This window comes from Bacillus sp. FSL R5-0422 (assembly GCF_038610765.1).
Classification (GTDB): domain Bacteria; phylum Bacillota; class Bacilli; order Bacillales; family Bacillaceae; genus Bacillus; species Bacillus pumilus_O.
This window is the reverse complement of record NZ_CP152014.1, coordinates 1150624-1380206: the sequence shown is the minus strand read 5'-3', so window position 1 is coordinate 1380206 and position 229583 is coordinate 1150624. Positions and strand designations below refer to the sequence as shown.

At 40.3% G+C, this 229583-nt stretch carries 246 protein-coding genes, 1 tRNA gene, 3 pseudogenes, 7 riboswitches and 1 other annotated feature (2 of these 258 only partly in view); of the genes and pseudogenes, 73 read left to right on the top strand and 177 right to left on the bottom strand.

The features are described 5' to 3' along the window. The 3 genes from ftsW to glsA all read right to left on the bottom strand — a co-directional run. Positions 1-113 carry the 5' end (the start) of a putative lipid II flippase FtsW gene (ftsW, locus tag MKX52_RS06955; protein ID WP_342491714.1) on the bottom strand. 1099 nt of this gene lie to the left of the window's left edge, so 113 of the gene's 1212 nt are visible here — the first part of the coding sequence; it begins with the start codon at positions 111-113; the stop codon falls past the left edge of the window. Between the two features lie 207 nt (positions 114-320). Beyond that, positions 321-602, bottom strand: coding sequence for a YlaN family protein (locus MKX52_RS06950; RefSeq protein ID WP_003212509.1), 282 nt, complete (start codon positions 600-602; stop codon positions 321-323). Positions 603-724: 122 nt separating this feature from the next. Continuing rightward, positions 725-1654, bottom strand: coding sequence for a glutaminase A (glsA, locus tag MKX52_RS06945; protein ID WP_012009839.1), 930 nt, complete (start codon positions 1652-1654; stop codon positions 725-727). 120 nt (positions 1655-1774) lie between these two features. Here glsA and MKX52_RS06940 point away from each other — a divergent pair, with 120 nt between their 5' ends. Further along, positions 1775-2254 carry a hypothetical protein gene (locus MKX52_RS06940; protein ID WP_012009838.1) on the top strand — a complete coding sequence of 160 codons (480 nt, stop codon included), beginning with the start codon at positions 1775-1777 and terminating at the stop codon, positions 2252-2254. Between the two features lie 15 nt (positions 2255-2269). Here the strand turns inward: MKX52_RS06940 and MKX52_RS06935 are convergent, their stop codons facing one another. Beyond that, positions 2270-3592, bottom strand: a complete 1323-nt coding sequence (locus tag MKX52_RS06935) for a PhoH family protein (protein WP_034619937.1) — start codon at positions 3590-3592, stop codon at positions 2270-2272. Positions 3593-3732: 140 nt separating this feature from the next. Between MKX52_RS06935 and MKX52_RS06930 the strand changes: the two genes are divergently transcribed. Together MKX52_RS06930 and MKX52_RS06925 are read left to right on the top strand one after the other, a co-directional pair. Continuing rightward, on the top strand, positions 3733-4350 hold the full coding sequence (locus MKX52_RS06930) for a YhcN/YlaJ family sporulation lipoprotein (protein ID WP_342491713.1): 618 nt from the start codon (positions 3733-3735) through the stop codon (positions 4348-4350). A 101-nt stretch (positions 4351-4451) separates the two neighbouring features. Further along, entirely contained in the window at positions 4452-4682 is a 231-nt protein-coding gene (locus MKX52_RS06925) for a YlaI family protein (protein ID WP_342491712.1), read from the top strand. A gap of 31 nt (positions 4683-4713) precedes the next feature. Here MKX52_RS06925 and MKX52_RS06920 read toward each other — a convergent pair whose 3' ends face one another. Next, on the bottom strand, positions 4714-4995 hold the full coding sequence (locus MKX52_RS06920) for a YlaH-like family protein (protein ID WP_044334035.1): 282 nt from the start codon (positions 4993-4995) through the stop codon (positions 4714-4716). A gap of 96 nt (positions 4996-5091) precedes the next feature. Continuing rightward, entirely contained in the window at positions 5092-6930 is a 1839-nt protein-coding gene (gene typA, locus MKX52_RS06915; RefSeq protein WP_012009833.1) for a translational GTPase TypA, read from the bottom strand. Between the two features lie 113 nt (positions 6931-7043). Between typA and MKX52_RS06910 the strand changes: the two genes are divergently transcribed. Together MKX52_RS06910 and MKX52_RS06905 are read left to right on the top strand one after the other, a co-directional pair. Next, a complete protein-coding gene (locus MKX52_RS06910; protein ID WP_003211596.1) occupies positions 7044-7223 on the top strand; it encodes a DUF5325 family protein in 180 nt (59 codons plus the stop codon). Positions 7224-7497: 274 nt separating this feature from the next. Further along, positions 7498-8133, top strand: coding sequence for a hypothetical protein (locus MKX52_RS06905; RefSeq protein WP_012009832.1), 636 nt, complete (start codon positions 7498-7500; stop codon positions 8131-8133). Between the two features lie 154 nt (positions 8134-8287). Here MKX52_RS06905 and MKX52_RS06900 read toward each other — a convergent pair whose 3' ends face one another. Together MKX52_RS06900 and MKX52_RS06895 are read right to left on the bottom strand one after the other, a co-directional pair. Then, positions 8288-9094, bottom strand: coding sequence for an inositol monophosphatase family protein (locus tag MKX52_RS06900; RefSeq protein WP_342491711.1), 807 nt, complete (start codon positions 9092-9094; stop codon positions 8288-8290). Positions 9095-9226: 132 nt separating this feature from the next. Continuing rightward, the gene (locus MKX52_RS06895; RefSeq protein WP_003211901.1) at positions 9227-9415 is read right to left on the bottom strand and encodes a hypothetical protein; all 189 of its coding nucleotides are present in this window, start codon (positions 9413-9415) and stop codon (positions 9227-9229) included. A gap of 282 nt (positions 9416-9697) precedes the next feature. Here MKX52_RS06895 and MKX52_RS06890 point away from each other — a divergent pair, with 282 nt between their 5' ends. Continuing rightward, entirely contained in the window at positions 9698-10333 is a 636-nt protein-coding gene (locus MKX52_RS06890) for a DUF1054 domain-containing protein (RefSeq protein WP_012009830.1), read from the top strand. Positions 10334-10451: 118 nt separating this feature from the next. Here the strand turns inward: MKX52_RS06890 and MKX52_RS06885 are convergent, their stop codons facing one another. Both MKX52_RS06885 and MKX52_RS06880 read right to left on the bottom strand, forming a co-directional pair. Next, complete coding sequence (locus MKX52_RS06885; RefSeq protein WP_253602410.1) at positions 10452-11804, bottom strand: IS1182 family transposase; 1353 nt, start codon at positions 11802-11804, stop codon at positions 10452-10454. A 128-nt stretch (positions 11805-11932) separates the two neighbouring features. Continuing rightward, positions 11933-12202, bottom strand: a complete 270-nt coding sequence (locus MKX52_RS06880; protein ID WP_012009829.1) for a UPF0223 family protein — start codon at positions 12200-12202, stop codon at positions 11933-11935. Between the two features lie 190 nt (positions 12203-12392). Here MKX52_RS06880 and MKX52_RS06875 point away from each other — a divergent pair, with 190 nt between their 5' ends. Next, positions 12393-13865: an aminotransferase class I/II-fold pyridoxal phosphate-dependent enzyme gene (locus tag MKX52_RS06875; protein WP_119125690.1), complete on the top strand. Its 1473-nt coding sequence runs from the start codon at positions 12393-12395 to the stop codon at positions 13863-13865. A gap of 43 nt (positions 13866-13908) precedes the next feature. Here the strand turns inward: MKX52_RS06875 and MKX52_RS06870 are convergent, their stop codons facing one another. Next, entirely contained in the window at positions 13909-14028 is a 120-nt protein-coding gene (locus MKX52_RS06870; RefSeq protein WP_003212464.1) for a GapA-binding peptide SR1P, read from the bottom strand. Between the two features lie 316 nt (positions 14029-14344). On the opposite strand from MKX52_RS06870, the gene MKX52_RS06865 reads away from it, so the two are divergent. Beyond that, positions 14345-14725, top strand: a complete 381-nt coding sequence (locus MKX52_RS06865) for a hypothetical protein (RefSeq protein ID WP_224925233.1) — start codon at positions 14345-14347, stop codon at positions 14723-14725. Between the two features lie 116 nt (positions 14726-14841). Here MKX52_RS06865 and lpdA (MKX52_RS06860) read toward each other — a convergent pair whose 3' ends face one another. The 5 genes from lpdA (MKX52_RS06860) to MKX52_RS06840 form a co-directional block, all read right to left on the bottom strand. Beyond that, positions 14842-16254 (bottom strand): dihydrolipoyl dehydrogenase, encoded by a 1413-nt coding sequence (gene lpdA / locus MKX52_RS06860; protein ID WP_003211097.1) that lies wholly within the window; start codon positions 16252-16254, stop codon positions 14842-14844. Positions 16255-16258: 4 nt separating this feature from the next. Next, complete coding sequence (locus MKX52_RS06855; protein WP_088001598.1) at positions 16259-17602, bottom strand: dihydrolipoamide acetyltransferase family protein; 1344 nt, start codon at positions 17600-17602, stop codon at positions 16259-16261. Between the two features lie 107 nt (positions 17603-17709). Next, complete coding sequence (gene pdhB / locus MKX52_RS06850; protein ID WP_012009824.1) at positions 17710-18687, bottom strand: pyruvate dehydrogenase complex E1 component subunit beta; 978 nt, start codon at positions 18685-18687, stop codon at positions 17710-17712. 3 nt (positions 18688-18690) lie between these two features. Then, positions 18691-19806 (bottom strand): pyruvate dehydrogenase (acetyl-transferring) E1 component subunit alpha, encoded by a 1116-nt coding sequence (pdhA, locus tag MKX52_RS06845; RefSeq protein ID WP_012009823.1) that lies wholly within the window; start codon positions 19804-19806, stop codon positions 18691-18693. 410 nt (positions 19807-20216) lie between these two features. After that, a complete protein-coding gene (locus MKX52_RS06840; RefSeq protein WP_217014830.1) occupies positions 20217-20885 on the bottom strand; it encodes a YkyA family protein in 669 nt (222 codons plus the stop codon). A 234-nt stretch (positions 20886-21119) separates the two neighbouring features. Between MKX52_RS06840 and MKX52_RS06835 the strand changes: the two genes are divergently transcribed. Further along, positions 21120-21308, top strand: a complete 189-nt coding sequence (locus tag MKX52_RS06835) for a YjcZ family sporulation protein (RefSeq protein WP_041816227.1) — start codon at positions 21120-21122, stop codon at positions 21306-21308. A 112-nt stretch (positions 21309-21420) separates the two neighbouring features. Further along, positions 21421-21978 (top strand): peptide deformylase, encoded by a 558-nt coding sequence (gene def / locus MKX52_RS06830; protein ID WP_088003895.1) that lies wholly within the window; start codon positions 21421-21423, stop codon positions 21976-21978. Between the two features lie 239 nt (positions 21979-22217). Here the strand turns inward: def and MKX52_RS06825 are convergent, their stop codons facing one another. Beyond that, positions 22218-22997 (bottom strand): Cof-type HAD-IIB family hydrolase, encoded by a 780-nt coding sequence (locus MKX52_RS06825; RefSeq protein ID WP_342491710.1) that lies wholly within the window; start codon positions 22995-22997, stop codon positions 22218-22220. A gap of 395 nt (positions 22998-23392) precedes the next feature. Here MKX52_RS06825 and MKX52_RS06820 point away from each other — a divergent pair, with 395 nt between their 5' ends. Both MKX52_RS06820 and rnjA read left to right on the top strand, forming a co-directional pair. Then, the gene (locus MKX52_RS06820) at positions 23393-23602 is read left to right on the top strand and encodes a DNA-directed RNA polymerase subunit epsilon (protein WP_003211882.1); all 210 of its coding nucleotides are present in this window, start codon (positions 23393-23395) and stop codon (positions 23600-23602) included. A 5-nt stretch (positions 23603-23607) separates the two neighbouring features. Continuing rightward, entirely contained in the window at positions 23608-25275 is a 1668-nt protein-coding gene (rnjA, locus tag MKX52_RS06815) for a ribonuclease J1 (protein WP_012009818.1), read from the top strand. 98 nt (positions 25276-25373) lie between these two features. On the opposite strand, the gene ade is transcribed toward rnjA, so the two are convergent. The 5 genes from ade to MKX52_RS06790 form a co-directional block, all read right to left on the bottom strand. Continuing rightward, positions 25374-27104, bottom strand: coding sequence for an adenine deaminase (ade, locus tag MKX52_RS06810; protein ID WP_144455921.1), 1731 nt, complete (start codon positions 27102-27104; stop codon positions 25374-25376). Between the two features lie 262 nt (positions 27105-27366). Continuing rightward, positions 27367-28035 (bottom strand): TrkA family potassium uptake protein, encoded by a 669-nt coding sequence (locus MKX52_RS06805; protein WP_012009816.1) that lies wholly within the window; start codon positions 28033-28035, stop codon positions 27367-27369. A 37-nt stretch (positions 28036-28072) separates the two neighbouring features. Further along, positions 28073-28909, bottom strand: a complete 837-nt coding sequence (locus MKX52_RS06800; RefSeq protein ID WP_342491709.1) for a gamma-glutamylcyclotransferase — start codon at positions 28907-28909, stop codon at positions 28073-28075. A 4-nt stretch (positions 28910-28913) separates the two neighbouring features. Next, positions 28914-30224: an ATP-binding protein gene (locus MKX52_RS06795; protein WP_119124793.1), complete on the bottom strand. Its 1311-nt coding sequence runs from the start codon at positions 30222-30224 to the stop codon at positions 28914-28916. 142 nt (positions 30225-30366) lie between these two features. After that, positions 30367-30645, bottom strand: a complete 279-nt coding sequence (locus MKX52_RS06790) for an AbrB/MazE/SpoVT family DNA-binding domain-containing protein (RefSeq protein ID WP_012009813.1) — start codon at positions 30643-30645, stop codon at positions 30367-30369. A gap of 275 nt (positions 30646-30920) precedes the next feature. Here MKX52_RS06790 and mreBH point away from each other — a divergent pair, with 275 nt between their 5' ends. The 3 genes from mreBH to MKX52_RS06775 all read left to right on the top strand — a co-directional run bounded on the left by mreBH (position 30921) and on the right by MKX52_RS06775 (position 33473). Next, complete coding sequence (mreBH, locus tag MKX52_RS06785) at positions 30921-31928, top strand: rod-share determining protein MreBH (protein ID WP_144523207.1); 1008 nt, start codon at positions 30921-30923, stop codon at positions 31926-31928. Between the two features lie 74 nt (positions 31929-32002). Further along, complete coding sequence (locus MKX52_RS06780; protein ID WP_003210922.1) at positions 32003-32134, top strand: protein YkpC; 132 nt, start codon at positions 32003-32005, stop codon at positions 32132-32134. 106 nt (positions 32135-32240) lie between these two features. Then, positions 32241-33473, top strand: a complete 1233-nt coding sequence (locus MKX52_RS06775; RefSeq protein ID WP_012009811.1) for an aminopeptidase — start codon at positions 32241-32243, stop codon at positions 33471-33473. Between the two features lie 236 nt (positions 33474-33709). Here MKX52_RS06775 and MKX52_RS06770 read toward each other — a convergent pair whose 3' ends face one another. After that, positions 33710-35329, bottom strand: coding sequence for an ATP-binding cassette domain-containing protein (locus MKX52_RS06770; protein WP_050945126.1), 1620 nt, complete (start codon positions 35327-35329; stop codon positions 33710-33712). Positions 35330-35472: 143 nt separating this feature from the next. On the opposite strand from MKX52_RS06770, the gene MKX52_RS06765 reads away from it, so the two are divergent. Then, positions 35473-35748, top strand: a complete 276-nt coding sequence (locus MKX52_RS06765; RefSeq protein ID WP_088003904.1) for a hypothetical protein — start codon at positions 35473-35475, stop codon at positions 35746-35748. A gap of 65 nt (positions 35749-35813) precedes the next feature. Here the strand turns inward: MKX52_RS06765 and lepB are convergent, their stop codons facing one another. The 8 genes from lepB to MKX52_RS06725 form a co-directional block, all read right to left on the bottom strand. Then, a complete protein-coding gene (gene lepB, locus MKX52_RS06760) occupies positions 35814-36386 on the bottom strand; it encodes a signal peptidase I (RefSeq protein ID WP_342491874.1) in 573 nt (190 codons plus the stop codon). Positions 36387-36597: 211 nt separating this feature from the next. Further along, complete coding sequence (locus MKX52_RS06755; RefSeq protein WP_144500202.1) at positions 36598-38493, bottom strand: PTS fructose transporter subunit IIABC; 1896 nt, start codon at positions 38491-38493, stop codon at positions 36598-36600. Positions 38494-38506: 13 nt separating this feature from the next. Continuing rightward, positions 38507-39418, bottom strand: coding sequence for a 1-phosphofructokinase (gene pfkB, locus MKX52_RS06750; RefSeq protein WP_088003908.1), 912 nt, complete (start codon positions 39416-39418; stop codon positions 38507-38509). Then, positions 39415-40170 carry a DeoR/GlpR family DNA-binding transcription regulator gene (locus tag MKX52_RS06745; protein WP_012009804.1) on the bottom strand — a complete coding sequence of 252 codons (756 nt, stop codon included), beginning with the start codon at positions 40168-40170 and terminating at the stop codon, positions 39415-39417. Before MKX52_RS06745 ends, pfkB begins: the two co-directional genes overlap by 4 nt. Before the next feature lie 321 nt (positions 40171-40491). Next, positions 40492-41685, bottom strand: a complete 1194-nt coding sequence (locus tag MKX52_RS06740; protein ID WP_342491708.1) for an ABC transporter permease — start codon at positions 41683-41685, stop codon at positions 40492-40494. Next, positions 41672-42373 (bottom strand): ABC transporter ATP-binding protein, encoded by a 702-nt coding sequence (locus tag MKX52_RS06735; protein ID WP_012009802.1) that lies wholly within the window; start codon positions 42371-42373, stop codon positions 41672-41674. Before MKX52_RS06735 ends, MKX52_RS06740 begins: the two co-directional genes overlap by 14 nt. Continuing rightward, on the bottom strand, positions 42370-43476 hold the full coding sequence (locus MKX52_RS06730; RefSeq protein ID WP_342491707.1) for an efflux RND transporter periplasmic adaptor subunit: 1107 nt from the start codon (positions 43474-43476) through the stop codon (positions 42370-42372). Before MKX52_RS06730 ends, MKX52_RS06735 begins: the two co-directional genes overlap by 4 nt. A 9-nt stretch (positions 43477-43485) precedes the next feature. Continuing rightward, positions 43486-44112, bottom strand: coding sequence for a YIP1 family protein (locus MKX52_RS06725; protein WP_012009800.1), 627 nt, complete (start codon positions 44110-44112; stop codon positions 43486-43488). 516 nt (positions 44113-44628) lie between these two features. Here MKX52_RS06725 and MKX52_RS06720 point away from each other — a divergent pair. Beyond that, on the top strand, positions 44629-45006 hold the full coding sequence (locus MKX52_RS06720) for a hypothetical protein (protein WP_003211488.1): 378 nt from the start codon (positions 44629-44631) through the stop codon (positions 45004-45006). A 46-nt stretch (positions 45007-45052) separates the two neighbouring features. Here the strand turns inward: MKX52_RS06720 and moaD are convergent, their stop codons facing one another. The 6 genes from moaD to MKX52_RS06690 are packed head-to-tail and all read right to left on the bottom strand — an operon-like array spanning position 45053 to position 49187. Next, positions 45053-45286 (bottom strand): molybdopterin converting factor subunit 1, encoded by a 234-nt coding sequence (gene moaD / locus MKX52_RS06715; RefSeq protein WP_342491706.1) that lies wholly within the window; start codon positions 45284-45286, stop codon positions 45053-45055. After that, a complete protein-coding gene (locus MKX52_RS06710; RefSeq protein WP_012009798.1) occupies positions 45279-45770 on the bottom strand; it encodes a molybdenum cofactor biosynthesis protein MoaE in 492 nt (163 codons plus the stop codon). Before MKX52_RS06710 ends, moaD begins: the two co-directional genes overlap by 8 nt. Next, complete coding sequence (mobB, locus tag MKX52_RS06705; RefSeq protein ID WP_088003916.1) at positions 45767-46291, bottom strand: molybdopterin-guanine dinucleotide biosynthesis protein B; 525 nt, start codon at positions 46289-46291, stop codon at positions 45767-45769. The genes MKX52_RS06710 and mobB overlap by 4 nt, the downstream gene beginning before the upstream one ends. Beyond that, positions 46273-47550: a gephyrin-like molybdotransferase Glp gene (gene glp / locus MKX52_RS06700; protein WP_342491705.1), complete on the bottom strand. Its 1278-nt coding sequence runs from the start codon at positions 47548-47550 to the stop codon at positions 46273-46275. Before glp ends, mobB begins: the two co-directional genes overlap by 19 nt. A 9-nt stretch (positions 47551-47559) precedes the next feature. Continuing rightward, entirely contained in the window at positions 47560-48576 is a 1017-nt protein-coding gene (locus tag MKX52_RS06695) for a thiazole biosynthesis adenylyltransferase ThiF (protein WP_144455899.1), read from the bottom strand. 29 nt (positions 48577-48605) lie between these two features. Further along, the gene (locus MKX52_RS06690) at positions 48606-49187 is read right to left on the bottom strand and encodes a molybdenum cofactor guanylyltransferase (RefSeq protein ID WP_224925213.1); all 582 of its coding nucleotides are present in this window, start codon (positions 49185-49187) and stop codon (positions 48606-48608) included. An 84-nt stretch (positions 49188-49271) separates the two neighbouring features. On the opposite strand from MKX52_RS06690, the gene MKX52_RS06685 reads away from it, so the two are divergent. Next, positions 49272-50189: a sigmaE regulated sporulation protein gene (locus MKX52_RS06685; RefSeq protein WP_342491704.1), complete on the top strand. Its 918-nt coding sequence runs from the start codon at positions 49272-49274 to the stop codon at positions 50187-50189. 50 nt (positions 50190-50239) lie between these two features. On the opposite strand, the gene rok is transcribed toward MKX52_RS06685, so the two are convergent. From rok to ahpA, 3 genes are all read right to left on the bottom strand, one after another. Then, positions 50240-50821 carry a transcriptional regulator Rok gene (gene rok, locus MKX52_RS06680; RefSeq protein ID WP_144469938.1) on the bottom strand — a complete coding sequence of 194 codons (582 nt, stop codon included), beginning with the start codon at positions 50819-50821 and terminating at the stop codon, positions 50240-50242. A gap of 470 nt (positions 50822-51291) precedes the next feature. Next, positions 51292-51750 carry a TlpA disulfide reductase family protein gene (locus tag MKX52_RS06675; RefSeq protein WP_012009791.1) on the bottom strand — a complete coding sequence of 153 codons (459 nt, stop codon included), beginning with the start codon at positions 51748-51750 and terminating at the stop codon, positions 51292-51294. 82 nt (positions 51751-51832) lie between these two features. After that, complete coding sequence (gene ahpA, locus MKX52_RS06670; RefSeq protein ID WP_003211758.1) at positions 51833-52375, bottom strand: biofilm-specific peroxidase AhpA; 543 nt, start codon at positions 52373-52375, stop codon at positions 51833-51835. A gap of 271 nt (positions 52376-52646) precedes the next feature. Here ahpA and MKX52_RS06665 point away from each other — a divergent pair, with 271 nt between their 5' ends. Further along, positions 52647-53456, top strand: a complete 810-nt coding sequence (locus tag MKX52_RS06665) for a mechanosensitive ion channel family protein (RefSeq protein ID WP_088003924.1) — start codon at positions 52647-52649, stop codon at positions 53454-53456. Between the two features lie 26 nt (positions 53457-53482). Here MKX52_RS06665 and MKX52_RS06660 read toward each other — a convergent pair whose 3' ends face one another. The 15 genes from MKX52_RS06660 to fadH form a co-directional block, all read right to left on the bottom strand. Next, complete coding sequence (locus tag MKX52_RS06660) at positions 53483-53725, bottom strand: YkuS family protein (protein ID WP_003211408.1); 243 nt, start codon at positions 53723-53725, stop codon at positions 53483-53485. 50 nt (positions 53726-53775) lie between these two features. Then, positions 53776-54954, bottom strand: a complete 1179-nt coding sequence (locus MKX52_RS06655; protein WP_049754900.1) for an N-acetyldiaminopimelate deacetylase — start codon at positions 54952-54954, stop codon at positions 53776-53778. Between the two features lie 32 nt (positions 54955-54986). Beyond that, positions 54987-55697, bottom strand: a complete 711-nt coding sequence (gene dapD, locus MKX52_RS06650) for a 2,3,4,5-tetrahydropyridine-2,6-dicarboxylate N-acetyltransferase (protein ID WP_012009788.1) — start codon at positions 55695-55697, stop codon at positions 54987-54989. Positions 55698-55806: 109 nt separating this feature from the next. Beyond that, positions 55807-56232, bottom strand: coding sequence for a flavodoxin (locus MKX52_RS06645; RefSeq protein WP_049754945.1), 426 nt, complete (start codon positions 56230-56232; stop codon positions 55807-55809). Positions 56233-56281: 49 nt separating this feature from the next. Then, entirely contained in the window at positions 56282-57175 is an 894-nt protein-coding gene (locus tag MKX52_RS06640; RefSeq protein ID WP_342491703.1) for an exo-alpha-sialidase, read from the bottom strand. Continuing rightward, positions 57165-57641 (bottom strand): flavodoxin, encoded by a 477-nt coding sequence (locus MKX52_RS06635; protein WP_342491702.1) that lies wholly within the window; start codon positions 57639-57641, stop codon positions 57165-57167. Before MKX52_RS06635 ends, MKX52_RS06640 begins: the two co-directional genes overlap by 11 nt. A 186-nt stretch (positions 57642-57827) precedes the next feature. Continuing rightward, complete coding sequence (locus MKX52_RS06630) at positions 57828-58250, bottom strand: DUF4275 family protein (protein WP_088003931.1); 423 nt, start codon at positions 58248-58250, stop codon at positions 57828-57830. Positions 58251-58336: 86 nt separating this feature from the next. Further along, positions 58337-59218 (bottom strand): LysR family transcriptional regulator, encoded by an 882-nt coding sequence (locus tag MKX52_RS06625; RefSeq protein ID WP_003211236.1) that lies wholly within the window; start codon positions 59216-59218, stop codon positions 58337-58339. Positions 59219-59314: 96 nt separating this feature from the next. Then, positions 59315-59758: a cyclic-di-AMP-binding protein CbpB gene (gene cbpB, locus MKX52_RS06620; protein WP_003210874.1), complete on the bottom strand. Its 444-nt coding sequence runs from the start codon at positions 59756-59758 to the stop codon at positions 59315-59317. 147 nt (positions 59759-59905) lie between these two features. Further along, positions 59906-60097, bottom strand: coding sequence for an antirepressor AbbA (abbA, locus tag MKX52_RS06615; protein WP_003210802.1), 192 nt, complete (start codon positions 60095-60097; stop codon positions 59906-59908). Between the two features lie 149 nt (positions 60098-60246). After that, complete coding sequence (locus MKX52_RS06610) at positions 60247-60762, bottom strand: ribonuclease H-like YkuK family protein (protein ID WP_041815470.1); 516 nt, start codon at positions 60760-60762, stop codon at positions 60247-60249. A 147-nt stretch (positions 60763-60909) separates the two neighbouring features. Further along, entirely contained in the window at positions 60910-61152 is a 243-nt protein-coding gene (locus MKX52_RS06605) for a DUF1797 family protein (protein ID WP_003212254.1), read from the bottom strand. A 183-nt stretch (positions 61153-61335) separates the two neighbouring features. Beyond that, positions 61336-62232 (bottom strand): manganese catalase family protein, encoded by an 897-nt coding sequence (locus tag MKX52_RS06600; protein ID WP_012009782.1) that lies wholly within the window; start codon positions 62230-62232, stop codon positions 61336-61338. Positions 62233-62524: 292 nt separating this feature from the next. Continuing rightward, positions 62525-63745, bottom strand: a complete 1221-nt coding sequence (locus MKX52_RS06595; RefSeq protein ID WP_088003950.1) for an EAL-associated domain-containing protein — start codon at positions 63743-63745, stop codon at positions 62525-62527. A gap of 64 nt (positions 63746-63809) precedes the next feature. After that, positions 63810-64574: a 2,4-dienoyl-CoA reductase gene (gene fadH, locus MKX52_RS06590; RefSeq protein ID WP_012009780.1), complete on the bottom strand. Its 765-nt coding sequence runs from the start codon at positions 64572-64574 to the stop codon at positions 63810-63812. A gap of 136 nt (positions 64575-64710) precedes the next feature. Between fadH and MKX52_RS06585 the strand changes: the two genes are divergently transcribed. From MKX52_RS06585 to MKX52_RS06575, 3 genes are all read left to right on the top strand, one after another. Continuing rightward, positions 64711-65568 (top strand): metallophosphoesterase, encoded by an 858-nt coding sequence (locus MKX52_RS06585; RefSeq protein WP_012009779.1) that lies wholly within the window; start codon positions 64711-64713, stop codon positions 65566-65568. 156 nt (positions 65569-65724) lie between these two features. Beyond that, positions 65725-66222 carry a L,D-transpeptidase family protein gene (locus MKX52_RS06580; protein WP_342491701.1) on the top strand — a complete coding sequence of 166 codons (498 nt, stop codon included), beginning with the start codon at positions 65725-65727 and terminating at the stop codon, positions 66220-66222. A gap of 73 nt (positions 66223-66295) precedes the next feature. After that, positions 66296-67573: an MFS transporter gene (locus MKX52_RS06575; RefSeq protein WP_342491700.1), complete on the top strand. Its 1278-nt coding sequence runs from the start codon at positions 66296-66298 to the stop codon at positions 67571-67573. A gap of 64 nt (positions 67574-67637) precedes the next feature. On the opposite strand, the gene MKX52_RS06570 is transcribed toward MKX52_RS06575, so the two are convergent. After that, the gene (locus tag MKX52_RS06570; RefSeq protein ID WP_342491699.1) at positions 67638-67805 is read right to left on the bottom strand and encodes a hypothetical protein; all 168 of its coding nucleotides are present in this window, start codon (positions 67803-67805) and stop codon (positions 67638-67640) included. A gap of 175 nt (positions 67806-67980) precedes the next feature. Here MKX52_RS06570 and MKX52_RS06565 point away from each other — a divergent pair, with 175 nt between their 5' ends. Together MKX52_RS06565 and MKX52_RS06560 are read left to right on the top strand one after the other, a co-directional pair. Then, positions 67981-68196: a hypothetical protein gene (locus tag MKX52_RS06565; RefSeq protein WP_012009775.1), complete on the top strand. Its 216-nt coding sequence runs from the start codon at positions 67981-67983 to the stop codon at positions 68194-68196. Between the two features lie 500 nt (positions 68197-68696). Then, positions 68697-69158 (top strand): YkyB family protein, encoded by a 462-nt coding sequence (locus MKX52_RS06560; RefSeq protein ID WP_012009774.1) that lies wholly within the window; start codon positions 68697-68699, stop codon positions 69156-69158. Between the two features lie 34 nt (positions 69159-69192). Here MKX52_RS06560 and MKX52_RS06555 read toward each other — a convergent pair whose 3' ends face one another. The 3 genes from MKX52_RS06555 to MKX52_RS06545 all read right to left on the bottom strand — a co-directional run bounded on the left by MKX52_RS06555 (position 69193) and on the right by MKX52_RS06545 (position 72150). Then, on the bottom strand, positions 69193-70101 hold the full coding sequence (locus MKX52_RS06555; protein ID WP_012009773.1) for a chemotaxis protein: 909 nt from the start codon (positions 70099-70101) through the stop codon (positions 69193-69195). 73 nt (positions 70102-70174) lie between these two features. After that, positions 70175-71485: an MFS transporter gene (locus MKX52_RS06550; protein ID WP_144503360.1), complete on the bottom strand. Its 1311-nt coding sequence runs from the start codon at positions 71483-71485 to the stop codon at positions 70175-70177. A 125-nt stretch (positions 71486-71610) separates the two neighbouring features. Next, positions 71611-72150: an RDD family protein gene (locus tag MKX52_RS06545; RefSeq protein ID WP_012009771.1), complete on the bottom strand. Its 540-nt coding sequence runs from the start codon at positions 72148-72150 to the stop codon at positions 71611-71613. A 301-nt stretch (positions 72151-72451) separates the two neighbouring features. Here MKX52_RS06545 and MKX52_RS06540 point away from each other — a divergent pair, with 301 nt between their 5' ends. After that, positions 72452-72604: a hypothetical protein gene (locus tag MKX52_RS06540; RefSeq protein ID WP_169056411.1), complete on the top strand. Its 153-nt coding sequence runs from the start codon at positions 72452-72454 to the stop codon at positions 72602-72604. 61 nt (positions 72605-72665) lie between these two features. On the opposite strand, the gene MKX52_RS06535 is transcribed toward MKX52_RS06540, so the two are convergent. After that, positions 72666-73550, bottom strand: a complete 885-nt coding sequence (locus MKX52_RS06535) for a cation diffusion facilitator family transporter (RefSeq protein WP_144503361.1) — start codon at positions 73548-73550, stop codon at positions 72666-72668. A 291-nt stretch (positions 73551-73841) separates the two neighbouring features. Between MKX52_RS06535 and MKX52_RS06530 the strand changes: the two genes are divergently transcribed. Next, the gene (locus tag MKX52_RS06530) at positions 73842-75011 is read left to right on the top strand and encodes an aminotransferase A (RefSeq protein WP_088003942.1); all 1170 of its coding nucleotides are present in this window, start codon (positions 73842-73844) and stop codon (positions 75009-75011) included. Positions 75012-75037: 26 nt separating this feature from the next. Here the strand turns inward: MKX52_RS06530 and MKX52_RS06525 are convergent, their stop codons facing one another. Further along, positions 75038-76867 (bottom strand): PAS domain-containing protein, encoded by a 1830-nt coding sequence (locus MKX52_RS06525; RefSeq protein ID WP_342491698.1) that lies wholly within the window; start codon positions 76865-76867, stop codon positions 75038-75040. A 155-nt stretch (positions 76868-77022) separates the two neighbouring features. Next, positions 77023-79146 (bottom strand): penicillin-binding protein 2, encoded by a 2124-nt coding sequence (locus MKX52_RS06520; RefSeq protein WP_342491697.1) that lies wholly within the window; start codon positions 79144-79146, stop codon positions 77023-77025. Between the two features lie 336 nt (positions 79147-79482). On the opposite strand from MKX52_RS06520, the gene MKX52_RS06515 reads away from it, so the two are divergent. Beyond that, on the top strand, positions 79483-80277 hold the full coding sequence (locus MKX52_RS06515) for a CAP domain-containing protein (RefSeq protein WP_012009765.1): 795 nt from the start codon (positions 79483-79485) through the stop codon (positions 80275-80277). A 239-nt stretch (positions 80278-80516) separates the two neighbouring features. On the opposite strand, the gene MKX52_RS06510 is transcribed toward MKX52_RS06515, so the two are convergent. The 10 genes from MKX52_RS06510 to MKX52_RS06465 all read right to left on the bottom strand — a co-directional run bounded on the left by MKX52_RS06510 (position 80517) and on the right by MKX52_RS06465 (position 92074). Next, a complete protein-coding gene (locus tag MKX52_RS06510; RefSeq protein ID WP_088004293.1) occupies positions 80517-81389 on the bottom strand; it encodes an NAD(P)-dependent oxidoreductase in 873 nt (290 codons plus the stop codon). 13 nt (positions 81390-81402) lie between these two features. Beyond that, positions 81403-82188 carry an SDR family oxidoreductase gene (locus MKX52_RS06505; RefSeq protein ID WP_144469954.1) on the bottom strand — a complete coding sequence of 262 codons (786 nt, stop codon included), beginning with the start codon at positions 82186-82188 and terminating at the stop codon, positions 81403-81405. 74 nt (positions 82189-82262) lie between these two features. Continuing rightward, positions 82263-84224: a methyl-accepting chemotaxis protein gene (locus MKX52_RS06500; protein WP_012009762.1), complete on the bottom strand. Its 1962-nt coding sequence runs from the start codon at positions 84222-84224 to the stop codon at positions 82263-82265. Between the two features lie 117 nt (positions 84225-84341). Continuing rightward, positions 84342-85370 carry a spore photoproduct lyase gene (splB, locus tag MKX52_RS06495; RefSeq protein ID WP_012009761.1) on the bottom strand — a complete coding sequence of 343 codons (1029 nt, stop codon included), beginning with the start codon at positions 85368-85370 and terminating at the stop codon, positions 84342-84344. 82 nt (positions 85371-85452) lie between these two features. Further along, positions 85453-85695 (bottom strand): transcriptional regulator SplA domain-containing protein, encoded by a 243-nt coding sequence (locus tag MKX52_RS06490; protein WP_044331928.1) that lies wholly within the window; start codon positions 85693-85695, stop codon positions 85453-85455. Positions 85696-85792: 97 nt separating this feature from the next. Next, a complete protein-coding gene (gene ptsP / locus MKX52_RS06485; RefSeq protein WP_012009760.1) occupies positions 85793-87511 on the bottom strand; it encodes a phosphoenolpyruvate--protein phosphotransferase in 1719 nt (572 codons plus the stop codon). Beyond that, positions 87511-87777 carry a phosphocarrier protein HPr gene (locus MKX52_RS06480; protein WP_003211078.1) on the bottom strand — a complete coding sequence of 89 codons (267 nt, stop codon included), beginning with the start codon at positions 87775-87777 and terminating at the stop codon, positions 87511-87513. Before MKX52_RS06480 ends, ptsP begins: the two co-directional genes overlap by 1 nt. 93 nt (positions 87778-87870) lie before the next feature. Beyond that, positions 87871-89970, bottom strand: coding sequence for a glucose-specific PTS transporter subunit IIBC (gene ptsG, locus MKX52_RS06475; RefSeq protein ID WP_342491696.1), 2100 nt, complete (start codon positions 89968-89970; stop codon positions 87871-87873). A gap of 202 nt (positions 89971-90172) precedes the next feature. Continuing rightward, positions 90173-91027: a transcription antiterminator gene (locus MKX52_RS06470; protein WP_088004300.1), complete on the bottom strand. Its 855-nt coding sequence runs from the start codon at positions 91025-91027 to the stop codon at positions 90173-90175. An 18-nt stretch (positions 91028-91045) separates the two neighbouring features. Further along, positions 91046-92074 (bottom strand): LacI family DNA-binding transcriptional regulator, encoded by a 1029-nt coding sequence (locus MKX52_RS06465; protein ID WP_251183619.1) that lies wholly within the window; start codon positions 92072-92074, stop codon positions 91046-91048. A 93-nt stretch (positions 92075-92167) separates the two neighbouring features. Here MKX52_RS06465 and MKX52_RS06460 point away from each other — a divergent pair, with 93 nt between their 5' ends. Beyond that, on the top strand, positions 92168-92311 hold the full coding sequence (locus tag MKX52_RS06460) for a hypothetical protein (protein WP_162900848.1): 144 nt from the start codon (positions 92168-92170) through the stop codon (positions 92309-92311). 53 nt (positions 92312-92364) lie between these two features. Here MKX52_RS06460 and MKX52_RS06455 read toward each other — a convergent pair whose 3' ends face one another. From MKX52_RS06455 to MKX52_RS06430, 6 genes are all read right to left on the bottom strand, one after another. Next, entirely contained in the window at positions 92365-93459 is a 1095-nt protein-coding gene (locus tag MKX52_RS06455) for a Xaa-Pro peptidase family protein (RefSeq protein ID WP_088004302.1), read from the bottom strand. 104 nt (positions 93460-93563) lie between these two features. Further along, positions 93564-95483 (bottom strand): heavy metal translocating P-type ATPase, encoded by a 1920-nt coding sequence (locus tag MKX52_RS06450; protein WP_342491695.1) that lies wholly within the window; start codon positions 95481-95483, stop codon positions 93564-93566. A gap of 293 nt (positions 95484-95776) precedes the next feature. Next, the gene (stoA, locus tag MKX52_RS06445) at positions 95777-96265 is read right to left on the bottom strand and encodes an endospore biogenesis thiol-disulfide oxidoreductase StoA (RefSeq protein ID WP_012009754.1); all 489 of its coding nucleotides are present in this window, start codon (positions 96263-96265) and stop codon (positions 95777-95779) included. Positions 96266-96319: 54 nt separating this feature from the next. Further along, the gene (locus tag MKX52_RS06440) at positions 96320-97636 is read right to left on the bottom strand and encodes a polysaccharide biosynthesis protein (RefSeq protein WP_342491694.1); all 1317 of its coding nucleotides are present in this window, start codon (positions 97634-97636) and stop codon (positions 96320-96322) included. A 311-nt stretch (positions 97637-97947) separates the two neighbouring features. Further along, on the bottom strand, positions 97948-98601 hold the full coding sequence (locus MKX52_RS06435; protein ID WP_342491693.1) for a cell wall hydrolase: 654 nt from the start codon (positions 98599-98601) through the stop codon (positions 97948-97950). A gap of 307 nt (positions 98602-98908) precedes the next feature. Further along, positions 98909-99103, bottom strand: coding sequence for a hypothetical protein (locus MKX52_RS06430; RefSeq protein ID WP_119124767.1), 195 nt, complete (start codon positions 99101-99103; stop codon positions 98909-98911). Positions 99104-99270: 167 nt separating this feature from the next. Between MKX52_RS06430 and MKX52_RS06425 the strand changes: the two genes are divergently transcribed. Continuing rightward, a complete protein-coding gene (locus tag MKX52_RS06425) occupies positions 99271-99459 on the top strand; it encodes a DUF2187 family protein (RefSeq protein ID WP_003211747.1) in 189 nt (62 codons plus the stop codon). Positions 99460-99605: 146 nt separating this feature from the next. After that, positions 99606-100130 carry a GNAT family N-acetyltransferase gene (locus tag MKX52_RS06420; RefSeq protein WP_119124766.1) on the top strand — a complete coding sequence of 175 codons (525 nt, stop codon included), beginning with the start codon at positions 99606-99608 and terminating at the stop codon, positions 100128-100130. A gap of 81 nt (positions 100131-100211) precedes the next feature. On the opposite strand, the gene MKX52_RS06415 is transcribed toward MKX52_RS06420, so the two are convergent. The 6 genes from MKX52_RS06415 to MKX52_RS06390 form a co-directional block, all read right to left on the bottom strand. Beyond that, positions 100212-100430 (bottom strand): hypothetical protein, encoded by a 219-nt coding sequence (locus tag MKX52_RS06415; protein ID WP_012009749.1) that lies wholly within the window; start codon positions 100428-100430, stop codon positions 100212-100214. Between the two features lie 468 nt (positions 100431-100898). Further along, positions 100899-101396, bottom strand: a complete 498-nt coding sequence (queF, locus tag MKX52_RS06410; RefSeq protein WP_003211403.1) for a preQ(1) synthase — start codon at positions 101394-101396, stop codon at positions 100899-100901. 15 nt (positions 101397-101411) lie between these two features. After that, positions 101412-102143: a 7-carboxy-7-deazaguanine synthase QueE gene (queE, locus tag MKX52_RS06405; protein ID WP_144459680.1), complete on the bottom strand. Its 732-nt coding sequence runs from the start codon at positions 102141-102143 to the stop codon at positions 101412-101414. After that, the gene (queD, locus tag MKX52_RS06400) at positions 102136-102576 is read right to left on the bottom strand and encodes a 6-carboxytetrahydropterin synthase QueD (protein ID WP_012009746.1); all 441 of its coding nucleotides are present in this window, start codon (positions 102574-102576) and stop codon (positions 102136-102138) included. The genes queE and queD overlap by 8 nt, the downstream gene beginning before the upstream one ends. After that, the gene (queC, locus tag MKX52_RS06395; protein WP_012009745.1) at positions 102577-103233 is read right to left on the bottom strand and encodes a 7-cyano-7-deazaguanine synthase QueC; all 657 of its coding nucleotides are present in this window, start codon (positions 103231-103233) and stop codon (positions 102577-102579) included. 159 nt (positions 103234-103392) lie between these two features. Further along, a riboswitch (PreQ1 riboswitch) is annotated at positions 103393-103437 on the bottom strand. A gap of 71 nt (positions 103438-103508) precedes the next feature. Next, positions 103509-104552: a hypothetical protein gene (locus MKX52_RS06390; protein ID WP_342491692.1), complete on the bottom strand. Its 1044-nt coding sequence runs from the start codon at positions 104550-104552 to the stop codon at positions 103509-103511. A 245-nt stretch (positions 104553-104797) separates the two neighbouring features. Between MKX52_RS06390 and MKX52_RS06385 the strand changes: the two genes are divergently transcribed. From MKX52_RS06385 to motB, 3 genes are all read left to right on the top strand, one after another. Next, a complete protein-coding gene (locus tag MKX52_RS06385; RefSeq protein ID WP_342491691.1) occupies positions 104798-106888 on the top strand; it encodes an ATP-dependent Clp protease ATP-binding subunit in 2091 nt (696 codons plus the stop codon). A 374-nt stretch (positions 106889-107262) separates the two neighbouring features. After that, on the top strand, positions 107263-108057 hold the full coding sequence (gene motA, locus MKX52_RS06380) for a flagellar motor stator protein MotA (RefSeq protein WP_012009742.1): 795 nt from the start codon (positions 107263-107265) through the stop codon (positions 108055-108057). Then, entirely contained in the window at positions 108050-108814 is a 765-nt protein-coding gene (gene motB / locus MKX52_RS06375) for a flagellar motor protein MotB (protein WP_012009741.1), read from the top strand. Before motA ends, motB begins: the two co-directional genes overlap by 8 nt. 29 nt (positions 108815-108843) lie before the next feature. Here motB and MKX52_RS06370 read toward each other — a convergent pair whose 3' ends face one another. After that, on the bottom strand, positions 108844-109299 hold the full coding sequence (locus MKX52_RS06370) for a MarR family transcriptional regulator (protein ID WP_088004408.1): 456 nt from the start codon (positions 109297-109299) through the stop codon (positions 108844-108846). A gap of 205 nt (positions 109300-109504) precedes the next feature. Between MKX52_RS06370 and MKX52_RS06365 the strand changes: the two genes are divergently transcribed. After that, on the top strand, positions 109505-111010 hold the full coding sequence (locus MKX52_RS06365) for an ATP-binding protein (RefSeq protein WP_012009740.1): 1506 nt from the start codon (positions 109505-109507) through the stop codon (positions 111008-111010). Positions 111011-111057: 47 nt separating this feature from the next. Here the strand turns inward: MKX52_RS06365 and MKX52_RS06360 are convergent, their stop codons facing one another. The 6 genes from MKX52_RS06360 to MKX52_RS06335 form a co-directional block, all read right to left on the bottom strand. Next, positions 111058-111300 carry an aspartyl-phosphate phosphatase Spo0E family protein gene (locus MKX52_RS06360; RefSeq protein ID WP_161985449.1) on the bottom strand — a complete coding sequence of 81 codons (243 nt, stop codon included), beginning with the start codon at positions 111298-111300 and terminating at the stop codon, positions 111058-111060. Positions 111301-111601: 301 nt separating this feature from the next. Then, positions 111602-112132 carry a cupin domain-containing protein gene (locus MKX52_RS06355; protein ID WP_342491690.1) on the bottom strand — a complete coding sequence of 177 codons (531 nt, stop codon included), beginning with the start codon at positions 112130-112132 and terminating at the stop codon, positions 111602-111604. Positions 112133-112148: 16 nt separating this feature from the next. Continuing rightward, on the bottom strand, positions 112149-112787 hold the full coding sequence (locus MKX52_RS06350; RefSeq protein WP_342491689.1) for a methylthioribulose 1-phosphate dehydratase: 639 nt from the start codon (positions 112785-112787) through the stop codon (positions 112149-112151). Beyond that, positions 112751-113446: a 2-hydroxy-3-keto-5-methylthiopentenyl-1-phosphate phosphatase gene (locus MKX52_RS06345; RefSeq protein ID WP_342491688.1), complete on the bottom strand. Its 696-nt coding sequence runs from the start codon at positions 113444-113446 to the stop codon at positions 112751-112753. Before MKX52_RS06345 ends, MKX52_RS06350 begins: the two co-directional genes overlap by 37 nt. Continuing rightward, positions 113447-114667 (bottom strand): 2,3-diketo-5-methylthiopentyl-1-phosphate enolase, encoded by a 1221-nt coding sequence (mtnW, locus tag MKX52_RS06340; protein ID WP_151022355.1) that lies wholly within the window; start codon positions 114665-114667, stop codon positions 113447-113449. It lies immediately after the preceding gene. A gap of 102 nt (positions 114668-114769) precedes the next feature. Then, positions 114770-114871, bottom strand: a riboswitch (SAM riboswitch). 43 nt (positions 114872-114914) lie between these two features. After that, on the bottom strand, positions 114915-116105 hold the full coding sequence (locus tag MKX52_RS06335; protein WP_342491687.1) for a pyridoxal phosphate-dependent aminotransferase: 1191 nt from the start codon (positions 116103-116105) through the stop codon (positions 114915-114917). Between the two features lie 165 nt (positions 116106-116270). After that, a riboswitch (SAM riboswitch) is annotated at positions 116271-116429 on the top strand. A gap of 79 nt (positions 116430-116508) precedes the next feature. Here MKX52_RS06335 and mtnK point away from each other — a divergent pair. Together mtnK and mtnA are read left to right on the top strand one after the other, a co-directional pair. Further along, positions 116509-117702, top strand: coding sequence for an S-methyl-5-thioribose kinase (gene mtnK, locus MKX52_RS06330; RefSeq protein ID WP_342491686.1), 1194 nt, complete (start codon positions 116509-116511; stop codon positions 117700-117702). A gap of 6 nt (positions 117703-117708) precedes the next feature. Continuing rightward, positions 117709-118770 (top strand): S-methyl-5-thioribose-1-phosphate isomerase, encoded by a 1062-nt coding sequence (gene mtnA, locus MKX52_RS06325; RefSeq protein WP_342491685.1) that lies wholly within the window; start codon positions 117709-117711, stop codon positions 118768-118770. Positions 118771-118795: 25 nt separating this feature from the next. Here mtnA and MKX52_RS06320 read toward each other — a convergent pair whose 3' ends face one another. The 3 genes from MKX52_RS06320 to MKX52_RS06310 all read right to left on the bottom strand — a co-directional run bounded on the left by MKX52_RS06320 (position 118796) and on the right by MKX52_RS06310 (position 121710). After that, positions 118796-118930: a hypothetical protein gene (locus tag MKX52_RS06320; protein ID WP_260851677.1), complete on the bottom strand. Its 135-nt coding sequence runs from the start codon at positions 118928-118930 to the stop codon at positions 118796-118798. Between the two features lie 91 nt (positions 118931-119021). Continuing rightward, positions 119022-119513: a methylated-DNA--[protein]-cysteine S-methyltransferase gene (locus tag MKX52_RS06315; protein WP_342491684.1), complete on the bottom strand. Its 492-nt coding sequence runs from the start codon at positions 119511-119513 to the stop codon at positions 119022-119024. A gap of 1 nt (position 119514) precedes the next feature. Further along, positions 119515-121710, bottom strand: coding sequence for a PAS domain-containing sensor histidine kinase (locus tag MKX52_RS06310; RefSeq protein ID WP_088004401.1), 2196 nt, complete (start codon positions 121708-121710; stop codon positions 119515-119517). 293 nt (positions 121711-122003) lie between these two features. On the opposite strand from MKX52_RS06310, the gene MKX52_RS06305 reads away from it, so the two are divergent. Beyond that, a complete protein-coding gene (locus MKX52_RS06305; protein ID WP_012009729.1) occupies positions 122004-123023 on the top strand; it encodes an acyltransferase family protein in 1020 nt (339 codons plus the stop codon). A gap of 27 nt (positions 123024-123050) precedes the next feature. Here the strand turns inward: MKX52_RS06305 and MKX52_RS06300 are convergent, their stop codons facing one another. The 5 genes from MKX52_RS06300 to htpX all read right to left on the bottom strand — a co-directional run bounded on the left by MKX52_RS06300 (position 123051) and on the right by htpX (position 126387). Then, entirely contained in the window at positions 123051-123218 is a 168-nt protein-coding gene (locus MKX52_RS06300) for a hypothetical protein (RefSeq protein ID WP_162900847.1), read from the bottom strand. Then, positions 123211-123375, bottom strand: a complete 165-nt coding sequence (locus MKX52_RS06295) for a hypothetical protein (RefSeq protein ID WP_088004399.1) — start codon at positions 123373-123375, stop codon at positions 123211-123213. Before MKX52_RS06295 ends, MKX52_RS06300 begins: the two co-directional genes overlap by 8 nt. 6 nt (positions 123376-123381) lie before the next feature. Next, a complete protein-coding gene (locus MKX52_RS06290) occupies positions 123382-123900 on the bottom strand; it encodes a YetF domain-containing protein (RefSeq protein ID WP_012009726.1) in 519 nt (172 codons plus the stop codon). Between the two features lie 97 nt (positions 123901-123997). Next, entirely contained in the window at positions 123998-125344 is a 1347-nt protein-coding gene (locus MKX52_RS06285) for a TrkH family potassium uptake protein (RefSeq protein WP_012009725.1), read from the bottom strand. Between the two features lie 143 nt (positions 125345-125487). Then, on the bottom strand, positions 125488-126387 hold the full coding sequence (gene htpX / locus MKX52_RS06280; protein ID WP_342491683.1) for a protease HtpX: 900 nt from the start codon (positions 126385-126387) through the stop codon (positions 125488-125490). 280 nt (positions 126388-126667) lie between these two features. Here htpX and MKX52_RS06275 point away from each other — a divergent pair, with 280 nt between their 5' ends. Both MKX52_RS06275 and MKX52_RS06270 read left to right on the top strand, forming a co-directional pair. Continuing rightward, positions 126668-127381 carry a DUF1836 domain-containing protein gene (locus MKX52_RS06275; protein WP_012009723.1) on the top strand — a complete coding sequence of 238 codons (714 nt, stop codon included), beginning with the start codon at positions 126668-126670 and terminating at the stop codon, positions 127379-127381. Between the two features lie 122 nt (positions 127382-127503). Beyond that, positions 127504-127698 carry an alpha/beta-type small acid-soluble spore protein gene (locus MKX52_RS06270; protein ID WP_003211343.1) on the top strand — a complete coding sequence of 65 codons (195 nt, stop codon included), beginning with the start codon at positions 127504-127506 and terminating at the stop codon, positions 127696-127698. Positions 127699-127737: 39 nt separating this feature from the next. On the opposite strand, the gene MKX52_RS06265 is transcribed toward MKX52_RS06270, so the two are convergent. From MKX52_RS06265 to MKX52_RS06250, 4 genes and pseudogenes are all read right to left on the bottom strand, one after another. Continuing rightward, the gene (locus MKX52_RS06265) at positions 127738-128922 is read right to left on the bottom strand and encodes an anti-sigma factor domain-containing protein (protein WP_012009722.1); all 1185 of its coding nucleotides are present in this window, start codon (positions 128920-128922) and stop codon (positions 127738-127740) included. Continuing rightward, positions 128919-129674, bottom strand: a complete 756-nt coding sequence (gene sigI, locus MKX52_RS06260; protein ID WP_012009721.1) for an RNA polymerase sigma factor SigI — start codon at positions 129672-129674, stop codon at positions 128919-128921. Before sigI ends, MKX52_RS06265 begins: the two co-directional genes overlap by 4 nt. 215 nt (positions 129675-129889) lie before the next feature. Then, positions 129890-130781 (bottom strand): annotated as a pseudogene (locus MKX52_RS06255) (TerC family protein); the annotation flags it as partial. Continuing rightward, positions 130777-130884: riboswitch (yybP-ykoY riboswitch) on the bottom strand. (Overlaps the previous pseudogene by 5 nt.) 78 nt (positions 130885-130962) lie before the next feature. Next, the gene (locus MKX52_RS06250) at positions 130963-131577 is read right to left on the bottom strand and encodes a DedA family protein (RefSeq protein WP_144468513.1); all 615 of its coding nucleotides are present in this window, start codon (positions 131575-131577) and stop codon (positions 130963-130965) included. Positions 131578-131820: 243 nt separating this feature from the next. Between MKX52_RS06250 and MKX52_RS06245 the strand changes: the two genes are divergently transcribed. Next, a complete protein-coding gene (locus MKX52_RS06245; protein WP_342491682.1) occupies positions 131821-134247 on the top strand; it encodes an EAL domain-containing protein in 2427 nt (808 codons plus the stop codon). 30 nt (positions 134248-134277) lie between these two features. Here MKX52_RS06245 and MKX52_RS06240 read toward each other — a convergent pair whose 3' ends face one another. The 3 genes from MKX52_RS06240 to MKX52_RS06230 form a co-directional block, all read right to left on the bottom strand. Continuing rightward, complete coding sequence (locus MKX52_RS06240) at positions 134278-134742, bottom strand: MarR family transcriptional regulator (RefSeq protein WP_088004396.1); 465 nt, start codon at positions 134740-134742, stop codon at positions 134278-134280. A gap of 355 nt (positions 134743-135097) precedes the next feature. After that, positions 135098-135262: a hypothetical protein gene (locus MKX52_RS06235; protein ID WP_012009717.1), complete on the bottom strand. Its 165-nt coding sequence runs from the start codon at positions 135260-135262 to the stop codon at positions 135098-135100. 39 nt (positions 135263-135301) lie between these two features. After that, positions 135302-135457, bottom strand: coding sequence for a hypothetical protein (locus MKX52_RS06230; protein WP_088004413.1), 156 nt, complete (start codon positions 135455-135457; stop codon positions 135302-135304). 190 nt (positions 135458-135647) lie between these two features. On the opposite strand from MKX52_RS06230, the gene MKX52_RS06225 reads away from it, so the two are divergent. Beyond that, the gene (locus tag MKX52_RS06225; protein ID WP_012009715.1) at positions 135648-135977 is read left to right on the top strand and encodes a MerR family transcriptional regulator; all 330 of its coding nucleotides are present in this window, start codon (positions 135648-135650) and stop codon (positions 135975-135977) included. A 105-nt stretch (positions 135978-136082) separates the two neighbouring features. Here MKX52_RS06225 and MKX52_RS06220 read toward each other — a convergent pair whose 3' ends face one another. Both MKX52_RS06220 and MKX52_RS06215 read right to left on the bottom strand, forming a co-directional pair. After that, positions 136083-136424: a MepB family protein gene (locus MKX52_RS06220; RefSeq protein WP_342491681.1), complete on the bottom strand. Its 342-nt coding sequence runs from the start codon at positions 136422-136424 to the stop codon at positions 136083-136085. Between the two features lie 77 nt (positions 136425-136501). Then, the gene (locus MKX52_RS06215; protein WP_012009714.1) at positions 136502-136873 is read right to left on the bottom strand and encodes a cupin domain-containing protein; all 372 of its coding nucleotides are present in this window, start codon (positions 136871-136873) and stop codon (positions 136502-136504) included. Between the two features lie 214 nt (positions 136874-137087). On the opposite strand from MKX52_RS06215, the gene MKX52_RS06210 reads away from it, so the two are divergent. Continuing rightward, the gene (locus tag MKX52_RS06210; protein ID WP_088004395.1) at positions 137088-137951 is read left to right on the top strand and encodes a LysR family transcriptional regulator; all 864 of its coding nucleotides are present in this window, start codon (positions 137088-137090) and stop codon (positions 137949-137951) included. Between the two features lie 69 nt (positions 137952-138020). On the opposite strand, the gene MKX52_RS06205 is transcribed toward MKX52_RS06210, so the two are convergent. The 7 genes from MKX52_RS06205 to MKX52_RS06175 all read right to left on the bottom strand — a co-directional run bounded on the left by MKX52_RS06205 (position 138021) and on the right by MKX52_RS06175 (position 144217). Then, complete coding sequence (locus tag MKX52_RS06205; RefSeq protein ID WP_088004394.1) at positions 138021-138419, bottom strand: hypothetical protein; 399 nt, start codon at positions 138417-138419, stop codon at positions 138021-138023. 101 nt (positions 138420-138520) lie between these two features. Then, positions 138521-139879, bottom strand: coding sequence for a magnesium transporter (mgtE, locus tag MKX52_RS06200; RefSeq protein ID WP_342491680.1), 1359 nt, complete (start codon positions 139877-139879; stop codon positions 138521-138523). Between the two features lie 207 nt (positions 139880-140086). Next, positions 140087-140250: riboswitch (M-box (ykoK) riboswitch) on the bottom strand. Positions 140251-140383: 133 nt separating this feature from the next. Next, a complete protein-coding gene (locus tag MKX52_RS06195) occupies positions 140384-140524 on the bottom strand; it encodes a hypothetical protein (protein WP_003212346.1) in 141 nt (46 codons plus the stop codon). Between the two features lie 285 nt (positions 140525-140809). Then, a complete protein-coding gene (locus tag MKX52_RS06190) occupies positions 140810-141328 on the bottom strand; it encodes a PepSY domain-containing protein (RefSeq protein ID WP_342491679.1) in 519 nt (172 codons plus the stop codon). A 93-nt stretch (positions 141329-141421) separates the two neighbouring features. Continuing rightward, positions 141422-142111 carry a PepSY domain-containing protein gene (locus tag MKX52_RS06185; protein WP_012009708.1) on the bottom strand — a complete coding sequence of 230 codons (690 nt, stop codon included), beginning with the start codon at positions 142109-142111 and terminating at the stop codon, positions 141422-141424. A 66-nt stretch (positions 142112-142177) separates the two neighbouring features. After that, on the bottom strand, positions 142178-143527 hold the full coding sequence (locus MKX52_RS06180; RefSeq protein ID WP_144503388.1) for a HAMP domain-containing sensor histidine kinase: 1350 nt from the start codon (positions 143525-143527) through the stop codon (positions 142178-142180). A 3-nt stretch (positions 143528-143530) separates the two neighbouring features. After that, the gene (locus MKX52_RS06175; protein ID WP_012009706.1) at positions 143531-144217 is read right to left on the bottom strand and encodes a response regulator transcription factor; all 687 of its coding nucleotides are present in this window, start codon (positions 144215-144217) and stop codon (positions 143531-143533) included. 446 nt (positions 144218-144663) lie between these two features. On the opposite strand from MKX52_RS06175, the gene MKX52_RS06170 reads away from it, so the two are divergent. From MKX52_RS06170 to MKX52_RS06160, 3 genes are all read left to right on the top strand, one after another. After that, positions 144664-145623, top strand: a complete 960-nt coding sequence (locus tag MKX52_RS06170) for a S8 family peptidase (protein ID WP_012009704.1) — start codon at positions 144664-144666, stop codon at positions 145621-145623. A 113-nt stretch (positions 145624-145736) separates the two neighbouring features. After that, a riboswitch (cobalamin riboswitch) is annotated at positions 145737-145928 on the top strand. A gap of 151 nt (positions 145929-146079) precedes the next feature. Then, positions 146080-148368, top strand: coding sequence for a 5-methyltetrahydropteroyltriglutamate--homocysteine S-methyltransferase (metE, locus tag MKX52_RS06165; protein ID WP_342491678.1), 2289 nt, complete (start codon positions 146080-146082; stop codon positions 148366-148368). 138 nt (positions 148369-148506) lie between these two features. Further along, positions 148507-148977, top strand: coding sequence for a nucleoside deaminase (locus MKX52_RS06160; protein WP_012009701.1), 471 nt, complete (start codon positions 148507-148509; stop codon positions 148975-148977). Positions 148978-149035: 58 nt separating this feature from the next. Here the strand turns inward: MKX52_RS06160 and MKX52_RS06155 are convergent, their stop codons facing one another. Then, positions 149036-149452, bottom strand: coding sequence for an organic hydroperoxide resistance protein (locus tag MKX52_RS06155; protein ID WP_012009700.1), 417 nt, complete (start codon positions 149450-149452; stop codon positions 149036-149038). Positions 149453-149614: 162 nt separating this feature from the next. On the opposite strand from MKX52_RS06155, the gene MKX52_RS06150 reads away from it, so the two are divergent. Further along, positions 149615-150061 carry a MarR family transcriptional regulator gene (locus tag MKX52_RS06150; protein WP_342491677.1) on the top strand — a complete coding sequence of 149 codons (447 nt, stop codon included), beginning with the start codon at positions 149615-149617 and terminating at the stop codon, positions 150059-150061. 32 nt (positions 150062-150093) lie between these two features. Here MKX52_RS06150 and MKX52_RS06145 read toward each other — a convergent pair whose 3' ends face one another. From MKX52_RS06145 to purU, 6 genes are all read right to left on the bottom strand, one after another. Continuing rightward, positions 150094-150522 (bottom strand): organic hydroperoxide resistance protein, encoded by a 429-nt coding sequence (locus MKX52_RS06145; protein WP_012009698.1) that lies wholly within the window; start codon positions 150520-150522, stop codon positions 150094-150096. A gap of 152 nt (positions 150523-150674) precedes the next feature. Continuing rightward, positions 150675-150809 (bottom strand): hypothetical protein, encoded by a 135-nt coding sequence (locus tag MKX52_RS06140; RefSeq protein WP_012009697.1) that lies wholly within the window; start codon positions 150807-150809, stop codon positions 150675-150677. After that, positions 150799-151935 (bottom strand): tetratricopeptide repeat protein, encoded by a 1137-nt coding sequence (locus MKX52_RS06135; RefSeq protein WP_012009696.1) that lies wholly within the window; start codon positions 151933-151935, stop codon positions 150799-150801. The genes MKX52_RS06140 and MKX52_RS06135 overlap by 11 nt, the downstream gene beginning before the upstream one ends. A gap of 122 nt (positions 151936-152057) precedes the next feature. Then, entirely contained in the window at positions 152058-153308 is a 1251-nt protein-coding gene (locus tag MKX52_RS06130; RefSeq protein WP_342491676.1) for a glutamate-5-semialdehyde dehydrogenase, read from the bottom strand. Positions 153309-153320: 12 nt separating this feature from the next. Continuing rightward, complete coding sequence (gene proB / locus MKX52_RS06125) at positions 153321-154418, bottom strand: glutamate 5-kinase (protein WP_342491675.1); 1098 nt, start codon at positions 154416-154418, stop codon at positions 153321-153323. Positions 154419-154473: 55 nt separating this feature from the next. Further along, positions 154474-154693: a binding site (T-box leader), on the bottom strand. Between the two features lie 43 nt (positions 154694-154736). Next, on the bottom strand, positions 154737-155639 hold the full coding sequence (gene purU, locus MKX52_RS06120) for a formyltetrahydrofolate deformylase (protein WP_012009692.1): 903 nt from the start codon (positions 155637-155639) through the stop codon (positions 154737-154739). Between the two features lie 162 nt (positions 155640-155801). On the opposite strand from purU, the gene MKX52_RS06115 reads away from it, so the two are divergent. Beyond that, positions 155802-155987: a hypothetical protein gene (locus tag MKX52_RS06115; RefSeq protein ID WP_034663011.1), complete on the top strand. Its 186-nt coding sequence runs from the start codon at positions 155802-155804 to the stop codon at positions 155985-155987. A gap of 32 nt (positions 155988-156019) precedes the next feature. On the opposite strand, the gene MKX52_RS06110 is transcribed toward MKX52_RS06115, so the two are convergent. Together MKX52_RS06110 and MKX52_RS06105 are read right to left on the bottom strand one after the other, a co-directional pair. Further along, positions 156020-156334, bottom strand: a complete 315-nt coding sequence (locus tag MKX52_RS06110; RefSeq protein ID WP_012009690.1) for a multidrug efflux SMR transporter — start codon at positions 156332-156334, stop codon at positions 156020-156022. Beyond that, positions 156331-156660: a multidrug efflux SMR transporter gene (locus MKX52_RS06105; protein ID WP_012009689.1), complete on the bottom strand. Its 330-nt coding sequence runs from the start codon at positions 156658-156660 to the stop codon at positions 156331-156333. The genes MKX52_RS06110 and MKX52_RS06105 overlap by 4 nt, the downstream gene beginning before the upstream one ends. A gap of 66 nt (positions 156661-156726) precedes the next feature. After that, positions 156727-156835, bottom strand: a riboswitch (guanidine-I (ykkC/yxkD leader). A gap of 220 nt (positions 156836-157055) precedes the next feature. Between MKX52_RS06105 and MKX52_RS06100 the strand changes: the two genes are divergently transcribed. Beyond that, positions 157056-157190 (top strand): YrzI family small protein, encoded by a 135-nt coding sequence (locus MKX52_RS06100; RefSeq protein WP_119124746.1) that lies wholly within the window; start codon positions 157056-157058, stop codon positions 157188-157190. 171 nt (positions 157191-157361) lie between these two features. Next, positions 157362-158402 (top strand): annotated as a pseudogene (locus tag MKX52_RS06095) (trifunctional transcriptional activator/DNA repair protein Ada/methylated-DNA--[protein]-cysteine S-methyltransferase); the annotation flags it as partial. Positions 158403-158419: 17 nt separating this feature from the next. Here MKX52_RS06095 and MKX52_RS06090 read toward each other — a convergent pair. The 5 genes from MKX52_RS06090 to MKX52_RS06070 form a co-directional block, all read right to left on the bottom strand. Beyond that, positions 158420-158965: a GNAT family N-acetyltransferase gene (locus tag MKX52_RS06090; RefSeq protein WP_144474169.1), complete on the bottom strand. Its 546-nt coding sequence runs from the start codon at positions 158963-158965 to the stop codon at positions 158420-158422. A gap of 18 nt (positions 158966-158983) precedes the next feature. Next, positions 158984-159472: a small multi-drug export protein gene (locus MKX52_RS06085; RefSeq protein WP_342491674.1), complete on the bottom strand. Its 489-nt coding sequence runs from the start codon at positions 159470-159472 to the stop codon at positions 158984-158986. Positions 159473-159783: 311 nt separating this feature from the next. Further along, entirely contained in the window at positions 159784-160536 is a 753-nt protein-coding gene (locus tag MKX52_RS06080) for a hypothetical protein (RefSeq protein ID WP_342491673.1), read from the bottom strand. Positions 160537-160540: 4 nt separating this feature from the next. Next, entirely contained in the window at positions 160541-160867 is a 327-nt protein-coding gene (locus tag MKX52_RS06075) for a PadR family transcriptional regulator (RefSeq protein ID WP_151020881.1), read from the bottom strand. Positions 160868-160981: 114 nt separating this feature from the next. Beyond that, a complete protein-coding gene (locus MKX52_RS06070; RefSeq protein ID WP_342491672.1) occupies positions 160982-161503 on the bottom strand; it encodes an acyl-CoA thioesterase in 522 nt (173 codons plus the stop codon). Between the two features lie 179 nt (positions 161504-161682). Here MKX52_RS06070 and MKX52_RS06065 point away from each other — a divergent pair, with 179 nt between their 5' ends. Further along, positions 161683-162564 carry an arginine deiminase family protein gene (locus MKX52_RS06065; protein WP_342491671.1) on the top strand — a complete coding sequence of 294 codons (882 nt, stop codon included), beginning with the start codon at positions 161683-161685 and terminating at the stop codon, positions 162562-162564. A 38-nt stretch (positions 162565-162602) separates the two neighbouring features. Here the strand turns inward: MKX52_RS06065 and MKX52_RS06060 are convergent, their stop codons facing one another. The 10 genes from MKX52_RS06060 to proG form a co-directional block, all read right to left on the bottom strand. Next, on the bottom strand, positions 162603-163571 hold the full coding sequence (locus MKX52_RS06060; RefSeq protein ID WP_342491670.1) for an oligopeptide/dipeptide ABC transporter ATP-binding protein: 969 nt from the start codon (positions 163569-163571) through the stop codon (positions 162603-162605). After that, a complete protein-coding gene (locus MKX52_RS06055) occupies positions 163561-164478 on the bottom strand; it encodes a C40 family peptidase (protein WP_342491669.1) in 918 nt (305 codons plus the stop codon). Before MKX52_RS06055 ends, MKX52_RS06060 begins: the two co-directional genes overlap by 11 nt. After that, the gene (locus tag MKX52_RS06050; RefSeq protein ID WP_224925179.1) at positions 164478-165557 is read right to left on the bottom strand and encodes a dipeptide epimerase; all 1080 of its coding nucleotides are present in this window, start codon (positions 165555-165557) and stop codon (positions 164478-164480) included. Before MKX52_RS06050 ends, MKX52_RS06055 begins: the two co-directional genes overlap by 1 nt. After that, entirely contained in the window at positions 165554-166495 is a 942-nt protein-coding gene (locus MKX52_RS06045; RefSeq protein WP_144503399.1) for an LD-carboxypeptidase, read from the bottom strand. Before MKX52_RS06045 ends, MKX52_RS06050 begins: the two co-directional genes overlap by 4 nt. Positions 166496-166606: 111 nt before the next feature. Beyond that, on the bottom strand, positions 166607-168229 hold the full coding sequence (locus tag MKX52_RS06040; RefSeq protein WP_342491668.1) for a peptide ABC transporter substrate-binding protein: 1623 nt from the start codon (positions 168227-168229) through the stop codon (positions 166607-166609). After that, complete coding sequence (locus tag MKX52_RS06035; RefSeq protein WP_012009674.1) at positions 168229-169236, bottom strand: ABC transporter ATP-binding protein; 1008 nt, start codon at positions 169234-169236, stop codon at positions 168229-168231. Before MKX52_RS06035 ends, MKX52_RS06040 begins: the two co-directional genes overlap by 1 nt. A gap of 7 nt (positions 169237-169243) precedes the next feature. Next, positions 169244-170206, bottom strand: a complete 963-nt coding sequence (locus MKX52_RS06030; RefSeq protein WP_088004309.1) for an ABC transporter permease — start codon at positions 170204-170206, stop codon at positions 169244-169246. Next, on the bottom strand, positions 170203-171138 hold the full coding sequence (locus MKX52_RS06025; protein ID WP_003211100.1) for an ABC transporter permease: 936 nt from the start codon (positions 171136-171138) through the stop codon (positions 170203-170205). Before MKX52_RS06025 ends, MKX52_RS06030 begins: the two co-directional genes overlap by 4 nt. 18 nt (positions 171139-171156) lie before the next feature. Then, positions 171157-171981 carry a M55 family metallopeptidase gene (locus tag MKX52_RS06020; protein ID WP_088004308.1) on the bottom strand — a complete coding sequence of 275 codons (825 nt, stop codon included), beginning with the start codon at positions 171979-171981 and terminating at the stop codon, positions 171157-171159. A gap of 189 nt (positions 171982-172170) precedes the next feature. Then, entirely contained in the window at positions 172171-172992 is an 822-nt protein-coding gene (proG, locus tag MKX52_RS06015) for a pyrroline-5-carboxylate reductase ProG (RefSeq protein WP_342491667.1), read from the bottom strand. 160 nt (positions 172993-173152) lie between these two features. On the opposite strand from proG, the gene MKX52_RS06010 reads away from it, so the two are divergent. Further along, entirely contained in the window at positions 173153-174469 is a 1317-nt protein-coding gene (locus MKX52_RS06010; protein WP_342491666.1) for a trypsin-like peptidase domain-containing protein, read from the top strand. Positions 174470-174553: 84 nt separating this feature from the next. Here the strand turns inward: MKX52_RS06010 and MKX52_RS06005 are convergent, their stop codons facing one another. Further along, positions 174554-175510 (bottom strand): ring-cleaving dioxygenase, encoded by a 957-nt coding sequence (locus tag MKX52_RS06005; RefSeq protein WP_342491665.1) that lies wholly within the window; start codon positions 175508-175510, stop codon positions 174554-174556. 318 nt (positions 175511-175828) lie between these two features. On the opposite strand from MKX52_RS06005, the gene MKX52_RS06000 reads away from it, so the two are divergent. Then, a complete protein-coding gene (locus tag MKX52_RS06000) occupies positions 175829-177154 on the top strand; it encodes an amino acid permease (RefSeq protein ID WP_119124735.1) in 1326 nt (441 codons plus the stop codon). A gap of 9 nt (positions 177155-177163) precedes the next feature. On the opposite strand, the gene MKX52_RS05995 is transcribed toward MKX52_RS06000, so the two are convergent. The 14 genes from MKX52_RS05995 to ggt form a co-directional block, all read right to left on the bottom strand. Further along, positions 177164-177493, bottom strand: a complete 330-nt coding sequence (locus tag MKX52_RS05995; RefSeq protein WP_008358910.1) for a hypothetical protein — start codon at positions 177491-177493, stop codon at positions 177164-177166. Positions 177494-177556: 63 nt separating this feature from the next. Next, complete coding sequence (locus tag MKX52_RS05990) at positions 177557-178513, bottom strand: sugar-binding transcriptional regulator (RefSeq protein WP_058014214.1); 957 nt, start codon at positions 178511-178513, stop codon at positions 177557-177559. A gap of 111 nt (positions 178514-178624) precedes the next feature. Continuing rightward, positions 178625-179392 (bottom strand): SDR family oxidoreductase, encoded by a 768-nt coding sequence (locus MKX52_RS05985; protein ID WP_342491873.1) that lies wholly within the window; start codon positions 179390-179392, stop codon positions 178625-178627. Further along, the gene (locus MKX52_RS05980; RefSeq protein WP_236832310.1) at positions 179370-180071 is read right to left on the bottom strand and encodes an SDR family NAD(P)-dependent oxidoreductase; all 702 of its coding nucleotides are present in this window, start codon (positions 180069-180071) and stop codon (positions 179370-179372) included. Before MKX52_RS05980 ends, MKX52_RS05985 begins: the two co-directional genes overlap by 23 nt. A 25-nt stretch (positions 180072-180096) precedes the next feature. Then, positions 180097-181479, bottom strand: coding sequence for a dihydrolipoyl dehydrogenase (gene lpdA / locus MKX52_RS05975; RefSeq protein ID WP_342491664.1), 1383 nt, complete (start codon positions 181477-181479; stop codon positions 180097-180099). Positions 181480-181491: 12 nt separating this feature from the next. Further along, positions 181492-182817 carry a dihydrolipoamide acetyltransferase family protein gene (locus tag MKX52_RS05970; RefSeq protein WP_342491663.1) on the bottom strand — a complete coding sequence of 442 codons (1326 nt, stop codon included), beginning with the start codon at positions 182815-182817 and terminating at the stop codon, positions 181492-181494. A 17-nt stretch (positions 182818-182834) separates the two neighbouring features. Then, positions 182835-183815 carry an alpha-ketoacid dehydrogenase subunit beta gene (locus tag MKX52_RS05965; RefSeq protein ID WP_041816214.1) on the bottom strand — a complete coding sequence of 327 codons (981 nt, stop codon included), beginning with the start codon at positions 183813-183815 and terminating at the stop codon, positions 182835-182837. A 31-nt stretch (positions 183816-183846) separates the two neighbouring features. Further along, positions 183847-184830 (bottom strand): thiamine pyrophosphate-dependent dehydrogenase E1 component subunit alpha, encoded by a 984-nt coding sequence (locus MKX52_RS05960; RefSeq protein ID WP_342491662.1) that lies wholly within the window; start codon positions 184828-184830, stop codon positions 183847-183849. Positions 184831-185012: 182 nt separating this feature from the next. Further along, on the bottom strand, positions 185013-186044 hold the full coding sequence (locus MKX52_RS05955) for an alcohol dehydrogenase catalytic domain-containing protein (protein ID WP_144472355.1): 1032 nt from the start codon (positions 186042-186044) through the stop codon (positions 185013-185015). Continuing rightward, positions 186041-186487, bottom strand: a complete 447-nt coding sequence (locus tag MKX52_RS05950) for a hypothetical protein (RefSeq protein ID WP_342491661.1) — start codon at positions 186485-186487, stop codon at positions 186041-186043. The genes MKX52_RS05955 and MKX52_RS05950 overlap by 4 nt, the downstream gene beginning before the upstream one ends. 61 nt (positions 186488-186548) lie before the next feature. Beyond that, entirely contained in the window at positions 186549-186827 is a 279-nt protein-coding gene (locus MKX52_RS05945) for a PTS sugar transporter subunit IIB (protein WP_003212259.1), read from the bottom strand. Positions 186828-186846: 19 nt separating this feature from the next. Further along, positions 186847-188220 carry a PTS transporter subunit IIC gene (locus MKX52_RS05940; protein WP_095408274.1) on the bottom strand — a complete coding sequence of 458 codons (1374 nt, stop codon included), beginning with the start codon at positions 188218-188220 and terminating at the stop codon, positions 186847-186849. A gap of 54 nt (positions 188221-188274) precedes the next feature. Next, positions 188275-188742 carry a PTS sugar transporter subunit IIA gene (locus MKX52_RS05935; RefSeq protein WP_342491660.1) on the bottom strand — a complete coding sequence of 156 codons (468 nt, stop codon included), beginning with the start codon at positions 188740-188742 and terminating at the stop codon, positions 188275-188277. 334 nt (positions 188743-189076) lie between these two features. Further along, the gene (gene ggt / locus MKX52_RS05930) at positions 189077-190828 is read right to left on the bottom strand and encodes a gamma-glutamyltransferase (RefSeq protein WP_342491659.1); all 1752 of its coding nucleotides are present in this window, start codon (positions 190826-190828) and stop codon (positions 189077-189079) included. Positions 190829-191055: 227 nt separating this feature from the next. Here ggt and MKX52_RS05925 point away from each other — a divergent pair, with 227 nt between their 5' ends. The 6 genes from MKX52_RS05925 to MKX52_RS05900 all read left to right on the top strand — a co-directional run bounded on the left by MKX52_RS05925 (position 191056) and on the right by MKX52_RS05900 (position 194636). Beyond that, positions 191056-191514, top strand: a complete 459-nt coding sequence (locus tag MKX52_RS05925; RefSeq protein ID WP_342491658.1) for an ASCH domain-containing protein — start codon at positions 191056-191058, stop codon at positions 191512-191514. 206 nt (positions 191515-191720) lie between these two features. Then, positions 191721-192338: a DUF47 domain-containing protein gene (locus MKX52_RS05920; protein ID WP_012009652.1), complete on the top strand. Its 618-nt coding sequence runs from the start codon at positions 191721-191723 to the stop codon at positions 192336-192338. Positions 192339-192353: 15 nt separating this feature from the next. Beyond that, entirely contained in the window at positions 192354-193352 is a 999-nt protein-coding gene (locus tag MKX52_RS05915; RefSeq protein WP_088003218.1) for an inorganic phosphate transporter, read from the top strand. Positions 193353-193488: 136 nt separating this feature from the next. Beyond that, the gene (locus MKX52_RS05910) at positions 193489-194259 is read left to right on the top strand and encodes a type II toxin-antitoxin system SpoIISA family toxin (RefSeq protein ID WP_003211137.1); all 771 of its coding nucleotides are present in this window, start codon (positions 193489-193491) and stop codon (positions 194257-194259) included. Beyond that, positions 194228-194404, top strand: coding sequence for a type II toxin-antitoxin system SpoIISB family antitoxin (locus MKX52_RS05905; protein ID WP_080984789.1), 177 nt, complete (start codon positions 194228-194230; stop codon positions 194402-194404). The genes MKX52_RS05910 and MKX52_RS05905 overlap by 32 nt, the downstream gene beginning before the upstream one ends. A gap of 100 nt (positions 194405-194504) precedes the next feature. After that, on the top strand, positions 194505-194636 hold the full coding sequence (locus tag MKX52_RS05900; protein ID WP_260851662.1) for a hypothetical protein: 132 nt from the start codon (positions 194505-194507) through the stop codon (positions 194634-194636). Here the strand turns inward: MKX52_RS05900 and MKX52_RS05895 are convergent. After that, positions 194625-195524 (bottom strand): N-acetylmuramoyl-L-alanine amidase, encoded by a 900-nt coding sequence (locus MKX52_RS05895; RefSeq protein ID WP_342491657.1) that lies wholly within the window; start codon positions 195522-195524, stop codon positions 194625-194627. The genes MKX52_RS05900 and MKX52_RS05895 overlap by 12 nt on opposite strands. Positions 195525-195834: 310 nt before the next feature. On the opposite strand from MKX52_RS05895, the gene MKX52_RS05890 reads away from it, so the two are divergent. Beyond that, positions 195835-196383: an ImmA/IrrE family metallo-endopeptidase gene (locus tag MKX52_RS05890; RefSeq protein WP_012009648.1), complete on the top strand. Its 549-nt coding sequence runs from the start codon at positions 195835-195837 to the stop codon at positions 196381-196383. A 16-nt stretch (positions 196384-196399) separates the two neighbouring features. Here the strand turns inward: MKX52_RS05890 and MKX52_RS05885 are convergent, their stop codons facing one another. After that, positions 196400-197023: a poly-gamma-glutamate hydrolase family protein gene (locus tag MKX52_RS05885; RefSeq protein WP_342491656.1), complete on the bottom strand. Its 624-nt coding sequence runs from the start codon at positions 197021-197023 to the stop codon at positions 196400-196402. Between the two features lie 243 nt (positions 197024-197266). Here MKX52_RS05885 and MKX52_RS05880 point away from each other — a divergent pair, with 243 nt between their 5' ends. Further along, positions 197267-197638 carry a DUF5412 domain-containing protein gene (locus MKX52_RS05880; RefSeq protein ID WP_342491655.1) on the top strand — a complete coding sequence of 124 codons (372 nt, stop codon included), beginning with the start codon at positions 197267-197269 and terminating at the stop codon, positions 197636-197638. 36 nt (positions 197639-197674) lie between these two features. Here MKX52_RS05880 and MKX52_RS05875 read toward each other — a convergent pair whose 3' ends face one another. Then, the gene (locus tag MKX52_RS05875) at positions 197675-198499 is read right to left on the bottom strand and encodes a methyl-accepting chemotaxis protein (RefSeq protein ID WP_088003213.1); all 825 of its coding nucleotides are present in this window, start codon (positions 198497-198499) and stop codon (positions 197675-197677) included. Between the two features lie 217 nt (positions 198500-198716). Between MKX52_RS05875 and MKX52_RS05870 the strand changes: the two genes are divergently transcribed. After that, positions 198717-200189 carry an FAD-dependent monooxygenase gene (locus MKX52_RS05870; RefSeq protein WP_342491654.1) on the top strand — a complete coding sequence of 491 codons (1473 nt, stop codon included), beginning with the start codon at positions 198717-198719 and terminating at the stop codon, positions 200187-200189. A 32-nt stretch (positions 200190-200221) separates the two neighbouring features. Here MKX52_RS05870 and hag (MKX52_RS05865) read toward each other — a convergent pair whose 3' ends face one another. The 5 genes from hag (MKX52_RS05865) to MKX52_RS05845 all read right to left on the bottom strand — a co-directional run bounded on the left by hag (MKX52_RS05865) (position 200222) and on the right by MKX52_RS05845 (position 205617). Further along, complete coding sequence (hag, locus tag MKX52_RS05865) at positions 200222-201121, bottom strand: flagellin Hag (RefSeq protein WP_012009643.1); 900 nt, start codon at positions 201119-201121, stop codon at positions 200222-200224. 288 nt (positions 201122-201409) lie between these two features. After that, positions 201410-202300, bottom strand: a complete 891-nt coding sequence (gene hag, locus MKX52_RS05860; RefSeq protein ID WP_088003208.1) for a flagellin Hag — start codon at positions 202298-202300, stop codon at positions 201410-201412. 214 nt (positions 202301-202514) lie between these two features. Beyond that, a complete protein-coding gene (hag, locus tag MKX52_RS05855; RefSeq protein ID WP_216889673.1) occupies positions 202515-203435 on the bottom strand; it encodes a flagellin Hag in 921 nt (306 codons plus the stop codon). Between the two features lie 270 nt (positions 203436-203705). Then, positions 203706-204608, bottom strand: coding sequence for a flagellin Hag (gene hag / locus MKX52_RS05850; RefSeq protein ID WP_012009640.1), 903 nt, complete (start codon positions 204606-204608; stop codon positions 203706-203708). Positions 204609-205005: 397 nt separating this feature from the next. Further along, positions 205006-205617, bottom strand: a complete 612-nt coding sequence (locus MKX52_RS05845; protein ID WP_225970063.1) for a TetR/AcrR family transcriptional regulator — start codon at positions 205615-205617, stop codon at positions 205006-205008. A 215-nt stretch (positions 205618-205832) separates the two neighbouring features. Between MKX52_RS05845 and MKX52_RS05840 the strand changes: the two genes are divergently transcribed. Further along, positions 205833-206945 carry an NAD(P)-dependent alcohol dehydrogenase gene (locus MKX52_RS05840; protein ID WP_088003200.1) on the top strand — a complete coding sequence of 371 codons (1113 nt, stop codon included), beginning with the start codon at positions 205833-205835 and terminating at the stop codon, positions 206943-206945. 81 nt (positions 206946-207026) lie between these two features. Here the strand turns inward: MKX52_RS05840 and alr are convergent, their stop codons facing one another. From alr to MKX52_RS05810, 6 genes are all read right to left on the bottom strand, one after another. Next, positions 207027-208208, bottom strand: coding sequence for an alanine racemase (alr, locus tag MKX52_RS05835; protein ID WP_342491653.1), 1182 nt, complete (start codon positions 208206-208208; stop codon positions 207027-207029). Positions 208209-208372: 164 nt separating this feature from the next. Further along, entirely contained in the window at positions 208373-208978 is a 606-nt protein-coding gene (locus MKX52_RS05830) for a hypothetical protein (RefSeq protein ID WP_342491652.1), read from the bottom strand. A 124-nt stretch (positions 208979-209102) separates the two neighbouring features. Then, a complete protein-coding gene (locus MKX52_RS05825) occupies positions 209103-209552 on the bottom strand; it encodes a GyrI-like domain-containing protein (protein WP_088003191.1) in 450 nt (149 codons plus the stop codon). Positions 209553-209900: 348 nt separating this feature from the next. Then, positions 209901-211034: a Rap family tetratricopeptide repeat protein gene (locus tag MKX52_RS05820; RefSeq protein WP_342491651.1), complete on the bottom strand. Its 1134-nt coding sequence runs from the start codon at positions 211032-211034 to the stop codon at positions 209901-209903. A 129-nt stretch (positions 211035-211163) separates the two neighbouring features. Next, positions 211164-211583, bottom strand: a complete 420-nt coding sequence (locus tag MKX52_RS05815) for a GNAT family N-acetyltransferase (RefSeq protein WP_342491650.1) — start codon at positions 211581-211583, stop codon at positions 211164-211166. Positions 211584-211661: 78 nt separating this feature from the next. Then, entirely contained in the window at positions 211662-211979 is a 318-nt protein-coding gene (locus tag MKX52_RS05810) for a hypothetical protein (protein WP_342491649.1), read from the bottom strand. 25 nt (positions 211980-212004) lie between these two features. On the opposite strand from MKX52_RS05810, the pseudogene MKX52_RS05805 reads away from it, so the two are divergent. After that, positions 212005-212261, top strand: a pseudogene (locus MKX52_RS05805) (dihydrolipoyl dehydrogenase); the annotation flags it as partial. Positions 212262-212369: 108 nt separating this feature from the next. On the opposite strand, the gene MKX52_RS05800 reads toward MKX52_RS05805, so the two are convergent. Beyond that, positions 212370-213524, bottom strand: coding sequence for an MFS transporter (locus MKX52_RS05800; protein WP_342491648.1), 1155 nt, complete (start codon positions 213522-213524; stop codon positions 212370-212372). Between the two features lie 127 nt (positions 213525-213651). Here MKX52_RS05800 and MKX52_RS05795 point away from each other — a divergent pair, with 127 nt between their 5' ends. The 4 genes from MKX52_RS05795 (at position 213652) to MKX52_RS05780 (ending at position 216822) form a co-directional block, all read left to right on the top strand. Next, complete coding sequence (locus tag MKX52_RS05795) at positions 213652-214548, top strand: LysR family transcriptional regulator (protein ID WP_342491647.1); 897 nt, start codon at positions 213652-213654, stop codon at positions 214546-214548. 9 nt (positions 214549-214557) lie between these two features. Continuing rightward, complete coding sequence (locus MKX52_RS05790; RefSeq protein WP_012009628.1) at positions 214558-215121, top strand: GNAT family protein; 564 nt, start codon at positions 214558-214560, stop codon at positions 215119-215121. A gap of 103 nt (positions 215122-215224) precedes the next feature. After that, complete coding sequence (locus MKX52_RS05785) at positions 215225-215923, top strand: amino acid racemase (protein ID WP_088003169.1); 699 nt, start codon at positions 215225-215227, stop codon at positions 215921-215923. Positions 215924-215946: 23 nt separating this feature from the next. Next, positions 215947-216822 carry a LysR family transcriptional regulator gene (locus tag MKX52_RS05780; protein WP_012009626.1) on the top strand — a complete coding sequence of 292 codons (876 nt, stop codon included), beginning with the start codon at positions 215947-215949 and terminating at the stop codon, positions 216820-216822. Between the two features lie 41 nt (positions 216823-216863). On the opposite strand, the gene MKX52_RS05775 is transcribed toward MKX52_RS05780, so the two are convergent. The 5 genes from MKX52_RS05775 to MKX52_RS05755 form a co-directional block, all read right to left on the bottom strand. Next, positions 216864-217691, bottom strand: a complete 828-nt coding sequence (locus tag MKX52_RS05775) for an SMI1/KNR4 family protein (RefSeq protein ID WP_342491646.1) — start codon at positions 217689-217691, stop codon at positions 216864-216866. A 109-nt stretch (positions 217692-217800) separates the two neighbouring features. Then, positions 217801-217974, bottom strand: coding sequence for a hypothetical protein (locus MKX52_RS05770; protein WP_012009624.1), 174 nt, complete (start codon positions 217972-217974; stop codon positions 217801-217803). Continuing rightward, positions 217964-219082, bottom strand: a complete 1119-nt coding sequence (locus MKX52_RS05765; RefSeq protein ID WP_012009623.1) for a tetratricopeptide repeat protein — start codon at positions 219080-219082, stop codon at positions 217964-217966. Before MKX52_RS05765 ends, MKX52_RS05770 begins: the two co-directional genes overlap by 11 nt. 206 nt (positions 219083-219288) lie before the next feature. Then, positions 219289-219951, bottom strand: a complete 663-nt coding sequence (catA, locus tag MKX52_RS05760; RefSeq protein ID WP_342491645.1) for a type A chloramphenicol O-acetyltransferase — start codon at positions 219949-219951, stop codon at positions 219289-219291. 604 nt (positions 219952-220555) lie between these two features. After that, a complete protein-coding gene (locus tag MKX52_RS05755) occupies positions 220556-221470 on the bottom strand; it encodes a LysR family transcriptional regulator (protein WP_342491644.1) in 915 nt (304 codons plus the stop codon). Between the two features lie 288 nt (positions 221471-221758). On the opposite strand from MKX52_RS05755, the gene MKX52_RS05750 reads away from it, so the two are divergent. From MKX52_RS05750 to MKX52_RS05725, 6 genes are all read left to right on the top strand, one after another. Next, positions 221759-222556: a dihydrodipicolinate synthase family protein gene (locus tag MKX52_RS05750; RefSeq protein ID WP_251183676.1), complete on the top strand. Its 798-nt coding sequence runs from the start codon at positions 221759-221761 to the stop codon at positions 222554-222556. An 87-nt stretch (positions 222557-222643) separates the two neighbouring features. Then, positions 222644-223867, top strand: coding sequence for an MFS transporter (locus MKX52_RS05745; RefSeq protein ID WP_251183677.1), 1224 nt, complete (start codon positions 222644-222646; stop codon positions 223865-223867). A gap of 523 nt (positions 223868-224390) precedes the next feature. Further along, positions 224391-224579, top strand: coding sequence for a hypothetical protein (locus tag MKX52_RS05740; RefSeq protein WP_342491643.1), 189 nt, complete (start codon positions 224391-224393; stop codon positions 224577-224579). A 623-nt stretch (positions 224580-225202) separates the two neighbouring features. Continuing rightward, positions 225203-225598, top strand: a complete 396-nt coding sequence (locus MKX52_RS05735) for a hypothetical protein (protein WP_342491642.1) — start codon at positions 225203-225205, stop codon at positions 225596-225598. An 891-nt stretch (positions 225599-226489) separates the two neighbouring features. Further along, complete coding sequence (locus tag MKX52_RS05730; RefSeq protein WP_012009617.1) at positions 226490-226936, top strand: MarR family transcriptional regulator; 447 nt, start codon at positions 226490-226492, stop codon at positions 226934-226936. A gap of 32 nt (positions 226937-226968) precedes the next feature. Next, complete coding sequence (locus MKX52_RS05725) at positions 226969-227913, top strand: acetyl-CoA carboxylase carboxyltransferase subunit alpha (RefSeq protein ID WP_342491641.1); 945 nt, start codon at positions 226969-226971, stop codon at positions 227911-227913. Between the two features lie 262 nt (positions 227914-228175). On the opposite strand, the gene MKX52_RS05720 is transcribed toward MKX52_RS05725, so the two are convergent. The 3 genes from MKX52_RS05720 to MKX52_RS05710 all read right to left on the bottom strand — a co-directional run. Next, positions 228176-228248: transfer RNA gene (locus MKX52_RS05720), tRNA-Val, on the bottom strand. 128 nt (positions 228249-228376) lie between these two features. Further along, entirely contained in the window at positions 228377-229555 is a 1179-nt protein-coding gene (gene metC, locus MKX52_RS05715; protein WP_144470918.1) for a cystathionine beta-lyase, read from the bottom strand. Continuing rightward, a protein-coding gene (locus tag MKX52_RS05710) for a methionine biosynthesis PLP-dependent protein (RefSeq protein WP_251183683.1) crosses the window boundary here: on the bottom strand, positions 229552-229583 show its 3' end. It continues 1087 nt past the right edge of the window; 32 of the gene's 1119 nt are visible here — the last part of the coding sequence; its start codon lies off the right edge, out of view — the gene reads right to left on this strand; its stop codon occupies positions 229552-229554. Before MKX52_RS05710 ends, metC begins: the two co-directional genes overlap by 4 nt.

Genomic DNA, 229583 nt, shown 5'->3' with positions numbered 1-229583 from the left:
ATCACAGATGTAATCATACTTGAGCTATACACCATGACCAAACCGAATGCGCTAATTAAAATAATGGCGAACAATAATGAGTAGTCATACGATTTTAGCATTCTCTTTAACATATAATCCTCTTCCTAACGTCTGTTTCTACTGCTTGATATCCTCTTAGCTGTTTTTATTCTACTACATTTTCTCCGTTTGATCTCGTTTTACCTCTTTTATATTGTTCGTCATTCATGAAAGAATCAAGTCCGTTTGACATGAATCAATGAAAAAATAGAGGACAAAAAAACTCAAACTTATGTTCAAGAAGTTTGAGTTTTCAATCATTATTTTTTTGTGAACGCATCATGAAGTGCGGAAAGCTCTCTCTCAAGTTTATCGAGTAGTTTCTTACCTTCATGTTGATCAACTAATCCAAGCCGGACAGCGAAATCAATTTCTCTCGATAATCCGAACATTTGAGTATCTAAAACCTCTTCATAAAGAGGACATTGCGGCATCGTTAAGTTGTCCATTTGCACTTGGATCAATTTTAAAATTTTATCTGCATCCAATTTTAATAAAGCCAGTGCTTTTTGCCGATGATCGACTAAAATTTCTGACGCCAAAAGTATCCCTCCGTTCCCCAGGCGAGTACCTAATTCTTCTATTTATCATAAAGCGAAACGCCCAAAATTGCAAGCAGATTTGTACAGTTCGCTTTGTAAAAATAAAAAGAAGCCTTCCTTCATTAAAAGATACTCATCTCGTATTTTTCACTCATCAGCTCAAGCAGCTTAATCCCAGCAATACTATTCCCTTTTTCATCCAGAGCCGGACCGAAGATACCGATTCCAAAATCATATGGTGCAGCTCCCATAATCCCACCTGAGACACCGCTTTTTGCAGGAATTCCGATGTTAATGGCAAATTCTCCGCTCGCATTGTACATGCCGCACGTCACCATAAAGGTTTTACAAATTCTAGCGACATCTTTCGAAAGAATTTGCTTTCCCGTTTCTGGATGCCTGCCGTCTAATGAAAAAACACAAGCAATTTTCGCCAAATCCAAGCTGTTCATCATGATGGCACATTGTTTCGTATAGACGTCCATGACTTCTTCTACGTTCCCTCTAATAATATGATATTGCTTCATATAATAGCACATCGCCCGGTTAATCATGGATGTCTCAAATTCGGACGCAGCAGTTTCCTTGCAGTATGTAATGCTTTTGTCATTTGCAAGCTCTCTAATGAAGCTAAGCAGCCGGCCCAGCTGAGCTTCTGGGGTCGCTCCCCTGATTAAACTTGTGACGGCGAGCGCCCCTGCATTAATCATTGGATTCAGCGGTTTATTCGGGCTGGCTGTTTCCAGTTTGATCATTGAATTAAACGGGTCTCCTGTTGGTTCTTGTCCAACAAATTGAAAGACTTTTTTTGGCCCTTCTTCTGAGAGGACAAGCGCCAGTGCTAATACTTTTGAAATACTTTGAAGCGTAAATCGTTTATCTACATCTCCAGCGGAGTGGCACGTATTACTCACATGATACACAGCCACAGATAAATCCGTCTGATCCGCTTTGCCGAGAGCAGGAATATAGGATGCTACTTGACCATCTTTGGCCACTTTTTTTGCTTCTTCTACAAATCGCTGAAGCTCTTCATTGTCGCGACATGCCATGCCTCATACACTCCCTATCTTTCATGTACGATTAGTGTGTACAAGGTGTAGCCTGTTTATGAAAGTGACAAATTGGACGAAAACTTCTATAATTTATGTTGGAAAGGGGTTGTCTTGAACATGAGCATCATTCAAATCAAGGGGAACGTACAGTACAAGATCACCATTGATCCAAGTGTATGGATTTTTGATGACCGCAAATTTTTAATGGATTCATTTTTTGAAAATGCAGCAAGTGAAGAGAATCAGCTAGATCAGGAGCTTGACCAAGAGCGGGTGATAAGAGAAGGTCAAACACTTCCACCTACGTTAAAAACAGAGAAAAAGTACGAGAAGGAAAGACTCGTCACTGGCAGCTTCGGTATGAAGCTTGGCGATATGCTAAAAAATGCTGAGCCGCTTGAACATGCGGATACATGCGAATTTGTCACAGAAACTGGTACAATTGCTGTCCCGCTTTCTCAGGCAATGGAAAGCATTGCTCATTTCAGCCAACATGGTAAACCCATCATAGAAGAAGGACCAATCCACGTCTATTTCGCGGATCAGTCCAACCTCACTCAGCCGATAAAAGGTGTCAAAGAGCTCGTCATTACATAAGTTAGAGGGTCTGGACTATAGCAAATCAGCAGCAAGCTGTGCAAGTCCAGACCTTTCTCCTTTGACAAGCTTGACATGTCCAGATATTTGCTGCCCTTTGAACCGCTCGATGACATACGTAAGCCCATTATTTAAACTGTCTAAATAAGGGTGATCAATCTGCTCTGGATCTCCCATCAGCACAATTTTACTTCCCTCTCCGACTCGCGTTAATAATGTTTTCACCTCATGCTTTGTTAAATTCTGCGCCTCATCAATGATAATAAATTGATCAGGGATGCTTCTTCCCCGAATATACGTCAATGCTTCGACTTGAATAGATCCAATTCCCGCCAAAATCGCATCAAGCTCACCCGGCTTTTTTGTATTAAATAAAAACTCTAGGTTGTCATAGATCGGCTGCATCCATGGTCTGAGCTTTTCTTCCTTTTCTCCTGGCAAGTACCCTATATCTTTCCCAACAGGCACGATGGAGCGCGCCACAATTAACTTTTTAAACATACCGAGGTCCTCTGTCTGCATTAACCCGGCAGCAAGTGCAAGCAATGTTTTACCAGTCCCTGCTTTTCCAATCAGTGTCACGAGCGGAATGTCACGACGCAAAAGCAACTCGAGTGCCATCGTCTGCTGGACATTCTTTGGACGGATTCCCCAAATATGCTCTTGATCATAAACGAGACGTTTAACATGCTCTGCCTTTTGATCAAGCATTCCTAAAGCAGAACCGCCTTCATTTCCCTTCATGATGACAAATTGATGAGGGTTGAATGGTGCACTTGTGACCTCTTTTATTGGTAATTGATTTTGCTTATAAAATGTATTCAATTGCTCAGTCGGAATGTAGAGCTCATGATAGCCATTATCGATGTCTTCATTTTGCAATACACGGTCACTTAAGAAGTCTTCTGCTTGAAGCCCTATAGCATCCGCCTTTACCCGCACTAGCACATCCTTGCTGACCAAAATAACAGGCCGGCCATGAGGCTTTGTTTCTTCCTCTAAGCTTAAATTTTTCGCGACTGCCAATATTCGATTATCGTTCGTTTTTTCAATAAAAATTTCTTGAAGCTCATGAAAAGAGCGGTGATTCAGTTCAATGCGCAGTGTCCCTTTTGACTCTAGTGTAATTTTTTCATGCAGTTTCCCTTTCGATCTTAAACCGTCGATTAGGCGTGAGACGCGCCGGGCATTTTGTCCAACCTCGTCCATATATCTCTTTTTTGAGTCTACTTCTTCTAACACAACGGCTGGTATGACGACTTCGTTGTCTTCAAATGAAAAGATTGAATTCGGATCCTGTAATAACACATTTGTGTCTAATACATAAATTTTACTCAGGTCCTTCGCCTCCTGATCGGGGTTTCATTCATCCTTGTCTTTCCCAAAACGATTGTTAAAATATATGTTTTCATGAATAAAGTTAGAAGGTTAATTCAACAATAAAATAAATCATGCAGTTTGTGAAGGAGGGAATACAGATGCGACTATTTTTGACATTATTCATGGTTCAAGCCATCATGCTGTTAGGCGCTTGCCAGCAGCAGGAAAAGAGTGAGGCACTGAACAAGCAAGATGGACGCCAGCACGTAGTAAGAGTGTCAGATTCCACTAAGAAAAAGACCAATCAAGCTAGGTCATCCACAGATGTCGCGCAGCATCTTGTCAAAGTAACAGAGCACGTAGCAGATGTTAATGATGCAACGGCAGTCGTCATCGGCCGCTATGCCGTTGTTGGTATTGATGTAAAAGATGATTTAGATAGAAGCAAAGTAGAAACCATTAAATATTCAGTTGCAAAAGCGCTGAAAAATGATCCAGAAGGTGCGAATGCTGTTGTGGTCGCTGATCCGGATACAGTCAGCCGGTTAAAAGAAATGGGTAAAGAAATACAAGCAGGACGCCCTGTCAGTGGGATTATGGATGAACTAGCCGCCATTGTCGGCCGTGTAATGCCAGAGATGCCAAGAAATGAAATTGATCGCCGCGAAACAGATCCAACAAATGAACCGAATGATCAGCTCAAACAAAATGATCAAAAGAGGTTAGACGAACATCAAAACGATCAATCAAACCATCATATGAATCAGAAGAAATAAAGAGAACGGCTTATATCTCCTGTGATATAAGCCGTTTTCTACGCTGATTTTAAGTAGCTGGAAAACATGCTATAATAAATGCAATAAGTGAGGTGAAAAGGATGAGAGTGAAGTGCTCATTATGTGAGAAGCTTGAAACCATTGATGATGATACACTCGTTGCTAAACGGTTAAGAAATCGACCGATTCATACATATATGTGCGATGACTGTCAGGAACGTATTAAAGTAAAGACAGAAGCACGCATCAAGACTGGCAGATTCTCTCTTTATCAAGATCCTGCGACAAAAGAGAAAAAGAAGAAAAAAGGAAAAAAAGAACAAAATACATAAAAAAAGACCTGACACGAGTTCAGGTCTTTTTTTACGTATTCACTGTTCCTTCTTTTTTCGCACGATGCAGCCTGATTTTATAAATGATCAAAATGGCAGCTGCCACGACTAGCCCTTCCGCTACTGGCAGGAAGATTCCTAGAAATGTGAGAAACGTGCAGCCAAAAATCAAAAACAAGTAAATCACGAGTGCTTTTAAAATCGGTAAACGTCTAGCAAAGCCGAGCTTAAAAACAATAATTGCTAAAACAAGGATGGTGCCATATAGGAGCCACATCCCTGTTTGCGGATTTTCATCGACACGAAACAGCATCGCGAAAAAGGATAGATTTCCACTTACTTCCTGTTCATTCAAAAAGATTCCCTCCCCTTATCTTTCAGGGTTCTATCTTTTTAATTCTTCATGGAATTACGATAATCCTGCTAGCTTTTTCTTCTTCGCTGCTTTCTCACGTTCGTTTTTATCTAAAATTTTCTTTCTTAAACGAATTGATTCAGGTGTAACCTCACAGTATTCGTCCTCATTCAAGTACTCAAGAGATTCCTCAAGTGACATAATACGTGGTTTTTTCATGCTCACCGTTTGATCTTTCGTCGCTGAACGCACGTTTGTTTGTTGTTTCATACGACTTACGTTGACAACAAGATCGTTCTCACGGTTATGCTCACCAACAATCATTCCTTGGTATACTTCAACACCCGGCTCAACAAAGATCACACCGCGCTCTTCAACGCCTTGGATTCCGTAAGCAGTCGCTTTACCTGTTTCCATTGAAACAAGTACACCTTGACGACGTCCGCCGACTTGACCAGACTGCATTGGCTGGTAGCTGTCAAACGTATGGTTCAAAATACCAAAACCACGAGTTAATGAAAGAAATTCAGTTGTATATCCGATTAAACCACGTGATGGCACTGTAAAGATCAGGCGAACTTGACCATTACCATTATTGATCATGTCAATCATTTCACCTTTTCGTGCGCCCATTGATTCCATGATAGAGCCAGTATGCTCTTCTGGTACATCAATTTGAACGCGTTCAACAGGCTCACATCGAACACCGTCAACTTCTTTTACAATAACTTCTGGCTTCGATACTTGTAATTCAAATCCTTCACGTCTCATATTCTCAATAAGAATGGATAGGTGAAGCTCTCCGCGTCCAGATACAACCCAAGCATCAGGCGAATCAGTTGGATCAACACGAAGACTGACGTCTGTTTGAAGCTGCTGCTCTAGGCGCTCTTCAATTTTACGTGATGTTACATATTTTCCTTCACGGCCTGCAAATGGGCTGTTGTTCACAACAAACGTCATTTGAAGAGTCGGCTCATCAATACGAAGGATTGGCAGAGCCTCTTGGTGTTCAACAGGACATACCGTTTCACCTACGTTAATGTCTTCCATTCCAGATACAGCAACAAGATCTCCTGCTTTCGCTTCGTTGATTTCCACTCGTTTTAACCCTTGGAAACCAAAAATCTTCGTCACACGGAATTGTTTCACACTGCCGTCCACTTTCATTAAGGCTACTTGCTGTCCTACTTGCATTGTTCCTCTAAATACACGACCGATCCCAATTCTTCCAACATAATCATTGTAATCAAGTAGCGCCACTTGGAATTGAAGCGGCTCTTCATGGTTATCAACTGGGCAAGGGATATGGTTAACAATGGCTTCAAACAAAGATTCCATGTTTTCATCTTGCTTGCTTGCATCGTTACTTGCTGTACCATTGATTGCTGATGCATAGACAACTGGGAATTCAAGCTGTTCTTCTGTCGCATCCAATTCAATGAACAAGTCAATTACTTCATCGACTACTTCAGCCGGACGAGCAAAGTCGCGGTCAATTTTATTGACAACAACAATTGGTGTTAAGTTTTGCTCAAGTGCCTTTTTCAGCACAAAGCGTGTTTGAGGCATACAGCCTTCATAAGCATCCACAACGAGAAGTACACCATCTACCATTTTCATGATACGCTCAACCTCACCACCGAAATCGGCGTGTCCTGGTGTATCTAAAATATTAATGCGTGTATCTTTATAATGGATCGCAGTATTTTTAGCTAAAATCGTAATACCGCGCTCTCGCTCTAAATCATTTGAATCCATGGCTCTCTCAGCGATATTTTCATTCGCACGGAAAGTACCAGCTTGATGGAGCAATTGGTCAACAAGCGTCGTTTTACCATGGTCAACGTGGGCAATAATTGCGATGTTGCGAAGATCTTTTCGAAGTTTCACATTTTCATCTCCTAAAATAATTAGATAACTTTCATATTATATCACAATCCCCTTTAAATGCCGATCGTTTTTCTGTAAACTTATATTAACTCTAAAAAAAGGGATGGAGAAAAATGAAACAAATCAAATGGCTTCTATTATTATGTGCATTACTTGCGGTTGTCAGTATGGCGTTTATTGGGGTAACTCTTGCAGAAAAAAACGTGCTGGGTATTTGTCTAAGTATTGTGTTTGCCATGATTTTCATGGGTACAGGATTTACATTAAAAAGAAAATTAAACGTGCAATCATAAAATTTCTCAAAAGCCTTTTACATTCTCTATGTAAAAGGCTTTTATTTTTGGTCAAAACAAGACCAACCACCTATGAAAAGGCGTGTATAAAGACAGAACATATCATTTAGACTTGGCAAAAGTAAGTCATCTGAACCTCTCCATTTTTCGACAATAACGTTTATAGTTCTCCAAAATCAAACATAAAGTTACAATTTTCCTATTCTTCCACAAAGTTTCTCGTGATATGCTGTACTTGCAACAAAATTTAACAGAAAAGGGAGAGAAAAGAAGCATGAAGAAGATTTTGAGCAAATCGCTCAGCTCTGTTGTATTTTTCGCTTTAGCTATTATTCTTACTTTCACAACAGTAGCTCCTGGGCAAGCAAGTGCTGCAACTTTCAAAGGGATTCCTTTTGAGCAGCAACAAGTCATTAAAGAATTATTGGAGAAAAACGAGCGTGTCATCAACATTCTCATTAACTCATTTGTTGAGGAAGACAACAACTACACATTTGATGTGAAAAAAGCTGTTGAGCTCGGACTAACTGAAGAAGAAGCGGCGACTGCTGAGAAATTCTTAGATCGCGCTGCTGTTCTGACAATCGTTTTCAGTGAGAGCGTCACTAAAAACGAAAAAGGAAAATTAGTTTTTGATGCAGCGAAAGCTGTTGAACTTGGTCTTACAAAAGAAGAAGCAGCTAAATTTGAAAAGCTGTTTAAATCAGTGATCAGAATCGCTGATCTTGCTGGTGATGCACTTGTTTTAGACAAAAAAGGTAATGTTGTCATTGATTCAAAAATCGCAAAAGGTATTGGATTCAGCTCTACTGAATTACTTGTTTTCAACCAAATGCTGAAAAAAATCCCTCAAGAGCAATTAAAATCAGTCTATGATGCAATTCAAATTGCTAAAGAAAAATTAAGCTAAGCTCGAAACCCCCACCTGGATCGCCCAGATGGGGTTTTTTTATTTCAGCCAATAAAGAATGATCATCTAGCTTTTTCATATCGATAGCCAGTTGTGTTTTTTTAAAAATTCATCAAACACAAAAAATCACTTCATTCTCATGAAGTGATTTGGTTTATTTTTTATTTTCACTGCCTTTTATGTAATCGTGTAAAATTTTTTCACAAACGGATCGATTTCCAGCGACGATGCTGTTTTTGTCTAGGAACGTTAGGTGTTCTCCGTGTATATTTGAGTAGACTGCCCCTACTTCATCAAGCAGCACACAGCCTGCTGCATAATCCCACGGCGCAAGCCTTAACGTGACGTATGCGTCACTTCTGCCGCTTGAGATATAAGCGAGCTCCAAGGCAGCTGATCCAATCGTTCTCGTCCCTCTCACATCACGCACAAGTCGGGCGAACGGTTTCGCATCAAAATAAGGGCTTTCAATCGCCCAGGTCGGGTTAATGCCCACGATGGCTTTTTCAATCGCTACATCTTTTAATGGAGGAAGTAGGGTATCATTCATATAAGCCCCTTCTCCTTTGATCGCATGGTAAAGCTCGTCATGAATGACGTCATAAATGAGACCGATTTTCCCAATGCCATTTTCAAATATCCCGATTGAAATGGCAAAGTTTCGTTTTTGATGGACAAAGTTCATTGTGCCATCGATTGGATCAATGATCCACACGACCCCATCAAGTGAGGTCACCTCTTCCCCTTGTCCTTCTTCACCTAAAATATGATGATCTGAAAATGTCGATTGGATCTTTTCAATGAAAAAACGTTCTGTTTCTTTATCGATATTTGTGACAAGATCATTTGGATTTGATTTTGTTTCAATTGATAGACCATCCTGCATGGACGCTTTAATACGGCTTCCTGCTTCTTTTACCCAAAGCTTTGCAAGACGGTCAATTTCCACCCAGTTTGTCATCAGCTGTAAACCTCTTTTCTATGTAATACCTATTTGTAATAGCATACTGATATTATGTACGTAAAAGCAAGAAAAAAGCAGCTTCATACAAAAACGAACCGATGAATTGGTTCGTTTTTACCTCACCTTGTTTTACCCTTTAAGCTGCTCCCATTCTTTTCTTAGGCGCTCAAGCTTTCGTTTGCTGCGTTCGATTTGGATGTCATCTTTTTGCTCGATGGCTTCATGAAGCGTAGAAAGCTCATAGTCCACCTCTAATCTCCACACAGCGATGCGATTCTTCTTCTCCTGTCTATACCCCTGCTTCACGATTTGCTTCATTTGGTCAACGCCCCTTCCAGAGAATGATTCATTCCTTGTCAGTTTTCATTGATAACAATCGATAAGAGAATTGGTTCTTGCTTATATCGTATGAAGCGATCGCATAACCGTAACGACATTCTGAAAATTGTGTCTTTACCTATTTGTTATGTACCACAAAATCGTTGTTTTTAAACGCTGACTCACGTCCTCTACAATCTTTGATCTGACGATGCATCTTTTTTTGAGCTTAACCCAAGCTATGATAAAATATGATCAGCGAAAGAATACAGGAGGCATACGATGAGTGAAATGCGTTTTAGAGATGAAGATTTTGAGACATTTACAGTTGACGGTTTAGATGAACGAATGACCGTATTAAAAGAAAGAGTCCGTCCAAAGCTTGAGGCACTTGGAGAACACTTTGCACCACTTCTTTCTTCTATTACAGGAGACGAAATGTTTGTACACGTCGCAAAGCATGCTAGAAGATCAGTCAATCCGCCAAATGATACGTGGGTTGCTTTTGCAAACAGCAAGCGTGGGTATAAAAAGCTCCCTCATTTTCAAATTGGGCTTTGGAAAACACATGTCTTTGTATGGTTTGCTCTTATTTATGAATCTCCTGTAAAAGGCGAATATGGTCAGCTCTTCGAAAAAGAACTAGATACCATTCAGAAGAAAATACCACAAGATTTTGTTTGGTCTAAAGATCATATGAAACCAGATGTCATGCGTCACAGCGAACTCGATGCAGAACAGTTGAAAACACTGTTTGAACGTGTCCAAACGGTAAAGAAAGCCGAGCTTCTTTGCGGCATTCAGCTACCTAGAGAAGAAGTCGTTCAAATGAATAATGAAGAATTCTTATCAAAAATTGAAGATGCCTTCCGAACGGTGACATATCTATACCGCTTTACACAAAAACAATCTGTATAAAAAAACGAGCCCATACAGGCTCGTCAGCTTGTAGAGAAACTCATGTTTTTCTACAGGCTTTTTTATTTTCATCGTAATTATGATGGATGAGATTTAATGAAAAAGGCCTCCCACACACCTAGCCTAGCTTCGCTAGGTGTGTGGCAATCTTTTTCATGTTCTGGCACGCAGCTGTGAGGAGAACTTGCTCACTCACATTTTGTTTCCCCCTTAACCGGCAGTAGCGAAGCCCATGCAGTTGTTTTGAATCTGCAAAGCTTCGCTCTATTTTTTCTTTTCTTTTTTTATATAGCTCTTTTCCAGAAACAGTTAGACGATTCTGTCTGATCTTTTCTTTATGTTCTTCCCATATGTGTCTTGAGATGACTCTTTGATGATTTTTCGACCTTGTGCATCTTTCAAGGAAAGGACACGATGCACATTTTTTAGGATCTGATTTGTAGAATCGATAACCTTTTCGATCTGTTGTCGTATATAAAAGCTTCTCACCTTTTGGGCATATGTAATGATCATTTTCAGAATCATACTGAAACTTCCACTTCTCAAATAATCCTCTTGTTGGATGAAAACGTCTATGGGCAATGACACCAAAAATATGTCGATCAGATAAACCTTTACAAATTGGTGTTGTCAAATAACCTGAATCAAGCGCAACAGCTTCTACTTGAAAACCAAATCGTGCGATTTGGTGATCTAACCGATCAAGATATGGAACAGAATCATGGACATTTCCAGGCGTGACATGAGCATCGGTGATGATATTATACTTCATATCTGTTGTCCGGTGGTCTAGGTAGAAAAAGCCTTCAGGCTTGTTTTCGCGATATAGATAGCCGCTTTCAGGATCAGTCATACTTTGACGAATGTCTTTTTCTGTTTTCACCTCCTCTTTTACCTTTAAGAGCTTTTTTCCATGTGCCACCCGATCTTCTTGGACTGCTTCTTCTAAATCATTGATATAGTTCTGGGTATCTTGTTCAATCGTTTTTCTCGTATATTTATGTTTATTAGCATTGGCTTTAAGATGAGTTGAATCAGTAAAAAGAACGCGACCTCCTACCATATCATGATTGATAGCTTGAAGCACAATCTCATCGAAAATGTCTTGAAAAATCGTTGTATTTTTAAATCGAGTACGACGATTCCAACTAATAGTGGAGTGATGGGGAACGGGATCATTGATGTTCAAACCTAAAAACCATCTATACGCCATGTTATAGTAAATTTCTTTTTCGAGTTGTCTTTCAGAACGGATACCGTAAAGGTATCCGATAAACATCATTTTGAACAAAATAAGCGGATCAAGGGAAGGACGACCTTTATTTTCACTATAATAGGGTTTTACTTTATCTACGATAAATGAAAAATCAATGTACTGATCAATTTTACGAAGCAGGTGATCCTCTTCGACCAGTTGATCTAGCAATACAAATTCGGCTTCGTGCTGAGAAGAATTTCTAGTGTGGAACATGAGAAAAACACCTTCCTTTAGAATGCTTTTCTCTATTATAAAATGGAGTGGTGGAAAATTTAAGGGAAAAAATAAAGCTGCCGAGATTTTCTCGACAGCCTGACGAGCCCATACAGGCTCGTTTTTTCTTACATACGAATAATGGTAGACTCTTCTGCTTCTCTTGCCGTTTTCACTGTACGATAAGGAGAATACCCGCTTTCTTTTTCAAACGCTGCACAATGCGTCTTTTCTTCTGCTTTTGATGGCACAATCTCTTTAAAACGTTTATAAGTATCTAATAACTCCTGCTTCGGTATTCCTTTTTCATAGGCTTTTTCAACAGCTTGAAAAAACGAAATAACCGCAATCTTTTCCTCTGTCGTCCAGTCGACGTCCATTGGATATTGATATTCCATTTACTTGTCCCTCACTTTAACACTCATTTCTTATTTGAGCTTTTATTATAGCATCTGTTCGATCAGAAACCGATTGATTTTATGCTTTACATTCCGATCAGTTCATAATATAATTCTTTTGTTTTATGCAATGAAATCTGTCGTTATTGGCACAATAATAGCAGGTATTTCGATGAAGGTGGGAAAGCAATTGTCACAACATGATACACCCTTATACACTGGACTAAAAAAACATGCAGCAACCAATCCAGTTCAATTTCACATTCCAGGCCATAAAAAAGGAGCCGGAATGGACCCTGAATTTAGAGCATTCATTGGCGACAATGCATTAAGCATTGATCTCATTAATATAGAACCTCTTGATGATTTACACTCACCTCGAGGAATGATAAAAGAAGCACAAGATTTAGCTGCTGAAGCCTTCGGTGCTGACCATACGTTTTTCTGTATTCAAGGAACAAGCGGCGCCATCATGACAATGGTGATGACCGTATGCGGACCTGGGGATAAAATTATCGTTCCGCGTAACGTCCATAAATCAATTATGTCCGCGATTGTATTTTCTGGCGCAGTTCCTGTTTTTATTCACCCAGAAATAGACAAAGAGCTTGGCATCTCTCACGGCATTACACCAGAATCAGCGAAAAAAGCACTCACAGAGCATCCAGATGCCAAAGGTCTACTTGTGATTAATCCGACGTATTTCGGCGTTTCAGCAGACTTAAAATCGATTGTAGACATTGCCCATTCATTTCATGTGCCTGTCCTTGTCGATGAGGCACACGGCGTGCATATTCATTTTCACGATAAGCTCCCACTATCAGCCATGCAAGCAGGTGCCGACATGGCAGCAACAAGTGTCCATAAGCTTGGCGGTTCCCTTACTCAGAGCTCTATTTTAAATATGAAGGAAGGGCTTATCTCAAAAGATCGCGTGCAGTCGATTTTGAGCATGTTGACGACAACGTCTACATCTTATTTGCTCCTGGCGTCACTTGATGTCGCTCGAAAGCGATTAGCCACTGAAGGAAAGGCACTTGCAGATGAAGCCATCCGTTTAGCGGAATCAGCGAGGAACCGTTTGAATCAAATTGATGGCATTACGTGTATTGGCAAGGAAATACTCGGTTCAGCTTCTACGTACGATTATGATCCAACGAAATTAATTATTTCAATTAAAGACCTTGGACTCAATGGTCATGATGTCGAAAAATGGCTGAGAGAAAGCTACCGGATTGAAGTAGAGCTTTCTGACCTTTACAACATATTATGTATTGTGACCCCTGGTGATTCTGATGAAACAATCGATGCGCTGATCACGGCTATGAAAGACATTGCCGCAACCTCTACAAGTGAGAGCGGCACACAAGAGGTAACTGAAGTCTTGCTACCTGAGATTCCATCACTTGCCATGACGCCGCGTGATGCCTTTTACGCCACAACAGAAGTAGTTCCGTTTAAAGAAGCAGCGGGCCGCATCATCGCAGAGTTTGTCATGGTGTACCCGCCAGGCATACCTATTTTTATACCAGGAGAGATTATCACAGAAGAAAATATCTCCTATATCTTTAAAAACATTGAAATTGGTCTCCCTGTGCAAGGACCAGAAGATTCAACGCTGGAACTGATTCGTGTCATTAAAGAACAAAAACCAATTTTATAAAAAAGAAACATGCAGCCCCAAATGGAGCTGCATGCTTTTTTATTTATTCAGAGGCTTCATCACAGCAATGACAGTGACCACACGTTCCGTATAGTGTTGTCACTTTTTCATTTTCAAATTGATCAATGGTCTCATTGCAATCTTGACAAATAATTGTACCCACGTACATTCCCCTTTTCTTCATTCAATATTTGAAAGCGTTTAATCTATTTCACACTTCTATAATATGATGTCACATTTAAGTTGTCAACGGTTAATTGTATGACACATTTAATTATTTTTTATGAATATGTGCTATTTTCTCATCATATTGTGGGAACGTTTCAATTGTATTTTGCTTCATATCAATTCTGTAACAATTGGGTAACAATCGAAAATTGTCAAAAAGGACATGATACACTAGAGTGACTAACAGGTAACCAGCTCCTAAAAATGTTGGGACAACCCCAAAGGATTTTGAGGTGAATAGATTGAATTTTATGAGGACACTTCTCATTATATTCCCCATGCTCTTTGTACTTAGTTCATGCTCATTAGCGTATATCATACCGAATCAGACAGACCAAGTCAGTCATATTCAAAAACCAAGAATTCTCTTTTTTACAGATGCAGAAAATCTTGATAAAGAAAGTCCTTATTATGATGCAGTCCTCGATTTAAAGAATGAATACCCGAAAGAAATGTCAAAAATGATTGTGAAAGAAGATCTTAAAGGCTGGAAAAATGAAGTAGACGAATTGCCGGCTATTTTACTTGTAAATAATGAAAAAGTCATTGTGAAGGTTGAAGGAAATGTCAGTAGTAAAGAGGATATTTTATCGCCATTATGCCACGCTTTAGACCGCGTGAATACAAATTAATGACCTCTCCTTGCACTTATATATCCATATGAAAAGCCCCTCATGAAATGAGGGGTTTTTCTCATGCAGCGCTCAAAAAACCCCTCTCCTTGATGGAGAGGGGTTTAATAAGTTCATTATTTTACGATATGGATTGGGCTTCCGATTGCTACTTCAGCCGTTTCCATTGTAATTTCACCTAAAGTTGGGTGAGCGTGAATTGTCATTGCGATATCTTCAGCAGTCACTCCAGCTTCGATTGCAAGGCTAAGCTCTGAAATCATATCAGAAGCGCCAACACCTGCGATTTGTGCACCGATCACAAGACCATCCTCTTTACGAGTGATCATCTTCATGAAGCCATCAGTTGCATCAAGAGAAAGTGCACGTCCGTTTGCTGCGAATGGGAATTTCGCTGCAACGATGTCGATTCCTTCTTCTTTTGCTTCTGCTTCAGTGTATCCAACAGTTGCAAGTTCTGGCTCAGAGAATACAACAGCAGGAATACCAAGGTAATCAATTTCAGCTGGCTCTCCAGCGATTGCTTCAGCTGCAATTTTACCTTCGTAAGAAGCTTTGTGTGCAAGTGGTGGTCCATCAACGATGTCACCAATTGCATAGATGTTAGATACGCTTGTACGGCATTGTTTGTCTGTTTTGACAACTCCGCGGTCAGTTAATTCAACACCAACTTGCTCAAGACCAAGCTCATCTGTGTTTGGACGACGACCAACAGTCACAAGTACGTAATCAGCATCAACTGTTTTTTCTTCACCTTTTACTTCGAAAGTAACAGTGACACCATCAGATTTTTCTTCAACGCCTTTTGCAAGAGCGTTTGTATGGATTTCAACGTTTCCTTTTTTCTTCAGGTTACGTTTAACCAATGAACTCATTTGCTTTTCGAAACCTGGAAGGATTTCGTCTCCACCTTCAAGGATGACAACTTCTGTTCCAAAGTTTGCATAAGCAGTACCAAGCTCAGTACCGATATATCCACCACCGATTACAACTAACTTCTTAGGTACTTCTTTAAGCGCTAAAGCACCAGTTGAGTTGATCACGCGGTCTGTGTATTTAAAAGTAGGCAATTCAATTGGACGAGATCCAGTTGCAAGAATTGCATTTTTGAAAGTGTACGTCTGTGCTGAATTTTCATCCATTACACGTACAGAGTTGCTGTCTACGAAATAAGCTTCACCTTTAACGATGTCTACTTTATTTCCTTTAAGAAGACCTTGAACTCCACCTGTTAATTTGTTTACAACAGAAGCTTTCCACTCTTGAACTTTTGTGAAATCAACTGTTACGTTTTCAGCTTTGATACCCATGTCTTCAGAATGCTTAGCATTTTCGAAACGATGGCCAGCATTGATTAATGCTTTTGAAGGAATACAACCAACGTTTAGACATACACCGCCAAGTGTTCCTTTTTCAACGATTGTTACTTTTTGTCCAAGCTGTGCAGCACGAATAGCAGCTACATATCCACCAGGACCTGCACCGATGACAAGAGTATCTGTTTCGATTGGGAAATCTCCTACTACCATGACATTACGCCTCCATTAAAATTAATTGTGGATCATTCAATAAACGCTTGATGTGGTTAAGGGCATTTTGCGCAGTAGCTCCGTCGATCATACGGTGGTCAAAGCTTAGGGAAAGAGCTAAGACTGGAGCTGCAACGATTTCGCCATCACGAACAACCGCTTTTTCAGCGATACGGCCAATACCAAGGATCGCTACTTCTGGGTGGTTGATAACTGGAGTAAACCATTGTCCACCAGCAGAACCGATGTTTGTGATTGTGCAAGATGCACCTTTCATTTCAGCTGGAGCCAATTTACCATCACGTGCTTTTGTTGCAAGCTCGTTGATTTCGTTAGATACTTCGAAAATTGCTTTGCGATCTGCATTTTTCACAACTGGAACAAGCAAGCCTTTTTCAGTATCAGCTGCAATTCCGATGTTGTAGTAATGTTTTTGAACAACTTCATCTGTTTTATCATCGATAGAAGTGTTAAGTACTGGGTACTTTTTCAAAGCAGAAGTAAGAGCTTTTACAACGTAAGGCAAGTAAGTTAACTTGATTCCTTGATCAGCTGCAACTTGTTTGAATTGTTTACGATGAGCAACAAGGTTCGTTACATCCACTTCATCCATTAATGTTACGTGAGGAGCTGTATGCTTAGAGTTCACCATTGCTTTCGCGATCGCTTTGCGGATTCCGCTCATTTTCTCGCGAGTTTCTGGGAATTCTCCTTCAAGAACTGGAGCTGCTGCTGCCGCTTTAGGAGCTGCTTCTTCTTTTGCACTTTCAGCTGCTTGAGGCGCTGCTTCTTGAGTTGCAGAACCACCATTAACGAAGCTGTCGATATCTTCTTTTAACACACGTCCGTTTTTACCAGAACCTGCAACTTTGTAAATTTCAATGCCTTTTTCGCGGGCATATTTACGTACAGATGGCATAGCGATAACGCGTTTGTTTGGATCAGCATCTACTTGCTCTTGTGCGCCTGCACCAGTTGCTGCTGCCGCTTCTTCTTGTGCTACTTCTTTCTTCTCTGGCTCGTTACCAGCTTCAGCAGTACCTTGTACCTGAGCTTCAGTTTTTGCTTCGCCTTCTTCTTCGCTGCCTTTAAATTGAAGATTTTCGTAACCAGGTGCATCAAACGTAATGATTGTTTGTCCTACAGTTGCAACTGTTCCCTCTTCAACTTTTAATTCTAATACTTTTCCTTTAACAGGTGAAGGAATTTCTACAACTGCTTTATCGTTTTGTACCTCTGCTAAAACGTCATCTTCATTAATTTCGTCGTTTGGTTTTACAAACCACTTAACGATCTCACCTTCGTGGATACCTTCTCCGATGTCCGGAAGTTTAAATTCAAATGCCACTGTTTTTCGCCTCCTAGATTTTGTTGAATCCTTGTTGTGTATGTTTACACGGTCATGTAATTGATAAAGGGGAAGAGAAATAAATTCTTTTCCCCTCAGTCATTTAATTAAAATTCAAGAACTTTCTTAGCTGTTTCAAGCACGTCTTTATGGTTTGGAAGCCATACGCTCTCAGCTTGAGAGAAAGCAAATACAGTATCAGGTGCAGCTACACGAAGTACTGGTGCTTCTAGGCTAAGGATTGCTCTGTCATTGATTTCAGCTACTACGTTTGCAGCAATACCAGCTTGTTTTTGTGCTTCTTGAACAACGATCGCACGACCTGTTTTTTCAACAGAAGCGATGATTGTTTCAATATCAAGCGGGCTTACTGTACGAAGGTCGATTACTTCAGCAGAAACGCCTTCTTTTTCAAGTTCTTCAGCTGCTTTAAGTGATTCGTGAACCATTGCACCGTAAGTGATGATTGAAAGGTCAGAACCTTCACGTTTCACGTCAGCTTTACCGATTTCAATTGTGTACTCTTCTTCAGGAACTTCCTGACGGAAAGAGCGATACAGTTTCATATGCTCAAGGAATACAACCGGATCATTATCACGGATTGCAGAAATTAATAGTCCTTTTGCATCGTAAGGTGTTGAAGGAATGACCACCTTGATACCAGGCTGTTGAGCGATAAGACCTTCTAAGCTGTCAGCGTGAAGCTCAGGTGTGTGAACTCCCCCACCGAATGGAGAACGGATTGTCACTGGAGAATGCCAGCGTCCGCCAGAACGGTAACGCATACGAGCCATTTGTCCAGAAACAGAATCTAATACTTCGTAAACGAATCCGAAGAATTGAATTTCCATTACTGGGCGGAATTCTTGTAGTCCAAGGCCAATTGCAAGACCGCCAATACCAGATTCAGCAAGTGGTGTATCGAATACACGATCCTCACCAAACTCTTTTTGCAATCCTTCAGTCGCACGGAATACGCCGCCGTTTTTACCAACGTCTTCTCCGAAAACGAGAACGTTTTCGTCATTTTTCAGTTCTGTGCGTAACGCATCAGTGATCGCTTGAATCATTGTCATTTGCGCCATGGCTTACTTCGACTCCTTCTGTTTGTAAATTTCAAGCTGTTCAACTAAGTTGAATGGTTTCACATCGTACATGTTTTCAATCAAGTCAGTGACTTTTTGCTTAGGCTGTTCGTCAGCTTCTTTGATCGCTTGTTTGATTTGTTCTTTTGCATCTTCGATGACTTTATTCTCTTCTTCTTCAGACCATAGGCCTTTGTTTTCCAAGAATTTGCGGTAGCGTACTAATGGATCTTTTTGCTCCCACTCGTTTTCATCTTCTTTTGTACGATATCTTGTTGGATCGTCACCAGCCATTGTATGAGGGCCGTAACGGAATGTAAGAGTTTCAATTAATGTTGGACCTTCGCCATTAACAGCACGCTCACGAGCTTCAGCAGTTGCTGCATATACAGCTAATGCATCCATACCGTCAACTTGTACGCCTACGATACCAGCTGCAGCCGCTTTTTGTGCAATTGTTTGCGCAGCAGATTGCTTCTCAACAGGAGTAGAGATCGCATATCTGTTGTTTTGGACAACAAAAATCGCTGGCGCTTTGTAAGCCCCTGCAAAGTTGATACCTTCGTAGAAATCACCTTGTGAAGCTCCGCCATCACCAGTGTAAGTGATTGCAACAGCATTTTTACCGCGCTTTTTCAAACCAAGAGCTACACCAGCAGCTTGAATGATTTGTGCACCGATAATGATTTGTGGTGAAAGTGCATATACATCTTCAGGCATTTGGTTACCAACAAAGTGTCCACGAGAGAACAAGAACGCTTTTGTTAATGGAAGGCCATGCCAGATTAATTGTGGTACATCACGATATCCTGGAAGAATGAAATCTTCTTTCTCAAGTGCAAAGTGAGTTGCAAGCTGAGAAGCCTCTTGTCCAGCTGTTGGCGCATAGAAGCCAAGACGTCCTTGACGGTTCAATGAAATTGAACGTTGATCTAATACTCGTGTAAACACCATACGGCGCATTAATTCTTTTAATTGGTCATCTGAGAGATCCGGCATTGCCGCTTCGTTTACGACTTCGCCTTTTTCGTTTAAAATTTGAAACGTTTCAAACTGCTTTTTGATGGCATCAAATTGCTTTTTGCTATCAACAATTGCTTTTTTTGTTTTTGCAGCCATTCTAAAGTCACCTCTTCCTTTCTTTTAACAGTCAATTTGTCGTGAATCCATTTATACATACAGATATAGGATAACCCAAAATACGCATATGACTCCTGTATATAATAGCCACTGGGATCGTTGTCGAAACATTGAATGATCACTCGTTTTTGAGTTCTTCTAACTGTATTAACGATAGTTCACAAATAACTAATACAACTTCTGTTAACAAGGACTAGTTTACAACAAGAAAAATAGTCCGTCAATTGATTTAACGGCTTTATTTAAATAAATGTATTCGCTTTACTTTTTATGGTGAGCTGTATCAATCTGTTTAACAAACAACTCCATCTGTACTAGTATAGAGTGTACTACTGTACTACAATAGAAAATGTTTGTTTTTGTCGAAAAATAAAAAAAGAGCTGTTTTTTCAGCTCTTTTTCGACTCTTGATCTGCCGCTTTAGACAAAGCCTGTTTATGCTCATTCAATTGCTTTGTATATTGATTAAACTTTTTACCTTCTTTTCTGACTTTGCTATAAGAACGGTTCACCGTCTTCAGTTTGGATTTTAGCTCTTTATATCCTAAGTCCTTCTTCTTTAAAGATTGATATAAATGCTGATCTTGTTTCAGCGCTTTTTGATATTCCTTGTAAAGCTGGTCATACGATGCATATCTTTTCTCAAGCGATTTGACCGTTTCATCTGCTTTTTCTTTTAAATCCGTATCTTGTATACGTTCCGCAGATTCTTTGACCGTTTTCAATTCTTTTTTCGATTCATCCATGCTGTCTTTTTCTGTTTTCAAATGTTCTTCTCTTTTCGCTGCAGATGCTAGCGCCTGATCAGAAAGGCTTGACACTGTTTTTGTGTGATCTTTTGTGGTTTGAATCATTTTTTTATAGAGCTGTTGCTCTTTTTTCTCATAGCTTTGCAGTGTACCTTGCTCTTTTTCAAAGGATGCCTCTTTTTCGCTCATTTTCGTCATTGCCTCTCGCATGTCATGAAACGGGTTTTGACCTCCGCATCCCGTCAGCAATAGGGTACATATCCCCGCTAAAGCAGCACCTGCTTTCATGCTTCTTCTTATTTGTTTCATCACAAGGTTCCCCCTTTATTTCTCCACATACCACTATAATTTTTATAGGCGTTTGTGACAAGGAAAGAGGTCATTTTGAGGAGCCGAAGAAGATTTTTTTCAAGTGATAGGCGCATGACTATACAAATAGTGCATTCATACATAGTTTATATTACACGCTTCGCCTTCACTTATGAGAGGCCGAGTGTATTTCCAAAGGAGGTCAAAAGTATGTCTAATTATAGTCATGGAAGTATGTATGGTGGATACGGCGGTTACGGATATGGATACGGTGGTGGATATGGCGGTGGCTGTTGTTACCCAAGTTATGGCGGTGGGTACGGATACGGTGGAGGACGCACTTTCGCTTTAATCGTTGTCCTTTTCATCCTATTAATCATCGTTGGCGCAGCATTCTTAGGCGGCGGTGGCGGCTGCTGCTAATGGCTGTTTAAGCCTCTGACCGGTCTCACAGGACCGGTCTTCTTTATTTCATTGCATATGTTGTGTATCATTTTATATACTTTACATACAAAGGAAATAGGAGTGAAGATTTGTGATTACCATGGAAGATATCGTACGGGATGGACATCCCGTCTTAAGACAAACAGCTGAAGCGGTCGAGCTCCCGCCAACAGAAGAGGAAAAACAGCAATTAGCTGATATGATTGAATTCGTCAAAAATAGTCAAGATGCTGAAATGGCTGAAAAGTATGGACTCAGACCCGGTGTTGGACTCGCTGCTCCGCAAATTAACATTAGTAAACGAATGATCGCTGTTCACTGTGAGGATGAAGATGGAGAGGAATACAGCTATGCCCTTTTCAACCCACGCATTGTCAGTCATTCTGTCAAAAGAGCTTATTTAACGACAGGTGAAGGCTGCTTATCTGTTGATGAAGCCATTCCTGGATTTGTCCCTCGATACCAAAAAATCAGGGTGAAGGCCACAACGCTTGAAGGTGAGGACATTGATATTCGCCTAAAAGGGTTCCCAGCCATTGTGTTTCAGCATGAAATCGACCACTTAAACGGCATTATGTTTTATGATCATATTCAAAAGGATCAGCCATTCGCTGAGCCAGACAACTCTGTTGCGATCGGCAGATCATAAAATAAAAAGAAGACCCAATAACCTATGGGTCTTCCAAATTGTTGACAAAGGGCTAAAATGATCTTGATTTTAGCCCTTTGTCTTTTTTTCAGCGTGACATGAAAACCTTTGCAGCCCTAGGAAGGACCAGCACCGGAGCAGAGCGAATTTGACATTCGTGAGCACCGAAGCGCAGACCTGACAACGAATGTGAGGGTTTGTCTACACGCTGAGACCCAATAACCTATGGGTCTTCTTTTTTATTCTTCAATCAGACCTAGATGAGTCACTGCGTGGAATATACCGTCTTCATCTACTGGCTTTGTCACAAAATCAGCCAAATCCTTTAATTCATTCACAGCATTTCCCATAGCGACACCTGTACCAGTAAATGAAATCATCTCTCGATCGTTCAGACCGTCTCCAAAGGCAACGGTATCCTTTTGTTCGTAAGGTAGTCTTTCGATAACTCGTTTAATGCCTTCAGCTTTCGAACCGCCCTTTGGCACGACATCTGTTGACAGCTCGTGCCACCTGACAAGATCAATTTCTTCGCTGAACGCCTCGTACTTGACTTCCTCTTCTGCCTTACAGAATAACAGTATTTGAAAAATCTCGTTTTCTTTAAAGTAAGACAAATCATGTTCAGGATGCTTTATTTTTAGAGTCCCAATCCCCTCATGGATAAACGGATGATTTGGCACAGAAGCCTTCAGCGCTTTTTCCCCCATGAAAACAAGCGGGTGATCTTGACGATCTGCCGTTTCATAAATTTTCTCCATCAGCTCCAGTTTAAGCGGATTGCCGTAAATGACTTCTCCCTCATACATGACATACTGACCGTTATAAGCAATAAAGGAATCAAGCCCTAATTCCTCTAAAATAGGCTTAATTAAAAAAGGCGAACGCCCAGATGCAATGAAGAGATGATGGCCTTTTTCTTTTAATAAATGAACCGCTCGTTTCGTTGATTCAGGTATCTTTTTATCATGATCATATAAAGTACCATCGATATCAAAGAAGATGATTTTTTTATTCATATCCCGTCTCCTGTCTCTTGTTATGTATACCTACTCCCTTTCATCATACAGAAAGATTTCTGCTTTCGAAACCACTTCCGATGAAAACGCCCATTTCCCACATATAACCATGTAACATTCAATGGAAACGTCATATAATACAAGTATAAAGAGAGAACGGAATACAAGGTATAATCTAATTTCAATTCGAAAGGAGGCGACCTGTGATGCTTCGTCGTCTGCGTAAGAAAATTAGAAGACAATGGAAGGACATGCTTCGTAAAAAATCGATCGCTTAAAAGGATCTTCCGCACATTTGCTGAGGGTCCTTTTTTCTCAGAGACTTTTCTTATGCGCGTTTTTTTAATATAATAGAAATAGCGAGTGTAACATACGGTATTTAAGGAGAGATTTGGATGATATATAAGGTATTTTTTCAGGCAAGTACTACTGAGGTACCTGTAAGAGAACACACAGATTCACTATACGTTGAAGCAGTTTCTGAAAGAGACGTACGCGATAAGTTGAAAAAACATAGCTACAACATTGAATTCATTCAACCTGTAGACGGTGCTTTTTTAGACTATGAACGAGAAAGTGAAAATTTTAAAGTATTGGAGCTATGAGAGGAATGAAATTTGTAAAAAACGATCAGGCGGCAGTTTTTGCGCTCGGCGGATTAGGCGAGATCGGTAAAAACACGTATGGCGTTCAATTTCAAGATGAAATCATTTTAATTGATGCTGGTATTAAGTTCCCTGAAGATGAGCTTCTTGGAATTGACTACGTCATCCCTGACTATACGTACTTAGTTAAAAACGAAGATAAAATCAAAGGTCTTTTCATCACTCACGGACATGAAGACCACATCGGCGGTATCCCTTACCTTCTCAAGCAAGTGAATATTCCAGTTTACGGCGGCAAACTCGCAATCGGCCTACTTCGTAATAAATTGGAAGAACATGGTCTCTTGAGACAGACAAAACTTCACATTTTTGAAGAAGAAGATACCATTAAATTTAGAAAAACAGCTGTGTCTTTCTTTAGAACAACTCACAGTATTCCAGATTCTTATGGAATTGTCGTGAAGACACCTCCTGGTAACATCGTACATACAGGTGATTTCAAGTTTGACTTTACGCCTGTTGGCGAGCCTGCCAACTTAACAAAAATGGCTGAAATCGGGAAAGAAGGCGTTCTATGTCTTTTATCCGATAGTACAAACAGTGAAATTCCAGAATTTACGATGTCTGAAAGACGCGTAGGAGAAAGCATTGATGACATCTTTAGAAAAGTTGACGGACGTATCATCTTTGCGACGTTTGCTTCGAACATTCACAGACTTCAGCAAGTGATCGAGTCCGCTGTTGCTAACGGCCGAAAAGTTGCGGTGTTTGGACGTAGTATGGAGTCTGCTATTGATATTGGACAAGATCTTGGCTACATTAAATGTCCGAAAAACACGTTTATTGAACACAATGAAATCAACCGCCTTCCAGCAAACAAAGTGACGATCCTATGTACTGGAAGCCAAGGTGAGCCGATGGCTGCTCTTTCTCGTATTGCAAACGGCACTCATCGCCAGATTTCGATTAATCCTGGAGACACAGTTGTTTTCTCATCTTCACCGATTCCTGGTAACAATATTAGCGTAAGCCGCACCATTAACCAGCTTTACCGTGCTGGCGCTGAGGTCATTCATGGCTCACTTAATAATATTCATACATCTGGTCACGGCGGACAAGAAGAACAAAAGCTGATGCTCCGTTTAATTAAACCAAAATTCTTTATGCCGATTCACGGTGAATACCGCATGCAAAAAACGCATATTAAACTGGCGAATGATTGCGGAATTCCTGAGGAAAACTGCTTTATCATGGATAATGGTGAAGTTCTTGCACTTAAAGGCGACGAAGCAAGTGTCGCTGGCAAAATTCCATCAGGGAACGTGTATATCGACGGAAGCGGAATTGGTGATATCGGGAATATCGTCTTAAGAGACCGCCGCATTCTTTCAGAAGAAGGTCTAGTCATTGTAGTCGTCAGCATGGATATGAAAGAATTCAAAATCTCTGCTGGTCCTGATCTCATCTCAAGAGGCTTTGTCTACATGAGAGAATCTGGCGACCTCATCAACGACGCACAAGATCTCATTTCAAAGCATCTTGAAAAAGTAATGGAACGTAAGACAACTCAGTGGTCGGAAATTAAGAACGAAATTACGGACACTCTTGCTCCTTTCCTTTACGAAAAAACAAGACGCCGCCCAATGATCTTACCGATTATTATGGAAGTGTAATCATAAAAGAGACACAAGCCGATTGGCTGTGTCTTTTTTTTCATCAAGTATTAAAAAAAGCCGCATATATACATCGTACACATGCGGTTTCTTACTTTTTATGATTGAATAGGAAGGTGCTGAAAGTTTCTGACATCAAATAAGCCTTTTGTTGTCATTTTCACATCAGGAATGACTGGAAGTGCCAAGAAAGAAAGCGTCAAAAACGGATTAAAATCTAAGGAAAAACCAGTTTCTTTTAGCGCTTCATGAAGTGAATGAAGGCTTTCATTGACGAGATGTGCCGGCTGATCTGACAACAAACCAGAGATTGGTAATGGCAGCGTATGAAGTGACTGCCCTTCTTTAACAACAGTCAAACCGCCGCCTGCTTCTTTTAACGCCTCAATTGCTTTGATAATATCAGCATCATTTGTGCCGACTGCAATTAAGTTATGTGAATCATGTGCAACCGTTGTTGCAATTGCACCTTGTTTGATGCCGAAGCCGCTGACAATTCCTACACCCATTTCAGATAAACCTTGATGACGTTCAACAAGCACCATTTTTAATACATCTCTGCCTGTATCACTTGTAAATTGTCCGTTCATTTCTGAAGGAGAGACTTGTTCTAACTTTGTTTCAAGCTGATTCGGAATAATACGGATGACATTCATATGTTGATCACCCGTAATAGGTAGTGCAATGTCTTCCTCTTGAACATCTACGGCATGAACAGATTGTAATAATGCTGGGCTCGGTGCGATCTTTTCGACACTCGGCTTGTACTCTCCGTTCTGTGCAACCAATTCACCTGCGATAAATACGCTTGTAATATCTACATGATGAAAGTCTGAAACGAGCATAAAATCAGCATCATAGCCTGGTGCAATGGCTCCCTTTGTTTTAAGACCAAAACACTCTGCGGCATTTAAGCTTCCCATTTGATAAGCTAAAAATGGATCTAATCCTTCTTTTATGGACATCCGTACTTGCTCATCAATACTTCCCTGTGCCATTAGATCATCCAAATGTTTATCATCTGTACAAAAGAAAAAGCGTCGCGCATTCTTTTCATTGACAGCGGGTAAAACATTTTTCACGTTTTTGGCAACAGATCCTTCTCTCAGCATCACATACATACCTCTTTTTACACGTTCAAGGGCTTCCTGTGCAGTTGTCACCTCATGGTCTGTTTGGACACTCGCTGTCCGGTAGACGTTGATTAATCGGTCTGTTAAGCCTGCTAGATGGCCATCAATCAGTTTATTCTCGTGTTGCGCATCAAGCAGCTTTTGAAGCATATCTTCTTCTGCCTGCTCCACACCGACATAGTCCATCACCTCTGCAAGACCAAGCACTTCCTTCTCTTGATAAAGAGGCTTTAAATCTTTCGCTTTTAATGTAGCACCTGATCGTTCAAAACTGACTGCCGGTACACAGGAAGGCAGCATGAAATAAATATGTAAGGCAGCTTTTCTCGCTTCTTCCAGCATAAAACGGATGCCTGTTATACCTGACACATTGGCGATTTCATGCGGATCTGTTACGACAGTTGTCACACCGTGAGGAACGACAGCTTTGGAGAATTCGGCAGGGGTAACCATAGAAGACTCGATATGAACGTGGCCATCAATAAAACCAGGCACAAGCATTTGACCTGCTGCATCAAGCTCCTGTTCTCCCTCGTACTCTCCTATCCCGACGATTTGTCCATTTTCAACAGCGACATCTGCGTCTATCCATTCCTGGTTAAACACATCCATGACTTTCGCATGTTTTATTACGAGGGCTGCTTTTTTTCTCTTTGCTGCTACCTCAATTTGATGTCTGAAAAGCTCCTTATCCAACGACACTGCCTCCTCCAAGTAAACAATATAATGTTTCTTATCGTAAACGAATCTGTTTGTCCAGTCAATGACATTTAGAGAAAATCAACCATATCAAAACACTGATTTTTATTTCTGAATAGTGATAATTGCATGAAAAATAAGATGACTTATTTTTGCGGTTATACATGATCAAAGCAACCCTTTTCAGTTTCTATTTTCGCCTCAATGTCCACCTGTCATGAACACCTTCATGTAAAAAAACACCCCGTCTTCGGAGTGTTTAATAATCGTTCTGCATTTCTCGTTTTTCAAAGCGTCCTATATCGGCTACTGCCCCAATGACAATGAGGATATCTTCTTTTTGGATCATTTCATCTGCCAGCGGGGAAACAATGACTTCCTTTCCGCGCTTGATCGCAACAATATTGATACCGTATCTTGCCCTAATATCAAGATCTAGAAGAGAATGTCCCGCAAGCCTGTTGTTTGCAACGATCTCAATCAGGCTGTACTCATCTGACAGTTCGAGGTAATCAAGCACGTTATTTGAAATGATCTTATGTGCAATCCGTCTCCCCATATCTCGCTCTGGATGAACGACGCGATCCGCTCCAATTTTGTTAAGCACCTTTTCATGGTAATCATTTTGCGCTTTCACAGTGACCATTTTCACGCCAAGCTCTTTCAGCATAATCGTTGTTAAAATACTTGCCTGAATGTTTTCGCCAATCGCAACGATGACATGATCAAAATTGCGAATACCAAGATTTTTTAAAACGTTTTCGTCCGTCGAATCACCAATAACCGCATGTGAGGCAATTTTCGCGTACTCGTTTACTCGATCTTCATTCATATCCATTGCCATGACTTCAAGTCCTTCTTCGCTCAGCGCCTTGCAAATACTTCCACCAAAGCGTCCAAGACCAATGACCGCATATTCCTTTTTCATGTTCAGACTCCTTTTATCTCACTTACCATGCATTTTACTACGGTTTGATTAATGAATCCATATGTGAACGGATTTTTTTACGGAACGCTTCACTTAAATAAAGGTCTGCTCCTTTTTCGATTTCACTGCGATAATGAGTTGGCGGGGCGATTTCTTCGCTTTTTTGAAGCACAAGAAAGGTTAAACAGTCCTCATACATTTGATCACCTATTTTGACATCGACAAATGCTGGACGATATGTACCTTCATATACGCCTTCTCTTTTATACAAATAACGAATGGCATCAAAAGGAACTTCATATAAAACACCCTCTGTTTCCCCGCCATCTTCTACCATATCAGCTCTTGATCCATCTGGCCTCACCAAGGTAAATCTCGTTGTAAAACCCTTTAGTACTCCACCGCCGATGATTTGTTTGAAATGATGATCGACTTCTGCGAGCTTAAATCTAGCATCATCCATACAGGAGCCATAGGCAAAATAATAGAAGGATGATGGCTTCTGCTGCCACAGTTGATAAGCTTTCCAGCACCCTCTCTTTATTTCTTTCAGCACTGATGCCTTTTGCTCTGGCAACGTGTATGTCAAGGCTGCAAACTGACCTCGATCCGTCATGACATTGATTTCCTGCTTGTCATACCCTTCCTCTAGTACGTCTATCTTATTCAACGCGTCAGCGGTTACCTCGTACAATTCCCCGTATACAGTGCCTTTTTCTGCAGGAATACATGCTGGATATCCTTGACCTGTATCATAAATCCTTCCACTCATCCAAGCAGATTTAGCTAATAGCCTGCTTTCCTTCATGTACGTTTCGTGGTGCTTTTCATGCTGCAATAGCGTTCCATATACAAATAAAACCTTTACCGTCATGACTTCACGTCCTCTCAACTTGCTGCTGTCTGCTTTTTTGACACACTGGCAAATAAATATGAAAAGCTGTGCCTTTTCCAAGCTCACTTGACACGTCCATTCTTCCGTGATGATCTTTTAAAATTGTCGCACAGATGGTCAGACCAAGCCCTGTTCCTTCTTTTTTCGTGGAAAAGAAAGGATCATATATTTTTTGAATATCTTCTTCAGACATCCCTTTTCCTTCATCTTGAATGGTAATCTTCCATTCATTCAATACTTTTTCTGTAGATATGTATATGCTACCACCTTCAGGCATTGCCTCAATCGCATTTTTGATTAAATTAATGAACAGCTGCTTCATTTGATTAGCGTCTGCGAGGATGGCACCGGCATCCTGCCTTTTAAATGGCTGCTTGAGGTCAATATTTGACAGAACGGCATTTGTTTTTAATAAAGTAATCACTTGTTCTAGAAGCTCATGAAGCTGGACTTCTTGAAAATGGACCGATTGAGGCTTAGCCAATACAAGCAGCTCACTTAAAACAAAATCAATCCGTTTAATTTCTGAAAAGATAATGTCAAAATAATCGGTTCTTTCAGGATATTGTGTCTTCATCAGCTGCAAAAAACCATTTACGGATGTCAGTGGATTTCTGACTTCATGGGCGATTCCAGCGGCTATTTGTCCAGCGACTGCCAGCTTTTGCGCCTGCATTTGCAATTGCTGATTGGATCTTTCAAGCTCAAGCTTCGCCTGCTTTTGTTTCGTAATATCAGCTACCGTTCCAATTCCTCCGGTAAACTGGTGATGCTCGTCAAAATAAAGCTTGTAATGAACGTCTCCCCATACCTTCTTTCCCTCTTTATGGAGAAGCTGCAGTTCTACCCGTCCCGCATCCTTATGCTCCTTGATCACAGATAATAAATGCTGGACCACGCGTTCCTCTTGATCAAAGTACTGATTGTACATGGTACCTAGACATTCATCGATGTCATAGCCCGTCATTTGTGTCCATGCTTGATTTAAGAAAATAATTTCACCTTTTTCATTTGTTTCAAAGACGATTTCTTGCAAGTTATCTGTGATTCGATTCAGCCGCTCTGTCAGTTCGTGTGCTTCTTTTTCTCTTGTATTTAAGTCTGACACAAGTAGATTTAAGCGGTCTACATAGCCTGATATAACCCAGATCCCTGTTAGAACAAGGACTGTAAAGGCTAAATCGAGCGGCCAATTAATTTGATAGCCACCTAGATAATAAAAGAAATCCCAGCTTAAAATTAAAATAAATGCAAGAACAGATAACACGATCCGCACTTGATATGTTTTGTTCAAATGATTCCACCTGCCGCCCTGAGATTCTTTGTCAATTGTACCATTTTCCACTTATTTTTTGAGGGAGATGGGGCATTTTTAAGGAACTTTTTCAGAAAAAAAGCCTGTTCTCAGCACAAAGGAAGAGATCAGGCTTTTTTCATTACTGCTGAAGAGCTTCTTGAAGTTCTTTTAACAGTAGTTCTGCGCCTTCAGCGCTTAATGTAATTTGACCATTACCATAATCATGGTTCTCTGATGTAATCTCACCAGTCATGAGGCAAACACCTTCTGGCTGGTATTTTTTCAAGACAATTTTATCCCCATCTATAAAAAATTCCATACTGTCTTTAATAGCAATATCAAGTGCTCTTCTCAGTTCGATTGGCATCACAATACGCCCTAGTTCGTCTACTTTTCTTACGACTCCGATAGATTTCAAATTCGTTCCCTCTTTCTTTCATTAGCTCAAGATCAATCTGTTTTTCACCAATTGATATATCGTAGACGTAAGAGATTCTCAAAAGGTTTCTCTTCTATAAAAATTTTTTTCACAAAAGAAAAAACAAAGGGAAAATTTATTGTGATTGTCAAAATGATACTTGAATTTTACAAGTTCATTTCAAGGTTATCACAAACCCCCACAAATGACCTCAACCCCATGAACTTTTAAATGTAAAATTGTTTAAATAGCAAAAATAGAGATTGGGTGAAAACATGTTTCAAAATGCCGAAATTGGAATTGATTTAGGAACAGCTAACATATTGGTTTATAGTAAAAATAAGGGAATTATTTTAAATGAACCGTCCGTCGTGGCAGTCGATACAGAAACAAAAACTGTACTTGCCGTCGGAACAGAAGCAAAAGAAATGATTGGGAAAACTCCTGGGAAAATTGTGGCGATCCGTCCAATGAAAGACGGTGTCATCGCTGATTATGATATGACAACAGATTTACTCAAACAAATCATGAAAAAAGCAGGAAAAAATATCGGGTTTACTTTCAGAAAACCAACGGTCGTCGTCTGTACACCTTCTGGTTCAACAGCTGTTGAGCGCCGCGCCATCAGTGATGCTGTGAAAAACTGTGGAGCAAAGCACGTACATTTAATCGAAGAACCTGTTGCAGCGGCAATCGGCGCTGATCTGCCAGTAGATGAGCCTGTTGCAAACGTCGTAGTCGATATTGGCGGAGGAACAACAGAAGTTGCCATCATTTCGTTTGGCGGCGTGGTCTCTTGTCATTCCATTCGAATTGGCGGAGATCAGCTTGATGAAGATATCATTACGTTTGTGCGAAAGAAATATAACCTATTAATCGGCGAGCGGACAGCTGAACAGGTTAAGATGGAAATTGGTTATGGTCTTATTGAGCATGAGCCAGAGTCATTAGAAGTACGTGGACGTGATCTAGTAACAGGTCTTCCAAAAACGATCACACTTGTATCTCATGAAATTCAAGGTGCTATGCGAGAGTCACTCCTTCATATTTTAGAGGCGATTCGTGCCACATTAGAGGACAGCCCCCCGGAGCTTAGTGGTGACATCGTAGACCGCGGCGTGATCTTAACTGGCGGTGGCGCTTTGTTAAACGGAATTCAAGAATGGCTCTCACAGGAGATTGTCGTTCCAGTTCATATTGCTGCAAATCCACTTGAATCTGTTGCAATCGGAACAGGTCGTTCACTAGAAGTCATTCATAAATTGCAAAAAACTTTAAAATAATCTTCTTGTTCTACTTCTTTTTTTATCATTTCGATCATATCGTGAGGAATGGATAAACGTGAAGGAGGAAGAACATGTTGCTTGATTTAGGTAAACGGGTCGTTGTCACAGTCATTTTAACGGGTATTATCTTAGGAGGAATGAGCCTGTCGTTTTCACATATGCCCCCTTCTAATGCACAGCCTGTGAAACAACTGAACCGCTAAAAAAGCCGCACGAAAGCGGCTTTTTTATTTTGGCTTTTTGCGTGCTCCCCATTTTCCTTTTCGGTCTTAAATCTGATATGATGAACATGACTAAAGGAGGGTTTTTATGAGTTCATTTGAAAAACAACTAGATCAATATGCGAAGACCATCGTTGAAGTCGGTGTGAATGTTCAAAAAGAACAAGAAGTCGTCGTATCCGCATCAACTGAATCTGCAGACCTTGTTCGTCTTGTCGCGAAACATGCGTATGAGCGCGGGGCGAAAAACGTACATATCCGCTGGAGTGACGGTGTTCTTGCTCGTTTAAAATATGAACATGCACCGCAGGATGTGTTTGAGCAATTCCCTGAATGGGAAGCACAGATGATGGAAACCATTGCAAAACGCGGCGGCGCTTTTATCACGATCTTGTCAGAAAGCCCTGACCTTCTGCGAGGCATTGATTCGAAAAAAATCGCTGCACAGCAAAAAGCCGCTGGATCCGCCCTTCATACATATCGCCAATACGTTCAATCAGACAAAGTGGCTTGGACGGTCGTCGGCGCTGCATCAAAAGATTGGGCGAAAAAGATTTTCCCTGACCAGACAGACGAAGAAGCTATTGCTTTATTATGGGATCAAATCTTTAAAGTTGCTCGCGCTGATCAAGCAGATCCTGTGGAGGCTTGGAAAAAGCACGATGAATCGCTAAATGAAAAGGTTAAAATCCTAAATGAGCGCCACTACCACAAGCTTCATTATGATGCTCCTGGAACTGATTTAACGATTGAGCTCCCTGAACAGCACATTTGGGTAGGTGCCGGCAGCGTGAGTGAGCGCGGCGTCTCTTTCATGGCCAACATGCCAACAGAAGAAGTGTTTACCGTACCTAAAAAAGATGGTGTAAATGGGACTGTCTCAAGCACAAAACCGCTCAGCTATGCAGGAAATATCATTGATGAGTTTACTTTAACATTTGAAAATGGCCGAATTGTCGATGTGAAAGCGAAGGAAGGCGAAGACATTTTAACTTCACTCGTTGAAACAGATGAAGGCTCTCATTATCTAGGTGAAGTTGCTCTTGTACCAGATGATTCACCAATCTCAAATTCAAATATTCTCTATTACAATACCCTTTATGATGAAAACGCATCGAATCACCTTGCCATCGGCAGCGGATATGCGTTCAATATCGAAGGCGGAAAAGAGATGAAACGTGAAGAATTGGATGCAGCTGGTGTAAACAACAGTATTACACACGTCGATTTCATGATTGGTTCAAAGGAAATGAATATTGACGGTATTACAAAAGACGGGAAACGCGAACCGATCTTCCGTAATGGGAACTGGGCGATTTAACCGAAAAAAAAACATCCATTTGTGGATGTCTCAGGTTGTTGACAAAGGGCTAAAATGATCTTTATTTTAGCCCTTTGTCTTCTTTTCAGCGTGATAGAAAACCTTTGAAGTCTAGGAAGGACGAGCATCGGAGCGGAGCGAATTTGACATTCGTGAGCACCGAAGCGCAGATCTGACAACGAATGCGAGGGTTTGTCTACACGCTGAGACATCCATTTGTGGATGTCTTTTCTTATTTACGCATAAAGCTCAACGAGTCTCTTTTGAATCTCTTGATCTGATAAGAATTCATCATATGTTGTTTGTTTATCGACGATGCCATTTGGCGTCACTTCGATAATACGGTTTGCCACTGTTTCAACAAACTGGTGGTCATGAGATGAGAAGAGCATCGCTCCTTTAAAGCTCATTAAACCGTTATTCAGCGCCGTAATGGATTCTAGGTCTAAGTGGTTCGTCGGCTCATCTAGAAGCAGTACATTCGCTCCTGACAGCATCATTTTCGATAACATACAACGAACCTTTTCTCCTCCTGATAAGACGCTTGCTTTTTTCTTTACTTCTTCTCCAGAGAAGAGCATACGTCCTAAGAATCCGCGTAAGAAGCTCTCGCTTTGATCATTAGGAGAATACTGGCGAAGCCAATCCACTAGATCAACATCGTTTCCTTCAAAGTATTCACTATTGTCTTTCGGGAAAAAGGCTTGAGATGTTGTGACGCCCCATTTATATGTCCCGCTGTCTGGTTCCATCTCACCAGCAAGAATTTTAAATAAAGTAGACACTGCCAGCTCATTACGGCTTAGGAACGCAATTTTATCCTCGCGATTCATGATAAAACTGACGTTATCAAGTACTTTTACACCGTCAATTGTTTTCGATAGACCTTCTACTTGAAGGACATCATTTCCGATTTCGCGCTCTGGCGCAAAATGAACATACGGATATTTACGTGAAGATGGCTTAATATCGTCTAAAGAGATTTTATCAAGCAATTTCTTTCTTGAGGTCGCTTGCTTCGATTTAGAAGCGTTCGCACTGAACCGAGCAACGAACTCTTGAAGTTGCTTAATTTGCTCTTCTTTTTTCTTATTTGCATCTTGACTAAGTTTCAGCGCTAGCTGGCTGGACTCATACCAGAAATCATAGTTACCGACATATACTTGAATTTTTCCGAAGTCTAGGTCCGCAATATGTGTACATACTTTGTTTAAGAAGTGACGGTCATGCGAAACGACGATCACGGTATTTTCAAAATTAATGAGGAACTCTTCCAGCCACTGGATGGCTTGTAAGTCCAAGTGGTTCGTTGGCTCATCCAGAAGAAGAACGTCAGGCTTGCCAAATAAAGCTTGAGCTAGTAATACTTTGACCTTTTCAGAACCGCCAAGCTCAGACATTTTCTTCGATTGAAGGCTCTCTGGTATGCCAAGACCTTTTAATAAGATTGCTGCTTCACTTTCTGCTTCCCAGCCGTTTAACTCAGCGAACTCACCTTCAAGCTCTGCTGCACGAATTCCGTCTTCATCTGAGAAATCAGGTTTCATATAAATCGCATCTTTCTCCTGCATCACATCATATAGACGTTTGTGACCCATCATGACCACTTTTAATACTTCAAATTCTTCGTATTCAAAGTGGTTCTGTTTTAAAATCGCTAAACGCTCACCAGGGCTCATATGAACATCGCCTGTCTGAGCCTCGATTTCACCTGAAAGAATCTTTAGAAACGTTGATTTACCAGCTCCATTGGCACCAATTAAACCGTAGCAGTTGCCAGGAGTGAATTTAATATTTACTTCTTCAAATAGTTTACGATCAGCAAATCGCAAACTAACATTATTTACTGCAATCATTTATTAATCCTCCATCACTCATTCATCATTATGAAGTATAACATGAATAACGTTTGTTAGAAACGTCTCTCACAAAGAACGAAGGCAAATTGTCCAATATGGTATAATAAGTAGGAATGATTGATTGAAGGAGTTCGTGCGATTTGAGATTACTTACACTGATGGAATACTGTTTATTGATTTTCTTTATGGGTATTTATTTATCTGCAACAGGCTTTAATGCGAGGGATTTTGGCCTTTATATTGGGCTTGTGCTTATTTACACACTGGTACACATCTTTTCGAAACGCTTTTTACAAAAGCGAGGGAAAGAAAATCATAAGGTCGGATTGTTCCGATCTGTTTTAGCCATTACTGGGTCTGTCTTTGCTTCTGTGTTGGCGATTGTGCTCATTGTTACGGTGCTCACGCCAAATTAAAAACGACCCTACTTTTAAGGGTCGTCCATTTAAGCACTTTTCTCACACACCTGAGAAGAGTGCTTTTATTTTGTTTGCCGAATGTCGCCAAATGGGAAGAAAACAAATTCTGATGTCCCGACAACCCGATCCTTTTCAATGAGTCCAAGTCCATTTCTGCTGTCCATGGAATTGAGTCTATTGTCCCCCATCACAAAGTAATTGTTTTTCGGTACTTTCACTGGACCAAAATCCCCTGTCAAATGCACTTCATACTCTTTCGCATGTGCCTTGTTCTCTTTTAAATAAGGCTCATCAACTTTTTTACCATTAATGTAAAGTGTATCATCCTTCATTTCAATCGTGTCTCCTGGGAGACCGATTAACCGTTTTACATAATGAATTTTCTGGCCATCTTTTCCATTAATAATCACGATGTCACCTCGTTTGACACCACCTAGATAGTTAATGGTTTTGTTGACGAACAGTTTTTCCCCATCATGAAGGGTCGGTTCCATCGACTCTCCTTCCACCACATACGGCTCAAATATAAACGTACGGATGAGCAAGACGAGCGCAAGTGCAATTAAAATGGCTTTGATCCATTCAAACAGTGAACTTTTCTTCTCTGTTTTGGCTTGTTTTACATCAGATTGAATATCATTTTCGTTTTGTTTGTTTTCTTCGTTCAAAATACTGCTTCCTCCTAAGACTTTCTGCTAAAAGACTTGAAACACGAATTGAATAACTTTACTTTATCACATGTCATTTAAAAATTCACAAGACAACCATTCAATTAGATATTTTTTCCTAATTTGTTCATTATTAAACAAAAAGAAGCACCGCTCTTCACGATGCTTCTCTTCTGAATTACGCTTCTAGTTTCACTGGTTTTTTCAAAATACCGAGTAAAATCGCTGTTACAACGGCACCGATTAAGATGCTGATAATATAAAGAACTGGATGATTTGTTACCCAGAAAACGAATAGTCCGCCGTGCGGTGCAGGAAGCGTGACTCTAAAGAATTCTGTTAATCCGCCAGCCACAGCTGCTCCAATGACAGCTGAAGGAATCACTCGTAGAGGGTCAGCCGCTGCAAACGGAATCGCCCCTTCAGTAATAAAGGCAGCTCCCATGAAGTAGCATGTAATCCCTGCTTCTCGGTCACGTTTTGAGAATTTATTTCTAAAAATTGTTGTAGCTAGTGCAATACCTAGTGGTGGTACCATTCCGCCTGCCATAATAGCAGCGTGCGGTGCATAGTTTCCAGCAGCAATCATCGCAAGACCAAAGGTGTAAGCCGCTTTATTAATTGGGCCACCCATATCAATTGCCATCATACCTGCTAAGATAATGCCCATTAAGACAAGGTTACCAGTACCTAAAGTTTCAAGCCAATGAGTTAATCCGTCCATCACCATTTTTACTGGTGTGTTCACAATGTAATGCATGATGATACCTGTGAAGAAAATACCAAACAGTGGATACAGCAGAACCGGTTTAATTCCGTCGAGTGACTGCGGTACGAATGTGAATACTTTTTTAAGTAACACAACGACATAACCAGCAAGGAAACCGGCGATGAGTCCGCCTAAGAACCCAGCACCTGCTGCTGACGCCATAAATCCACCGACCATACCCGGCGCAAAACCTGGACGATCTGCAATACTCATCGCAATAAATCCGGCTAATACAGCCACGATTAAGGCAAGTGCATTTTTACCTCCAATTCCCTCTAATACAGCTGCAAATGAATTAAATGATGGGTCATTAGGGTCAGCCGACTTAATGCCCCAGAAGAATGAAATTGCAACAAGAATACCGCCTCCGACAACAAATGGAAGCATGTTGCTTACACCGCTCATTAAGTGCTTGTAAAAACCACTTCTCCCTTTGCCAGATGACTCATGTTCGTCTTTTGAAGAACTGCCGCCAGAGCCTTTATAGATCGGCGCATCTTGATTAACTGCTTTTTCAATCAACTCCTGCGGACGACGGATTCCTGCTGTCACAGGTACTTCAATGACATGTTTGCCTTTAAAGCGTTCCATTTCAACTTGCTTGTCCGCTGCCACAATAATGGCTGGAGCTTCTTCGATTTCCTTTGCAGTAAGGGCGTGTTTAATACCGCCAGAGCCATTTGTTTCGACTTTAATGTCAATGCCCATTTCTTTCGCTTTTTCTTTCAAAGCATCTGCTGCCATAAATGTATGTGCAATACCTGTTGGACAAGCTGTTACTGCTAAAATCTTAGCTGGTTTACCTGCTACAACAGGCTCCTCTTGAACTTCCTCTTCTTCTTCTTCATCGTCCTTATCATGCGTATTGATGATATCAATGATTTCATCTTCAGTAGCCGCTTCAAGTAGCTGCTTTCTGATTTCTTCACGCATCAAAAGTGTTGATAAACGAGAAAGCGCTTCTAAGTGCGTGTTGTTCGCGCCTTCAGTTGCTGCAATCATAAAGACAAGATGACTCGGCTGCGCATCCAGTGATTCATAATCTACACCAGCTGTCGAGCGGCCAAATGCAATGGCAGGCTCTTTGACACTTGCTGTTTTAGCGTGAGGGATAGCAATTCCTTCACCAATACCTGTAGAACTCTGTTTTTCACGGTTGAGCACTGCTTCTTTGTAGCCCTCTTTATCATTTAGCTTGCCTGCTGTATCTAAAACAGTGACTAGTTCTTCAATGACTGCTTCTTTCTGCTGGCTGTCTAATTGAAGCTTAATGGTCTGTTTTGTGAGTAGTTCTGTTATTTTCATGATGACTCCTCCTTTAAATACGTGTGACTTTTACTTGTGGTAATAGTGTGTCGACAAGCTCTTTGGTCCCAAGCTCCTCAGAAAATGCTGTAGCACTGCCTGATGTGACGCCAAGCTTAAATGATTCTTCAATCGAAAGACCTTTCGAAACGCCGGCTAAAAATCCTGCAACGACTGAATCCCCTGCACCAACCGAATTAACAAGCGTACCCTTTGGAACATTGGACTGATAAATCCCTTCCTTACTGAATAAGAGAGCCCCATCCCCAGCCATGGATACGATGACATGTTCAGCACCTTGTTCTAACAGCTTCTTCCCATAAGGAATGGCTTCTTCCGCAGTAGAGATGCTTGTCTCAAACATTTCACCTAGTTCATGATGGTTTGGCTTCATTAAGAACGGTTTCAAGCCTGCTGCTTTCTTTAGGGCTTCTCCAGAAATATCAAGGACCACTCTAACGCCTTGCTTTTCGCATACCTCAGCAATACGTTCATACGTGTTATGCGGCAATGAAGAAGGAATGCTACCAGCTAACACAACGACATCACCTTCAATCAATGAAGTAAATTGAGACAGAAACGAATCAAATTGCGCTTCAGTAATTGATGGACCTAGTCCGTTGATTTCGGTTTCTTCACCGGTTTTTAGTTTCACATTAATTCGTGTATCTTCTGACACCTCGTGAAAGGCTGTTTGTAATTGTTCGTTTTGTAAAAAGTCTTGAATATATTTGCCTGTAAATCCACCTATGAATCCAAGCGCCTTTGATTCAACACCGTGACGTTTTAAAAGCCTTGAGACATTGATCCCTTTTCCGCCTGGATATTTTTTGTCATAGGTTGAACGATTCAAACCGCCGACTGCAAAATCCTCCACGTGTACGATGTAATCAACTGATGGGTTTAAAGTAACTGTATAAATCATGTTTTCACTACCTTTATAACCGTTTTTTCATGGTAATTATCGAATGAATCCTCTTTTGCGTCGTTTGTGATAATGGTGGCTTCCTGTAAACTAGCAAAGGTTGAAAACGATATTTCGCCAAACTTCGAGGCATCTGTTAAGATATAGGTTTTTTTCGCCTGCTTCATGGCCCTTTTTTTCATGAGCGCTTCCTCTGGATCAGGTGTTGTAAACCCCGCCTCGGGATGAATGCCGTTCGTCCCAACAAAGCTTTTGTCAAAACGATAATGTTCCATCGCCGTCAAAGCTGCGGCTCCGACCATGGCTCCTGTTCGATGTTTCACTGATCCGCCTATCAAGTAAAAAGAAATGCCTTTTCTCATGAGTGCTTCAATGTGCATAACACCGTTTGTCACCACAACAATATCTTGATCTGGATCCATATATTCAATCATTTGCTGTGTGGTCGTACCAGCATCTAAATAAATACAATCGCCTTGTTTTAAAAGTGCAGCAGCTGCCTCCGCAATCAATGACTTTTCTTGAAGGTTTTTGGCAGATTTCTCAAATACATCTGGTTCAAGTCGGATACTTGATATCTTGGCTGCTCCCCCGTGGACTCTTTTTAGAAATCCTTTTTCTTCAAGGGCTGATAAATCTCTTCTAATAGTAGATTCAGACGCATCCGTCATAATCGTTAAGTCCTGTATTTTGATGACATCATTTTCTTCTAAACAGTCGATAATGAGTTGATGTCTTTCCGGTGTTAACATGAAAACACCCCCTTTTGAAAACGTATTCATTTTGCGCGCACCTTTATTGTAATCGCTTTTTTCAACATTATCAATACAAAACAATCAAATACATTCAATAACTATCAAAATCTTTCACCATGGTCATCTTACCTTTATATGTACCATTTGTAAACTGAAAAATATGTGACATTAAGATGAAAGTCATGATCTTAGCATTTCTATCATTTTTCATTTCATTCAATAGAACTAAAAAAAGCTTTTATGCGATGTGCATAAAAGCTTTTGATACTTGATTACAGCGGAATTCACACTGATTGTATGCTTTTTCTCTTTCCGAAATTATTCATATCTAAGAGAATCAATCGGATCTAGTCTTGCTGCTTTATTCGCAGGAATTAGCCCAAAAACAATCCCAATTAGCATACTAAACAGCACACCTATACAGATGATTTGCCAAGATACTAAGGACGGCCAGCCAGCAATGAGTGATACTAACGAGGCACCGCCTATACCTAGTGCAATCCCCATCAACCCACCGATCATGGTTAACACGACAGACTCAATTAAAAATTGAACGAGTATTTGAGCTCTCGTTGCTCCAATTGCTTTTCGAATACCGATTTCCCTTGTCCTCTCTGTCACAGAAACAAGCATGATATTCATCACTCCGATACCGCCGACAAGTAACGAAATTCCAGCTATTGAGCCAATGATTGTTGTCATAACGGACGTGATTTGACCGATGCCTTCTGCGATTTCTTCCATATTGATCATTTCATAAGCATCTTCTGTATGATGATTTTCATTTAATAATGCAGCCGCATTCTTTCCTACTTCCTTCATTTGATCAGCATGTGCGACTTGAATTGACAACTTATCGTATTCATTGATCCCAAATGTGGAGGTAAGCATTGCAAATGGGACATATACTTCATTCATATCGAATGAAAGCATCCCTTTCTGTTTGGCTAGAACACCGATGACTTCAACTGGCTGTCCGTTCATCCAAATCATTTCGCCCAAGGCCTTCTTGCCATTAAATAATTCTTTTTGTAAGCCTTCAGAGATAAGGGCGGCTCTTCTGCCGCTTCTAAAGTCAATATCTTTTAAATTTTGTCCTTCTGCTATTTGTAATGAATGGACATTCGTATACCCTCCATTTATACCGTTAACTGTCGCATCCACTGTCGTATCTTGAAATCTCAGCTGCATTCCTTGCGCAGTCGAAGAGGCAACCTGATTCACTCCATTCATTGTCTTAATGCTTTTAATGTCTTCTTCAGTAAATGTGGCGTCGAATAAAGCATTAGGATTTGCATTTAACTCTTCGTCAGAAGGCGTATACGTCATATCAACGGTATTGTTTGGACCTGAAATCGATCCTTTTAGCATTTGCTCGCCGCCTTGACCGATAGCTACAACCGCAATGACTGATCCAACACCAATAATAATCCCAAGCATCGTTAAAATAGAACGTAATTTATGAGCTAAAACAGAATTCATCGCTATTTTGATATTTTCAAAGAGTTTCATTCATAGCGTCCCCTTGTGTCAATCTATCTTCAACGAGTCGTCCATCTCTTACAACGACCGTTCGATTTGTATATGCAGCTATTTCTTCTTCATGGGTAACAAGTACAATCGTTGTCCCTTCCTCATTCAACTTCGTAAACTGTTCCATGATTGAGAAGCTTGTTTTTGAGTCAAGAGCGCCTGTCGGTTCATCTGCTAAGATAAGCTTCGGCTTATTGACAATTGCACGAGCAATTGCCACCCTTTGCTTTTGCCCTCCCGACAACTCACTCGGCATATGTTTCATTCGGTCTGCCAAACCAACCTTTTCAAGTGCCATCTCTGCGCGTTCTTTTCTTTCCTTTTGACTGATACCGGCGTAAATCATCGGAAGCTCAACATTACGCCTCGCATTTAACCTCGGCAACAAGTGAAATTGCTGAAAGACAAATCCAATGAATTGATTTCGAATCACTGCGAGGTCTTGATCCTTTGCTGCTGACAGCTCTCTTCCTTGAAAATGATATTGTCCTGTAGTTGGCCGGTCTAAACAGCCAATGATATTCATTAACGTCGATTTTCCAGAGCCAGACGGGCCCATAATGGACATATACTCGCCTTTTTCAATGACAAGATCGATCTCACTTAATACATCAAATGCTTCTTGGGCAACCTCATAGCTTTTTGTCACGTTTGAAAGCTGAATCATTCAGCATTCACTTCCATTCCGTCATACATGTCATCTGATGGTTGAGAAATGATTTGATCCTCAGCTACGACACCTTTTGTCACTTCAAGGTCTTTACCTGACGTTTCCCCTAGCTCCACTTTTATTTTTTTAAGTACATTCTTTTTGACAACATAAACGTATTGCCCATCATCCTCTTTTTTTACAGCTGATTCGGGAATCGTTAGGGCTTGACGCTTATCTGTTTCAATTTCCATGATCATTTTAAAACCAGGTTTTGCTTCAGGTTTTTTTCCCTTTATCTCGATTTCAACTGGATATTGCACCGTTTGATCACCTGCAGTTGTTTCAGATGCTGCATGAGCAGGTACAATCCCCACTTTTTTCACCACTCCTTGCCAGCTCTTTCCGCGAATGACATCAGACGTGATCTTTACTTTTTGTTTCTTTTTCACTTTTATGGCGTCATACTCAGAAATCAATCCTCGTACAATCATTTTTTTCTCATTGCCAATATGAATGATCGGCTGCCTTTCTTCCGGCTTTCCTGCCCCTTCTTCTTGTTCAATGGAAATCACTGTACCGTCAATTTTACTGTGTACGATTAAATCTTCTATTTGTGCTTTTACTTTTTCTTGGCTGATCTCTGCTTGTTTTTGTTCTAATTCAGCCGCTTTCAGCTCTAACTCAAGCTGGTCTCGCTCGTTTTTAGGATTGGTGGCGGATTCGCCTTCTTGTTTTTTGTCTAATTCGCTCAATCTATTTTGTAATTGTTCGCGTTTTAACGTACTAGATTCAGCCGCAAGAGCTTGCTGCTCTTCTTCAAGCTCCAGCTCTCTATTTTCATATGTAAGAAGCGGCGTCCCAGGCTTTACCTTTTCTCCTTCTTTTACAGAAATCCCCTTCAAATGTCCCTTGTCCTCTTCTGCATAAATAAATTGCTCTTCAGAGAATGAAAGTGTGCCTGGCGTCATGACCTTAGTGGTGATTTCTTTTTGCATGGGTTTTACTGTTTTAATCGCTGCTGTTGAAGCAGGCTTTGATTGATTTTTTGCAATGTTAAAGCCAATAAATAGACCGATAACAATAATAAAAATGGATCCGATGATGATTTTCTTTCTCATAAAGACATTCTACCCCCAACTTACTGATATGGTGATTGCAGTTCCTACATATTGAAAAATGATAGATAAGAGATAAAAGACTCCTATAATAGTCCAAGTTATTCTTGGCGATATATGACCAACTTTCATCAATAAAAAGCCTGTTAAAACAAGATTCCAGATCACAAATAGATCTATATTGGCAAGCACAGCATGCCATGGACCAGACGTTTGAATGAGTGCATTTAATGAGGTGATTGTGGTGTTTTTTGGTACATGGAACAGAATGATGGACAGATGAGAAATAATCGTCCCAACGATCGTAACTGGTGTAATAAACAGGACCGCTGAAAACAGCTGCTGAAACGATGCATCACCCTTTGCTAAAAATACGATGAGCTTATATATTGCAGCATTAACCACAAGCCCGAGAAGGAGACCGATGAGCGTCACCACATAAACGACCGATACCGGCAAGCTTAAATCTGCCCACATTCCTTCATTCACCAGCTCTGACAAATAAGTCACAATCACTGTTAAAAGAAGGACACAAGTTAAAGGCCACCAAACCACCGGATTCTCCCATACTCTTTTCAGGTGCTCTGAAGGTCTTGTACTCACCCCAATGATCGTAGGCTTTTGCACATTTTCTTTCATCAAATGTCATCCTCTCTATGCTATACAAGTATGCAAACGCACATGTTCTCTCTTTATCTTTCTATTTTATCAAAAGATTGCCAATAAGTGATGGATGATTTGATTTTCTTGTTTTCATTGCGGAAAAAATGATCTATTATTCTATTTTCATGTATGAAATCCTCCAAATGACACCGTGACCAGACCATATTCATATCAAAAAATAGAGGTTTTACTGACGTAAAAACGTTTTATCAAAAAAACACATGTCTTTCGGAATAAATATCCTTTTCCTTTGAATTTGGTTGATCTTCGTGAGACACAACAATTTTTTGTTAAAATAATCCTAGTAATTTCAACAAATCCCGGCTTTATAGGACTATGATTGGTTTCTTTTATAGAACAAATGAGCCTTTAGTAACAATACTTTCATATTAAAAAATTAAAAATATCATGATTTTACTTGATCAAAAGTTATTTTTTCATATAATGTAAAATAGAGGTAGGTTAAATGATAGTGGAAATGGAGTCAAGTGAATGTTAAGAGAAAAATTGAAAACGCAATTGATTTTACTTTATGAAAAGGAACAAGAAGCATGGCAATACTTTCGAAAGGAAAGAGAACTGATTTATCATGAGCTCAAATTACTTGATATGAAAGAAAGCAGACCTTCTAATGACAAAATATACTACGCTGCTAGATGTGTAGATATTATTAAAGAGAAAAAGGGAAGCATTGTGAGCACAAAAGAATTAAAAGAACAGCTTCAAGCCCAGACAGATTTCAATGTGAGACGAATTAGCGAATTGTATGATTTGATACAGCAGCTTGATCCTCACATTTCTAAAGCACGAAGGGGATGTTTTATTTACGAAGATCACACCCAAATACCTCTACAATCTTTTCACACATAAAAAATTGGTTACAGCCGCTGGCCATAACCAAATCCTCTAATATCTATTATCCACCACTTACAGGAGGAATGAATGCAACAGTGTCCCCGTTACGCACTTCAGCGTTTCCCCTCGTATATCGTTCGTTGACTGCAACAATCACGTTTTGTGCAGCATCAACACCATATACCTCCTGTAATTCTAATTTAATCTCATCAACCGTTGTTTGATCTTTTTGAATGATGATTTGTTGTTTACCGGCCTTCTCAGCAAGGCCGGCGAACAATAATACACTAATCAAGCTGATCACCTTCTTTCTTTGCTAGTTGAAGATCGTTAGGTTTACCCTCAGGATATGAAACTGTTTCAAGCTGATCACCTATCCAGGCTTCCCCGTCTTCCCAATATTCTTTTTTCCAAATCGGCACGATTTCCTTAATTCGCTCAATGGCATATTCGTTCGCTTCGTATGCAGCCTTCCTATGAGGAGATGAAACGGCTATCGCAACAGCAATATCCGTTATATCAAGTGTCCCGATCCGGTGCACAATCGCCGCTTCAGTATCAGGCCACCGTTTCTTGATTTCCTGTCCAATTTGACTTAGCATGCTTTCGGCCATTGGTATGTATGCTTCATAAGTTAAGCGCAGCGTTTTCTTACCTTTTGTCCACTCTCTGACCGTCCCGATAAATGTCGTAATGGCCCCTGCATTCCGACTTGTCACGTGCTGAATCAATTCATTCACATCAATCGGCACTTTTGTTATTTTAAACAGTTCACTCAAAAAGAGCCGCCTCCCTTCAATAAGTTATAACAAAATGGATTCGCATCCTTTTCAAAGGCTGAAAACACTGGAAAAGAGTAATTTTTGGCTAACTGAAACTCTTGAGAAAAATAAATAGCTGCTTGTATATTGGAAAGTGTTGAAAGATCAATAAGCTCCTCTTCATTCTTCACACAAATGATTTTGCGGTATGGTGCCTGTTTATACCCTTCTATCAAGACTGCGTCTAATGGAAGATGCTGACACATGCTGAGCAATTGCTTTAACGTGATGTGCTGCATCGAAAAGTGAAATTCACCCTCCCCTTCCACGCCAGCGGCAAATGCACCCGCCCCGACATATCGATCGGTGTCTTTTTCTTTCAAAAGACGATCTGGTTTACCGCCATGTCCATGGTGTTTAAAGCAGCCTAGCTTCAGCCCATCAAGTACAGCTAGCTGACAGATCTTTTCAATTAACGACGTCTTTCCGCTGTTTTGATAACCGACCACCTGTAATATGCTTAATGTGTCATCCAGCATAGGGAACCCTCACCTTCGTGCTGAAACAGCAGAACATGTACCTGATCACCGGCCTTAAAACCTCTTGTTCCACCTGGCAGCACGATGAAGCAGTTAGCCTCTGCAATTGAGGTGACGGCACTTGATTTATCAAGACCTGTTGGGGTCACACTGAGCTGACTGCCCGTGAATTGAAGTGCTGCTCTGACAAATCGAGTGAACGGGTTGGCTTTTGGAAAATCGTGTGTCAGCTTCGCCTCAGCAAAATCGGGGAACGGCTGTTTCTTCAAAGACCATTTATAGATCATCGGTTTCACAAATAATTCAAAGCCAACAAAACAGGCAGCTGGATTTCCTGACAGGCCAAACAGCAGTTGACCATTTGGCATTGCAGCAACCGTCGTCACACTTCCGGGTCTCATGGCCACTTTATTAAATAGCACTTCAGCTGCCAGTTTTTCATAAATTGCGGGGAGAAAGTCAAAATCACCTACTGAAACTCCGCCTGTTGTGATTAAGAAGTCTACCTTCTCTAAGGCTGCTTTGACTGCTTGATAGCTTTTGTCAAAATCATCGGACACACCACCTAAATCAAGCGGCTCCCCCCCAGCTTCGAGGATCTGGGCATAAACCATACTAAGGTTACTGTTTCTAATCTTCCCGTCCACCATCGCATCACTCACTTGAAGAAGTTCTGTACCTGTTGAGATGATGCCAATCACTGGCTTTTTGACCACTGGGACGACTGCATATCCAAATGTCGCCAATAGGGCTGTCACGCCCGGAGTAACTTTGGTTCCTTTTTTGAGCATCACATTCCCTTCAAGTACCTCTTCTCCTTGACGAGAAATATTGTCCCCTTTTTTCAGCGGTCTTTTAAGTGACATATATGATTTTCCATCTTTTTCAAATGTTTTAGTCAGCTCAAGCATGATGACGACATTTGCTCCATTCGGGATTTTTGCTCCTGTCATGATACGGATGGCTTGGAAGGGACCGATGGTTTTTGCTGAGACCACTCCTGCCCCAATATGATCAATGACCTCAAATTCAACCGGATGCTCGCTTGACGCTTCTTTTGTATCCTCTGCCCTAAGTGCAAAACCATCATAAGGGGAACGATCAAATGCAGGAACATCATGATCTGCCAAAATATCTTCTGCAATGAACCTTTCAAGGCTATTTCTTAAAGGCACCCATTCTACTTGTCCATCCTTTTCATATTGATGGACTTTCTGAATGGCTTCTTGTACTGGAATTGGCTGACGTCTTTCCATCACACTTCACTCCTATATCCCTAGCAGTTTTGCTAGTAATGAATTGGCTGCTTTTTCATCATTTGTCCCATGAATTAATGCACGTCCACCTTTGAAAATGACAATACGATATGACTCATAGCGGACATGGATTAAGAAGTCATTCACTTCCATCTCACAAATAGATGACAGCCGTTCTTTCACATGCTGAAATGATAGATTAGCTAAATCCTTAGATACAACTTGTACGGTATCCCGCCCGCATAGAATCGTCGTTTTTTTACGTTGCTCGTGTAAATAAGGATAGGTTCTATCTTTGCCGCAAGATGGACAGTCCTTCTGCTTAGTATGAGACAAATCCATTTTAAACGAGGTCGCCTGCCAAAGATCAAATGTGACAAATTTCCGTTCGATTTGATCTTCATGTCCTGTTAAATATTTTAGCGCCTCTGTTTGCTGATAAGCAGAAACCATCTGAACTGCTGGAGAAATAATCCCCGCTGTATCACACGTCAAGCCGCCAACAGGCATTTCTGTAAAGACACACGATAAACACGGCGTTTTATCCGGCAAAACGGTCATATACATCCCCTGACTGCTTACACAAGCGCCATATATCCAGGGCGTCTTCGTTTCCTGCGATAAATCATTCATGATCATTCTCGTCTCAAAATTATCCGTCGCATCAATGACTATATTTGCGTTTTGAAATAACGGTCTTAACAGCTCAACACCTGCATCTTCAATTAGGGCATCTATGGTTACTTCATGATTGATCTCTTGGAGACGTTTTTTTGCCGCAGCTGCTTTTGGCACATGTGCCTTTGCATCATGTTCTGTGTAAAGCTGCTGCCGCTGTAAATTTGAAAACTCTACATAATCACGATCTACTATCGTTAACGTGCCGATCCCAGACCGGACAAGCCCTTCTGCTGAGGCCGTTCCAAGTGCACCCGCTCCAACAATTAGAACATGACTGTCAGCAAGCGCACGCTGACCCTTTTCCCCAACCGGAGGGAACAAGATTTGTCTTGAATATCGATCATTCAATGCTGTTCTCTCCTCACCATTTTTATGTATCATATCATACCGTTTTCAGGTAAATCGTTTCTTTTATTGATATTTCGAAATTCGTTTGGCGTTGCGTTCAGTTCCTCCTCTGAGACGATACGAACCTTTAGCCTTTGTATTAAATCTTTCATGGCTAATTGGTTCTCTTTTAAACACGCATCAATGGCCGGCAGACAGCGGTGGTGATAAAGCGCAAATAAAGGCTGTAATCTGCCCTGAACAAGCGGGATAATTGCGTCTACGTGCTCGCTACAATAGGACGATAATGCTTCGGCGGTCTCCCTCCGTATGAAAGGCATGTCACATGCCGTTACTAAATACCATGCTGCTTCTTTCTTTTGCATCGCCGTATACATACCGGCAAGCGGCCCGTATCCGCGTACCTGCTCATCATCTAACCACACATCTCGTTCACCTCTTTCTTTAAAAAAGGTCAGAAGTGATGGATGGCTGATGATGACCGTCTGTCCTTTCAAAAGCTGTTTTTTCACATGCTCATATAGTGGTTTTCCTTGATACATATAACTTGCCTTTGGCTCTCCAAAACGTCTCGATGCTCCTCCAGCTAAAATGACATTGACTACGTCCATCCGCTCTCCCTCCTTTGATATGGTTGTTCTAATCACTCTCATCTCGCATACTTTATTGATAACATGAATAAGGAGGGTCTATCGATGAACAGGCGTCCTGCTTCTCCCCTATTCCATGATCTATCTCAAGAGAATTTGTACTTAAAAGCGGAAGCAGCAAAATATCAACAAATGATCTCTGATTTACAATCCTCATATACGTATTCTAAAAATAAGAAGTTAACTCAAGAATATCATGAGATGAAAAAGGATTACACGCAATTAAAGCAACAATTGGATGAAATGACCATTGATCAAGATCATACGGCCTCAAAAATACAGGATCTTTCCTACAGCAAATCTGAATTGTTACATAAAATAGTCCTGCTTCATGAAATGCTCCAAAAAGAAACCTTTCATAGAAGGAAAGAAACGGAAGAAAAACACCGGTTGCATTTAAAAGTCATTAAATATAAAGAAATCTCTCAACAATTAAATGAACGGATGCAGGATCAAGATAAACGGCTTGCAAAAGAGGAGAAAAAAGGAAATACTTTATCCGCTGTGATTGAGAAACTGCAGCAAACATTAAGTGATAAAAACGCAGAGCTTCATCTATTACAAGAAGGCGTTAAACACCTGCAAGAGCGTTTTTATGAAACACAAGAGAAATTACTGCAAATCGAAAAAGCAAAGGAAACGATTTTTTATGAAACGCTCATCAGCTATCAAAAGCAGTTAGCCGAAAGCGAGGAATGGATCGCATCTCATTTTGCTGATATTGATCAGTCAGCCCAAACAAATTCACAGCCATTCTCGCGAGAAACCCTCCTGCAAACAACGGAAGAAATCGAACCTATCTTGAAAAAACTGAACGAACAAGTTCAAACGCTCCAAGCACAAGTTGATTCGGTGCAGCAAAATGGAGAGATCATGACAGTGAAGATTGATGGCTTCAAAAAACAGCGTGACCATCTGCCAAAGGAACGAAAAATTGTCTATACGGTTGATCAAAAAAAGTAATTCTCGCAATAAAAAAACTGCTGGCTTGACGTCAGCAGTTTCTTTTTTGTTTATTCGTCTTCTGTTTGAATATCGCCTTCTAGAATATACTGTCCGCGATATGGCTTTTTCACTTCAGGATACATTTTAATTAAGCTTTGCATAAACGTTGTCATATTTGGAATTTCAAGACCGCTCTCTTTTTCAATTTCTTTTTGAAGTTCAGAGCTTTTAATCGCCGCATTATGACGCTTTAACGTTTTAATTGCAGCTTCACGAAGTTTAGCTGCCTTTGAACCAGGGCGGGCTGTGCCTCTTCTACGTCTTGTAGATCCTTCAGGAATACCTACAGGTGTACCGTTTAGCTGCCCTGTTCCTAAAGATGATGCAGAATTAGATTGTGATTGTGCAGGCGGCTGGTAACTTCTCATTTCCTGTGCAGCCAGCTCAGCTAATACAGGCAGTGAATCCGTTTTTCTTTCTGTACGCACTTCTTTTTTTGTATCTGACACTAGACCTGTTCCTTGACGGTCTAATTCTCTTAATTTTGCATAAATCGCATCTCGCTCAATTTGATATTCACGGATGACCTTTACTTCTGCCTCGTTTAATTGTTCCAATCGTAATCGTAACGCTTCCCTCTCATTAAACAATGGATTTCCCCCTCATCATATAAAAAATATTCTATAGTAAATATTAGATTAGAAAACTAATTTTATCAACTATTTTTTTATCATTTTACAGTTTGTTATCAGATAGGTATTTTCAACTAAAATTTTGCCAAAGAGGAACAATCGGCATCCATTTCATTGCCACTAAAGGCTTTTGACAAACCTTAAAATATTGTAAAAAATTTGAATAAACACTTATACTACTTGATTTACATCGTTATTTACCAAACTGAAATTTCTTTTGTGCAAAAACGTTCTGAATAGTAAAAAGTTAAAATCTTTACATTTTCATTTCAAAACAAAAATGTAAATAGGTCTTTACGCCTTTTTGTTTCAGGAATATTTTTTAATAAACTCCCTCAATTTCTCTTTTCTTAAGAAGAACAAGTCCATTCCGTGCAATAGGTCGCCTATTTTTGTCCATGAAAAAACCCCCAATGATGGGGGAAAGCCTATTCTGCAGCCTTTTCAGACTCTGAAAGCACTCGATTGACACGTTTCTCAAGCATCTTCATCCCGCTTCCGCCAGCTTGGAAGTGACGCAGAGCACCTGTTTTATCAAATACATAATATGCTGGTACATATTCATTTTCAAAGGCTTCTGTTAATTTATGATCACTATCCACAAAAATTGGCTGCGTGATTTCATGCTCATTCGCAACTTCCTTTATTTTATCCAGATCTAAGTCATCCTCTGATCGCGGCATATGAACGGCTATCACGTTTAATTGATCCTTGTATTCATCACGGAATTGATTGACTTGAGGCATTGCCTCTTTACAAAGATGACAGCTGACTGACCAGAAATGAATCAATGTTGGTTTCTCACCAATTAGATCTTCTTTTGTTACTTCTCCATTTAACCATTCTTTTGCACCAGTTAGTTCTGGCATTGGTTGACGTAATTTCATTATGAAGCGCCTCCATCCATTGTATGTGTCGAAACAAAAAGGTCTAACATCAGTTAGACCCTCCTGTTTCTTCAGCTATCAATTAAAGTGTTTTTTGACCAGGCTTCCAGTTCGCTGGGCAAAGTCCACCAGTTTGTAATGCTTGAAGAACACGTAATGTCTCATCTACATCACGACCGATATTGTTGTGGAATACTGTTTGATATTGAAGTTCGCCTTCTGGGTTGATAATGAATAGACCGCGAAGTGCAATTCCTTCTTCTTCAATTAAAACACCGTATTCTCTAGATACTGTGTGGTTTGTATCAGCAGCTAGCGGATATTTCAATTCACCTAGACCATTGTCTTTACGGTCTGTGTTGATCCAAGCAAGATGCGTATGGATTGTATCAGTAGATACACCAATGATTTCAGCATCTAAATCTTCGAACTCATCATAACGATCGCTCATTGCTGTAATTTCAGTTGGACAAACAAATGTGAAATCCATTGGATAGAAGAAAAGAACTGTCCATTTGTCATTCTTCATGTTTTCTTCTAGACTCACTTTACCAAATTCCTTGTTAGCAAGTACTGCTTCCATTTCAAAACGTGGAGCTTGTTTTCCTACAAAACGCTCTGCCATATGTAAATCCCTCCAAAAATAATATCTTTATACAGACTTCTAAGCTGTATATAAAATGAGAATCAAAAGTTGAAATTCTCATTTAGTTAATAACTTCACAATTATAATTATAATACTTAAGCGGTTTTTAGTCAATATTAATTAATAATAAATTTAATTAACGACTTGTCACAATCTCTTGCTCCACTTAACAAAAGTTTAACATGTCTTGCAGAAGGGAACAAATGATTAGCTTCTCTATTAGAGCATACATAGAAAGGTTTTGAAGATCATGAAAGCATTTGAACAAGTAGATTGGGTTTCCATTATCCTCAATAGCAGTATGATTTTGCTAAAACTAATCGCTATTTTCGCGATTTACTTTATCATCAGAGCCATCGGAAATAAGATGATTAAGCGTGCCTACTCCACATTCTCTGAAAAGCATGATGTCTCTTTATCAAGGGCTCAGACGCTGCAAAGTCTTACGTTGAATATTTTCGCCTACATATTGATTTTTATTCTAGTCGTCATGATCCTCGACTTATTTCATTATAATCCGACCGCTTTGCTAGCTGGTGCAGGGGTTGTGGGGCTTGCGATCGGCTTTGGCGCTCAAGGTCTAGTGAGTGATATTGTGACAGGATTTTTTATCCTGTTAGAGAAACAATTCGATGTGGGAGAATATATAACAGTTGCTGGATTTGATGGGATCGTAGAACAAATTGGACTTAGAACCACGCAGCTTAGAAGCTTTGACGGCACCCTTCATTTTATTCCAAATCGAAGCATATTGAACGTGAGCAACCATTCAAGAGGCACTATGCAGGCACTCGTTGATATCGAGCTATCTCCAGAAGAGAATGTGGATCAAATGATCACTGCCCTTCAAGCGGCGTGTGATGAAGTGCGGGAAGACATTCCTCAAATTATCGAAGGGCCTCAAGTTGTCGGCGTGGAGGCGTTCGGTTCCTCTTCCCTTGTACTACGCATCATTGCAAAAACCGAAACAATGGAGCAATGGCGAGTAGAACGAATCCTGCGCAAAAAAATGAAAGAAGTACTCGATATAGAAAAAGAGCAAAAAGAACCGGGACGATAATCTACCGGTTCTTTTTATTGTTTGTTTTATTGAACACGCTGTTCTACTTCTTGACAAATTTCATCAGCCGTCATACCAGACGCGGTAATCACAGATGCCTTTGTCGTTGTGTCTGAAATGCCAAGAACATTTGAATCTAGTCCTGTGACGACATAGCAGTCACACTGATCCATTTGCTGTTCATTTTGAATACGTACGACGTCATATCCTTTTTGCTTCAGTAGTTCTTCTACATCAGATAAAGATGGTTCTACACCAATTCTTGTCATAATCAAGAACACCTCCTGTTCATAAGGTGTACAGGAGGCAGCTTGTTTATTCATTCACCTGCTTGCTTTTTGAAATAAGCCGTCATAACATTTACTGCTGTTTCTATCGCTTTTTCATCAGGCATAAGTTTTGCATGATGCAGACCATATTCTGAATCGACCCCTAACCAAAACATGAATCCAGGGTATTTTTTCAGCATGTAACCAAAATCTTCTCCTGTCATGGCCTCTCTGCATTCAACCACATTCGCAAGTCCTTCTTCAGCAACATATGACATAAATTCTTCTGTCAATTCCTTTGAATTATCCACTTCGTAATAAGATGAAGGGTATCGCACGGTTGCCTTACATTCGTAGCCAATTTCAATCCCTTTTGCTAGTGCTTCAATTCGCTTTCTCACTTTTTCCATAGATTCTGGTGAAAGTGTACGAATGGTGCCATCAAGCTTTGCATGCTGCGCAATGATATTTTGAGCCGTTCCCCCGGTAATCGTGCCAATCGTAATGACGGCACTATCAAGAGGATCCACATTACGAGAAATAACCGATTGCAGCTGACCTACAAGTGCACTCGCAGCCACAACCATATCATTCGCTAAATGAGGGTAAGCAGCGTGTCCACCTTTTCCTTCAAGATCAATCACAAGCTCACTCGTATTGGCAAAAAGCAGCCCTGGCTTTGTGGCTATCGTTCCGACAGGATATTCAGGTGCAATATGCAGTGCTGTAATAAAATCTGGCGTCCATTTTTTCAGCACATCACTTGTCAGCATCGGTTCAGCTCCGCCCGGACCTTCTTCTGCCGGCTGGAACATAAATAATAGATCTTCTTTAATTGGCTCATGAACGAAATGATCAATGACCCCAAGTGCAATGGTCATATGAAGGTCATGTCCACACGCATGCATCTTCCCTTCATGTACTGATTGAAATGGATACCCTGTATCCTCGGGAATAGACAGACCGTCCATATCTGCTCGATACGCAAATACTCGCTCAGGATTTGTTCCCTTTACTTTGACAAAAAGTCCAGTTCGCCATGTTTCCATTTCAATGCGATCTTTTGAATAAGCATCAAGATGATTGATGAGATACGCTTGTGTTTTGAATTCTTTAAAACCAAGCTCAGGGATTTGATGTAAATCTCTTCGAATGGATATCAATTGCTCACGATTTAACAAGTGAACTCGCTTCCTTTCCTCTATACGAATAAGACGTGGATATATCATCCACGTCTAAGTCTTCAGCTGCGAATTATGAATTAAAGCTGACGCAGTTCTTGTTTAATTTCTGTTTTACCTTTTGTTTTTTCATCAATGTCTTTGATTTTCTTTGCAGGTGTACCTGCTACAACTGTGTAAGGTTCTACATCGTTCACAACGATCGCACCTGCAGCTACGACTGCACCTTTACCAATTGTCACACCTTCTAGAACAACAGCATTCGCACCGATGACAACATCATCTTCTACGACAACTGGCTTAGCAGACGGTGGCTCAATGACACCTGCAAGAACAGATCCAGCACCGATATGACAGTTCTTACCTACTGTCGCACGGCCGCCAAGCACTACGTTCATGTCAATCATTGTACCTTCGCCGATCACAGAACCGATATTAATAGAAGCCCCCATCATGATGACTGCATTATCACCGATTTCAACCTGGTCACGAATAATCGCACCTGGCTCAATACGTGCTTTAATGTTCTTTAAATCTAACATTGGGATGGCAGAGTTGCGGCGATCATTTTCCACAACAACATCTTCAATTTTGTCTTTGTTCGTTTCTAGCGCTTCTTGAATGTCGCTCCACTCACCGAAAACAACTCCAGTGTTTCCTGTGATGAACGTTTTTGCCTGTTCACCAAACTCAATACCTTCTAAATCACCTTTGATGTAGACTTTGACAGGTGTTGATTTTGTACTATTTTGAATAAATGAAATAATTTCATTAGCGTCCATTTGTTTCATGTATGTATGTCCTCCTCTTAATTTATACTTCATTACTGTACCAAAGGAGAGTTTTAATGACAAGTGAAAGAGTTGACTCTTCAATGGAAAATAAAACAAGTGGGACTGATTACCCCGCTTCCTGCTGGTGCAGATGAACAAATTGTTTGCCAAAAGAAATCAATTTCTCTTCTTCTTCTCCTTCTGGATTTAGCTCGATCTTGACGGATGGCAGGACAATGTCACCGCCAAGTTCCTTCACTTTTTCTTCGATTAGATCAACAGCTCCGCAAAAATGCTCATAGGATGTATCTCCAGAACCGAATACAGCAAATGCTTTTCCCGTTAAATCAAGCTCTTCCATTTCTTCATAAAAATCAATAAAATCATCAGGAAGGTCACCATCCCCCCATGTGTATGCTCCTAACATAATGTGCGTGTAATCATTGAGAAGCTCTGCATCAATATCCATCGCTTCATGACGGTCCACGCCAGCCCCTGCTTCTGTGATTCCTTTTTCAATTAGATCTGCCATCGCTTCTGTATTCCCAGACATTGTGGCATACACTAGTAAAACCTTTTCTGTCACTTTTTCTTCCTCCTTATCAATGAATCAATGCCGGCTCCTCATATGGCCTTACAAACTTGCTTTCATATAAACCAGCACAGAAAAAGTTTTCATTTTGATTGGCTACACGAAAACCGTGTCCTTTAATCGTATCAAACCATTTGAGCTCTTTTTGCTCTATATCAAGCTGATACACTTTAGAAAATCCGTGTTCGTCTTGTGAAGTTGTCACATACACAATGCCATTATCCTCTGACACATCCAAAAATGATTCCTCTCTAGCAAAGGCTTGTGATTGAATATCATGCAGTATATTGGTATGTAAATCTAAAATTTGAACAGATCCCTTTTTGCCTTTTTTTGACCCCAATGCGCAAACAAGCAGATGCTCCTGACAGAGCAGCATAGAAGCTGTCATCCGGTGCTTCTCTCTGTTTAGGAGGAAAACCTGTTCACTCTCCAAGTCATACACCCATATTCCTCCGTGAACCTCATGAATTTGAGTGCCAATATAAAGATGTTCACCCGCAGCACATAAAGAACGAATAACAGGCGGGTGGTTCACATGAGCAAATGGCTTCATAATTTCCCAGGAAATCCCGAAATCATTTGACACATAAATACTATGTTTTCCATGTGCACACACAAACCCGTCTTTGCGTCCTGTAATAGACCAAACGACTGCATTTGTTGGAAAGGATGATAGCGCCCATGTATGGCCTTCATCTCCAGATCTAATCACTGTACCGTTTTCACCAACACCGAATAAATAAGGTCCAATGTAGCTGATGGCATGAATTTTATGCTTGAGTTTAAACAGTTGCTGCCACCCGCTCTCCACACTGTAGTGAAAAATACCTTCACGTTTTACAGCAACAAAGTACCCACCGCTTTTAGATGCAGCAACGGCCGTCGCTCCTTTATGAAACATGATTTTCAACTCGTTTCTCAGATAGCGCCGCCCACGTTAAAAAGCTTGTCGCAAATTCCTGACAGCACGCCACATCTTCATCTGTATCAGGCGCAAGCTCCATTTTCAATGTTTCAGGGAATACAGATGCACCAGTTGATTTGAGCATGTCATGAAATGTATGGACAGCCTCACAAAACTTCGGATAGCTGTAATCTCCAGATCCGAACACAGCTGCTTTGATGTCACTTAGTTCAAGCGCAGAAACCTCTTCATAAAAATCATCTGCTTCATAAGGTAAATCACCATCACCCCATGTATAAGAACCGATGAACACATAATCGTATGAAGAAAGGTCCTCTGCGCTTGTATCATCAAATTCCAACATCTCTGTATCGATCCCTTTTCCTTCTAGTGTTTGTTTTATGATCGCTGCCATATCTTCTGTATTACCAGACATACTCGCAAATGCAATTAGTGCTTTCATCTATTGGTCACCTCATCTAAATGATAATCATTTTCAATTATTATATGTACACTTTAAATGATAATGATTTTCATTGTCAAATGATTTCATGAAAAAGCTTTGACTAATCATTTTTATCACTCAATGAAAAACCCGCTCTTTCCAATTGGAAGGCGGGTTTTTCGTATTGAAGAGATCATCGGTTTCTCATTCGTTCGTTTCATCTATCTGAATAAAATATGGACCATAATCCGTTTCGTGTGTCATTACAAATGTCCATTTTTCATTCCAATCCATCACATACATATCGTTATAATCCATATGATTCGTTTGGTATGGTAAATCATTGATTGAAAGAGAGCTGGCATTTTCGAAAAGATATGCATCGTCCACAAATTGATAAAAAACTGTACATTTATCCTTTGATTGCTGAAGAAATGCGTCTATCGCTTCAGCCTTTTCAAGACATGTAACCATTTCAAAACTGCATAAATGCCATAAAAAAGCATCTATTGATATCTCGTTTTGTTCTTTCATTGAAAGATGACTAGCAAAACGTTCACGCCACCTCGCACGCAAACGATCTCCCCATTCAGGTTTGTGTATTTTGATTAATTGATTGTTTTTCATAAGATTGAAGTCTCCTCTATCATTCGCTCTATCTAAGTAAATGACCACTCACCTAAAAAAAGCACCTTCCTCTTCCAAGAAGGTACTTATACCGCATCGCTTTCAAGCATTTCTTTGACCACACCAACAAATGCTTGCACCTGTTTTAATTGAAAAGAAGCTTCATAGCCTAGCAGCCATGTATCACGTCCAATTTGCTCTCCATTCACGTCAACAAGCGGTGTTTTATGAACACTTTTTTCATGGTCGTATAAGGTGACCGAAGGCAAAATGGCGTAGCCGATGCCGTGGTAGGCCATTTGTTTACACGTTTCAATTTGGTCCACTAGAATCGTCTGCTTTGGAGACACTTTGAATTTTTGATGCCACCAGTGCTGAATTTCTTGATAATACGTGCTGTCGCTTTTAAATTGAATAAACGGGCGTTCTGTCTCGATTAACTCATCCACGTCTTTGATAACAGAATCGACTAAATATAAATGATCTGTCATCAAGTATTCCTTAGTTCCCTTCCAATCAGGGTTTCCGCGAATGATCCCAATGTGTACGTGATCCTCGTATAAGCTTTTGAGCATTTCACTACTCCAGCCGGTCACAAGTGATACCTTCGCATTTGGGTATTTTTCGACATATCGCTTTAACACTTTCGGTAGCCAGTGCTGCCCAATAATAGATGCAACCGCAAGCTTTAGCGTACCGTGAATTTCTCCTTCAAGTTCATCAATTCGTTCTCTCACTCGATCTTGTTCAACCGTCACTTCTTTTGCAAATTGAATGATCTGTTCACCTGCCGAAGTTACGGTGAGTCCTTTTTGAGAACGAAAAAAGATTTTGGTTCCCCACTCTTTTTCGATTGTCTGCAATCTTTGGGATAACGCAGGCTGAGAGACAAAGAGCCGCTCCGAAGCCTTTCTCATATTCAATTCTTCACTTAGCACAACAAGCATATGTAACTCCTGAAGCTGCATGGGCGTCCCCTTTCTCTCTATAAGTTTTTCTTATTCCATATTGCCATTATATAAATTTTTGCTTATGAAGGCAAAAAAAATAAGCTGGGCTTCAGCTCATTTTTTCGCAGCATGTATCACTTCGTTTAAGCGCTTTAATACAACACGTCGTGTAAATATTCCTTCAAAGACTTGCTCCTCATTTACGACACAAACAAATCCATTATTCGTTACAGCGTGAACACCTTTTAGCACAGGATCTGTCGTTTTAAGTCTAGGGATATCAGTGAGCATAACCTCTTCTACCTTCAGTTGGTCCAGTTTTTCGAATTCAATTCGTTCTAAACCAAATATCTTATCCATAATCATATTCGTTCCAATTAACCCATGCAGGTGGTAAGAAGGATCTAGTACCGGGATGGCTGTATATCCTGTTTTTGTAAGGACCAATAGAGCATGCTCAAGATTATTTCCAATTTGAACATGTGCCACTTTATCTGCATCAATCATATGCTCAGCTACTGTTGACTCAAGCAATTGAGTTGGTTCTATCTCTATCATGTTTCTTCGACCCCTTTTCTCTCAATCATCAATCATACATTCCCCTTTACCATTAAGCATAAACTAAAACGAAATTTGTCGAAAGATTTTTTTCTGCATAAAAAAGATACTCAGCTCCCGAGTATCTAATAGAATGTTAAATCATTATTAATTCTCAAACCTTACTCTGTCATACAATGTGATCAATTGCTTATACGTATTGTCATCGACATTTTTTGTTCCACATTCTATATCATTGATCTCACTGCTTAGTAATTCGACAGCATATTCCTGATTCAGCAATACGTTTAATAATAGCTTTTTCTCTTCTTCATTAAAACGATTTTCGATGACGCTCATCCAACATCAGGCCCCCTGTTTCATATATGCTTTTATATTGATTAGCAGGCTTTTGAATGTCTGCTTCCTCTCTATACAGCTAGAATAAGGAACTAGAATCGAATCGTCAACCGCACGTTTCGACAAGGTTTGGAGAAAAATGACGGAATTTATTTTGTGTATCGATTGGCATAGCAAAATGCTGCGTATGAGTCGGGTTTTATTTTAGCTTCAATTCCCATAGCTGTGATCATTCCGGTCATTTCCTGGATCAGCTCTTTTGTACTTCCTTTTTTGCCAATATCTAAATGGGCTTCAAAACGGAGGTCTGCCCCTTCCTCAGCAAACGGAAGAAGCAAATCCATCAGTTCTGTTAAAGGCCCCTCAAGGATGTCTGCACATACCTTTTGGCTAAACGCTGTCTCTAATGAAATTTTTTCTCTAAGGCTTTGCACAGGCCTGCTGATCACTTGTTGCGTGAGGCAGCCCCAAGCCCCTTTGCCAATCCGGTGGAGATGAATTGCAGTCATAAATTTTGTGACATTTTGATTGACCTGCGAGTCCGTACCAATAGATAACACATAGACGGATCTAGGGTCTTTTCGAATAAAGTCTTTCATTCTCATGACGACATCAGAAAACGCTAAATGATCTTCAGAAAGATTGTAATAAAAAGAATCACTCACAGAAAGGAACTCCTTTTTCATGGTCTCTTATCCGAAATATGCGCTGAATGATCATCTTCCCTTAGTACACTGCGCCAATGATGACACATGTATATTGCCGCAAATAAACGAAGGAATCCTTAGAAAAAACATTTCATACGATTCAGCTTAGGATTGTAAAAGCTCAAAAATCTCAATCGAAATCATATCAATGTTGTCAAATGGGAAAGTGTTTGGCTTATCCCCTTGTTGAAAAACAGTCAATTCAAACGTTTGATTCTTTTCGAAATACTTCACACTACAGATTTTCTCACCGTTCACTTCGAAATAACGCTGTGCCGGCTCGTTTGCAGCTTCTGCTGTCTCTTGAAGACTTTGCAGCCTTGTAATGATACCCATTAATTGTGACATTCTAAAAAAAGACTCCTTTCAAAAAAACAACTCAAGATGAACCCGTATTGATTATACACAAGTCCTACAAAGCATCATACCATAAAGTGTTCTCAGATGATATTTTTCCTCTTGAATTCAAAAAAAGAAAAAGAATCTGTTTTTTTAGTTTGAGTCTTTTTTCTGATCTCATGCACCATGTTTTTATAAACCAGCAGATCTCATTAGACGTTTGGCAATTTCGTCAAAATCCTCTTTGGAAATGCCTGGGGCAAACTCTTCCGGTAATTCTCTATAATCTGGCACAGGTGCTCCTTGCGGGGTGCCCTCAATCACTGTGAGCGGTTTTCCATCAATCGGATGGCTGCCCTTCCAAATTTTATTGATATCTTTGTAATCCGTATCACTAAATGTGTACAGTTTTGTATGAATATTTTGGTCTTCAAATTTTCTCGCAGAATCAAAGTATTTGTTGTCGAGGTTTGGAATCGGGAGCATTTTCCCTACATCTACTCCTGTGGCTACTTCAAGCGCCTTTGCATATGCCACAACGTGCACACCGCCCCGCACAAGTAAATAACCGATCATCTCTCTTGCTGTAGGATGATCTGTCATTTCATATACGCGCATTTTGTGCGTACGAGCCCCGCATTCAAGGAAGAAATTATGAAGGAGGTCAAGAATCAGGTTGCCGCTTGAGAACACATTCTCTCCGGTCCAAGGTTTTGCCATGGAATCAAACGGATAACCTGTTTGAGCCGTTTGAATAAAATGCTGTGTATTTCGTTTATCGACAGCCGCTTTCATCGGTGTCGTATCTGGATCTCCGCCATGGGTGGTCCCTGTAATCATGAGATTCACAGCAGTGGTCACAAGTTCTACATGACCGAATTCTTCAGCCGTAATACTGGATACGAGATCATAAAACGGTTTGAGTTTTCGTTTTCCTCTAAAGTTAAAGGATTGGAACATGTAATTATTTAATGTGGACATTTCACCGAATTTTCCGCCGAGTAATTCTTGCACAGCAGCAGCACCATTTGCATCTGGATGATCTGGTCTTGGCAAATCAATTAGCAGCCGCTTGTCACGTTTGATCATGACGTTCCCTCCTACCGTCTAACTGTCATCACTTAAGGTGTATGGAGTGATTGGGCTGTCCTATGCATGAGGCGAAGATGAAAAGCACAAAAAAAACTTGGCGGGGGTAGCGCCAAGTTTTTTGGATCTTGATCTGATAGAGGGGTTGGGGAACAGAGAGTAGCTTCTCTCTATAACTAAATGATAATGATTATCAGTTTCATTGTCAACCATTTTTTATTTCTTTTTTTCAATCAAAAAAAGCAGCCTAAAAGGCTACTCAAATTGTTCATGCGATCTTCTCACTGTATTTTTAAATTAATCCATCTTGCTCATATAAATAGGCATACGGAAGATCTATAAACAAATACATATCTCCCTCTAACGGGTAAGAAAACGTACGTATCCTCTCACCAGTTTCTAAATCGCTGTAAATATCACTGAAAAATCCTTTCCCGCTCATTCTCATTTGGAGAATATTTGCTAGGAAATAAGGACGCCAGCTCCAGTTTTTCTCGATATATTCAGGCTGAAACAACCATTCTTTTTCTTTTTTAAACACATTTCCAGTGATTTGAAAGCCTTCTTCGTTACACATATAAATTCGAAAGCTGCAATCCGTTAATTCTAATGCCAGCTTTTGAATAAGTTCATCATTTGTACTGCATGATTTTTTTAAGGTCGTGACAGCTTGGTGAATTCGTTTATAAAATGTTTCAGAATGTTCGTAGACCGTTTGAAGTTTCTTTTTCTCATGGGCAATAAATTGCTGGAATTCTTCTCTCAGCTGATCTTTTCGTTTATTGCGATCGATTAATTCCGCCGCAGGCTCATGAAGATAGAACCCTTGAAAGTATCTTCCGCCATTTCTCCAAGCATACTGCAGCTGAAAATTTGCTTCAATGTCTTCATAAATTAAAGCCGCCCCTATTTTTCTCGCAAGCAATGAAATGCTGTACAAAACATATTCATAGGAAGGCGAAGGAGCCGATGCCTTTAATGCGTGTAAATCTATTTTTAATAGATCGGGTGAGAGCAAAGCAATCCGATCAAGATTGCTGCTTTCTTTTCCGATATTCGAGATGGCGATTTTAATACCATATGTACGAAAATACGTTAACGTATGGTAAAGCTGTTCAATATCGCCGCTAAACGTATGCTCTGTAAATTCGATAACAAATCGATTCAGCTGAATACCCCTTGCTTCATATTCCTTCAAAAGTTCCAAAAAGCTTTCACCATGATCAAGCATCAAGATATTTGCATCATGATTAATAAAAATGAGCAAATCATCATCTTCTTTTGTGAAAAGATCGAGTGCTTGCGTCAGTACTTTATGATCTACTTCCACTTTATATTCGTCAGGAATAGATGAATCCGTAAAGAAGGAGCCTAGGCTAACTGTTTCAGACTCGAGCTTCATTCTTCCTAAAATCTCATAGCCTATCACTTTTTGCTCTTCCGCACTGAATATCGCTTGATAGTGCGGGAAAACATCTTCAATATTCGTTAAAATATCCAATGGATCGACCATTTTCATCACCTGCTTCTCTCTTTGTGTGATTATAACACATCAAAAGCAGGTCTTACATCGTCATTCAAAATGGGGATTGGTTGAGCCATTGCCCTCCATCCATTGTGATACAATCGCCATTTATATAAGACGCTTGTTCAGATAATAAAAAGCTTGCGAGTTCTGCGATTTCCTCTGGTGTGCCCAGTCTGCCAAGAGGAACACTATCTAATGTTCTTTGCGCTGCTTCTTCCGATTCCCATAGTTTATCCGCACCGCCTGTTCTCTCAATTGGACCTGGCGCGATGGCATTGACGCGAATTCGATATTGCTTTCCCCATTCCACTGCAAGCGTTCGAGTGAGGGATAAAACACCTGCCTTTGCTGCTGCTGAATGCGCCACACCTACACCAGCACCCCATGCATAGGTTGCCACCATATTGACCATACTTCCCCTTTTCTTTTGACGAATCCAGTAATTGCCCACTGCATGACTGCAAAAAAATGTTCCATTTAATACAATATCAATGACAGCCTTCCAGCCGTTTGGAGATAGTTTTTCTGCTGGAACCAAAAAGTTTCCTGCAGCATTGTTAATCAGAGCGTCCACATCACCAAATGTATCTACAGCAAATTTGACCATTTGATCAGCATCCTCTGGGTTTCGCACATCCATTTGGAAGTAAGCGATTGAGCCGCCATTTTGTTTGATTTCATTTGCCACTTTTTCTAACGTTTCTTCTGTTCTTCCTGTAATCACGACATTCCAGCCTTCGTGTGCCAAATGGACAGCCATCGCCTTCCCCATTCCGCTTGATCCTCCTGTGACAATCACTGTTTGTTTCGTCATTGTTCTCCCCCTTTGTAGTTTTGAATGACTATTCATTCATTAATTCCTATCATATCATGATTGACCCTAGATGCACCATATAGGAGATTCTTTATATATGATGCTATACTTAATTTTATTTATAAAGGAGTCTTATATGAAGCAACTTTCTCGGAGACAGTTTTTAAAAGGAGCTGCTGGCGCGAGCATTCTCGGTTTTTTAGCTACAACATGTGGATATGGATATGCCAGATACATCGAACCACGCATGATCGATACTGTGTCAATGACCATTCGGGATGCTCAGCTTCCAGCTTCATTTGATCAGTTTAAAATTGCTCAATTTAGTGATGTTCATTTAAGTGATACATTTCCTTCAAAGGAATTAGAATCCGTCGTGCAGCAAATCAACGCTGAATCTCCAGACCTCATTGTGTTCACAGGGGATCTCGTTGATTTTCAAGCATCGATTGAAGAGCATGAAAAAGCGAAAGCCTATTTGACTAAGCTCCACGCCCCGTTTGGTAAGCTTGCGATATGCGGTAATCATGACTACGGACCATTTGGCATTGATCTTTATGAGAAAACGATGGAAGATTGCGGCTTTACAATATGTAAAAATGATGTGTTTCCATTAGAAAAAGAAGGGGCACATATTCAGATTGCGACAATGGATGACTTGATGATGAGTGTGCCGGATTATGACCTGATAAAGCGAGAAGTATCATCTGATTTATTTACCTTGCTGCTCGTACATGAGCCTGATGCAGCATTGGAGCTGGATACAATCCCTATTAACTTGCAGCTTTCTGGACATACCCATGGCGGTCAGGTACAGCTCCCTTTTTATGGACCCATTCTCACAGCACCTTTCGGCCATACATATGTAGAAGGTTTATACGGAAGTTATCAGCACCGCATCTATGTCAACCGCGGACTTGGGACAACAAGACTGCCGCTTCGATTTTTAGCCAAACCTGAATTAACGTTTTTCACACTCTCTTCTCGCATTTAGACAGAAGCCAAACCGCTTCCTTGTGCATATACATAATCAAAGATCTTTCTCATGACATATGTTAGGAGAAACCTTCCTTAGCCTGATTCCGTCCATATATATAGCAAGTGACGGGCATCATGGCTTCTTTTATTTGAGCAAAAGGAGTGTCCTTTGGTGCTGCGATATACGGTAAAACGCGGAGAAACGCTTGCTTCTATAGCGCTTGATTTTCGAACAACAACAGATGCTTTAAAGGCTGCAAACCCTTCACTGCAAGGCCAAGAGCCGGTACAAAATGAGGTCATCATCATTCCTGGTCTGCCCGATCCAAATACGATCCCTTACCGCATCTCTGTTTCAATTTCAAGCAAACGTCTCGTCTCGTTTTCTGGATCAGAGCTGATTCGGTCGTATCCGATTGCAACAGGAAGAATTTTAAATATGACACCAACAGGTTCTTATTATATTGTGAACAGACAGCCAAACCCAGGAGGTCCCTTTGGCGCCTATTGGCTGAGCCTCTCGAAAGTTCATTACGGCATTCACGGTACGAATAACCCGTCTTCAATTGGTAAAGCTGTGTCTAGAGGATGCATTCGTATGTATAATCAGAATGTCATCGAACTTGCTTCAATCGTTCCAAATGGAACACCTGTGACCATTAGCCAGTAATAGAAATCAATTGTATGAATGCTTAAAATTTTATATGATATAAAGTGGGATCTTCAGGTTAAGGAGCGTATTTATGGATATTTTTAAAAACAGAAATTTTGTTCGTCTCTTTTTTGCTGCACTTGCTTCGCAAATGGGGACAACAGTCGGCAATATGGCGTTCGCCTTTTATTTGCTCGATCATTTTAGTCATCAGCCCGCCTATGCCACATTAGCAGAGCTCATGTATTCACTTCCAACGATCTTTGTCTTTTTTATGGTCGGTGTCGTAGCAGATCGTTTTGATCGTAAAAAAGTCGCAGAGAATTGCGATTGGATACGAGCTGGGCTGACGATTGTTTTATTTATTGTTATTAATTTTAATTCACTTCCACTTATTTTCTTGATCTTGTTTATTCGAAGTGCCATTACGAAGTTCTTCTATCCAGCTGAAGCCTCTCTCGTTCAGGCGATTTTAAATAAAGATCAATATGCAAAAGCCGCTGGCTTAAATCAAATGCTATTTAGTTTATTCATGGTATTTGGCGTTGGAATCGGTGCGATTATGTATAAGACGATTGGACTCCACGGTGCCATTACGATTGATTTGATCAGTTTTATTGTGTCAGGCATCCTGATTCGTTCATGTAACATTCCAATTGAAGCACGTCAGCCAAATGGACAAGCAGGCTGGAGAGGCATGACCATTAAAACGTCTCTAAAAGATTTTAAAGAAGGCATACTTTACATTATAAAAAATAAATTGTTGGCTTCTTTAATTTTTGGCTTTTTTGTTTTTGGTCTAGTCAATGGCGCATTTGCTGTACTTCCGATGTTTACAATGAAATATGGCCTTTCACCGGACCATTTTGAACTGCATACATCGTTCTTTACAATTGCAATTGGTGCCGGTCTACTTGTTGGCAGCTTAATGGGCTCTATTCTTGCTAAAAAAGTAAAGATGCAATATCTCATGTCGCTTCCAATTTTGGTTGCAGGCATTCTGATTTTTGTACTTGGTTCCACCCATACACTATGGTTGTTTTATGTCACATCATTTGTCATTGGTACATGCATCGGCCCAGTCAACATTGTCATTGGCGGCTGGCTGCCAAGAATCGTCCACCCTCGTTTGATGGGACGTGTGTCGGGTTGGGTTGATCCACTTACCATGTTTGCTCAATCCATGACATTAGGTTTGATTGCGGTACTTTTTCCAAAACTCATTACAAACGTTTCTTATATTTATTACGGAATGGGCGTTATTATTTTACTCGTTTTCCTTTTTTACTTCTTTACACTGCCAAAGTTCAGCAGAGAAGCTGATGACTTAGATGTGCAGCGTGAACTTAAAGGTCAGGGAGCGCAATAAATGAAGCGAAAAGGACTTTCTTCTATAGAAAGTCCTTTTTGTATGCCTGAAACATAAATGGCGCTTATTTTTTCTGCTTATCGTAATGATTGGAAGCAAAATGAATGATTCTTTCAACTGCATAAATGCTAATAAAAAGGAGGAGAAATAGAAGCAAAGGATGAACGGGCCGATCATCTATCACATACAAAATGCTTTCAACGACAAGTGCGACCAATAAAGGAGTTAACATATCTTTCAATCCTAACAGTCCTTTCTGTTCTCATTAACTTTAATCTTCTTATCTTATAACATATTTTACTTTTTATGAAATAAAAGGAATGAGTATAAAATCGCAATATTTTTAATTAAAAATCTTTACATCATTGGAAGTTTTATAGTAGGATGGTCAGGTTGGGGGTGAGGGTATGCTAAAAAGTTATTATTTTATTCATACAAAAGATGATCAAGGTCAGTATGTTGTACATACAGAGGATTGTGCATTTTTAGGTGATGCTGCAAGCCGTAAATTGATTGGTCTGCACATGAGTGGTGAGAGCGCCATTGATGAAGCTAAAAAAATGACGAATGAAACTGATTTTAATGGTTGCTTCTATTGCGCTTATTCAAGTCATAAGAAATAGACTTATGATGAAACCATATGTTCGACATGTTGTCTGGCATATGGTAAAGTCTCAAATGCAAAATGAATACAATTGAGAAACTACCCATTTATTTAAAATAGGTAGTTATCATGAACTAATAGTTCACTTCATATATATTTGATTCAGTCAATTATTATGCGCTTCAGGCAATGAATTTCTCTCCTCCTTTGTCCATTAATGCCAATAGCACCGCCAGCACAAGTTATGTGAAGAATATGTTTAAAAGAATGAATATACAACACCTTTAGCATATATAAAATGAACTACACCGGAATCTTTCCACCTTCAATAGAAAGTCTTTGCTGATTATTCTGCCATTTTTTATTTCCAAACAAGTTTTAGACCACTCCTGAATGGTTATTGTAGATAAGAGAGATAGGAATCCTATCGTTTTTTACAATATCTCTATTTGCAATTTACTAATAAAAACGTATAATTTATACTAAGCACAGGAAGACGAAAGACAAAGGAGAGAAAAAATGGACGATTATGCTCATACTAAAGACATAGAACCTACAGCAGAAAACATCGCAAAAGCCATTTATACTGTTAACCGCCATGCTAAAACCGCACCAAATCCCAAATTTCTTTATCTTTTGAAAAAACGTGCGCTGCAGAAACTATTGCAAGAAGGTAAAGGAAGAAAAGTGGGCCTACATTTCTCTAACAATCCCAAATATAGTCAACAACAGTCCGACGTGCTGATTGAAATTGGAGATTATTATTTTCACCTGCCACCAACTAAAGAAGACTTCGAATTTTTGCCACACTTAGGAAATTTAAATCAATCATATCGCAATCCGAAAGCGAATATGTCATTAAACCGAGCAAAGCAACTGCTTCAAACGTATGTCGGTTTAAAAGAAAAACCTACCGCCACAAAACAAAAATCACATTATACAAAGCCCGTCTTCAAACGACTCGGGGAAAGTTATTTTTAAACAAAAAAACCACTCATGACGAGTGGTTTTTTGTTTAGATAATAAAGTGATCGACTTTTTCAATTAGTTGATGAATTTCTGGCTTGCTAATTTGATCATCTGCACCGATTGTTTCCCCTTTATGGCGTAAATCTTCCGTGATGAGCGAAGAGAAGATGAGAATTGGTATGGAACTCGTTAAAGGATTTTCCTTCAACAATTTCGTTAAGCGGTGACCATCCATTTTAGGCATCTCAATATCTGTAATAATCATATCAATTTCTTCTGTCACAGTAATTCCTTTGCTGACAAGGTCCATCACGTGGTCATATGCCTGTTTCCCGTCTTCAAAGGTCACAATGTTTTTATAGCCTGCTTCGGTTAATTCATTTGTTAATAAACGCATGAGCAGCGGAGAGTCTTCAACGACATAAAGCTTCTTCCCTGTTCTTCTCTCGTCTTTCTCACCGTCAAACATATGATACGTTTCTACTCCAGAAGCGGATTCAATATCATAAATGATTTTCTCGTAATCTGGAAGGAAAATCATTTTTTCATCAAGCTTAATGATACCGGTTAAATGACGATCCATCCCTTGATTGAGTGCAGTTGGCTTTTCAATCTCTTCCCAGCTGACGCGGTGAATTTGTGATACCGTTCCTGTATGGAACACAAATTTCCGTTGGTTGAATTCAGTCACAATATATTTCTCTTGTTCTGACTGATCTGACTCGACATTAAAAAAGGAAAATAGATTGATGACTGGTAAAATCTCGCCTCGTAAACTAATCATCCCTTCTACATCTTGGTGAGAGTGCGGTACTACCGTCACCTCAACCGGCTGAATGATTTCTCTTACTTTCATGACGTTAATGCCGAATTGATTTGAACCAATTTCAAACTTCACAATTTCCAATTCATTGGTACCAGAGTCAAGTAAAATTTCTTGTTTGTTTAAAGCCACGGAAATCCCTCTATTCTTCAATATAAGATTGTACTTTTTATATCGGCAGCATAGGTAAAAAGTTGACGTTTCTTTACGCTTTCTCTCGTACGAATTGATGAATCACGAGTCCTATCGCTGCAAGAATGAGTAAAGAGCCTAGTGCAAGACGACTTGCGAGATTTCCGTGCTCTGCAAACAGCAGAGTGACTGACCCATAAATGATAGGGCCAATAATGGACGACACCTTCCCTGAGAATGCAAAGAGACCAAAAAACTGTCCTCTTTTTTCCTTTGGTGTCAGCTCGATAATCAATATTCGTGATGCCCCCCAGCTTGCGCCGAGTGAAATTCCGAATAAACTGCCGGCCACCCAGAAGACCCATTCCGTTGTGGCTGTCACAGCCAGAATCAGAGCAACGATCAAAATCACATACACAACTGTAATCGAGCGCTTTGCCCCAATCGCTTTTGTGATATATCCAAATAGAAAGGAACCAATGATACTTGAAATGGTCGACACAAGATAAAGCAGGATAAATTGCCCAGCGGTAAAGCCAATGATGATTTTGGCATACACAGCCATCATCGCAATCGCTGTCTGCAAGGCATCATTCATAAAAAAGAATGCGATCATAAAGATAAAAGCCGGCTTGTAATGCTTCATCTCTTTAAACGTGCGAATAATTTCTTTATACCCACTGAAAAAGGACGCCTTTTTCTCTTGCTGTGGCAGTGGATGAGGGTCTTTTACAAAAAAGAGAAATGGCAGGAAAAAAAGAAAGAATAATAGTGCTGTCGGAATAAATGCTTCATGAAATTGGTCATTGCCAACAAGTAAATAAACTGTGAGGCCGACGAGTGTCCCTAAATAACCAACGGCAATGCCAAATCCAGAGATAAGCGGTATTTCATCCTTTGTCCCAAGATCGGGCAGGATGGTGTCATAAAACACTAAGCTCGAGTGATAGAAGAATTTTGCAATCACAAACAAGGTGACCACGACTAATAAAGAGACAGGCAATCCAAACCATTCGCTTGAGAAATCAATTCCAGCAAAGATCCCCATTAAAAACGTACAAGCTATACATATGAGAGTAAACAATGTGATATAGCGCTTCTTTTTTCCTGTCCGATCGATCAGAACTCCGTATAATGGTGTGAAAATGACGAGAAAAAAACTGGCTAGTGCGTTTGCATAAGAAATAAATGTACTAGCAATTTGATCCATTCTCGCACTGTCTCCGATCGTTTCTTGCAAGTAGAACGGGAAGAAAATGGTGATCATATTCGATGAAAATATCGTATTAGCAAAGTCATACAATGCCCAGGCCAAAATGGGTGCTGTCAAAAACAGCCCGAAGCCTGCCCCTTTTTTCTGCTTGGTCTTTTTCCCTGTTTTCAATCGTTTGTCTCCCTTCTCTGCCTACTTTTCCACTATCATTCTATTTTATGTTATACGTTCCTCTTCCATACAAGCAATCTATAAAAAAAGCACCTCTTACGATTGAGCAGAGGTGCTTTTTTTCATTATTTCTTCACAACAATGGTACTTGCAATTAAATCGTGAAGTGCTTGTTTTTTCTCTGTGAAAAAGGCAATGATGTAGCCAATATATAAGATTGGAGACAAAAAGCCTTTTGCAAAAAAGCGACCTGTTGCACGGCCAAATGTCACTTTTTCGCCCGTTACTCTTGTCACTTTAATTCCAAGAGCCATCTTACCGAGCGTTCCTTGCAGTTTTGATGATTCCATGATGGCGTAATAAAGCCATGTCACCACGATACCGACCAAGATCGCTCCTATGTAGAAAAAGATAAGTCCCATAATGACTGCCCAGTCCTCATCTGTCATAACAGTTGTTGAATAGTAATAGCTGTCGTCATCCATCATCATTGCTGCCTCAGGACTTGAGACAAAAAAGAGTGTTGCCAAAATAAACATGATAAAAGAATATGGTACGCCGATGATGATACCATCTAAAAGGTGTGCAAGAAAACGATAGCCTACGCCTGCTAGTTCAGGATGCTTCTTTTCTTGAATGTGTGGTTCTGTTATGTTTGTTTCCATCCTATTTCTCCTTTATTATGTATGTTTTCTATAAATTTCTTATAATCATTCGTTATTATATCTTATGAATATCGCAAGATCAATGTAACTTTACACTTTTACATATATTTTAGATCAGGTCGTCCTCAATGATTTATGTGAATAAATACTGAAAATTTGTGAAAATCATGGCACTTCTAGTTCTTTTACCTCCTGATTTTTTAACATTTTGTGATATTTTCGTCTTGTTTCCATTCTGCTGTTGACAATGATTCTTCACATGGTACAATAGTCAAGGATTTTTTAAAGAAAGGTGTTCATGATGGGAACTGTCGTACTATTAAAGAACAATGAAATGACTGTGATAGAAGATATTTGCGAAGCTGATTTTTTAGATATGAAGCATGATTTGTCAAATGATGATACAGCTTATATCTCTTGGTATGAAGATTACGATACTGCTTATGGATATTGATTTCATTGCATAGATGAAACGTAAAAAAGGCGATACAACCTAAGGTGGTTGATCGCCTTTTTTACGTTTGCGTGCTTCTTTCACTTTCAGGTTCTACATGAATAAAGATTTGTGCATGCGGAAATTCTTTCTCAATCTTCTCTTCAATTCGATCACATAATTGATGAACATCTTCAATCGTTGTCTTGCCGTCTACAATCAAATGAAAATCAATATACTCCTCTGCCCCGGATCGTCTTGTTCGAAAATCATGATATTCGATAAACTCTTGACTGAATCCTTGAATGATTGCTTCGATCGATTGTTCTTCCTCGGGCGTTAGCCGGGCGTCTACGAGCGGCGGGAAGGCTTCTTTCATGAGCTTAAACGCTTCTCGCATAATAAAGAGAGCAAGTATCATCCCAATGATCGGATCTAAGAAATACCAATCGGTTAATGCGACAAGCAATAAACTGAATGCGACCCCTAATGACGTATACACATCTGTTAACAGGTGAAATGCATTTGATTTCATGGCGACAGAATGGACCCTTTCCGCCTCTTTGTTCACAACTTTTGATACGATAAAATTGATGATCGCACCTATTAGCATCACCACAATGCCAAGTATAGGCAGTTTGACTGGCTCTGGATGCATTAATTTGTGAACACATTCGTAGATGATCCAAATGCCAGCAACGAAAATCAGCAATGTTTCAATCGTTCCAGAAATGTTTTCGACTTTTCCGTGTCCATACGGATGTTTAGAATCTGCTGGCTTTCTTGAAATACGAACAGAGATAAATGCAATAAAAGATGCCATCAAATCGAGAAAAGAATGGATGGCTTCTGATAACACCGCAACAGATCCAGTGAGCAGACCCACAATGATTTTTAAGATGACAACAAATGTGTTACTCATGACGGATAGAAACGCTATTTTCGATGTCTTCGCTGATTGTGCCATTACCGTCCTCCTTTAAGAGATCGTATGTCTATAAAAGCACTTCCCATGACTTGATTCTTTCGTTCTTTCAGTTTACACAGTTTTGCCGCTTTCTAATCATGTTCATCGCAGCCTGTATTTTCTCGTGAGGTTACGCTATAATAAATGTTGCTCTTTCTTCAATATATCACTCATGCTGTGATGAATAGAAGAATAGACTACAGATAATGATATCCAGTGCCTTTCGCAGGTGACATTTATGCAGTGAATGGTAAAATAGGATAAAAACATAAATTTTTAAGGTGATGAGAAATGGAGCATTTGCTGAATCCAAGAGTAAAGGATATTGAAATTTCAGGCATTCGAACATTTTCAAATCTCGTATCGTCATATGAGGATGTCGTTTCTTTGACGATAGGCCAGCCCGATTTTTATACGCCGCATCATGTCAAAACAGCTGCCAAAGCAGCGATTGACGAGAATTTCACCTCGTACACACACAATGCTGGTTTTCTCGAGCTAAGACAAGCGATCCAGCACTACATCAAGAAGAAAGTCAATCTTGATTATGAGGCTGAGTCGGAGATCATTGTAACGACAGGTGCTAGTCAAGCGATTGATGCTGCGTTTCGAACCATTTTGTCAGAGGGTGACGAAGTGATTTTACCTGGACCTGTCTACCCTGGCTATGAACCGATCATTCGAATGTGCGGTGGGAAGCCAGTACATATCGATACAACGAATGCTGGCTTTAAATTAAATGCCAAGCTGATTGAGGATGCATTAACGGAAAATACAAAGTGTGTTGTTCTTCCTTATCCTTCAAACCCAACTGGTGTCACGCTTTCAGAAGAAGAATTGAAAGAGATTGCCCAGCTCCTTGAAGGGAAAGACATCTTTATTTTATCCGATGAAATCTATAGCGAGCTAACATTTGACCGGCCGCATCATTCAATCGCTTCTTTCTTAAAGGAACAGACCATTGTGATTAACGGACTGTCTAAGTCTCATAGCATGACCGGTTGGAGAATTGGCTTTTTATTTGCTTCAGCTCCAATTGCTAAACATGTATTAAAAGTACATCAATATAACGTGTCTTGTGCCTCGGCTGTCTCACAAAAGGCGGCACTTGAAGCTGTGACAAATGGTGTGGATGATGCACTTATCATGAGAGAGCAATATAAGAAAAGACTCGATTATGTTTATGATCGGCTCATTTCTATGGGGCTTCCGGTCATTAAACCTTCTGGCGCTTTTTATATTTTTCCATCCATTGAATCGTTTGGGATGAGTTCCTTTGATTTTTGTATGGAGCTGTTAGAAAGTACAAGACTGGCTGTTGTACCAGGGTCTGCTTTCTCTCCACTCGGCGAGGGGTATGTGCGTCTATCCTATGCTTATTCACTTGAAACACTGAAAGAAGGACTTGACCGCCTTGAACAATTCGTTCTTGAAAAACGTTCCATTCATTTAACAGACTGAAACAACGGCTCCTCCTGCCGTTGTTTTTATTTTGCAGGAAACATGATGTGAAATGCGGTGCCCTTTTCTGGATGACTGTCCACACGGATCGTCCCGTTGTGATTTTCTAAAATATTAAATGTCACCATAAGCCCTAGCCCAGTCCCTTTTTCCTTTGTCGTTAAAAAGGGCTCTCCTATTCGCTTCATAACCGATTCAGGAATGCCGATCCCTTCATCACGAATGGTGACGTGAATTCCGTCTCTTTCTGCTTTGGCCGTAATGTCAACCTTCCCTCCATCCGGCATGGATTCTACGGCATTTTTGATTAAATTGATAAACACCTGCTTGAGCTGATTTTGGTTCCCGTTCATCAGGAGACCCTCTTCTATCTCACTCGTGTTCATTAAAATGCCATTTAAGTTCGCTTGTGTTTCTAATAAAGCCGTGACTTCGCTGATGATTTTTTTCAAATCTAGTGTCTGCATCGATGCCGTTTGCTGCGGTTTTGCCAGCATGAGCAGCTCGCTTAAAATAATTTCTATCCGGCTCAGCTCAGAGAAAACAATCTCGAAATATTGATCTCGATCTTTCGTTTTCGGTTTAATGAGCTGCAAAAAGCCTTTGATGGCAGTCAATGGGTTCCTAATCTCATGTGCAATGCCTGCAGCCAATTGACCTGCGATCGATAATTTTTCAGATCGAAGCATGAGCTCTTCTGTCTGCTTGCGTTCGGATATATCTCTTAAAATAATTTGAACGGCTGTTTCTCCAAAAAATGTAGTTGGGATACACACCATTTCTGTATAAATCAGCTTGTGTTTAAACGTATGACAGCTCATCGTAACAATCTCAGAATCTGAAGCTCTTTCAATAATACGTGATATGCTCTTTTTCACTTTTTGCTGGTCACATGAATGGATTTGATGGAAAATATCTTTTCCTATTAATTTATCGTAATGCTCGGCTTCAAATAATTTAATGCCTGATTCATTCATAAACACCCATTTGTGATCATGAATGACCGCAATCGTATCAATGGAGTTTTGGATGAGCAGCTGATACCGCTCCCGGCTTTTTTGCAGAACGGTTTGGAATTTCTTACGGGATGAAATGTCTACTAACAGCAAAAGCTCTGCCCGCTGATTTTGATAGATCGTTGGTGATGACTTCACTTCAATATGAATGCTACTCCCATCTTTCCGCTTCCATATCTGTTCAATCATTCCGACTGGAAGACCTTCTTGCAGCCTCGTAATTCGGCTTCTCACAATGTCATGGTACTCCTCAGCAATAAAGTCAAATGCAGTTTTGCCGATCATGTCACCTCTTGTACTGACCCCCATTAATTGAAGCATCGCATCATTTGCATAAACAATTTCCCCTAAAATCGTAATACATAACGGATTTGGCAGTTTGGCAATCAATTGTTCAGCTTCACTGACATGTTGGAAAGCCGGCAGACTGCCTAACGACTGTTCTGACACTTCTGATGTTGTTTGAAATGCTGCTTTTTGCGGTTCAGCGTCCAGCACCCTCATTTTTAGGATCATTTCTCTACTTAATTCACTGTCTAGCTCATCACAAGCAACAAAATCAATACTAGCCTCAATCCATACAGCTGTTAGATCACTTCTAAGCAACCTAAAGTGGCAAATCTCTAGCATGTGCTGATTGTAGAAATAACTCTCGACGAGAAATTGATCTTCGGTATGAACAAAGTCTTTCAAAAAACACCCTAGTAAATCCTTTTGTTCATAGAGCAAAAGCTGCTTACAGTTAGAAGAAATGTAGAGAAAGCGGCCATTGGAAGAAAGAACGGCATGTAAATCGATATTCGAATAAAGCTGATTCGAATCTTTCATTTTTTGTTCCATCGTCGTCCGACCCTCCTTTTCATTTTTTAGGGTTGTCCTTAGATTGATGTATAAAAAAGATTCGCTAGAAAACCCGTATTTTCCTTCCGTCATCGAGGGAAACGTCCATATTTTCAGCAAAAAAGAGCACATTCTCTTGCTGTGCTCTCTGCTGTTTACTGCTTTTCGTATTTCTTTTGTAATTCAACGTACTTATCAACAATTTTACTTGGGATGGTTTTAATAACGGAATCTTTGTCTGAGACGTAAGGCGTCACGACACTAAAAGCCACTTTCGGATCGGACGATGGATAATATCCTCCAAAGGTTAAATTGTACGTGGCATTCCCCCACCAGCTGCGGTTGGCACCATAGTAGAAGGTTTGGGCTGTGCCTGTTTTTCCTGCGACATCATGCTGACCAAAACGGCCTGCGGCAGTACCGCCGGTCGATGTGACCATTTTCAGCCCCATTTTGACGCGGTCAATATCTGCTTTCGAGTTGTTAATCGTATTCAGCACTTTCGGCTCATATTTTTTCACAACTGGGCCGACTTCATCCTTCTTCGTTGGAAGGTGAACGCTTTTCACCACTCTTGGCTGAACGCGATTTCCACCATTGGCGATCGTCGACATATACTGGGCCACTTGAAGCGGTGTATACGTATCATACTGACCAATTGCTTCATCAAGTAAGAGTCCGCCGACCGTCTTCGGATGTGTCTGCATCCCGCTTGATTCCTGCGGCAGATCGATCCCTGTTTTCACGCCAAGACCGAATTGCGCATAGTAGTTTCTCATTTTTTGCAGATGCTCAGGTCTTGCTGGTAATGGACCATTCTGTTGATAGGTAATACCTGCCATTCTCATCGCTACATGAAACATATAGACGTTCGAACTTTTTTGGAGTGCTCGCAGATCGTTGACCCACCCCAGATTGTTGTAAGACTTCTTGGGCTTTCCACTTCCTGCAAAAAAGAGCGGTGTATCCATATAGGATTGGTTGTGCGACATTCCGTCCTGATAACCGCCGAGTACTGTAGCTCCTTTGACTACAGAGCCCATTTCATACTGGGTCGTAAATGTTCCGATGGCATAATCTGTGACGTCTCTGCCGTCCATTTTCTTCCCTGACATCGCGAGAACATCACCTGTGTTAGGGTCCATCATCACAACAAAGGCACGATCCATCATATAGTTTCTTGCACTAGCGGATCTTAGCTCTGATTCAACGATTTTGTCGACTTCCTTTTGCAGCTCCATATCAAATGTGAGTGCAAGATCAAGTCCTCTTCGTCCTTCTGTCCGCTTGATTTCATCGAGCAGTTTCCCGCCAACCTGCGTATACTGAACGGTCGCTTTCTCTGGGTTCAGAAAATCCTCGTATTGATACTCTAAATAGCTCTTTCCTACCCGGTCATTACGTGAGTAGCCTCTTGCCATATAGTAATCTTCACGCTCTTTGATAATCCCCTGCTCTGGTGTGGTCACACCGCCAAGTACATTATAAAGAGTTTTCTCATACGGATATTTTCTTGTCCAATCATTGATAACATTCACACCAGGCAGCTCATCAAGATGCTCTGACACAAGTGAAATCTCTTCATATGTCAAATTGACAGATGATGTCTGCTTTGACTCTTTTGTTTCATCGAGTAAAGCAATTTTTTCGTCCCCTTTTTTCTCTTCATTTGGGTCCATTGCTTTCACGATTTGAGGCTCAAAGGCATATCCGCCTGTAAACCTGCGATAGATCGCTGCAACTGCTTTTTCCTCTGCATTTTTTTCGATCGCCTTGACCTCTTCCTTAGGCACGCGCTCGACTTGGAGCGGATAGACATCTTTTGCTTTAAGTTTCTTTTGCTCTGCTTTTGAAATGAGCTTATCCGCTTCTTTTGGATGGCTTGCCAGCCAAAAATCTCGAATGTCACGCTCTCTTATAAAATCAGTATCCATTTTTATATAAGTCGCAAGTTTTCTTGCTACTTTAATCTTATCCTCCGCTTTCACACCGCTTTCTGATGTATAAACGATGGCAGGTACACTTTCATTATCAACGACGACTCTTCCTCTCGCGTCATACATTTTTCCTCTCGGAGACGGGTATGATGCTGTTTTGACCTCTGTTCGGTTTGCTTGCTTTTTATAATCCTCACCATTGACGATCTGCAGCACACCAAGCTTGATCACAAGTACAGCAAATAAACTAAAGACAGCGAAGAAAAAGAGATTAATCCTCCAGGCGTTCCGGCGCTTGATTTTTTTCTGCTCGGCACCACCTTGATGCTGTTTCTCTCCCACTTATGTAGCTCCTCTCATCCTTTCAATCTTTTACAATTACCACTCATTATTGTAACACTTTTGTAATAGTTGTTACAGCGAAACAAGTGAAAAAAAGCTGTCAATCCCTATTATGCAAAAAAATATACTAACACTTTAAAATATTGGTATGTTTATGTCGTTTTCATTAAATGGTAAAATTCCCTATCCTTTGATATGAAGCGTGTTATTTTATGACTTTAACAAAAATGACAAACAGGCATTGTCAATGGAGGATGCTGGTACGTTTATAACAAAAAGTCCATGTTATGATTTTCTGTGAGTAAACAAAACAAAGATTTTAGGAGGAGTTACAATATGAAGAAGAAATCATTCTTTTTTTCAGCGCTAACGGCTGCTGCACTCATCACGTTCACTGGGGGACATTCAGCTGATGCGAAGGAGCTTAACCTGAAACAAGTGATACAAGTACAGCATCAAACCATTGATCTTCATACATTAGCTGCAAAATTACATATCTCTTCAGATGTAAACAAGCTAAGCAAGTCGAATCAAAAAGAGATCGAAGCTCTTTTAAACAAGTTGATCAAAAGCGGTCAACCTGTTACTGGCACAAAAGTGGTGAAAGAAGTAAACAAAGCAAAAAATGAACAAAAACAAGAATCAGTGAAAAAACCTACTGCTTCTAAACCAAGTACGCCAGCAAAACAAAACACAAATAACAATACAAAAGCTGACCAAAAAGACACAACGGCAACAAAAGCTGACAGCAGCTTGAATGCATTTGAAAAAGAAGTCGTTGAGCTTACAAACAAAGAGCGTGCAAAGCAAGGATTAAAAGCACTTTCTGTTGATTCAAAATTAAGCAAATCTGCTCGCGCAAAATCTCAAGATATGAAAGATAAAAACTATTTTTCTCACACAAGCCCAACTTACGGATCTCCATTTGATCAAATGAAGCAATTCGGGATCACTTACAAAACAGCAGGTGAAAACATTGCCCAAGGTCAAAGATCTCCTCAAGAAGTGGTAACTGCTTGGATGAACAGTGAAGGTCATAGAGCCAATATCTTAAACAAAAACTATACACATATCGGTGTTGGTTATGTGAAATCTGGTAACTACTGGACGCAGCAATTCATTGGAAAATAAGATCAATAAAACCTGTCCCTCTATGGGACAGGTTTTCAGATTGTTGACAAAGGGCTAAAATGATCTTTATTTTAGCCCTTTGTCTCCTTTTCAGCGTGATAGAAAACCTTTGAATTCTAGGAAGGACGAGTACTGGCGCGGAGCGAATTTGACATTCGTGAGCACCAGCACGCAGGACTGACAACGAATGCGAGGGTTTGTCTACACGCTGAAACCTGTTCCTCTATGGGACAGGCTTTTTATTTTACCCACAATTTATATATACTCTGTGTACCGCTGTTTTCTTCCCCCTGCTCACTCAGCTTTTCATAAAGCGACTTCGCAAGCGAGAGCCCTGGCATTTCTTCTCCCATGAGCTCTGCTTCTTCAAGAGCAATGCCCATATCTTTAATAAAATGCTTCACGTAGAACCCTGGCTCGAAATCACCTTTCAGCATTCTTGGTGCAAGGTTTGACAAGGACCAGCTTCCTGCTGCGCCCGTTGTAATACTTTTAAGCACATGCTCTGGATCAAGTCCTGATTTTTCGGCATAGGCCATCGCCTCTGCGACACCTACCATACCTGCTGCAATCGCAATTTGGTTACACATTTTAGTATGCTGACCGCTTCCTGCAGGTCCTTGATATTGAATGTTTTCGCCCATTTTCTCAAATAAGGGAAGACACGCTTCATAGGCTGATTTTTCTCCGCCAATCATGATCGCAAGCGTTCCATTTTTTGCGCCTACGTCTCCGCCCGAAACTGGTGCATCTAATGCAAACAGCCCTTTTTCTTTCGCTTTCTCTTCAATTTCTTTTGCCAGCTGAGGCTTCGATGTAGTCATATCAATCAGATAAGTACCAGGCGTAGCATGTGCCACAAGCCCCTCTTCACCTAAATAGATTTCTTCTACATCCGATGGATATCCTACCATTGTGATGACAGCATCTGCATGTTGTGCAATTTCCTTCACTTCCGGCTTCCATGATGCGCCTTTTTGAATGAGTGCATCTGCTTTCGCTTTTGTTCTTGTATAAACGAGAACTTCATATCCAGCATCCATTAAATGCTCTGCCATACTGCGTCCCATTACACCAATTCCAATAAAACCAACTGTTTTGATTTGTGTCATCACTTGTTCCTCCTTAAAGAGACTTTGTCAATCCACCATCAATGATGAGTGTTTGACCTGTCATGTATGTATTTGCTTCAGATAAAAGAAAAGCTGCATATGCTGCAAATTCCTCTGGCTGTCCATAACGGCCAAGCGGAATCGTACGTTCAGCCTGTGCTTTGATTTCTTCAACTGTTTGGTGTTCTGCCTGCGCGCGGTGCTTGTCGAGCTGTTTGACGCGGTCTGTTTCAATTTTCCCAGGGGCTAACGTATTGATCAAAATTTCATCCTTCGCAAGCTCCTGAGCGGCTGTTTTTGTCCAGCCGACAATAGCCGGTCTAAACGTATTTGACAGCATCAAGCCTGGGATCGGTTCTTTCACTGACATAGACGCAATGTTTAACACGCGTGCACCGCGTTTTTTCAAATAAGGCAATGCCTCTTTTAATAATCGAATATAACTGAGTAAATGAAGCTGAAATGATTCCATCCAGTCTTCATCTGTTAAGGTTTCAAGTGTCCCTGTTTTAGGACCGCCTGTATTGTTCACAAGAATGTCGAGACACTTCTCATCACCAGCTGCCACTTGAACTAGCGCCTTGATTTGCTGCGCGTCAGACACATCACATACTTGATAAGTCAGCTTTCCTTTTACAAGCGGAGATAATTCTTTCACCGTTTCTTTCAGCGTGTGCTCATGTCTTCCTGAAAGCATGACATCTGCTCCCTCTTTTGCTAGAGCAAAGGCAATCGCTTTTCCGATACCTTGACTGCTTGCAGCGACCAATGCTTTTTTTCCAGATAAATTGACATTCATGTCAACACCTCCTCTGCTTTATTTTATCATACCAAAAGAACCTTGCTCACGTCGCAAGGTTCCTTTCTGCTTGATTACACTTTAAATCGGTCAACCGCCTGACGTAGCGCCTGGCTTGATTCGTTCAGCATTTCGGTCGAAGTTTTCGTTCTTTCTAACGCTTGAACTTGTTCATCTGTAGACGCGTGCACTTCCTCAGCTGAAGCTGCAGATTCTTCAGAAATTGCCGCAATACTTTGAATGGAGTCACTCATCTTCTGTTGTTCTTCTGTCATTTCATTGATCTGTGAATGAATACTGTCGATTGATCCGACAAGTGCCTGCATTTCCATTGTGATGCTGCTCAGTGCCTCGCCTGTTGCATTAATGGCGTCACCTTGTTCCTCATTCATCTTACTTGCTACTGTCATCGCTTCAGCCGCCTTCTTCGATTCATCTTGAATGAGTTTGACGGTTTCACTAATGTGTTTTGTTGATTGCGCAGATTGTTCAGCAAGCTTTCTAACTTCTTCTGCAACAACAGCAAAGCCTCTTCCGCTTTCTCCAGCTCTCGCTGCTTCAATGCTTGCATTCAGTGCAAGTAAATTCGTTTGATCCGAAATTTGAGAAATCGCTGTCACCACGTTTTCAATATTTTTCGTTTTATGCTCAAGGTCTAGCAGCATTTGCTCTACCTTTTTCGATTCTTCGCTCGCTTTTGTTGATTTTTGGACGAGCACACCAAGTGCATCTAGCCCTTTATAGCTTGCATCTTCAGATGATTTTGAGTTGGTTTGCATTTGTGAGGCAAGCTCACCCATATGGCGCACTTTCTCATACAAATGCTCTGATTTCTCATTAATCGTTTCTGCATCTGATGCCTGTTTAGACGCCCCTGTTGCCACCTCTTGAATGGCCGTTGCGATCTGCTCACTCGACAGCAAGGTTTCATTTGAAATTTGGGTCACTTCATCTGTTGATGTCACAACTTGATCTGAAGCCCCTTTCACTTTTTCAATTAACTCCCTGATGTCCTCTATCATTTGATTAAAGCTTTTCGTGAGGAGACCAATTTCATCTTTGGACTTCACTTCAAGCGTACTTGTTAAATCGCCTTCTGACACCTTACGCACATGCCCTGTTAGACGCTTGATTGGTGTTGTAATGCTTCTTGCCAATAAGAAGCTAAGGATCATCGCAAGAATAATGGCAATGACGGATATAATGATACTTGTCTGATTCATTTGTTCTGTGATCCAAAGCAGTTTCTTTTTCTCAAAGCTCACGCCAACCGTCCAATCGGCTTCTTTGATTTTAGATATGACCGTCAGTTCTTTGCTGTCATCAATACCTGAGTTGTCAAGCGCTTTTTTTACAGAGGCGACCTTTGAAATGTTTTTTCCTTGCTGCGTTGGATGCGCCAAAATGGTGCCTGTGTTATCAACTAAGAAAGCGGTCCCTTTATAAGGGATCTCTTGTTCATTTATATAAGATTGAATGGAGGAGAGCTTCAAATCAAGTCCAGCGACTCCAATGACCTTTCCATTTTTGACAATCGCCTTCGTGGCTGAGACAATCACTTTTTTCGTTGCTTCATCAATATATGGATCTGTCCAAACAACTTGATCAGGCTTTTCGACTGCTTGTTTAAACCAGCCTTGTTTAGATGGATCATATCCTTGGCCAAGATCGAACTCCGGGAAGCCGAGCATTTTGCCATCAGTTGTTCCAATATAAGCAAATGAAATGAGTTTATCCTGTTCCTGCAGGTTTTTTATTGCACTTTTTTCAAAATCAAGTGTTTGCTTTGTTTGTTTTTGCGCAAATTCTTCAGTTATTTTACCTGTTGCCAATTTGTTAATGGTATTGCCGTAATTATCAAGCTTTTCTGTAATAATGTCTTTCAGGCTTTCTGCCGTTGCTGTGGCGGTCGTTTTTGCATCTCGTTCAATCAGTGGTGTTAATACCAAATTGGAACCCACTTGAACTGCCACAACGGTTAAAATTAAAATAACTGAGATGAAAACAGCTATTCTCACTTGAAGTTTCTTAAACATCTCCTCACACCCCTATATCCTACTTTCATACCCTATTGTATATATCGGCATAATTGATACCGCATTCAATAGTTGTGAGAAAATTTAAATAGAAAAAACAAGCCATAAAGGCTTGCTTTAAGTAAAATATTCAATTTTTGCATTCGGAAAGTACTGATCGATATATGATTCTAACGTCTGTCTTAGTTCTTGCTCCTCATCTTTTTGATAGATATATTTCCCAATTCCATATCTACCCCACTTGTATCGTCTTTTTTCTTCATCTAGTTCTAATTTTGATTTCGGATAGTTTTTTTGAATCACACGCTTCGCTGGTTTTGTAAAACGATGCTGGATCATTTCAAAGGTGATATCGTGTCTCACATCCTCAGGAAGAGCTGCATCGAGCTTTTCAAAAAGAACTTTATACCCTTCCTGCCAGCCTTCGTGGATGTAAATTGGGGCAATAATAAAGCCAAGCGGATAACCTGCTTTCGCAACCTTGACAGCCGCTTCAATCCGTTGATCTAACGGTGATGTACCAGGTTCGAAATATTTAATGACATAATCCGCATTGATGCTAAAGCGGAATCTTGTCCGGCCATTATGCTTTGCATCAAGTAAATGATCGACATGATGAAATTTGGTCACAAAACGAAGCTTACCAAGATCAGTCTGACCGAAGTATTCAATTGCTCTTTTTAATGTATGTGTCAAATGGTCAATTCCGACAATATCTGACGTACAAGAAGCTTCAAATCTTGTGATATCTGGCGCACGCTCGTTCATGTACTGCTCCGCCTGATCTAATATTTCTTCAACATTTACATAGGTTCGAATGTATGGCTTACTTCCCATCGTCGTTTGCAAGTAGCAATAATGACAATGTCCCATACAGCCTGTCGCAAATGGAATCGCATATTCTGCCGATGGTTTAGACGTATCGAACTTCAACGTTTTCCTCACACCAATGACAAGCGTTGATTTTGCATTACGATACTTTTGTAAGTCATTTTTACCCGGAATATTTCTTACTTGGTTATGTGAAGTCGTTTCTCTTATTTCAATCCCCATACCCTCGAACTTTTCCTTCAGCTCTCGTCCTAACGGGTACTCTAATGCACGTGGTTCAATGTACACAAGCTGGGGTACAAAAGGTTTGATCATATTTAGCACATCCTTACCTTATAGGTTTTCATACCGTTACTTTAACCGTGCAGGATGGCTTTTATCCTTTCTAAAATCTCCCTTATTCAAACAAATCTTGATAAAGAGCTTCTGCTTCTTCATATGTTGGAAAGACCGCATCATCTGGAGCCAAGGGATGGTACGTTTCAAGTAAAAAGAGGGCAAGCTCCTCTTCATTGTATGGATGTGAAACAATTTCTGCTTCTTTAATTTGTGCTACGTTAGCTGCATGTGGATTTCGATAAATCACATATACTTGATCACCCGGTTTATAGTCTGAGAAAGGCAATCTGGTCACCTCCATTTTTCTTATAGAATGCCCTTCTCTCTGACGGATATGACCCAATATGATAAAATTCGACAAAAAAACCAGACAGGGTCACTGTCTGGTTTGAATTCACTTAGTTATGTTGAAACGTTTTCTTTACGAAATCAACCACTTCTTCTGTCGTGCTAAGTGATAAAATATGCTCTTTAAATGATGCAGCTTCTTCCTTAGAAAGCTTGCTTAGCTGAGTTCTTGCTGGAAGAATAGATGTTGCACTCATTGAGAATTCATCTAATCCTAATCCAAGTAGAAGAGGAATGGCGATTTCATCTCCTGCCATCTCACCGCACATGCCAACCCATTTACCTTCTTTATGCGCTGCTTCAATAACAAGCGTAATGAGACGTAAAATGGCTGGATTGTAAGGCTGGTAAAGATAAGACACTCGTTCGTTCATTCGATCAGCAGCCATAGTGTATTGAATCAAGTCATTCGTTCCAATACTGAAGAAATCAACTTCTTTTGCAAATTGGTCTGCGATGACAGCAGTTGATGGAATTTCCACCATCATTCCGATTTCAATGGAATCAGAAACGTCTGTACCAGCGGCAACCAATGCTTCTTTTTCTTCAAGTAAAATAGCTTTTGCTTCTCTAAATTCAGATAACGTCGCGATCATAGGGAACATGATTTTCAAGTTTCCATATGTACTTGCACGAAGTAAGGCGCGTAGTTGTGTTCTGAAAATCTCCTGTTCTTCAAGGCAAAGGCGGATCGCTCTATAGCCAAGGAACGGGTTCATTTCTTTTGGAAGCTGCAAGTAAGGTAGTTCTTTATCGCCACCAATATCTAGTGTGCGGACAACCACTGCTTTGCCTTCCATTTTCTCTAAAACCGTTTTATACGCATCGAACTGCTCTTCTTCTGTAGGAAGCTGATCTCTGCCCATGTATAAAAATTCAGTACGGTACAATCCAACTGCTTCGCCGCCATTTTCAAGTACACCTTTTACATCTTCAGGTGTTCCGATATTTGCAGCTAGCTCTACGTGAACGCCATCTTTTGTGACCGTTGGCTGATCAACAAGTTTCGCCCATTCTGCTTTTTGAGCTAAGTAGTCTTCATGCTTTTTTTGATACGCTTTCACTTCATCTTCAGAAGGCTGAATGATGACGTCTCCGCTAATACCATCCACAATGATTAGATCATTGTTTTTCACTGTTTTTGTTGCTTCTTTTGTTCCAACAACAGCTGGAATCTCCATTGATCTTGCCATTATCGCTGAGTGAGAAGTACGACCGCCGATATCCGTCGCAAAACCTTTGACAAATTGTCTGTTCAGCTGAGCAGTATCAGAAGGAGTTAAATCTTCAGCAATGATGATGACTTCTTCAGAAATCATGCTTGGATTCGGGATGTCAACGCCTAGCAAATGTCCAGTTACACGTTTTGTTACGTCGCGAATATCCGCTGCACGTTCCTTCATGTATTCATTGTCCATTGCTTCGAACATCGTGACAAACATTGTTGCTGTTTCTTTTAAAGCAAATTCAGCATTTACTTTATCAGAGTTGATTTTATCCTTTACTGGGTTTAGCAGCTCTGGATCACTTAACACAAGAAGGTGTGCAGAAAAAATATCTGCTTTGTCTTGGCCAAGCTCTTTTAGCGCATGTTCTTTAATTGCTTCAAGTTCTTGTTTAGAAACATGAATTGCTTCTTCAAAACGCTTCACTTCTGTCTCTGGATCATTGATGTCTTTTTGGTGAACTGTTAAATCTGGTTCTTCCAGACGATATGCTTTTGCAATCGCAACGCCTGCTGAAGCACCGATTCCTTTCAGTTGTTGCATTACTCGCCTAGGCCTTCACTTTTCATTGTGTCTTTAAGCGCAGCAAGTGCATCATTTTCATCAGAACCAGAAGCAGAGATTGTGATTGTAGCACCTTTCGCAATTCCTAGAGACATTACACCCATAATAGATTTCAGGTTCACTGTTTTACCATTATATTCTAAGTTGATATCAGCATCATATTTACTAGCAGTTTGTACAAGAACTGTTGCAGGACGTGCGTGAATTCCAGAATCTGCAGTTACTTTGAATGTTTGTTGAGCCATTTTTATCAATCTCCTTTTTATACAATTAATACATCCACAATATTATATCATACTGCCGAGCTTGTCATCTAACAAGAACGGCAGTTATGAAAATTATTTTGAAATTTTCATGATGTTTTCTTGACCAGCTTTGATTTCACCGGTTTTTTGAAGGTCAATAAATTGTCCTTCACTTAAGTTGGTAAATACAATTGGTGTCATTAAAGATGGTACTTCAGACTTAATTTTATCAATATCAACCACTAAGAGTTTTTGACCGATTTCTACTTGATCTCCCTCTTGTACAAATGCTTCAAACCCTTCTCCTTTGAGGCTGACCGTATCAATACCGAAGTGGATCAAGATTTCTAGTCCACCATCAGATTGCAGGCCAATTGCGTGTTTCGTTGGGAATACATTTAAGATCTTCCCTTTTACCGGTGAAACCACCGTTCCATCTGTTGGTAAGATGGCGAAACCGTCACCCATCATTTTCCCTGAGAATACTTGATCTGGTACATCTGTAATCGGATGAAGCTCCCCTGTAATTGGTGAAGCAAAGATTTCTTCACCTTGCTCATTTTGAAGCGGTTTTGCAATGACTTCTTCGACCTGCTGGCTGACTTCTTCTTTTGCAGAAGGGTCTTTCGCTGGACGAGGCGTGCGGCCTGCAATGATGTCCTGCATTTGTGTTTTTAAATTATCAGAGCGTGGTCCGAAGATGGCCTGGATGTTGTTTCCTACTTCAAGAACTCCTGAAGCACCAAGCTTTTTCAAACGGTCTTTATCCACTTTCTTCTGATCATTCACAGTAACACGTAAACGGGTAATACAAGCATCAAGGTGTTTAATGTTTTCTTGGTCACCCATTGCTTCAAGAATTTCATAAGGTAAGTCATTACCCTTTTCAGACTTAGCACTACTTGCATCGTCATCAGCTTCGTCTTCACGGCCTGGCGTTTTCAGATTAAATTTACGAATAGCAAATCTAAATCCGAAGTAATAAATAGCAGCAAGTACAAGACCAACTGGAATCACAAGCCACCAAGCGGTTCTGTTTGGCAAGATTCCGAATAAGAAGAAGTCAATTAACCCTCCTGAGAAGGTCATACCGATTTTCACGTTTAGAATATCCATTATCATAAAGGATAATCCAGCAAATACACAGTGGATTGCAAATAACACTGGTGCAACAAACAAGAATGAGAATTCAAGCGGTTCAGTAATCCCTGTTAGGAAAGAAGTCAGGGCTGCTGATCCCATAATTCCAGCGACAAGCTTTTTATTCTTTGGTTTTGCTTCATGGTAAATCGCAAGTGCTGCTGCTGGCAGACCAAACATCATGAACGGATATTTTCCTGTCATGAATGTACCAGCTGTGAGCTGAACACCATCTTTGATCTGTGCCATGAAGATACGCTGATCACCACGGATAATATCTCCTGATAAGCTCTTATAGCTAAAGAACTCATACCAAAATGGTGCGTAGAATATGTGATGCAAACCAAACGGAATTAATGAGCGTTCAATGACACCGAATACAAAGGCAGCAAGCGGCTCATTCGCTGCAAGCAGTCCTGTTGAGAACGAGTTCAGTGCCCCTTGAATTGGCGGCCAAATGACGAGCATCAAAAGCCCTAAAATAAGTGCTGAAATAGATGTTACGATTGGAACAAAACGTTTTCCAGCAAAGAAGCCAAGATATTGTGGGAGCTCAATTTTATAAAATTTATTAAACATATAAGCTGCCAATACCCCGACAATAATCCCGCCGAAGACGCCGGTAGACAAGGTCGGTATTCCGAGCATATTCACATATGCTGGATGGCTTTCCTTAAAAAACTTAGCCAATTTGATGGAATCGGATGGAATCGATCCATTGGCCATTAATACGGCACTCATTGTTACGTTCATAACTAGATAACCGATAATTGCGGCAATCCCTGCCACACCGTCTCCATTAGCAAGACCGATGGCAACCCCTACAGAAAATAAGAGCGGAAGATTCGAGAAGACAATGTTCCCTGCATTTTCCATGACACTTGCAACAAGCTGAATTGTATCATTGCTTAAAAATTGAGCTACATCAATCAGTTGCGGATTTTGCATCGCATTCCCAAGTGCTAGTAAAATACCAGCAGCAGGAAGGATCGCAACTGGAAGCATAAGTGCTCGTCCAATTTTTTGCAATACACCAAAAAGTGATTTAAACACTAGTTGAACCTCCTTTTATTTTCGCTTACAACATACATGCGGGACGCTCCTTGACATACATTTCATAGTTAACCGTTTACATTTCACTTTCAAACACAAAAAAAGGCATGGTGATATAAGGTTGCGCAAATAACAGGATCTTATCCTGTATTTACCTTAAGTCACTCATGCCTGATCGAATCAGTTACACGTTTCAAGGAAACTATGAAATTTTATTAGTCAATCTGTACAGATGAAGTGTCAGGTAGACAGCCTCTGCATCCTGTACAGGCTTTTTCAATGCATGTTGTAATATTTTGATCATTTTCCAAGCAGTATTGTAGCATAAAGGATATTCATTTTTCAATAGATGAAGCAATTTTTCTGGCTCCTCTAAAGATTCTTCCCGTTTAATACGCTCAATCGAAAATGTAATATGGCGCAATAAGCGTAAATAATGAATACTTTCTCTGTCTACTTTCATATGAAATGAATCTTCTATGACTTGGACCATTTGTGTGATGAGCTGCGAATGACGATTCACCTCAGATAATGGCCGATTCGTTAAAGCTGAGTGAATATGGAGCGCAATAAAACCAATCTCTCCTTCTGGCAGCTTTGTTTTGACATCAGGGCGTTTGTTAATTAGCTCAACAACTTCCTTTGCGACCTCATATTCTTTCGGATACAGCGACTTCGTCTCAAGCATAAAGGGATTGGTGATATCATACCCTTGCTGCACTCGCTTAAAACTAAAGGCAATATGGTCAGTCAGGGCAATATGAATATGCTCATTCAAACGGTGTCCCATTTTTTCTCGTATATGATAAATGACGTCATTGGCAAGCTCGATCATGTTCTCATCAATGTGGTGAAGCAGCTGTTTATATTCTGTTTGTTCCTTTGTATTTTTAAGGACAAACATTTTTTCAAATGTATCTTGATCGAGAACATCACCCGATTTTTTTCCGAAGCCGATCCCTTTCCCTATCAGAACTACTTCGCCCAAAGAAGGGTGACTTGCAATGATGACATTATTATTTAACGCTTTATCAACGGTGAAGGATTCCATGAACATCCCCACCTCCTTCTTAGTTCAATCCCTCTTATCGTACAAAACAGATGAAACGTGCGTCAACGAATTGTTTTTGAAAACGGTAGTTGATCGTTCGATCAGGCGAAATGGCAGCATTCTTTTCTCTGGTGCCTCCCCCTTTATGGCCTGGTCGAACAAGTCAAACGCTTCCTGTCCCATTCGTTTCAGCGGAATATCAATGCTGGAAATCCTAAGCGCCTCACTCAATTGATCATTTTGAAAGCCGAGTATGGCTGGAGATTCACCTACTTTGATATCATGACGTTGCGCCTCTAATAAAAAGCCTGCTGATACGTCATCATTTGTGATGAATAATGCTGTGGGGCGATTCTTCATCTTCTGCCACTCTGCAAATAATTGTTTTCCATCAAAAAGTGTTAGCTTCCCTTCAATGATCCATTCTTCATCAATCTCCTGCCCGAGCGATTGCATCATGTTTTGATAAGCTTGAAGGCGTGACTGGCTGTTTGTGCCTTCTATTCTGGCAAGGACAATCGCGATTCGCTGATGCCCGCATGCTGCTAAATGATGTAACCCTTCTTTAAATGCTTGATCATGCGCAATCGATACAGTTGAGCAGTTTTCACTTGGCACCGGGTGGCAAAAAATAATAGGCCCGAATTCCTGCCACCTTAAAATGTCTCGGTCACTTAATGCATTTGAGCAAAAGATTAATCCATCCACGCGGCGCTCTTTTAAACTCATCAATGCTTCTTTTTCTTTTAAAGGATCATATCCTGTTTGAAACAAAGAAAAATGCATACCGCGCGCCTGTGCTTTTTCTGCAATACCTGTGACAAGTCTGCTGAAATAAGAATGATCAATCGTTGGAAGAACGATGCCAAGCATATTTGAATAACCTTTGGCTAAATGAACAGCCTGAATGTTTCTCGTATATTTGAGCTCTTTCATCGCATCAAGAACACGTTCTCGTTTTTCTTCCTTGACATAAGGATGATGATTCAACACACGTGATACAGTTGTCACAGATACGCCCGCTCTTTTTGCAATCTCCCTTATGTTTGCCATTTTTTCTCCTACTTTCTCTTGATATGGTAAGCGTTTCATACTTTAAGATGTATGTGAGCTGAACAAATCACTGGATGGAAAGGGGAATTCAAGATGGGGTTCATCATATGGATTATATTATGTATGACTGTTTTGTTTTCTGCTCGTTTTGCACTACATCCTTTAGGAAAAGAACATAAAATCAAACCGTTTCAATCAATTGATGATTTTTTTGTTGATAAGGATCGAAAAGAGTGACAAAAAATCACGATGACACTTCCAAGACATGGACGTTCATCGTGATTTTTTTATTACTTGATAATCGTCAGCTCTTTCGGATAATTGGTTAAAGTGACTGGACCATCCGCTGTAATCAGTACATCATCTTCAATTCTGACGCCGCCTACTCCTGGGACATAGATTCCCGGTTCGATCGTATACACCATGCCTTCTTGGAGAAGATCATCATTTGCCTGGCTCATCGAAGGAAACTCATGAACAGACACCCCTAGACCATGTCCAAGGCGGTGAGGGAAATAGTCTCCATATCCAGCATCTGTGATCAGCCCGCGTGCTTTTAAGTCCAGGTCCCCAATTCTCACGCCCGGCTTACTCATTTCAAGTGCCGCCATTTCTGCCTTTAGGACGGTTTGATAGATGTCCTTTTGCTGATCAGAAGCTTCCTGATAGATGAATGTTCTTGTAATATCTGAGCAATAACCATCCACGATGACACCAAGGTCAAATAACACGAAGTCGCCTTTTTTTAAGGCTGCCTGTCCTGGATTTCCGTGAGGCTCTCCTGATTTTTCGCCAAAGAGAACCATCGTCGAAAAGGACATGCCTTGAATGCCTTTTTTCTTTAGCTCATATTCAATGACAGCGAGCACTTCTGTTTCGGTGATTCCTTCTTTTAAGGCGTTCACCCCAATTTTGACCCCTTCGTCTGCCAATTGAGCGGCTTTTTTCAGTGTAGCAATTTCAGATTCATCTTTAATCAGCCTTAACTGGTTGAGCTCTTCTTCTGCCCGGACAAAAGTTTCTGCCCCAGTGGCAGCTTGAAGCTGTTCTGCTCTTTGAAGCGGAATCGACTCTTTTTCAATTGCAAGTCGAGTTGCTCTTACACCGCGTTTTTCGACTGCTGACTGAATGAAATCAAATGGATTCTCATGGTCTTCATAACCAATGATATCGCCTGACCACCCAGCATTTTTCGCCTGTTCGACTTCCATTTTAGGCAAAATAAAAAATGGATCTGCCTCTTGAAACACAAACAACCCCATGACTCTTTCATGCGGCTCTGTGAAGTATCCAGATAGATAAAACACATTTTCCTTTGTATGTATAAATGCACCTTGAATGTCTTTTTCCTTTAGCCAAGAAGACATGCTGTTCATTCGGTTCATCGTCATCCTCCTCACACGTTTTACTACTGATCTATTGTATCAGTTTTTGCTGTATTTCGCACAAAAGCGCACTGGCAGAAGCCAAGTGCGCTATGATGATTTGCTTAAGATGCACGAAGTAAACGCAGTCCATTTAAAATGACCAAAATCGTACTTCCTTCATGCCCGATGACGCCAAACGGTAAATCAAGCACTTGTAAGAAGTTCGCACAAATTAACAAACAAATCACCGTTAATGAGAAAATAATATTTTGCTTAATGATTCGATTCATCTTTCTTGAAAGACGAATCATCTTTGTTAAGTTATTTAAATTGTTTTTCATTAAGATCAAATCTGCTGTTTCTAAGGCCACGTCTGTGCCCCCGCCCATCGCAACCCCCACATCTGCTGTGGCAAGTGCCGGTGCATCATTGATTCCGTCTCCTACCATGATGATCGAGTTTCCTTGTTTTTTAAGTTGATTGACCTCATGGACCTTTTCATCTGGCAGACACTCAGCAACAACTGTTTGGATGCCGGCTTCCTGCGCAATGGCTTCAGCCGTTTTTTGCTGATCTCCTGTTAGCATGACGGTTTGGATACCTAAATCATTCAGCTCTTGAATCATTTTCTTCGCTTCAGGTCTAATTTGATCCTTAAGGCCAAGGCACCCAACGACTTCTTGATCCTTTTGAACATACACCACTGTAAATCCTTTTTCAGAAAGTTGCTCACCAGCTTCTTCAATCTCGCTGTCCATTGGAGCCTTGCCTGCAAAGTCTTTCTTCCCAATCCGCCACGTTTCACCATTCAATTGTGCCTTTACACCAAAACCAGAGGTTTCTTCAATGGTGACATGAGCTGATTTTTCTATTTGTTGCTCTTGTGCCATATCAGATATTGCTTTCGCTAATGGATGGTTTGATTGACTTTCAATTTGATAAAGCGCCTGATAAAAAGCAGCTTCTTCTTGTCCTTTAGCAATCACCACTTGTTCTACAGCTGGCTTTCCGCTTGTAATCGTCCCCGTTTTGTCAAAAGCAATCATGCTACTTGTGCCGAGCTTTTCTAAAAAGACGCTCCCTTTGACAAGCATTCCGTTTCTTGCACCGTTTGAGATCAGTGACAAAGCAGCTGGCATAATAGATGCCACAAGGGCACAAGGTGAGGCTACGACCATAAACACCATGGCCCGGTAGAAGGTTTCACTCATACTCCAGCCTAGTACAAAGTGAGGCAGCACCATTAAAATCGCAACCGTGATCAATACACCTTTTACATATGCCCCTTCGAATTTTTCAATAAATGCCTGGCTTGGCGACACACTTTCTTGAGCCGATTCGACAAGTTTAATTATTTTATGGAAAAGCGTTTCTTCATTATGTTTGGTGACTTCTACTGTTAAAGAACCGTTTAAGTTCACTGTTCCTGCAAATACGTCTTCGCCTTGCCCTTTTTCCTGTGGCACAGACTCGCCCGTGAGCGCAGATTCATCTACACTTGTTCTTCCGTTTAAAATCACACCATCTGCAGCAATACGTTCCCCAGCTTTGATCATGATACGATCACCTGGTGTTAATGATGAAGCAGCGATTTGAATAGTCGTGCCATCTTCTTCAATTAAAGTCGCTTCATCAGGTGCGATGCTCATTAAAGCTGTTAAATCCTTCTTACTTTTATTTGATGTATACGTTTCAAGCGCACCACTTAGTGAGAAAATAAAAATTAAGATCGCGCCCTCTGCCCAGTATCCAATGATCGCTGAGCCTATGGCTGCAAAAATCATTAACAGTTCAACATTCAAGCTTTTAGACGAAATGGTTTCTTCAATTCCTTCTTTCGCCTTTGCAAAACCTCCAATAATAAACGCAAGGATAAATAAAGGAATACTCCACATGGTCTCATCCTTTAACATCCATCCAATCAAAATGAGAATCCCCGCGATACCTGCTGCTATTAATTCTCCGTGCTGTGCCCATTGATGAAGGGACCATTTCGATTCCTTTTGATTTGTTGTTTGATCAAGTGCTGCATTCTCATTCATGATTGTTTTCTCCTCTCTAATTGATAATGATTTTCACATCATCAATCGTTACCCGTTTCCTTTTTCCATCTATATTTTCTACTATTTCAAGCTTTTTATAGGTCTGTCATTCATTATAACAGGTTCTGATCAATTTTCAATTAATAATTATTATAATTTCTTCTTGATAATAATTATCATTATTGTTGTAGGTTATTCCATCTCTTCTGAGCACAGTTTATTCAGATGAAAAGCAATTGAACACAAAAAAGAACCAAAGGAATGAGCCTTGGTTCTTGAAATAAGGTTTCTTTCTAAAAGTTCGTCCACTCTTTGATTTGTTTTTTCGTTAGTGGACCTACATGATTTTTCACTATTTCCCCTTTTTCATTTATCAAAAAGGTGGTTGGTATGGTGATGATTTGGTATTTCTTCATCATGTCCCCTCGCTCATCTAGTACGACCGGGAATGTAAATTTTTTGTCTTTTACAAATTGAGCAACCGCATGTTTACTTTGTTCAGCACCTAGTAAATTCACTGTTAAGATATCAACATCACTCTGATTTTCTTTTACGATCTGATCAAATACTGGCAGCTCCATTTTGCAGGACGGGCACCATGTTGTCCAAAAATGCAAAATGGTCTTTTTTCCTTTTGGCGGAATCATCTGCGTTTCACCAGTTAATGTAGGAGCCTCTATCCTTGGCGCCTTAACGGGCTCTTTCGCTTCAGCCTCGCTGCCTATGAGTAATAGAAGCAGGGTCATCATAAGAAGACTGGCGGGTAGATATTTACGATTCATGAGGATCTTCCTTCCCAGTTTTCTTATAGCTTGCCCGCTCGTGGAAGAGGGCATTCATGCTTTTTTCATTCTAAGAAACACGGAAACACCGAGCTCCTTACAAATCGTCGCATAATGCAGGGCAGTCAAGAGGAGCATGCCCGTATTCATCCCTAATATCACTCCCATCATATTTAAGCTTTCAATTGATCCAAGAAAATACACCATTGAAAACGAGACGATATGCACCCATATATTATGTAGGAACACATCTTTAATGAGTCCCATACCGATTAAGCACGCTTGAAATGGCATCACAAACAGGTGGCATAAAAAGTACGGCCAAAGCAGCTGTAAGTAGACAGCAGCTTGCGGTGAATCAAAAAAGAGCTGTGTGAGCGGATAAGCAAAATAATACATCACCATGACTGCCGGTACGCCGTATCCAAATGTAATGAGAATCGCCTGCCTGACACGTTTCTTCACGAGATCATACTGACCTAAAGCATAGGCTTCAGAGACACTCGGAATCATCACAATCATGATGGAATGAGCGATAAATGCCGGAAAAAAACCGATCGACATCGCGACACCAGCCAGCATGCCGTAATGATCAACAGCAAGTGTGCCAGAAATGCCTGCGGCAATAAGTGCGCCTTTGATTAAAAACGGTTCTATGGCATTGGCAATCGCATGAAAAATCCGCATGCCCGTTGTCGGAATAGAGACGGCTAATAAACGCTTTCTCACGTCAACCCCTCTTAATTCAACAGACCTGACATGGACAGCATTTTTCGCCATGACGTATTGGGAGTATAAATAAATAAAAACGACGAGATCACTCGCGACAATGACACCGATGGCAATGAGAACCGCAGTTTCAATATCAAACGAGTACCAATGAAAGAACAAAAACAAACAGATAAGCTGGATCGTTTTCTTCAGCATATTCGCCAGGGCGATTCTGCCCATTTGCTGCTTTCCCATAAAATAGCCGCGTGCGATCGAGGTAAACGCAATGATTGGAATAAGAGACAGCACAAGCCCTTTCATGAGCGGATGATACGACTGAAACACAGGAATGAACGGCAAGACAATCGCAGCGATCCCTGTTGTTGTACATGTCACTACGAGCGTCATTTTAAATGCATGGCGGAGCATACTTTTATGGAGCCGCTCATGCGATTCTGCAATGAATTTAGAAATAGAGACTGGCAGCTCTAAGCTGGCAATCACAAGGACAAGCATAATGATTGGAAGGATACTCATATATAGACCCATTCCATGTTCTCCAAGCTCTCTCGCTAAAATCATATTGACTAAAAACTCTATACACTCCGCAATAAAAGCTGCAACAGATAGCAGAATGACCCCTTTTACAAATCGATTCATGTAGCCTCCCCTTTATCTAAAGCAAATTCTTTTCACATTCTATGAGACAAGTCCTGAAAATATTTTGATAAATGAAGACAAAAAAAAGAGCAATCTAATTGATCGCTTCAGATTGTTGACAAAGGGCTAAAATGATCTTTATTTTAGCCCTTTGTCTTCTTTTCAGCGTGATAGAAAACCTTTGAAGTCTAGGAAGGACGAGCATCGGAGCGGAGCGAATTTGACATTCGTGAGCACCGAAGCACAGACCTGACAACGAATGCGAGGGTTTGTCTACACGCTGGAGCGATCTAATTGATCGCTTCATTTCTTTATACGGCAAATACGTGACGACCGATACGTTCTACAATTTTGCGAGAACGAATCCAGTTATCTGTTGCCGTTTTAGGATTATAAAAATAAATGGCTTTTGTTGTTCTGTCATGTTCTTTCACTACTTGTTTCACAGCTTTAACAGAATCTTGATCTGCTTTATCATGAATACTTCCATTCGATACTGGCTGGAAAGCATTTCGCTGATATATCACACCTTTGACACTGTCAGGAAAAGAGCGATGTTCCACCCTGTTTAAGACGACGCTTGCTACAGCTTTTTTACCTGCGTAAGATTCACCTTTCGCTTCAGCATGTACCAATCGTGAGAGCAGCTCCATTTCTTCATTAGAATAACGTTTGGCGCTTTCCTCATTCGTCGTTTCTGATTTTACTCTTTTCTTCTGCTTAGGTTTTGAAAACTTTTCTTCTGTAGACGTACTTAGCATTTTGACTTTCGGCTGACGCTTCTCCTCTGAAAATGCTGGGATGACTTGATCGTGATCATCTTGATTTATATATGAAAGCTCATGCTTAACAGGTGCTTGTGAAAGTTCGTGACTTAATGTGCCTTGCTGCTCTTGGATGTTCTCCATCTTCATGGCTGCAACCAGCATTAGGATGACAAAAAGAGCTGTATGAATTTTAATCATTCGCCTCATTCCTCCTTTAATTAAAGTAGGCGGTAAGATACTTGTCCACTCTAACAAGAGCTTCTTCTATTTTCACCCACAAAGATTTTCATGCCTGTCCAAATTCCGTTATTAAATGGCATGTCCTAGTTGAATTGCGTATCAACTGGAATTGTTAGCGCTTAAAAAGGTCTATTTTCCGCCTATAATCATCCTTATGCACCTGATTATGGGTTATTACATTTTCTTTTCACATGTATCAAGACCATTTGAAGTGTGACAAAAGAACTAAAATAAAAAAGCTTTCTCTCATTCATGAGAGAAAGCTTTAGCTTCTTGCTTCTGTAAGATATTCAAAAATAACATCTCCACCATGTTTCGCAATCCCGCGAAAATGCTTAAAATCATCTTGATTCACCAAGATCGAACGAAACGTTAAAAAATCATCTTTTTGGATGGTTACTTGCTTTTCTGTCCCATTTCGTAACGATTCAAGTATTGTGAGGATTTGTTCTTCCGTCAAAAAAACCGCTCCTTTACAGCCATCATCAAATATTAAATATACCATCCGTTAGGTAAGCATACAACGAAAACGAAACAAAAACGTCTTTATCCTTTACATTGGTATGAAAATATTGCAAAATACTTTTTAATAGGGAATGAAATCTGTTTTTAAAGGAGAGGGATCGGTTGAAGATTGCAAAAATTGGAAATGTGATCGAATTTAGAAATGGTTTAACAGGTGTAGTTGAAAAAGTGAACGAAAACTCTGTCATTGTAGATGTCACCATTATGGACAACTATAGAGATTTAGAACTGGATTCACTAACAGTCGTTAATCATAAAAACTATAAAATCATCAAAGACTCCGTACATTAATTTGCAATCCTCAATTCAGACTATTGATACATACGTAAATACGAAGCAAATCATTTATTTTTGAAATGGTAAATAGTATTTCAGACAACCTTCTATTTTTATAAAGTGATGAAATGCAGTATTAGCTCTAGATAGGAGAAACTAAAATGCAAAATTCAAATGATATCATTGTGCGTTTTGGGAATATGGAAGACGCTGAAACTACTTTAGACATACAGTCATCAGTGATTGCTGAATCAGATTATTTACTTACAACGCCTGAAGAAAACAAAAAAACCCTTTTAGAACACAAGGCTTGGATACAAAAAAGAATAGAGAACGATAACGAAACGTACATAGTTGCTCAAAAAGACGGAAAAGTCATTGGGTTTATAGCATTTGAAAATGGATCAAATAGAAAAAGAACTGCCCACACAGGTTCATTCGGTTTGTTGGTTCATAAGAACTTTAGAGGTTTAGGCGTAGGGGAAGTGTTGCTAACAGCGTTATTAGATTGGGCAGAAAAGAACCCTTCTATCGAAAAGGTTAGTTTAGCCGTATTCTCTACAAATCAAAAAGCTATTTCTTTATACAAAAAGATGGGCTTCAGAGAAGAAGGACGTAAAATAAAAGAATTTAAAATAAGTGAACATGAATACTGGGATGATGTTTTAATGTATAAACTTGTTTAATAGCATAAAAATAAATGCAGAAAAAAGGACATAGCATACAATTTGTTATGTCCTTTTGTTATTATTTCATCTGTATGAGTGTCAGTCTTTTTGCGTATGAAAGGTTTGCATTTCCGCTTTCGTTTTGTACATATCAACTTCCTCTGGGGTGATAACGCCTTTATCGATCAAAAGTGCAATCACTCCAAGCAATGTGGAGGCACTCCATTTATATCGTTCTTTGTTTTGATGTTCGAGCATTTGTAGCTCTTCTTTTAGCTCCATCAGCAGCTTCTCTGTCTTTTCTTCATTGTTTGCCAACTCAAACGCCTCCGTTATTCGTTCATTGCCCCTATTTTATCTCAAAGCAAATAAAATAAGCAAAAAAACACAATCTGCCTTTACAAACATACGTTCTGTCATGTATAATAAATTTACGAGCTGGTAGCCCCCAGCCGTCCTAGCAAGTTCTATTCCCATTTTTATGAGGAGAGCGACATGACTCTTCTCTTTTTTTATCACTTCATTCTGATCCATCCCTTTTAAACCTATAAAAAAAGACATGCATTAGGCATGTCTCAGATTGTTGACAAAGTGCTAAAATGATCTTGATTTTAGCACTTGGTCTTCTTTTCAGCGTGATAGAAAACCTTTGCAGTCATAGGAAGGACGAGTACTGGAGCGGAGCGAATTTGACATTCGTGAGCACCAGCACCGCAGGACTGACAAAGAATGCGAGGGTTTGTCTACACGCTGAAAGACATGTCATTAGGCATGTCTTTTTCTTTATTAGCGATTATCAATCGTTTCAGGATACATATCATGGTTCATCATACGATATGACGCCATTTCTTCATATTTGGTACCAGGTTTTCCATAGTTTGTGTACGGGTCAATTGAAATACCGCCTCTTGGAGTAAATTTGCCCCATACTTCAATGTATCTTGGATCCATCAATTCAATAAGATCGTTCATAATAATATTCATACAATCCTCATGGAAATCACCATGGTTACGGAAGCTGAACAAATACAATTTTAATGATTTACTTTCGACCATGATTTCGTTTGGAATATAGCTGATATAAACTGTCGCAAAATCCGGCTGACCTGTTTGCGGACAAAGTGACGTAAATTCTGGGCAGTTAAATTTCACAAAATAATCTCTATTTGTATGTTTATTAGGAAATGTTTCAAGCACTTGCGGTGCATAATCAAACAAATAATTGGTTCCTTGATTTCCTAGTAAAGTGACGCCTTCTAATTCTTCTGGTTTTCTTGTCGTCATGTCATCTCTTCCTTTCTATACGCCTCGTTTATTTCCCCACAATAATGTGTGAAGCTGCGGCAGAACTCTTACGCGATTTAAGTCTGGGTCTTGCGCTACTTGATCAACAAGCGCTTCATATTTCTTTAATAAATGCGTCAATAAGTACGCATCATCACCTGTTGTCGTGTCATCATTTCCTACTTGCAAATAAAAAGGAAGCTCTGGATATTTCGCATGAACATCCTTTGCATAGGCTAAATCATGATCGTCAAAAATGACGACCTTCAGGCTTGCATGCTCTAATCTATTTCCGTTTTTCAGCTCATCTATGATACGTGTGAGTTTCGCGAAATCTGTTTTCATATTTGAGCTTGGCGGCTTCGGAGAAATCGTTAAATCATCAATTTTCAAAAACCAGTCCTGATACATTGTCCCTTGTGTTTCAAGCGCTGTATCAATTCCTTCTTCGTGAAGCAAATCAATGAGTGATTCCATTTGTTTTAAAAGCGCAGGGTTCCCCCCTGAAATGGTGACATGAGAAAAAGCTTGTCCACCTATTCTTTTTAATTCTTTGAGAATGTCTTCTGCGTGAAGCCACTGAATGTCTTGCTTTGCTGAACCATCCCAAGTAAAGGCGGAATCACACCAGCTGCAAGAGTAGTCACAGCCAGCCGTTCTGACAAACATGGTTTTTTGTCCAATCACCATCCCTTCTCCTTGAATGGTCGGACCAAAGATCTCTAGTACAGGAATCGCCTTAGCCATTGTGCTCAACTCGTTTCGGCCGGTAAATGCAGTAGCTTGTTGGTGTCTCCCTCACAAAGACCTGAACACATACCGGTTTATTTGCTAAAGTCGATAAATAATCTGCGACTTTGTCATGGACTGTCTTTGCCACAACCTCTGTAGTAGGCATCGCGTATGGATTGGTTGATGAGAATTCCTCATGATCATTCAGCAGTGTGTGATCATACTGTCCATGAATAAGTTTTTTCAGTGTACTGAAATTGACAAGGAAACCCGAATCATCTAGTTCATCTCCAGCAATGGTTATATTGATGGTGTACGTATGACCATGTACACGGCTGCAAGCACCTGCATCTTCTCTTGGGATGAAATGGGCAGCTGATATATGCATATCTTTATTCAATTCAAATGAGTATGGATGATTCGTTTGTGGATAGATTTGAGAAAGCATTTATTTTGCCTCCTTCATTTCCATGTACGTGTCATAGCCCTTTTTCCGAAGTTTACACGCAGGACATTCCCCGCAGCCATCAGAAATGATGCCATTATAGCAAGTGAGTGTTTCATTTTTCACAAAATCTAGTGCATTCAGCTCGTCTGCCAATTTCCATGTTTCTGCTTTATTGAGCCACATAAGTGGCGTATGGATGACAAATGGTTTTTCCATCGCCAAATTTACTGTGACATTACATGACTTTACAAACTCGTCACGGCAATCTGGATAGCCGCTAAAGTCTGTCTCGCATACACCTGTGATAATATGTCTTGCTCCGATTTGATATGCAAGAATAGAAGCAAAGGATAAGAACACTAAGTTTCTTCCTGGTACAAACGTGGAAGGCAGCTCTCCTTCTTTTTCTTCAATATCAATGTCATCTCTTGTTAAAGCATTTGGTGCCAGCTGATTCAAAAGTGACATATCTAATAGATGATTCTTCACACCTAACTTATCCGCAATTCTTTTGGCGACATCAATTTCTTCTTGATGACGCTGATTATAATGAAAGGTCACGGTTTCTACCTCTTCGAATTGTTGAAGTGCCCATAATAAACATGTTGTACTGTCTTGTCCCCCGCTAAAGACAACGACTGCTTTTTCATTTTTCATCTTCTGTTCTCCTCCTTTTGCAGATCTATACCATCGTACAAAGCTGCATCTGAAAGGCTCATGAAAACCCCTATTTTTCTCAAAAGAAAAGACACCTTTACATGTGTATGAGGTGTCCCAGCCATAAAAAATAAAAAATGCCACATCCAAGGATACGGCAAGTCCTTAGTTTTTTATAGAGGGTTTTGCTAGAACCTCTCCCGTTTACACGGATTTTTGTTCAATTTTCACAGAGGATAGTGTACCACATATTTGTCATGCAGGCTATCCCTTCTTTACTTATCTAAAGAGGCAGGCACTTTTTTGAGAAAAAGAAAGAGGATAAAAAAGATGCTCACATAGCCAAAAATAGGATAAACCGTTGATATCAATGTACCGTAACCAATTTTACTTATCACATAGCAGCATAAGAGAATAAGGGATATCGTCAAGACACTGTTCATTCGTATATACGCCCTCACTTGTCTCTCAAGTCCATATAAATTGCCTATGACAGATGTAAAAACTTCGCCGAAAATCACAAATAAATAAATGAGGTGTATGGAATTTGCTACTTGATACACGACCTGTGCCATTGGAATATCAAACGCCTCCAGCATATCTAATGAAGAAAGAGATAAAAAGCATACGAATAAAATAACTGTCAGCATGATGCCCCCAAGCACAGCTCCCTTTTTAATCACCGCTTCAGAGGTCATTTCATTTGCGACGGGCACTAAAACGGCTTGAGAAAGTGCCAAATTAAAAGCACCATATGAGATAGCTGATAAAATCCACTCTCCCTCACCCATTTGCAAGGCAAGAACATAACTATCACTACTGCTAAAAACGAATGAATCAAGAAACACGATCAATGAAAAGAAAATAAGCATTGGGACGACGAGAACATTCACACCAAATAATCCTTTTGATCCTTTCAAAAGCACAATCACACTCAGAATGATTGTTAAAAAGATCCCATATTCCTTCGATATGCCAAGCTGCTCTTCAAATATAGCACCTGCGCCAGAAATCATCACTGAAGTGACGCCTAGTAAAATAAAAAACATGACGACATTAATATATCGACTGGCAGCTGCGCCAAATAAAAACCGGTTCATATCTTGATAAGACTCTGCTTCAATTCGTTTCGAAATGAGCATCATTTTTGCCCCAAGTCCAGTAAAAATAGCGCCGCTAATCAAGATTCCGAATAATCCAATCCAGCCAAAACGAACAAAAAATTCTACGATTTCTTTTCCGGTCGCAAACCCAGCTCCAACCACTGTTCCTACATATACAAAGGCAAGCTGAAAAGCGGATTCATTTGAACGTTTCATGTGACCCCTCCGCACCCATCACTTTCGATTGTCTTTTTTTATCCTATGAGACAAGTTCCTTGAAAAGAAGGACAAACCATGATTAAATGCAAAAAAGGATTTTCACCTGCCTTTGAGCAAAACAGTTGAAAGTCAAAATAGGTCAGAGTATACTATAGTCAAAGATGGTCAAACAACAGACCATTTTCTTTAACATTCATTGGTCAAATAAAGTCAAACTTTAAAATATAAGGAGGTCATGGCAAATGCGTTGTCAACATTGTCAAGTAAATGAAGCAACAATTCGCCTGAATATGCAAGTGAATTCATCCCGGAGCCAAATGGTTTTATGTGAAGACTGCTACACCTCTTTGATGGAGCAATCAAAAATGAAAATGGTCGGAGGAAGCTCATTCTTCTCTGAGCAAGCAGGACATACGCAAAACATAGAGCAGCCAAAGCAAAAAGGGTTACTCGATGAACTTGGCCGAAATTTAACAGATGGCGCGAATGCTGGTTTAATTGATCCAGTCATCGGCCGTGATGAAGAAGTCGCAAGAGTCATTGAGATTTTAAATAGAAGAAATAAAAACAATCCCGTCCTCATTGGTGAACCAGGTGTTGGGAAAACAGCGATTGCTGAAGGACTTGCACTGAAAATTGCAAGTGGCCATGTACCAAATAAATTAAAGAACAAACAAATCTATTTATTAGATGTCTCGTCCCTTGTCGCGAACACAGGGATACGTGGTCAATTTGAGGAAAGAATGAAGCAGTTAATTAAAGAACTGCAAAGCCGTAAAAATATTATCTTATTTGTAGATGAAATTCATCTTCTTGTAGGCGCAGGGTCTGCCGAAGGGTCAATGGATGCTGGAAACATCTTAAAACCAGCCCTTGCACGAGGCGAGCTCCAGCTAGTAGGTGCGACGACATTAAAAGAATATCGTCAAATTGAAAAAGATGCCGCACTTGAACGGCGCTTCCAGCCCGTCATTGTAGATGAGCCAACACAAGCTGAAGCAATCGAGATTTTAAAAGGCATTCAAGATAAGTATGAAAGCTACCATGGCATCACCTATTCAGACGAAGCGATTCAAGCGTGTGTTCAATTATCTTCACGGTATATCCAGGACCGTCATTTGCCGGATAAAGCCATTGATTTAATGGATGAAGCAGGTTCAAGGGCGAACCTCTCCATTGATGCAGCAAGTGAAGATGAACTAACAAATCGCCTGAGTGAAATTGCTGCTGAAAAACAGGCTGCTTTAAAAGAAGAACAATACGAAAAAGCAGCAAAGCTTCGAGATGAAGAAGAAGCCATTGAAGCAAGACTTCAAAACAAAACAAATCACAAAGAACATGTCGTCACAGCAGAAGACATTCAAGCCATTGTCGAACAAAAAACAGGCATCCCTGTTGGCAAACTGCAAGCAGACGAACAAACCAAAATGAAAGAAATTGACGTCCGCTTAAAAGCACGAGTGATCGGTCAGGAACATGCGGTTGAAAAAGTAGCGAAAGCTGTGAAGAGAAGTAGAGCCGGCTTAAAATCAAAACATAGACCAACTGGCTCCTTCCTATTCGTTGGACCAACAGGTGTTGGGAAAACCGAATTATCAAAAACGCTAGCTGAAGAATTATTTGGTTCACGCGAGGCGATCATCCGATTAGATATGAGTGAGTACATGGAGAAACACTCAGTATCTAAGCTCATCGGTTCTCCACCTGGTTATGTTGGACATGATGAAGCAGGTCAACTGACAGAAAAAGTGCGCAGAAAACCATACAGCATCATTTTGCTGGATGAAATCGAAAAAGCACACCCTGATGTGCAGCACATGTTCCTTCAAATCATGGAAGATGGCCGGTTAACAGACAGCCAAGGCAGAACTGTCAGCTTTAAAGATACAGTCATCATCATGACAAGTAACGCAGGCAGCACAGATAAAACGGTTAAAGTCGGCTTCCAGTCTGATCAGGAAGAAGCAATCGAGGAACAATCACTCATTGATTCACTCAGCGCCTATTTCAAACCAGAATTCTTGAACCGTTTTGACAGCATCATTCAGTTTGACTCCTTAGATCGAGATGATTTAGTGAAGATTGTAGATCTTCTGCTCAATGAGCTGTCAGCACAATTAAAAGAGCAAAATTTAACAGTCCATGTGACAAAAGAAGCGAAAGAAAAAATTGCAGAACTTGGATATCATCCTGCATTTGGTGCTCGTCCATTGCGAAGAACCATTCAAGAGCACGTTGAAGATCAAATGACGGAGATATTGCTTGAAGAAGATAAGCTTTCAGGATTTACTGTAGCTGTTGAAGATAACGAAATTGTCGTTAAAAAAGGATAAGTACATCTTAAGAAGGATTTACAGCTCCATCATGTGGCGGTGTCTAAGTTCCATCCGCACGCCGACGCTCCCCCGCCTCTTTTCATTTAAGATAAAAGAAAAAGAGGTGGATCACATGATGAATTGGAGCTATGATCTTGTCAAAATCATGTATGAGGAAAAATTAAAAGAGCTGCTTTTAAATGAAACTGCTCAAAGAAATTAAAAAGAAACTCCCTTTATATTAGAGGGAGTTTCTTTTTTAAAGCAATAGAAAGCGCTTTCGTCAAAATTTCTTCACAGAAACTGTCTTAATTTGATATTCAGACTAAAACCCTTCTAGAAGACACCGATATTAACTATAGAAAAAGATAGTTAAAGGATTTGGTGAGATAATGGACAAAACATCGTTAATAGGTATTATTTTAGCATTTATTGCACTGAGTGTCGGTATGGTTTTGAAAGGTGTAAGTCTAACCGCTCTTATCAACCCAGCGGCTATATTGATCATTGTGGTTGGGACGATTGCAGCTGTTGTCATCGCATTCCCATCTAGTGAAATTAAGAAAACACCAAAATTGTTCGGCAAAATTTTCAAAGACAACAAGCTTCCAACGATTCAAGAAATGATCCCTCTTTTTTCAAACTGGGCACAAATTGCGCGTCGTGAAGGTCTTTTGGCTTTAGAAGCTAGCATTGAGGAAGTAGATGATGATTTCCTTAAGAACGGTTTAAGCATGGCCGTTGATGGTCAAAGTGCAGAATTTATTCGTGACGTCTTAACAGAAGAAGTTGACGCCATGGCTGAAAGACACCAGTCAGGCGCATTAATCTTTACACAAGCTGGTACATACGCTCCGACGCTTGGTGTACTTGGCGCCGTTGTCGGACTTATTGCTGCACTTGCTAACATGGGAGATATTGAAGCACTTGGGCATGCAATCAGTGCTGCCTTCGTTGCGACACTGCTTGGGATTTTTACTGGGTATGTGTTATGGCATCCATTTGCCAACAAACTGAAGCGTAAATCAAAGGAAGAAGTAAAACTTCGTCTGATTATGATCGAAGGGATCCTTTCTGTTCTTGAAGGTCAATCTCCAAAAGTGATTGAACAAAAACTTCTCATGTACTTACCAGCGAAAGAACGTGCAAATCTTGTCATTGAAGAAGGAGAAAAACAAAATGGCTAGGAAACGTAAAAAACATGATCACGATGACCATGTAGATGAATCTTGGCTGATCCCTTATGCCGATCTTCTAACGCTTCTACTCGCTCTCTTCATTGTGCTTTTTGCATCTAGTTCGATTGATGCGGCAAAATATGAACAGATGGCTAAGTCTTTTAATGTCGTCTTTACAGGCGGTACTGGTGTCATGGATCAATCCAGCATGCAAAGTACTGAAGAAACTGAAAATAGCAACCAGACCAAGAAAGCAGCGGAAGAAGATGAAGAAGCTAAAGCGAAAGCTCGAGATCATGCTGTTCTCACAAAGGTCAAAAAGCAAGTGGATTCCTTCATTGCTAATAAGAAACTTGGAGCTAAGCTCGAAACAAAGCTGACGGACGAAGGTTTGCTCATTACGATAGAAGACAGTATCTTCTTTGATTCTGGCCGAGCAGTTATTCGCCCTCAAGATGTCCCGTTAGCAAAGGAAATTTCAAAACTACTCGTTATTAACCCCGCTCGTGACATCGTCATTAGCGGACATACTGATAATGTACCGATCAGAAATTCAGATTTTGAATCCAATTGGTATTTAAGTGCCATACGTGCTGTAAACTTTTTGAGTATTCTTCTTGAAAACAGCAATTTAAACCAAGAGAACTTTAGTACAAAAGGTTTTGGTGAATTCAAGCCGATCGCTTCAAATGATACGGCAGAAGGCAGAAGTAAAAACCGACGCGTAGAAGTACTGATTTTACCGATTGAGAAAAAAGCAAAATAAAAAAGGGAGCCCTCGGCTTCCTTTTTTATTTATTCTTTATGATCATATAAATGTTTTGCACGAAGTCCCACATGTTTAAGCATGTCAATGCAGGCATCCTTCTCTTCTTCGCTCAGGACACTGATCATCTCATGAATTTCTTTCGCGTGATCTGGGAAGATATCATCAAGCAAAGTTCGTCCCTGCTCGGTAATATGCGCAAATGTGACCCTGCGGTCTTCTGCACAGGCCTTACGACTGAGGAGTTCTTTCTTCTCCAATTTATCGACCACATACGTGATGCTGCCGCTTGCAAGTAAAATCTTATCACCGATTTGCTGAAGTGGCTGATCCCCTTTATGATACAGTAATTCTAATACCGCAAATTCAGTCGGATTCAGTCCGTGCTTCACAATATGTTTGTTCATGTGATGATTAATTGAGCGATAGGCACGTGATAATACAATAAATAATTTCAAAGATTTTTCAACATTATGATTTTCCATTTTTTTATCATCCTTTATGAAATGCAACCCACTAATGTGACATTAATAAACAATAAGTAAAATGTCAACATCTTGATCTATCTTTAGCATGAAAATGAGACCAGAACGAATCACCTAATTTTTTAAAAATCACACAAGTCATCGTAATAAAGATAGGTTCAATGCTATAATAAGTCTATTAGGTAATACGTTGGAGCGATGAATGATGAGTATACTGAAAGGGCTTTGGAAGAAGATCAGGCTGTACCTTATTTTGGTCATGATTCCAACCCTAATCATTAGTTATTTTATCTACGAAAAAGAAACGGAAAAAATTGATTTAAAAAACAAACAAACTGCTACACTTATGTTAAATATTCACAAAAACCAAATGAATTATTTAATTAGTGAAACAGAAGCAAGATTAACTTCACTTGCCATGGGATTTGACCAGCCTCTCAAGACGAAAAAAGTACAAAACATCCTAGAGAAAATCTATAAACAAGAACCTCGTTTTTCAGGTCTGTATCTCCTAGACAAAAAAGGAAATGTAACAGTTAGCACCACACCATTAAAGGAAAAAATTAACCTATCATTCAGAGATTACTTTAAGCGCATTCAAGTGACAAAGCAGACGGTGATCACAGATAACTATGTGAGCCGAATTACAAAACAGCGGATTCTTTCCATTTGTGTGCCTGTGCTGGATGAAAACGAAGAAGTCACCAATGTGCTAGTCGCCGCCATTCAAATTGATTATTTAAGAAATATAATGAATGTATTGAACCCTGATCTTCATTTTCAGATGCTGAATCAAAATGGACATGTTGTGTTTACAAGTGGCCCACAACCAGCATCAGAAAATGGTAGCACTGTGTCTACATATTTAGATGAAAACAGCTGGAAGCTGGAGGTCTATCCGCAGCGCGCTTCAACAGGTGAAGTGCTGTCTGTTATGCTGATCCCTTTATCCAGTGCTTTTATTTTATTAAATATTTTATTCACACTTGTTCAATATATCATTTTAAGGCGGCAAACCCAGCAGGAACGTCACCAAAATGAAGCGCAAAAGCTTGAATTAATCGGAACCCTCGCAGCAAGTACGGCACATGAAATTCGCAACCCCTTAACAGGGATTAGTGGTTTTATACAGCTTTTGCAAAAGAAGTATCACTCTGAAGAAGATCAGCTCTATTTTTCTGTCATTGAAGAAGAAATTAAACGAATTAACCAAATCGTTAGTGAGTTTCTTGTATTAGGGAAACCAACGGCTGAAAAATGGCAGAATAACTCTGTAAAAGAAATTGTAAGTGAGATCATGCCGATCGTTTTCTCTGAGGCGAACCTGTATAATGTTGAGGTTGATCTGCAAATTAATACGATTCAAGATGTGGGGGTCTATTGCACAAAGGATCATATTAAACAAGTTGTATTAAATGTTGCGAAGAACTCGTTAGAAGCGATGCCAAATGGCGGTCATTTGAAGATTTTGATTGAGGCTGAAAAAGACCATGTCATTATTAAAGTGAAAGATACAGGCGAAGGCATACAAGAAGAAATGTTAAAACATATCTTCCTCCCTTTTATTACGTCGAAGGAAAAAGGAACAGGTCTTGGACTTGTCGTGTGTAAACGAATCATTTCGATGTATGGCGGAACAATTGATATCGAGAGCGAAGTGAATAAAGGAACAACTGTCATGATCATGCTGCCTTCTGCTCACTCAGCATAGCTGAAACATTCAGCCGGTTTTGCTTAGGCAAGACCGGTTTTTTTATGTCAATAAGAGGGACGGTTCACAGATAGCAGACTCATTTGAGAGACAAGATCATGAAAGGAGGGGGCAGATTGTTTCTCATGAAAAAGGAGATACTGATACTCATTCATCAGGTTGTCCAGTTCTTGACTATATTTAATTGTCGTCTCACCAGTGTAACCCTCTGCTTGAGCAGCTTCTACCATCTGTTTTCTCTTCTCGTCAATTGACATTAGCAATTGCTCTTTTCTTACATAACTATTCATGATCTCAGCTCCCGCAATAAATTCGACTGTCTATGCTCAAATTGATCCGACACCAAAATTATACTTTATTTGTAAATTAAATTAAATATGCTTATTTTATTTAATTTTTTACAGCCTAAAGACCTCTTACCCACTCTTATTTGGGGGTAAACTTCAAATTTGGACAGGACTGACACATGGATTAAACAGAATTTTATCCTATGCTGAAGATCAAAATCAACTATTTTCTTTCTCGTTTTATACCTATTTTCCTAAAAAAAAGCTGATCTTCCGCCTCATGCGGAATGATCAGCTCTTGTCATTAAACCGTTTCTTCCTCGTAAATTGGCACCCAGCCCTCAGTTGTGACAAATATGCGAACTGCGACCACTTTTCGATCCTCTTGAAGTGTAAAGTAGTGACGAATATGAGGTGGAACAGAAATTAAATCGCCTGGGTTCAGTCTTACATCAAAAAAGACGCCATCCTTCCCTTGAATGGCAAAGATTCCATGACCACTTACAATAAAACGGACTTCGTCATCTGTATGGTGATGCTCACGCTGAAAATTTTGGAGCAGGTCATCTAGGTTTGGTGTGGCATCAGATAATGAAATCACATCCTGTGCTTTGTACCCTCGTTTCTCTGATATACTCTCGATTTCCTTTTGGAAAACAGTCAAAATCTCGTCCTTTTCTTCATCTGTTAAATCATACTTTTCTGATAATCGGTTTGGCAGCTTTGCAATATCCCAATGTTCATAAATGACCCCTTGGTTTTCTAAATAGGCTGCCACCTCTTGTTCGCTTTCAAGTAATGTATTCTCTTCATTATGAATCAAAATCGTCGCCATGTGCTTTTCCTCCTTTTTATGTGACAAGCTGCTTTTGATAAAGCGTTAATTTTAAGTAGTAGCTAAACAAAAATTCATACGCCTCTAATACTCGTTTTGCTTCAGAGGCAGTTTTTCCCCAGACTGTGATGCCGTGATTTCGAATAAGCACAGCACCTGATTCCGACTCTTCAGTGAGATGCTTTGCAAATTGTGCTGCAAGATGCGGAATATGGGCTGGATTTTCAATAATCGGTAACGACACTTCTGCATCCTCTTCCCAGTAACCAAGCGCTTTGATGATTTCGTTTCCTTTGAAACGAATCTCGCCCTTATCCCCATACAGCTCAGAGATCACATTATTGTCGATAGTATGGACATGGAGACAGCAGCCTGCATTCGTCCGCTCATACACATATGTGTGAAGTTGTGTTTCAGCTGATGGTCTAAGCGGTACGTCAGGATCAACAGGGTTACCTGCTGCATTTACTAAAACAAAGTCTTCATCTGTTTCTTTTCGTTTATCTTTGCCGCTTGCCGTCACCAAAAACGTGATTGGATCATCCGACACCTTAATCGATAAATTGCCGCTTGTTCCGTAAAAACAGTCTCTTTGTGCCAGTTCACGTTTGACGTCTGCTAGCTCCTGCCAGCGCTTGTTCTTTTCGTCTGCCATTCCTTCACTTCCTTTATTTGATCAAATTGTGCTTTAAGATCAATAAATGTTTCATACTCTTCATGAACAAGCCCGAGCTCTTTACATTCGTTTAGCAAGTAGTCACGCGCAAATGTGAGATCCGCATGCTTTGCCGCCTCCACATCGGTGACTGAATCTCCAATCATGATAATGAAGTCATTCTCACGGGTCAGTTCTCGAATGATTGACGGCTTACAGCATCCGCAGCCATTTTGACATTGCGAATCGCAGGCATGTGGCCATTCAATCTGAATATGCTCTTCGTGAAATGAGGCATGATTGCAATAAATATCCTCTCTTTCCACAATGCCCTCGAGTATGGGATATACAAAAAAGTCCATCCCGCCGCTTAGCACATAGAAGGGAATATCAGCCTTTTTCACATGATTAACAAATTGCTTGAATCCTTCTCGAATCTCTGTATCTTCTAAAATAAACGATTGAATGGCTTCTTTTTGATCACTCTTCAGTAATTGAAACATCTGCCCGACGCCTTCTTGAATGGTGATCTCCTTTGTGAGAACATCGTCCTTCAGCTTCGTCCATTCACTTGGTGCAAAGTGCTTCATGATGCGAATGATATTATCATTTTTCGTAATGGTTCCATCAAAATCACAACATACAATTGGTTTTTTCATTTATTCTACTACCCTTCCCCATAATTCAAGTGCTGCTTTTAAGTCTTGGCAAGAAGCTGTCTTCTCTTGGATTGACTCACCATGTATCACCGCATCAATGATCGATCGAAATGCTTTCCCTCCGCCGATCGCTCCACGAGGATGTCCGTGAATTCCTCCACCAGCATTTATCACATGGTCGAGTCCAAAATCTTTCATCAAAACTGGAACCATTCCAGGATGAATGCCTGCTGACGGGACTGGGAATGTTTTTTGAACCGAATCCTCTTTTACACAAGCTTCATAGATTCCAAAAGCATCTTTTTTCGGAAGTGCGACCGACCCATACGGTGAGGGAAAAAGACTTAAATCAGCGCCAGCATATCGATTTAATTTACCTAAAAGAAGAGAATGGGAGAATCCATATTCAGGTGATGATGTCAAAGCGCCGCTTACTGCAGGATGGGCCATAATAGGCAATCGAATATCTGGATCCTCAGCTAAGCTTTGCATGACATCTAGCCCGTAGGCAAAAACGTTGAATAAGAGTGCATCCGCTCCGAGTTCAGCTGCCTTTCTTGCTCGATCCCTCAGTTCAAAGGTTCTTCCTGTTAAATGAACGGCATATAGCGTTCGGTGCCCTGTCTCTTCATATGTTTCTTTTAATATCTTTTTTCCTTCTTTGATTCGATCTTCAAAAGGGGCTAGCGGGCTCTCAAATAAAATTTCATCGTCTTTGATAAAGTCAACACCGCCTAATGCTTGTAAACGGAGTTGTTCTTTTAAATCTGTCATATCACGGCCAATGACACCTTTAAAAATACTCATCAACAAAGGTCGATCAAACACGCCTGTTTTTTTTCGTATGCCATCAATACCAAATACCGGTCCTGGCAGGCTTTTTTTAAATCTATCCGAGAATTGAATGTCCACTAGTTTCACTTTTCCATCTAGTGAAAGCTTTCCAAAGATCGTCGACAAAACAGCCGGTATATCTGCTGAAAAGTTAGCCTCAGGATAAGCAATGGTCACCTCAGATTGATATAGACCGTTCTCGGCTGGGGTAAATTTTTCTGTTACCTTTTCTACCCGGCCTTTATGCTTTTGAAGCTGCTCTTTTTTGAGCTGCGGTAAATCCGTCCATGATCCAACTGTTAAACCAAGCGCGATCTGCTCCGCTTTTCGGTTCACTTGTTCATCCTCTCGATGTGTTAATACGTATGTTGCCAGTAATTCACTCACTAGGAATCCCCTTTCGATTGCGTCATACATATGGTCAATAAAAAAACCTCTTCAAGTGCTTAATCAGCGCCTTAAAGAGGTTGTTTCGTGTCATTCATCCGAATCTTATCTCTCAGCGCTTGCTGCAAGAATTAGCACCGTGCTTCATGGAAGTCGGTTGCCGGGCTTCATTGGGCTAGTCCCTCTGCCTACTCTTGATAAGAATATTCAATTTTTAAAATATTGTCTGAATTATCGCACCGTTTTTTCATGTTGTCAATGGCTTATTTTCAAACAGATTCAAGGCAGCAATTCGCTGAGCGGCTTCTTTTAACCGCTCCTCATTTGTTAAAAGTCCTACTCTGACGTATCCTTCACCGTGAGTACCAAACCCATTCCCAGGTGCCACAACCACATGTGCTTTCTCTAATAATACGTCAGCAAAAGATTCAGATGTATATCCTTCTGGCACCTTTAGCCAAGCAAAAAACGACCCCTTTGGTGCAGTGACCTCCCAGCCAATCTCCTTGCACGCAGCAATCCACACATTTCGCCGTTTCTCATATCGATTATTCTGCACCTGTACGCACGTTTGGTCGCTTAACAAAGCTTCCACTGCCGCATCTTGAGTGGCTTTAAACAGTGAAACAAACAGGTGATCCTGATAAAGCTCAATCGCGTTAATAACAGACGGATTTCCTGCTGCAAATCCGACTCTCCAGCCCGCCATATTATACGTTTTAGACAATGTATAAATTTCAATCCCCGTCTCTTTCGCTCCATCTGTTTGCAAAAAGCTGATCGGCTTTTCCCCATCAAACCCAATGCCGCCGTAGGCAAAATCATGGACAACACAGAGTTTGTGATCTTTAGCGAATGTCACGGTTTCTTCAAAAAATGATTGGCTTGCCATAGCACCTGTCGGATTGTTGGGATAATTTAAATACATCAACTTTGCTTTTTTCTTAACATCCTCAGGCAACCGGTCATAGTCAGGTAAAAAATCATTTTGCTCAAGTAGCGGCATCGTCACCATCTGAGCTCCAGCGAGCACGGCACCTGACCAATAATCAGGATAACCTGGATCTGGAACAAGGAGCGTATCACCCGGATTCAGCAAGCATTGCGGCAGCTCAACAAGTCCCGCTTTCCCGCCAAATAAAATCGCAATTTCCGTCATCGGATCAAGTGTAACCCCATATTCTCTTTCATAAAAGGCAGCGGCAGCCTTTTTTAATCTCGCTGTTCCGCGGAATGAGGAGTATTGATGATTTTCAGGTTTTGCGACCGCTTCTTGCATCGCTTTTACAATGTGCACGGGAGTTGGCTGATCAGGATTTCCCTGCCCTAAATTAATAATATCTGCGCCTTCCTCCACTTTTTTCTGCACTTTTTGCACAAGGGATGCAAAAAATTGTGTCGGTAATTGTTTCAATACATCTGACTGCTGAAATTCCATTTTTCTTCACCTTCTATTCAAGTTACGTAGCAATACAAACACTGTAATGGATTGTTTCACGAATTGTAAAGCAATTTTGAAAAAGGATTGACATGTGAACTGCAGCTCTGATAATATCTTGAATTAAGAAATGCAAGTAGACACGAAACAATTACATATTGATTTCTCTTATCGAGAGTTGGGCGAGGGATTTGGCCTTTTGACCCCAACAGCAACCGACCGTTAATACCACTGTGAAGTGGGGCGCAGCAAGTAAGCGCCAAGACAATTGTCTTATAGGGCACGGTGCTAATTCCATCAGACGTATGTGCTGAGAGATAAGAGAGGCTTTGAGCATACACGACATCAAGCCTCTTTCTCTCAGGAGAAAGAGGCTTTTTTATATGATTTGGAGGGGAAGCAATTGGTTACACTTACGGCATCATATGAAGAATTAACAGAAAGCTCGGCAGTTGCACTCGCAATTAGACTTGGCTTGATCCAAGAAAGCAGTCATTTGACATGTACGGAAATCGGTGACGGAAATTTAAATTACGTCTTTCATATTTTTGACCATAAACAAGAAAAAGGATTGATTATCAAGCAGGCACTTCCCTACGCCAAAGTGGTCGGAGAGAGCTGGCCACTTACATTAGACCGTGCGAGGATCGAAAGTGCTGCCCTAATCAAGCAGTCAGAATATACGCCGCACCTTGTACCAGCAGTCTATTATTCAGATACAGCTCTTGCTGTGACGGCTATGGAGGATCTATCACACCTAGAAATCGTCAGAAAAGGGCTAATTGCCGGAAAACAATATCCGCATTTATCTGATCATGTCGGAGAATTCTTAGGAAAAACACTTTTTTACACTTCTGACTTTGCCACAAATCCTAAAATCAAAAAACAATTTGTGAAGCAATTTACGAATCCAGATCTTTGTGACATTACCGAAAAGCTTGTCTTCACAGATCCTTTCTTTGATAGCAGCACAAATGATTTTGAAGAAGAATTAAGAGAAGTCGCCGAAGCGCTTTGGGCAGATCTTGAAGTGCAAGCAAAAGCAGCTGAATTGAAGCGTATTTTCCTGACATCTGCCGAAACACTTGTTCATGGAGATCTTCATACAGGCAGTATTTTTGCAAGTGAGACGGAAACAAAGATCATTGATCCAGAATTCGCTTTTTATGGTCCCTTCGGATTCGATATCGGTCACTTTATCGCCAACCTGTTCCTAAACGCTTTGTCTCGTGAAAATGAACACGATCAGCAGCACCTTTTTGACCATGTCGTCAATGTATGGGCGACCTTCAAGGAAGTGTTCGCAAAGGCTTGGAAAGAAGACAGCATTGAAGCGTTTAGTGTATCTGACAGCTTTTTAGAAACAACCTTTGACCGTATTTTAAAAGAAGCAACAGGCTTTGCAGGCTGTGAGCTTGTCCGCCGAACGATTGGCCTTGCTCATGCCGCTGATCTTGATGCGATTCCATCACCATCTAAACGGATTCAGCAGAAAAAAACAGCACTTACGCTCGGAAAAACATTCATCAAACAATATCATGCAGTGGAAACAGCGTCTGACCTCGTCGCATTATTCCAGCAATCTGTAAAGGAGTGACGGGTTTTGTCTAAAGAATTTGAAGTCCCCCGTTCTGTCGAATGGGAAGAAAACCATATTAACATTCTGAATCAGCAAAAATTACCGGCAGAAACCGTGTTTGAGCATCTATATACAAAAGAAGACGTGTATGATGCCATTGTCACGTTAAAAGTGCGTGGAGCACCTGCCATTGGCATTACAGCAGCTTTCGGACTGGCGCTCAGTGCCCAAGACATTGAGACAGAAGACATTGATGTGTTTCAACAAGAAGTCATTCAGATAAAAGAATATTTAAACAGTGCTCGTCCAACCGCTGTGAATCTAGCCTGGGCATTGGAGCGGTTGTTGCGGCGCATTGAGCGTGCAGCTTCAGTCAATGCAGCCAAAACAGACCTTGTCCATGAAGCCATTCAAATTCAAATCGAAGATGAAGAAACATGCAGACAAATCGGTCAAAATGCACTCCAGCTCTTTAAATCAGGTGATCGGATTATGACCATTTGCAATGCAGGTTCCATCGCCACAAGCCGTTACGGAACAGCCCTTGCTCCATTCTATTTAGCGAAAAAGAAAAATCTCGATCTTCACATTTATGCCTGCGAAACACGCCCTGTTCTCCAAGGGGCTAGACTGACAACATGGGAGCTCATGCAAGGCGGCGTAGATGTGACGCTCATCACAGATAATATGGCAGCTCACACGATGAAGGAAAAGCAAATTTCTGCTGTCATTGTTGGAGCTGATCGTATTGCCCGTAATGGAGATGCGGCGAATAAGATTGGCACGTTAAGTCTTGCTATTTTAGCCAAGCATTTTCAAATCCCATTTTTTATAGCTGCACCGCTGTCTACCTTTGATGTCTCAACTAAAGACGGATCAGATATTCCAATTGAAGAGCGTGACCCGCTGGAAGTAAAGGAATTTAACGGCGTCCAAATTGCACCACCTGATGTTCAGGTATTCAATCCCGCCTTTGATGTCACTCCTCACCATCTCATTTCAGGGATCATTACAGAGAAAGGGATTATCACATCGAACTATACTGAAGAGATTGATGCCCTGTTTGCTGAAAACATCTCACTCTGATCATAAAAAAAGCGCCGTGTACTTCTTATTTAAGAGCACCGCGCTTTTTTATTTCATTCGTTTTGGCTAAGATTTCGTTTTTCTGTTCTTCTGTCAAAACGTTCATTTTGACACATAGTGAAGTGATGGCATACATTTTATTCTTTTTGTCCCAAAGCATTCCCTAGCGCCCTCCTTTTTCCCTCAACCAACTTTTTTAGCTTAATAAAAGGATATGTCGCTTGGAAAACTTTTGGAACAGGTCAATCGATTTATTTTTGAACAAATGGGATACCTTCTAATTCAAGCAGAATCGCTTTCATATCTGTCTTCGTTCCTGCATAGCCCGTCAGAGATCGGTCTTTTCCAATCACTCTGTGACAGGGAATAAAAATAGGTATTGCATTGCGTCTGTTGGCTTGTCCAATCGCTCTCACTGCCTTTGGGTTACCAATCGTTTCTGCAATATCTCCATAACTTTTTGATTCACCATACGGAATAGCCGAAAGTGCTTCCCATACTTGCTCTTGAAACAAAGTTCCCGTTTGCTTGAGCGAGAGATCGAATACTTGGCGCTCACCCTTGAAATATTCATCTAGCTGTTTTTTCGCTTCTTGTAATACAGACGTTTCTTTTTCTTTTAGATTGGATGCTTGCTTTTTTGCTAAAAACGGCTCATCATCAAACATCACTTCAATGATGGCATCGTCTTTTTCTAGTATGTATAGTGCCCCAATTGGTGCGTGATAGACGGTATAATACACGTTAATGCTCTCCTTCTTGTTTCTTCTGTCTAAGTGGCAGCGTGAGATGGAAGACGGTTCCTACCCCTTCCTCACTTTCTACCTCAATGGTTCCTTGGTGCTCTTCAATAATTTTATAACTAACCATTAAGCCAAGTCCAGTTCCTCTTTCTTTTGTCGTATAAAATGGTTCCCCTAGACGCCTCAGCTTGTCCTCTGCCATTCCGCAGCCTTCATCCCGCAGTGATATAACAATATGCTCTTCGCCCTTCCTCTGAATGGTCACATAGACATTTCCTTTTCTCGGCATGACTTCAATTGCATTTTTTAGAATGTTAATAAAGACTTGTTTTAATTGATTTTGTTCGCAATAAATGAGCGGTATCTCATCCATTACATTGAGATGCATTTGAACGTTGCCAAGGTTCGCCTGTGCGTGCAGCAGATCCATCGTGTCTTTCACAATTTGCACCACATTTTTTTCTTCATATACGATGGCTTGCGGCTTCGCTAAAATCAAAAATTCGGTGATGATCGATTCAATTCTTTTCAGCTCTGAAGTGATCACATTAAAATAGAGGGAATACTCCCCTTCTATATTTCCTTTTAACAGTTGAATAAAGCCTTTTAATGCTGTCATTGGGTTTCTGATTTCATGCGCAATGCCAGCGGCAAGCTCACCGACCACATGAAGGGTATCTGATTTTCTCACGCGCTCTTCTAATTCCTTCCGCTCTGTCACATCTCTAAAGATCGCCAAATTCATATTATGAATGATGTTGCGTTTAAAAGAGAATTCTAATATCCGCTGATCTGGGTGGTTCAGCACAAACGGCACTTCATTGTCCATTTCATCTAATGACATCGCCTGGGCAGGCTGTGCCAAATGTTCAACTTGATAAGGCGCGAGGATATGGAAAAGATTCATTTCCGTTAAATGATCATCTTTTAACCCGAGCAGCTCGCTTGCGGATGGATTGACTTCGATAATGCGGTATTGGTTATCAAAAAGAACAATGCCGTCCATTGATCCATTAAATACTTTACGGAATTTGAGCTCACTTTCCCGCAGCTCCTCCTCCATCCTTTTTCGATCACTCACATTACGTAAAATGGTTAAATGCTGTCCTTCTAATACCGCATGCTTTGATGTAAACTCAAGCTCTTTAAACTGCCCATTCGCCATTCTGAACAAAAGCTCTTCCCTTATTTCATGATTCCGAATATATCGCCTTCTAGTCGGTCTATATCTCTGATCAGATTTCACGAGAAAGTCTGTGAGTTTTTTGCCTATCAGTGAATGCATAGGTAATTCAAAAATGCGGCAGGCTGATTCATTGGCTCTCACAATCTCTCCATCATCCGCCCAAATGATGATCGCATCCATTGCATTTTCAAAAATTTCTCTAAAGCGTTCTTCACTTTTTAACAGTTTTTCTTCCATTAATCTTTTTTCTGTAATATCCCGCATGATGGACATATAAAAACCGCTCATCACATTTGATGTAATGGTGAGCTCGAATAATTTGTACTGACCAGATTGAAGGGTAACGGGAAGCTCTCCCTTGGCTTTCCCAGTCTCTTTAAGTGATGTTAAAAGGTGCTGTAAGGCTGGAAGATTTTCATCTTCGACAAATTCATTTAAATAACGATCGGTTAAATCAGTCTTTTGCAGTTCAAAGCTCTGACAAAAGGAATGATTGGCGTCGATCATGCAGCCATCCTGATCAAAAATGACCATGCCGTCAATGGCTCGGTCAAACAAATCTTTGAACAGTTGCTCATTCATCGATCGTTCTCGTTCTAATATTTTCTTTGAGGAAATATCTCGCATGACCACAATATATTGCTGATTCAAGACGTCATGCTCTGCGACAAATTCAATGTATTTTGTTTCTCCGTTTTCAAGCTGAATGGAAATTTCTCTTCTTAACGTTCCTTTTCGAAAAAATAAATCAAGGGAGCATTCAATTTTGTCTTTCGGGATGCCGTATAGGAAATCTAGAACGGATTTATTGAGGAGGTCTTCTTTCGATGTCTGTACAAGCCTGCATGTCGCTTCATTGGCTTGGATAATATTGAGGTGTTGATCAAATATGAAAATGGCATCTAACGTCTTATTTAACAGCATTTTTTGCTGCATCAACTCTGTTCGCAAATATTCGTTCTCTTTTTCTAATTTTCTGATATCTTCTGCGCCATCGAGCGTTTCAGTCATTCTCTTACACTCCTTTTCCAGCCTCATTCCTCTACAATATTTCTACAATATTTTCATTGTTCCTTCATTCGACTCATAAAAAAAGATAACTTTTTACACGAAGACTGTCTCTTTTGTTGCATTTGGATGACAGGATTGAACCTCGATTCTCTTTTCTTACGCTTTTTTTACAACCGTTCTACAATTTCACATCAAATAGCGAAACGAGCCAAAAAGTATTTTAAAATGGGGCAAATACGGGAACAGTGCACTTAGAACATTTATGTTTAAAATCAAGCAGGAAAGGTGATGTTATGGCATCTTCACGAGATAGTTATTTTGATAATGCGAAGTTTCTTCTGATTTTTCTAGTGGTTTTTGGTCATTTGTTACGATCATTCATTCATGATAATGATTGGATGCTTTATTTATACAAGTTTATTTATACTTTTCACATGCCTGCCTTTATTTTGGTTTCCGGGTTCTTTGCAAAAGGGTTTAGAAAACCAGGTTTTATGAAAAAAGTCGCTGTTAAGCTGATCATCCCATATTTCATTTTTCAGGTGATCTATTCCGTTTACTATTATCTCTTGCAGGATCAAAGCATCGCCAATTTAAATCCAATTGACCCGCAATGGTCTTTATGGTTTTTAATTAGTTTATTCTTTTGGAACTTGCTACTCATTCCTTTTTCTAAACTGCCATTTCAGTGGGCGATGATCGTCAGTTTGTCAATTGCATTACTTGTCGGTTACGTGGACAGTATTAGCAATACGCTGAGCTTGTCACGTACATTTGTCTTTTTGCCGATGTTTTTAGCTGGCTTCTATTTAAAAAAGCAGCATTTTGAATTCATCCGTACAAGTAAAGGAAAACTGGCAGCACTTCTTGTATTAATGGCTGTATTCTTGTTTTGCTATTTATATGAATTTGATTATTCCTTCTTATTTGGATCGCAGTCATATGCTTCTCTTGGTGATGAAGGAGTCATTGCGGCAATGAAACGAATGGCATGGTATTTGCTTGCATTCGGCGCTACATTCAGCTTCTTTGCTTTAGTCCCAACACGACGTTTCTTCTTTACAAAATGGGGCACAAGAACGCTATATGTGTATTTATTACATGGCTTTGTCATCAAGCTCCTTAGAACGACTTGGTTTGATGACTGGGCGCTGAATGCAGCAAGTGTGCTCATGTTATTACTACTGACCATTCTGCTCACCTTTACCCTGTCTAGCACCTTTGTTAAAACCGTTGCACAGCCAGTGATTGAGCTCAAAATGACCAATCTTATGCGTACAATTACCGGCAGACAAGGCAGTTATAGCAAATAAAAAACGATCCTGCGAGGATCGTTTTTTCTATTTTTTGTGACATTCATCATCTTTCTTAGGTTTTACAAGCGTATCAATCCATTTGCTGCTGTTGATATCTCCAAGCTCACTGCCAAATTCCTCTTCTAAGATATCTGGGTCCATCGGCTTTTTATGGTCTTTCATGTCCTTGCTTTTTACATGCTTTTTAGTCATGAGATCCTCCCCCTTGTTTCCCTTTATGAGAATTTCGGTTTGCCTGACGGTCTCTTGATTGTTCATCAAATTGTGTTTGTCCTTGATCATGTGCCATGCTCTCTGTCGGTGTCATATTATTTGTCAGTGCTTCATTTTTCGCTGCTTTTCTTTTCATCTGAAATCAGTCCTTTTTTAACATATTTAGTTCTTCTCTTAATTGGTCTAGAAATTCCGTCATTTGTTTGACCGTCACCGGCTTTTCCTCTGGCTTTAACTCATAGCCGATTTGTCCATTGGCTTCTAGGGTGGCTTTTTTGAGACTGCTGATCTCTGTAATACCTTGCTGCTTTAAGCGCATTTTAAGTTGATCTCTTGTAAGCCTCGTTTTCTTCAACTTGTGATCAAGCATTTCTCCATCCTGCAAAATGACCACAGATTTCCCTGAAACCAATTTTTCAAAGAAATCAGATTGAATCGACAGCTTCTCCATGATGACAAGCGCCACAATAAAGGTAGCGGCTGCATAAATCGTTTCAAGTAAATTATGCTCAATAAAGGGTTGGATAATAATCGATCCGATTGAAATCATGATCACTGTTTGTTGAACAGTTAATTGACTAATGGATTTGGGCCCTGCTATTCTCAGCAGCAAGGTACCAACTAGCAGCATGACAATCGCTTTCCATAACACATCCAGCACGTCTCGTTCACCTCTTACCTATAGATTGCGAACATCGTATGTGATTTAGCCAGTTAGATAATGGAAATAAAAAAACAGCATTCGCTCGGAATGCTGTTTAGCCGATGATGACACGCTCTTTCGGATAATGATAATTCGCTTCGCTTTCTCTTCGGCCAATTAAATATAAAAAGCTTGGAATGCCGATACGTCCAATAAACATGACCATCATAATGATACACTTACCAAAAACAGAGAGCTCAGAGGTAATCCCTAATGATAGACCTGTTGTTCCGAAAGCAGAACAGACTTCAAATAAATTTTGAAGAAGCGTATTATGCTCGGATAAGGTTAATAAGAATGTAGCACCAAACACCAATATAAAGGCCATCATCGTCACCATCAGAGATTTGTTAATATCTGCTTGATGCAGTTCTCTTTTGAAAATTTTTATGGACTTATTTCCCCGGGCAAAATGAAACAATGCGAGTAAATTAAGGGCAAACGTGGTTGTCCGAATTCCGCCCCCGACAGAGCTTGGAGAAGCCCCGATAAACATGAGCAGACATAAAAATAACAGCGTCGGTTCTGTCAATTGAGTAATGTCTAATGTGGAAAGTCCCCCACTTCTTGTAGCTGTCGATTGGAACAATGAATAAAATAACACTTCGTGCCAGCTCTTTCCTAAAAACGTAAACCGTGCTTCAAGTGCATAAATCCCAATAGCGCCAACAATGACTAAGCTGCCAAACGTAATCGTTGTGATTTTTGTAAACAACGAAAACGATGCGTGCTTTCGGTCCTGATTAAATAAGTAATCCTTTACTTCCACGAGCACAGGAAAGCCAATCGCGCCAAAGATGATCAGCAACATCGTAATAAATTGGACGAAATAATCATCTTTGTATGGGATGAGCGAGTTCCCTGTAATATCGAAGCCACCATTGGTGGTCGCACTTATACTTGAGAAGAAGCCATGTAAGAATGCTGTCTGTACATCGTAATATTTGAGAAAATACATACTTAAGATCAGACCGCCTACAAACTCAATAAGTAAAATTAAATATAAAACCTGCTTCATTAATTTCACAATTCCTGATAAATTGCTCTGGTTTTGATCTGCCATAATGAGCTTTCTTTCTTTAATACCGATTCTTTTTCGCATGACAATCCACACAAAGGTACCGAGCGTCATAATGCCGATACCCCCGATTTGAAGGACAAACGCAAGGATCCACATACCTGCCACACTAAATGTTTGCGAGGTATCAACCACAGTAAGTCCTGTGACACTCACAGCACTCACCGCCGTAAATAATGCATCGATAAATGTCCACTTCACCCCATCCTGATGAGCGACTGGCAAACTGAGAAGAATAAGTGAGACGGTTACAGCGAGAAAATAATAAAGGGCAATCAGCTGGAAAGCCGATAGCCGGTCAATTAGCTTTTTAATTGGGTTCATTGTCATTCCTTCTTTTAACTTTCATTTTTCAATACTTATCATTTTAATGAAAAGAGACATGATTTTAAAGATATTTTATGCTTTATTTACTTTTTCATCAAAAAAGAAAAGACATCCTGTAACAGAATGTCTTTTCGTCTCTCTTATTTTGCTTCTAGTCTTCTAATTCTTTCGTTTAAATCAGGGTGTGTTGAGAAAAGAGAAGCTTTTCGTTTACCACTAATTTTAAGCGTAGCAACTGCTGTTTGATCATCATCTTTGATTCGTGACGTATACGCCTCAAGCGAGCGAAGCGCATGAACCATTTTATCTTTACCCGCAAGGTCAGCTCCCCCGCGGTCTGCATGGAATTCGCGGTGTCTAGAATATGCAAACACGACAAGGCTTCCTAGAACAGAGAAAATGATTTGGAAAACAATCACTGCAATAAAATGAACAATCGGCACAAGCTCTTCACGCGAAACAAAGCGACTTGCGATCCATGCCGCAATTCTTGAAAGGAAGACAACAAACGTGTTGACGATTCCTTGAAGCAGCGTCATTGTCACCATGTCTCCGTTCGCAACGTGAGCAACTTCGTGAGCGATGACACCTTCAACTGCTGCATCATCCATTTCATGAAGCAATCCAGTGGAAACCGCCACAAGTGATCTTCTCTTAGAAGGACCTGTCGCAAAAGCATTTACTTCAGATGATTGATAAATACCAACCTCAGGCATTTTAGAAAGACCTGCTGCTCTTGATAATCTGTGCACACGGTCGACAAGCTGCTGCTCATCATATGTTAAGGAATCCTTTTCAGGGTTCAACACACGTACACCCATCATCATTTTTGCCATCCAGCGAGACATCGCAAGTGACATGAACGAGCCAACAAAACCGACAACTGCACTGAATACTAACAGTGCCACCATATTAATTCTACCGTCTGCTCCTATATAAGAACCAACACCAGTTGCTGCACTAATAACCGATAGTACAATACCAATCGTAGTGATAACAAGAATGTTCGTTAATATAAACAGAAATATTCTTTTACCCATACATAACCTCCGCTGTCATATTAAGTTCATTTGAACTTATTAATAAAATTATAAAAATAAACGTCTCAAATTGCAAGGAAAAAGGAATCATTTCCTCTATTTATCATAACGGCTTAAGCCCCGTCACTTCAATATTTATGACATATACCACAGCTAAAAAGTGAATAAATTGTGACGTCACTTTGTGGATTTTAGTTTATTTTGCATTTTTATCAAAAAGAGATTATGATGTTGAATTAGATCAATGATGACGTTTTTGACATACAAACGAGGTGGAACAATGGGTGCTTTTAAATTAACGAGAATTGACATGACAAGTCTTCTTTATTCTCTAAAAGGAGAGGGAGATCTAACTCCGCTTCAGCTATTAAATTTATCTGTAAAAAAAGACAAACATCACGAACTTGACGAGCTCATCATCCCTTCTTTTTTTGAGAGGCTTGAACGACGGAAACAAAAATCAGAGCATGGACTCTCCACAAATGAAATTGTAGAATTAGGAAATCTTTGCGAACTGACTTCTCTTAAATCGACAGCGATTCAAAACTGGATCAAGCGTGATATTAAAGATATGATTGGCCACCCTGAGCTTGGAAAGAAGTACTCAATTGATCAGGTCGTTATTTTATTAATTGTGAGAGATTTAAAATCAGTTTTTGACTTTGATGCCATCCGCACCATCTTATCTGCCTTATTTAACACGATTACGGATCGAACTGATGATATTATTAGTCCATTGCGTTTTTATGAAGCATATGCGCATGTCCTTGATTTTATTTATCATCACACACCTTTTCCGTTAAAAGAAACAAACTTACGGGAAATCACAGAGGTACAGACAGATAAGCTACGTGAAGAATTTGCTGAATTATCGCAGCACCAATGGCGTTTGATCAAAGGTATTATCAGTTCAACCGTTTTTTCTGTCTTTACTTCACACTTGCAAAGTACAGCACAAGAAATGATGTTTCATACACTACAGCATCAGGATTAAAAGAACCGAGGTGAATCATCACCTCGGTTTTTTGTACAGCAATTGCCAGCATAATTGCATGCCGTTTTCTTCAAAATAAGAAGGCGCAACAAACATCTTGAGGTGAAAGGAGGAATACGGACATGGCAAATCGAAATCAGCTTCTTGTTCCTGGAGTAGAACAAGCATTAGATCAATTTAAATACGAGATCGCTCAAGAATTTGGCGTGACTCTCGGTTCAGATACAGTCGCACGTGCAAACGGTTCTGTTGGCGGTGAAATTACTAAAAGACTCGTTCAACAGGCTCAATCACAAATGGGTAATCAATCTAAATAAAAGCATGGTGAAATACGCCGGAGTGATTCTGGCGTTTTTTTATTGTTCATATGTGTGCTCATACCAGTTCTCACGATACGGGGACGGTGCACCTTTTCCTTGCTTCTTCATATGTTCTTTTTTTCGATCAGAGGACGGCTGCTTTTGATTCCTGTCGTTTTTTTTTGCGTGCTTTTCAGCGCCACCACGCGATGTGCCGTTTGGATTCCTTTTGTCATCAGGTTCCGTCGAGTGATTTTTTTTTTGTTCTTTATCGATAGAACGATCCTTTTCCTCTTTTATTTGATTGTCTTTGCTTTTATCATCAGGTTTTGTTTGATGAGGCTTTTCAATAGATCCTTGCTCTTCCCTCTTTTGGTCCTTTTGCTCTTTGTCTTCAGCTTCAGGAGCCTCTTGATCTGGCTTCATCTCTTCGCTATCGCCTGACTTGATGTCTTCTTGTTTGTCTTGATCTGCTTGGTCTTCATCATCTTTTTTAGGCTCTTCTTCTTTGACAGCATCACTCTCTGCTGCGTCTTCATCCTTTTGAATGTCTTCTTGTTCTTTGTCTTGCATTTCTTGATTTCTAATATATGTGCCTGTTGAAATGCCTGCCTTTTGAGCTTTTTCTCTTGTTTCCAGGTCACTTTCTACAGTTTCTAGCTTGTAATCGCGCTTTTGATATTCACCAGAAATGGTGTTAATTTTACTTTTGACGTTGGTTTTATATGTATGGTCCTGCTTGTTTTCATAAACCGTTGAAATATAAATACTCTTAGAATGGTTCACGTAACCTTTTTTATCACAGTCATCTATGATTTCCTGCACAACTTTGGTCATGTCGCTTTTTTCCAAATCCTTCATACTGGCCAGTACTTGTTTCGCATCTTTATTCAGTGGTGTGACACCAATCACTTGGTAATTGTGATCAAGCTTCAGTTCAAAGCTTGGATTAATGTCAATTGTCATATATGCATATGCTTTTTGACTTGAGAAAGATGGCATCATAGTAAAAATCACGACAATAATCGCAGCGATTGATAGGATTCCTGCATTTAAAGGACGTAAACGAAGCAAGTCAAAAAAACCGGCTTTTTTTCTTTCGAGACGTGATTCATTCGGAAATGTCACTTCTTGACCGATTTCATAATCTTGCTGTTCATATTTTGTCCGCAGAAATTGTCCATCAGGGGTCAGCAGCGTGACATATTTTTTGTTTTTTTCTACTATAATGCCTCTTCTCATGAATTAAGCACCCCTTTAAGGTAATCTTTCAAATACACATAATCACCCGTCATAATGATCGCCATCGCAATGATATATTTTCTATTTCTCTCAATCGTTTTGCGGCTGACTTCCACTAGTTTTTCAAGCTGTTTGACAGGTAATTGTTTTTTCTGAAATAAAATGGTTCGGAGCTCATCGTGTTCAACGAGTGTGTGAGCTACTTTAATGGCATTTTGCCTGGCATCTGCATGCTTTGGTGAATGTTCAAGCAGCTCTTGAAACGTGAGACCGTATACTTTTAATCGTTCTTTAAAATGTTCAATTTCTTCTCTTCTATGTTCTTGTTCAATTAAACGTCTATATTCATTTGTAGACAGCTCTGCTTCAATCATGCTTTGAGAATACTCGCCATTTTCACTTTCTTGCAGGTCCATTTGAACCGTTGGCGCATTTCTCGCTTCTTTTCGAATATAGTCGATCACTTTTCTTTTAATAATTAATTCTGCGAAAGCAAGGAGTGAGTTTCCTTTTTCGGCAGAGTATTTTTCTATCGCTTCATTAAAGGCAATTAAGCCAATGCTGAATTCATCATCTTTTTCATCTATATATCGTTTACAAACGGATGAAACCGTCTTAGCGACAAATGGTTTGTATTGCTCTATTAATGCATTTTGCAGCTCGGTATCACCTTGTTGGATACTGATAGCCGACTGCTCTAATGTTTGCTTTTTCTTTCCTTTTTTAAACAAAAGGCTAAGCAATGGTTTCACCTCAGTTCTCCCTATATTACTCATTTATGATAGCTAATTTATGAGGGAAGCGCAAAGGAAGAAATGAGGAATTCATTTCCTGTTACTCAATTATGACATGTATATCATCATCTACTTTACAATGATTCGTCTAAAAGCAAAGAAATAAGGGGGTATCTCCCCCTTATTTGTAATATACGTGTTATGAAAATGAAATGATATTTCTTTCAAAAAACCTACTCTTCTAGGCGTTCCTCTTGTTTTTCCTTGATTTGTTGCCCACCTTTTCTTGATGGACTTGATAAAAACCAGCCAAATGCTGCAATTGCGAGAAGCACTGTCCAGAAAATCACTTTCCATAATGTTGAATGAATAAAGTGAGAAGACACGATACCAATGGCTGGATGTGACAGTGTATAAAGTGTGAGCTTCACACCAACCCACCCAACAATGACAAAAGCAGCTGTTTCTAGGCTCGGTCTTGTTTTGAGCAATTTCACGAAGACAGTTGCTGCAAATCTCATGATGATCAAACCGATGATACCACCTAAAAGAATGACAATAAATTGACCACCATCAAGTCCACCAATTTGCGGAAGACTTGTTTTCGGCAATGTTACGGCTAATGCGACGGCCGCTAAGATGGAATCGACAGCAAAAGCGATGTCAGCAAGCTCGACTTTTACAACTGTTGCCCAGAATCCACTTTGCTTCATGTTAGTGTCTGATTCCTTTTTCTTAAATACGTGCGATTTTAAAATATGGTGAATGGAAATATAAAGAAGATAAATTGCGCCAATCGCTTGAACTTGCCACACATCCACTAAAAACGAAATAAGAAATAGAGAACCAAATCGCATGACAAATGCACCCGCAAGCCCGTAAAACAGTGCCTTTTTTCTTTGCTTTTCTGGAAGGTGTTTCACCATCACAGCCATGACCAGCGCATTATCAGCAGCTAAAATCCCTTCTAATCCAATCAGTACGAGAAGAACCCACCCGTACTCTAAAATAATTGCTGCATCCATCATCATTCCTCCTTGTTTTCATCTATTGTCCCACAACAGACAAAGGCTTATGAATGCAAAAAAGACCTTTGCCTGTAATGGCAAAGGTCTTGCTAGACATGTGATATGTAGAATCATGCCAACAAAGCCGATGGAACTTAAGTCCATGTAATGACGACTTTGTTTCCGGTAAAAACCGGACGCTACTCCCCTTTGGTGGGATTTAAGAATATTTAGATTACTTATATTTTAATCAATAGACAATGTAATGTCAACAGGTGACTTTCACCCTGGTCCAACGATTAAGCAGTTGGTGTTTCTGCTTTTCTTTTTCTACGTTTCACCCATATATACATCGCGAAAAGCAACACAATCCCGATTCCAATCGGCAAGAGATATGGATCTAACATTGCGCCAACCTCTTTCCAGTTCTCCCCGAGCACAAATCCAAGATACACATACACAAATGTAATAGGCGTAATCGCTAAAAACGTGTACAGGCAAAAGACCCACACATTCATCTTGGCTATACCGCACGGGATGGAAATAAGCGTTCTAACCCCTGGAATAAACCGGCCACTAAATGCGACGAACCCACCATGCTTTTCAAAAAAGGCATCCGATTTATCAAGCGACTCCGGTTTCACAAAAAAGTACTTTCCATATTTATTTAAAAAGGGCCTGCCGCCATAACGTCCTAACCAGTACAAAGTCAAAGGACCAGCCACGCCGCCAATAGAGCCAGCTGCTACAACACCGATGAAGGCCATGTCCCCTTTGGAGACCCAGTAACCCGCAAGAGGCAGAACCACTTCAGCAGGAACAAATTCAATACATAGAGCAAGGAAGATGCCAAAGTACGACAAGTTCTTAAAGGCATCAGCTAAAGAAATAATAAAATCTTCGATGTTTATCAATCCCTTTCACACATAATCGTTTAACTGATTCTCTCTCTTTTAGAATCGCACATATATTAAACGAATAAAACAGAAAAAACGATTCACTTTTCGTCGTTTTTTTACATTAAATTTGATTTTACTATAAAAACAGGTGAAAAAACGCTGATTATGGTATTTAAGTGAAGGAAAAGTGAACACAGAAGCCATTCAATCCGATATATTAAGTATACGTCTGTTTTAAGATACTGGAGGTTTTCTTACATGACCCATTTAACAGGAAGCTACAATGGATGGCTTGTCTTTCTGTCAATCGCAGTTGCCGCTGTCGCCTCCTACTCAGCTCTTCAATTAGCCAGCCGAGTGGCACAGTCAAGCGGTGCGAAGAAAAAGGTATGGCTGATCGTTGGTGCCTTGATCATGGGAATGGGGATATGGTCGATGCATTTTATCGGCATGATGGCATTTCACGTGCGTGCTGGCATCACATATGAAACACCCTTGCTCATTTTATCGATTTTGGCATCTTTTGTCGGATCCTTGATCGCATTCACAATATGCATTCAAGAACAGCTCTCCACAAGACGGCTGCTCATTAGTTCAATCACCATGGGCTCAGCTATTTGCAGCATGCATTACCTTGGAATGGAATCAATGGCCAATGTCTCCATCAGCTATGATCCAGTCCTCTTTTTTCTTTCGTTTTTCATTGCTGCGATAGCGTCTTTCTTTTCGCTTCATCTCTTTTTTCGGCTCCATCGATCCGGAAAAAAACAGGAGGATCATCTGTTAAAAATAGTTGGTGCACTTGTGATGGGCGGGGCTGTTGCTGGGATGCATTATACCGGTATGGCTGCTTCTACTATGTTTTTTCATTCAGATGGTCAGTCTTCCGGGGGTGGTTCTCTTGAATTATCACCATTCAGTCTGTCGATTTTCATCGGTTTAATGACACTGATTGTCCAAACACTGATGATTTTTGGTGCCTATATCGATCACCGAATCATGAAGCAAGCGGATAAGCTGAAGGAAAATGAACAGCGATTTCAATCACTCATCAAACATAATATCGATGGCATTATCGTGTTATCGGTCAATCGAAAGGTGCTTTCTGCAAACGACTCAGGTAAACAAATCCTGAAAATGTGTAATTCTTGGATTGGTGACGATGTTAGCCAATACGTCATGCCAACTGACATGTGGGAAGAATTTATTTATGAGTCAAAGAAAGCCATCACTCGTGAAGCAGAATTAAAAGCAGCAGATCGCTTTTATTATTATCATGTCACTTACATACCTGTTCATGTCAACAATTCGCTTGACAGTATTTATCTTGTCTTAAAAGATTTAACGCAGCAACGGATTGCAGAAAAAGAAATTCATGTCATGGCACATTATGATGCGTTAACTGAGCTCCCTAATCGGCGCCATGCCATCAACCATTTAAGTGATGTTCTCTCCGCTCAAGAAGAGACGGGTACATCGACAGCTGTTCTTTTTCTTGATTTGAATCGTTTTAAAATTATTAATGATGCACTTGGTCATAACATAGGGGACTTACTTCTTAAAGCAGCTGCGAACAGACTGACGCAATGTTTACCAGACAACGGCTTTATAGCAAGACTAGGTGGGGATGAATTTTTAATGATCTTCCCTGATATGGGGCATGACACACAGAAAATTGAACAGCTTTCTCAAAATATCATTCGTCAATTTGAGCGTCCTTTTTTCATTCAGAATCATCAGCTCATTACATCTATTAGCATTGGAATTGCTATTTCACCTCAGAATGGCAAAGATGGGATGGAATTAATGAGGAAAGCCGATATGGCGATGTATTTATCTAAAAAACATAAGCAAAGTCGTTATGAGTTTTTCACCGAATCAATGGAAAGATCAAGTGAAGACAGGTTGAACCGAGAGCTTGAGTTACGGGATGCCATTCAAAGAGAACAGTTCGTGCTTCATTACCAGCCTCAAGTGAGTGCGAAAACAAGAGAGATGACTGGCGTAGAAGCTCTTCTAAGAATGAAAGCACCCGATGGTTCGTTAAAATCACCTGAGGCTTTTATTGAGCTGGCAGAGGAATCAGGTCTGATCATCGATATTGGCAGATGGGTCATTGATACCGCATGCAGGCAGGCTAAAACGTGGGATGATAATGGTCTGAAAATTCCTGTGGCTGTTAATTTATCTGCGAAACAATTTAATTCTGAAGACTTAATTGATTTGATTAAGCTAACACTGAAAAAATACGATCTGACACCGTCACTACTCGAGCTTGAAGTCACAGAAAGTATGACAATGGACAATATCAAGCAATCAAAACAAGTGCTGACGTCACTGAAACATCTAGGCGTTCGCATTAGTATTGATGACTTCGGTACAGGTCATAGCTCCTTAAGCTATTTAAAGGATTTACCCATTCATCGACTAAAAATCGACAAATCCTTCATTGAAGATATTTTAAATGATTCAAAATCTGAACAAATTACAGGTGCTATTATCGCGATGGGACATCAACTATCTCTTGAAGTCATAGCAGAAGGTGTTGAAACCTTTGCACAAGCGCAGCTTTTATCTGCACAAGGATGCGACGACCTGCAAGGCTTTTATTATGCAAAGCCCCTTCCAGCAAGCGATATCGAAAAATTCATTGCCTATCCAGCGCATCAGAAGCTGGACACATAAAAAAGGTGCCAATCATGGCACCTTTTCGTTCTATCTAAATAATAAATGTTGACTGTGAATACCTGCTTTTTTCAATAGACTAATCAATTGTTCTTGTTCTTCTCGCGAGAGGCCAGAAAAAGCACGCGCAATCCGGAGAGAATGAATCGGATAAATTTTATCAAGATAACTGCGCCCTTTATCTGTTAAATGGGCATAAACCGACCGTTTATCCTTTGGGTCCTGCTCTCTTTCAATGAAACCATTTCGTTCTAATTTGTCAATTACGTACGTCACATTCCCGCTCACAAGCAGGAGTCTTGAGCCGATTTGCTGAAGTTTTTGAGCACCTCTCGTATACAGCAGTTCAAGAACCGCAAATTCAGTTGGATTAAATCCATGCTCTTTGCTGTCTCTAATACTGTGTTCTGAAACGCTTTTAAATGCTCTTGCAAATACTTTGTAAAGTGTCATTGAACGTTCTACTTCTTCTTCATTAAACGATAGTCTCATCACATATCTACCTCTTATAATATTTTTTTAACTTCAAGGCTTTCTTGCGGTGCAGTTGGAGCCTTTCGTAAAAAATAGAAGTACGTTTTTGAAAACCCTTTCAACCACATAAGTGACTCCATTCGTGTTATGTATAAGATTTCGATATAAACTTTTAAAATCCTTCTTATTTTTCATAACCATCTCGAAAAAAAGGTTTTTTAGCAAACCATCAATATCCGACATGGTTTAACATAATCTGTAAAGACTCTATGTTTTCTTACACTGCATTCGTCAAATTTCTACAAAATTCAATATTGCTATAATATTAAACAAAAAAAGAATCCCCAATGTGACATGCGCACATTTCAAGGGATTTTCACAATTCACGCTCTGTTTTGTTGAAAAAGAAGTGATACTCTTTTTTTAAGTCACTAATTGTCATGTTTTTTGCCGTATTTGGACTGTACACGCCCAATGAACAGAGCTGTTTCGTATAATAATGTCTTTCCTTTGCTAAAGCTTCTGTTAAGATACGCCGCACCGATTATCCCCTCCTATCAATATGATATGGACTAGGTGCTTATGAAGACCTTTTATACAAATCGTTTTGTACGGCTCTTAGAAGAGCATGTGCATTCTGACCTGCCGCCTGCATGAATCGCTCCAGTAATTCATCCCTTTTTATATCTAATGCGATGATTTCTTTTGCCATACAGATGATCTGCGTTTGCTCCATCATATGCTCCTCCTCCTATTTCAACTCATCATCATTATATGCATGCGCAACACTCTTTTCACATCTGTTGTCAACTTTCCTTCCATTGTTTTTCATTTTCATGTTTTTGTGTTATATTTTCTAACAAACAATGATTTTTTTTCGTTGCTATTCTGTATAATATGAAGAAAAGACTTGCAGGGGTGAGTATATGACGCAGGAAGACGTATCTTATAAAGATAAAAAAGTCATTTCAATCGGGATTGTCAGTGAATTAACAGGGCTATCTGTCAGGCAAATCCGATATTATGAGGAACGCAGACTCATCTACCCCCAGCGCTCAACAAGAGGCACGCGTAAATATTCTTTTTCTGATGTAGAACGATTAATGGATATCGCCAACAAACGAGAAGACGGTGTGCAAACAGCGGAGATTTTGAAAGACATGAAGAAAAAAGAACAGGCCTTAAAAAGCGGACAATATAAGAAAAAGATGCTGGAAGGTCAAATTAACGCACACTTCCGGTACAAAAATCGATAAACAAATAAAATATCGCTGAATCTTTTAGGCCTTGTTTGTAGTTGGTTTTGATCATGGTTTCATAAAAAAGAGACAGCTTTTTTGCTGTCTCCGTTCCATTTACGACTAAGAGCTATTTTCGTTAGAGTATCGCTTTAATAGTTCTTGTACTGGCAAACTATTTGTATTGCTCATGCCAACAAAATATTCTAATTGCCATTTCTGCGTTTCGATAGATTGTTTGCTAGCATGAGTAAAGGTATTGATCACCATAAAAGCAACAAACTGTCCTATCTTAGTAGGCGTTATTTTTGCCACTCTAAAACGAATCGGCTTTGAGTTTAGCTGAAACACACCAGCTCCATATTCCGAATTTTGGACTTCTTCTCGGACAGCTTTCAAAGACATACGATTAGGTTCATAAAACATTTTATTTACATACGTTAACGCGTTATAAAATTCATTCACTGCTTTATCCCCTTATTTATTGCTCATTCCAACACTCTATCACATAGCGTTTAAGTATATGGTTAAGTGCAGGCGATCTAGCGTTCATCCATTCGTTCAGGAAGCGAAACAGTTCGTTCATTGACCACATTCCCCGTGTTTAGCGTCGTTTTTGGTTCAATTAAGAGCAAATGAACTTCTTCTTCAGCAACTGGCTGATGTTCAATTCCTTTTGGAATCACAAGAAATTCTCCTTCATGAAGCGCTATTTCTCTATCCCTAAAACGGATGACTAGATTGCCTTTCCATACAAAGAACATTTCATCCTCATCATCATGGTGATGCCAAATGAATTCACCCTTAATTTTTACCATTTTCATGTATGAGTCATTCAATTCTCCACTTATTCTAGGGTTCCAATAATCATTTATTTGCGAAAATTTCTCTTGGATATTCACCTTTGAAATCAATAGATTCCCTCCTCATTTACTTGGAAACGTCTTTTTTATGTTTTCTAAGCTAAAACTCCCTACCTTGTAAATTCTCCTCCTCATCATCAGACACCAAGGGGCACATGTGCATCAACCTCTTGTATGATTAAGTTTACTTATTCTATTGGATCACGTAAAATCAAAAAATAGGGTATCATTCATCACAATTAGTGATGCAAAAAGGAGCATTATTTTGGATATTACATCTTTGGAAATATTTAAAGCAGTAGCTATTGAACAAAGCATTACAAAAGCTGCTGAGAAATTAAATTATGTGCAGTCCAATGTCTCTGCACGAATCCAGCGTCTTGAACAAGAATTAGGTGTTCCTCTTTTCTATCGATCTCACAAAAAGATATCCTTAACGCCAGCAGGACGAGAACTGTTGCCATATGCAAACAAATTACTCTACGATTTTGAAGAAGCGATAGAGGCCGTAAAGCTTTCCTCTACTCCGCGAGGAACTTTGCATATTGGATCTATAGAATCTACTGCTTCGACAAGATTGCCCAGCATATTCGCGGCATATCATAAGACATTTCCACAAGTAGAATTAAGCATGTATATGGCACCTACTGTAGATCAGGTTGATGCTATTCTCAACTACAAGGTAGATGGTGCACTGGTTGATGGGCCCATTCTTCATCCCGACATTATTGAATATCCTGTATTGGAAGAATCCCTTGTTCTCATTACAAGCTACTCCCAGGAGGAATTCCATGTAGAATCAATTTTACATGAACCTTTGCTATCGTCATTTGCGCATTGCATCTATTTGGGGCGTTGGCAACGATGGTTAGAGAGCAAAGGCTTTGCTCCGATGAAGGTAATGGAATATGGCTCTTTAGAGGGCGTGCTTAAATGCGTTGAGAATGGCCTAGGGGTTACCGTATTACCAAAATCTATGGTTGAATCTCGGATGCAAGGAAGATTTAGCTGTCATCCATTACCGGAACCATATAGAATAGTGCCCACTGTGTTTATAAGACGCAGCGATTCTTACATGACCAGTGCCCTCTCACATTTTATGGAATTCATAGGCATAGCTCATATGTGATCAGTCATTTGAAATAAAAAAGAGGATAGCTAGAGCGAAATTCTTTCAACTCTTCTATCCTTTTAGCTTTCATTGAGAGGAAGCTTCAGATCCTTCAACGAGCCCTACAAAGTCAATCCGTACACCGCCTTTTTCAGGATCTTCTATGACCCGCATGGCCAGTGCTTTTTTCTTCCCTGTTTTTTCATCTTCGTAATTCGCATGAAAGACATGAATGCTGGCTTCTTCCAATTGAAAATCATCATAAGAAAGCGTCTCTATGCCCCATTCTTTTTTCATTTTCAGCATGTCATTTGGGCTTGGGACAGCGCCTTCAACATAGATATTTTCTATTTTTTGTTTATTTCCTTCGGTAATAGCTTTAATCATCTGTTCTGCTGCCACTAGTCTTCTGTCTTTTCCCTCGTCTTCTCTTGAACATGCACCTAGCAAAACAATGCACATGAAAATGAATAAAATCTTCTTCATTGTTCTCTCCCACCTTCTCCTTAAAATGTAAAGGATGGAAGCGCTATATGCAATCTTTATTCAAAAAAGACTGTAAAACGTCACGTTTTACAGTCTTTTTGCTACATCAGTGTGTGAAGGAATGCTGTAGCAATTCCAAAATAGATCAGTAAGGATAAAATATCATTCAATGTAGTGATCAGTGGCCCAGATGCAATGGCCGGGTCCACATTTAATCTGTGTAAAATAATCGGCACGACCGTACCTGCCATTGTCCCAATAATCAGTGTTGCAAGCAGTGAGGAACCGACAACAAAACCTAAAATCATATTGCCTTGCCACACCATTGCGACGATTGTAATAATAATGGAACAAACAATCCCAATGTAAATACTTGCTCTCAGCTCTCTAAAAATAAGGCGCATAATGGTTTTTTTTGTTAATTCTTCTTTTGAGAGCCCTCGAATGACAACAGCAAGAGACTGTGTCCCTGTATTCCCTGTCATACCAGCAATCATCGGCATGAAGAATGCTAAAGCTACAACTTGCTGAAGGGTATCTTCAAAATAATTTAAAATACTGCCTGAAATCAGCCCGATGAACAAGAGCAAAATGAGCCAAGGAAGACGGCGATATGCCGCCACAAATGCCGGTGTGTCGAACGTGATATCTTTACCAGAGGCAGCAAACTTTTCATAGTCTTCGCCTGCCTCTTGAATGACAACATCAATGATATCATCGACTGTCACAATTCCGACTAGGACATTGTTTTCTTCCACGACAGGAATCGCAAGAAAATCATATCGTTCAATCAGCTTTGCGATTTCCTCCTGATCTTGAAAGGCTCCAACGGCAATGACTCTTGTAAACATGAGATCCTGTACTTTTTCATCCGGTTCACCTAAAATGAGATCCCGGTATGAGAGCACGCCTACGAGTTGTTTTTGATCATTAATCACATATAAATAGTTGATTGATTCCGCAATTTCAGCAAAGCTTTTCAGCTTCACAACTGCATCCTGTACTGTAAAATGCTGAGGAATCCAAACAAAACGGTTGGTCATGATCCGTCCCGCAGTCTCAGCAGGGTAATTCATAAGAAGCTGGACGGCTTTGGATTCCTCTGCTTCCATGTTAGATAAAAGCTGATCCTTTAGCTCATCCTCCATCTCATCAAACAAGTTGGCTAGATCATCGTTATCCATTTTGTTTGTGACGAAGGTCGCTTTGTCTTTCCCTACTTTTTCAAGGACGATTTCTTGATATTCACGCTCCAGCTCACCCATCATTTCTGTCACGTCATCGACTGGTAAAAAGCTGAGGAAGCGGCTGCGGTGTTTCTCTGGAAGCTCTTTAAATAAGTAGGCCATATCATATGGCTGAAGTTCTTCCATGATGTTTTTAAATTCTTTTCGTTTTCCATCTCTTAATAAAATAATGATGCGTAAAATGAGTTCATCGTACGTTATATTTTGTATCATCGCTGTTACCTCCCCAAAGTCAGGAGATACCCGAATCCCTTAGAATGTGCGGGGGTCAGGATCTCCTCTATCTGATGTCTCGATCTGATCTTTTGACATATTCTCTATGTGTCTCGAATCGGGATGATCCATCCCCACACCTCCTTTTCCCATAAAAAAACACCTTCAACCGAATGAAGGCGCTTTGTAAGCATGACAAATAAACACTTGCTCCTTCAATCGTAGAGCTTTAGCACTGTATGGCATAGGAAAAATCCAGCTGCATTAAAAATCACCTTATGTCGATGATTTCTGTTGACCCATTGGCGTCTTTGGACATTTTTGGGCAGCAGCGTATCTCCATACAGGAGCCTCACCTAACGAAGTCTCATATTGTTGACACACTGAGATTACAGAAAAAGTGCAGTGATGTCAATAAGCAAGTTGCCCAGTTTCCTTATGTATTCGCTTACTTTTCAAAAAAAGAGCGATAGACAAAGTAGACCATCGCCCTTTCACTGTTTTTTATTCCTCTTCTGGCTGATTCATATCCTCTTGGGAGAGGAGATGAAAAGAATCATGCAAAAACAAAGCATATCCTTCTCCGTCAGGGTGCGGAACATATTCCGCATGGTCCATTGTTTGCTCTTCTTCTTTTTTCTTCATATTCTCTCGCCTCCTTTCCCCTAGTTTGTCCCAATGAAAAAACCTTACACATGAAAGTGTAAGGTTTCAGATTGTCGACAAAGGGCTAAAATGAACTTTATTTTAGCCCTTTGTCTTCTTTTCAGCTCAGCGTGATAGAAAACCTTTGAAGTCTAGGAAGGACGAGCACTGGCGCGGAGCGAATTTGACATTCGTGAGCACCAGCGCGCAGGACTGACAAAGAATGCGAGGGTTTGTCTACACGCTGAAAACCTTACACATGAAAGTGTAAGGTTTCGTTGTGGCTTAATCATCCCATTCTTGCTTTAGGATTTTGCCTGTTTTAGCGGAAATCTCAAAATCAACTTCCTCGCCGTTTGGTGTGGTGATTTCGACTTCATATAAGTACACGCCCTTTTCTTTATCTAAATCAGAATCTGTGACTGTCCCTTTTACTTTTGCAAGAGCAATTTGTTCAGCTTGCTTTTTAGTGATTTTTACATTTTGTTTCTTTTCTTTGACCGGATCATTCAGCGCTTTTCCTGATTTAGCATCGACATATACTTTATATTCAAAGCCGCCTTTTTTAATCTCGACCTCATACACCCATTTTCCTTTTTTACGCTCAAGATCCACATCATCTACATACCCTTTCACCACTTTTAGGGCTGCTTTTTCTGCTTGTTTCTTTGAGACAAACGAAGATTTCTTTTGCACCACTTGCTCCGCGTGTGCTGTTTGATTTGTATTTTGCGCTTGAAGTGTGAAACCACCTGCGACAAGAGTTCCTGTTAATGCTGTAGCTACTAGTACTTTTTTCATCATGTTCATATCCTCCTCTATTTGATTTCTCCTTTATCTTAAAGAAACAAGATGATAAAGGAAGGAAAGAAACATGAGAAAATCATGAGAAAAGGATTAGTTTTCGTACGTAATTCCTTCAATATCCCCTGTATATGCGTTTACAAGTACCTCTGCCTCTCGCCCGTCAGGCAAATCGAGCTCCACCTCAAATACGAGCATACCGCTAAATGTTTCTAGATCGGCATCATCCACTGTCCCTCCGACTTCTTTTACTGCAATTCGGATGGCTTCTTCGACCGTGATTTTTGTCATTTTCTTTTCTTTGGAGGTCGGGCTTTTCTTTTCTGCTTCAAGCACTTTAAACGTTTGCTTGTCGACATCGACTTGATATAATTCTTTTTTTGATTGGATCGTAAAGATAAAACGATCCGATTTTTCTTTCTTTTGAATGACTGTACCGCTCACTTTTTTAACAGCCGCTTCTTCTGCCTGAAGCTCAGCATTTTTTTCATTTGGTTTTTGATAGCTTTTTATTTGTCTAATTTCTTTCATTTGACCGCTTGCGGAAGATGCAATGATTTGATAAATGCCATTTGCATTTTCCAGCGTCAATGTATAGTCCTGTTTATGATTGATTAAATCAATTTGTGTAATGTTTCCATTGTAGTCTTTTGCAATTATTTTTTTCATTTCTGCTTCACTCAATATCTTTTGATCAATGGTTTGAATCATGAGCGTTGCAAAGGCCGCAAGAACGACGAGACATCCTGCGAGCGCAAGCATCATTTTCGTTTTTCTAGACATGCAGCGCCTCCTTCCTATTTCCTATTTTATAAGGAGGAAATGAGAAATTGATGAGAAAAGACCTATTTATTTCGGGAAAAGAATGGTCATGGTTGTCCCTTCGCCGATTCGGCTATCTACCTTCAGCTCAGCTCCATGCTCTTCTGCAATTTGCTTCGCAATTGAAAGACCAAGACCCGTTCCGCCGGTCTCACTGTTTCTTGCTTCATCCACACGGAAAAAGCGGTCAAAGATTTTCGGAAGATCCTCTTCTTTTATGCCAATCCCATGGTCACCGACTGAAATAAACGGCCTTTCCTCTTTCCATCCGCAGGTCACATCAACTGGTGCTGTACTATATTTGACCGCATTATCAATCAAGATGGTCAAAAGCTGTTTGATTTTCTCTTCGTCTCCTTCCGCAATAAGCGGCTGATCTGTTTGCACACGAGATTGAATGGTTCGATTGGTGGCCACTTCAAGTGTATGACAAAGCTGATTGCACATATGACCAAGATCAACTGGCTTCATATCCACATAGAGCGGCTGACCATTTTTTGCAAGTGTCAGCAATTGATCTGTCAGTCTTTTCATTTTTTCCGCTTCATCATGAATCGCTTGGGAGGATTCTTCTACAACCTCTGGACGTGTTTGCCCCCAGCGCTTCAGTAAATTGCTGTAGCTCATAATGACCGTAATCGGCGTCTTTAATTCGTGTGAGGCATCATGCAGAAATTGCTGCTCTTTTTCATAATGCTTCTCGAGAATTTCTGACATTTCATTAAAGGTTTGGCCCATTTGATACAATTCATCCTTAGAATCGCCTGATAATTCGATTCGTTTAAACGCCTTCTCCTTCATACTCGCCTTCATCGTACTCGTCATTCGACTAATCGGCCGGACGATTTGTTTTGTTAAAATGTGGCCTGCAAAATAAGAAAGCACAATAAATAAAACGCCCGCAGCCATTAAAATCATTTTTAATAGCGCTAAGTTCTCTTCTGTATTTTCGATTTCTTCATATACTTGAAGCGACACAATCTCGCCATTTGTCCATATCACCGGAATCGCAGCGAACGCAACCATATGCTTGTTATATTCTTTGATTTCTGCTGTCTGCCCAGATTCATATGAAAAAGGCAATGAACTAAACGTTGACTCCTTTGTGACAGTCAACTTTGATTCATCCGTTTCTGTCACGACACGGATCATACCATTTTGGGGCAGGTATGCTTTTAGCAGCTCTGATGATGGAAGACCTTCTTCTTCTGATTTTTTTAAAGCGATGGCGATATTTTCAGCCACTTCAGACAGCCTGGACATATCTTTTTGCGTCAAGGTGATTGAAAAAATAAAATAAATGGCTGTATGAAATAAGAGCACCATTAAAAACAGAGACAACGACGTATAAAGCTGGATCTTATTTTTTAATCTCATGCTTTATCCTTTCATCACATAACCCACACCTCTCACTGTGTGAATCAGTTGTTTTTCGAATGGGTAATCGACTTTTTTCCTTAAATAACGGATATAGACATCCACCACGTTCGTATCGCCAAAATAATCAAAACCCCAAACAGCAGTTAAAAGCTGATCTCTTGTGAGCACTTGCTGCTGATGCTTCAGCAAGTGGACAAGCAGGTCATATTCTCTCGGCGTGAGTTCAAGCATTTGGCCTGCCCTTTGTATGTCTCTTGTTTTCTCGTTGACAGTTAAATCTGCAATGCTCAGCTCGGTCTCCTTCTCTTGTTGCTCGTTTATATTCAATCTGAGTTGCGCACGAATTCGCGCTAATAATTCTTCTATGTCAAAAGGCTTTGTAATATAATCATTCGCTCCAAGATCAAGCCCACTTACCTTATCAGGCACACTATCTCTTGCTGTAATCAACATAATAGGTGTCGCCGTATTTGTCTTTCGAACTCTTCTCAGCACTTCAAGACCGCTTAATTCTGGAAGCATAACATCAAGCAGCACCAAATCGAAGCTTTCTTCTTCTAGAGCCTGAAGTCCATCTATTCCTGTCTCTTTGACCGTCACCTCATACCCTTCATACTGAAGCTCTAGTGACAGCACCCTTGCAATTTTCTTTTCATCTTCGACTACGAGTATCTTCCCTTTGTTCATCTCTATCTCTCCTATCTAAAAGGCAAGCTTGTCTTTTCATTATTATATGTTGCCTATCGCATTTGGAACAGTCATAATCTTCATGGCTATTTTTTTATGAAGGAAACATTTATTTTTGAACAAAAACATTACACATCCCTTTCACATCGCTTTTATTGCTTGATTTCATTATTTTTTAGTTTGCCTCTTTTAGTTCTTTTCACCCATTTTCATCTGAACAGGTGCAAGCTCACTATGCAGCATTTCCTTCTTTTTCATATGATATCAAGAGTTTTCCTCAAAAGCTGAGTTCTTTCGTCAAGATGTGAGGAGAACTGCATTTTCGATAATAGATTTATTATTTGAAAAATTATTACAATTGACCCTTTCCGATCAAAAGTTTCTTTTATACAATAACATTACGCAGCCTGAATCTACTTTGAAAACAAAATAAGGAGGGCTTTCTTATGAAAGGTGAAATTCGCTTAATTCCGTATGAAGTAAAAGCCAATGTGATGGAAGCGAAAGAGACGCCGGAAAGTATTCAGGAGATTAAAGCACCCGAACTTTGGTCAAGTGGCTTCAAAGGAAAAGGCATAACCATTGCTGTCCTTGATACAGGTTGCGACACAGAGCATCCCGACTTAAAAGATCAGATTATCGGAGGTAAAAACTTTACCGATGATGACAACGGAGATGCTGAAAATGTGAAAGACTACAACGGGCATGGTACCCATGTAGCAGGAACGATTGCTGCAACGGATCAAAATGGTGGAATTTTAGGGGTTGCTCCTGAAGCAAAGCTGCTGATCGTGAAAGTTCTTGGCGGTGAAAACGGCAGCGGGAAATACGAATGGATCATTAATGGCATCAACTATGCCGCAGAGCAGAAGGTGGATATTATTTCTATGTCTCTCGGTGGTCCAAGCAATGAGCCCGCCTTACAGGAAGCCATTCAAAACGCGGTGAAAAGCGGTGTACTTGTTGTGTGCGCAGCAGGAAATGAAGGAGACGGAGACGAGCGTACGGAAGAGTTCTCCTACCCAGCAGCATACAATGAAGTCATTGCCGTCGGCTCTGTCTCCCTTGCAAGAGAATCCTCTGAATTCTCCAACGCCAATAAAGAAATCGACCTCGTCGCTCCAGGAGAAGACATTTTATCCACTCTCCCTAACCATAAATACGGCAGACTAACAGGCACATCGATGGCCGCCCCTCACGTAAGCGGTGCACTAGCCATTATTAAAAATGCCGAAGAAGAAGCGTTCCAGCGCAAGCTGTCAGAGCCTGAGGTCTATGCTCAACTTGTCAGAAGAACCCTACCACTGAAGCAATCGAAAGCCCTCGTAGGGAATGGATTTTTATATTTAACTGCACCTGATGTGCTTTTAGAAAAGACATTGGAAGCAGATCTTTTATCTCTATAACTTGAATAGAGGTCCTGAGAATAGATTGAATTTTCTCAGGATTTTTTTAATTAAAATTATTCAAAATTTACTTTGACGAAATGAAGTGGACGTTATATAATCGAACACAATAAATTCATAGTTTGAGAGTCGGTAATTCGATCACACGTCGAATTTTAATTGGGAAGACCGGTGAAAATCCGGCGCGGTCCCGCCACTGTGAGTGAGGAGAGCTTTTCTAATGAATCCACTGTCATCAGGACGGGAAGGATGAAAAGCTTGCAGATTCACCAGCCAGGATACCAGCCGCTCTATCACATCAAACCCCCTACGGTTGATAGGAGATGTCGGAAAAGCGTCAGTTCTGCTCACGCCTTATTTCGTACACACATTTTGTCTTTTTAAACCAGACATTTGCCCTCATCAATCTTCACCGTGAGTGTAAATGTCTTTTTATATTTAGAGGAGGAATTGGAATTGACAATTGTTAAAACAAGTAATCTAGGTTTTCCGCGAATTGGTTTAAACAGAGAATGGAAAAAAGCACTTGAGTCTTATTGGAAAGGTCAAACGGACCGTGAAACCCTCTTAAGCACACTTGATGAACAATTTTTAACTGCCATTAAAACACAAATTGATCAACAAATTGATGTTGTTCCTTCTGGAGACTTTACCTTCTACGATCACGTGCTCGATACTGCTGTTATGTTCAATTGGATTCCAGAGCGCTTCCGCAGCTTAAAGGACCCTCTAGATACATACTTTGCGATAGCAAGAGGAACAAAAGATGCTGTCTCAAGTGAAATGACAAAATGGTTTAATACAAACTATCACTACATCGTTCCAGAATACGAAAAAAGCACCGAATTCAAACTCACACATAACAAACCGCTTGAAGCTTACGAAAAGGTGAAAAAGGCGTTTGGTGTTGAAACAAAACCTGTTGTACTTGGTCTTTATACATTTGTATCACTTTCTAAAGGCTATGAACCAAATGAAGTAAAAGAGATTCAGCAGCGCCTCATCCCTCTTTATACACAGCTTTTAAAAGAACTTGAAGAAGCCGGCGTCAAATGGGTACAAATTGATGAGCCAGCACTTGTCACAGCTTCATATGAAGACGTAAAAGCCGTCAAAGAAATCTATCAAACGATCACAGAAGCCGTACCTGCCTTAAATATTCTTCTTCAAACATACTTTGATTCAGTAGATGCGTATAAAGAGCTTGTCACATACCCTGTTGAAGCTATTGGTCTTGATTTTGTCCATGATCAAGGACGCAATCTTGATCAAGTGAAAAAACACGGATTCCCGAAAGACAAAATTTTAGCAGCAGGCGTCATTGATGGAAGAAATATTTGGAGGTCAGATCTTGGCGAAAGATTGACGTTCGTTTCTGAGGTCATTGCCGGCGCTCAGCCGAAGGAAGTATGGTTACAGCCTTCAAGCAGCTTACTTCATGTACCCGTTGCAAAACACCCAAGCGAACAGCTTGAAGAAAAACTATTAAACGGACTGTCTTATGCCACTGAAAAGCTGGCTGAATTAACAACATTAAAAGAAGGCTTAACAAAAGGCACCGCAGCGATTGAAGCCGCCATCAATGAAGCCGAGCAAGCACTTCTTACTTTAAAAGAATTTGCAAAAGGAACCAATGCGGATTTCACAGCAGAACGCAACAACCTTTCATCGAAAGACTTTAAGCGTCCTATTGCCTTTGAAGAACGCCTTCGTATCCAAAACGAATCTCTTGAACTGCCGCTCTTACCAACAACAACCATTGGCAGCTTCCCGCAGTCTGCTGAAGTGCGCAGCGCTCGTCAAAAATGGCGTAAAAATGAATGGACAGATGCAGATTATGATGAATTTATTAAGAAAGAAACAAAAAGATGGATTAATATTCAGGAAGAAATCGGTCTGGATGTTCTCGTACATGGAGAATTTGAACGTACAGACATGGTTGAATACTTTGGTGAAAAGCTAGCCGGATTTGCCTTTACGAAATTTGCTTGGGTACAATCCTACGGATCACGCTGCGTGAAGCCGCCAATTATTTATGGAGATGTCGAATTTACAGCACCAATGACCGTGAAAGAAACGGTATACGCACAAAGCTTAACGGAGAAAAAAGTCAAAGGAATGCTGACAGGTCCTGTCACGATCTTAAACTGGTCTTTCCCAAGAACAGATATCTCCCGAAAAGACATTGCCTTCCAAATCGCTTTCGCATTACGTAAAGAGGTAGAAGCGTTAGAAGAAGCAGGGATTCAAGTCATTCAAGTGGATGAACCTGCACTTAGAGAAGGTCTTCCGCTCAAGGAAAGTGATTGGGCAGACTATTTAAACTGGGCAGCAGAGTCATTCCGACTATCAACATCATCTGTTCAAAATGAAACGCAAATTCATACACATATGTGCTACAGTAACTTCGAGGATATTGTAGACACGATCGAAGACCTTGATGCCGACGTGATCACAATTGAACATTCACGAAGTCATGGTGGATTCCTCGATTATTTAGAGAAACATCCGTATTTGAAAGGTCTAGGACTTGGTGTATATGACATCCATAGCCCGCGCGTTCCATCTGTCGAAGAAATGAGTCAAATCATAGATGATGCATTGAACGTGTGCCCGACAGATCGCTTCTGGGTGAATCCTGACTGTGGACTAAAAACAAGACAAGAGCCTGAAACCATTGCTGCTTTGAAAAACATGGTAACGGCGGCTGAAGTCGCTCGTAAAAAACTGGCGCAGCATGCATAATTGATTCTCTCTCCCCTGCTATCACGGCGGGGGATTTTTATGTGCAAATTGTCCTTTGTGACCATTTACTAGGATGTTTCCTTTTCTAGCATGATTCGTTTATACTAGAGAAGTCAGTCGAACAAAGGGAGGAAGACAATGAATCACGAAGATTTTTTACAACGCGCAATTGATCTTGCAGTAGAAGGAGTCAATAGTGGTACTGGCGGCCCTTTTGGAGCAGTCATTGTCAAGGATGGACAGATTATTGCTGAGGGAAGCAACAATGTGACAACAACGAATGATCCAACCGCACATGCTGAAGTCACAGCCATTCGAAAGGCGTGCCAAACGCTGAATACATACCAATTAGAAGATTGTATTTTATATACAAGCTGTGAGCCTTGTCCAATGTGCCTTGGCGCTATTTACTGGGCTAGACCAAAAGCGGTCTATTTTGCTGCTGGACATCAGGATGCAGCAGTTTCTGGCTTTGATGACTCGTTTATTTATGAAGAAATCAATAAAGATTACGAATCAAGAAATATTCCATTTTATCAGCTGACACTTCAAAAAACCCTTGCACCATTTGAAGCATGGGCAACATACGAACAAAAGAAAGAATATTAAAAAAAGACACCTGCTCATGAGCAGGTGTTTCTTTTTTCATCATGATAGTGAACTTTTTTTATTCAGCCACTTCAAGCTCTACTTCGATATTTCCTCTTGTTGCTTTTGAATATGGACAGAATTCATGCGCAGCATGGGCTAGCTCTTTCGCTTTGTCATGGTCAAGTCCTTTTGCAGACACAATTAGCTTGACACCAAGCTTAAATCCGCCATCACTTTCGTCTTTTAAAAGACTGACATGTCCCTCAACTTCTGATTCAATGTCGATCCCTTGCTTTTTCGCTACTTGCTCAAGTGCCCCTCCGAAACAAGCTGCATAGCCCGCTGCAAATAATTGCTCTGGATTCGTACCAGTTTCTCCATCTTTCTTTGCATTAGGCATGACAATATTATGATCGAGCACACCATCTTCTGAACGTACATGTCCAGCTCTTCCATGTTGTGCCTTTACTTTTGCTGTGAATAATGGTTTCATCTTCATCTCCTCCTTTATCTATTTATTCCTTTCACGTTCTATCCATTTCTCAAACATTTATCGCACATTCAAGATTTTTTTCGTTTTTGGGCTGTATTTATTTTAAAAAAGAAGAAAATCTTATACAATAATAAGTATGACAAAAAATAGTTGGTGACTGACATGACAAATGAATTCGAACATATGAAGCTGGAAAATCAGCTTTGTTTCTTGTTATATGCAAGTTCAAGAGAGATGACGAAGCAGTATAAACCGTTATTAGAAGAGTTAGACATTACGTATCCGCAATATTTGGCACTGCTTTTATTGTGGGAGCATGGAACATTAAATGTGAAAACGATGGGAGAACTTTTATATTTAGACTCCGGTACACTCACACCTATGCTGAAACGGATGGAGCAAAACGGTCTCATCATCCGCAAGCGCTCGAAAGAGGATGAACGTTCTGTGCAAATTCGTTTAACGGAATATGGCGAGCAACTAAAAGAGAAGGCTACTGCCATTCCATTTCAGATGCTTTCTGGGACAGGCAGATCGGACGAAGAGTTAAAAACGTTGCGCGCGTCTTTGCATGAGCTTTTGCAAAAATTAACACAATCAAAAGGCTGAGGGAATATTCCCTCAGCCTTTTATGATATCAATTATTGTGCGACAGCTACTAATTCTACTTCGATATTTCCTTGAGTTGCTTTTGAATATGGGCAGACGCCGTGTGCTTTATGAACAAGCTCATCTAATGCAGATTGCTCGATTCCAGTTCCTTTTACTTCTAACTTAACGCCGAGTTTGAAGCCGCCATCTGAACTGTCTTTGACTAAGCTCACATGTGCTGTTACTTCACTTTCAAAACGGATACGCTCTTGTCTTGCGACCATTTGAAGGGCTGAATCAAAACATGCAGAGTAGCCTGCTGCAAATAATTGCTCTGGGTTTGTTGCTTTTTCTATTTTTTTCGCTCTTGGTGTTCCAGGCATTGCTACATCATGCTCAAGCACTCCATCATTTGAAACAACCTTTCCTTCTCTTCCTCCGACAGCTGATACCGTTGCAGTAAATAAAACTTCTGACATATATATAACCCTCTTTCTCTCCATTAATATTTTCTACAATTGAATTGTACACAATTTAAATTCAAGAGTCAACGAATACACACTCTTTTTTAAGATTTCCTTCTCGCCTCTCTTTTATGTAGACAGTAAAAAAAGCCCTTTAATAAGGGCTTTTAGATGATGTCATGCTGCGCATTTGGTTGTTGTAGCGTATGGTTTCTGTTATCTGGGTCGGCATTTGCTGCTGTCAGCCATAACGCTAGGATGGTGATGCTTGTACAGACGACTGCCCATTTTTTAAAATTCATATAAACAATCCCCTCTCTGAATATAGATTCGAGCATGTTCCGCTTCTCCATAGAACATGGAAGATTTCTCATAATCTTCCATATCATTATAATACTTTGCGGTGTCTAATGCCAGCTCCTCTATATCTGGATATGCATAGGCAGACTCTAAAAAATGAAAAATTCGTTTAATATGCTCCGCATCTTGCTTTAAATACAATGCTTCTAAAAATATCGTCTTTTGAATATGAATGTCATCCTGAAGTGCTTCTGCTCGCTTCATACATTCTTCTCTGTAGTGTAAGGCTTCTTCGTGTTTACCTTGTTTGTATAATATCTGAGCGGCTGTATAAAGAGGGTCTATGGATCGACGAAGGTGATCGGATTGATTTTGGTCAAATAACGAGATGGATTCTTTCATTAGTTCGAGTGCGCGGTCAAGATCTCCCATTCGGTAATAACTATTGCCCATATTAAACAAAGAGGAAGCAATAAAACGCACATTTTGAAAGTCTCTTGATCTCGCAAGCGCTCTCTCGAGATGTGGTAATGCCTTTTCATGTCTTCTCATATCATCATAATTACCAGCCACAATAAATTCGCATTGAATCGTGCGAAGCGCATATAGCTCATGCTGAATATAGACTTCCAGCGCCAGCTTGGCATGATGCATCGAGATATGTGTTTGTTTCATGTGATAATATATTTCTGACATTTTAAAATGAAATTCCGCACGTTCAATATCATCTGACACAAAAGAAAGCTTGTGCTCTGCCTTTTGATAAGACGAAATAGCAGCAATGTACTGCCTACGGCCAAATTCATACATGCCTCTGAAAAAATGATAGTAGTATTCAAGCATGCCTGTGACATGTGTTTGATGCTCATCTATTTCTTTCGAAAGCTCGGAAAAGTTGGCGCGAAGCTTTCCTTCCTTTAATGGCTTTAAATAATCGAGCATGACCTCATGTCTGAATTCCATTAAAGAAAAATAGAGAAGCAAATTCTGATCTTCTTCCATTGAATCAAGAGAGGTGCGAATTTCCTGCTTTAATTGTTCTGCTTGTTCTGAATCAAATCTGCGGATTAATTCATACCACTTATTGATTTTCACTCCAATATCCGAAGAGGGAATGATTTTCGCCATATGTTGCCTTCTCCAATCTTCTCAAAATATAAAACATTACCATATTTTATCATACTTGACCGGAGAAATACAAAAATGAAAGGAAAAAGAGAGCCTATTGTCACAAGACTCTCTTTTTGAATTCATGATTCTCTTATTTGTCCTTGACCGCGAATGACAAACTTTTCAGAGGTTAAGGCAGGTAGACCCATAGGTCCTCTTGCATGCAGTTTTTGTGTGCTAATTCCTATTTCTGCTCCGTAGCCAAATTCAAAGCCATCTGTGAACCGAGTAGAGGCATTATGATAGACAGCAGCAGCATCGACAGCTGTTAAGAAAAGTGACGCGTTTTGATCATTTTCCGTAATGATCGCTTCGGAGTGCTTGGAGCTATACGTTTGAATATGCTGTATCGCTTCTTCTATGTTATCTACGATTTTAATACTGACAATCGGTGCTAAAAACTCTGTTTCATAGTCTTCTGTAGTAGCTAATGAAGCACTAGGCGCAAGGGCACATACAGCTTCATCGCCCCGTATCTCTACCCCATTTGCATGAAGGGCTTCAAATAACGAAGCGCCATATGTTTTTGCCCATGTTTCATGAATGACAATGCTTTCGATTGCGTTGCAAACAGATGGCCTTTGGGTTTTAGCATTCAGCACAATCTGCTCAGCCATTTCGTATTTCGCTGTTTCATCAATGTAGATATGACAGTTCCCTGCACCTGTCTCAAGCACTGGCACGGTAGACTCTCTCACGACAAGATCAATTAAATTTTTCCCACCGCGCGGAATGAGGACATCCAGATATTCATTTAAAGTGAACAGCGTTTTCGCCGTTTCACGACCTGTATCTTCAATTAATTGCACACTGTCTACTGGAATATCTGTTGTGTGAAGCGCTTCATGGATCACTTTCACAATCGCTTTATTACTATGAATAGCAGAAGAGCTCCCGCGAAGAATAACAGCATTCCCAGTTTTCAAACAAAGGGTGGCAGCATCTACGGTCACGTTTGGTCTTGCTTCATAAATCATTCCAACCGTTCCAAGAGGCACACGTACTTTTTCGATGTACAGACCGTTTTCTTTTTGAATGGTTTCTAATGTTTCACCAATTGGGTCTTTTAGGTGAATGAGTTGAAGGGTCGCGTCTGCGATGGCTTCAATTCTCTCTTCTGTGAGTGTAATCCGGTCAATAACAGAAGGCGTGAACTGCTTTTCCTCTGCAGCTTGCACATCCTTTTTGTTCTCTTCGATTAAATAAGTGGAAGATGCTTTAAGTGCAGTTGCAATGGCATGTAAAGCTGCATTTTTTTGCTCCGTTGTTTTTAGGAGCAGCTGATCTTTGGCTATACTTGCTTTTTTTGCTTTTTCAAGAACTTCGTTCATCATATTCCCTCCTCAGTTTTGTACATGCTGTACCCAGTGATCTCTGTGTATAACTTCAGGCTTTTCATTAGAAAGCTCATCACTTCGCAGTCCTTTAATACCGTGAAGCTCATCGGATGCGTACAAGGTTTGTCCTTTACCTACTAGTCCGTTCGGACCGACGACTTCAACGACCTCTCCTTTAGAAAAGTCACCAGCGACATCAATGACACCAGCCGGAAGAAGACTTCTGCCATGATGCAAAATCGCCGCTTCTGCTCCTGCATCTATCATGATTTTCCCAGAAACGGGTGAATGAAATTGAATCCATTGACGGCGGTTGTTAACAGCTGATAAGGCCTGTTCTCCGATATACGTTCCGTCTCCTTGACCTGCTAGAATATGAAGCAGCTTATCCTCACCAGTACCTGTACCAATGAAGACTTTCACGCCTAGTGAAAGTGCCGTTTGTGCAGCAGACAATTTTGATTTCATCCCGCCTGTCCCCACTTTTGAGCCTGTGCTCTTCGCATACGAAAACAATTCTTCAGAAATATGTGTTAGGACATCAAAACGCTTCGCGTCAGGATGCTCATTTGGATTTGCATTATAAATTCCGTTAATGTCTGTTAAGATGATCAATTGATCTGCATGAATTAAACCGCTGACAAGAGCTGACAGCATGTCATTATCACCAAAGGTAAGCTCCTCAATAGAAACAGAATCATTTTCATTAATAATCGGTAAAATTTTTCTTTCCAGTAGCTCCATCATCGTTGCGTAAGCATTGCGATATCTTGTACGATCTGAAAAGTCATTACGGGTTAAAAGCATTTGAGCAGGTGTCATGTGGAACTGTGAAAATAGTTCTGTATATTTCTGCATTAATAAGCCCTGACCAACGGCGGCTGCTGCCTGTTTTCCCTTTAAGGTCACAGGTCTTGATGGATACCCTAAGCTGCCAAACCCTGCTGCGACGGCTCCTGATGAAATTAAAATGATTTCATGTCCAGCCTCTTTCAGCTTTGCTATCGCTTTCACATGATCTTGCATCTTTTGTTCATCAATGGCTCCTTTTTGCTCTGTCAATGAACTACTGCCAATTTTGATGACGATCCTTTGCTTTTTCATTATTGATTCCCTCCGCTATACCTTTAGGCACAAAAAAATCCCTTTTTCTCCTTATGTAAAGGACGAAAAAGGGATTTTCCGTGGTACCACCTTCATTGAATAAGCATACTTCTAGCTTATTCCACTCAATTCCTGTAACGCCAGGCATGCGCTTAGATTTTTCCTCTAAGGCTCAAAGGGCAGGTTCAGCAGCTGTCTGCGGCAAATGTTTCAGCATGTCATTTGCTCTCTTTACGCATCAGTTCTTGCTTACTATTCCTTTTCAACGCTCGTTAATTTTTTTATATTATCACCAATTGCAAAGGAAAAGTCAAGCGGTCAATTAAATACAATCGTTTTATTCTCATGTACAATAATTCGATCTTCTAGATGCCATTTGACGGCACGAGCAAGCACACTCCGCTCAATTGTTCGACCGATATTTTTTAAAGCTTCCGCATCATCCCGGTGATCTACTCGCTCAATATCCTGTTCAATGATCGGTCCTTCATCTAAATCATTGGTCACATAATGAGAAGTCGCGCCTATCAATTTGACTCCTCGCTCATATGCTCGCTTATATGGATTTGCACCGATAAACGCTGGCAGGAAGGAATGATGAATATTAATGATTTTGTTCGGGTGCTGTTCTATAAAGCCCGGTGTTAAAATTTGCATGTATCTAGCAAGCACAATGGCATCAATATCATACTCTTCTAATAATGCGAGCTGCTCTTTTTCCGCTTCTTTGCGAATGTCTTTGTTCGCTTTCACAAAATGGAACGGGATCCCAAGCGCTTCTACTGTATCTTTTGCCGTTTCATGATTGCTGATCACGACCGCAATTTCAGCCATCAAATTGCCGCTTTGCCATTCCCATAGGAGCTCATGTAAACAATGAAGCTCTTTTGACACAAAGATCGCCAGCTTTTTAAGTTCACTTGCACGCGACATGCTCCACGTCATTTGAAATGAAGATGCAATTGGCTCAAACTGCTGCTTCAACTGATCCATATTTGCCGAGATGTCTTTCCAATCAAATTCAATTCTTAAAAAGAACCTGCCGCTTTCATGATCTGTTGTGTATTGGCTGGATTCAATGATATTTGCTCCATGCTCAAATAAAAAGGAAGAAACAGCGGATACAATTCCAGGCTGATCAGGGCAGCTGACAAGCAATCTTCCTTTTTGCTCATGCTTTTGTCTGTGTAATTCAAGTTTCTCTGTTATCAAAGTTCTCATGTATCATGACCTCATTTACGTTTTCATTCTAATGAAATATTATACTGGACTGGAAAGAGAAAAAGCAATGTAGAGCCCTATTTTTTATTGAATATTCATTCAATTCTGCACCTGGCGTGATATAATGTGAATAGACCTTTTATCATAAAAGGAGTGATGAAGATGAAAAGTATGACTTTGTTTGGAAAAGTGAGCTTTTGGCTCGGCATCGTTTGTCTAATCACAGGTATTTCCCTTTTTATAGCCGGTGAAAGACTTATTCCTTTTCTCACATTTGGTGTGTGTTTTCTACTTGTGAGCCAGCTTTATCGCAAAAATGAAAACGATTCCAATCATCATTCGATGTAACAAAAGGCTGGCATCTATCTGCCAGCCTTTTCTTATTCAATGATTTTCAATCCTACTGCCGCAGATAAAATCAATGCGATAAAAAAAATACGTTTTGCATCTTTCGACTCTCCGTAAAAAAGCATACCGACCATGGCGCCTCCAGCAGCTCCGATGCCAGTCCAAATGGCATATGCCGTTCCCATCGGAATCGTGTTCATCGCAAGAGACAACATCAGAAAGGACATCGAAAAGCCAGCCGCAATGAATAAAATCCATTTGACATGCTTGTCTTTTTGGAATTGATTCATCATGGTCACACAAAGCATTTCTAAGATGCCTGCTCCAATTAGTAAAAGCCAGCTCATGATTCAGCCTCTCCCTTCTTTTCTCCTGTTGTCAGCTTTAGTCCTAATACACCGCACAAAAGCATGACAATCAAAAGCAGTTTGACAAGCTGAACCGGCTCACCAAGCACCATACCTATGACGACGGTACCTGCTGTCCCAAGACCAGTAAAAACAGCATAAAGTGTGCCAACTGGCAGTACACTTGTTGCTTTCATGAGTAAATAAAAGCTCACGATAATACAAACGATGGTTGCGCCCCATTCTATGAGCGAGTTGGCATATTTCAGCCCCATCACCCAGCCGACTTCAAAGATGGCCGCAATAAAGACATTTCCCCATTTCATCTGATCTTCTCCTTTCTGAACGATTCCAACCAACAAAAAAAGCCTGGAAATCGATCGTTTGATCAAATCTCCCGGGCTTTTATCCCTCCGTGTCCATATGGTCTCTTTTAAAGACCTTATGTGTTTTCTCTCGGACCAGACTGCACCTGCGCACGGAACCCTAGAAAACCAATTCATCATAAACAGACCTGACTGAGAGCAGATTCTGTATTAAAAATCTTATCACACCCCAATATGCCGGTCTACCAGTTTGCTCTCCCTCTTCAAATATACTTGTTCATTTTTCGAAAGAAATGATTTCGAACCAGCGTATACTAAATGTTAGAAACAGATCAACTGATCAAGAAGATCTGCGGGATATTTGCGTGCTGCTAACCGAAGGGAAATGAGCGTATATGACAATCCATTTAATTTTTATTACATTGACGATCAAGCGTAAATACAAGGACATAGAGACCGTACTTTACGAACAAGAAGTTGAAACCTTATATGAAGAAATGAAACAGAAACAACTAAAGTATATGAACTAAAACAAAAAAATCCGGAAGAAAGATTAAGCTAGACACGCTCAAACTTTAAAGGAACGATCATATCGCTGGTATAATGAACTCAGATTGAAGTGATGAACGTTAACTTTAGGACGCTGCATTACAGATCATCCGTTGCATCAGCAAAAAAATGAAAACCAAGAGGTGGATCGTATGATGATAACCGACGAACAGAAACATGAATTTTATCAAGCACTTGTTGACAAGGATCCGCAATATGACGGCACATTCTTCGCCGGCATTAAGACCACCGGTATCTTCTGCCATGCCACATGTACCGCTAGAAAACCAAAATATGAGAACTGTGAATTTTTCATTACAGCAGAGGAAGCACTGCTAGCAGGATATCGTCCGTGCAAGCGCTGCACACCATTAACATACCCTAACAGCATTCCAGAAGAAGTTAAAACACTCGTTTCAGCAGTTGAAACACATCCTGAAAAACGCTGGAAAGAAGAGGACTTTCGTCAGCTAGGCATTCACTCTGCAACGGCACGGCGGAAATTCAAAGAAATCTATGGCATGACCTTTGTTCAATATGCAAGATCACGCCGAATGGGACTTGCCTTTAAAGAAATTCTGAATGGAAAGAAAGTGATTGACCAGCAGGTCGCCTTGGGCTATGAATCTTCGAGTGCCTTCAATGATGCTTTTACGAAAATTATGGGCAATCCCCCTAAAAAGGCACACACTAAGATTCTCCATGCCAATTTTATTTCTACACCGATTGGACGGATGATAAGCGTGACAGATGCAGCGCATGTGTATTTACTGGAATTTATGGACAGGCGAGGACTTGAAAAGGAAATTGAAAACATGAGAAAAAAGCATCATGCCCGCATTTTAGTCGGGGAAACAAACGTCCATCAACAATTGGCAAAGGAATTGACCTTATATTTCGAGAAAAAACTGACGCAGTTTACAGTCCCACTTTCCTTGCATGGCACTCCTTTTCAAATGAAGGTGTGGGACCTGCTCACACGCATTCCTTCAGGCGAAACTCGTTCTTACCTAGATCTTGCTGTGAAGCTGGGAGACCCGCATTTGGTCCGGGCGGTAGGGAATGCAAATGGTGCCAATCAGTTGGCGATCATCATTCCATGCCACCGCGTCATTCAAACAAGTGGTGAACTCGGCGGCTACGGCGGCGGGATCGAACGAAAGAAATATTTACTTCAGCTAGAACAGCGGATATAAAAAAACGGCTCTGCTTATTTTGTAAGCGAGCCGTTTTCTTCGTTGCGATTGATACTGTATACATCAATGATTTGGTCCCATTTTGAAATGGTTTTTTCTTTTTTCATGCCCATTTTTAAAGCGACCTTTACCGATGCCTCATTATCCGGGCGAATTAAGCTCACCATTCGTCTGACCTTCATTTCTTCAAAGCCGTAGGTGAGACAGCCCTTTGCGGCTTCAGCAGCATAGCCATTCCCCCACGCTGCTTTCTTAAGCATATAGCCGATTTCAAGTTCGGTTTGTCCTTCGATGTTTTGCAAAACAATCCCGCTTTGTCCAAGTGGTTCATTCGTTTCTTTGTCTTCAATGATCCAGAGAGAAGTATGATACATGCGGTCATTCTTTTGATTCCATGCAATCCACTCTTTCGTTTGCTGCTCATCCTTCAAAGAAGGATAATATTTCATCACTTCTTCATCTTGAAACAACATGTGATATAAAAATGGGGCATCATGTTCATTCATCGTTCTCAGCCTGAGCCGCTCTGTTTCAAGCACCGTCCGTGTTTGATGCTGCATTTCTCATCCTCCCCTTGCTTACTGACTAAATATATCTCCGAACAATCCATTTGAATCTGGGGCAAAGTAATGGAATCCCGCACCGGTTAAACTAGCTGCCAGCGCTGTCCACATGATTAAACTGACTGTCATCCATACTGCGACTTGCTTTCTTTTTGTTCCAAAGCTCATGCACATAAACGCCGCTAAATGACTGCCAATGATAAAAGGTCCGAATAGAGCTAATCCTGGGAGACCATAGCGTTCCCAAATTTTTCTCGCCCGCTGCTGCTTTTTTTCTCCTTTTTCATCAGTTTTTCCCTCTTTCTTCTTTAACCGCCATGCTTTAAAACGGTCTACGAAAACAATGAGAAGGAAAACAGTAAAAAAATTACCGATGAATCCAATAACTGCTGCCGGTACAGGATGCATGCCACTTAAAATCGCTAACGGAACAACCCCTACCACTTCAAAAAAAGGCAAAGCAGCCAATACAAACACAAGTACATATCCCCATAAAATATCCAAATACAGAACCCCTTTTCATTTTTGTCCTCTTCCCATTGTAATGAAAAATACGCTACCATTTCTACATTTTTTTAGAAAAAGAAAAGCACATCCGATGGGATGTGCTCAGATTGTTGACAAAGGGCTAAAATGATCTTGATTTTAGCCCTTTGTCTTCTTTTCAGCGTGATAGAAAACCTTTGCAGTCTAGGAAGGACGAGCATCGGAGCGGAGCGAATTTAACATTCGTGAGCACCGAAGCGCAGATCTGACAACGAATGCGAGGGTTTGTCTACACGCTGAAGCACATCCGATGGGATGTGCTCTGTTTATTACATCGTGCTTTCATTTTTCTTATTCGTCCGGCGTAAAACAATGAGCACAAGCCCAATTATGATCACAATAGATAGTAGACTTTGCAAGAGAAGAACGCCTTGTGATGTCCAGCCAATCCATTCGAATATGAGCTGCGGTCCGAAAAAGATGATCGGAATCAGTGAAATGAGATTCGCTTTCATGAGCGCATTAAAGACAATGATACATAACAGCATAAGCAGGATGACGCCCCATCTTTGACCTGAGGTCAGCACAAGTAATGGTGTGCCAAGTTTTTGATCCAATAGTTTGATGGTGACCATTGAAGTCAACTGAAAGATGCCTAAGATCCAAAAATAAAGAAATGCCCGGCTGCCTATTTGAAAGGCAGACGCTCTAAACATCACAATGATCATGATGACATTAGCCACTAAAACGAGCGGATAACCAATCAATGCATACCAAGAATAGGATAAGCTTTGACTGATCGCATCTGATAAAATCATATAAAAGAGTGATCCAATTAAGAAGGCACTAACGAAGGGAACCCAATCTTTATGGTTTCCTGACATCTCTTTTGCCAGTTCATCAGCATAGCCCCGCGGATCACCGCCAAACAAAGCCTCTCCTGTTTTACCGTCCTTTTCAGCCTCGACCGCATGTGTCGTCAGTTCATCCATTAGCTCATCAATTTCATCCTGATTTTTCCCCTTTGAGATGAGATAGAGTTTCAGCTCTAGTAGAACGTGTCTTGTTTCTTTTGATACCATAATCTCACTTCCCTTTTTGTAGTAAACAATTTACATTCTTTGAAAGCTCACTCCAGCGGGTAATAAACTCTGTGAGCGCTTGTTCGCCAGCTTGAGTGAGCGTATAATATTTCCTTTTCGGACCGCTTGCTGATGCTTTTGTGACAGTGGTCACGAGCTGTGCCTTTTGCATACGCAGCAGGATCGGATAGATACTTCCTTCACTAATTTGATCAAACCCATAATGAGCAAGCTTCTTCGTCATTTCATATCCATAAATCTCACCCTCTGAAATAATCGACAGCAGGCAGCCTTCTAAAATTCCTTTTAGCATTTGTGTGGATGTTGTCATCTTTGTTCCTCCGATTCCAGTACCTTGCATCACAAGATAGCATCATCTTACCACACACTATCTTGCCATGCAAGATACCACCCTAGAAAAAAATCACCGCTTAAAGGGTGATTTTTACGCCCATGGTTTATCTGTCCCAAGTGCGTCAGCTAGCGCCTTGCTATGCTTTCGGCGGCTTTTTCTTTCTTCAGCTCGCTGTTTTGCTGTTTGATGCAGCATGATTTCTTCCTCTGTTTCAGGCATCACCTGCGGAACTCGTTTAGGTTTTCCGTCTTCATCTAACGAGACAAATGTCAGAAATGAAGTGGCTGCAAGTCTGCGTTCTCCAGACATCAAGTTTTCTTTCATGACTTTAACGAACACTTCCATGGAAGACGTGCCAACCCACGTCACATAGGATTCCAAGCATACTGACTCTTTTTGTCCAATCGGCTCTAAAAAGTCAACAGAATCCATCGAAGCCGTAACCGTTTCACTTCGGCTGTGCCTTGCTGCCGAGATGGAGGCAATGTCATCTATATAACTCATTAATTTTCCGCCAAATAAGGTTTGGTGATTATTCGTATCGAGAGGAAATACCCTGCTGGTTTTGACAACTTTTGATTCCTTGCAGTATTTGAAATTTTCTTCACCCATCATCATAGCTCCTTCTTGCTGTTTTCGTGAATGCGGAACGACTTTTATTAAACACTATTCTTTTAGGTTTGTCTAAACTTTTTGCTTTAGTCTCTCGTGAGAGATTTTCTATCGGAAATGTTTCAACCATGACTAAAGCGAGGAATAATAGAACTATGAACAAACAAGGAGGCCATTTGATGGATTCTATAAGAGCAGAACAAATACACAAAATGCCGCAATGTATGAGTGAATATGACAATTTACAAGAAGTCCTTTTATGCAGCCCCATCTATATGGAAATCAAACAGATCATCAACGAAACCCAAAAACATTTTGCAAGAGAAAATATTTCTCAAATGAAAGCCATTGCTCAGCATAAGCAATTGATCCAAATCCTAAAAAACCATCAAGTACGTCCCATTATGCTTCCTGCAAATGACCGCTATCCTGAGCAAGTCTTTACTCGGGATATTGGGTTTACGATTGGACATACACTCTTTGTTTCAAGCATGGCTGCTCCGGTTCGGCAAGGAGAAGAACAATTATTAAAAGAGTGGGCACAGGAAAATGGCTTCAAAACTGTTAGCCTGACAAACGGAACGATTGAAGGCGGCGATGTACTTGTAGACCAAACACGTGTATTTGTCGGAATGAGCAAAAGAACAAACCCAGCCGCTATCTATGAACTCAAAAAAGAACTGCCGGATCATGACATTATTCCCATTCATCTTCCTCCTCACATTTTGCACCTCGATTGTGTGATGAATATTCTCTCTCATGATGAGATGTTGATTTATCCTGAAGCGTTCAAAAAAGAGGATCTTCACTTGCTCAACATGCATTATCATCTCATTGAAATAAGCAAACAAGAGCAATTCACACTCGGACCTAACGTTTTATCTATTGGACAGAAAAAAGTGATCAGTTTGCCCATCAATCAAGAAACAAATGCTGCATTAACCGCTCACGGGTACACTGTCATTGAAGTGGATTTTTCAGAAATCATTAAATCTGGTGGGTCTTTTAGATGCTGTACATTACCGATTCGACGTTCATCCACTAAAAAAGCCAGCGTGTAGAACAGCTTGTCTACTTGCTGGCTTTTTTCTATCTATTTTTATGTCCGGTCGTATAAATGACAGGCGACATCATGCCCCTCTTCTACCGCTTGTAATGTTGGCTTTTTTTCAGCACACACATCCATCGCTGCAGGACACCTTGTTCGAAATACACAACCGCTTGGCGGATTCACTGGACTTGGAATTTCTCCTTTTAAAATGAACCTTTTGCGCTTGTCCTCCACGTCAGGATCTGGAATGGGGATCGCTGACAGCAAGGCTTGTGTGTATGGGTGCAGCGGTGTTTGATATAACGCATCACTACTGGTCAATTCGACGAGATGACCTAAATACATGACACCGATTCGGTCGCTGATATATTTGACCATCGACAGGTCATGCGCAATAAAGAGAAATGTCAGCCCTTCCTCCTTTTGCAATTTCTTAAGCAGATTCACAACCTGCGCTTGAACGGAGACATCTAGTGCAGAAATTGGCTCATCTGCCACAATAAATTTCGGTGCTAAGGCGAGTGCCCTTGCAATACCGATTCTCTGCCTCTGCCCTCCACTGAATTCATGGGGATAGCGCGTGGCAAAGTCATAGCTAAGTCCAACCGCCTCCAGTAGTTCTTTCACCCGGGCCACCCTTTTCTTTTGACTCCCATAAAGGTGATGAATCTCCATTGGCTCCAGCATGATATCTTTGACAGACAGCCGCGGATTCAGGGAAGAATACGGATCTTGAAACACCATTTGAATTTGCCGATTAAAATCAAAGGATTCTTTTTGTGAAAGGTGATGAAGGCTTTTCCCTTCATACAAGGCTTCTCCATCTGTCGGTTCATAAAGGCGCATAAGCACTTTTCCAAGTGTGGATTTCCCGCAGCCGGACTCGCCAACAAGGCCAAATGTTTCGCCTTGTTTCAACTGAAAGGAGACACCGTCTAGTGCTTTTAACGTTCTTCCCTTCGATAGATGAAAGTGTTTTTTGAGATTGTTTACTTGTAAAAGTGGTTCAACTGCCATGACCTTTGCTCCCTTCGCTTGGCAAATACCGTCTTGCACCTGCCCATTCTTTTTCATATGAAGTGCCAGAAAGGGAAAGAAGTTCAATTTCTCTGCCGGTTTTAGGCGAGTGAAGCATCATACCGTCACCTGCATAAATCCCAACATGGCGTATAGCTCCCTTTCCGTTGTCATTGGCGAAAAACAATAAGTCGCCTTGTTCTAAATGGCTTGATGCGATCGGTGTACCTTGCACTGCTTGGTCACTTGCGTCTCTCGGCAAAAGATATCCGCACGCTTTATACATGCTGTAAGCAAAGCCCGAACAGTCATAGCCAAAGCTGCTCATACCACCCCATAAATACGAAAGACCAATAAATTGTTTTCCCTTCTCTACAACATCTTTTCCAGTCATAGCGGAAGTGGATGAAACTGGTTGCACATCTGTTTTATTGATTTCTCTCGTCCCTGCTGGTGTGACAACGCGAAAGCGATCACTCGTTTCTTCTACAGCTGCGAGCTCTGTTAAAAAACTAATTTCCATGTCCGCTTGCCCGTTTCGATAGAGCATGGCTTTTTTCTGACAAACGATATGAGATATAGCTGGCGCACTTCCTTCTGTCACTTGCTTTAGTTGGTTCGCAGGTATATAGCCAGGGTAGCCTTGCGGATGTTTCCGGGTGGCCTGCTGCGGAATGACGACCTTCATCCAGCCGTCTGTCTCTTCTAAGCCAATGACTCGTTCACCGAGCAGTACTTGCGACTGAATCAGATTTTCTTCACATAAAGCCAGTTTTTCTTCATATGTTTGCTTGTCAATCCACTCTTTCATTTTGAAGGAGCTCTGAAGTACCTTTTGATCCATTTCTCTCGGTGACTGCGGCGTTGTCCATACGTTCGCGACTGCAACCTTTGATTCAAATATCATCATGAGACTCCTTTCACCCCTCGAATGCCTAACCCATGTTGCGGCGAGAAAAAGATATCTTTTCCTTTGTATAAGATACCTCCGTCTACCATGTCCTCTTTTAGCATCAGCGGGGCATCAAAATCGTAGCGTGTGATATTCGGCTGACTTGCGGCGAGATGAGCGGCTGCTGTAATCCCAAGTTTTGACTCAATCATGCTGCCAACCATACACTTGACGCCGTATGCTTCTGCTAAAGCGTTAATTTTTAAAGCCTCTTTTATGCCGCCTGATTTCATTAATTTTAAATTGATCAAATCACAGCTTCTCGTTTCAAGCACTTTGATTGCATCATGAAAACTAAAAATACTTTCGTCTGCCATAATCAGTGTATCTGTTGCCTCCGTCACACGGCGCAGGCCTTCGATATCTTCTTTTGGCACTGGTTGCTCGACTAGTTCGATATTCAGTGACTCCATTTTCCGAATGGCTACGACCGCTTCCTTCCACGTCCAGCCCTGATTCGCATCGAGCCTGATCTGAATATCTGGCCCGACCTTTTCTCGAATTCGCTTGATTCGCTGAATATCCGTGTCTATGTCATCTTTTCCTACCTTGATCTTTAATGTCTGAAAGCCTTCTGCTGCGTATTGCTTCGCATCTTCCGCCATCTCAAGTGGACGGTTTACACTGACCGTATAATCGGTTTCAAGCTGACTGCGATATCCGCCAAGGTATTGATAAAGGGGAAGTTCTGCCTGCTTCGCTAAGCCATCATAAATGGCCATGTCAACCGCTGCCTTTGCGCTTGTGTTGCAAGCGAGCACACGATTCATTCGAGAAAAAATTTGTTCATACTCAGACAAGGAAGCCCCAAGTAAGATCGGTCTGATCACTTCACAGATGGCATAGTCGATGCTTTCCAGCGTCTCACCTGTAATCACGGCAGTCGGAACTGCCTCTCCGTAGCTGACGTCACCTTGATCATATGTGACGATAACGATCAGAGATGCTGCGTCATACACCGTTCGCAAAGCGGTTTTGAAAGGCTTTTTTAGTGGTACACTCATTCTGCATGTGCGAACATCGACGATTTTCATGTGATCGCCTCTTTCGCTGCAACGCCTGGAGAAATGTGCAGTTTTTTTCCTGTCGCATCTAATGCAGCCTGTGTGCCCATTGGAATGGCAAAGTTCGGAGAAGAATGACCGATCCGAAAGCCCCCAAGTGCAGGCTTCTTTTGCGGCACAATATATGTGTCCCATACTTGATTCAATGTGAGGGACTGATCTTTCTTTTTTGGCTCACATTGATGAAAATCTCCAATGATGAATCCAGCCGCATCATCCAATTTCCCAGCAGATGTGAGGTGCTGCATCATTCGATCAATTTTATAGGGTTCTTCGTCAATATCTTCAATGAACAAAAGCTTTCCCTTCGTATCGATTTCAAAAGGTGTACCAAGTGTTGTGACGATGAGGGCAAGATTTCCTCCTACAATCTCACCTGAAGCGGTGCCCGGATAGAAAGTATGAAGGGGCGACAAGTGGTGCGCATACGTAAAGGCTTTCGGTGCGAACAGCTGTAAAAAGGTATCTTTCGTATAAGGATGGACCTCTTCAAGTCCCACATCAGAGGAGAGCATTGGACCATGAAACGTCACAAGACCTGTCTGTTGCTGGATCGCCGTATGTAAAAACGTAATATCGCTGTAGCCCCAAAAGATTTTTGGATTCCGGCGAATCAGGTCATAGTTAATGGCTTCCGCAAGTCTGCCAGTCCCGTATCCTCCGCAAGCACAAATAACCGCTTTCACCTCTGGATCTTGAAACATGCAATGAAGATCTTCCACTCTTTCATGATCATGACCTGCTAAATATCCATACCGCCGGTCCAAATACTTCCCTTTTTTCACCTTTAGCCCGAGGCTTTCTAAAAAGGCAATCCCTTTTGCTAATTTCAGCTCATCAGGCGGGCTTGCTGGGGCAATAACCCCCACTGTATCCCCTGTTTGAAGTGCCACTGGCAGCTGGCTCATGCCGTATCCCCTCTTTCTCTTTGTTTCTTTCAATCTATGGGTTTTTGCTTCATAACATGAACAAATAAAGGAACAGACGCTTTTATTTCAAAGCGTCTTTTGATTCTAATATCATTTTCCATCTACTTGCGCCCATTTCAAATCGATATACCCAACAGGGTGACGAACAATCCCCTTCACGCCTTCTTTTTGTAAATGAACTTGGTTATAAAAATGAATCGGGATGATCGGTGCTTCTTCAATGAGAAGTGCCTCTGCATCATGAAGAATGTTGTTTCTCTTTTGCTCGTCTGCTTCCTGACTTGCCTTTTTAATCAGTTGATCATAGGTATCGTTTGACCACCCTGTCCGGTTCATGGCATTCCCTGTTTGAAAGCTTTCTAGGAAATTGATCGGATCTGCATAGTCTGCTAAAAATGAACTTTGTGAGAATTGAAATTTCAGTGCCTTTTGATCTTCAGCAAATACATTGGCTTCCATGTTGGCAAGCTTCACATCTACACCTAGCGCTTCTTTCAGCTGCTGCTGGATGGCTTCAGCTTTTTTCTTATTCTCAGGCTTTGTACTGTATGTCAATGTGACGGCTGGCAGTTTTGAATAGTTCTCTTCTTTCAGCCCCTTTTCTAATAGCTTTGCAGCTTCACTCTTATCGTTCTTCACAAGATCACCGCCAGCTTTTCTGAAATCCTCGCCTTTTGAATCTAGAATGCCTGGCGAGACAAAGGCGCGTGCTGGCTTCTCTTCATTTTTCGTCACATAATCTACGATATCTTGCGGATTGATCGCCATTTGAAATGCTTTGCGGATGTTTTTATTTTGAAAAGGTTCCATGTTTACATTCAGACGATAAAAGAACAATCCAGCCTGGTCTTCAATTTGTACATCTTTATTTTTCAGCAGATTTTCACTTTGTTCTGCTGGGACAAAGGCAGTATCTAAATCTCCTGATTGATACATTTGATAGTCTGTGTTTCGATCACTGATCATCAGCCACTTCACTTGATCTAACTTAACTGATTTTTCGTCCCAATACGTCTCACTTTTTGCCATTGTAAAGCTCTCATCATGCTTCCACTCTGTCAGCTTGAACGGTCCATTTCCGACAAAGGTTTTGGCGTCTTTTGCCCAGTTTGGGTCCTTCTTCGCTACCTGTTCATTGACAGGAAAAAAGGCAGGGTTTGCGGTCATATTTAAGAACGATTTCTGCGGGTATGCCAGTGTGACCTTAAGCGTTTTGTCATTCTCAGCGCTAACTTTCACGTCTTCTTTCTTTCCTTTTCCGCTGTTAAATGCCTCTCCGCCTTCAATCATGTATGCTAGGAACGATGCGGAGGAGCCTGTTTTCGGATCAAGCAGCCGCTTCCACGCATATTCAAAGTCACTCGCTTTCACTGGATCACCATTTGACCACTTGATGCCATCTCTTAAATGGAACGTGTACGTTTTTCCATCCTTTGAAATCTCCCATTTTTCCGCCATTGCAGGAGATGGTTCGTGCTTTTCATTCAGTCTTGTTAATCCCTCCATTAGGTTATTGAGTCCTTGCCACGATACATTATTAAAACCAATCGGAGGATCAAACGACGTCGGTTCGTTTTCGTTATTTAAGGTTAATACTTTCTTTTCACCCTCTTTGCTTGATGATCCTTTCCCTGCTTGCTCATTGGCTGTACATCCTGCGAGCAGCATGATTGTGAACAAACATATAATGATGATCCATCCCTTTTTTTTCATCAAAAACTCCCCCTTTGTGTTGAAGATAAAACGGTTTGCGCACGCTCATCTTGGAGCCAGCAATGCACTGTATGAGTAGGTGAGCGCTGCGTTTCATGCGGCATGATATGATCACATACCTTCATAGCGGCAGGGCAGCGATCTGTATACGGACAGCCCTTTGGCGGAGCAAATAAATCAGGCGGGCTTCCTTCAATTGGAACGAGTTCGTCTTTCATATCAAGTCTTGGAACGGATTGCAGAAGTCCCTTTGTATAAGGATGCTGCGGACTGTAAAAAATATCTCGCCTCGTTCCGACCTCCACCATCTTCCCCCCGTACATAACCGCCACTCGGTCTGCGACTTGGGCTACGACCCCTAAATCGTGTGTGATTAAAATGATGGTGACACCTGTTTTTCTCTGAATCTCTTTAAACAGCTCTAATATTTGTGCCTGTATGGTCACATCGAGCGCTGTCGTTGGTTCATCAGCAATCAACACTTTAGGCTCGCAAATCAGCGCCATGGCAATCATAAGCCGCTGCCTCATTCCCCCGCTGAACTGATGAGGGTATTGCTTTAGCCTTTCCTTCGGCTGCGGAATGCCGACCAAATCAAGCATCCGAATAGCGGCTTCTTTCACTTCTTTTTTCGTCAGCTTTTGATGCTCCTTTGCCGCCTCCATGAGCTGATCGCCGATTGTCAAAGTTGGATTCAGTGCGGTCATGGGATCTTGGAAAATCATCGAAATATCGACACCTCTTATGGCGCGCATTTCTTTTTCAGATAAAGACAGTAAATTGCGGTCTTCAAACCATATTTCTCCCTGATCAACATGAGCGCTGTAAGCTGGTAGCAGCCTCATAATGCTTTGTGAAGTGACACTTTTCCCGCAGCCTGACTCTCCTACAATGGCAAGGGTTTCTTTTTCATATACATCCACATTCACTCCGCGTACCGCTCGAACTGAGCCGCCATATGTCCGAAAGCTGACGTGCAGATCGATGATTTGTAGAACTTTTTTCAAAGCGCCATCACCTCTTCATCTTCGGATCAAGCGCATCTTGCAAGCCATCACCTAAATTGTTAAAGCAAAACATCGTGAGTGAAATAAAAAACGCAGGGAAAAATAAACGCCACCAATGTCCATTATCTGATAGCACTGTCGGCAGCGCATCATTGGCCATCACGCCCCAGCTTGCAAACGGCGCTTGAATGCCTAAACCAAGAAAGCTTAGGAACGCTTCTGCAAATATCGCAGTTGGTACAGTTAAAGTCATCTGAACGATAATCGGTCCCATCGTATTCGGCAGCAGGTTGCGGCGAATGATGCGCAGGCTCTTTGCACCAAAAGTTTTTGAGGCAAGGACATATTCCTGGCTTTTCAGTTGAAGAACTTGACCTCTCACGATTCTTGCCATTCCAATCCATCCGGTGACAGTGAGCGCTACAATAATGGTGACAAGACCCGGTCCCATTAGAACCATCAATAAAATGACAACAAGTAAATAAGGAAGACCGTAGAGCACCTCGACGATTCGCATCATGACATGGTCATATCTCCCGCCCTTATAACCGGCAATGCCTCCATAAATCACGCCGATAGCAAAATCAATCAGGGCTGCCATGACGCCTACAAATAAAGAAATACGCGCCCCGTACCATGTACGTGTAAACACATCTCGTCCAAGCTCATCCGTTCCGAACCAGTGAGCAGCGGATGGCGGCAGATTTTGCATCGAAAGACGCTGTTCTGTCACGCTATTAGGTGCAAGCAATGGGCCTAATAGTGCCATGATAAAAAGAAAAATCAATACGGATAGACTAAACATCGCAAGCTTATTTTGCTTCAGTCGTCTCCATGTGTCCGCCCAATACGAAAGAGAGGGTCTTTTAATGGCATGTGCCTCCATTTTCTTTTGCTCTCTCGGAGAAAACCAATCGTCCGGCACTTCAGGATGTGGATTCGGTTGATCCTGCTGCAAATGTATACTCATGCCTTTCCTCCTTTCTGATGTAGCTGAATTCTCGGATCAAGCAGGCGATACGCCACATCAACAATGAAAAGAAGTGTGATTAAAATGATGCTGTAAAAAACAGTGGTTCCCATGATGACAGGATAATCACGGTTATTAATACTCTCGACAAAGTATTTTCCCATGCCAGGAATCGCAAAGATTTTTTCAATGACAAAACTTCCTGTTAAAATACTTGCGACAAGTGTGCCAAGAATGGTCACAACAGGCAAAAGCGCATTTCGAAGCGCATGTTTGAACACAATTTTAAAGGGAGAAAGTCCTTTTGCTTTAGCAGTGCGAATATAGTCCTGAGACAGCACTTCAATCATGCTCGATCTTGTTAACCGAGCAATTATGGCCATCGGACTAACGGCAAGAGCAATGGTTGGTAGCACCATATGCATCGGACTTGTCCACATCGCTGTAGGAAAGAGCTTCAAATTCACAGCAAGTTGCTGAATTAATAAGGTAGCAAAGATAAAGTTTGGAATGGATATACCGAAAACAGCAATGGTCATGGCGATATAATCAATCAAGCCATTGTGCCGGAGGGCAGCCATGACCCCTAGCAGGATGCCGGAGATGACAGCAATCAATATTGAGATAAGACCAAGTTCTAATGAGACTGGGAAGCCTCTCGCCAATAGATCATTGACACTTTCAGAAGGCTTTTTAATGGAAGGACCAAAATCAAAGGTAACGATGGATTTTAAATAGATGACATATTGAACATACAGTGGTTCGTCTAAGTGATAGTAGCTTTCGAGGTTTCGCTGAACGGTTTCGTTTGTATTTCGTTCTTCATTGAAGGGCGATCCTGGGATGACCTTCATTAAAATAAACGTTAACGTCGTAATCGTTAAAATCGTGGCAATCATCGCTATAAAACGCTTGAGCAAAAAGCTGGTCATCTGCCGTCTCCCCCTCGCTTAACAAAATGTTGTACGTGCGGCAAGCTCTGTCATGACAAGCATCGCTTGGTAGGCCTCTAATATATTCTCTGCTTGATACGTCACCGTTGTTGTCCCTTCAATCATCGCAGTACCAGGCATTAAATTCGCCCATTCAGCTTGTCCATAATTGGCAAACTCAATCTTCAGTAGCGGCTGATCAGGAGGCGTCAGCGGCTTGATGTGATGAATCTGTTTCATTGCGGCTTCCACTTGCTGCGAGATTTGTTGGTTGACTTTGGCAGGAGTGAGACATTTCACAGCAGATCTTGAGATGGTCTCTTTCACTGCCACTGTTTTCACACCAGGCATCAGCTTTTCTGCTTCAAGTGCTGCTTGATCATCTCCGCAAACAAGAATCACCGGCACACCATAGTAGCCTGCAACATACGCATTAAAACCCATTTCACCAATTGGATGATCATTTATGTAAAAATGTCTGACACCAAAAATCATACTGTGGGACATCACACCTTTCATAGACGCCCTCGCATGATAGCCTAAAAATACAGCAGCGGCATAGGTTTGATCTAACCCTTGAACCATTGAATAAGGCTTGACGTCACCAGATATAAGAGATGCCTCTTCATGCAATTCTTCAATCAACAAATTATTCATTTTAGAATGACTGTCATTGACCAGAATATCGGTTGCGCCATGCTGAAGAAGTGCCTCCACACAGGCATTCACTTCACCCGTCATGATCTTTCTGCCCCGCTCATAATTGTGCTGACGGGCATCGACAAATGTATGATCAGCTAGACCAGTAATTCCCTCCATATCGACAGATACATAGAGCTTCATCCCCATCCCCCTTTAATTAAACTTAAAATTTGTGTATATTTTTCTAAATTTTCTAAAAAATTATATGATTACTTGATTGATTTTTCAATACAATGTCTGAAAATAAGGAAATTAGACTCAGATAATACAGGTCAATAGACTGAGTGCGAAAGGATTTTTTTAACAAATAAAACACCACTAACTATGTCTTTAGTGGTGTTTATCCGCTTCGTTAATCTGTGATTTCAGTTGTTCATATTTCTTCATGGTTTGTGTAAACAGATCATCAAACATCTGAGGTGCCTGCTTTTGAATCACCTCGGCGCCTTCTCCTGTAATGCCCCCTTTTGTCGCCACTCTATCGACGGTTTCAGCAAAGGTGAGGCCTCGTTCTACAAGGACTTGACCTGTTCCTAAAAGCGCATATGTTAAAAATTCATACGCTTCCTCTAAGGAAAGCTCACTATTTCTCACAGCGGCTTTCGCCATTTCTTCAAAAAGAGCAGCGATAAAACCAGGAGATGAGCTTGTCAAGTTACTCGCCGCATCAAACTGATCTTCCTCTATTTCACGTACGATACTAAAAGCTGAAAGGAGACGATGCAAACGTGCCTTTTCTTCCTCCCCAGCAGTTTCGCCATGCGCAACGAGGGATACGCCTGTTCCAACAGCTGACGTGAGCGTTGGGATGTATCTTGAAATTGGTTGAGTCGTATGCTTTGATAACTTGTCTAACGTCACAGCCGCAGCTACTGACACAATATGAACCGAATTGGCTGCTGAAGGCAGTTGATCGAGTACATCAAGTACAGCAAGCGGCGGCACGCAGATAAAAAGTACATCACATGCAGAAAGTTCGTTTAATGAGCAGATATTTATTTCTTGATGCCTATCTTTGAGTTGAAGCAGGCGGTCTGTTTCACTTCTTGTATGGATCATGATTTGATGGACATTGAGTACTTCTTTTTCCAACCATTTTTGCACCATCATATCTGCCATGCTTCCATATCCAATGATTCCAATTGTCTCCACAGTTTAATCTCCTCTATTTTGCTTAGATTCACTACTTATTTTAACAATTTCCCACAATGTTTTCATTTTTATCCCACACTTTTTTCTTACGATCAAACCACACATAAGGTTACCCCCCCCTGAACCAACCATGAAAAATGAAAGAAAGAGAGTGATTCGAATGACACATCACAAACATGAAAACCAACCTTCTCATGAAATTCAAACATTGAAACAGCCACAAAAACAAAAGAAGAAGCCAAACGGCTGGTTTAAACCATTTGTTAGCGGCGTTGTGGGCGGCATACTAGCATTAGGTGTTTATGTCCTTACGCCATATGCCCAGCATGCATCAGACAATACAGCAAGCAATTCGGCAACAAAAACAGAAAGTGTATCGACAAATGATACAAGTGCCAATTCGTCAAAAACAACCGCTGTCCAAACATCACATTCATCAAACAACATCTCAAGCATGGTCGAAGATGTATCGCCAGCCATTGTCGGCATTACAAACTATCAAGCGCAAAGTCAAACAGACATGAGTTTTGGTGATTTCAATACGCCTTTTGATGAATCACAGCAAAATAAAAGCAGCCAAGAGGAAAAAACAGGTACAGGCTCAGGAGTGATTTTCAAAAAATCCGGCAGCAAAGCCTATGTCTTAACAAACAACCACGTCATTGAAGGGGCAAATAAACTTACAGTCTCCTTGCACGATGGCAAAACCACCAAAGGTAAATTGGTCGGAGCTGACCCGCTGACTGACCTAGCAGTTGTAGAAATTAGTAGCAGTCATGTAACAAAGGTCGCGGCATTAGGCGATTCCTCCTCGCTGCGTGCTGGGGAAACCGTCATCGCAATTGGAAACCCGCTTGGTGAAGATCTATCAAGAACCGTGACACAAGGAATTGTCAGCGGTGTCGATCGAACAGTCTCTATGAACACATCAGCAGGCGAAAGCAGCATTAATGTGATTCAAACAGATGCGGCTATAAACCCAGGAAACAGCGGCGGACCACTGCTTACGACTAATGGAAAGGTCGTGGGGATCACGAGTATGAAGATTTCTGAAACAGGTGTTGAGGGCATCGGATTCGCGCTCCCAATCAATGATGTCAAACCAATCGCCGATCAGCTTCTCACAAAAGGAAAGATTGAGCGTCCATATATCGGCATCAGCATGCTAGATCTCGAACAAGTCCCGGACGTGTATCAGAAAGAAACACTCGGTCTCAAAAATAGTCAGCTTGATCAAGGCGTATACGTCAAAGAAATCGCCGCAGGCTCACCTGCCGCCAAAGCCGGCTTAAAGTCAGAGGATGTCATGACCGCCATCAATGGGAAACAAATCAAAACCGGAAGCGAATTACGTCATGAGCTATACACGAATACAAAGATTGGAGACACCGTGAGCATCACACTCATTCGAAATGGAAAAGAAGAAACGAAGAAGGTGACATTAACACAAACTGAATCTAAGCAGGTCAGTTCCTAACGCAAAAGGAAAAGGGCTAAAATCAAAATGATTTTAGCCCTTTTTATCCTTTTCAGCGTGATAGAAAGCCTCATGAGCTACTTTTTATGATGACTGAATGGGTGTTAATCTCTGTTCTATTTCTGCTCGTTTGTGCTCTAGAAATGGAGGAAGAGCTAATTGATCGCCAAGCTCATCCACTCCTTCGTCCACTGTAAACCCAGGACCGTCTGTTGAAATTTCAAATAAAATACCATTCGATTCTCTAAAGTAAAGGGCTTTAAAGTAGAAACGTTCCACAACACCAGAGTTCGTGAATCCTGCTTTTGATATTTTGTCATACCATTTTTCCAATTCCTCAGCATTTTCCACACGAAAAGCTACGTGATGCACACTTCCTCTGCCTGAACGTTCAGAAGGCCCTTCCGTTTTTTCGATCACATGAATTTCTGTTCCAGCACCACCATTTCCTGACTCAAAAATGGTCACGATCTCACCATCTTTTGATTGTTCACGCGCTCTTTCCCTGAAGCCAAGGATGTCCGTTAAAACACGAATCGTTTTGTCCGCTTCTGCAACCGTTAATTCCACTGGCCCCAAACCTCTAATGGAAAACTCTGCCGGAATATCATCATGTACTGGCGGTGAGCCTGCTTCTTGTGCGGCCGGTTCGACTGTTAAAAATAGCTGTTGCCCTTCTGGATCTTGAAAACGCAAGGCAGGTCTGCCCCCTCTCAAGGAAGCCGTTTCTTGCTGCACCCCTGTCTCTTCAAAACGCTTTTCCCAAAATGTAAGTGCTTCTTCAGAAGAAACGAGAAGGCCTGTGCTTGTGATGGCGTTTGTTCCTTTCAAACGACGAGCAAGCATAGGAATTTCAAAGAAAGTGAGCTCCGTTCCCGGTGAAGCGACCTCATCTCCATAAAATAAGTGATACATAGATGGGTCATCCTGATTGACCGTTTTCTTGACAAGTTTTAAGCCAAGAATCTGGCGGTAGAAATCAACATTTTTTTGAGCATTGGCTGTTAATGCAGATACGTGGTGAATCCCATTGATTTTCATTATAATCACTCCTATTTCAAAATATCTCGAATTCAAGATAATATCCTTATGAATAAAATAGGACATTTTTCAACAAAAGTCAACCATTAGCCTAGATGTTCGGTTTCTAGCTATAAAATTAACATTAAATCAAAAATAATCTTTTATTGTTCGTTTTTAATAAAACATTTACCCTGATATCTCCAATAAACGAACACTTTTATATACAAATACGAAAATCAGAAAATTTTTTTAATTCTTGTTTTCCTAAAATCGTATTACAATGAACAAAATACATGTCACAGTAACGTACGAAAGTGATGCAGGAGGTCGTGTGTAATGAACAAAGAACAACCAGCGTTAAAACAGGACATCGGCTTATTTTTCGCCCTATCTCTTGTCATCGGGACGATTATCGGGTCCGGCGTCTTTATGAAGCCAGGCAACGTCCTTTCCTATTCAGGAAGCTCAGATATCGCATTATTCGCTTGGCTGTTAGGTGGCATTCTAACCCTTGCAGGCGGACTCACTGTTGCTGAAATTGGTACACAAATCCCTCGGACTGGCGGATTATATGCCTATCTTGAAGAAGTGTATGGTGAGTTTTGGGGATATTTATGCGGCTGGGTGCAAATTATCATTTACGGACCTGCCATCATCGGTGCGCTTGGTCTTTATTTTGGTTCATTGTTAGCCAATTTATTTTCTCTTTCTTCTTTATGGTCGACAACAATTGGCATTATCACTGTTTTATTTTTATGTTTGATTAACATCATGGGAACAAAATACGGCGGTTTTGTTCAGGGGCTGACCACCATTGGAAAGCTTGTCCCGATTGCCGCTATTATTGTGTTTGGCTTATGGAAAGGAAACGAAAATATTTTGATGGCTGTCAACGATAGCATCGCTCAAATGAACTTCGGTGCAGCGATCCTGGCTACGCTTTTTGCCTATGATGGCTGGATATTGCTTGCTGCACTTGGCGGTGAAATGAAAAACCCAGAGAAACTGCTTCCTCGTGCAATGGCAGGCGGGATTTTAATTGTCACGGCTTGCTATCTCTTCATTAATGTCGCTCTTTTGCACGTGTTACCAGCAGATCAAATCGTACAGCTTGGAGAAAATGCGACAAGTACTGCTGCGACAATGCTCTTTGGACCAATCGGTGGTAAGGTCATTAGTATTGGCATCATCATTAGTATCTTTGGCTGTTTGAACGGAAAGGTTCTTTCATTCCCACGTGTGATTTTCGCGATGGCAGAGCGAAAGCAAATCCCTTTCGCAAATGCGATTTCGCGGATTCACCCTACATTTAAAACACCATGGATTGCTGTATTTGTACAAATTCTGATCGCCATTGTGTTTATGATCGTCAGCAATCCAGAAAAGCTGTCAGAGGTTTCGATTTTCATGATCTATATCTTTTATGTCATGGCCTTTTTCGCAGTCTTTAAACTGAGAAAACAAAACAAAGGAATCGAGCGTGCTTATAGCGTACCACTTTATCCGCTCACACCAATCGTTGCGATTATCGGTTCCTTATTCGTCTTAATCAGCACCATGATCACCGACTGGAAAAGCTGTCTCATCTCCATGCTGATCGGAATTGCTGGGCTGCCTCTTTATTATTATATGAAAAAAGCACACAAAAAAGCAGAGCGTTAATCAGCTCTGCTATTTTTTATATTGCTTAATCACTTTGTATGATTCGTTTAAATATCTCATGAGCCGGTATGGCTTACTAAGCACGCGGATTGGCAGTCTTGAGATAAATCCATTCAAATTCGCCTTGTATTCCTGCGTCATCCGTTTTGGCTTTGTCGCAATTTTTTCGTATACTTCTTTGTAAAATTCCTTCATGATGTCGACTTGCACACTGATCTTCTGATGACACTCTGTACACTCAACGCTTTTCATCTGATCATTCACATAAACGATGCTGTGGAGGGTCTCTTCTTGGCACCGAGTACAATGTAAGTTTGCTTCCATTTCGGTTTTCTTCAAGATACACAGCTCCTTTCTCGTTTGATGTTGCTCTCTTTATACAGTTCGATAGCTATTCGCCGTTTATTGGACGGAAGCTTCCTTTAAAATAGCTGCCGCTGTTAGTTCGTCTGTCACCAGCACTTGAATAAAGCCACCATTTAAAGCCCCTAAAATACTTTCAGCTTTATGGGTTCCTTCTACAACAGCGATAACCGTTTTGACGCTTTTTAACTGCTCCAGTGATAAACCAATGACCTTTTGATTCAGTTCATCTTGGACAGGCTTGCCTTGACCGTCAAAGAAACGAAAGCCAATATCACCAACAGCCCCTGATTGCCTTAAACCAGATAAATCCTCTTCTTTTAAATAACCAACTGTTTTTAATGTTGACCCTTTATGCGGGTTACCAATACCGATGAGGGCAATGTCGACATTTTTACCTTCTTCAAGCACAGCCTCTATATCCTGCATTGCCATAAGTCGCTCTTTTAATTCTTCTGTTTCTAAAATCGCCGGGGCATATAAATAGGAACACGTGCCATTCATTTTCTTTGCCAGCTCATATGCCAGCTGATTGGCATGAATGTCGACTGCTTGCCTGCCCATTCCGCCCTCTAACGGGATGACCTTCACATCGTTTCTTCGCTCAAACGGATATTCCTTTACAAGCTCAGCTAATGTAGTTCCCCATGAAATGCCGATTTTCTCCGCATCTTTCATGTTTTTAGATAAATAATAGGCGCCAGCTTGACCGACTGCCCGTTTCACCATCTCAGACATTGTCCCGACACTTGGGACAACGACAGCATCTGTTAATTGAAATGTTGTTTCGAGCTGCTTTTCCAGTTCCACCGTGTGAATACTTTCGTCTTTAATGTATACCTCAACGATTCCCACATCTTTCGCTTTTTGTAAGAGCTTTGAAATGACTGGTCTTGAGACATTGAGCTTTTTTGCGATTTCCTGCTGCGTCCACCCGTCTGTATAATAAAGATGAGCAACTTTGACGAGCTGTCGTCTTTCTTCCCAATTCAGCATGTGACATCATCCTTTTAATATACTATGATTCCCAGTATACCAAACATTCGTTTCTAATTGGAACAATTGTTATGAAAATGACAAAAAGAGCGATTACCTCTCCGCTCTTTTTCACTCTGTATATTTTGGCTGATACGTTCTCCCGCCGTCTAACAGGATAATTTGTCCGTGTAAATAGCTTCCCTCGTCACTGGTAAGAAATAAAGTGAGTCCTGCGATATCGTCTGGTCTTCCTAATCTCCCGATAGGAATGAGCGATTGCAGCTGCTTTTTCTCCACCTCAGTAGGATAGAGCGTATCAAGCATTTGAGATTCAATCACGCGGGGGGCAATCACATTGATACGCACATGGTGTGCCCCTAATTCCTTTACAAGCGAACGCATCAGGCCAAAAGCACCTGCTTTTGAGGCGTAATACTGAATGCCGCCGCCTGAGCCAGTAATAGCAGATCCTGATCCAATCACAACAATGCTTCCTTCTTGCCGCTCACATATATAAGGTGCTGACGCTTTGATGCAATAGTAAAGACCATACAAGTTCACAGCCAGTGTCTTTTTCCAAAGTGAGAAATCGACTTCTAAGAAAGGAAGTGATTTTGTCATCCCTGCTGAATAGACAAGATGAGCAATGCCGCCGAGCTCCCTTTCAGCTGCTGAGATCATCTGCTGAACACTTTCCCACGATGAAACGTCAGCTTGAAATGTCAGCAGCTGAGAGTGCTGTTTTTTTAAAAGTAAAAGTCCTTGTTCATCTATATCGGACACAGCCACTCTGTGCCCTTCTTTTAAAAAACGCTTAGCAATTTCCTTTCCAATCCCTTGGGCACCGCCAACGATAAGAACTGGTTTTTGATCATTAGCCAGCACTCTCACCCCCATCAAGCATAATCGCTGCGCCATCTGTAAATGCGCCATATGATGTACTTAAAAAGACCGTCATATGGGCCACAGTCTCCTTGATTTGCTCTGCGTTAGGAATCAAATGGAGAGGCGGCGGTAATAAGGCGAGCACTCGAATGCCTTTGCCTTTAAATTCTCGCGCCAGCCCTTTTGTCATAGCATTCAGCATAGAATTCGATGTCGCATGTGAGATCCCGCCATCTCCAGTAATACTGCCTGAGGACGATATATTAATAATGCAGCCTTGCTTCTGGTCAACCATATGCCATACGGCAGCTTGACTGGAAAGAAAAACAGTATTCACAGCGGTTTCCACTTCGTCCATCCACTCATTAGGGTGAGTGGCGTCAAGCTCTGCTTCTGCTCCTTGCGCTGCTTGATTGACCAAAATATCCAGTTTCCCGCACGTATCAATCACTTGCCTCAGCATACGCGTGGCATCACGGGGCGTTTCAAGCGGATTCATGATAATACTTGCCTTACCGCCTATTTTTTGTATGTCTTCACAAATGGTTCTAGCCTTTGATTCATCATGAAATGTGTGTAAAAAGACATGTGCACCTGCCCGGGCTAAAGCCAAGCAGATGGCTTCTCCAAATCCATCTGTGCTACCTGTCACAAGTGCCGCTTTCTGATGAAGCTGGACGTGCACATGCATCTCCTCCCTATCCCTTGTTTAGCATTTATTTTCTCAGCTTACTCACGATCTCAAGAGCTGCTTCATAAAAACCTTCTGAGATGGTCGGATGCGGATGAATCATTTTCGCCATCTCTTCTGCTGTTCCTTCTAAATACATAAAGGAGGAAGCTTCTGAAATCATCTCTGTGACATGCGGACCTACCATCGTTGCGCCGATCACTTCACCATATGTTGTATCGTAAACTAACTTTATAAAGCCTGATTGAACACCTGCCGCTAGCGCTTTACCGCTTGCCGCTAAATCAAATCGTTCTGTTTGTACGCTGAGCCCTTTAGCTTTTGCCTCTTTCTCTGTAAGACCGACACTTGCCACCTCTGGTAATGTATAAATACATCTAGGCATAATATCAGCATTCATTTTTTCAGGTACGCCGCAAATATTGCTGACCGCAACAGCAGCCTCCGCCATCGCCGCATGAGCCAGCTGATAACCGCCGGCGACATCCCCAACTGCGTATACACCTTCAGCACTTGTCTGCATCTGATCATTCACCTTGATAAACGGACCATCAAGCTGAAGATCAAGCTGGCTAACAGCTGATACATTTGGTTTTCTTCCAACGCAGACAAGCAGTCTTTCCGCTGTAAAGATGTGCGTCTCCCCTTTATCATCTGTTGCATGAACCGCTTTGACTCCTTCGCTTTCCGTCACCTCTGTCACAGTGGTTTTCTTCGCGATATGGATGCCCTTTTTCTTGAGTTCTCTTTCTAGCAGCTTAGATGCTTCTTCATCCTCTTGTGGAATAATGGACGGTGCCGCTTCAATAATGGTGACTTTCGATTGAAGACTTTGGAAAATACAAGCAAGCTCAAGACCAATGACACCTCCGCCAATAATGACGACAGAAGCAGGAATATCTGGGATGTCAAAGATTGTATCACTTGTATCAAATGAAACATCTTTAAGCCCCGGTATTGGTGGAATGGCTGGTGTAGATCCAGTAGCAATAATTAACTCTTTCGTTTCAATCGATTCTGATCCATCTTGTTTTTCTATTTCAATCCGATGCTTGGTCACCGCTGTGCCCCTGCCATTATAGACATCAATCTTTCCTTGCTTTAATAAAAAGGCGATTCCGCCTCTGAGCTTTTCAATGACGTCATCTTTGCGCTTTCTCATTTTATCGAAGGAAAGAATCATGTCACCTGTTTCGATTCCCCAGCTTTTCGCCTTCTCGATTGATTCGATGACTTCTGCATGTTTAAGCAGAGTCTTTGAAGGGATACAGCCTCGATTTAAACAAGTACCGCCGAGAAAATCCTCCTCAATCAAAGCAACCTTCTGTCCGCGCTCAGCCGCTTGAAGGGCGGCAGTATATCCGCCAGGCCCTCCGCCAATGACTGTCAGATCATACGTTTTCGTCATCCGATTCATCTCCTACATTAGCAATTCAAATGGTTGTTCAAGCACTTTTTTAAGGTCTGTTAAAAAGGCAGCCGCTGGTGCGCCATCTACCACTCGGTGATCAAACGATAAACTAACCCCCATCATTGGTCTCACCTGAATTTCTCCATCTACTGCAACAGGTTTATCTTGAATCCGTCCTACACCTAAAATCGCCACTTCTGGCTGATTAATAATCGGGGTAAAGGCATCAATGGCATACATGCCTAAGTTACTAATCGTAAAAGTGGACCCTTTCAGCTGGTCAGGAAGCAGTTTTTGATCGCGTGCGTTTCGGCCAATTTCTTTCGCTTCTTTTGTCAGTTGTTTTAATCCTTTTTGATTCGCATGAGAAATGACTGGTACCATCAAACCGTCTTTCACTGCAACAGCGAGACCAATGTGTACATCCTCATGGAAATGGAGCTCATTTTGTTCAAATGTCATATTGATCTGCGGGTGGCGCGTGAGAACATGGCTGACCGCATGAATGATGATTTCTGTGAACGACAACCTGTAGCCTGTCTCTTTTTCAATCGCCGGAAGTAACTGCTGACGTACTTCTTTCGCTTTCGTCATATCAATTTCACTTGTTAATGTGACGTGCGGTGCTGTAAAGGCACTTTGTGACATGCGATCAGCAATCACTTTTCTCATGCCAGCTAATTTTTGTGTTTTCACAGGCGAAGCCTCTGTTGTTTGCGTTGCCGCTGCTTGTACGTCACTCTTCATGATCTTGCCGTGAGCGCCAGATCCAGAAACGGCTGCTAAATCGATTCCTTCACGAGCAGCGACTTTTTCTGCAAGCGGTGAGATGCGCTGGTCTTTCTCGCTAGAATGAACGACTGCCTCGACGTCACGCTTTTGAACTCTGCCTTTTGGCCCTGTGCCAGATACCTCTTGAATCTCCACATGATGATCCTTTGCTGTTTTTCTCGCTGCAGGCGTGGCACGTACTTTTTCATTAGATGTTTTTGGATCTTCAGTAGAACTAGATGACACTGTGTCTGGTGAAGATGATTCGCCGCTTTCTGATGAATCCTCATCTGCCTGTGCTGGCGGCTCGCTTGGCACCTGTTCATTTGCCTCACCGATATATCCAATGACAGCATTGACTGGAATTTGATCATCAGCTTCGTAGTATTTCTTTAGAAAAATGCCGTCATCATAGGCTTCCACCTCGATGTTGATCTTGTCTGTCATAATTTCAAATAGAGGCTCACCGATTTCAACCGAATCTCCTTCTTCTTTAAACCATTGAAGCAAGGTTCCGATCTCCATCGTACTGCTTAGCTTCGGCATAAATATCTCTTTTGGCATGATCTTCTCCCCTTTATTTAAGAGCGTGCAAGCTCTTTTGCTGCTTCAATAATATCTGGCACTTGTGGAATGACCGCTTTTTCCAGAGTCGGGTTGTATGGTATTGGAACTGCAAGGCCGCCAAGTCGTTTAATCGGTGCATCTAAGTAGTCAAACGCTTCACTTTCCGCTATCATACTTGCAATCTCTCCGCCGTAGCCGCCTCGTTTGACCGCTTCATGAACCACAATACATTTACCTGTTTTCTTCACAGATTCGATAATGGTTTCTTCATCTAATGGGACGAGTGTTCTTGGGTCTATGATTTCAACATCGATCCCTTCTGCCTCTAGTTCCTTCGCCGCTTCTAATGCTTTGTGTACCATAATCGCTGTTGCTACAATTGTGACGTCTTTCCCGCTTCTTTTCACATCAGCTTTCCCTAGAGGAATTGAATATTGCTCTTCAGGCACTTCGCCGATTGTTTTATATAAAAGCTTGTGCTCGTAGAAAATGACAGGGTTGTCATCATCCATTGCTGCCTTTAAAAGTCCTTTGGCATCATACGCTGTTGAAGGCTGAACCACCTTTAGTCCCGGAATATGAGCCATCCACGCTTCTAGGCTTTGTGAATGCTGCGCTGCGGCGCCCGTTCCTGATCCTGCTGGTGTTCTCACAACGAGTGGTACTTTTCCTTTTCCGCCAAACATGTATCGTGTTTTTGCTGCTTGGTTGACAAGCTGATCCATTGCGATTGTAATAAAGTCAGAGAATTGAAGTTCTAAAATCGGACGCATACCTGTCAAAGCCGCTCCGACTGCTCCTCCTGCAATGGCAGCCTCAGAGATAGGTGTATTGCGTACACGCTCTGGACCGAACTCTTCAATCATGCCGCGCGTGACCCCAAAAGCACCGCCATATACGCCGATATCCTCACCTAAAATGAATACATCTTGGTTCTCTCTCATTTCCTGACTCATAGCTTCTCGAACGGCTTCTAAATATGAAATCTCTCTCACTGTTGTTTTTGTCACGTGATTCCCCTCCTAATTAGGCGTATACATCCTCTAATAGTGTATCGATTGACGGTTCTTTACTGTTTTTAGCGAATTCAACAGACGCTTCAATTTCTTGCTTCGCTTCTTCCTGTAAGACCGCTGCCTGCTCCTCTGTCAAAACATTCAGTTCAGTCAAGAGAGACTTAAAGCGCTTGATTCCGTCTTTTTGTCTCCACTCTGTTTCTTCTTCACGTGTACGGTATTTTTTCGCATCACTCTTAGAGTGACCTTTCCAGCGATACGTTTTCATTTCAATAAGTGATGGACCCTCTCCAGCTCTTGCGCGGCTGACAGCTTCATCTACTGTGTTCATAATATCGACCATGTCATTTCCATCAATCGATTTCCCAGGTATTCCGTAGCTTTCTGCTCTTGTTGAAATGTCTTCAATGTTGATCATTTCTTTTACAGGGCCAGACATGCCGTACTGGTTGTTTTCACAAATGAATACAACAGGTAGATCCCAAATGGATGCAAGATTTAGCGCTTCGTGAAAGCTGCCTTCATTCGTCGCTCCATCTCCGAAGAAACAAAGAACGACAAAGCCTTCCTGTTTCATTTTAGATGTGAGTGCTGCACCTGTTGCCAATGGGATACCGCCGCCAACAATTCCATTTGCGCCAAGGTTCCCTTTTTCTAAATCAGCGATATGCATTGAGCCGCCTTTTCCTTTGCAATAGCCAGTCTCACGCCCGAATAGTTCTGCCATCATCTTATTGACCTCTGCACCTTTTGCAATACAGTGACCATGTCCACGGTGTGTGCTGACGATTTTATCTTCGTCCTTTAATACGGCAATTGATCCAACAGCTGACGCTTCCTGTCCGACACATAAATGAGTGGTTCCATGGATAAGTCCTTTGGCAAAGAATTGGTCGACCTTTTCATCAAAATATCTCACTAACCACATTTGTTTATATAAATCTGCTAATCTCTCATGACTAATCTGTTCAGGCAAAGTGATTTGTTTTTGCATTTCTTCTCTCCCCTTTACATTTGTTCTTATGCGTTACATTTGTAATAATCATACGTTTAAGTGTCATTGAAGTCAAGCATTTCTCTTTCATTTTTAAGCGTTTTCATCTTTTATCAGAAAAAAAGAGAAAGGCAAAGCCCTTTTCTAAAGAACTTCTCTTTCTCTTCCAATCTCTTGCGTTCTCATTCATCTGGATACATCATGATTTTGACACTATCACCTTCAGGGTGTCTAGCGCATTCTATTGCCTGCAGGAGCTGACTTAATGGATAACGATGCGTCACCATCTTTTCTGTGTTGACCACTTTTGCTCTTAAAAGTTCAAGGGCTTCGAGGTAGTGATAAGGATGTGAAGAATAGGCGCCTACCACTTTCACTTCATCATGGAAAAATCGATCAGCCGGAATGGAGACGTCTCCCTTTGGAAAATGAGCAAACACTAAAATCGTTCCGCCTCTCGCTACTGCTTGAAACGCTTCTTTTAAAAGCGCACTACTTCCAACAGAAATAATAACGAGGTCTGCTCCCTTTCCGTTTGTTTCTCTCATGACCCGGTCTTCCACAGGCTCAGAGGCTGGATGAAAAGCGACGTCTGCACCTAAATTTCTCGCTTGTAGCAGCCGGTTCTCATTCACATCCGTTATCATTATTTTCCCAGCCAAATAATGTTTGGCCAGTTGTAGTTGAATACAGCCAATTTGCCCTGCTCCAAGGATCAACACAGAATCTCCTGGATGAACAGGTGCTCGTTCAAACCCGTGCAGGCAGCAGGCGACTGGCTCCACCATCGCCCCTTGCTCATATGAGACGTCATTCGGAAGCTTGCCCATTGTGTGTTTGACATGTAAGGCAGGTACGCGGATATACTCTGAAAACCCACCTGGATCTACGTTAGTAGCTGAAAACTGCGGACACATTGTGTAAAATCCTCTTTGACAAAAGTCACAGGTAAAGCAAGGTACATGGTGCGCAACATAAACCCTGTCTCCCGTTTTTATATTTGTCACATGCTTTCCAGTTTCAACAATATCACCAGCGATTTCGTGCCCTAGTACCGTTCCAGGAGGCACCGTCTCATGTGTCGCCTTGTAAATATCTGTGCCACATAAGCCGCATGCACGCATTCTTAATAGAACTTCATCATCGCCAATTGCAGGCCGGTTCCGCTTCTCATACCGAATGTCCTCTGAAGAATAAAAGACAGCTGATTTCATGTAGCTGCATCCTCCTTTTCATCACCTTTCGCAAAATCCTGCAACGTTTGCACAAGCTGTTTGTACTCACTCATCTCACTGGAGATCCAGTAACGTCCTCCGAATATGCGAGATGGGCCCACCCTGACATAGACTTTCCCGATATGAGGGTATGGCTTGATAAAAAGCTTTCCTTTAATATCAGAGACCGAATATGTGTGCCATCTGCCAAACGCTCCGATTTTGAGTTTATCTTCACTAATGATGACGTTTGTCGGTTGGTTCAGTCCAGTGATGCTAGAAAGCATGAGAATAGGCAGCGTATAAACGCCTAACACAGCTAGCGGTTCAGGTCCTGCTGACATTAACGTATAAAGAGACCAAAGGAAAAACAGACAGATGAGTACGGCTGGAAGAAAAATAGACAACACTGCAGACGTTCGGCTATAAGCATGATGCTGCATGAGACGTCCTCCTTTCAGATACATAGAAGGAGCCACGAAAGCTCCTCCATGGGATGATTGTTTACTTAATATGATCGATGATTTTTTCAATATCATCTTCAATGCCAAATCCGGTTAAAAAAGATAATGTTTGAATGACAGGCGTTCCTTTCGTATCACTCACTGGTGTGGTCGTCACGATTAAATCGGCGCCCTCCGCTTTTTGCGGGACTTCTGATGCCTTGCACTGCTCCACCACAACATCGTATCCTTTTTCCTTTAACGTCTCTTCAACCTTTTTAGCAACAACCGTTGATGTTGCAACCGCTGTTCCGCATGAAACCAATATTTTCTTTGCCATAAGAATCCCTCCAACTCGTTTATTGATCTTTCTGATCTAAGCCCATTTCTTTCGCATATTGCTTTTTAATATCATTTCGCACCCAGTACCATAGAAGCGCATAAGCCAGAGCACAGATAATCGCTGCAATAAAGTAAGGGTTGCTCGGATCAAGAAGTCTCACCATGATCCAAGGAATGACGTGGGAACCAAGGTCAATACCTGAGATCATATTGGCTCCTTCTGGGAAGTCAAACCCGACTGCTTTCCCCATTGTTGTCGCAAGTGGTGCAAGATTCGTTGCGATAAAGAAGACAATCATTAATGTGAAAATACTGTTAATAAGTCCGCGAATAATATTTCCACGAGCGGCGGCTACTGCCCATACAACTGTAAATGGTAGAACTGATAAGTCAGCAAACGGCAGCATGCCATTGTAAGGCAGAACGACTGCAAGTAGAATCGTAATTGGCACCATTAGAAGGGCTACCGCCATATTCGCCGGATGACCAATTACAATTGCTGTATCTAAGCCAATATAGACATTTTTCCCTGGGAAGCGCTTTTGAATATAAGAACGAGCGCCCTCAGAGATTGGAATAAGACCTTCCATTAATAACGCAACCATTCTTGGCATGAGCACAAGAACTGCTGCCATTTGAATACCAAGCGTCATGACGCCTTTCGCATCATAGCCACCCAAAAGACCAATAATGATACCAAGTATGAGACCCATCACAAGCGGTTCGCCAAAAATACCAAAACGTTTCTTCAATGTTTCTGGATCAGCATGAATTTTGTTTAAGCCAGGGATTTTGTCAATGATGCGGTTGGACGCATACATAAGCGGCGCGAAGTTGACCGTTTCAGCATGAGCCATCGATACGCCTTTCAATCCAAAATGGTGTTCGATTGTCGGTGCCGTCCAATCTGCTAATTTAAGCGTGATAGCAGAGACGATCAACCCAACAGCAAGTGCCAAGAACATATTATGATAAGCGTAGTAAGTCACAGAGGCTGCGAAAATCAAATGCCAGAAGTTCCAAATATCCACATTCAGTGTTTTCGTAAAGTTAACGGACAATAAGATGACATTTAACAAAAGCACAAGAGGAATCATCAAAGGGGCAACGGGTGTACCAAAGGATATAGCCGCTCCAATCGGCCAACCAACATCCAAAATATCGAGCTTTAGCCCAAGGGAATTAACCATGGCTTTTGCTGCTGGCCCAAGGCCGCTCACAAGTAAATTAATAACAAGGTTGACACCGACAAAACCAATTCCGATCGTAATACCGGCTCGGAAGGATTTTTTAAAGCCTTGCCTTAAAATCATACCGAAAAGCGTCATAATAATCGGGAGCATAATAGTTGGTCCAAGGTCTAATATAAAATCGACAGCTTGCTTGATCATACATCCACCTCCTGGATTTTTCAGATAAAGCGCTTACATTTGTTTTGCGAAAGTCTATTGGTTTAATTCTTTCTGAAGCACATCAATCGCTTCTTCATACGACGTCATATCAGACAGCTTCGTCATCACCTCTTCTTTTCTAAAAAGTGTCATGAGCTTCTCTAACATCACAAGTTGCTTACTAGGTTCAGAGATTGCTAGGACGAACACAATTTTGGCTTGCACAGTTTCATCAGGGCTTCCCATCTTGTGAAAGATAACAGGTTCCTTTAAAGTGGCTACACTAATCGCTGGTTTATTCACATGCTCTGGATCTGTATGTGGAATTGCTACACCAAAGGTCGCAAGTGGAAGGCCTGTCGGATATGTTTTTTCCCTTTCCAGCACCGCTGGTAAAAAACTCGATTTAATATATCCTCCCGCTTCTAATCGCTCTGTTAAATATGTGGTCACCTCCTCTCTCGAAGATGCATCGTACTGCAATTTGATCAGCTGTTCATCTAACTCAAACAAGTTGTTCAAACAACCACCCCTTTCATTTGGTATAAATATGAACACATGTAACAAAAAGAAAGAACATTTTGGAATAGAACCTTTTATAAAGCGCTTACAAATATACTTCCTGAAAAATGTTCAATGTTGTTACCTTTGTAAAGATATTATAATATTCTAAATTATAAGTCAATGTTCCTAGGAAAAATTTTATAAAAAAAGATGCCATCTTTTTTTAAATCTGTTCTCCTTTCTCCTTCTTATTAAATGTGTCTTCTGCTCTCTAATCATCTTTGTTTCTAATATTTTTAATAAAAAAAGAAACGCCATCCTGAAGAGGCGCTTCTTTTCCCGGGAAATGTACTTATTGAGCAGAGAGCTTTAAATTGACGCCAACGGCAGTTCCGTTTCTCGAAGAGTCAGCCACTCCAGTAAAGGTTCCTGATTTTCGATCAATGAGTAGCGCTTGGACATTTCCTATATCAATAGGCGAATTGCCAAAACGATGTCCCAGATCATTAAGCTTTGTTCTTACATCGAGAGGGACACCTACTTCATAACGATAAGATGTTGGGCTGTTTGTATAAATTCTTGGCTCTTCAACTGCATCCTGAAGTTCCATCTCATATTCAAGCAAATTCAAAATGGTTTGTGAAACAGAGGCAATAATGGTCGTTCCACCCGGTGAACCTACTGTCATGACAGGCTCATTATCTTTAAAAATGATGGTCGGTGTCATACTGGACAATGGGCGTTTATTCGGCTGAACTTCATTTGCTCCGCCTGGTCTTGCATCAAAATCTGTTAGTTCATTGTTTAAGAAGAAACCATATTCCGGGACGAGAATCCCTGTACCAAATAACTGTTCAATGGTTGTCGTGAATGACACAACATTTCCCCACTGATCGGCAACAGTAAAATGTGTAGTCTCACCAATGGTTTTATCTTCAGGCTGCGGAACAATAGGTGATGGATTTTTTTCATCCTCATACGCCCACGGATCCCCTTCTTTTGGGTTACGATTCTTTTGATCTAATTGAATAAGAGAGGCTCTTTCTGAAATGTAATCATCGTCTAATAGTCCTTTTAGTGGAACATCTACGAATTCGGGGTCGCCGGCATATGCAGCACGGTCAGCATAGGAGAGATGCATCGTTTCAGCAAGTAGTTGATATTTTTCAAATGATTTGGGGTCATATTGAGATAGGTTAAAGTGATCAAGTATTTTGAGCATTTGCAGCATAAACACCCCGCCTGAGCTTGGTGGAGGCATACTTGCAAGCTGGTATCCTTTATAGTCTCCCCAGATAGGCTTGTCAGTCTCGACCTCATAACGAGCAATGTCATCAGTTGTCATCGTCCCGCCAAAATCTTGGACTGTATTTGCAAGTGCCTTTGCTACTTTTCCTTCATAAAATGCTTTGCTTCCTTTTTTCGCAATGAGTTTAAATGTTTTTGCAAGACCTGGCTGAACGAGGAGGTCTCCTTCTTTGAGCGGCTGATCATTTGGAAGAAAGATTGGCGCTGCGGCCGTTTTCTTCAATTTCCCTTGATGATCGTCAATGGCTTTTGCCAGGACAGAATCGATTTCAAATCCATCCTCTGCCAGCTGAATGGAAGGCTTAATTAATTCCTTCATCGAGCGGGTCCCCCACTTATCTAATGCCGCTTCAAGACCTTTTACAGTCCCTGGAACACCAACAGCATTACCGTGTGTAGATCGCTCTGCAAACGGAATGACTTTGCCATCATCTGTTAAAAACATATCTCGTGTCGCGCCTTGTGGTGCTCTTTCTCGACTATTGATGATAGATGTTTCTTTTGTCTTCCCATCATACACCATCATAAATCCTCCGCCACCAATTCCAGACATCATAGGCTCTGTCACATTGAGTGCGTACTGGATAGCAACAGCAGCGTCAACAGCGTTTCCACCTTTCTTTAATACATCTGCACCCACCTCTGATGCAAGTGGATGGGCAGTAGCCACCATGCCATCTTTCCCAACAGCTACTTTATTCCCATGAGGTTCGTTTGCAGTGACCTGACTGACAGGCAGAAAAAACGAGAAAACAAGCAGACATATGGACAAAATAGTTAGAGAAATGCGTTTCATACACAACACCCCTTCCATATTCTTACTTTGACCATACCGACTTCTTGACCAGAATACAATAGATTATTCTAAAATTTCTAATTTTTTCATCCTATCATCCTATATTCATCAAATATAAAGCGGGTTTTCAAAACATATGACACACTTACTAAGTAGGGATAAAGACACTATCCTTTCATGTTTTTGATTTCACGGTATAATAAACGCATCACGAAGGGGGAAAAATGATGAATCAGAAGAGCACCTTATTTTGGGAAACATATTGGAAAGAAAAATTAGAAAGCGCACCAATTGACGCACCTGTTTCCGCTTGGGCATTTGGAGCAGACCCAGATCATTTGCTTGACCTTGTTCTGCAAGGGAAAAAAACAGCGACTTGTTCTGGACATCTTTTTTACGAAAAGGAACAGGAGCCGCTTCCAAAGGCAGGACAATATGCGGTCATTTTGGACAGCCATGACGAACCAAAAGCCATCATAGAGATCACACATGTAGATGTCATGCCGATGAATGAGGTTCCAGAATCATTTGCCCGAGCAGAAGGTGAAGGCGATCTTTCTTATCACTATTGGTACAGAGCCCATCAAGAATTTTTCACAGAAGCACTCGAACCGTACGGATTAGAATTTAAAGAAGACATGCTCCTCGTTTGCGAGCGATTTAAACTTGTTTATTCAGCTTCTTAAGCTTTAAGCGGCGCCAAAAATGGACCGCTTTTTTCATTTCTTTTCTCCTTTCTGAAAAAGGTGTGTTGAGAACACATCTTTAGGTCAGAATAAGATCAAATAGAAAAAGTGAAGAAATTTTCGACTACACCTGTTTTTTTTCGACAAAAGACTATATAATTATTTGATGTGTGCATTGTCTCATTTATACAATGGAGGGTTTTTACATGTTAAAAAGGAAAAAAGACAAGTTTTCCGTCTTGTTAACGGAAATTGCTAAAAATTTAGATGAAACTGCTGAGTATTTTGTTAGCTATAAAGTAACAAATCAAACCACTCTGAAAGAATTTTCTGACACATTGAAGGAATATGAGACAAAAGGTGATAATCATGTTCATACTATGATTAAAGAGCTGAACAAAGCCTTTATTACACCGATTGAACGTGAAGACATTCTTCAATTGACGAATAGCCTCGACGATGTTTTAGATGGAATTGAACATTTTTCTGCAACAATGGAAATTTATTCAATGACAAGCTCTGACGAACATATCGACAAATTCAGCCACTACATCAGAGAATGTGCAAAGGAAATTTTAATTACAATCGATTTACTGGCTGAAAATCGCTTAAAAGATATTCAACCACACGCAATCAAAATCAAAGAGATCGAGCATAATTGTGACAATCTTTATCGTAAATCACTAAAGAACTTGTTTGGAAAAGAAACGGATCCAATCAAGGTCATTCAATACAAAGAAATTTACGAAACACTTGAAGAAATTGCTGATTCCTGTCAAGGTGTTGCCAACAATCTAGAAACAATCATTATGAAGAATGCGTAACGGGGTTAGTTAAACATGGATACATTACTCATCCTTACCATATTTATTGTCATTTGTGCACTTGCTTTTGATTTCATCAACGGATTTCACGATACAGCAAATGCCATTGCCACTTCGGTTTCAACAAAGGCGTTAAAGCCTAGACATGCTATTATTATGGCAGCGTTCATGAACTTCTTAGGAGCAATGACATTTACAGGTGTGGCAAAGTCCATTACAAAAGACATCGCAGATCCTTTCACACTTCAAAACGGTTCTGTCGTCATTTTGGCTGCATTAATTGCGGCTATTACTTGGAACTTGCTTACTTGGTATTACGGGATTCCGAGTAGTTCATCGCATGCACTGATCGGATCAATTGCAGGAGCTGTTATTGCCTCTGCTGGTTTTGGCGCTTTAAACTATTCGGGGTTCATTAAAATCATTCAAGCACTATTGCTTTCACCTATCCTAGCATTCGTATTGGGATATATCGTATATACCATTGTCAAATTTATATTTAGAAACAACAATCTTGCCAAAACAAATAAACAATTCCGTCGTGTTCAAATTTTAACTGCTGCACTACAATCGTATACCCACGGAACAAACGATGCGCAAAAAGCGATGGGAATTATTACGATGGCTTTAATTGCAGGTAATTTGCATACAACAGACGACATTCCTTTCTGGGTACAGTTCTCTTGTGCGCTTGCAATGGGACTAGGTACTTCTATTGGCGGCTGGAAGATTATTAAAACAGTCGGCGGTAAAATTATGAAAATTCGTCCAGTAAACGGAGTATCTGCCGATTTAACGGGGGCAGCTATTATCTTCGGTGCGACATTTATTCACTTACCTGTTAGTACCACTCACGTGATCTCATCTTCTATTCTAGGTGTAGGTTCTGCACACAGAGTAAAAGGAGTAAACTGGGGTACAGCAAAACGTATGCTTGTCACTTGGGTGATCACATTACCGATTTCAGGAACTCTCGGGGCTCTTATATACTTTGTGTTAAATGCGATTATCTAATATCAAAGACCTGTCTGACAGGTCTTTTTTTATTTGCCTGCATACTTTAACATCCAGCCATTTTTTCATGAAGCAGGGTTTCCAATCATATCCATAGAAATAAATAAGTATCCATCTGTCTATGGGAGAGAAGAACATGCTATTATTTTTTCAATTGACCGTGTGGTTATTGCTAGGTGCCCTTGCTGTATATGTATTTGCCGTATGGCGTTTTGAACAAAAAGTAAAAGAAAAGATGTTTGCCATTCGTAAAACGTGGTATTGGATTTATGTAGCTGGTGCTGTAGTGTACTGGACAAATGACCCTTCTTCAATCTTCACCGATTGGATGCACTACTTAATCATTGCTGTTTTTTTCGCACTAACCGATGCATTCATCTTTCTCAGCTCCTATATTAAAAAACTCGGAAATCACGAACTAGAAACCGACACCCACCAACTCCTAGAACAAAATAACGATCTACTTCATTCTTACCTCAATAAGCTAAAAACGTACCAATACCTATTGAAAAACGAACCGATTCATGTATATTATGGAAGTGTAGAGGCATATATAGAGGGAATTGAACGGCTCATTTATTCTTTTGCCGACAAGATGAATATTCAAGCGGTTCTTTGTCCATACGATACGCAGGAACAAAAAGATGACCTGCTGCGGACACTTGACCAGCGAGCTCTTATTCAGGCAAAGCTTGACAGGCAGGAAGTCTATTACGACGATTTCGGCAAATTGGTGCTCATCCCGTTTTCTGTAGCGGATGATCACTTCGTCATTAAGCTTACCTCTGATGATATTGTCACTGAGTTCGACTATTTATTAATGACGTCACTTACAACAATTTATGACCTAATCTTGCCTGACGAAGAGGAAGGTGATGAAGATGGACCACGCACTTCAAGGGGATAACAACAATCGCAAGAAAAATCCATTTAAGATTTTAAAGAAAAAGCAACATATCAGCATGGCGGATTATAAGGTAAGTCCCCATACTGAGCGTATTTTCAAAAAGAATGAACAGCTCTTGGATGAGTATAAAAATAAAAGGGCTTGATTACACTAAAGGACGCGGAACAAAATCCGCGTCCTGCTTCCATTTTCACATAGACTTGCATACAATAATCTATACGCTGCAACGATTGAGGTGCCAATAAATGAAAAAGAAAATCAAACAATTGAGATATGTTCAGTTTGCTGCATATAAGTCGTCGCCTTATATGCGTCGATTAAATGAGCAAAGTGAAGCAGTCATCCAATCATATAAACAGAAACACTCACTGACTTAACAGCTTCAGAAGCTTTTCCTTCGTTTTAGGTCCGTATACCCCATCACTTGGCAGACCATTTACCAGCTGAAAACGCGCTACGGCGTTCGCCGTTTTTTCTCCATAAACTCCGTCTATTCCTTTATTTGCAGCTGCTTTATCAGGATAAAAATAAACAGCAGCAAGCGCCTGCTGGACGCGGCGTACATGCTCTCCCTTTGTCAATGGAGAATTCACCTTTAAAACCCCATCTGGCAGCTCATACAAGCTCTTTGCATCGTTTCGATAAATTTTGAGAACTTGTCCAATTTGAATCTTATTCGGATCGCTAATATCATTCCACTTCTGTAAATCTTGAACTGTGACGCCATGAGCTTTCGCAATACTCGTTAACGTATCCCCGCTCTTCACGACATATGTGATGACCGTCTCCGGATCTTCTGCGGTTTCAATCCCTTTTTTAAATTCATTCCAAGTAGAAAGAAGCTGGCGTGGACATGCTTTTCCAGACCAGTACTGATGTGTGACCACGTTTGCTAGCGGAATGTGATGTTCATTTAACAGCTTTTGAATGAGCCATTGTGCATGTTTGACTGCTTGCTGAAAATTCCCATCTGCATTCTCACAAATTTCAATACCGATCGACTTCCGGTTACCATTCCCATGACCATCCCCTGCATGCCAGCCATTTTCATTTAACGGCAGATGCTGAAAGATTTCATGATCATCCACTGTAAAATGCCAGCTCACCTCTGTCGTTGGGTTTTTTACATAGGCCGCATGACTTTTTGCATCCGCTCCCTTTGACGTGTTTGCTGTGTTATGCACCGTTATATACTCCGGTGTCATCGCATATCCTGGGCGGTTTCCGTTTCCAACTGGAATAAAATCTTGATAAATTTGTACCATGTACTGCACTCCCTTTTGCTAGATTGAATTGATCTTTCTCACCAATCAGTGGCGTTCGTAAGACAATACTTGTTTGTTTTCATGAGAAGACTATGGTAAAATTTGAATTCCATTCACTCCTTTTAGTCGTGAAAGGTGCAAAAATACAGAAAAAAACAGGAATTAATTCCATTTTTCCTTGAATTTATGTTAAAATTGTTAAAAATAAGCCGATATAAAAAGTAAGTAATAGCTCATTTAGCTATTTAGTCCTATATGGACTTTTCTTTTACGTCAAAAATAGAACATACGTTTGTATGGAGGTTTTCAAATGACTGGTTTTTTAACCCATTTAGAAGAAGATATTAAGCGGTTATATGCTCAATTACAAATAAGCGGTCCTGCTTATAGAGAGATGCAAAGGATCGCTTCTGAATTTCGAGTGTGGGTCCACTATGAGGAGACTGGCAGCATGATGATCCAGCATCAAGGTCTTTACAGTATTATATTAAACAGATCCCTATCACCTGAAGAACAGTGGCAGGATTTTGCCCACGAGCTTTGTCATGTGCTAAAGCATACAGGCAATCATTTCAAAATGAACAAACTCTTTCGAGAATTGCAGGAGTTTCAGGCAAAACAATTCATGTACCACTTTTGTGTTCCAACCTTTATGCTGCTGAAAATGAAGCTTCCAACCCTTCGGCAGCAAGCCATTTTGCATATTGCTCAAACGTTTCACGTCACTTGGGCTTTTGCTGAAAAACGGCTTGCCTTATTCGAACAGCGAAAAGCAGGTATTCGTTTTCAGCAGGAGTTTACGTCTTATTTAATGAAAGCAGAAAAGGTCGCAGAAAAAGAAGTTGTTTATCAAACGTAAGTCATCGCAGAAAAGTTTATTCATAAAGGGCTAATACTTGTTTGAGTACATTTGTGTATTGATAAAATTGTTCAGTTTGTGTATCTCGCCGGTATCGACGCCTAAAGTCTTGAAAGAATGCTCTTCTTTGCGCTTGACTAATTTCAAGTTGTACACTTTTTCCTGTCAGACATTTGTTATTGATATTATCAGGGTGCGTTCCAGAAAAACGATCAGATTCTGCTAGCAGCAATGCGTGAAAGCCATTTTGCGTTAAACGCTTCACAGTTTCTGCCGCTCTTTCTCTGTCCGTCCCCCCCACTAACGTTTGAAGCACCTCTGTTTCACCGTAACCATGAAGTGCAAATGTATGATGATGGGAATACACCTCTGAAAGGCAAAGCGGCTCATCAAAGCGTGTACTTGTAATATGAAGAACATGATTGCCTTTTACTTTAAGGCCTTCAAATAAATACATAGAATAGTCACTAGATATTTCATGAATAAGCTCACTCACGCCTGATTCAATTCCTCCGGCATGAGGCGATAAAACTAGTAGCTGGTCACCTTTCCGCTCATGAAGAATTTGATAATCAATCCCTTTTCTTTCATGAGCGGAAAGCTCTTCATAACTTTGATACGTATCGATCATTTGCCTCATGTCATCTGCTCCATTTCTTTATATGAGCATAAGTCTACTGATCCCTCATTCTTTTGTAAAGAGGTTTTGAATCAAAAATACCAGTTGAATTCTTCCTTAAATTTTCCTTACATTTACGTCATTCTGTTGAATTTTGAGAAAAAATGACCGATAATTGAAACGAATAGAACTTTTGGACTATATGAATCTTTTTGTATTCTCTCTCATAAATTAGAAATATTGCAATCTTACCTGGAGGAATTCATGTTAAAAAAGAAAACCACCCTCACCCTTATCATCTTACTCCTTAGCTTCGCTGGCATTATTTATTGGAAATGCTTCTCGCTTCAAGGCGTGTCTCATGGAACATTCATCCGGTCAATATCATCACCTGACGGAATGTATATCATCAACACCTATCAGCATAGCGGAGGAAAGCTAAAAGAAAACGCAGTCAGAGCAGAAATTGAAAACAAATTAACCCATCGCAAGAAGACAATTTACTGGAAATACCCTGATAAAGACCCTCTCATCCAATGGAAAAACGGACAGCTTGTTCAAATTGGGCATGAGCTTTTAAATGTGGTGAAGGGTGACACGTACGATTATCGCTTTGATCAAAACAAGAGAAAATAACGACATACAAAAAACGAATCCTCTTGGATTCGTTTTTTACGTTGACATGACCGTTTGCATAAATTTCTTCATATCTTTACTCACCGTCGTCAATCGATCGACAATTTCACTAAACTCTGTCACAAGTGAAGCCTGTTCTGATGAAGAACCTTTCATATGATCCATACTTTCAAGCAATGTATGTATATTGGAGGAAATGCCTTGCAATGAGCTTTCGATGTTTTCAGTTGCACGTGAAGTTTCACTTGAAAGCTTTTGAACCTCACTTGCTACAACACTAAAACCTGCTCCCTCTTTTCCTGCTCTGGCCGCTTCAATTGACGCATTCAATCCTAGCAAACTCGTTTGTCTCGAGATGCCTTTAATCATTTTTGTGATATCGGCTGTTTGTTTTGAGCTTTCAAGAGTTTGCTGCGTTTGTAAGGTCATCTCCTCACTTGTAGCAGAGAGCTCCTCTGAATGTGCCGCTACCACGTGCACTTTTTCTTGAATACTTTGAATAATGTCATTCAATGAATCCATATACGCTTCAAGCTCTATTTGATTTTTGAGCGGAAATCCTAAAGCGAGGGCACCAATCACTTGCCCATTTTCATTAAAAATCGGCAATCCCATTGCATTTAAAGGTACTCCATATACTGATTCAGGCACAAACATACTTGATGTCTCACCTCTCAGCGCTTTTTTCATATTCATATCATCTGGTTTAATACGTTCCCCAGCTCGAATTTGAAAATCAACATCTTTCGATGGCAAATACAGCAAAAATTTCTCTCGATCAATGACACCCATCGTCACTTCATTCTTTAAAATTTGCATCATATAAGGTGCTGCTGTCACTATACTCTGTAGTATATCCAATTTCTCTACCCCCTTATATTATGTATCGGTCGTTCTTCTTAAAATAATAGTTATTTTTTAAAAATAATAATGATGAGTAAAGTTATTTCTCACGAGTAAAAAGAAGGGGATTTGCTCTCTCTATTCAACAAAACGTAAATTTGCTATAATTTAAGCATCAACATATGATGAAATGATCATGTAATCATTTTATATATATTCATTGGAGGCGCATGTTGTGAGACAACCTATGACATATGAGCGGGCGATCGTCATTGGCGGCGGTATGACGGGAATACTTGCTGCAAAAGTTTTATCAACGTTTTATCATCAAGTTTTCATTATCGAAAAGGACGAAATGCCAGACTCTCCTAAGAATCGTCTCGGCACTCCTCAAGCTTTTCATCCACATAGAATGCTACCACTAGGCAAGCAAATAGTGGAACGTCTATTTCCTGGTTATACAAAAGAGTTACTGACAATGGGCGGATTTAATACATTGGAACAAACCTCTCGTTTTATCACAAAAGACGGTGAGTTAACGCTTACTGATACAGAAGAAACAGCTGTTACAAGACGTGCCATGCTAGAGTGGGTGCTGATGCAAAGAATGTTAAATGAGGGACAGGTGCAATGTTTAGAAAAACATGAAGCTCTCTCACTTCAGTTGAAAGAGGGAACAAACCAAGTTATCGGACTGGTCGTGAAAGATCGGCATGAAAAACTAGGACGCATTATTGAAATGAAAGCAGACTTAGTGATCGATACGTCTGGAAGAATGTCTAAATTGCCAAAATGGCTGAAAGATGCTGGACTGTCCTTACCGCAGACAGATGAATTAAGTGTGTCACTAGGCTACAGCACAAGATACTACAAGATACCACCAGAAGCGCCATACCAGCAATCAATGGTCGTCGTAGGTCAGCCGGAAAGGCAAATCCCAACAGGACTGTTTGAACGGGTAGATCATGATTTAGTAGCTGTTCTTCTCTCTGCAGCTGGCGGATCACATTATCCAACAACAGACGCTGATCAATTTGATTCAGAAACAGCTGCACTCACGCATCCAGCAATCGCAGATGCCATTACCCATTTAACGCCCTATACAAAACCAAAAGGATTTAGAGTCCCTTCTTGCGTGAGATATCACTATGAACAAATGAATGATTGGCCAAGTGGATTATTGGTGATGGGCGATGCCTTGTGTACATTAGATCCCATTCACGGGCAAGGAATGACAAAGGCCGCACTCGAAGCACAAGTTCTTGAGCGTATGCTCAAACAAGTACAAAAGAATCAGCAGCTATCTTTTGAAAAGGACACATTACAACAAATGCAGGATGCCAATGAACTTGGCTGGTGGCTTTGTGCGATTGCTGATATGGCGTGGGAAGGCGTTGAATTAAAAAGCGAAACAACCATTCCTCATTTGACGTTCGTACAAGAATTTTTAAATCGCTACGTACAATACGCCATTTTAACAAAACAACCTGAGCGTCTTGAGGCGTATCACCGGATGCATTCTTTCTTAACAGAACCGAGAGACATCATTAACTTAGAACAGCTGCATACCATGATTCAAGCCGACACTTCTGGAGAAACAGCTGAATGGTGGAGTCAGTGGGATCAAAAGGACGATGAACGCAATCGAGCTTTTTTCCATGAAGCGGTTCCTGACTTTCGTTTACAGCAACTCCTGTTATTCAATTGAAACAAAAAAGGCCCCTTATTGGGGCTTTTTGATTAACGTAATAATTGAAGTACGTTTTGTGGCTGTTGGTTTGCTTGTGCTAGCATCGCTTGAGACGCTTGAGAAAGAATGTTGTTCTTTGTGAACTCACTCATTTCTTTCGCCATGTCAACGTCACGAATACGAGACTCAGCAGCTGTTAAGTTTTCAGCAGAAGCACCAAGGTTGTTGATTGTGTGCTCTAGGCGGTTTTGGACGGCTCCAAGTTTAGAACGCTGGTCTGAAACTTGTTTGATCGCTCCATCAATGATTGCTAATTGATCGTTAAATCCACCTTCTTCATCCGCTGCAATTTCGGCGAAATCAGTTACTTTAATTGTAGAAACGGTTTTATCCTCAACGCCAAGTTTATCAGCAGACATTGCTTCAATATGAACTGACAATTGCTGCGCACCGTTAGCTCCAATTTGGAAAGTAAGTTTTTTCGCTTCTCCGCCTTCTGGCTCAGCAGCAAAAGTTCCATCAAGAAGTTTCTTTCCGTTGAATTCAGTACGGTCAGAAATACCGTTCTTATCTGTACCGTTTCCAATTTCCTGAACTAGTGCATCAATTTCCTCTTGAATTGCACCAAGGTCTGTTTCATCTTGTGTACCAGTGTTTCCAGCTTGTACGACTAGTTCACGTACACGTTGAAGGATTGAGTGAGTTTCAGTCAACGCACCCTCAGCTGTTTGAATAAGAGAGATACCGTCTTGAGCATTTTTCGTCGCCATTTCTAAACCGCGGATCTGACCACGCATTTTTTCAGAAATTGCTAGACCTGCTGCATCGTCTCCTGCACGGTTAATTTTAAGACCAGAAGAAAGCTTCTCCATGTTCTTCTGCCCTGCTCCATTGTTTGCAGACAAACGGTTCAGTGTGTTAAGTGCTGCGATATTGTGGTTAATTCTCATGTTTCATGACCTCCATGTGTTTGAACCAATTGAACATCCTTGTCCAAAAGTTCTAAATTAGAATTTTTTTGTAAGCCTTACAATCCATTTATCGAACTCTAATGGAATTTGTTTAACAAAAAAGGGATAAATGAGGTAAAAGTCTCATTAGTTATGATCGTTTCGCTAGAGTATGCCAAAATTAAAGGTCATTTATCGTGCTTTAACAGAGGGATTTAAGAATCATAAGACTGGAGAAAACGCGAAGAAAAAAAAGCATAAAAAAAGCCCCATAAAAGGGGCCTGTCATTAACGAAGTAATTGAAGTACGTTTTGTGGCTGTTGGTTCGCTTGTGCAAGCATTGCTTGAGACGCTTGAGAAAGAATGTTGTTCTTTGTGAACTCACTCATTTCTTTCGCCATGTCAACGTCACGGATACGAGACTCAGCAGCTGTTAAGTTTTCACCAGAAGCACCAAGGTTGTTGATTGTGTGCTCTAGACGGTTTTGAACCGCACCTAGTTTAGAACGTTGATCTGACACTTGTTTGATTGCATTATCAACGATATCTAATTGATCATTGAAACCACCTGCAGCACCTGCAGCAATAGTTGCAAAATCAGTTACTTTAATAGCAGATACTGTTTTAGTAGCATCAGTTGGATCTGTTCCAATTTTATCAGCAGACATCGCTTTGATGTTCACATCTAATTTTTGAGCTTTGTTTGCACCAATTTGGAATGTTAATGTATCTGTTTCAAAGTCGCCATTCAACAATTTTTTACCGTTGAATTCAGTACGATCAGAAATACCATTTCCATCCGTTCCGCCACCGATTTCTTTGATAAGGTTGTTGATTTCCTCTTGAATCGCACCAAGATCTGTTCCGTCTTGTGTACCAGTGTTTCCAGCTTGAACCACTAGTTCACGAACACGTTGAAGGATAGAATGAGTTTCAGTCAATGCACCTTCAGCCGTTTGGATAAGTGAGATACCATCTTGTGCGTTTTTTGAAGCCATTTCTAATCCGCGGATTTGTCCACGCATTTTTTCAGAGATCGCTAGACCTGCTGCGTCATCTCCTGCACGGTTAATTTTAAGACCAGAAGAAAGTTTCTCCATGTTCTTTTGGCTTGCACCGTTGTTTGCAGATAAACGGTTCAGTGTGTTAAGTGCTGCGATATTGTGGTTAATTCTCATTTCCTATTACCTCCATGTATATAGGACCTGACAGACGTCCTTGTCTGAAAAAAGTCCTTCGTTCTAGGGTCTATATACCCTGACAAGGGTATTATCGGTTTATTTTATAGGAAGTTTAACATCCTTTAATATTTTTTATCGCATTCTAACATATTCAGTTTTATGAACTGTATTAAGTTAGGAAACAAAAAAAGCCCCATAAAGGGGCCTGTCATTAACGAAGTAATTGAAGTACGTTTTGTGGTTGTTGGTTTGCTTGTGCAAGCATTGCTTGAGACGCTTGAGAAAGAATGTTGTTCTTTGTGAACTCACTCATTTCTTTCGCCATGTCAACGTCACGGATACGAGACTCAGCAGCTGTTAAGTTTTCACCAGAAGCACCAAGGTTGTTGATTGTGTGCTCTAGACGGTTTTGAACCGCACCTAGTTTAGAACGTTGATCTGACACTTGTTTGATCGCTCCATCAACGATATCTAATTGATCATCAAAAGAAAGTGCGCCAGCAGCAGTCGGATTCGCAAATTGTGTTACATCGATGTCAGCTACTGCGTGGTCTGCAATAAGAGCACCAGTACCGGGATCAACTGCACCAAGTGCTGTAGAAGACATTGCTTCGATGTTCACATCTAATTTTTGTGCTTTATTTGCACCAATTTGGAAAGTTAATGATTTTGGTGTAGCACCAGCTGCGCTGAAAGTACCGTCAAGTAATTTCTTTCCGTTAAATTCTGTACGATCAGAGATACCGTTTTTGCCAGAACCGTCACCAATTTCTTGAACTAGGTTAGCGATTTCTTCTTGGATTGCACCAAGGTCTGTACCATCTTGTGTACCCGTGTTTCCAGCTTGTACGACAAGCTCACGTACACGTTGAAGGATTGAGTGAGTTTCAGTCAATGCACCTTCAGCTGTTTGGATAAGAGAGATACCGTCCTGTGCGTTTTTAGTAGCCATTTCTAACCCGCGGATTTGTCCACGCATTTTTTCAGAGATTGCTAGACCTGCAGCGTCATCTCCTGCACGGTTGATTTTAAGACCAGAAGAAAGTTTCTCCATGTTCTTTTGGCTCGCACCGTTGTTTGCAGACAAACGGTTTAATGTGTTAAGTGCTGCGATATTGTGATTAATTCTCATTTCCTATTACCTCCATGTATATGGGACCTGACAGACGTCCTTGTCTGAAAAAAGTCCTTCATTCTAGGGCTTAACAACCCTGACAGTTCTTTTATCGGATTATTTCATAGGAAGTTTAACACTTTTTAATATTTATTGATCAATTTTACATATCTTTATTCACCAATTAGTTTTAAATAGATTTCTATTATGCTATTCGCCAAGTGATGAGCACATAACCTGTATTAAAATGAATAGGAAGAAAAAAAAGCCCCATAAAGGGGCCTGTCATTAACGAAGTAATTGAAGTACGTTTTGTGGTTGTTGGTTTGCTTGTGCAAGCATTGCTTGAGATGCTTGAGAAAGAATGTTGTTCTTTGTGAACTCACTCATTTCTTTCGCCATGTCAACGTCACGGATACGAGACTCAGCAGCTGTTAAGTTTTCACCAGAAGCACCAAGGTTGTTGATTGTGTGCTCTAGACGGTTTTGAACCGCACCTAGTTTAGAACGTTGATCTGACACTTGTTTGATTGCACCATCTACGATGTCTAGTTGTTGATCAAATGTAAGTGTTGGTGTAGCAGCAGCGAATTGTGTAACATCAATGTTAGAGACCGCTTGACCAGTTACAAGAGTTCCATCTGCTTGAGTAGCACCAATTTTATCAGAAGACATTGCTTCGATATTTACATCTAATTTTTGTGCTTTATTTGCACCGATTTGGAATGTTAAAGTAGCTGTACCATCAGCGAAAGCACCATTTAACAATTTTTTACCGTTGAACTCAGTACGATCAGAGATACCATTTTTCTCAGTACCATTACCAATTTCTTGGACAAGGTTCTTGATTTCTTCTTGAATTGCACCAAGATCTGTATCGTCTTGTGTACCCGTGTTTCCAGCTTGAACGACTAGTTCACGAACACGTTGAAGGATTGAGTGAGTTTCAGTCAATGCACCTTCAGCTGTTTGGATAAGAGAGATACCGTCTTGTGCGTTTTTAGATGCCATTTCTAACCCACGGATTTGTCCTCGCATTTTTTCAGAGATTGCAAGACCTGCTGCGTCATCTCCTGCACGGTTGATTTTAAGACCAGAAGAAAGTTTCTCCATGTTCTTTTGGCTCGCACCGTTGTTTGCAGATAAACGGTTCAGTGTGTTAAGTGCTGCGATATTGTGGTTAATTCTCATTTCCTATTACCTCCATGTATATAGGACCTGACAGACGTCCTTGTCTGAAAAAAGTCCTTCGTTCTAGGGCATATCAACCCTGACAATTTTATTATCGGACGTGGTTATAGGATGTTTAGCAGATTTTTTTAAATAGCGCATATTCCCATGACGTTTATCCTAATTTTAATAATTTTTACGAAAACAAAAACTGCTGATCTATCATCAGCAGTTTTTCCATTATATGAATATCAGTATTGCTTGATATCAAACATAGGATATTTTGGTACACCACATAAATCCTTCTTACTTGTAAAAGGCCCTTTATTATGTTCATCACTTTAAAAATCAAATGACACCAAAAGTCACTCATTCAATCATCTAAATATGTAGTGTTATAAAGGAAATGTTCTAAGCTTTACGTTTTAATCATCGGTTCTTCGCCTTTCAGCTGAATCATGAGTGAGGATTGATTATATAATAAATTGATAATGCGGCGTGCCATTTCAGGGGGAGACGCATTGTAGTCATTTCTGATCCATTCAATGATAAAACCAAAAATACCGTATGAACGATATTGGATAAAATAACTGTCGTTGATTTCTGCATACTGATCACTTACAAACGACATTCTATGTTCGAAGATATATTGTATTTTCTTAAGCAATTGTTCTTTTATTAGAGGGATGCGGTCTTCCATCACTAATAAATCATAGTAGTCACGATTTTCGACGATATATTGAAATACATCCGTGCCTTCTGGTTTCATGCGAGTTAAATCCAACAGTGGATTTTCACGAGTCGGTTTACAAAATTCATATTCGAAATCTTCCATTTCCCGGTGAATAAAATCTGCTGCTAGTTCATCTTTACTTTCATAATGCACATAAAACGTCGTCCGGTTATAATTTGCCTTTTCCACAATATCCTTCACTTTTACGTGCGAATATCCTTTTTCTTTTACAAGTATTTTGAATGTTTGTCGAAGTGTTTCTTTTGTTCGCTCAACACGGCGATCCTCTTTTTTCATCATCGGCCCCTCCTTTAGACACTTTTAAAAAAATGTTGATTAGAGATACATAAAATCCTATGTGTTGAAAACCTATACACATAAGTTTTTTTGCTGATTGAAACAAAAAAACTTTCGTCCTACAATCAACTTAGTCATAAAGAAATGAATTTTTTGTGACATTTGATCTAACTTCTTTAGAATATCATACTATACAAAAAGTGAGGGCACATGATATGGAAATTCAAGCGATGGTCACAACAAATGAAAAAGATTTCGAGAAACAAACATTATTACTAGATGATCCAAAAGCAGATGAAGTGCTTGTCAAAATCGTTGCATCTGGCGTCTGTCATACTGATGCCACAGTATTAGATGGAACGCTTCCTGTCCCACGTCCTGCTTTATTAGGACATGAAGGCTCTGGCATTGTCGTGAAAGCAGGTTCTAATGTCACAACTGTTCAAGAAGGAGACCACGTTGTACTAGGCTTCGCTTATTGTGGTCATTGTCATAATTGTCTAGATGGGAACGCTGGTGGATGTGAAAACATGATTCCACTGAATTTTTCTGGTCGTAATAAGCATAATGAAACGCCTATCCATACACATGATCATGAAGATGTATCACAATTTTTTGGTCAATCATCATTTGGTACATATGCAACGGTTGATGAAAAAAATGTAGTGAAAGTAGACAAAGAAACCGATTTGCGTTATTTAGGACCATTTGGCTGTGGCTTAATGACTGGGAGCGGTACTGTCTTAAATTCACTTGCTCCAGCACCAGGAACAAGCTTTGTTGTTTTCGGTACAGGCGCTGTTGGGTTAAGTGGGTTAATGGCAGCAAAAATTGCTGGCTGTGATCCGATTATTGCCGTCGATATTCATGATAGCCGCCTTGAGTTAGCAAAAGAATTAGGTGCAACACATATCATCAACAGTAAACATGAGAATCCAGCTGAAAAAATTAAGGAAATAACAGAAGGAAAAGGGGCACATTACTCATTTGAAACAACTGGAGTACCAGAAGTCACTCTAGCAGCTCTCCATTGCCTGCGTGTCAAAGGGACTTGTGCAACAGTAGCCGTAGGGAAGCGCGATTTAACATTTAATGTAACAAATGATCTAATGCTCAATGCGCTCACATTAAAAGGTGTGATAGAAGGGGATGCCGTTCCACAACTATTTATTCCTAAACTAGTGAAGTTCTTTAAAAATGGACAATTCCCAGTTGAGAAACTAGCAAAATTCTACGAATTGGAAGATATTGAACAAGCCTTTGAAGATTCTAAAAATGGATCTACGATTAAACCCATTCTTATTTTAGATAAAGAGTATCGTGCTTAATTCTTGAAAGTTAGCCCCCTTGCCATGTAAAGGGGGCTATTCGGATTTTCATTTACGGTCCGTTTTAGAAACAAATTGAACTCACACATACATCACCGGCGTCGATATTTTAATAATCTTCCCGCCTCGACGATAAAACCTTGGGACGCGGCGACTTAAGGTGGCGATGACTTCGTAGTTGATTGTATTCAGCATTTCGGCGATTTCATCAACAGAAATTTCTCCGCCCTTTTGACGACCGTATATGACGACTTCCTCGCCTTGCTTTGCTTTCATTTCTCCTAAACTGATCATCGTCATATCCATTGTGACTCGGCCAGCAATCGGCATTCGTTCTCCTCGGAAAAGCATAAATCCCCGATTGGATAAAGCACGTGAGTACCCATCTGCGTAACCGATCGGTATGGTGGCAATGACTTCATCCGGCTTTGCTACATACGTTGCCCCATAGCTGACAGTTCTTGGCTCTGTCACCATCTCCTTCACGAACGCAATTCTCGCTTTTAAACTGAGAGCGGGCTCTAGCTGAACAGCGTCTAAGCTTTCAATGTATTGCGAAGGATACAGTCCATATAGCCCGATGCCTAGCCGAATCATATCGGCGCTAAATTCAGGAAACGCGATGGCAGCCGCTGTATTGTTCATATGTACGGTTGGCAGCTTAATTCCTTGTTTTTTCAAAAAACGAAGAAAATCAATAAAAATACTGTGCTGCAGCATCGTGAAATCAGGGTCTGGCTCATCCGCAGTAGAGAAATGTGTAAAAATCCCGTCCCACCTGAGGTTTTCACTCTTTTCAAGGGCTTCCACCACTCCTAACAGCTCTTCCTTCGTCCGTACACCTAGTCGCCCCATCCCTGTGTCGACATTGACATGTATCCCAAGCCGGCGCTGACTTTCTTCTTCTGCTAAGATCTCATTTGCTTCAACAATCCAGTCTTCACGAAGGCCAGATAAATCAATTCTCCAGGCCGCAGCCCTTTTCACACAGTCAAGCGGTGTAAATCCAAGAACCAAAATCGGTGCTTCAATTTTTGCTCTTCGCAGCACAATGCCTTCCTCCAAGCTAGCAACGGCGAGCTCCGTTGCACCGCTTTCCAGTGCCTGCCGGGCTACCTCCACTGAGCCATGTCCATAAGCATTTGCTTTCACGACAGCCATGATCTTACTTTTCCTTGGAATATGCGCTTGAATGGCTTCGATATTTCTTTTAATCGCATCAAGATTGACTTCGATCCAGACTTCCCTGCATAGCTTTTTCATTTATTTTTCCTCCTCATCACATGAGCGTTCTTTCTATCTCCATGTTCACTTTTGCGTCTAGTCTATCTTTATTCATTTTTAAGAAAAACATTCAACTACAATGACTGGACCTGCTTTGTCTTGTCTCACAAAAAAAAGAAACCACATCAACTGTGATTTCTTCTCTATGAACGATGATATTCAATTTCATCCGCAGATTTCATCATTGCATCAATCTCATGATAAATCTCCTGTAAATTTTCCCGTTCAGCTAAGTATTGAGCATTGCTTTTACGAACAGGCAAATCAAAACGCAAGGAGTTGATCGTGATCGTTGATGATTCTCGGTCATTCATTGTTAACCTTAATTCAAGCGTCGAGACCTCTGCTTCATCATCTCTCTCAGCTGAATCAATCGGCACCCCATCTTCTAATATCACAACTTGTTTCAAATCTTTCAAGGATAGCTCAGTGACTGCAAATCTATTTTTTCTAGTTGACCCGCCAGGCTGATGTTCAATAAAGCGCATTTTCTTTAACTCATCATCAATTGCAAATCCCTTATCAACTTGCTCTGAAAAGATATAGGTAGATGCTTGAAACCCATCTTCATGAAAAAGCATCATCATGTTGTTCAATAATATGTTTGGATCATTCTGTTCTTTTCGCCTTTGTAATCTACCGGCAATGAATAATATGACGAATCCTCCGATGATGCTAAGAGCCGTTCCCAATCCATTCCCTACATCTACAAAAACAGTAAAACCTAAAATAGCAATCATAAAAGCCAATGATAATGCCTATGATGAATATCACTCAATGCTCCTCCTATCATGACCCTTCATGAATGGTTTAGCCATAGTATAGCATTGGAAGCAAAATGATTTAAGAATATAAATCTGTTAGGTAGAGTATTTAAAAAATAGGTAGTAAGAACTCACACATGCCTTCTTCTTCTCTATATCTCTCCATAATAGATGCCGGACGCATGTTCAATTGATTGTTTTGGATCATTTGAGGCAATTGGCTCCAAAACAAATTCACTTTTTCGGTTGTATGTGTCACTGTAAACACAGCATACTTTCCCCCTTCAACATGTCCAGTCTGCACCATTTGATCTTTTGAGAAATCTCTATTTGTCATCAACATAAGGTCGTATCTGCATTTTTCTGGTGGAATTTTTCCAGGATCATCTTGAGGAACACCATATATACCATATTCCTTTAATTCATCATTTAATTGATGTTGATTGATCCATTGTTTAAATCTCTTCATCATCTCTACATTTTCTTTGCTACCATATGGTCCTTTATTCCTCATATACACGATCTTCATGTTGCTTACGATTTCAATTTTGTAATTCATGATTTCCCTCCAACTCTTATTGGAAGATTGGCCAACCATTCCTTACATCCAACGGTAACATCCTTTAAAATATAATACAGTAGGATATTAAAAAGAATTTGTATAATAGAATAACAATTTAAAACAAAAAAGAACAGACATCTCCGCTTAGTTGTTTTGTCTGAAGACTTTAACATTGAGAAAAGCGACAATTAAATAAAAAAAGCCATTCAACAGGCTTTTTTAGTTTAAGCAAAATAACCGATACTTGATGTATGTCCTCTTTGGGCTTCATTATGGATATCGTTTGATGAAACATAACTAAAAGCACATAACACACTGACAATTATTAATACGGTTGCTACTGACTTAAATTTCATAAAGACAGTCTCCCCTTTTAATTTGGTGTTGGAAATATAGAATCTTCTCATAAAATTCGTTTGAGCGTTCTATATCTCCTGCTTTATTATAATGCTTCACTGCATCTTTCGCTAAATCTTCAAGATTTGCAAAAAAAGACTTTGATTCCAAATAAGCCATTGACTCTGTTATGCGATTTACATTGTTATCAATATAAAGTGATCTCAACATAACGAAAGTATTGATAACAATATCATCTTTTAATTTTTCAGCTAATTCAATCCCATAGTTTAATGCATATAAACCTAAATCATTCTGTTCATTTTTAAAATATGATTTTGTCAACATGACAAGAGGATCAAGAATTTTATTTAAATGCTCATATCCCTGTTCTTTAAACGAATGAATAGATTCATTAAAATATTTAATTGCAGTTGAAAGATCATTGTCATGAAAATAACTCAACCCTAAATTATAAAGTGCTGATCCTTTTAATCGTTTTGTTGAGTTATCGGCGGCTTTCTCTAGTGCGTGTTGAAAATGGGGTATCGCTTTTTCGGGGCATCCCATATCGATATAGTTTAATCCAATCACAAAAGAACATTGAATTTCTCTCACTGTGTATGTATCTTTTTCTCGGTAACATTCTATCGCCTGTGCGATATGGTGCATCGACATGTGGGTTTGTTTCATGTGGTAATAGATTTCTGCCATCTTGTAATTAAACTCGGCACGTTCAATATCGTCGCTGACAAGAGACAGCTTTTTTTCTGCCCGCTTATAAAAAGTAATCGCATTTAGGTATTCATAGTTTTCAAATTCGTACATGCCGTAGAAAAAATTGAAATAATATTCGAGCAATCCTGTTAATTTCTCTTGTTCCCTTTTGATCTTCATTGCGAGTTCCCTAAAGTTCGCCCGCTCTTTCCCATTTTCTAAAGGATTCAAGTAATCAAGCATTAATTTATGTCTGAATTCCATGAGTGAGAAATACAATAATAAATCTTGATTTTCTTCCATATGATCAAGCATTGATTTGATTTCCTCTTTATATGCTTCGGCGTCCGGTACGTTAAATCGTTGAATATGATAATACCATTCATTGATTTTCAAGCCGACGTGAGAAGAAAGCACTTTCTCCATCAGACCTTACCCCTTCCTCTATTTTCCCTATAATGACATATATTATCATTTTATAAGCCGTTCGACACCGAAAAGAAACCGCAAAAAGACCCTATAGAGGGCCGAGTAAATGAGAAGATAAAATGACTTCTATTCATAAATAAGCACCCAGTATTTCTCACCAGGTTCTCCTTCTTCTACAACAGCCTTCCAGCCTCTTTTTTGATAAAAAGATAAAGCTTTGTGATTTTCTGAGACACATTTGAGGGTGATTGGCGTTCCCAAAACTTTTATAGCTTGTTTGAGTAGAAGATCTCCAGCCCCTTGCCCAGCAGCTTCTGGATGCACAAACAAGAGATGAATAAAACGATCAGGTACATAGAGCGAGATGAATCCGAGGATTTTGTTGTTTTCCTCAGCTAAGAAAATTTGCTCTTCCTGCGTATCCTGATCAAAGTCTTGCAAATTGATTTCTTCTGTACGAAGCCAGTGAAAGCTCTGACGACGGGATTCTAAATAGATTTGTCTTAATTGTGGATAATCTTCTATGCTTGCTTCTCTAATCAACATCGCAACATCTCCTATGTATTTAGAATGTGTTTTGCCTGTGTTCTACCTGCCAATAACAATTGATCACTGAACTGCAAATCATTGACCGCTCGTGCAAGGGCAACTGCTTACTAGTCCGTAACTCTTAGAGAGATCTATGTTTCCTGCATCAGCTATAAACATCATAAATCGTTTCAATTCATCTGTATAGGCTTTTCGTACCTCTTGCGATATTTGAGAAATCTCCCCTGCGAGCGCAGGCAGTATACAGCCGACCTCAGCCTGATCACGGTGAACGGAACTTAAATAGAATTCAATGATCGTCTGAATGCGAGGCTGGTCTGCTTTCTTGTCTGCAACACTTTGCAGCAGCTTGATCGTATCATTAATAGCAAAATGAAAAGTCTCTATGACCAACTGATCCTTGTTCTTAAAGTGAACACTTGCATTAAAAGAATCAGAAGAATTTGTGAAGATTGTAGCCATGCCGAATCTGGCCTTATTTTAATAGCACAAATCGTAGGTGCAGAAGCTTCTACTCTTATATCAGAACTTTCTCTCTCTATAGAAATTGGTGCAACAGTCGAAGATTTAGCAATGACGATTCATCCTCACCCAACATTAGGTGAAATAATCATGGAAGCTGCAGAAATGGCTACCCGTAAAGTTGAAAAATACCTTGCACGATTTTTGGTTTAAGTGTCGTTTCTAAAATTGAGCAAAAAAATCGCCATAGCCTATTTATTTAGGAATAGGCTATGGCGATTTCAAATGAGTATTGATATTAAAACGTCGGTCAATTGATCGTTAATTGGATCCTACTTCGCTCTTTTTACCGAGATTCATAGATAGCTGAACGCTAATCATCAGTATGACGATGACAAGCATTGCCACAATAGAAGCATAAAAATGTCCACTTAGATCGAAAACTAAGCCAATGATAAACGGACCGAATCCTCCCATGATATATCCGCCCATCTGCGACATGGCGGACCAAGTTCCGGCTTCCTCTGGAGTATCTGTCTCTATAATCGGTAGCATAAGCGCTAAAGGAAATAACCCTCCGGCACCCATACCTAGGAAAATGACAGCTGGCAAGATCGGCATCGGCAGAAGAAGTAAGATAAGACCAATCAGCTCAGACAGACTGCATAAGATGAGAAATAATTTCGGTTTTCCTAATCGAGTAACGACCGCTGGAACGAGAAGTGCCACCGGAATCTGAATGAGTGTAAATATGGTCAGCAGCATAGCAGCATGTTGCGGACTGTTTCCGAAACTAAGAGCAATCGGTGAAATCCATGCCGTCAAAGAATAAAACATGCTAGACATAAAGCCAAAAAACAAGGTGAATTGTATCGCCTTTTTGTTTCGCAGTGGCAATTTTAGTGGCAAGGTAACAAGGTCACTCTGCTCATTTTTGCGAGCAATACCTACCCAGAGAATAAGCGCGATCACCCCTAGAATAGCCCAGCAGGACAATGCAAACGGAAGATGGTGACTGCGTAGATAAATTGGAATAGTGAAGCCGGAAGCAAGTGCTGCACCTATTGTCATCGAAATCGAATAAACACTGACGATACCAGGATTTCTCGGGAAATACTTTTTAATAAAACTAGACAATAATGGGCCAGCGAAGCTAATCCCTACCCCTCCTGCAAATGCAGTCATGAGCAGGATAGCGACCGATTGGCTTGTACCCCGTAGCGCTGTGGCGATCGTTATGAGAAGAATCGAGAAAAAAAGCGTTCTCTCTAAACCAAATCGCCGGCTGAGTGTCGTCGCAACAGGAGCAAATACCCCCATACAAAGGACAGGCAAAGTGGTTAAAAGACTTCCTGTCAGTGCGTTCACACCAAGCTCTGATTGGATCATACTCATCATAGAAGCCACGGACGTAATGATTGGGCGCAAGTTTAATGCAGCTGAAAATAAAGCGGTTAAGTAAAATATTTTTTTCATCAATGCACTTCTTCCTCTCTCAACTTGTTGAAGTTACTTTGAGTATAAATCCGCCGCTTTCATTGATCAATACAATAATTCGTATTATGATGATAGTAAAAAACTATTGTTAATGGAAGGATGACAAATGGATACTCGGCATATTACATATTTCATGGCTGTATTCGATCATTTACATTTCACAAAAGCTGCAGAGCAATTAGGAATATCACAGCCTACATTAAGCCAGCAGATTCGGCTGCTTGAAGCAGAAGTTGGGATGCCGCTCTTTGACCGAATCGGCAAAAAAGTCGTCTCAACCGAAGCGGGTTCTCTGCTATATCAATATGGGATGAAAATGCTTCAAGCTGAAAGAGATGCAAAAAATGCGATGAAAGAACTATTATCTGAAAAACGGGGAAACGTTCGACTTGCAGTTCTCCCCTCCGATCTTGACTTCCAGCTTGTTCCGCTTTTTGTAGAATTTAAAACACTTTACCCTGAAACCAATCTGAAAGCATATTCAACGATCTTCGTTCGTGAAGAAGTCCTGTCGCATAAGGTGGATCTCGGCATCGGGCTACGAGGACCTGCGGATAAGCGTCTCATTCAAATTCCACTTGGGAGTGAGCCCTACGAATTATTTGCTCATTCAGAAAGTGAATTAGCCCAAAAAAGTGAAGTGACATTGGAAGAGCTGACGGAGCATGCTTTGGTCATGTATCCGAAGGGATATCTAGGAAGAGATTTAGTAGAAGACGTATGTAAAGAACAGGGTGTTGAACTGGACACTGTTATGGAAGTTGGGTCCGCATCTTCATTATTGCAGCTGGTTGAAGCCGGCATCGGTGCAACCATTCAGCCGCGAGGATTGCTGCAACAACAGGCGACGTGGCCAAATATTGTGTCGATTCCTATTGCTGATCCGGCACCTGTTCGTCACTTGGAATTAACTTATTATACAGATCGATTTGTTAGCAAAGCACAGCAGCAGCTATCTGAATGGCTAATAGACTTTTTTAAATCAAAAACAAATGAAAAATGAGGGTGAAATATGAAGAATGCAAACAACGTATTTACAAGAACAAACCGGATAGTGATTCGCCAATTTGAACTACAAGATATTGAAGCATTTTATCAGTATCGAGCAAACCCCTCTATTGCAACATATCAATCTTGGGAAAACTATACGTACGAACAAGCTGAATCATTTGTTCAGCAACAAATGACGCAAACACCTGATCAACCAGGGACATGGTTTCAATACGCCATTGCCTTATCTAAATCCAATCAGCTGGTAGGAGATTGCGTCATTCATACTCTTGACAGTGAGCCTAGAATTGTTGAAATCGGATTTACACTCGCACCTGAATTTCAAGGAAAGGGCTATATTCACGAAGCCTTGAGTTCATTGATCGAATATATTTTCACTACACTGAACAAGCATAAAATCATTGCCTTTACTGATGTGCGCAATGAAAAATCTATTCGAGTGCTGGAACGTTTAGACATGAGACGCGAAGGACATTTGCTTCAAAATTATATGTCGAAGGGACATTGGGTCGACGAATATCAATATGCAATTCTTCAATCAGAGTGGGCCGCTAAGCGCCATTAAAAGACGCTTTTGATCAACCTTCTATATACAGATAGAACTTTTCTATAACGCTCACCATGCTTTCTTTTTTTATAATAGAAAAAAAAGAAATGTGGTGGCTTATATGTCTACAACGATTGGAATCATGGGCGGAATGGGCCCTTTAGCAACGATTGATCTGATGAAAAAAATCATTTCTCATACTCCAGCGATAAAAGATCAGGATCATCTTCATGTGATTGCAGATAATTATCCGCAAATCCCTGATAGAACCAATGCCATATTTGGGAAAGGCGAAGATCCTACAGAATATATGATTGCATCAGCTAAAAGATTAGAACGCGCAGGAGCGGACTTTATTCTGATTGCATGCAATACCGCTCACTTCTTTTTAGAAAACGTACAACAATCCACTCATATCCCTATTATGAATATGCCATTAGAAACCGCAAAGCACCTGAACAAACATCACTATACATCTGTGGGCTTACTATGTACTGATGGCACATTAAAAACCAAGCTCTACCAAAAGGCTTGTGCTCATCACAAGATTGACGTCATGACCCCAAGTGAAGAGCTTCAGAAAAATGTCATGAATGGGATATATGCAGTGAAAGCTGGGAAATTGAGTAAAGGCGAAAGTGAACTGGCATTAGCTTCAGAAATTTTAATCAATCAAGGAGCCGAAGCCATCATTGCCGGCTGTACAGAAATCCCTTTAGTTCTAAGATCAACCAAAGCTGTGAAAGTGATTGACCCAACTGTCATTTTGGCGAAAGAAGCTGTAAAATTAGTGTATGAGCTTGAAAAGCTAAACATTTAAAGAACGTCATATAAGGGGATAACATGAATATTGAGAATATAGAAGCGTTTATTTATGTATGCCAGCTAGGCAGTATCAATAAAGCTGCAGAAGCACTGTATTTAACTCAGCCTTCTGTTTCGGCACGTATTCAATCGTTAGAAAAGGAATTAGACCTGAAATTATTTGATAGACAGAGAAATAAACTATCTCTGACGGAAAAAGGTGAACAGTTTTACCCGCATGCCAAAAAGATTCTCCATTCTTATCAAGAAGCAAAGCATAGTCTCAAACAAACGATGATCCCTTATGAATTGACAATTGGATGCGCATCCTCTATATCCAATAATCTTTTGCCCAACATATTGCCAGCCCTAAAAGAAAAATACGAAAACCTGAAAGTGAAAATTGTAACAGGGCATTCAAAGGATGTTGTCCAAAAAGTGATTAACAACCAAGTAGACTTTGGCATTGTCAGGACTGAAACACATCCTCAAATTGAATCGATTCCTATTTTCAGCGATCCGATTGGGCTGTTCGTCCCAACTTATCATCCGCTTGCCAGCCTTGACAATATCAATATGAAAGAACTAGAAGAACAGCCTTTTATTTTCTTTGACTACGGGTCATTTGATTGGTTGATGCTTCACCGATTATTTCAAAAAAACAACATCACACCGAACATTTCCATTGAGGTTGATCATATGGAAACCGCAAAAAATTTAGTGCTACAAGGAATGGGGCTATCGTTTCTACCTCATCATTGTGTTAGAAATGAAGTAGAACAAGGAACATTAAAACAAATTTCAATCGATCCATCCATCCATTTCAATATCAATATCGAGTTCATTTATAAAAAAGGAAAATCAAAATCCGTTTTCATTGATCAACTCAAACAGTTTTTTCATGAATTAAATTAAAAAAGCCCTTTTCAGGGGCTTTTCTTTTTCTTCTTTCACTATCATTTTTTACCTGGATGAATGTCTTCTCCCAAAAAAGCGGTATTAGGTTCACCACTATTTTCTAGAAACTCCCCTATTTCTTTCAGCACTTGATTGATATGATCATTCCTTGGCATATTTGGATTTAATAAAAGGATGGAGTGAACAGTAGTAGCTGCTTCATACAAAACATGTTGATCGTTTATCTGTTGGATGCATTGTTTCATACGATTGAAAAACCATTCGATCTCTTCTGTTTCTTCCATCGGATAAAGTGACAATTTGAAAAGATTCTGCTGACGAAGATCCTGCCTCTCAAAAATGTGTTCAAGCTCTTCTTTACTGACATATAAATCAGAATCTTCCTCCTCAATCTCTACTACTTCAACCATCGCATCTTCAGCTGTATATAACTTCTCAATAAAATCATCGAAACTATCTGCCAGCTTAAAATCTACTTCCATCTCTAAATCAAAATAGTGAATAGGAGGATGTTCCTTCGTTTCTCGATAATCCATTGCGATCCATGTATCTTCTTCTCCGCTGATGATCACAAGTCCCTCAGGCAGCTCCAATTCATCACTTAACTGAGCGCTATTCATAATCCCATCATCTTTGGCGATTCCTCTTAGATGGTCGAATTGAACATGATCCTCTGCCCATGAATTCGGCCGTTCGGTTGGAAAAGCATTACGAACTGTAAAACCACCATTCCATTCTAAAATGAGTTTTTTGTATGTATCAGGTAAAGTGACACCAAGTGTTTCCTCTGCTTCACGAATTTGTTCCTCTTCTATCTTTTTTAACGTAAAAGGACTCTCTTCTTCTTTCTCCCAAAATGATTTCAAAGTGGGTGCCTCCTCGTATCTATTGAGATAAGTATAACATTGACCAACGATTCATTTGTTCATTCTACTTCATAAAAAAACAGACTCTTAAAGTCTGTTTTAATCTTGTCTATACGTTTTCAGAGGTTGTATTTCGATCAATCATAGTCGTGTTTCGATTTGATTTTTGTTCCTCCATTGTTGTATTCCGAATTGATTTTGTTTCAATGATTTTTAAAGTTTCTGCGGTTGAAACACTTAACAATACAATGGATAAAATGATTAGTAATTTTTTAATAATCATACAGACACTCTCCTTTTTGAATATCATTTTGAGCCTTAAGAGCCTTTCTGTAATATTCGGCAGCTTTTTCAAAGTCCCCTTTTTTTTCATAAAATAACCCGACACTTTGAGCAAATGCTTCCACATAGACATGTAGTTTCTTTTCTTCAAAAATATCAAACACTTCTTTCAAAGCCTGTTCATCAGTATCCATATAAATAGCTTTTAATGCTTTAAATAGCAAGACACTTAGCGAATCATTTACCTTTGAGGAATATATTAGTCCTTCTTCAACGAGCAGATCCGCTTCATCAGTTTGATTAGACTTGTACAGCGACCAACACAAACTAAATAGAGTGATTGGCTTTATGTCACTTTTTTCCGAAGAAATGATATCTAACACTTCTTTATAATGCTTTATTGCCTCTGTATACCTTGATTGCCTATCATATGTATTACCAATATTTAATAATGTTTTTGCTACTAAACGTTGATCGTTTGCGCCCACAGCAATTGAATAAGCAGTCTTTAAATGTTGCAACGACTTTTCATATCTCATGAAATCATCATAATTTCCTGCTATGACAATTAGACTTTGAATTTGACGAACTCTATACTGTTCATGTTCTTTATAAATATCTAGTGCCTTTATGATGTGATGCATAGAAACATGAGTTTGTTTCATAATATAGTAGGCTTCAGCCACCTTGAAGTGAAACTCCGCTTGCTCAATATCATCGACAACCAGTGCAAGCTGCCTCTCAGCGATCTTGTAATATTGAATAGCCTGTACATATTCTTTCTTACTAAATTCATGCATTCCCTTAAAAAAAGCATTGTAATATTGCAACATACCGGAAAGTTGATGATTAGAATTCTCAATTTTATCAACCAAATCAGAAACAGAAGGCGATCGTTTTTCTGATGGTTTGATATAATCAAGCATAAGCTGGTGACGAAAGCACATCAATTGATAATAAATGAGTAAATCCTGATCTTCTTCCATCCGTTCAATTTCTTGTTCTACCTCAGCTTTCAAAATCTCTGCATCAGGTACACTGAATTGTCGAATCATTTTATACCATTCATTGATTTTCACACCTACATGTGAAGAAAGAACTTTCTCCATCCCTTATTCCCCTTCCACTGAGCTCCCTTATATGACATTTATTATCACATACAAGAATTTACAAAGCACCGAAAAGAAACCGCAAAAAGAACAAATATAGCCTCAGTAAACCTTTGGAACATTTTCATTCTCATCACAAAACAAAAAGGCAGACTCATTTCAGTCTGCCTTCATCTTCTAGATTTCCATGAGCATACCTTTTGTCTTCAGGTAATTGGCATTGAATCATTTAACCACTCGTCACAATGTTCAATAAGCCACCTCAAATATTCCACATATTGACCAACGTGATAGCCATCACAAACAGCATGGTGTACTTGAATCGCAACGGGCAAAATGATTTTCCCTTCTTCCACTTTAAATTTACCTATCGTAAATATTGGCAGTAAATAAGCTTCACCTGTAGATACATTAAGGTTAAAAGAAGTAAAATCTATCCACGGTAGACTTGAAATATTGAACATGTTTTCTGGCATATGAGATTTCGGAAACAGCTTGCTGCTTTTGCTAAATGTTTCAATGTCGGCTACACAGCTTTTATAAAACTGAGCAAAGTTTTCATCATAAGGCGTCCAAATACTTGAAAACGTCTTTGTTTCTTTATTTAGAATCGTATAACTAGGATGGAGAATTTCCCAGTAACCCAGTTCATCGTTCACTTGATCCATCCGAAATTCAGGAATTTGCTGCACAGCTCTTGCTAACAAATAAATTTGCACAGGATATACTTTTAGCTTTTTTTCTTTTAATCTTGCATGCAATTTCGTGATGTCGAGATTGATCACCAGGCTATATGAGCATCGGGTTAACGTCATATAATGATGAAAGTGCTCTTTTCGCGGGTAATTTTCGTCTATTTGTTTAAACATTTTTATCTCCTCCTGAATGTGATTTCTTGTATTCAGGAGGAAACTTTATCTGTTTTCACCACCACAATCATCCTTTCGATCTTTGCCTACGATAAAGACTGCAACAACTCTTCGTAAGTTATCTTGCCCAACGTGAATTTTTCTAGTGCTATATATGTATTCTCCGCTGAGGTATTCATTCTATTATGACAATCATGCACTAGCTCATGTTCATTTGGTAATGGTTCATGTATATGTTCTTTTTTTCGACATGCTTCATAGTATCTTATACTAATTCTCTGGGACATCGCATTGATGTGAATTCCATCCGGGTTAGGTATAGTAACATAATAACAATTTTCATGATGATGTGCATATTTTTGTAGTTCCTCATTGATCAGTGGATATTCCACACATCCTGCGCCAAATGCTGCCTTTCCCAAGAAATCGCCCAAACCACCTATCATAAGCGGAATGTTAGGGACAGATCATTCAGTTCTTATTTCATGAAATAATCTTTGTATTTTTTCATCGTCAAAAATGTATTTATCTGAACGTTATCAGTTTACCCTTGCGCTGTGATTTCTAGAATTTCAATCATCTCTTGAAATTCCCTTAAAATCTATTACTTCTTTCTCGACTCATAAACATAATTCAAACCAAAAGCAATCTCTTTTAATATATCAATGAAAATGTGAATGGCCGCTCCTAGGTGTTTGTCTTTCCTATAAACGATCCCTACACTTCTAATAAGATTAGCATTATTTATAGGAATAATCTTTAATCGAGGTTCGTTTAGATATTCAAGATAAGGAGTTGGTAAGACCGTTATCCCTATGCCATCTACCACCATATTAATTAATGACTGCATAGTTGTTACTTCAAAAATAGGGTCGGGTAGAAAACCAATATCTTTACAACTTTTGTTGATTAACTGTCTGATATAAAATTGCTCAGGAAACAAAATTGAAGCGGTTTCTTCTAATACTTCTAACCCCAACTTTTCACTTTGTGCCAGGGGATGTTTAACAGGTACTGCAAAAGCCATATCTTCCATGTATAAAGAGATTGTTTCAAATTCATCCCCTTTCATTGGTAAAAAGACAATTCCTAAGTCCACTCTATTTTCTATTAAGTGTTTTTGAATATCCCCAGTACGCAGACCTAGTACAGAAATTTTAACAGCTGGGTATTGCTGATGAAATTTAAATAGTGCCGGTGGAATAAGATAGTTCTCGACTGTTAGTAATGTCCCAATTGAGATCGATCCTCTTTGAAGTCCATTCAATTCATTGATCGATATTTTTGCTTGTTCAATTTCGTGAAAAATATTGCGAGTATATTTTAATAGGAGTTTTCCTGATTCAGTAAGAGTCGTTTTCTTACCAATACGGTCAAACAAAGGTGTTCCAATTTCATGCTCTAAAAGTTTGATTTGCTGGCTTAAAGATGGTTGAGATATTCCAACCTTTTCTGCAGCTTTTGTAAAATGCAGTTCTTGACACATTGTATAGAAATACTCTAATTGCTTTAATTCCATTCTTCCGACTCCTAAATAGAAATTTTCACAAGTACAAACTTTATGATTTTTAAATATTAACATCTAATATACATTATTATACAAATAAAACCATAGGTACAAACTATAGTTATTATATAAATAATTGAATTGTTCTATAAAAATAAGTGTCCTAGACTATTACATGAAGGCTAGACTTACATGCATAAAGAATTCCTTCAAACCGTGTAAAGGAGGTCAGTCAATATAACGAGAACAAGTAACATTTTTTAGAAAGTATAAAAATTTTAATGTAGGAGGTTAAAACAAGTGAAGAATTTAAATGTCGCGATTCCAACCCCCTTTCATGAAGATGAAAGTCTGTACTTGGATGGATTTAAACCAATCGTTGAATATTTAGCTGAAAATGGTATTGATTCACTACTCGTATCTGCAACTACAGGTGAACAAAATTCAATGAGTATTGAAGAAAGGATACAAATTATTGATTTTTTTAATCAGCAGGACTTTAAACATGTTGAACTCATGTTTGGTGTATCAGCTACAACGACAAAAAATGCAATAAAATTGATTGAACGTCTTGAGGATTCAGTTTTCGACTCGATTCTCATTCAATTTCCTCCTTATATCCTACCAACTCAGGAACAAGCGATGTCTTACATGAATGAATTGTTAGAGCAAACCACAAAACATGTTGTTCTTTATAATAATCCTTTGCGCACGGGGTTTGAATTAAGTGCTGACTCATTTCACACTCTTATGAATCAAAAACACTCTAATTTGGTTGGGATGAAAGAAGAGAGTGATGTTAGACGCCTAAAAAATACAACTTTACCAGATGACTTTATCATGTTCGCTGGAGGGGACGTAAACCTCACTGAAAAAATATTAAACGGATGTAACGGACTTTCTAGTATGGTAGGAAATGTTTATCCAAAAGAGATTCAAACATTTTTTAGTGACTTAGTTGCAAATAAGCCTGTGAATCTTCAAAAAATAAATCAATTAATCGATGAGGTGACACGTGGACACGCGATTGTCAATATTAAAAACCATTACAATACTTTAGGCATAAAGGTAGGTAGGTGTCGTTCTCCCATTCGATAATTATTAATTCATTGCAAGCAGGTTCGAATCATTTAATCCAGCTTGCCCCAATTCGTTATTTAAGATTTGGAGGGGTCTATAGCTGCCATGAGTATTCCACTAACGGAGCAAAAGAAAAGATCGAGTATGCAGACAAATAAAAAGATATTAACTGTTGTTGGTGTTATTCTAATTGCAGCAAATCTTAGGGCCCCAATTACAGCAGTCGGTCCAGTATTGTCTTCCATTCGTGATCACCTTGATATATCTAACACATTAGCTGGTACAATTCCTACAGCCATTTTATTCACATTTGCATTGTTTTCTCCTCTTGCCCCCAAGATCACTCGCCGTTTCAGCATGGAATTAACACTGTTTATGTCGATAGCATTATTATTAGTTGGAATAGGAATACGTTCTTTTGGTAGAGTGGACACGTTATTTTTAGGAACCGTCATAATCGGTTCTTCAATCGCAATTTGTAATGTTTTACTACCGAGCTTCATTAAACATCATTTTGCAACAAAATTAGGTTTGATGACAGGCCTATATGCTGTTTCTATGAATTTATTTGGCGCTATTGGTTCAGGGATTAGCGCTCCCATTTCTTCATCATTAGGTTTCGGATGGTCTGGTTCCCTAGGTTGCTGGGGAATCTTAACTCTTCTTACCATGATATTTTGGGTACCAAATCTAATGAACAACCAAGAATCTCTAGATTTTTTTCGAAAAGAAAATAAGAAAAGACCTATCAGCCTTTGGCGTTCTAAGCTAGCGTGGAATGTTACATTGTTTATGGGGTCTCAGTCCTTTGTATTTTTCACAGTCATTTCATGGATTCCTGAAATTCTTGAAACTAAAGGGCTAAATGCTAATGAAGGTGGATGGATGCTATCATTGATGCAACTTTCAATGCTTCCTGTTACATTTATTGTACCTATTTTAGCTGGACGTTTTAGTAAACAACAGATATTAGTATGGATTTCATTTCTATTGCTTGTTGTTGGCTTAATGGGCATTTTATTTGGCGTGTCATTCCTTATACCTCTGTGGATGATAATGATTGGGATTGGCATTGGAATGGCCTTTAGCTTAGCCATGATGTTTTTTAGTTTACGCACCAAAAATACACAAGAAGCAGCAGAATTATCTGGTATGGCACAGTCTTTAGGCTATCTATTAGCAGCGATAGGGCCTATTTTATTCGGCTGGTTACATGACATGACTTATCATTGGACTGTTCCTCTGTTCATGCTAATCTTCATTTCAGTCATAATTTTAATTACTGGTGTAAATTCTGGTAAGAACGTATATGTTACTTCTACTAAATAAATAGCAACATTCATTAGAATTTTTAAGACACATACATCGTAAAGGTTTTTGAGTTTGTAACTTCTTCCCCAATTCGCCCCTTTTCAAAAAAATAAAACAAATATCTGTTGTCAAAAAACCCTTGCTTAGCAAGGGTTTTAATGATGATTTCGGCTAAACTCGATCCTGCAACCTCTCCCCTGTCAAGGACCGTTCACCCCCTATAACAAATAACCTATTTACTTCATTTATTTACAAATGATAACATTCATTAGAGATGGAGAACCAATATGCATACATATTCATTATGAAAAAAACTTTCAAAAGGTTTAATAATATCCACGGTTTCAGGAACTTTTTTTTATTCACACCTTCTGCAGAAGCAAAATTCGGAACCATTCTAATCACTCTTGAACACTATACAGGCGCTCTTAAAGTGAATGGAAGTGAAAATGTAGCATGGTTGGTTGCTAGAACCATCATGTTGTTCTTTTTTAAAATGAACTAAAACACAATGCTGAAACAATAAGGAGGTACTTGATTAGTGACACAGGAAAATAAGGCATCAAAAAGTTTGTTAATTACTTTACCCGCCGCTATTATCGCTATTGTATTGATTTTAGGGAAAATTGATACACCTGTAACAAACATTTTATTTTATGTAGTAGCTTTTGGTGTAATTGGTTTAACTGTTTCAAGCTTAATAAAAGACTACAAAAAAAAGAAAAATTGATGACTTTCGAAGGTGTAGCTATGAAAAACAGGATAATGAGTCCTTCAATAGCAGAAATAAGGTTACCAAAATACGGTTTTATGATCTTAACCACACTATGAAACTATTGTATTGTTAAATGGCTCACCTGTCGTATCTTAAATTGACCACACTGAAAAAATACAGTGTGGTTTTTCATTTCACTAATGTTTTCTTTTGTTTTAGAAATACAACAAAAGCCACTCTTGACTATCTCAAGAATGGCTCTGTATCAACATCTTTTCATACGATTCCGTCTGGGTTCGACCCAGCGATCTCTCCCCGTCAAGGTGAATGACCTTATCCGAAACTTCCAGATGTTCTCTTGAAAATTTAATAAGATTCTATGCTAAGCCTTTCTAATAAAAAATGTGCACTTCTGAAGAAAACTGAAAGTTGCAAAACAAAAAATTGAACAACCTATTTTAAAGGAAGAATTTAATTGTTTTTCTAAACTAATCTCTCCCATCTTAGGGAATGAAATATAAATTCTTTATGATATAATTCAATATCAGTTTAAAAAAGCCTTTGTTGAACTTTAACAAACGATCCGGATTACGTCACAAGAAGCTTTTATAAAACGTATTTTTAGGAGGTTAACATTAGTGAACAGCTCCCCCAATGAATTGAAACTTACCATTCCAACAGGATGTGACAATGCTCCCAGGAAGCAAATAATCATTGATTTTACAGTAGCTATATTAACACGGCAGAATGAAGTAATTAATGAATATGCGGATGAATCTATTATATGGTTTCAGTTAAAGGATAATACAAAGCTTGAAGGACGAAATGCCTTAATCTCCACTTTGTACAAAGAGGACAGAGAAATCGTTAGCGCCCTTGAAATTTACCAAGTAATCACACACGGAAAATTTGCTTCAATAAATGGTGTAATGTTATTAGCGAATGGTTTAAAAATTGATTTCTGCGATGTCTATGTTTTTAGTAGTGCTGCAAAATCTGGAAAGATAAAGGAAATCAAATCATATAGGATTTAAACGGTACTGGTCCATTTATTAAATGACTCAAAAGGCGTTGCGTACAAATTTGATACGTTTTTCAGATATAATAAGTGTAAAAACACCCTAACAAAAAGTAAGGGTGTTTTTTAGCGAGGTATTTATTATTTATAGTTTTTTTGTCCTCCATAAGTAACTCCATTAGACCCAGACATATTACAAACACTTCGGCATGGCCAGAGTTGATAACATCCTCCAAATTTAAAGCCCAAAATGGTGTCTACATAAATCCTTGTTATGTATGTTTTTAATTGGTGCTATTTAATAATATGTTAGCAATTTTACTTCTTCGATGTGACTAATTAACAAAACAAAAAAACCCTTGCTAGGCAAAGGTTTGAACGATGATTCTCACTGGGTTCGAACCAGTGATCTCTCCCCGTCAAGGTGAATGACCTTCTCCGAAACTTCCAGATGTTTTCTTAAAAAGACTGATTTAATAAGATTCTATGATGAGCCCTTCCGATAAAAAATGTGCATTTCCGAATAAGACTGAAAGGGTTCGTCCCCATAAAAAAACAGACCCTGCATGGTCTGTTTTAATTTTGCCTATACGTTTTGAGTTGTGTTTCTAATATCTTTTGATCAGCAGCCGTAGTCTTCAAATCGACCTTGTTTCCCATACTCATCTGCATATACTATTTAGCATGCTTCAGCATAAGCGAAACGCTGTTTCTGCTCTAAATACTGAAAGACCTAGGGCAACTGCTTCTCATTTAAATTAATAAAATAAATCGGTTTATACCATTTTAACAAGTAGAAATATCTCATCCTTATTTTAATATTGGCTTACGTTAAACTTGTGAAAAAAACAAATTCATGTATAATACAATTGATGTATGGTACATGAATTGTAGGAGGGTAACCTTTTTGAAAAGAGAAGATGCCTTAAAACTAAGATCAGATATTAAGAAAATGATTATAACAACTGGAGTTTTTGAATCTCAAAATTTGCCCAATGGACCATTTGAAAAACCTCTACCAACTTCTCAAATGATGGCGTTAGAGGAACTAGAGGTGGAAAAATTAACTGTTTGGCAACTTTCCAATAAACTTAGATTAGAGACTTCAACTGTGAGTAGATTGGTAGATAAGTTAGTAAAAAAGGGGCTTGTTTATCGTGAAGTAAATGAAAAAAATAGAAGAGAACTTTTTCTGCACCTCACAGAAAAAGGTCACACAACTGTTCATAACTTAAGAGAGCAATCCATTACATTTTATCAAAATCTTCTCAATAACTTATCAGAATCAGAACAAAAAATAGTTGTGGATGGTTTTGAATTATTTATTGATTCTATTTCTAAGTCTTTTGATTAAAGTGAGGTAAATCATAACCTTTGGAGGTTAAAATGAGTTTGGATTTTGAACGTCCTATTATTGAACTAAAAGAGAAATTTGATGAATTAAAGAAAATGATGAAAGAACATAATGTAGATTTATCGTCAGAAATTCATTTATTAGAAAAACGTTTAAATAAAATGCAAGATGAAATTTATTCTAATATTACACCTTTTCAACGAGTTCAAATTGCAAGGCTACGTAACCGGCCCACGACATTGGATTATATACCTTTATTGTTTACAAACTTTTTCGAACTTCATGGTGATCGATTATATGGTGATGATCAAGCAATGATAGGTGGTATTGCAAAATTTAAAGGGATGCCCGTTACGGTTATTGGTCATCAAAGAGGTAGAAGTACAAAGGAAAATATAGAAAGAAATTTTGGAATGGCACATCCAGAAGGTTATAGAAAAGCGCTAAGACTTATGAAACAAGCTGATAAATTTAATCGCCCTATTATTACATTTATTGATACAATAGGCGCCTATCCAGGGAAAGGGTCTGAAGAACGTGGAATTTCTGAAGCGATAGCTCGCAATCTATTTGAAATGGCTACTCTTAAAGTGCCAATTGTTTGTATTGTAATTGGAGAGGCATCAAGTGGTGGAGCTCTTGGCATTAGTGTCGGTAACCATATCCATATGTTAGAGTATTCATGGTACTCGGTCATTTCGCCAGAAGGAGCAGCATCTATCCTATGGAAGGACGCTAAGTATGCTCCAGAAGCTGCTGAACATATGAAAATTTCAGCAATAGATTTAAAACATTTAGGAGTTATTGATGAAATCATTCCTGAAATTAGAGGTGGAGCACAAAATGATATAAAATCACAGGCAAAATTGATTGAATCTACAATCGAATCATCTCTAAAAAAATTGATACTATTATCCTCGGAAGAGCTTATACAACAGCGATATGAAAAGTATAGAAAAATAGGAAATTATAAATGAAAATATTTAAAGTCCGTATTGCATTTCGGAGGATTCTTACAAAAAAGTTCTAAATATTTTGTAAGTAACCTCTTAAACTGGATATGCTGATACTATTAAAAGATGTGTGATCGGTATGGAATAGGGATTTTTTGATCCTAAAAATACTGAGAAACAATCTAATGGATAAAGTTCGTCCCCAATTTGTCCCCAATCAAAAGAAACAGAACAAACATTTGTTACCGACAAACAAAAAACCCTTGCTAGGCAAGGGTTTAAACGATGATTCCGACTGGGCTCGAACCAGCGACCTCTACCCTGTCAAGGTAGCGCTCTCCCAGCTGAGCTACGGAATCGGGTTATGTATCAGTTCTGGGGTTTCTGTTACTGACAGTCTCTATTATATAACCTTCATGATCCATCGTCAATGGTTTTGTTCAAAAAAGGTCAAAAAGCCGGCAGCTGTGCCGGCTTTTTCTCACCTTCATGATTGGTTGACAAGAACGGGCTTTAATTGATCGAGTGCTTGTTTGAAGTCGCGTTTGAGGTCTTCTCCGTTTTCAACTCCAACACTTAAACGAAGCAATCCATCTGTAATTCCTCTTTTTTCTCTTTCTTCTTTTGGCATAGCCGCATGTGACATTTTGGCTGGGTATGACAGAATGGATTCGACGGCGCCAAGGCTGACAGCAAATACAGGTAATGTGACAGCGTCTACTAATTCTTTGACTGCTGCTTCGTTTTCTAATTCAAATGAGAGAACGGCTCCAGCTCCGCTTGCTTGCTTTCGCTGAATGTCTGCCCCCGGATGGTCATCTAAGCCTGGATAGTATACTTTTTTCACCGCTGGATGTTCTTTCAGGAATGAAGCGAGTTTAAATGCCGTTTGGCTTGCTTTTTCTAATCTCACCTGAAGGGTTTTTAACCCTCTTAACACAAGCCAGCAGTCCTGCACGCCAAGGACCGCACCGAATGAGTTTTGCAGCGAATAGAGTTCCTCTCCCAGCTTCTCATCTTTCACCACCGCTAAGCCTGACAGCACATCACTGTGACCGCTCAAAAATTTCGTTGCGCTGTGCAGGACAACGTCAACGCCAAGGTCGAGCGGACGCTGAAGAGCCGGTGTTAAAAATGTATTATCTAAAAATGTCAGACAGTCATGTTCTTTCGCAAGCTGGACGACGCCCTCTATATCCGTAATTCCTAGCGTCGGGTTTGACGGTGTTTCCATGTAAATGACCTTCGTATTCGATTGAATGCCTTTTTTGACTTCATTCAAATCCGTCATGTCCACAAAGGTATGCTCAATGCCGAATCTCGAAAGAACTTGGGTGATCATACGAAATGTACCACCATACACATCTCTTGTGACAAGGACGTGATCTCCTTTTGATAATAGAAGAAAAGCAGTGGAGATGGCTGCCATGCCAGATGCAAAAGCAAGCCCTCTCGTTCCTCCTTCTAGCGCCGCAATCGTATCCTCTAACGCTTGACGTGTAGGAGTCCCCGATCTTGAGTAGTCATATTGACCAAAATCATCAAAGCTGCTTTGATGAAAGGTGGACGCATGCTGAATCGGCACACTGACTGCACCTGTTGAACGGTCTGTTTTGAATGCGTTATGAACGAGTTGGGTTTCGAATGTCCAATCATGTGTGGTCATTTGGCATGTACCTCCTCTTTTACTTGTG

Excerpts from the sequence above, each read along its gene's own strand:
- glsA (WP_012009839.1), bottom strand. The coding sequence starts at position 1,654 with ATGGCATGTCGCGACAATGAAGAGCTTCAGCGATTTGTAGAAGAAGCA.
- MKX52_RS06940 (WP_012009838.1), top strand. The coding sequence starts at position 1,775 with ATGAGCATCATTCAAATCAAGGGGAACGTACAGTACAAGATCACCATT.
- MKX52_RS06930 (WP_342491713.1), top strand. The coding sequence starts at position 3,733 with ATGCGACTATTTTTGACATTATTCATGGTTCAAGCCATCATGCTGTTA.
- MKX52_RS06925 (WP_342491712.1), top strand. The coding sequence starts at position 4,452 with ATGAGAGTGAAGTGCTCATTATGTGAGAAGCTTGAAACCATTGATGAT.
- MKX52_RS06920 (WP_044334035.1), bottom strand. The coding sequence starts at position 4,995 with ATGCTGTTTCGTGTCGATGAAAATCCGCAAACAGGGATGTGGCTCCTA.
- MKX52_RS06910 (WP_003211596.1), top strand. The coding sequence starts at position 7,044 with ATGAAACAAATCAAATGGCTTCTATTATTATGTGCATTACTTGCGGTT.
- MKX52_RS06905 (WP_012009832.1), top strand. The coding sequence starts at position 7,498 with ATGAAGAAGATTTTGAGCAAATCGCTCAGCTCTGTTGTATTTTTCGCT.
- MKX52_RS06900 (WP_342491711.1), bottom strand. The coding sequence starts at position 9,094 with ATGACAAACTGGGTGGAAATTGACCGTCTTGCAAAGCTTTGGGTAAAA.
- MKX52_RS06895 (WP_003211901.1), bottom strand. The coding sequence starts at position 9,415 with ATGAAGCAAATCGTGAAGCAGGGGTATAGACAGGAGAAGAAGAATCGC.
- MKX52_RS06890 (WP_012009830.1), top strand. The coding sequence starts at position 9,698 with ATGAGTGAAATGCGTTTTAGAGATGAAGATTTTGAGACATTTACAGTT.
- MKX52_RS06885 (WP_253602410.1), bottom strand. The coding sequence starts at position 11,804 with ATGTTCCACACTAGAAATTCTTCTCAGCACGAAGCCGAATTTGTATTG.
- MKX52_RS06880 (WP_012009829.1), bottom strand. The coding sequence starts at position 12,202 with ATGGAATATCAATATCCAATGGACGTCGACTGGACGACAGAGGAAAAG.
- MKX52_RS06865 (WP_224925233.1), top strand. The coding sequence starts at position 14,345 with ATGAGGACACTTCTCATTATATTCCCCATGCTCTTTGTACTTAGTTCA.
- lpdA (WP_003211097.1), bottom strand. The coding sequence starts at position 16,254 with ATGGTAGTAGGAGATTTCCCAATCGAAACAGATACTCTTGTCATCGGT.
- pdhB (WP_012009824.1), bottom strand. The coding sequence starts at position 18,687 with ATGGCGCAAATGACAATGATTCAAGCGATCACTGATGCGTTACGCACA.
- pdhA (WP_012009823.1), bottom strand. The coding sequence starts at position 19,806 with ATGGCTGCAAAAACAAAAAAAGCAATTGTTGATAGCAAAAAGCAATTT.
- MKX52_RS06840 (WP_217014830.1), bottom strand. The coding sequence starts at position 20,885 with ATGAAACAAATAAGAAGAAGCATGAAAGCAGGTGCTGCTTTAGCGGGG.
- MKX52_RS06835 (WP_041816227.1), top strand. The coding sequence starts at position 21,120 with ATGTATGGTGGATACGGCGGTTACGGATATGGATACGGTGGTGGATAT.
- MKX52_RS06825 (WP_342491710.1), bottom strand. The coding sequence starts at position 22,997 with ATGAATAAAAAAATCATCTTCTTTGATATCGATGGTACTTTATATGAT.
- MKX52_RS06820 (WP_003211882.1), top strand. The coding sequence starts at position 23,393 with ATGATATATAAGGTATTTTTTCAGGCAAGTACTACTGAGGTACCTGTA.
- rnjA (WP_012009818.1), top strand. The coding sequence starts at position 23,608 with ATGAAATTTGTAAAAAACGATCAGGCGGCAGTTTTTGCGCTCGGCGGA.
- MKX52_RS06805 (WP_012009816.1), bottom strand. The coding sequence starts at position 28,035 with ATGAAAAAGGAATATGCGGTCATTGGTCTTGGACGCTTTGGTGGAAGT.
- MKX52_RS06800 (WP_342491709.1), bottom strand. The coding sequence starts at position 28,909 with ATGACGGTAAAGGTTTTATTTGTATATGGAACGCTATTGCAGCATGAA.
- mreBH (WP_144523207.1), top strand. The coding sequence starts at position 30,921 with ATGTTTCAAAATGCCGAAATTGGAATTGATTTAGGAACAGCTAACATA.
- MKX52_RS06780 (WP_003210922.1), top strand. The coding sequence starts at position 32,003 with ATGTTGCTTGATTTAGGTAAACGGGTCGTTGTCACAGTCATTTTAACG.
- MKX52_RS06775 (WP_012009811.1), top strand. The coding sequence starts at position 32,241 with ATGAGTTCATTTGAAAAACAACTAGATCAATATGCGAAGACCATCGTT.
- MKX52_RS06770 (WP_050945126.1), bottom strand. The coding sequence starts at position 35,329 with ATGATTGCAGTAAATAATGTTAGTTTGCGATTTGCTGATCGTAAACTA.
- MKX52_RS06755 (WP_144500202.1), bottom strand. The coding sequence starts at position 38,493 with ATGAAAATAACAGAACTACTCACAAAACAGACCATTAAGCTTCAATTA.
- pfkB (WP_088003908.1), bottom strand. The coding sequence starts at position 39,418 with ATGATTTATACAGTTACTTTAAACCCATCAGTTGATTACATCGTACAC.
- MKX52_RS06745 (WP_012009804.1), bottom strand. The coding sequence starts at position 40,170 with ATGTTAACACCGGAAAGACATCAACTCATTATCGACTGTTTAGAAGAA.
- MKX52_RS06740 (WP_342491708.1), bottom strand. The coding sequence starts at position 41,685 with ATGAAACTCTTTGAAAATATCAAAATAGCGATGAATTCTGTTTTAGCT.
- MKX52_RS06735 (WP_012009802.1), bottom strand. The coding sequence starts at position 42,373 with ATGATTCAGCTTTCAAACGTGACAAAAAGCTATGAGGTTGCCCAAGAA.
- MKX52_RS06730 (WP_342491707.1), bottom strand. The coding sequence starts at position 43,476 with ATGAGAAAGAAAATCATCATCGGATCCATTTTTATTATTGTTATCGGT.
- MKX52_RS06725 (WP_012009800.1), bottom strand. The coding sequence starts at position 44,112 with ATGAAAGAAAATGTGCAAAAGCCTACGATCATTGGGGTGAGTACAAGA.
- MKX52_RS06720 (WP_003211488.1), top strand. The coding sequence starts at position 44,629 with ATGTTAAGAGAAAAATTGAAAACGCAATTGATTTTACTTTATGAAAAG.
- mobB (WP_088003916.1), bottom strand. The coding sequence starts at position 46,291 with ATGCTGGATGACACATTAAGCATATTACAGGTGGTCGGTTATCAAAAC.
- MKX52_RS06690 (WP_224925213.1), bottom strand. The coding sequence starts at position 49,187 with ATGGACGTAGTCAATGTCATTTTAGCTGGAGGAGCATCGAGACGTTTT.
- MKX52_RS06685 (WP_342491704.1), top strand. The coding sequence starts at position 49,272 with ATGAACAGGCGTCCTGCTTCTCCCCTATTCCATGATCTATCTCAAGAG.
- MKX52_RS06675 (WP_012009791.1), bottom strand. The coding sequence starts at position 51,750 with ATGAAATTACGTCAACCAATGCCAGAACTAACTGGTGCAAAAGAATGG.
- ahpA (WP_003211758.1), bottom strand. The coding sequence starts at position 52,375 with ATGGCAGAGCGTTTTGTAGGAAAACAAGCTCCACGTTTTGAAATGGAA.
- MKX52_RS06665 (WP_088003924.1), top strand. The coding sequence starts at position 52,647 with ATGAAAGCATTTGAACAAGTAGATTGGGTTTCCATTATCCTCAATAGC.
- MKX52_RS06660 (WP_003211408.1), bottom strand. The coding sequence starts at position 53,725 with ATGACAAGAATTGGTGTAGAACCATCTTTATCTGATGTAGAAGAACTA.
- MKX52_RS06655 (WP_049754900.1), bottom strand. The coding sequence starts at position 54,954 with ATGATATATCCACGTCTTATTCGTATAGAGGAAAGGAAGCGAGTTCAC.
- dapD (WP_012009788.1), bottom strand. The coding sequence starts at position 55,697 with ATGAAACAAATGGACGCTAATGAAATTATTTCATTTATTCAAAATAGT.
- MKX52_RS06645 (WP_049754945.1), bottom strand. The coding sequence starts at position 56,232 with ATGTCTGGGAATACAGAAGCGATGGCAGATCTAATTGAAAAAGGAATC.
- MKX52_RS06640 (WP_342491703.1), bottom strand. The coding sequence starts at position 57,175 with ATGTTTCATAAAGGAGCGACGGCCGTTGCTGCATCTAAAAGCGGTGGG.
- MKX52_RS06635 (WP_342491702.1), bottom strand. The coding sequence starts at position 57,641 with ATGAAAGCACTAATTGCATTTGCGAGTATGTCTGGTAATACAGAAGAT.
- MKX52_RS06630 (WP_088003931.1), bottom strand. The coding sequence starts at position 58,250 with ATGAAAAACAATCAATTAATCAAAATACACAAACCTGAATGGGGAGAT.
- MKX52_RS06625 (WP_003211236.1), bottom strand. The coding sequence starts at position 59,218 with ATGCAGCTTCAGGAGTTACATATGCTTGTTGTGCTAAGTGAAGAATTG.
- cbpB (WP_003210874.1), bottom strand. The coding sequence starts at position 59,758 with ATGATAGAGATAGAACCAACTCAATTGCTTGAGTCAACAGTAGCTGAG.
- abbA (WP_003210802.1), bottom strand. The coding sequence starts at position 60,097 with ATGAGCGTCATCGAAAATCGTTTTAATGAAGAAGAGAAAAAGCTATTA.
- MKX52_RS06605 (WP_003212254.1), bottom strand. The coding sequence starts at position 61,152 with ATGTCACAATTAATGGGTATCATTACAAGGCTGCAAAGTCTTCAAGAG.
- MKX52_RS06600 (WP_012009782.1), bottom strand. The coding sequence starts at position 62,232 with ATGATCAAACGTGACAAGCGGCTGCTAATTGATTTGCCAAGACCAGAT.
- MKX52_RS06595 (WP_088003950.1), bottom strand. The coding sequence starts at position 63,745 with ATGGTCGATCCATTGGATATTTTAACGAATATTGAAGATGTTTTCCCG.
- fadH (WP_012009780.1), bottom strand. The coding sequence starts at position 64,574 with ATGACGAAACAAACAGTGATTGTCACAGGAGGATCAAGCGGAATGGGG.
- MKX52_RS06585 (WP_012009779.1), top strand. The coding sequence starts at position 64,711 with ATGAAGCAACTTTCTCGGAGACAGTTTTTAAAAGGAGCTGCTGGCGCG.
- MKX52_RS06575 (WP_342491700.1), top strand. The coding sequence starts at position 66,296 with ATGGATATTTTTAAAAACAGAAATTTTGTTCGTCTCTTTTTTGCTGCA.
- MKX52_RS06570 (WP_342491699.1), bottom strand. The coding sequence starts at position 67,805 with ATGTTAACTCCTTTATTGGTCGCACTTGTCGTTGAAAGCATTTTGTAT.
- MKX52_RS06565 (WP_012009775.1), top strand. The coding sequence starts at position 67,981 with ATGCTAAAAAGTTATTATTTTATTCATACAAAAGATGATCAAGGTCAG.
- MKX52_RS06560 (WP_012009774.1), top strand. The coding sequence starts at position 68,697 with ATGGACGATTATGCTCATACTAAAGACATAGAACCTACAGCAGAAAAC.
- MKX52_RS06545 (WP_012009771.1), bottom strand. The coding sequence starts at position 72,150 with ATGGAAACAAACATAACAGAACCACACATTCAAGAAAAGAAGCATCCT.
- MKX52_RS06540 (WP_169056411.1), top strand. The coding sequence starts at position 72,452 with ATGGGAACTGTCGTACTATTAAAGAACAATGAAATGACTGTGATAGAA.
- MKX52_RS06535 (WP_144503361.1), bottom strand. The coding sequence starts at position 73,550 with ATGGCACAATCAGCGAAGACATCGAAAATAGCGTTTCTATCCGTCATG.
- MKX52_RS06530 (WP_088003942.1), top strand. The coding sequence starts at position 73,842 with ATGGAGCATTTGCTGAATCCAAGAGTAAAGGATATTGAAATTTCAGGC.
- MKX52_RS06525 (WP_342491698.1), bottom strand. The coding sequence starts at position 76,867 with ATGGAACAAAAAATGAAAGATTCGAATCAGCTTTATTCGAATATCGAT.
- MKX52_RS06515 (WP_012009765.1), top strand. The coding sequence starts at position 79,483 with ATGAAGAAGAAATCATTCTTTTTTTCAGCGCTAACGGCTGCTGCACTC.
- MKX52_RS06510 (WP_088004293.1), bottom strand. The coding sequence starts at position 81,389 with ATGACACAAATCAAAACAGTTGGTTTTATTGGAATTGGTGTAATGGGA.
- MKX52_RS06505 (WP_144469954.1), bottom strand. The coding sequence starts at position 82,188 with ATGAATGTCAATTTATCTGGAAAAAAAGCATTGGTCGCTGCAAGCAGT.
- MKX52_RS06500 (WP_012009762.1), bottom strand. The coding sequence starts at position 84,224 with ATGTTTAAGAAACTTCAAGTGAGAATAGCTGTTTTCATCTCAGTTATT.
- splB (WP_012009761.1), bottom strand. The coding sequence starts at position 85,370 with ATGATCAAACCTTTTGTACCCCAGCTTGTGTACATTGAACCACGTGCA.
- MKX52_RS06490 (WP_044331928.1), bottom strand. The coding sequence starts at position 85,695 with ATGGAGGTGACCAGATTGCCTTTCTCAGACTATAAACCGGGTGATCAA.
- ptsP (WP_012009760.1), bottom strand. The coding sequence starts at position 87,511 with ATGCAACAACTGAAAGGAATCGGTGCTTCAGCAGGCGTTGCGATTGCA.
- MKX52_RS06480 (WP_003211078.1), bottom strand. The coding sequence starts at position 87,777 with ATGGCTCAACAAACATTCAAAGTAACTGCAGATTCTGGAATTCACGCA.
- MKX52_RS06470 (WP_088004300.1), bottom strand. The coding sequence starts at position 91,027 with ATGTTCATGGAATCCTTCACCGTTGATAAAGCGTTAAATAATAATGTC.
- MKX52_RS06465 (WP_251183619.1), bottom strand. The coding sequence starts at position 92,074 with ATGGCAAACATAAGGGAGATTGCAAAAAGAGCGGGCGTATCTGTGACA.
- MKX52_RS06460 (WP_162900848.1), top strand. The coding sequence starts at position 92,168 with ATGGGGTTCATCATATGGATTATATTATGTATGACTGTTTTGTTTTCT.
- MKX52_RS06455 (WP_088004302.1), bottom strand. The coding sequence starts at position 93,459 with ATGAACCGAATGAACAGCATGTCTTCTTGGCTAAAGGAAAAAGACATT.
- MKX52_RS06450 (WP_342491695.1), bottom strand. The coding sequence starts at position 95,483 with ATGAATGAGAATGCAGCACTTGATCAAACAACAAATCAAAAGGAATCG.
- stoA (WP_012009754.1), bottom strand. The coding sequence starts at position 96,265 with ATGAATCGTAAATATCTACCCGCCAGTCTTCTTATGATGACCCTGCTT.
- MKX52_RS06440 (WP_342491694.1), bottom strand. The coding sequence starts at position 97,636 with ATGAATCGATTTGTAAAAGGGGTCATTCTGCTATCTGTTGCAGCTTTT.
- MKX52_RS06435 (WP_342491693.1), bottom strand. The coding sequence starts at position 98,601 with ATGATTAAAATTCATACAGCTCTTTTTGTCATCCTAATGCTGGTTGCA.
- MKX52_RS06420 (WP_119124766.1), top strand. The coding sequence starts at position 99,606 with ATGCAAAATTCAAATGATATCATTGTGCGTTTTGGGAATATGGAAGAC.
- queF (WP_003211403.1), bottom strand. The coding sequence starts at position 101,396 with ATGACGACAAGAAAACCAGAAGAATTAGAAGGCGTCACTTTACTAGGA.
- queE (WP_144459680.1), bottom strand. The coding sequence starts at position 102,143 with ATGGCTAAGGCGATTCCTGTACTAGAGATCTTTGGTCCGACCATTCAA.
- queD (WP_012009746.1), bottom strand. The coding sequence starts at position 102,576 with ATGCTTTCTCAAATCTATCCACAAACGAATCATCCATACTCATTTGAA.
- queC (WP_012009745.1), bottom strand. The coding sequence starts at position 103,233 with ATGAAAAATGAAAAAGCAGTCGTTGTCTTTAGCGGGGGACAAGACAGT.
- MKX52_RS06390 (WP_342491692.1), bottom strand. The coding sequence starts at position 104,552 with ATGAAACGTTCAAATGAATCCGCTTTTCAGCTTGCCTTTGTATATGTA.
- MKX52_RS06385 (WP_342491691.1), top strand. The coding sequence starts at position 104,798 with ATGCGTTGTCAACATTGTCAAGTAAATGAAGCAACAATTCGCCTGAAT.
- motA (WP_012009742.1), top strand. The coding sequence starts at position 107,263 with ATGGACAAAACATCGTTAATAGGTATTATTTTAGCATTTATTGCACTG.
- motB (WP_012009741.1), top strand. The coding sequence starts at position 108,050 with ATGGCTAGGAAACGTAAAAAACATGATCACGATGACCATGTAGATGAA.
- MKX52_RS06370 (WP_088004408.1), bottom strand. The coding sequence starts at position 109,299 with ATGGAAAATCATAATGTTGAAAAATCTTTGAAATTATTTATTGTATTA.
- MKX52_RS06365 (WP_012009740.1), top strand. The coding sequence starts at position 109,505 with ATGAGTATACTGAAAGGGCTTTGGAAGAAGATCAGGCTGTACCTTATT.
- MKX52_RS06360 (WP_161985449.1), bottom strand. The coding sequence starts at position 111,300 with ATGAATAGTTATGTAAGAAAAGAGCAATTGCTAATGTCAATTGACGAG.
- MKX52_RS06355 (WP_342491690.1), bottom strand. The coding sequence starts at position 112,132 with ATGGCGACGATTTTGATTCATAATGAAGAGAATACATTACTTGAAAGC.
- MKX52_RS06350 (WP_342491689.1), bottom strand. The coding sequence starts at position 112,787 with ATGGCAGACGAAAAGAACAAGCGCTGGCAGGAGCTAGCAGACGTCAAA.
- MKX52_RS06345 (WP_342491688.1), bottom strand. The coding sequence starts at position 113,446 with ATGAAAAAACCAATTGTATGTTGTGATTTTGATGGAACCATTACGAAA.
- MKX52_RS06335 (WP_342491687.1), bottom strand. The coding sequence starts at position 116,105 with ATGGAATTTCAGCAGTCAGATGTATTGAAACAATTACCGACACAATTT.
- MKX52_RS06320 (WP_260851677.1), bottom strand. The coding sequence starts at position 118,930 with ATGCTTTGGGACAAAAAGAATAAAATGTATGCCATCACTTCACTATGT.
- MKX52_RS06310 (WP_088004401.1), bottom strand. The coding sequence starts at position 121,710 with ATGACTGAAACGCTCGATGGCGCAGAAGATATCAGAAAATTAGAAAAA.
- MKX52_RS06305 (WP_012009729.1), top strand. The coding sequence starts at position 122,004 with ATGGCATCTTCACGAGATAGTTATTTTGATAATGCGAAGTTTCTTCTG.
- MKX52_RS06300 (WP_162900847.1), bottom strand. The coding sequence starts at position 123,218 with ATGACTAAAAAGCATGTAAAAAGCAAGGACATGAAAGACCATAAAAAG.
- MKX52_RS06295 (WP_088004399.1), bottom strand. The coding sequence starts at position 123,375 with ATGAAAAGAAAAGCAGCGAAAAATGAAGCACTGACAAATAATATGACA.
- MKX52_RS06285 (WP_012009725.1), bottom strand. The coding sequence starts at position 125,344 with ATGAACCCAATTAAAAAGCTAATTGACCGGCTATCGGCTTTCCAGCTG.
- htpX (WP_342491683.1), bottom strand. The coding sequence starts at position 126,387 with ATGGGTAAAAGAATATTTCTGTTTATATTAACGAACATTCTTGTTATC.
- MKX52_RS06275 (WP_012009723.1), top strand. The coding sequence starts at position 126,668 with ATGGGTGCTTTTAAATTAACGAGAATTGACATGACAAGTCTTCTTTAT.
- MKX52_RS06270 (WP_003211343.1), top strand. The coding sequence starts at position 127,504 with ATGGCAAATCGAAATCAGCTTCTTGTTCCTGGAGTAGAACAAGCATTA.
- MKX52_RS06265 (WP_012009722.1), bottom strand. The coding sequence starts at position 128,922 with ATGAGAAGAGGCATTATAGTAGAAAAAAACAAAAAATATGTCACGCTG.
- MKX52_RS06245 (WP_342491682.1), top strand. The coding sequence starts at position 131,821 with ATGACCCATTTAACAGGAAGCTACAATGGATGGCTTGTCTTTCTGTCA.
- MKX52_RS06230 (WP_088004413.1), bottom strand. The coding sequence starts at position 135,457 with ATGGAGCAAACGCAGATCATCTGTATGGCAAAAGAAATCATCGCATTA.
- MKX52_RS06225 (WP_012009715.1), top strand. The coding sequence starts at position 135,648 with ATGACGCAGGAAGACGTATCTTATAAAGATAAAAAAGTCATTTCAATC.
- MKX52_RS06205 (WP_088004394.1), bottom strand. The coding sequence starts at position 138,419 with ATGAAGAAGATTTTATTCATTTTCATGTGCATTGTTTTGCTAGGTGCA.
- mgtE (WP_342491680.1), bottom strand. The coding sequence starts at position 139,879 with ATGATACAAAATATAACGTACGATGAACTCATTTTACGCATCATTATT.
- MKX52_RS06195 (WP_003212346.1), bottom strand. The coding sequence starts at position 140,524 with ATGAAGAAAAAAGAAGAAGAGCAAACAATGGACCATGCGGAATATGTT.
- MKX52_RS06190 (WP_342491679.1), bottom strand. The coding sequence starts at position 141,328 with ATGATGAAAAAAGTACTAGTAGCTACAGCATTAACAGGAACTCTTGTC.
- MKX52_RS06185 (WP_012009708.1), bottom strand. The coding sequence starts at position 142,111 with ATGTCTAGAAAAACGAAAATGATGCTTGCGCTCGCAGGATGTCTCGTC.
- MKX52_RS06180 (WP_144503388.1), bottom strand. The coding sequence starts at position 143,527 with ATGAGATTAAAAAATAAGATCCAGCTTTATACGTCGTTGTCTCTGTTT.
- MKX52_RS06175 (WP_012009706.1), bottom strand. The coding sequence starts at position 144,217 with ATGAACAAAGGGAAGATACTCGTAGTCGAAGATGAAAAGAAAATTGCA.
- MKX52_RS06170 (WP_012009704.1), top strand. The coding sequence starts at position 144,664 with ATGAAAGGTGAAATTCGCTTAATTCCGTATGAAGTAAAAGCCAATGTG.
- MKX52_RS06160 (WP_012009701.1), top strand. The coding sequence starts at position 148,507 with ATGAATCACGAAGATTTTTTACAACGCGCAATTGATCTTGCAGTAGAA.
- MKX52_RS06155 (WP_012009700.1), bottom strand. The coding sequence starts at position 149,452 with ATGAAACCATTATTCACAGCAAAAGTAAAGGCACAACATGGAAGAGCT.
- MKX52_RS06150 (WP_342491677.1), top strand. The coding sequence starts at position 149,615 with ATGACAAATGAATTCGAACATATGAAGCTGGAAAATCAGCTTTGTTTC.
- MKX52_RS06145 (WP_012009698.1), bottom strand. The coding sequence starts at position 150,522 with ATGTCAGAAGTTTTATTTACTGCAACGGTATCAGCTGTCGGAGGAAGA.
- MKX52_RS06140 (WP_012009697.1), bottom strand. The coding sequence starts at position 150,809 with ATGAATTTTAAAAAATGGGCAGTCGTCTGTACAAGCATCACCATCCTA.
- MKX52_RS06135 (WP_012009696.1), bottom strand. The coding sequence starts at position 151,935 with ATGGCGAAAATCATTCCCTCTTCGGATATTGGAGTGAAAATCAATAAG.
- MKX52_RS06130 (WP_342491676.1), bottom strand. The coding sequence starts at position 153,308 with ATGAACGAAGTTCTTGAAAAAGCAAAAAAAGCAAGTATAGCCAAAGAT.
- proB (WP_342491675.1), bottom strand. The coding sequence starts at position 154,418 with ATGAAAAAGCAAAGGATCGTCATCAAAATTGGCAGTAGTTCATTGACA.
- purU (WP_012009692.1), bottom strand. The coding sequence starts at position 155,639 with ATGAGAACTTTGATAACAGAGAAACTTGAATTACACAGACAAAAGCAT.
- MKX52_RS06115 (WP_034663011.1), top strand. The coding sequence starts at position 155,802 with ATGAAAAGTATGACTTTGTTTGGAAAAGTGAGCTTTTGGCTCGGCATC.
- MKX52_RS06110 (WP_012009690.1), bottom strand. The coding sequence starts at position 156,334 with ATGAGCTGGCTTTTACTAATTGGAGCAGGCATCTTAGAAATGCTTTGT.
- MKX52_RS06105 (WP_012009689.1), bottom strand. The coding sequence starts at position 156,660 with ATGAAATGGGGAAATGTCTTTATTGCGGCCATCTTTGAAGTCGGCTGG.
- MKX52_RS06100 (WP_119124746.1), top strand. The coding sequence starts at position 157,056 with ATGACAATCCATTTAATTTTTATTACATTGACGATCAAGCGTAAATAC.
- MKX52_RS06090 (WP_144474169.1), bottom strand. The coding sequence starts at position 158,965 with ATGCAGCATCAAACACGGACGGTGCTTGAAACAGAGCGGCTCAGGCTG.
- MKX52_RS06080 (WP_342491673.1), bottom strand. The coding sequence starts at position 160,536 with ATGGTATCAAAAGAAACAAGACACGTTCTACTAGAGCTGAAACTCTAT.
- MKX52_RS06075 (WP_151020881.1), bottom strand. The coding sequence starts at position 160,867 with ATGACAACATCCACACAAATGCTAAAAGGAATTTTAGAAGGCTGCCTG.
- MKX52_RS06070 (WP_342491672.1), bottom strand. The coding sequence starts at position 161,503 with ATGGGTGAAGAAAATTTCAAATACTGCAAGGAATCAAAAGTTGTCAAA.
- MKX52_RS06065 (WP_342491671.1), top strand. The coding sequence starts at position 161,683 with ATGGATTCTATAAGAGCAGAACAAATACACAAAATGCCGCAATGTATG.
- MKX52_RS06060 (WP_342491670.1), bottom strand. The coding sequence starts at position 163,571 with ATGGCAGTTGAACCACTTTTACAAGTAAACAATCTCAAAAAACACTTT.
- MKX52_RS06055 (WP_342491669.1), bottom strand. The coding sequence starts at position 164,478 with ATGATATTTGAATCAAAGGTTGCAGTCGCGAACGTATGGACAACGCCG.
- MKX52_RS06050 (WP_224925179.1), bottom strand. The coding sequence starts at position 165,557 with ATGAAAATCGTCGATGTTCGCACATGCAGAATGAGTGTACCACTAAAA.
- MKX52_RS06045 (WP_144503399.1), bottom strand. The coding sequence starts at position 166,495 with ATGAGCCAGCTGCCAGTGGCACTTCAAACAGGGGATACAGTGGGGGTT.
- MKX52_RS06040 (WP_342491668.1), bottom strand. The coding sequence starts at position 168,229 with ATGAAAAAAAAGGGATGGATCATCATTATATGTTTGTTCACAATCATG.
- MKX52_RS06030 (WP_088004309.1), bottom strand. The coding sequence starts at position 170,206 with ATGAGTATACATTTGCAGCAGGATCAACCGAATCCACATCCTGAAGTG.
- MKX52_RS06025 (WP_003211100.1), bottom strand. The coding sequence starts at position 171,138 with ATGACCAGCTTTTTGCTCAAGCGTTTTATAGCGATGATTGCCACGATT.
- MKX52_RS06020 (WP_088004308.1), bottom strand. The coding sequence starts at position 171,981 with ATGAAGCTCTATGTATCTGTCGATATGGAGGGAATTACTGGTCTAGCT.
- MKX52_RS06010 (WP_342491666.1), top strand. The coding sequence starts at position 173,153 with ATGACACATCACAAACATGAAAACCAACCTTCTCATGAAATTCAAACA.
- MKX52_RS06005 (WP_342491665.1), bottom strand. The coding sequence starts at position 175,510 with ATGAAAATCAATGGGATTCACCACGTATCTGCATTAACAGCCAATGCT.
- MKX52_RS06000 (WP_119124735.1), top strand. The coding sequence starts at position 175,829 with ATGAACAAAGAACAACCAGCGTTAAAACAGGACATCGGCTTATTTTTC.
- MKX52_RS05990 (WP_058014214.1), bottom strand. The coding sequence starts at position 178,513 with ATGCTGAATTGGGAAGAAAGACGACAGCTCGTCAAAGTTGCTCATCTT.
- MKX52_RS05985 (WP_342491873.1), bottom strand. The coding sequence starts at position 179,392 with ATGGGGGTGAGAGTGCTGGCTAATGATCAAAAACCAGTTCTTATCGTT.
- MKX52_RS05980 (WP_236832310.1), bottom strand. The coding sequence starts at position 180,071 with ATGCATGTGCACGTCCAGCTTCATCAGAAAGCGGCACTTGTGACAGGT.
- lpdA (WP_342491664.1), bottom strand. The coding sequence starts at position 181,479 with ATGACGAAAACGTATGATCTGACAGTCATTGGCGGAGGGCCTGGCGGA.
- MKX52_RS05970 (WP_342491663.1), bottom strand. The coding sequence starts at position 182,817 with ATGCCAAAAGAGATATTTATGCCGAAGCTAAGCAGTACGATGGAGATC.
- MKX52_RS05960 (WP_342491662.1), bottom strand. The coding sequence starts at position 184,830 with ATGCAAAAACAAATCACTTTGCCTGAACAGATTAGTCATGAGAGATTA.
- MKX52_RS05955 (WP_144472355.1), bottom strand. The coding sequence starts at position 186,044 with ATGAAATCAGCTGTCTTTTATTCTTCAGAGGACATTCGGTATGAGAAG.
- MKX52_RS05950 (WP_342491661.1), bottom strand. The coding sequence starts at position 186,487 with ATGCAGCATCATGCTTATAGCCGAACGTCTGCAGTGTTGTCTATTTTT.
- MKX52_RS05945 (WP_003212259.1), bottom strand. The coding sequence starts at position 186,827 with ATGGCAAAGAAAATATTGGTTTCATGCGGAACAGCGGTTGCAACATCA.
- MKX52_RS05940 (WP_095408274.1), bottom strand. The coding sequence starts at position 188,220 with ATGATCAAGCAAGCTGTCGATTTTATATTAGACCTTGGACCAACTATT.
- ggt (WP_342491659.1), bottom strand. The coding sequence starts at position 190,828 with ATGAAACGCATTTCTCTAACTATTTTGTCCATATGTCTGCTTGTTTTC.
- MKX52_RS05925 (WP_342491658.1), top strand. The coding sequence starts at position 191,056 with ATGAATCAGAAGAGCACCTTATTTTGGGAAACATATTGGAAAGAAAAA.
- MKX52_RS05920 (WP_012009652.1), top strand. The coding sequence starts at position 191,721 with ATGTTAAAAAGGAAAAAAGACAAGTTTTCCGTCTTGTTAACGGAAATT.
- MKX52_RS05915 (WP_088003218.1), top strand. The coding sequence starts at position 192,354 with ATGGATACATTACTCATCCTTACCATATTTATTGTCATTTGTGCACTT.
- MKX52_RS05910 (WP_003211137.1), top strand. The coding sequence starts at position 193,489 with ATGCTATTATTTTTTCAATTGACCGTGTGGTTATTGCTAGGTGCCCTT.
- MKX52_RS05905 (WP_080984789.1), top strand. The coding sequence starts at position 194,228 with ATGAAGATGGACCACGCACTTCAAGGGGATAACAACAATCGCAAGAAA.
- MKX52_RS05900 (WP_260851662.1), top strand. The coding sequence starts at position 194,505 with ATGAAAAAGAAAATCAAACAATTGAGATATGTTCAGTTTGCTGCATAT.
- MKX52_RS05895 (WP_342491657.1), bottom strand. The coding sequence starts at position 195,524 with ATGGTACAAATTTATCAAGATTTTATTCCAGTTGGAAACGGAAACCGC.
- MKX52_RS05890 (WP_012009648.1), top strand. The coding sequence starts at position 195,835 with ATGACTGGTTTTTTAACCCATTTAGAAGAAGATATTAAGCGGTTATAT.
- MKX52_RS05885 (WP_342491656.1), bottom strand. The coding sequence starts at position 197,023 with ATGAGGCAAATGATCGATACGTATCAAAGTTATGAAGAGCTTTCCGCT.
- MKX52_RS05880 (WP_342491655.1), top strand. The coding sequence starts at position 197,267 with ATGTTAAAAAAGAAAACCACCCTCACCCTTATCATCTTACTCCTTAGC.
- hag (WP_012009643.1), bottom strand. The coding sequence starts at position 201,121 with ATGAGAATTAACCACAATATCGCAGCACTTAACACACTGAACCGTTTG.
- hag (WP_088003208.1), bottom strand. The coding sequence starts at position 202,300 with ATGAGAATTAACCACAATATCGCAGCACTTAACACACTGAACCGTTTA.
- hag (WP_216889673.1), bottom strand. The coding sequence starts at position 203,435 with ATGAGAATTAATCACAATATCGCAGCACTTAACACATTAAACCGTTTG.
- hag (WP_012009640.1), bottom strand. The coding sequence starts at position 204,608 with ATGAGAATTAACCACAATATCGCAGCACTTAACACACTGAACCGTTTA.
- MKX52_RS05845 (WP_225970063.1), bottom strand. The coding sequence starts at position 205,617 with ATGAAAAAAGAGGATCGCCGTGTTGAGCGAACAAAAGAAACACTTCGA.
- MKX52_RS05840 (WP_088003200.1), top strand. The coding sequence starts at position 205,833 with ATGGAAATTCAAGCGATGGTCACAACAAATGAAAAAGATTTCGAGAAA.
- alr (WP_342491653.1), bottom strand. The coding sequence starts at position 208,208 with ATGAAAAAGCTATGCAGGGAAGTCTGGATCGAAGTCAATCTTGATGCG.
- MKX52_RS05825 (WP_088003191.1), bottom strand. The coding sequence starts at position 209,552 with ATGAATTACAAAATTGAAATCGTAAGCAACATGAAGATCGTGTATATG.
- MKX52_RS05820 (WP_342491651.1), bottom strand. The coding sequence starts at position 211,034 with ATGGAGAAAGTGCTTTCTTCTCACGTCGGCTTGAAAATCAATGAATGG.
- MKX52_RS05815 (WP_342491650.1), bottom strand. The coding sequence starts at position 211,583 with ATGTTGATTAGAGAAGCAAGCATAGAAGATTATCCACAATTAAGACAA.
- MKX52_RS05800 (WP_342491648.1), bottom strand. The coding sequence starts at position 213,524 with ATGAAAAAAATATTTTACTTAACCGCTTTATTTTCAGCTGCATTAAAC.
- MKX52_RS05795 (WP_342491647.1), top strand. The coding sequence starts at position 213,652 with ATGGATACTCGGCATATTACATATTTCATGGCTGTATTCGATCATTTA.
- MKX52_RS05790 (WP_012009628.1), top strand. The coding sequence starts at position 214,558 with ATGAAGAATGCAAACAACGTATTTACAAGAACAAACCGGATAGTGATT.
- MKX52_RS05785 (WP_088003169.1), top strand. The coding sequence starts at position 215,225 with ATGTCTACAACGATTGGAATCATGGGCGGAATGGGCCCTTTAGCAACG.
- MKX52_RS05780 (WP_012009626.1), top strand. The coding sequence starts at position 215,947 with ATGAATATTGAGAATATAGAAGCGTTTATTTATGTATGCCAGCTAGGC.
- MKX52_RS05770 (WP_012009624.1), bottom strand. The coding sequence starts at position 217,974 with ATGATTATTAAAAAATTACTAATCATTTTATCCATTGTATTGTTAAGT.
- MKX52_RS05765 (WP_012009623.1), bottom strand. The coding sequence starts at position 219,082 with ATGGAGAAAGTTCTTTCTTCACATGTAGGTGTGAAAATCAATGAATGG.
- catA (WP_342491645.1), bottom strand. The coding sequence starts at position 219,951 with ATGTTTAAACAAATAGACGAAAATTACCCGCGAAAAGAGCACTTTCAT.
- MKX52_RS05755 (WP_342491644.1), bottom strand. The coding sequence starts at position 221,470 with ATGGAATTAAAGCAATTAGAGTATTTCTATACAATGTGTCAAGAACTG.
- MKX52_RS05745 (WP_251183677.1), top strand. The coding sequence starts at position 222,644 with ATGAGTATTCCACTAACGGAGCAAAAGAAAAGATCGAGTATGCAGACA.
- MKX52_RS05725 (WP_342491641.1), top strand. The coding sequence starts at position 226,969 with ATGAGTTTGGATTTTGAACGTCCTATTATTGAACTAAAAGAGAAATTT.
- metC (WP_144470918.1), bottom strand. The coding sequence starts at position 229,555 with ATGACCACACATGATTGGACATTCGAAACCCAACTCGTTCATAACGCA.